Origin of the sequence: Frateuria sp. GZRR33 (assembly GCF_051900425.1) — a bacterium.
Classification (GTDB): Bacteria; Pseudomonadota; Gammaproteobacteria; order Xanthomonadales; family Rhodanobacteraceae; genus Frateuria_A.
Genome location: NZ_JBHZGK010000005.1, coordinates 55,110 through 280,245, shown reverse-complemented (window position 1 = coordinate 280,245; position 225,136 = coordinate 55,110). Strand labels below are relative to the sequence as shown.

Annotated in this window: 201 protein-coding genes, 1 tRNA gene, 3 pseudogenes and 1 riboswitch (2 of these 206 only partly in view); of the genes and pseudogenes, 110 read left to right on the top strand and 95 right to left on the bottom strand. The window is 68.5% G+C overall.

The features are described from left to right. The 11 genes from ACFWZU_RS08745 to ACFWZU_RS08695 all read right to left on the bottom strand — a co-directional run. A protein-coding gene (locus ACFWZU_RS08745) for a GDSL-type esterase/lipase family protein (protein ID WP_439701122.1) crosses the window boundary here: on the bottom strand, positions 1-538 show its 5' portion. It extends 104 nt beyond the left edge of the window; 538 of the gene's 642 nt are visible here — the first part of the coding sequence; the start codon lies at positions 536-538; the stop codon falls past the left edge of the window. Positions 539-631: 93 nt separating this feature from the next. Then, positions 632-1,309: an SGNH/GDSL hydrolase family protein gene (locus ACFWZU_RS08740; protein ID WP_439701121.1), complete on the bottom strand. Its 678-nt coding sequence runs from the start codon at positions 1,307-1,309 to the stop codon at positions 632-634. Between the two features lie 53 nt (positions 1,310-1,362). Beyond that, positions 1,363-2,049, bottom strand: coding sequence for an RES family NAD+ phosphorylase (locus tag ACFWZU_RS08735; protein WP_439701120.1), 687 nt, complete (start codon positions 2,047-2,049; stop codon positions 1,363-1,365). A 163-nt stretch (positions 2,050-2,212) separates the two neighbouring features. After that, positions 2,213-2,605: an MbcA/ParS/Xre antitoxin family protein gene (locus ACFWZU_RS08730; RefSeq protein WP_439701118.1), complete on the bottom strand. Its 393-nt coding sequence runs from the start codon at positions 2,603-2,605 to the stop codon at positions 2,213-2,215. A 157-nt stretch (positions 2,606-2,762) separates the two neighbouring features. Next, the gene (locus ACFWZU_RS08725) at positions 2,763-4,520 is read right to left on the bottom strand and encodes a DUF885 domain-containing protein (protein ID WP_439701117.1); all 1,758 of its coding nucleotides are present in this window, start codon (positions 4,518-4,520) and stop codon (positions 2,763-2,765) included. 135 nt (positions 4,521-4,655) lie between these two features. Next, positions 4,656-5,357 (bottom strand): helix-turn-helix transcriptional regulator, encoded by a 702-nt coding sequence (locus tag ACFWZU_RS08720; RefSeq protein ID WP_439701116.1) that lies wholly within the window; start codon positions 5,355-5,357, stop codon positions 4,656-4,658. A 57-nt stretch (positions 5,358-5,414) separates the two neighbouring features. Beyond that, complete coding sequence (locus ACFWZU_RS08715) at positions 5,415-6,041, bottom strand: glutathione S-transferase family protein (protein WP_439701115.1); 627 nt, start codon at positions 6,039-6,041, stop codon at positions 5,415-5,417. Then, the gene (locus ACFWZU_RS08710) at positions 6,038-6,427 is read right to left on the bottom strand and encodes a VOC family protein (RefSeq protein WP_439701114.1); all 390 of its coding nucleotides are present in this window, start codon (positions 6,425-6,427) and stop codon (positions 6,038-6,040) included. Before ACFWZU_RS08710 ends, ACFWZU_RS08715 begins: the two co-directional genes overlap by 4 nt. 12 nt (positions 6,428-6,439) lie before the next feature. After that, positions 6,440-6,844 (bottom strand): GFA family protein, encoded by a 405-nt coding sequence (locus ACFWZU_RS08705; protein ID WP_439701113.1) that lies wholly within the window; start codon positions 6,842-6,844, stop codon positions 6,440-6,442. Continuing rightward, positions 6,841-7,581 carry an NIPSNAP family protein gene (locus ACFWZU_RS08700; protein WP_439701112.1) on the bottom strand — a complete coding sequence of 247 codons (741 nt, stop codon included), beginning with the start codon at positions 7,579-7,581 and terminating at the stop codon, positions 6,841-6,843. Before ACFWZU_RS08700 ends, ACFWZU_RS08705 begins: the two co-directional genes overlap by 4 nt. Before the next feature lie 143 nt (positions 7,582-7,724). Next, positions 7,725-8,333 carry a DJ-1/PfpI family protein gene (locus ACFWZU_RS08695; RefSeq protein ID WP_439701111.1) on the bottom strand — a complete coding sequence of 203 codons (609 nt, stop codon included), beginning with the start codon at positions 8,331-8,333 and terminating at the stop codon, positions 7,725-7,727. A gap of 279 nt (positions 8,334-8,612) precedes the next feature. On the opposite strand from ACFWZU_RS08695, the gene ACFWZU_RS08690 reads away from it, so the two are divergent. From ACFWZU_RS08690 to ACFWZU_RS08680, 3 genes are all read left to right on the top strand, one after another. Further along, a complete protein-coding gene (locus ACFWZU_RS08690; RefSeq protein WP_439701109.1) occupies positions 8,613-9,644 on the top strand; it encodes a class 1 fructose-bisphosphatase in 1,032 nt (343 codons plus the stop codon). 96 nt (positions 9,645-9,740) lie between these two features. Further along, positions 9,741-10,637 (top strand): patatin-like phospholipase family protein, encoded by an 897-nt coding sequence (locus ACFWZU_RS08685; protein WP_439701108.1) that lies wholly within the window; start codon positions 9,741-9,743, stop codon positions 10,635-10,637. A 177-nt stretch (positions 10,638-10,814) separates the two neighbouring features. After that, complete coding sequence (locus ACFWZU_RS08680) at positions 10,815-12,836, top strand: prolyl oligopeptidase family serine peptidase (protein ID WP_439701107.1); 2,022 nt, start codon at positions 10,815-10,817, stop codon at positions 12,834-12,836. Positions 12,837-12,870: 34 nt separating this feature from the next. Here ACFWZU_RS08680 and ACFWZU_RS08675 read toward each other — a convergent pair whose 3' ends face one another. After that, positions 12,871-13,047, bottom strand: coding sequence for a hypothetical protein (locus ACFWZU_RS08675; protein ID WP_439701105.1), 177 nt, complete (start codon positions 13,045-13,047; stop codon positions 12,871-12,873). A gap of 270 nt (positions 13,048-13,317) precedes the next feature. Between ACFWZU_RS08675 and ACFWZU_RS08670 the strand changes: the two genes are divergently transcribed. The 3 genes from ACFWZU_RS08670 to ACFWZU_RS08660 all read left to right on the top strand — a co-directional run bounded on the left by ACFWZU_RS08670 (position 13,318) and on the right by ACFWZU_RS08660 (position 16,292). After that, on the top strand, positions 13,318-13,728 hold the full coding sequence (locus ACFWZU_RS08670) for a GntR family transcriptional regulator (RefSeq protein ID WP_439701104.1): 411 nt from the start codon (positions 13,318-13,320) through the stop codon (positions 13,726-13,728). Then, positions 13,728-14,474 carry a CPBP family glutamic-type intramembrane protease gene (locus ACFWZU_RS08665; RefSeq protein ID WP_439701103.1) on the top strand — a complete coding sequence of 249 codons (747 nt, stop codon included), beginning with the start codon at positions 13,728-13,730 and terminating at the stop codon, positions 14,472-14,474. Before ACFWZU_RS08670 ends, ACFWZU_RS08665 begins: the two co-directional genes overlap by 1 nt. 129 nt (positions 14,475-14,603) lie before the next feature. Beyond that, positions 14,604-16,292, top strand: a complete 1,689-nt coding sequence (locus ACFWZU_RS08660) for an ABC1 kinase family protein (protein ID WP_439701102.1) — start codon at positions 14,604-14,606, stop codon at positions 16,290-16,292. A gap of 312 nt (positions 16,293-16,604) precedes the next feature. Here the strand turns inward: ACFWZU_RS08660 and ACFWZU_RS08655 are convergent, their stop codons facing one another. Next, positions 16,605-17,690 (bottom strand): PA0069 family radical SAM protein, encoded by a 1,086-nt coding sequence (locus ACFWZU_RS08655; protein ID WP_439701101.1) that lies wholly within the window; start codon positions 17,688-17,690, stop codon positions 16,605-16,607. Positions 17,691-17,798: 108 nt separating this feature from the next. Between ACFWZU_RS08655 and acs the strand changes: the two genes are divergently transcribed. The 3 genes from acs (at position 17,799) to ACFWZU_RS08640 (ending at position 21,365) form a co-directional block, all read left to right on the top strand. Continuing rightward, entirely contained in the window at positions 17,799-19,739 is a 1,941-nt protein-coding gene (acs, locus tag ACFWZU_RS08650; RefSeq protein WP_439701100.1) for an acetate--CoA ligase, read from the top strand. 227 nt (positions 19,740-19,966) lie between these two features. Next, positions 19,967-20,578 (top strand): 4'-phosphopantetheinyl transferase family protein, encoded by a 612-nt coding sequence (locus ACFWZU_RS08645; RefSeq protein WP_439701099.1) that lies wholly within the window; start codon positions 19,967-19,969, stop codon positions 20,576-20,578. A gap of 43 nt (positions 20,579-20,621) precedes the next feature. Next, positions 20,622-21,365, top strand: coding sequence for a pyridoxine 5'-phosphate synthase (locus tag ACFWZU_RS08640; protein WP_439701098.1), 744 nt, complete (start codon positions 20,622-20,624; stop codon positions 21,363-21,365). A gap of 155 nt (positions 21,366-21,520) precedes the next feature. On the opposite strand, the gene ACFWZU_RS08635 is transcribed toward ACFWZU_RS08640, so the two are convergent. The 9 genes from ACFWZU_RS08635 to dnaA form a co-directional block, all read right to left on the bottom strand. Further along, positions 21,521-21,928, bottom strand: a complete 408-nt coding sequence (locus ACFWZU_RS08635) for an ExbD/TolR family protein (protein WP_439701097.1) — start codon at positions 21,926-21,928, stop codon at positions 21,521-21,523. Between the two features lie 4 nt (positions 21,929-21,932). Continuing rightward, positions 21,933-22,346, bottom strand: a complete 414-nt coding sequence (locus ACFWZU_RS08630; protein WP_231322580.1) for an ExbD/TolR family protein — start codon at positions 22,344-22,346, stop codon at positions 21,933-21,935. 11 nt (positions 22,347-22,357) lie between these two features. Continuing rightward, positions 22,358-23,125: a MotA/TolQ/ExbB proton channel family protein gene (locus ACFWZU_RS08625; RefSeq protein ID WP_439701178.1), complete on the bottom strand. Its 768-nt coding sequence runs from the start codon at positions 23,123-23,125 to the stop codon at positions 22,358-22,360. Positions 23,126-23,178: 53 nt separating this feature from the next. Continuing rightward, complete coding sequence (locus ACFWZU_RS08620) at positions 23,179-23,838, bottom strand: energy transducer TonB (RefSeq protein ID WP_439701096.1); 660 nt, start codon at positions 23,836-23,838, stop codon at positions 23,179-23,181. Between the two features lie 206 nt (positions 23,839-24,044). Beyond that, a complete protein-coding gene (locus ACFWZU_RS08615; RefSeq protein ID WP_439701095.1) occupies positions 24,045-25,346 on the bottom strand; it encodes a tetratricopeptide repeat protein in 1,302 nt (433 codons plus the stop codon). A gap of 287 nt (positions 25,347-25,633) precedes the next feature. Further along, positions 25,634-28,048 carry a DNA topoisomerase (ATP-hydrolyzing) subunit B gene (gyrB, locus tag ACFWZU_RS08610; protein WP_439701094.1) on the bottom strand — a complete coding sequence of 805 codons (2,415 nt, stop codon included), beginning with the start codon at positions 28,046-28,048 and terminating at the stop codon, positions 25,634-25,636. Between the two features lie 66 nt (positions 28,049-28,114). Beyond that, complete coding sequence (gene recF / locus ACFWZU_RS08605) at positions 28,115-29,194, bottom strand: DNA replication/repair protein RecF (RefSeq protein ID WP_439701093.1); 1,080 nt, start codon at positions 29,192-29,194, stop codon at positions 28,115-28,117. A gap of 86 nt (positions 29,195-29,280) precedes the next feature. Then, positions 29,281-30,381, bottom strand: a complete 1,101-nt coding sequence (dnaN, locus tag ACFWZU_RS08600) for a DNA polymerase III subunit beta (RefSeq protein WP_439701092.1) — start codon at positions 30,379-30,381, stop codon at positions 29,281-29,283. Between the two features lie 228 nt (positions 30,382-30,609). Beyond that, entirely contained in the window at positions 30,610-31,938 is a 1,329-nt protein-coding gene (gene dnaA, locus ACFWZU_RS08595) for a chromosomal replication initiator protein DnaA (protein ID WP_439701091.1), read from the bottom strand. A 180-nt stretch (positions 31,939-32,118) separates the two neighbouring features. Here dnaA and rpmH point away from each other — a divergent pair, with 180 nt between their 5' ends. From rpmH to ACFWZU_RS08570, 5 genes are all read left to right on the top strand, one after another. Then, complete coding sequence (rpmH, locus tag ACFWZU_RS08590) at positions 32,119-32,253, top strand: 50S ribosomal protein L34 (RefSeq protein ID WP_007809828.1); 135 nt, start codon at positions 32,119-32,121, stop codon at positions 32,251-32,253. A 14-nt stretch (positions 32,254-32,267) separates the two neighbouring features. Further along, complete coding sequence (gene rnpA, locus ACFWZU_RS08585) at positions 32,268-32,648, top strand: ribonuclease P protein component (protein WP_209620677.1); 381 nt, start codon at positions 32,268-32,270, stop codon at positions 32,646-32,648. A gap of 61 nt (positions 32,649-32,709) precedes the next feature. Next, the gene (yidC, locus tag ACFWZU_RS08580) at positions 32,710-34,401 is read left to right on the top strand and encodes a membrane protein insertase YidC (protein WP_439701090.1); all 1,692 of its coding nucleotides are present in this window, start codon (positions 32,710-32,712) and stop codon (positions 34,399-34,401) included. Positions 34,402-34,495: 94 nt separating this feature from the next. Beyond that, positions 34,496-35,836 (top strand): tRNA uridine-5-carboxymethylaminomethyl(34) synthesis GTPase MnmE, encoded by a 1,341-nt coding sequence (gene mnmE / locus ACFWZU_RS08575; protein WP_439701089.1) that lies wholly within the window; start codon positions 34,496-34,498, stop codon positions 35,834-35,836. 149 nt (positions 35,837-35,985) lie between these two features. Continuing rightward, on the top strand, positions 35,986-36,522 hold the full coding sequence (locus tag ACFWZU_RS08570; protein WP_439701088.1) for a YciE/YciF ferroxidase family protein: 537 nt from the start codon (positions 35,986-35,988) through the stop codon (positions 36,520-36,522). Positions 36,523-36,621: 99 nt separating this feature from the next. Here the strand turns inward: ACFWZU_RS08570 and rbsK are convergent, their stop codons facing one another. Beyond that, positions 36,622-37,515: a ribokinase gene (gene rbsK / locus ACFWZU_RS08565; RefSeq protein WP_439701087.1), complete on the bottom strand. Its 894-nt coding sequence runs from the start codon at positions 37,513-37,515 to the stop codon at positions 36,622-36,624. Positions 37,516-37,667: 152 nt separating this feature from the next. Here rbsK and ACFWZU_RS08560 point away from each other — a divergent pair, with 152 nt between their 5' ends. Continuing rightward, positions 37,668-38,279, top strand: a complete 612-nt coding sequence (locus ACFWZU_RS08560; protein WP_439701086.1) for a cation transporter — start codon at positions 37,668-37,670, stop codon at positions 38,277-38,279. A gap of 79 nt (positions 38,280-38,358) precedes the next feature. Here ACFWZU_RS08560 and ACFWZU_RS08555 read toward each other — a convergent pair whose 3' ends face one another. The 7 genes from ACFWZU_RS08555 to lptM form a co-directional block, all read right to left on the bottom strand. Next, entirely contained in the window at positions 38,359-38,973 is a 615-nt protein-coding gene (locus tag ACFWZU_RS08555) for a hypothetical protein (RefSeq protein ID WP_439701085.1), read from the bottom strand. Between the two features lie 36 nt (positions 38,974-39,009). Further along, positions 39,010-40,347, bottom strand: coding sequence for an ATP-dependent protease ATPase subunit HslU (hslU, locus tag ACFWZU_RS08550; RefSeq protein ID WP_439701084.1), 1,338 nt, complete (start codon positions 40,345-40,347; stop codon positions 39,010-39,012). 69 nt (positions 40,348-40,416) lie between these two features. Beyond that, a complete protein-coding gene (gene hslV, locus ACFWZU_RS08545; protein ID WP_439701083.1) occupies positions 40,417-40,968 on the bottom strand; it encodes an ATP-dependent protease subunit HslV in 552 nt (183 codons plus the stop codon). A gap of 170 nt (positions 40,969-41,138) precedes the next feature. Beyond that, positions 41,139-42,032, bottom strand: coding sequence for a tyrosine recombinase XerC (xerC, locus tag ACFWZU_RS08540; RefSeq protein WP_439701177.1), 894 nt, complete (start codon positions 42,030-42,032; stop codon positions 41,139-41,141). Then, positions 42,029-42,715 (bottom strand): DUF484 family protein, encoded by a 687-nt coding sequence (locus tag ACFWZU_RS08535; protein ID WP_439701082.1) that lies wholly within the window; start codon positions 42,713-42,715, stop codon positions 42,029-42,031. The genes xerC and ACFWZU_RS08535 overlap by 4 nt, the downstream gene beginning before the upstream one ends. A gap of 160 nt (positions 42,716-42,875) precedes the next feature. Next, positions 42,876-43,712: a diaminopimelate epimerase gene (dapF, locus tag ACFWZU_RS08530; protein ID WP_439701081.1), complete on the bottom strand. Its 837-nt coding sequence runs from the start codon at positions 43,710-43,712 to the stop codon at positions 42,876-42,878. Between the two features lie 5 nt (positions 43,713-43,717). Next, on the bottom strand, positions 43,718-43,882 hold the full coding sequence (lptM, locus tag ACFWZU_RS08525) for an LPS translocon maturation chaperone LptM (protein ID WP_439701080.1): 165 nt from the start codon (positions 43,880-43,882) through the stop codon (positions 43,718-43,720). Between the two features lie 62 nt (positions 43,883-43,944). Between lptM and ACFWZU_RS08520 the strand changes: the two genes are divergently transcribed. Next, complete coding sequence (locus ACFWZU_RS08520) at positions 43,945-44,628, top strand: hypothetical protein (RefSeq protein ID WP_439701079.1); 684 nt, start codon at positions 43,945-43,947, stop codon at positions 44,626-44,628. A 125-nt stretch (positions 44,629-44,753) separates the two neighbouring features. Here ACFWZU_RS08520 and ACFWZU_RS08515 read toward each other — a convergent pair whose 3' ends face one another. Then, positions 44,754-45,236 carry a GNAT family N-acetyltransferase gene (locus tag ACFWZU_RS08515; protein ID WP_439701078.1) on the bottom strand — a complete coding sequence of 161 codons (483 nt, stop codon included), beginning with the start codon at positions 45,234-45,236 and terminating at the stop codon, positions 44,754-44,756. A gap of 204 nt (positions 45,237-45,440) precedes the next feature. Between ACFWZU_RS08515 and ACFWZU_RS08510 the strand changes: the two genes are divergently transcribed. Continuing rightward, positions 45,441-46,925, top strand: a complete 1,485-nt coding sequence (locus ACFWZU_RS08510) for a RimK family protein (protein WP_439701077.1) — start codon at positions 45,441-45,443, stop codon at positions 46,923-46,925. A 31-nt stretch (positions 46,926-46,956) separates the two neighbouring features. Here ACFWZU_RS08510 and ACFWZU_RS08505 read toward each other — a convergent pair whose 3' ends face one another. Continuing rightward, complete coding sequence (locus ACFWZU_RS08505; RefSeq protein ID WP_439701076.1) at positions 46,957-49,047, bottom strand: putative bifunctional diguanylate cyclase/phosphodiesterase; 2,091 nt, start codon at positions 49,045-49,047, stop codon at positions 46,957-46,959. 110 nt (positions 49,048-49,157) lie between these two features. Next, entirely contained in the window at positions 49,158-49,373 is a 216-nt protein-coding gene (locus ACFWZU_RS08500) for a hypothetical protein (protein ID WP_439701075.1), read from the bottom strand. 115 nt (positions 49,374-49,488) lie between these two features. Here ACFWZU_RS08500 and aroE point away from each other — a divergent pair, with 115 nt between their 5' ends. Then, positions 49,489-50,328 carry a shikimate dehydrogenase gene (gene aroE / locus ACFWZU_RS08495; protein WP_439701074.1) on the top strand — a complete coding sequence of 280 codons (840 nt, stop codon included), beginning with the start codon at positions 49,489-49,491 and terminating at the stop codon, positions 50,326-50,328. A gap of 231 nt (positions 50,329-50,559) precedes the next feature. Continuing rightward, entirely contained in the window at positions 50,560-51,063 is a 504-nt protein-coding gene (locus ACFWZU_RS08490; RefSeq protein WP_439701073.1) for an energy transducer TonB, read from the top strand. On the opposite strand, the gene ACFWZU_RS08485 is transcribed toward ACFWZU_RS08490, so the two are convergent. Then, positions 51,048-51,578: a gamma carbonic anhydrase family protein gene (locus ACFWZU_RS08485; protein ID WP_439701072.1), complete on the bottom strand. Its 531-nt coding sequence runs from the start codon at positions 51,576-51,578 to the stop codon at positions 51,048-51,050. The genes ACFWZU_RS08490 and ACFWZU_RS08485 overlap by 16 nt on opposite strands. A gap of 96 nt (positions 51,579-51,674) precedes the next feature. Between ACFWZU_RS08485 and ACFWZU_RS08480 the strand changes: the two genes are divergently transcribed. The 6 genes from ACFWZU_RS08480 to ACFWZU_RS08455 all read left to right on the top strand — a co-directional run bounded on the left by ACFWZU_RS08480 (position 51,675) and on the right by ACFWZU_RS08455 (position 58,502). Then, on the top strand, positions 51,675-53,732 hold the full coding sequence (locus ACFWZU_RS08480; RefSeq protein WP_439701071.1) for a M3 family metallopeptidase: 2,058 nt from the start codon (positions 51,675-51,677) through the stop codon (positions 53,730-53,732). A 113-nt stretch (positions 53,733-53,845) separates the two neighbouring features. Then, positions 53,846-55,207 carry a cation:proton antiporter gene (locus tag ACFWZU_RS08475; RefSeq protein ID WP_439701070.1) on the top strand — a complete coding sequence of 454 codons (1,362 nt, stop codon included), beginning with the start codon at positions 53,846-53,848 and terminating at the stop codon, positions 55,205-55,207. A 31-nt stretch (positions 55,208-55,238) separates the two neighbouring features. Then, positions 55,239-56,009, top strand: a complete 771-nt coding sequence (gene xth / locus ACFWZU_RS08470) for an exodeoxyribonuclease III (protein WP_439701069.1) — start codon at positions 55,239-55,241, stop codon at positions 56,007-56,009. A 3-nt stretch (positions 56,010-56,012) separates the two neighbouring features. Next, entirely contained in the window at positions 56,013-56,699 is a 687-nt protein-coding gene (locus ACFWZU_RS08465) for a YecA family protein (RefSeq protein WP_439701068.1), read from the top strand. Positions 56,700-56,754: 55 nt separating this feature from the next. Beyond that, positions 56,755-57,513: a DUF4336 domain-containing protein gene (locus ACFWZU_RS08460; RefSeq protein WP_439701067.1), complete on the top strand. Its 759-nt coding sequence runs from the start codon at positions 56,755-56,757 to the stop codon at positions 57,511-57,513. Between the two features lie 155 nt (positions 57,514-57,668). Further along, positions 57,669-58,502 (top strand): pirin family protein, encoded by an 834-nt coding sequence (locus ACFWZU_RS08455; protein ID WP_439701066.1) that lies wholly within the window; start codon positions 57,669-57,671, stop codon positions 58,500-58,502. A 61-nt stretch (positions 58,503-58,563) separates the two neighbouring features. Here ACFWZU_RS08455 and ACFWZU_RS08450 read toward each other — a convergent pair whose 3' ends face one another. Next, positions 58,564-59,082, bottom strand: a complete 519-nt coding sequence (locus tag ACFWZU_RS08450) for a gluconokinase (protein ID WP_439701065.1) — start codon at positions 59,080-59,082, stop codon at positions 58,564-58,566. A 180-nt stretch (positions 59,083-59,262) separates the two neighbouring features. Between ACFWZU_RS08450 and ACFWZU_RS08445 the strand changes: the two genes are divergently transcribed. The 6 genes from ACFWZU_RS08445 (at position 59,263) to ACFWZU_RS08420 (ending at position 63,552) form a co-directional block, all read left to right on the top strand. Continuing rightward, positions 59,263-59,709, top strand: coding sequence for an SPFH domain-containing protein (locus tag ACFWZU_RS08445; RefSeq protein WP_439701064.1), 447 nt, complete (start codon positions 59,263-59,265; stop codon positions 59,707-59,709). 64 nt (positions 59,710-59,773) lie between these two features. Beyond that, a complete protein-coding gene (gene rsmG, locus ACFWZU_RS08440; protein WP_439701063.1) occupies positions 59,774-60,436 on the top strand; it encodes a 16S rRNA (guanine(527)-N(7))-methyltransferase RsmG in 663 nt (220 codons plus the stop codon). Positions 60,437-60,469: 33 nt separating this feature from the next. Continuing rightward, positions 60,470-61,315 (top strand): ParA family protein, encoded by an 846-nt coding sequence (locus tag ACFWZU_RS08435; RefSeq protein WP_439701062.1) that lies wholly within the window; start codon positions 60,470-60,472, stop codon positions 61,313-61,315. Between the two features lie 2 nt (positions 61,316-61,317). Next, positions 61,318-62,187, top strand: coding sequence for a ParB/RepB/Spo0J family partition protein (locus tag ACFWZU_RS08430; protein ID WP_439701061.1), 870 nt, complete (start codon positions 61,318-61,320; stop codon positions 62,185-62,187). 144 nt (positions 62,188-62,331) lie between these two features. Beyond that, a complete protein-coding gene (locus ACFWZU_RS08425; protein ID WP_439701060.1) occupies positions 62,332-63,048 on the top strand; it encodes a glycosyltransferase family 2 protein in 717 nt (238 codons plus the stop codon). A gap of 135 nt (positions 63,049-63,183) precedes the next feature. Next, positions 63,184-63,552, top strand: coding sequence for a DUF488 domain-containing protein (locus tag ACFWZU_RS08420; RefSeq protein ID WP_439701059.1), 369 nt, complete (start codon positions 63,184-63,186; stop codon positions 63,550-63,552). 9 nt (positions 63,553-63,561) lie between these two features. Here ACFWZU_RS08420 and ACFWZU_RS08415 read toward each other — a convergent pair whose 3' ends face one another. Next, a complete protein-coding gene (locus ACFWZU_RS08415) occupies positions 63,562-64,464 on the bottom strand; it encodes a patatin-like phospholipase family protein (RefSeq protein WP_439701057.1) in 903 nt (300 codons plus the stop codon). 221 nt (positions 64,465-64,685) lie between these two features. Between ACFWZU_RS08415 and ACFWZU_RS08410 the strand changes: the two genes are divergently transcribed. Then, positions 64,686-66,452 (top strand): SLC13 family permease, encoded by a 1,767-nt coding sequence (locus ACFWZU_RS08410; RefSeq protein ID WP_439701055.1) that lies wholly within the window; start codon positions 64,686-64,688, stop codon positions 66,450-66,452. Between the two features lie 280 nt (positions 66,453-66,732). On the opposite strand, the gene ACFWZU_RS08405 is transcribed toward ACFWZU_RS08410, so the two are convergent. Continuing rightward, complete coding sequence (locus ACFWZU_RS08405) at positions 66,733-67,731, bottom strand: helix-turn-helix transcriptional regulator (RefSeq protein ID WP_439701053.1); 999 nt, start codon at positions 67,729-67,731, stop codon at positions 66,733-66,735. 122 nt (positions 67,732-67,853) lie between these two features. Between ACFWZU_RS08405 and ACFWZU_RS08400 the strand changes: the two genes are divergently transcribed. Both ACFWZU_RS08400 and ACFWZU_RS08395 read left to right on the top strand, forming a co-directional pair. Continuing rightward, positions 67,854-68,771, top strand: a complete 918-nt coding sequence (locus ACFWZU_RS08400; RefSeq protein ID WP_439701051.1) for a hypothetical protein — start codon at positions 67,854-67,856, stop codon at positions 68,769-68,771. Positions 68,772-68,856: 85 nt separating this feature from the next. Further along, complete coding sequence (locus tag ACFWZU_RS08395; RefSeq protein WP_439701049.1) at positions 68,857-69,663, top strand: DUF481 domain-containing protein; 807 nt, start codon at positions 68,857-68,859, stop codon at positions 69,661-69,663. Positions 69,664-69,840: 177 nt separating this feature from the next. Here the strand turns inward: ACFWZU_RS08395 and hemC are convergent, their stop codons facing one another. From hemC to ACFWZU_RS08375, 4 genes are all read right to left on the bottom strand, one after another. Beyond that, a complete protein-coding gene (hemC, locus tag ACFWZU_RS08390) occupies positions 69,841-70,755 on the bottom strand; it encodes a hydroxymethylbilane synthase (protein ID WP_439701047.1) in 915 nt (304 codons plus the stop codon). Between the two features lie 81 nt (positions 70,756-70,836). Then, a complete protein-coding gene (locus ACFWZU_RS08385; RefSeq protein ID WP_439701045.1) occupies positions 70,837-71,541 on the bottom strand; it encodes a LytR/AlgR family response regulator transcription factor in 705 nt (234 codons plus the stop codon). Further along, positions 71,541-72,590 carry a sensor histidine kinase gene (locus tag ACFWZU_RS08380; protein WP_439701043.1) on the bottom strand — a complete coding sequence of 350 codons (1,050 nt, stop codon included), beginning with the start codon at positions 72,588-72,590 and terminating at the stop codon, positions 71,541-71,543. The genes ACFWZU_RS08385 and ACFWZU_RS08380 overlap by 1 nt, the downstream gene beginning before the upstream one ends. A 715-nt stretch (positions 72,591-73,305) precedes the next feature. Continuing rightward, positions 73,306-73,971, bottom strand: coding sequence for an alpha/beta hydrolase (locus ACFWZU_RS08375; RefSeq protein ID WP_439701041.1), 666 nt, complete (start codon positions 73,969-73,971; stop codon positions 73,306-73,308). Between the two features lie 148 nt (positions 73,972-74,119). On the opposite strand from ACFWZU_RS08375, the gene ACFWZU_RS08370 reads away from it, so the two are divergent. Continuing rightward, the gene (locus tag ACFWZU_RS08370; RefSeq protein ID WP_439701039.1) at positions 74,120-76,543 is read left to right on the top strand and encodes a prolyl oligopeptidase family serine peptidase; all 2,424 of its coding nucleotides are present in this window, start codon (positions 74,120-74,122) and stop codon (positions 76,541-76,543) included. Between the two features lie 91 nt (positions 76,544-76,634). On the opposite strand, the gene ACFWZU_RS08365 is transcribed toward ACFWZU_RS08370, so the two are convergent. Together ACFWZU_RS08365 and ACFWZU_RS08360 are read right to left on the bottom strand one after the other, a co-directional pair. Beyond that, a complete protein-coding gene (locus tag ACFWZU_RS08365; protein WP_439701037.1) occupies positions 76,635-76,997 on the bottom strand; it encodes a hypothetical protein in 363 nt (120 codons plus the stop codon). Between the two features lie 67 nt (positions 76,998-77,064). Further along, the gene (locus tag ACFWZU_RS08360) at positions 77,065-77,919 is read right to left on the bottom strand and encodes a helix-turn-helix transcriptional regulator (RefSeq protein ID WP_439701035.1); all 855 of its coding nucleotides are present in this window, start codon (positions 77,917-77,919) and stop codon (positions 77,065-77,067) included. Positions 77,920-78,180: 261 nt separating this feature from the next. On the opposite strand from ACFWZU_RS08360, the gene ACFWZU_RS08355 reads away from it, so the two are divergent. The 5 genes from ACFWZU_RS08355 (at position 78,181) to ACFWZU_RS08335 (ending at position 83,322) form a co-directional block, all read left to right on the top strand. Then, positions 78,181-78,429, top strand: coding sequence for a hypothetical protein (locus tag ACFWZU_RS08355; protein WP_439701033.1), 249 nt, complete (start codon positions 78,181-78,183; stop codon positions 78,427-78,429). A gap of 73 nt (positions 78,430-78,502) precedes the next feature. After that, positions 78,503-78,961, top strand: a complete 459-nt coding sequence (locus tag ACFWZU_RS08350) for a MarR family winged helix-turn-helix transcriptional regulator (protein WP_439701031.1) — start codon at positions 78,503-78,505, stop codon at positions 78,959-78,961. A gap of 23 nt (positions 78,962-78,984) precedes the next feature. Next, positions 78,985-80,448: an efflux transporter outer membrane subunit gene (locus tag ACFWZU_RS08345; protein WP_439701029.1), complete on the top strand. Its 1,464-nt coding sequence runs from the start codon at positions 78,985-78,987 to the stop codon at positions 80,446-80,448. 9 nt (positions 80,449-80,457) lie between these two features. Then, positions 80,458-81,666, top strand: a complete 1,209-nt coding sequence (locus ACFWZU_RS08340; RefSeq protein WP_439701027.1) for an HlyD family secretion protein — start codon at positions 80,458-80,460, stop codon at positions 81,664-81,666. A gap of 132 nt (positions 81,667-81,798) precedes the next feature. Beyond that, positions 81,799-83,322 carry a DHA2 family efflux MFS transporter permease subunit gene (locus ACFWZU_RS08335; protein WP_439701025.1) on the top strand — a complete coding sequence of 508 codons (1,524 nt, stop codon included), beginning with the start codon at positions 81,799-81,801 and terminating at the stop codon, positions 83,320-83,322. 49 nt (positions 83,323-83,371) lie between these two features. On the opposite strand, the gene ACFWZU_RS08330 is transcribed toward ACFWZU_RS08335, so the two are convergent. From ACFWZU_RS08330 to btuB, 3 genes are all read right to left on the bottom strand, one after another. Beyond that, on the bottom strand, positions 83,372-83,899 hold the full coding sequence (locus ACFWZU_RS08330; RefSeq protein WP_439701023.1) for an acyloxyacyl hydrolase: 528 nt from the start codon (positions 83,897-83,899) through the stop codon (positions 83,372-83,374). 172 nt (positions 83,900-84,071) lie between these two features. Continuing rightward, complete coding sequence (locus ACFWZU_RS08325; protein ID WP_439701021.1) at positions 84,072-87,251, bottom strand: efflux RND transporter permease subunit; 3,180 nt, start codon at positions 87,249-87,251, stop codon at positions 84,072-84,074. 268 nt (positions 87,252-87,519) lie between these two features. Then, the gene (gene btuB, locus ACFWZU_RS08320) at positions 87,520-89,370 is read right to left on the bottom strand and encodes a TonB-dependent vitamin B12 receptor (RefSeq protein ID WP_439701019.1); all 1,851 of its coding nucleotides are present in this window, start codon (positions 89,368-89,370) and stop codon (positions 87,520-87,522) included. Positions 89,371-89,506: 136 nt separating this feature from the next. Continuing rightward, positions 89,507-89,735, bottom strand: a riboswitch (cobalamin riboswitch). 276 nt (positions 89,736-90,011) lie between these two features. On the opposite strand from btuB, the gene ACFWZU_RS08315 reads away from it, so the two are divergent. The 3 genes from ACFWZU_RS08315 to ACFWZU_RS08305 all read left to right on the top strand — a co-directional run bounded on the left by ACFWZU_RS08315 (position 90,012) and on the right by ACFWZU_RS08305 (position 97,967). Further along, entirely contained in the window at positions 90,012-93,017 is a 3,006-nt protein-coding gene (locus tag ACFWZU_RS08315; protein WP_439701018.1) for a TonB-dependent receptor, read from the top strand. Positions 93,018-93,324: 307 nt separating this feature from the next. After that, positions 93,325-94,662, top strand: a complete 1,338-nt coding sequence (locus ACFWZU_RS08310; protein ID WP_439701016.1) for a hypothetical protein — start codon at positions 93,325-93,327, stop codon at positions 94,660-94,662. A 245-nt stretch (positions 94,663-94,907) separates the two neighbouring features. Further along, a complete protein-coding gene (locus ACFWZU_RS08305) occupies positions 94,908-97,967 on the top strand; it encodes a TonB-dependent receptor (protein ID WP_439701014.1) in 3,060 nt (1,019 codons plus the stop codon). A 565-nt stretch (positions 97,968-98,532) separates the two neighbouring features. Here the strand turns inward: ACFWZU_RS08305 and ACFWZU_RS08300 are convergent. Both ACFWZU_RS08300 and ACFWZU_RS08295 read right to left on the bottom strand, forming a co-directional pair. After that, entirely contained in the window at positions 98,533-100,134 is a 1,602-nt protein-coding gene (locus tag ACFWZU_RS08300; RefSeq protein ID WP_439701013.1) for a tetratricopeptide repeat-containing sulfotransferase family protein, read from the bottom strand. Between the two features lie 48 nt (positions 100,135-100,182). Continuing rightward, positions 100,183-100,935, bottom strand: a complete 753-nt coding sequence (locus ACFWZU_RS08295; protein ID WP_439701011.1) for a GntR family transcriptional regulator — start codon at positions 100,933-100,935, stop codon at positions 100,183-100,185. Positions 100,936-101,097: 162 nt separating this feature from the next. Here ACFWZU_RS08295 and zwf point away from each other — a divergent pair, with 162 nt between their 5' ends. The 4 genes from zwf (at position 101,098) to eda (ending at position 105,852) form a co-directional block, all read left to right on the top strand. Further along, on the top strand, positions 101,098-102,564 hold the full coding sequence (zwf, locus tag ACFWZU_RS08290; protein WP_439701009.1) for a glucose-6-phosphate dehydrogenase: 1,467 nt from the start codon (positions 101,098-101,100) through the stop codon (positions 102,562-102,564). A gap of 69 nt (positions 102,565-102,633) precedes the next feature. Beyond that, positions 102,634-103,347: a 6-phosphogluconolactonase gene (gene pgl / locus ACFWZU_RS08285; protein WP_439701007.1), complete on the top strand. Its 714-nt coding sequence runs from the start codon at positions 102,634-102,636 to the stop codon at positions 103,345-103,347. A 43-nt stretch (positions 103,348-103,390) separates the two neighbouring features. Next, complete coding sequence (gene edd, locus ACFWZU_RS08280) at positions 103,391-105,208, top strand: phosphogluconate dehydratase (protein WP_439701005.1); 1,818 nt, start codon at positions 103,391-103,393, stop codon at positions 105,206-105,208. Continuing rightward, positions 105,208-105,852 (top strand): bifunctional 4-hydroxy-2-oxoglutarate aldolase/2-dehydro-3-deoxy-phosphogluconate aldolase, encoded by a 645-nt coding sequence (eda, locus tag ACFWZU_RS08275; RefSeq protein WP_439701003.1) that lies wholly within the window; start codon positions 105,208-105,210, stop codon positions 105,850-105,852. The genes edd and eda overlap by 1 nt, the downstream gene beginning before the upstream one ends. Before the next feature lie 129 nt (positions 105,853-105,981). Here the strand turns inward: eda and ACFWZU_RS08270 are convergent, their stop codons facing one another. Continuing rightward, a complete protein-coding gene (locus ACFWZU_RS08270; RefSeq protein WP_439701001.1) occupies positions 105,982-106,290 on the bottom strand; it encodes a DUF1272 domain-containing protein in 309 nt (102 codons plus the stop codon). Between the two features lie 105 nt (positions 106,291-106,395). Here ACFWZU_RS08270 and ACFWZU_RS08265 point away from each other — a divergent pair, with 105 nt between their 5' ends. The 3 genes from ACFWZU_RS08265 (at position 106,396) to ACFWZU_RS08255 (ending at position 109,445) form a co-directional block, all read left to right on the top strand. After that, positions 106,396-107,253, top strand: coding sequence for an EamA/RhaT family transporter (locus ACFWZU_RS08265; protein WP_439700999.1), 858 nt, complete (start codon positions 106,396-106,398; stop codon positions 107,251-107,253). A gap of 76 nt (positions 107,254-107,329) precedes the next feature. After that, positions 107,330-108,925, top strand: coding sequence for a S10 family peptidase (locus ACFWZU_RS08260; RefSeq protein WP_439700997.1), 1,596 nt, complete (start codon positions 107,330-107,332; stop codon positions 108,923-108,925). A 148-nt stretch (positions 108,926-109,073) separates the two neighbouring features. Beyond that, a complete protein-coding gene (locus tag ACFWZU_RS08255) occupies positions 109,074-109,445 on the top strand; it encodes a nuclear transport factor 2 family protein (RefSeq protein WP_439700995.1) in 372 nt (123 codons plus the stop codon). A 76-nt stretch (positions 109,446-109,521) separates the two neighbouring features. On the opposite strand, the pseudogene ACFWZU_RS08250 reads toward ACFWZU_RS08255, so the two are convergent. Continuing rightward, positions 109,522-113,523 (bottom strand): annotated as a pseudogene (locus ACFWZU_RS08250) (Lhr family helicase); the annotation flags it as partial. 132 nt (positions 113,524-113,655) lie between these two features. Further along, positions 113,656-114,333: pseudogene (locus ACFWZU_RS08245) on the bottom strand (DEAD/DEAH box helicase); the annotation flags it as partial. 120 nt (positions 114,334-114,453) lie between these two features. On the opposite strand from ACFWZU_RS08245, the gene ACFWZU_RS08240 reads away from it, so the two are divergent. Beyond that, the gene (locus ACFWZU_RS08240; RefSeq protein ID WP_439700993.1) at positions 114,454-115,302 is read left to right on the top strand and encodes an alpha/beta hydrolase; all 849 of its coding nucleotides are present in this window, start codon (positions 114,454-114,456) and stop codon (positions 115,300-115,302) included. Positions 115,303-115,511: 209 nt separating this feature from the next. On the opposite strand, the gene ACFWZU_RS08235 is transcribed toward ACFWZU_RS08240, so the two are convergent. From ACFWZU_RS08235 to ACFWZU_RS08200, 8 genes are all read right to left on the bottom strand, one after another. Then, positions 115,512-116,162, bottom strand: a complete 651-nt coding sequence (locus tag ACFWZU_RS08235; RefSeq protein WP_439700992.1) for a DUF4142 domain-containing protein — start codon at positions 116,160-116,162, stop codon at positions 115,512-115,514. Between the two features lie 51 nt (positions 116,163-116,213). Next, positions 116,214-116,507, bottom strand: coding sequence for a KGG domain-containing protein (locus ACFWZU_RS08230; RefSeq protein ID WP_439700990.1), 294 nt, complete (start codon positions 116,505-116,507; stop codon positions 116,214-116,216). A 342-nt stretch (positions 116,508-116,849) separates the two neighbouring features. Next, the gene (locus ACFWZU_RS08225) at positions 116,850-117,569 is read right to left on the bottom strand and encodes a hypothetical protein (RefSeq protein WP_439700988.1); all 720 of its coding nucleotides are present in this window, start codon (positions 117,567-117,569) and stop codon (positions 116,850-116,852) included. A gap of 1 nt (position 117,570) precedes the next feature. After that, positions 117,571-118,911 (bottom strand): sigma-54-dependent transcriptional regulator, encoded by a 1,341-nt coding sequence (locus ACFWZU_RS08220; protein WP_439700986.1) that lies wholly within the window; start codon positions 118,909-118,911, stop codon positions 117,571-117,573. A gap of 276 nt (positions 118,912-119,187) precedes the next feature. Next, positions 119,188-120,276 carry a BON domain-containing protein gene (locus tag ACFWZU_RS08215; protein WP_439700984.1) on the bottom strand — a complete coding sequence of 363 codons (1,089 nt, stop codon included), beginning with the start codon at positions 120,274-120,276 and terminating at the stop codon, positions 119,188-119,190. Positions 120,277-120,340: 64 nt separating this feature from the next. Next, complete coding sequence (locus ACFWZU_RS08210) at positions 120,341-120,613, bottom strand: hypothetical protein (protein WP_439700982.1); 273 nt, start codon at positions 120,611-120,613, stop codon at positions 120,341-120,343. A 220-nt stretch (positions 120,614-120,833) separates the two neighbouring features. Beyond that, positions 120,834-122,777 carry a PAS domain S-box protein gene (locus ACFWZU_RS08205; protein WP_439700981.1) on the bottom strand — a complete coding sequence of 648 codons (1,944 nt, stop codon included), beginning with the start codon at positions 122,775-122,777 and terminating at the stop codon, positions 120,834-120,836. A gap of 141 nt (positions 122,778-122,918) precedes the next feature. After that, positions 122,919-123,344 carry a response regulator gene (locus ACFWZU_RS08200; RefSeq protein ID WP_439700980.1) on the bottom strand — a complete coding sequence of 142 codons (426 nt, stop codon included), beginning with the start codon at positions 123,342-123,344 and terminating at the stop codon, positions 122,919-122,921. Positions 123,345-123,702: 358 nt separating this feature from the next. Between ACFWZU_RS08200 and ACFWZU_RS08195 the strand changes: the two genes are divergently transcribed. The 15 genes from ACFWZU_RS08195 (at position 123,703) to ACFWZU_RS08125 (ending at position 140,446) form a co-directional block, all read left to right on the top strand. Next, positions 123,703-124,419, top strand: coding sequence for a gluconate 2-dehydrogenase subunit 3 family protein (locus ACFWZU_RS08195; protein ID WP_439700978.1), 717 nt, complete (start codon positions 123,703-123,705; stop codon positions 124,417-124,419). Beyond that, entirely contained in the window at positions 124,419-126,179 is a 1,761-nt protein-coding gene (locus ACFWZU_RS08190) for a GMC family oxidoreductase (RefSeq protein WP_439700976.1), read from the top strand. The genes ACFWZU_RS08195 and ACFWZU_RS08190 overlap by 1 nt, the downstream gene beginning before the upstream one ends. Positions 126,180-126,328: 149 nt before the next feature. Then, complete coding sequence (locus ACFWZU_RS08185; RefSeq protein ID WP_439700974.1) at positions 126,329-127,600, top strand: c-type cytochrome; 1,272 nt, start codon at positions 126,329-126,331, stop codon at positions 127,598-127,600. A 359-nt stretch (positions 127,601-127,959) separates the two neighbouring features. Further along, the gene (locus ACFWZU_RS08180; RefSeq protein WP_439700972.1) at positions 127,960-128,607 is read left to right on the top strand and encodes a cytochrome c3 family protein; all 648 of its coding nucleotides are present in this window, start codon (positions 127,960-127,962) and stop codon (positions 128,605-128,607) included. 31 nt (positions 128,608-128,638) lie between these two features. Then, positions 128,639-131,560 (top strand): TAT-variant-translocated molybdopterin oxidoreductase, encoded by a 2,922-nt coding sequence (locus ACFWZU_RS08175; RefSeq protein ID WP_439700970.1) that lies wholly within the window; start codon positions 128,639-128,641, stop codon positions 131,558-131,560. Positions 131,561-132,065: 505 nt separating this feature from the next. Further along, a complete protein-coding gene (gene nrfD, locus ACFWZU_RS08170) occupies positions 132,066-133,409 on the top strand; it encodes an NrfD/PsrC family molybdoenzyme membrane anchor subunit (protein ID WP_439700968.1) in 1,344 nt (447 codons plus the stop codon). After that, a complete protein-coding gene (locus tag ACFWZU_RS08165) occupies positions 133,406-133,942 on the top strand; it encodes a DUF3341 domain-containing protein (protein WP_439700966.1) in 537 nt (178 codons plus the stop codon). Before nrfD ends, ACFWZU_RS08165 begins: the two co-directional genes overlap by 4 nt. An 86-nt stretch (positions 133,943-134,028) precedes the next feature. Further along, entirely contained in the window at positions 134,029-134,670 is a 642-nt protein-coding gene (locus ACFWZU_RS08160; RefSeq protein ID WP_439700964.1) for a c-type cytochrome, read from the top strand. Further along, positions 134,667-135,746, top strand: a complete 1,080-nt coding sequence (locus tag ACFWZU_RS08155) for a hypothetical protein (protein WP_439700962.1) — start codon at positions 134,667-134,669, stop codon at positions 135,744-135,746. Before ACFWZU_RS08160 ends, ACFWZU_RS08155 begins: the two co-directional genes overlap by 4 nt. Next, the gene (locus ACFWZU_RS08150) at positions 135,743-136,105 is read left to right on the top strand and encodes a hypothetical protein (protein ID WP_439700961.1); all 363 of its coding nucleotides are present in this window, start codon (positions 135,743-135,745) and stop codon (positions 136,103-136,105) included. Before ACFWZU_RS08155 ends, ACFWZU_RS08150 begins: the two co-directional genes overlap by 4 nt. Then, the gene (locus ACFWZU_RS08145; RefSeq protein ID WP_439700959.1) at positions 136,102-136,965 is read left to right on the top strand and encodes an SCO family protein; all 864 of its coding nucleotides are present in this window, start codon (positions 136,102-136,104) and stop codon (positions 136,963-136,965) included. The genes ACFWZU_RS08150 and ACFWZU_RS08145 overlap by 4 nt, the downstream gene beginning before the upstream one ends. Continuing rightward, positions 136,962-137,894: a cytochrome c oxidase subunit II gene (gene coxB, locus ACFWZU_RS08140; RefSeq protein ID WP_439700957.1), complete on the top strand. Its 933-nt coding sequence runs from the start codon at positions 136,962-136,964 to the stop codon at positions 137,892-137,894. Before ACFWZU_RS08145 ends, coxB begins: the two co-directional genes overlap by 4 nt. Next, positions 137,881-139,479, top strand: a complete 1,599-nt coding sequence (gene ctaD, locus ACFWZU_RS08135) for a cytochrome c oxidase subunit I (RefSeq protein WP_439700956.1) — start codon at positions 137,881-137,883, stop codon at positions 139,477-139,479. Before coxB ends, ctaD begins: the two co-directional genes overlap by 14 nt. Beyond that, on the top strand, positions 139,476-140,123 hold the full coding sequence (locus tag ACFWZU_RS08130) for a cytochrome c oxidase subunit 3 family protein (RefSeq protein ID WP_439700954.1): 648 nt from the start codon (positions 139,476-139,478) through the stop codon (positions 140,121-140,123). Before ctaD ends, ACFWZU_RS08130 begins: the two co-directional genes overlap by 4 nt. Then, a complete protein-coding gene (locus ACFWZU_RS08125) occupies positions 140,120-140,446 on the top strand; it encodes a cytochrome C oxidase subunit IV family protein (RefSeq protein WP_439700952.1) in 327 nt (108 codons plus the stop codon). Before ACFWZU_RS08130 ends, ACFWZU_RS08125 begins: the two co-directional genes overlap by 4 nt. 39 nt (positions 140,447-140,485) lie before the next feature. Here the strand turns inward: ACFWZU_RS08125 and ACFWZU_RS08120 are convergent, their stop codons facing one another. From ACFWZU_RS08120 to ACFWZU_RS08070, 11 genes are all read right to left on the bottom strand, one after another. Beyond that, on the bottom strand, positions 140,486-141,739 hold the full coding sequence (locus ACFWZU_RS08120) for an ABC transporter permease (protein WP_439700951.1): 1,254 nt from the start codon (positions 141,737-141,739) through the stop codon (positions 140,486-140,488). Further along, complete coding sequence (locus ACFWZU_RS08115) at positions 141,720-142,400, bottom strand: ABC transporter ATP-binding protein (protein ID WP_439700949.1); 681 nt, start codon at positions 142,398-142,400, stop codon at positions 141,720-141,722. Before ACFWZU_RS08115 ends, ACFWZU_RS08120 begins: the two co-directional genes overlap by 20 nt. Beyond that, a complete protein-coding gene (locus tag ACFWZU_RS08110) occupies positions 142,393-143,691 on the bottom strand; it encodes an efflux RND transporter periplasmic adaptor subunit (protein WP_439700947.1) in 1,299 nt (432 codons plus the stop codon). Before ACFWZU_RS08110 ends, ACFWZU_RS08115 begins: the two co-directional genes overlap by 8 nt. Next, complete coding sequence (locus tag ACFWZU_RS08105) at positions 143,688-144,395, bottom strand: YIP1 family protein (RefSeq protein WP_439700946.1); 708 nt, start codon at positions 144,393-144,395, stop codon at positions 143,688-143,690. Before ACFWZU_RS08105 ends, ACFWZU_RS08110 begins: the two co-directional genes overlap by 4 nt. After that, the gene (locus tag ACFWZU_RS08100; protein ID WP_439701176.1) at positions 144,396-146,528 is read right to left on the bottom strand and encodes a peptidase domain-containing ABC transporter; all 2,133 of its coding nucleotides are present in this window, start codon (positions 146,526-146,528) and stop codon (positions 144,396-144,398) included. Positions 146,529-146,551: 23 nt separating this feature from the next. Continuing rightward, on the bottom strand, positions 146,552-147,208 hold the full coding sequence (locus ACFWZU_RS08095) for a hypothetical protein (protein WP_439700944.1): 657 nt from the start codon (positions 147,206-147,208) through the stop codon (positions 146,552-146,554). Positions 147,209-147,223: 15 nt separating this feature from the next. Beyond that, a complete protein-coding gene (locus ACFWZU_RS08090) occupies positions 147,224-147,754 on the bottom strand; it encodes a TlpA family protein disulfide reductase (protein WP_439700942.1) in 531 nt (176 codons plus the stop codon). Positions 147,755-147,818: 64 nt separating this feature from the next. Then, positions 147,819-148,001, bottom strand: coding sequence for a hypothetical protein (locus ACFWZU_RS08085; protein WP_439700940.1), 183 nt, complete (start codon positions 147,999-148,001; stop codon positions 147,819-147,821). Between the two features lie 17 nt (positions 148,002-148,018). Beyond that, positions 148,019-148,195, bottom strand: a complete 177-nt coding sequence (locus ACFWZU_RS08080) for a hypothetical protein (RefSeq protein ID WP_439700939.1) — start codon at positions 148,193-148,195, stop codon at positions 148,019-148,021. A 122-nt stretch (positions 148,196-148,317) separates the two neighbouring features. Next, positions 148,318-149,787, bottom strand: a complete 1,470-nt coding sequence (locus ACFWZU_RS08075; RefSeq protein WP_439700937.1) for a hypothetical protein — start codon at positions 149,785-149,787, stop codon at positions 148,318-148,320. After that, complete coding sequence (locus ACFWZU_RS08070) at positions 149,784-150,545, bottom strand: ABC transporter ATP-binding protein (RefSeq protein WP_439700935.1); 762 nt, start codon at positions 150,543-150,545, stop codon at positions 149,784-149,786. The genes ACFWZU_RS08075 and ACFWZU_RS08070 overlap by 4 nt, the downstream gene beginning before the upstream one ends. Positions 150,546-150,955: 410 nt before the next feature. Here ACFWZU_RS08070 and ACFWZU_RS08065 point away from each other — a divergent pair, with 410 nt between their 5' ends. The 3 genes from ACFWZU_RS08065 to pbpC all read left to right on the top strand — a co-directional run bounded on the left by ACFWZU_RS08065 (position 150,956) and on the right by pbpC (position 159,804). Beyond that, positions 150,956-151,918: a GGDEF domain-containing protein gene (locus tag ACFWZU_RS08065; RefSeq protein ID WP_439700933.1), complete on the top strand. Its 963-nt coding sequence runs from the start codon at positions 150,956-150,958 to the stop codon at positions 151,916-151,918. Between the two features lie 314 nt (positions 151,919-152,232). Next, positions 152,233-157,218, top strand: a complete 4,986-nt coding sequence (locus ACFWZU_RS08060) for an MG2 domain-containing protein (protein WP_439700931.1) — start codon at positions 152,233-152,235, stop codon at positions 157,216-157,218. 186 nt (positions 157,219-157,404) lie between these two features. Further along, positions 157,405-159,804, top strand: a complete 2,400-nt coding sequence (pbpC, locus tag ACFWZU_RS08055) for a penicillin-binding protein 1C (RefSeq protein ID WP_439700930.1) — start codon at positions 157,405-157,407, stop codon at positions 159,802-159,804. 602 nt (positions 159,805-160,406) lie between these two features. Here pbpC and rpoD read toward each other — a convergent pair. Together rpoD and dtd are read right to left on the bottom strand one after the other, a co-directional pair. Continuing rightward, complete coding sequence (rpoD, locus tag ACFWZU_RS08050; RefSeq protein WP_439700928.1) at positions 160,407-162,275, bottom strand: RNA polymerase sigma factor RpoD; 1,869 nt, start codon at positions 162,273-162,275, stop codon at positions 160,407-160,409. Positions 162,276-162,439: 164 nt separating this feature from the next. After that, a complete protein-coding gene (dtd, locus tag ACFWZU_RS08045) occupies positions 162,440-162,883 on the bottom strand; it encodes a D-aminoacyl-tRNA deacylase (protein ID WP_439700927.1) in 444 nt (147 codons plus the stop codon). A gap of 135 nt (positions 162,884-163,018) precedes the next feature. Here dtd and ACFWZU_RS08040 point away from each other — a divergent pair, with 135 nt between their 5' ends. Continuing rightward, positions 163,019-163,906, top strand: coding sequence for an LpxL/LpxP family acyltransferase (locus ACFWZU_RS08040; RefSeq protein ID WP_439700926.1), 888 nt, complete (start codon positions 163,019-163,021; stop codon positions 163,904-163,906). A 445-nt stretch (positions 163,907-164,351) separates the two neighbouring features. Here ACFWZU_RS08040 and ACFWZU_RS08035 read toward each other — a convergent pair whose 3' ends face one another. The 3 genes from ACFWZU_RS08035 to ACFWZU_RS08025 form a co-directional block, all read right to left on the bottom strand. Further along, a complete protein-coding gene (locus tag ACFWZU_RS08035) occupies positions 164,352-164,663 on the bottom strand; it encodes a tetratricopeptide repeat protein (protein ID WP_439700924.1) in 312 nt (103 codons plus the stop codon). Then, positions 164,660-166,525 (bottom strand): glycosyltransferase family 39 protein, encoded by a 1,866-nt coding sequence (locus tag ACFWZU_RS08030; protein WP_439700922.1) that lies wholly within the window; start codon positions 166,523-166,525, stop codon positions 164,660-164,662. Before ACFWZU_RS08030 ends, ACFWZU_RS08035 begins: the two co-directional genes overlap by 4 nt. Positions 166,526-166,599: 74 nt before the next feature. Further along, positions 166,600-167,643, bottom strand: coding sequence for a CDP-glycerol glycerophosphotransferase family protein (locus ACFWZU_RS08025; RefSeq protein ID WP_439700921.1), 1,044 nt, complete (start codon positions 167,641-167,643; stop codon positions 166,600-166,602). A 62-nt stretch (positions 167,644-167,705) separates the two neighbouring features. On the opposite strand from ACFWZU_RS08025, the gene ACFWZU_RS08020 reads away from it, so the two are divergent. Continuing rightward, positions 167,706-168,473: a glycosyltransferase family 2 protein gene (locus ACFWZU_RS08020; RefSeq protein WP_439700920.1), complete on the top strand. Its 768-nt coding sequence runs from the start codon at positions 167,706-167,708 to the stop codon at positions 168,471-168,473. Here the strand turns inward: ACFWZU_RS08020 and ACFWZU_RS08015 are convergent. From ACFWZU_RS08015 to def, 5 genes are all read right to left on the bottom strand, one after another. Beyond that, positions 168,436-169,743, bottom strand: coding sequence for an O-antigen ligase family protein (locus tag ACFWZU_RS08015; RefSeq protein ID WP_439700918.1), 1,308 nt, complete (start codon positions 169,741-169,743; stop codon positions 168,436-168,438). The two genes, ACFWZU_RS08020 and ACFWZU_RS08015, sit on opposite strands and share 38 nt — an antisense overlap. Next, positions 169,740-171,464 carry a glycosyltransferase family 39 protein gene (locus ACFWZU_RS08010; protein WP_439700917.1) on the bottom strand — a complete coding sequence of 575 codons (1,725 nt, stop codon included), beginning with the start codon at positions 171,462-171,464 and terminating at the stop codon, positions 169,740-169,742. Before ACFWZU_RS08010 ends, ACFWZU_RS08015 begins: the two co-directional genes overlap by 4 nt. 61 nt (positions 171,465-171,525) lie before the next feature. Next, positions 171,526-172,821, bottom strand: a complete 1,296-nt coding sequence (rsmB, locus tag ACFWZU_RS08005) for a 16S rRNA (cytosine(967)-C(5))-methyltransferase RsmB (protein ID WP_439700916.1) — start codon at positions 172,819-172,821, stop codon at positions 171,526-171,528. A 193-nt stretch (positions 172,822-173,014) separates the two neighbouring features. Then, positions 173,015-173,944, bottom strand: a complete 930-nt coding sequence (gene fmt, locus ACFWZU_RS08000) for a methionyl-tRNA formyltransferase (protein WP_439700915.1) — start codon at positions 173,942-173,944, stop codon at positions 173,015-173,017. Further along, positions 173,941-174,450 (bottom strand): peptide deformylase, encoded by a 510-nt coding sequence (gene def / locus ACFWZU_RS07995; RefSeq protein WP_439700913.1) that lies wholly within the window; start codon positions 174,448-174,450, stop codon positions 173,941-173,943. The genes fmt and def overlap by 4 nt, the downstream gene beginning before the upstream one ends. Positions 174,451-174,642: 192 nt before the next feature. Between def and ACFWZU_RS07990 the strand changes: the two genes are divergently transcribed. The 7 genes from ACFWZU_RS07990 (at position 174,643) to ACFWZU_RS07960 (ending at position 184,720) form a co-directional block, all read left to right on the top strand. Further along, a complete protein-coding gene (locus ACFWZU_RS07990; protein ID WP_439700911.1) occupies positions 174,643-175,770 on the top strand; it encodes a LysM peptidoglycan-binding domain-containing protein in 1,128 nt (375 codons plus the stop codon). 80 nt (positions 175,771-175,850) lie between these two features. Continuing rightward, a complete protein-coding gene (gene dprA / locus ACFWZU_RS07985; RefSeq protein ID WP_439700909.1) occupies positions 175,851-176,987 on the top strand; it encodes a DNA-processing protein DprA in 1,137 nt (378 codons plus the stop codon). 164 nt (positions 176,988-177,151) lie between these two features. After that, positions 177,152-179,653, top strand: a complete 2,502-nt coding sequence (locus tag ACFWZU_RS07980; protein WP_439700907.1) for a DNA topoisomerase I — start codon at positions 177,152-177,154, stop codon at positions 179,651-179,653. 2 nt (positions 179,654-179,655) lie between these two features. Beyond that, entirely contained in the window at positions 179,656-180,228 is a 573-nt protein-coding gene (locus tag ACFWZU_RS07975) for an L-threonylcarbamoyladenylate synthase (protein WP_439700906.1), read from the top strand. 134 nt (positions 180,229-180,362) lie between these two features. Next, a complete protein-coding gene (locus tag ACFWZU_RS07970; protein WP_439700904.1) occupies positions 180,363-181,745 on the top strand; it encodes an AMP-binding protein in 1,383 nt (460 codons plus the stop codon). Positions 181,746-181,873: 128 nt separating this feature from the next. After that, the gene (purD, locus tag ACFWZU_RS07965) at positions 181,874-183,160 is read left to right on the top strand and encodes a phosphoribosylamine--glycine ligase (RefSeq protein WP_439700902.1); all 1,287 of its coding nucleotides are present in this window, start codon (positions 181,874-181,876) and stop codon (positions 183,158-183,160) included. Between the two features lie 114 nt (positions 183,161-183,274). Continuing rightward, a complete protein-coding gene (locus ACFWZU_RS07960) occupies positions 183,275-184,720 on the top strand; it encodes a hypothetical protein (RefSeq protein WP_439700901.1) in 1,446 nt (481 codons plus the stop codon). Here the strand turns inward: ACFWZU_RS07960 and ACFWZU_RS07955 are convergent. Next, positions 184,717-185,130 carry a TonB-dependent receptor gene (locus tag ACFWZU_RS07955; protein ID WP_439700899.1) on the bottom strand — a complete coding sequence of 138 codons (414 nt, stop codon included), beginning with the start codon at positions 185,128-185,130 and terminating at the stop codon, positions 184,717-184,719. The two genes, ACFWZU_RS07960 and ACFWZU_RS07955, sit on opposite strands and share 4 nt — an antisense overlap. Positions 185,131-185,374: 244 nt before the next feature. On the opposite strand from ACFWZU_RS07955, the gene ACFWZU_RS07950 reads away from it, so the two are divergent. Next, complete coding sequence (locus tag ACFWZU_RS07950; RefSeq protein ID WP_439700897.1) at positions 185,375-187,249, top strand: MFS transporter; 1,875 nt, start codon at positions 185,375-185,377, stop codon at positions 187,247-187,249. A gap of 96 nt (positions 187,250-187,345) precedes the next feature. Here the strand turns inward: ACFWZU_RS07950 and ACFWZU_RS07945 are convergent, their stop codons facing one another. The 8 genes from ACFWZU_RS07945 to ACFWZU_RS07910 form a co-directional block, all read right to left on the bottom strand. Next, positions 187,346-188,215, bottom strand: coding sequence for a beta-lactamase induction protein (locus ACFWZU_RS07945; protein ID WP_439700896.1), 870 nt, complete (start codon positions 188,213-188,215; stop codon positions 187,346-187,348). 121 nt (positions 188,216-188,336) lie between these two features. After that, a complete protein-coding gene (gene nudC, locus ACFWZU_RS07940) occupies positions 188,337-189,296 on the bottom strand; it encodes an NAD(+) diphosphatase (protein ID WP_439700894.1) in 960 nt (319 codons plus the stop codon). A gap of 5 nt (positions 189,297-189,301) precedes the next feature. Next, positions 189,302-189,670 carry an iron-sulfur cluster insertion protein ErpA gene (erpA, locus tag ACFWZU_RS07935; protein ID WP_439700892.1) on the bottom strand — a complete coding sequence of 123 codons (369 nt, stop codon included), beginning with the start codon at positions 189,668-189,670 and terminating at the stop codon, positions 189,302-189,304. An 87-nt stretch (positions 189,671-189,757) separates the two neighbouring features. Further along, the gene (locus tag ACFWZU_RS07930; RefSeq protein ID WP_439700890.1) at positions 189,758-190,189 is read right to left on the bottom strand and encodes a bactofilin family protein; all 432 of its coding nucleotides are present in this window, start codon (positions 190,187-190,189) and stop codon (positions 189,758-189,760) included. Between the two features lie 2 nt (positions 190,190-190,191). Continuing rightward, positions 190,192-190,932, bottom strand: a complete 741-nt coding sequence (locus ACFWZU_RS07925) for a DUF6776 family protein (protein ID WP_439700888.1) — start codon at positions 190,930-190,932, stop codon at positions 190,192-190,194. Positions 190,933-191,039: 107 nt separating this feature from the next. Continuing rightward, positions 191,040-191,510: a bacterioferritin gene (gene bfr, locus ACFWZU_RS07920; protein ID WP_439700886.1), complete on the bottom strand. Its 471-nt coding sequence runs from the start codon at positions 191,508-191,510 to the stop codon at positions 191,040-191,042. A gap of 99 nt (positions 191,511-191,609) precedes the next feature. Continuing rightward, positions 191,610-191,816: a (2Fe-2S)-binding protein gene (locus ACFWZU_RS07915; protein WP_439701175.1), complete on the bottom strand. Its 207-nt coding sequence runs from the start codon at positions 191,814-191,816 to the stop codon at positions 191,610-191,612. A 46-nt stretch (positions 191,817-191,862) separates the two neighbouring features. Further along, on the bottom strand, positions 191,863-192,408 hold the full coding sequence (locus tag ACFWZU_RS07910) for an RNA pyrophosphohydrolase (protein ID WP_439700884.1): 546 nt from the start codon (positions 192,406-192,408) through the stop codon (positions 191,863-191,865). Between the two features lie 158 nt (positions 192,409-192,566). On the opposite strand from ACFWZU_RS07910, the gene ACFWZU_RS07905 reads away from it, so the two are divergent. The 3 genes from ACFWZU_RS07905 to ACFWZU_RS07895 all read left to right on the top strand — a co-directional run bounded on the left by ACFWZU_RS07905 (position 192,567) and on the right by ACFWZU_RS07895 (position 194,856). Further along, positions 192,567-192,643 (top strand) — tRNA-Met (locus tag ACFWZU_RS07905). A gap of 164 nt (positions 192,644-192,807) precedes the next feature. Next, on the top strand, positions 192,808-194,034 hold the full coding sequence (locus ACFWZU_RS07900) for a tyrosine-type recombinase/integrase (RefSeq protein WP_439700883.1): 1,227 nt from the start codon (positions 192,808-192,810) through the stop codon (positions 194,032-194,034). Positions 194,035-194,121: 87 nt separating this feature from the next. Then, positions 194,122-194,856 (top strand): hypothetical protein, encoded by a 735-nt coding sequence (locus ACFWZU_RS07895; protein ID WP_439700881.1) that lies wholly within the window; start codon positions 194,122-194,124, stop codon positions 194,854-194,856. Here ACFWZU_RS07895 and ACFWZU_RS07890 read toward each other — a convergent pair. The 4 genes from ACFWZU_RS07890 to ACFWZU_RS07875 all read right to left on the bottom strand — a co-directional run bounded on the left by ACFWZU_RS07890 (position 194,837) and on the right by ACFWZU_RS07875 (position 198,210). Continuing rightward, positions 194,837-195,967 carry a YagK/YfjJ domain-containing protein gene (locus tag ACFWZU_RS07890; protein ID WP_439700879.1) on the bottom strand — a complete coding sequence of 377 codons (1,131 nt, stop codon included), beginning with the start codon at positions 195,965-195,967 and terminating at the stop codon, positions 194,837-194,839. The genes ACFWZU_RS07895 and ACFWZU_RS07890 overlap by 20 nt on opposite strands. Before the next feature lie 260 nt (positions 195,968-196,227). Further along, positions 196,228-196,470, bottom strand: coding sequence for a helix-turn-helix transcriptional regulator (locus tag ACFWZU_RS07885; RefSeq protein WP_439700877.1), 243 nt, complete (start codon positions 196,468-196,470; stop codon positions 196,228-196,230). A 319-nt stretch (positions 196,471-196,789) separates the two neighbouring features. Next, entirely contained in the window at positions 196,790-197,050 is a 261-nt protein-coding gene (locus ACFWZU_RS07880) for a hypothetical protein (RefSeq protein WP_439700876.1), read from the bottom strand. A gap of 203 nt (positions 197,051-197,253) precedes the next feature. After that, entirely contained in the window at positions 197,254-198,210 is a 957-nt protein-coding gene (locus ACFWZU_RS07875) for a DUF932 domain-containing protein (protein WP_439700874.1), read from the bottom strand. A 433-nt stretch (positions 198,211-198,643) separates the two neighbouring features. On the opposite strand from ACFWZU_RS07875, the gene ACFWZU_RS07870 reads away from it, so the two are divergent. The 20 genes and pseudogenes from ACFWZU_RS07870 (at position 198,644) to glmU (ending at position 216,619) form a co-directional block, all read left to right on the top strand. Continuing rightward, complete coding sequence (locus ACFWZU_RS07870) at positions 198,644-199,411, top strand: CoA transferase subunit A (RefSeq protein ID WP_439700873.1); 768 nt, start codon at positions 198,644-198,646, stop codon at positions 199,409-199,411. Then, a pseudogene (locus ACFWZU_RS07865) lies at positions 199,366-200,001 on the top strand (3-oxoacid CoA-transferase subunit B). Before ACFWZU_RS07870 ends, ACFWZU_RS07865 begins: the two are co-directional and overlap by 46 nt. Positions 200,002-200,167: 166 nt before the next feature. Continuing rightward, positions 200,168-201,181 carry a DNA-methyltransferase gene (locus ACFWZU_RS07860; RefSeq protein ID WP_439700871.1) on the top strand — a complete coding sequence of 338 codons (1,014 nt, stop codon included), beginning with the start codon at positions 200,168-200,170 and terminating at the stop codon, positions 201,179-201,181. A 2-nt stretch (positions 201,182-201,183) separates the two neighbouring features. Then, the gene (locus tag ACFWZU_RS07855; RefSeq protein WP_439700870.1) at positions 201,184-202,773 is read left to right on the top strand and encodes an McrB family protein; all 1,590 of its coding nucleotides are present in this window, start codon (positions 201,184-201,186) and stop codon (positions 202,771-202,773) included. A gap of 15 nt (positions 202,774-202,788) precedes the next feature. Continuing rightward, positions 202,789-204,027, top strand: coding sequence for a 5-methylcytosine restriction system specificity protein McrC (locus ACFWZU_RS07850; protein ID WP_439700869.1), 1,239 nt, complete (start codon positions 202,789-202,791; stop codon positions 204,025-204,027). A gap of 438 nt (positions 204,028-204,465) precedes the next feature. Further along, complete coding sequence (locus ACFWZU_RS07845) at positions 204,466-204,747, top strand: hypothetical protein (protein WP_439700867.1); 282 nt, start codon at positions 204,466-204,468, stop codon at positions 204,745-204,747. Between the two features lie 113 nt (positions 204,748-204,860). Next, positions 204,861-205,223, top strand: coding sequence for a 6-carboxytetrahydropterin synthase QueD (queD, locus tag ACFWZU_RS07840; protein WP_439700866.1), 363 nt, complete (start codon positions 204,861-204,863; stop codon positions 205,221-205,223). A gap of 120 nt (positions 205,224-205,343) precedes the next feature. Continuing rightward, a complete protein-coding gene (locus ACFWZU_RS07835) occupies positions 205,344-205,730 on the top strand; it encodes a phasin family protein (protein WP_439700864.1) in 387 nt (128 codons plus the stop codon). Positions 205,731-205,978: 248 nt separating this feature from the next. Beyond that, positions 205,979-206,344 carry a hypothetical protein gene (locus tag ACFWZU_RS07830; RefSeq protein ID WP_439700862.1) on the top strand — a complete coding sequence of 122 codons (366 nt, stop codon included), beginning with the start codon at positions 205,979-205,981 and terminating at the stop codon, positions 206,342-206,344. A gap of 3 nt (positions 206,345-206,347) precedes the next feature. Continuing rightward, complete coding sequence (gene atpB / locus ACFWZU_RS07825) at positions 206,348-207,154, top strand: F0F1 ATP synthase subunit A (RefSeq protein ID WP_424682300.1); 807 nt, start codon at positions 206,348-206,350, stop codon at positions 207,152-207,154. A gap of 68 nt (positions 207,155-207,222) precedes the next feature. Then, complete coding sequence (gene atpE, locus ACFWZU_RS07820) at positions 207,223-207,501, top strand: F0F1 ATP synthase subunit C (RefSeq protein WP_439700861.1); 279 nt, start codon at positions 207,223-207,225, stop codon at positions 207,499-207,501. 93 nt (positions 207,502-207,594) lie between these two features. Beyond that, positions 207,595-208,065, top strand: coding sequence for a F0F1 ATP synthase subunit B (locus ACFWZU_RS07815; RefSeq protein ID WP_439700860.1), 471 nt, complete (start codon positions 207,595-207,597; stop codon positions 208,063-208,065). 2 nt (positions 208,066-208,067) lie between these two features. Further along, positions 208,068-208,601 carry a F0F1 ATP synthase subunit delta gene (locus ACFWZU_RS07810; protein ID WP_439700859.1) on the top strand — a complete coding sequence of 178 codons (534 nt, stop codon included), beginning with the start codon at positions 208,068-208,070 and terminating at the stop codon, positions 208,599-208,601. A gap of 123 nt (positions 208,602-208,724) precedes the next feature. Then, positions 208,725-210,275: a F0F1 ATP synthase subunit alpha gene (atpA, locus tag ACFWZU_RS07805; protein ID WP_231350305.1), complete on the top strand. Its 1,551-nt coding sequence runs from the start codon at positions 208,725-208,727 to the stop codon at positions 210,273-210,275. Positions 210,276-210,363: 88 nt separating this feature from the next. Then, entirely contained in the window at positions 210,364-211,281 is a 918-nt protein-coding gene (atpG, locus tag ACFWZU_RS07800; protein WP_439700857.1) for a F0F1 ATP synthase subunit gamma, read from the top strand. A 157-nt stretch (positions 211,282-211,438) separates the two neighbouring features. Then, positions 211,439-212,872, top strand: a complete 1,434-nt coding sequence (gene atpD, locus ACFWZU_RS07795) for a F0F1 ATP synthase subunit beta (RefSeq protein ID WP_439700855.1) — start codon at positions 211,439-211,441, stop codon at positions 212,870-212,872. A gap of 55 nt (positions 212,873-212,927) precedes the next feature. Then, positions 212,928-213,356 (top strand): F0F1 ATP synthase subunit epsilon, encoded by a 429-nt coding sequence (locus ACFWZU_RS07790; RefSeq protein ID WP_091335041.1) that lies wholly within the window; start codon positions 212,928-212,930, stop codon positions 213,354-213,356. 163 nt (positions 213,357-213,519) lie between these two features. Continuing rightward, complete coding sequence (locus ACFWZU_RS07785) at positions 213,520-214,035, top strand: hypothetical protein (RefSeq protein ID WP_439700853.1); 516 nt, start codon at positions 213,520-213,522, stop codon at positions 214,033-214,035. A gap of 64 nt (positions 214,036-214,099) precedes the next feature. Next, the gene (locus ACFWZU_RS07780; RefSeq protein ID WP_439700852.1) at positions 214,100-215,182 is read left to right on the top strand and encodes a hypothetical protein; all 1,083 of its coding nucleotides are present in this window, start codon (positions 214,100-214,102) and stop codon (positions 215,180-215,182) included. Between the two features lie 63 nt (positions 215,183-215,245). Further along, the gene (gene glmU / locus ACFWZU_RS07775; RefSeq protein ID WP_439700851.1) at positions 215,246-216,619 is read left to right on the top strand and encodes a bifunctional UDP-N-acetylglucosamine diphosphorylase/glucosamine-1-phosphate N-acetyltransferase GlmU; all 1,374 of its coding nucleotides are present in this window, start codon (positions 215,246-215,248) and stop codon (positions 216,617-216,619) included. A 95-nt stretch (positions 216,620-216,714) separates the two neighbouring features. Here the strand turns inward: glmU and ACFWZU_RS07770 are convergent, their stop codons facing one another. Continuing rightward, a complete protein-coding gene (locus tag ACFWZU_RS07770; RefSeq protein ID WP_439700850.1) occupies positions 216,715-217,707 on the bottom strand; it encodes a pteridine-dependent deoxygenase in 993 nt (330 codons plus the stop codon). Between the two features lie 90 nt (positions 217,708-217,797). On the opposite strand from ACFWZU_RS07770, the gene ACFWZU_RS07765 reads away from it, so the two are divergent. The 8 genes from ACFWZU_RS07765 to fabG all read left to right on the top strand — a co-directional run bounded on the left by ACFWZU_RS07765 (position 217,798) and on the right by fabG (position 224,164). After that, the gene (locus ACFWZU_RS07765) at positions 217,798-218,067 is read left to right on the top strand and encodes a phosphopantetheine-binding protein (protein ID WP_439700848.1); all 270 of its coding nucleotides are present in this window, start codon (positions 217,798-217,800) and stop codon (positions 218,065-218,067) included. An 85-nt stretch (positions 218,068-218,152) separates the two neighbouring features. After that, positions 218,153-218,857: a xanthomonadin biosynthesis protein gene (locus tag ACFWZU_RS07760; RefSeq protein ID WP_439700847.1), complete on the top strand. Its 705-nt coding sequence runs from the start codon at positions 218,153-218,155 to the stop codon at positions 218,855-218,857. Beyond that, positions 218,854-219,159, top strand: a complete 306-nt coding sequence (locus tag ACFWZU_RS07755; RefSeq protein WP_439700845.1) for a hydroxymyristoyl-ACP dehydratase — start codon at positions 218,854-218,856, stop codon at positions 219,157-219,159. The genes ACFWZU_RS07760 and ACFWZU_RS07755 overlap by 4 nt, the downstream gene beginning before the upstream one ends. Continuing rightward, positions 219,156-220,109 carry an LpxL/LpxP family acyltransferase gene (locus ACFWZU_RS07750; RefSeq protein ID WP_439700844.1) on the top strand — a complete coding sequence of 318 codons (954 nt, stop codon included), beginning with the start codon at positions 219,156-219,158 and terminating at the stop codon, positions 220,107-220,109. The genes ACFWZU_RS07755 and ACFWZU_RS07750 overlap by 4 nt, the downstream gene beginning before the upstream one ends. After that, entirely contained in the window at positions 220,033-220,671 is a 639-nt protein-coding gene (locus ACFWZU_RS07745) for a LolA-related protein (RefSeq protein WP_439700842.1), read from the top strand. Before ACFWZU_RS07750 ends, ACFWZU_RS07745 begins: the two co-directional genes overlap by 77 nt. Position 220,672: 1 nt before the next feature. Then, a complete protein-coding gene (locus tag ACFWZU_RS07740; protein ID WP_439700841.1) occupies positions 220,673-223,006 on the top strand; it encodes an MMPL family transporter in 2,334 nt (777 codons plus the stop codon). Beyond that, positions 222,990-223,430 carry an ApeP family dehydratase gene (locus ACFWZU_RS07735; protein ID WP_439700839.1) on the top strand — a complete coding sequence of 147 codons (441 nt, stop codon included), beginning with the start codon at positions 222,990-222,992 and terminating at the stop codon, positions 223,428-223,430. Before ACFWZU_RS07740 ends, ACFWZU_RS07735 begins: the two co-directional genes overlap by 17 nt. Further along, the gene (gene fabG, locus ACFWZU_RS07730) at positions 223,427-224,164 is read left to right on the top strand and encodes a 3-oxoacyl-ACP reductase FabG (RefSeq protein WP_439700838.1); all 738 of its coding nucleotides are present in this window, start codon (positions 223,427-223,429) and stop codon (positions 224,162-224,164) included. Before ACFWZU_RS07735 ends, fabG begins: the two co-directional genes overlap by 4 nt. A gap of 556 nt (positions 224,165-224,720) precedes the next feature. Here fabG and ACFWZU_RS07725 read toward each other — a convergent pair. After that, on the bottom strand, positions 224,721-225,136 hold the end of the coding sequence (locus ACFWZU_RS07725; protein ID WP_439700837.1) for a M56 family metallopeptidase. It continues 1,483 nt past the right edge of the window; the window shows 416 of its 1,899 coding nt (coding positions 1,484-1,899); its start codon lies off the right edge, out of view; it ends in the stop codon at positions 224,721-224,723.

Genomic DNA, 225,136 nt, shown 5'->3' with positions numbered 1-225,136 from the left:
CCGCCTGGCCGTCGGCGCCGAGCATCGGCGCGTGGACGTCCAGGAAATCCACCCCGCGCGCCGCGGCACACGCACGGATCAGCCCGTTGGCCTGGCGGATCCGGGGCAACTGCCGGCGCCGCGAAAGGTTGGGTTTGATCGACAGGTAGGCGAACGGCACCTGCCCCGCCCAGCGACGCACCTGCGTGACGAACGCGCCGAAGGCGTCGCGAACCTCGGTCGGCGACTTGCCGTCGGCCAGATCGTTGCCGCCGGCGTACATGACCACGGCCTGTGGTCGGTATGGCCCGACCAGTTGCTCGGCGAAATAGACGCTGTCGGCGATCTCCGAGCCGCCGAAGCCGCGGTTGATCGTGGGAACCTCGGGAAAGTCGGCCGCCAGCGTGTGCCACAGGCGGATCGAGGAACTGCCCACGAACAGCACCGCGTCGGCCGGCGGCGGTTCGAGCCTGTCGATCGCCGCGAAGATGGCGATCTCGCTCTGCCATTCGAGGAACTCGGCGGCCTCGCCGCCGGAAGGGGAAGGCTGGTCGAGCATGCCGTCTCCGTCGGACGCTGGTGGCCCGACCTTAGGCGACGGGCGATCAAGGCGGCGTGGTAACGCGGCACGCACGCCCGGCTACCCGGGGTTTCAGCGTGCCGTGTCCAGGGCACGGTGCAGCCAGTCGCGCACCAGGCCCGTCCACAGGCGATACCCCTGCCGGTTCATGTGCAGGCCATCGGCGCCGAACCACTTCGGTTGCGGCTGGCCATCCGGCCCCAGCATGGGCGTAAAGACGTCCAGATAGCTGACGCCCGCCTGGCTGCGCGCATACCGGCGTACCAGCGCATTGGCGCGGCGGATCTGCGGCAGCAGGCTCTTGCGCGCCATGCTCGGCTTGATCGCGATGAAGGCGATCGGCACATCCGCGTCCATCGAGCGGGCACGGCGCACGAAGGCGGCAAAGGCATCGCGCACCTGTTCGGGCGTGCATCCCTCGGCCAGGTCGTTGTCGCCGGCGTAGAGCACGATGGCGCGCGGATGGTAAGGCGCCACCAGGCGGTCGGCGTAATACGTGGCGTCCGGAATGCGCGAGCCGCCGAAGCCACGGTTGATCACCGCGCGGCCAGGGAAATCGCTCGCCAGCGAACTCCACATGCGAATCGACGAACTGCCCACGAACAGCACCGGGTGCGCCGGAGGCGGGTGCGCGCGGTCCGCCGCGGCAAACGCGGCGATGTCTTCCTGCCACTGCCCGGGCCGGTCGGCACAGGCCCATGCCATCGACGGCAGCAGCGCGAGCAACAGCCAGAGCCAGGGACGTTTCATCCGCCCACGCTATCACCGGAGAAGTCAGGGCGGGGTTTGCGCGGCGGTCGGGCCTAGGGGCGCTTCAGTTCGCTCACTTCCAGCACCTGCGCGATGCGCGTGCCGTCCCAGCGGTAGATGAAGTGCTGCGCCTGCAGGCAGGGCGCGACCACGTCGGGGAAGAACGCCGCCACGCACTCGCCGCCCGCGTGCCGCGCGCTGTCGTAGACGATGCCGTCGGAGCCGGCTGCGCGCAGCCTGCGCGCCAGCGCGACGCTGGCGGCGTAGTCGCGCGGGTCGTGGGCGGCCGGCCAGCCGCCGCGAAGATCGTGCAGTTTGCAGTCGACGCTGGTGCGGTAGCAGCGCATCTCCACTTCGCAGGCGGGCTCGGCGGTGGCGGCAAGGAAGCGCTCGCGGTGGTAGACGGTTTCCTCCACCGCCGTGGCCACGCTGTGCGCGGCGTAGAACACCCCCCACGTGCCATCGGAGAAGCGGCTGCCTTCCGGGTTGAGGTGGGTGAAGGCGGCCATCACCGGCGTACTGCCGGGCCCGCTGATGCGCCGGTCGCGCGGCACCAGCTTCAGCGCCCCGGCCTCCTCGCGCAGGCGCGGATTGGTCATCGCCTCGATCGCGAACAATGCATCCAGGTCGGCCGGGTCGGCGATGCGGTCGAACACGCCCACCGGCGGGAAACGGCTGGGCACGATGCGGTAGGCATGGCTCCAGCGGATGCGCTTGAGGGGCGGCAGGTCGGTGGACATCGTCGGCTCCGGATCGCAGCCGCCCGGACGTGTCAGGGCGGATGGAGAGGTATTCATGGGCTGCATCGCCGCGTGGACGACCCCTCCCAGCCCCCTGCCCGCAGGGGGAGCAGCCAAAGCATGGCAGCCCGGGGTCTCGCCGGGCGCGACCGGTGTCTCGGCCTCAGCCGCGCTGCGCGTCCAGGTACTGGCGCACCACGTAGAGGTCGCCCACGTTCCCCGAGAGCATGCGTTCGAGCGCCGAGTGCCCGCCGAACAGCGGCGCCTGGTTCGGCTTGCGCAACCAGGCATCGGCCTGGGCCGGATCGGGGAACAGGATCTGCAGCGACTTCCAGATGCCGAGCAGGTAGCTGATCCGCTCGATCACGTCGCGACCGGGGTTGCCGTCCTGGTCGCGCTTCCACTTGAAGAACGTCGATTCGGCCGGTTCGCCGAGCAGGCGCCGCTGTTCGGCGATGCGCAGTTTCCAGTGCTCGGCCAGGCGGAAGAAGGAACGCAGCGCGGGGCCGCCAAGGTCACCGGCTGGAGCCTGTTCGGGACGGGGATGGGCCAGCATGCGCGACTCTCCTTGTGGAGTTCGCGTTCAATTTACTCCAGTTACGCAGTTCTCGCAAATCGCCAGGATCTCTGCAGGAGCGCACCTGTGCGCGACCGCGTGGCATGGCGGTCGCGCACGGGTGCGCTCCTGCAGGGACTGCGCCGCGCAGGGGCGGTCACCTGCACTCGCAGCCGTCATCGGGCTCCGGCCCGCCTTCGGCGATGAAGCGGTCGATGCGCTTTTCCAGCACCGGCAACGGTACCGACCCCAGTTGCAGCACGGTGTCATGGAAGTGGCGCAGGTCGAACTTCGCGCCCAGCGCGTGCTCGGCCTTGCCGCGCAGCTGCCGGATTTTCAGGTAGCCCAGCTCGTAGGACAGCGCCTGCCCGGGCCAACTGATGTAGCGGTCCACCTCGTTGGCAATTTCGCGCGCCGAAAGCGCGGTGTTCCGGGTGAGGTAGTCGATGGCCTGCTGGCGTGTCCAGCCCAGGTGGTGGATGCCGGTGTCGACCACCAGCCGGCAGGCGCGCCACATCTGGTAGGTGAGGTAGCCGAAACGCTGGTAGGGCGTGTCGTAGATGCCCATCTCGTTGCCCAGGTACTCCGAGTACAGGCCCCAGCCCTCGCCGTAGGCGGAGATGTAGCCCTGCCGGCGGAACTCGGGCTGGCCTTGCTGCTCGGCGGCCAGCTCCAGCTGCAACGCGTGGCCGGGATAGGACTCGTGCAGGGTCAGCGCCGGCATGTTGAACAGCGGGCGCGAGGGCAGGTCGTAGGTATTGACCAGGTAGGCGTCCGCGCCGCCGCGGCCGGAGGTGTAATACGGCGCGATGTCCGCCGGCACCGGCACGATGGCGAAGCGCGCGCGCGGCAGGTGGCCGAAGAAGCGGCTCATCTGGCCGTCCACTTCCTTGGCCACCCAGGCGGTGCGCTGCAGCAGTTCCTCGGGTGTCCTGGCGTAGAACTGCGGGTCGGTGCGCAGGAAATGGAGGAAGGCGGGGAAGTCGCCCTTGAAGCCGCTCGCCTTCATGGTCTGGAGCATCTGCGCGTGGATCGTCGCCACCTGCTCCAGGCCGATCGCGTGGATTGCGTCGGGATCCAGGTCCAGCGTCGTGTACTCGCGGATCTGCTGGCGGTAAAACGCCTTGCCGTCCGGCAACGCTTCGGCCGCGAGCGTGGTGCGCGCCCGCGGCACGTAGGTCTGGCGGAAGAAGGTCAGCAGCGTGGCGTAGGCCGGGATCACCTCATCGCGGATGCGTCGCAGCGCCTCGCCCTGCAGCGCCTGCGCCTGGTCGGGCGGGATCGCGTCGGGCAGGTGCTTGAACGGCGCGTAGAAGCTGCTCGCGGTGGGATCCTTGAGCTCGGCCACGGCGGCGATCGACGCGTCGCGCCCGTCCAGCACCGCGCGCGGCACCGAGAAGCCGCGCTCGAGGCCCAGCCGCATGTTGGCGATCTGCTGGTCGAAGTAGGCGGGGATCTGCGCCAGGCGGTCGAGATAGCGACGGTAATCCCCGGCGGTGCGCAGGTGGTCGGCGTCCAGTTCGTAGCCGATGTCGCTCCAGAACGCCGAGTCGCTGTTGAACGGCATCTGCCAGGTCTTGAAGCGCTGGTCGGCCAGCAGGTTGGCGATCTGCGCGTGGTAGATGGCGTAGTTGACCTGGTTGGCGGGCGAGAGCTGGCTCGCATCGAGTGCATCGAGTTTCGCCAGCACCTGCTGCCACTGTTCCAGCCGCTGTTGCTGGCTGGCCGCGTCGACGTTGTCCAGCCGGCCATTGTTCTGCTGCGGCTCGCCCGAGGCGCTGATGTCGCCCTGCCCGGTGCGCCAAGCCCATTCGTGGGTGTAGATCGCCTTGAAGCGGTCGTCGGCGTCGTTGGCATGCACGGCCGGGGCGAGCAACAGGCCCGCGGCCAGCAGGCCGCCCAGCAGGTGGTTCATCGACAGGTTCCTTGCGAGGGGATGCGGCGATCATCGCAAAGAAGCGCGACATGTTGGGCCCCGGCAGGAGCGCACCGGTGCGCGACCGCCATCGTCCCGGTCGCGCACAGGGTGCGCTCCTGCAACGTATCGTCGCTACACGCCGGCGTAGTAGCCGCGCATGGCATCCAGGTAGGCGTCGAGGTTGCGCCCCTCGCCCATCGCGAAACGCTCGCCGGTTTCGTCGAACCGGTCGATCCGGTCCGGGCGGAAGTTGCGGAACGCGCAACGCAAACGGCACCAGGTGCCCAGCGTCCACTTGCCGCCCCAGAACGCCAGGCACAGCGGTTCGACGTCGCGCGTGCTCGCCTGGCCGGCTTCGTCGCGGTAGACAAGCCGCAGCACCCGTTGCCCCTCGATCGCCGCGTGCAGGCGGTCGATGCGCGCGGCGAAAGCCGTGCTGAATTCGTCGCGCCACACCGGCGCGTAGATGCGCGTGCGCGCGGCGCGCTCGCGCAGCTCCGGCGGCAACACCGCTTCGATCTTCATCAGCGCCGCCTGCGCGCCCTCGGCCAGGCGCTCGCCGGCGAAGGCGCGCACGAAGCGGGTGCCGACCACCAGCGATTCGAGCTCTTCGGCGGTGAACATCAGCGGCGGGATGTCCGCGCCCTTGCGCAGCACGTAGCCCACGCCCGCCTCGCCTTCGATCGGCACCCCCGAGAGCTGCAGGTCGGCGACATCGCGGTAGACCGTGCGCAGCGACACGCCCAGCGTTTCAGCCAGCGCGCGCGCCTGCAGCGCGGTACGGCGGCCGCGCAGGGCGTGGATGATGAGGAACAGGCGATCGGCGCGGCGCATGCGCGCATGATCGCCGAGGCCCGCACTGCGGGCCAGTGCGCCGACGCCCGGGGCCGTTCAAGACTGGCTGGCGAGGAACGCGGCATCCTTCGCCTCGGCCCGCTGCATCGCCGGACGCGCGCGCACGCGGTCGATGTATGCGCGCACCGGCGGTAGCTCGGGCACCAGCTTGAACATCGTGGTCCAGTGCAGTGCGGTCCCCCACAGCACGTCGGCGGCAGTGAAGCGCTCGCCGAGCAGCCATGGCCCGGGCGTGAGCTGGTCGACGATGGCGTCCAGCACTTCCTGCCAGGTGCCGTAGGGCGAGGTGGCATGCGGGGCCGGATCGCGCTGCATGGAGTGATCGACCAGCGCCGGCTCGAAGCAGGAACCGTAGAACACCATCCAGCGCAGGTACGGCCCGCGCAGCGGATCGCCGATGGCCGGCGCCAGTCCTTTCTCCGGGTAGAGGTCGGCCAGGTACATCATCACCGCCGGCTGCTCGGTCACCATCGCGCCGGCGTGGCGGATGGCCGGCACCTTGCCCAGCGGGTTGAGCGCCAGGTAGTCGGGGTCGCGCTGCGTGCCGGCCTTGAGGTCCAGCAGGTGCAGGTCGTAGTCGACGCCCAGTTCCTCGAACAGGGCGAGCGTGCCGCGCGAGCGCGACTGCGGCGCGTGGAAGAAGGTGACCTTCGGTGGGTTCATTGCGTGCTCTCCGGCGGCAGATGGCAGACCGCCTCCAGGTTGTGCCCGTCCGGGCCGGTCACGAACGCTCCGTAGTAGCCGTCGTGGTATTGCGGGCGCAGTCCGGGTGCACCGTTGTCGCGGGCACCGGCCGCGAGTGCGGCCCGATGGAAGGCGTCGACCTGCGCGCGGGTAGCGGCGGCGAAGGCGATATGCATCGGCGACGGCGCGTGGTCGGCGCGGGTCAGCCAGAGTTCCTGCTCGCCCTTGCGGCCCCGGCCGGCAGCCAGTCCCACCGCGTCCGGGAAGCTCTTGACCACCTCGATGCCGAGCGGCTGCAGCGCCTGTTCGTAGAAGCGGCGCGCGTGTTCCAGGTCGGTAACGGGCAGGCCCAGGTGATCGAACATCGCATGTGCTCCCTAGAGGTAAGCGGTCACGGCCGGCGGGTTCATCCAGTTGTCGTGGCGCCCGTCGAAGTAGCGTACCGGCGCTTCGGCCAGTTCCTGCAGGCTGGCATCGTCCAGGCAGGCCAGGTTGACGCTGACGAAGTCGCCGCCCAGCGCTTCCAGGTGACCGGTGCCGAACGGCTGCACGCCGCAGTGCCGGCAGAAGCGGTAGTGGACGCTGCGGGTGCCGAACTGGTAGTCGGCGAGCGCCGCTTCGCCCTCCAGCAGGCGGAAGGCGTCCGGCCGGACCATGGCGCCCCAGCGGCGTGTCTTGCTGCAGATGGAGCAGTTGCAGCGACCGGTGCCGGCCGCAAGGTCGATGTCGGCGGCGAAGCGCACCGCACCGCAGTGGCAACTGCCGTGGTAGGTCCGGGTCATGCGTGCTCCCGCGGTGGGCGGATGGAGGATGATGCGCCGCGCAGCAGCGAACGTGGCGTGGGCGCCAGGCGCAGGGTCTCGGGCGTGGCGTCGAGGCGTCGGGCCCAGGCGACGACGACCGGGTCCGCGGCGGCGGCCGCTTCATGCCAGGCCTGCGCGTGGGCGTCGGCGAACGCCGCAAACCAGACGAACACACTCTCGCCCTCGCGTACCGGCAGGCGCGGGAAGGTGTTGCGCGCCGGCTCGGTGATCAGTTGCGCAAGCACGGTCACGCCCAGGCGTTCCAGCACCGGACGCACCTGTGCGTCGAAGCCCCGGGCCAGCGCCGCCAGGTCGACGGACGGTGCCGGGCAGATCGTCGCGGTGAGCAGGCCGGCCGGCGCGCGTTCGCCCGCCACCGGACGGGACAGGCCCTCCAGCGCGAAGGCCTGCGTGGGCCGCATCAACAGCACGTCGTCCGAATCGAGCATGGTGGCGTTGGCCGCCTCGCGGTGCGCGCGCCAGACCGGGCCGTCGTAGAAGGCGCCCAGCGCCGCGGCGCGGGTGGGCATGTCCGGGAAGCTGCGCAGCCAGACGAAGCGGTCCGGATCGTCGAGGTCGCGGAACTGGCCCGGCAGCCCCATGCCCAGGGCCTCCTGCGGCTCGACGAACTCGCGCTCGAACAGTTCCACCAGGCGCTCGCGCTGGCCGGGACGCAGGGTGTACTGGCGCAGCTCGAACACGGCGTGCGCGCTCATGGCCGGCGTCCGGACAATGCGGCGACCAGCGCCAGCAGGGTCATGCGCCGCCGTGGCCGCTCGCCGGAGGCGGCGGTTGCGCCCGGCCAGGGGACGGTAGGCGGCGGCGACGCGATCGAGGATCGGATGCATGGTCGTCCTCCTCACGCGGCCGCCGCTTCGCCGACGCACCACGGCGGCAGCTGGGCGTGCTTGAACAGGCGGTACCAGTGTTCGCGGTCGCCCGGTCCGTACAGGTCCAGCGTCCGTATCACCTCGCGGGCGAACTCCACGCTGCCCAGGTGGCTGGCGGTGATCGTGCCGCCGTCGCTTACGGCGAGCACCGAGGCGTCGTACTGCGCGCTACCCGCGTAGCCGGGTGCCTGGGCGTCGATGTGGCCGGCCCAGTTGCCGGTGTGGCGGCAGCGGTCGAGCAGGCCCGCGCGGGCCAGCGCCAGCACGCCACTATCGATGCCGGCGACCACCGCCCCGGCGCCGTGCAGCTGGCGCAGCGCGGCCACCGCTGAGGCGCCTTCGTTGCGCTGCCACAGGTGCCCGCCGGGCACGATGGCGAGCGCCGCGCGCGCGAAGTCCAGCTCGGCCAGGCTCAGTTCCGGCTGCACCATCAGGCCACCCATCGAGCGCACTGGCGCGCGGGTGAAACCCACCGTGGCGACCTGCCAGTCGCCGGGTCGGCGCACCTCGCACAGCGCCAGGGCCGCCTGCCAATCCGCAAAACCGTCGAACACCAGGAAATAGACCGTGTCGCGCATCGCATTGCTCCTTTGCAAGGTGGGCAGGATGCGCCGGGGCTGCTGCCAACGTGATGTCAGCAGGCGGGCAAATGGGCGAAACGTGGCAAGCCCCCTCCCCTGCTTGCAGGGAGGGCTGGGAGGGTGCTCCCGGCCAGCGTAGGGCCCCCTCCCAGTCTTCCCCCTCCAAGCAGGGGAGGGACCAGGAGCTGTACGCGCTCGCAACGTCCGCTCCAGGTTCACAGGTTCGCTTTCCCGCAACCCTCTAGAATGCCCGTTCCTTCCTGCCACGGACCCGACATGAAGCCTGTCTCGCTGATCCAGTTCCTGATCGAGGAACGCCGCGCCGGCCACATCAACGCCGAGCTTTCGCTGTTGATCGAAGTGGTCACGCGCGCCTGCAAGCGCATCGCCGTGGCGACCAGCAAGGGCGCGCTGGGCGGCGTGCTGGGCAATGCCGGCAGCCCGGGGTCACTCAGCATGAACGTGCAGGGCGAGGCGCAGAAAAAGCTGGACGTGATCTCCAACGAGATCCTGCTCGAGGCCAACGCCTGGGGTGGCCACCTGGCCGCCTGCGCGTCGGAGGAGATGGAAGACCCGCAGCCGATCCCAGACATGTACCCGAAGGGCAACCACCTGCTGCTGTTCGATCCGCTGGACGGCTCCTCCAACATCGACGTGAACATCTCCGTCGGCACGATCTTCTCGGTGCTGCGCTGCCCCGAGGACGTGGTCGAACCGAAGGTCGAGGACTTCCTGCAGCCGGGCACCCAGCAGCTGGCTGCCGGCTACGTGGTGTACGGGCCGGCCACGCTGCTGGTGCTGACCTTCGGCCACGGCACGCACGAGTTCACGCTCGACCGCGAGGTGGGCAGCTTCATGCTCAGCCGCCGCGACATCCGCATCCCGGAACAGACCGCCGAATTCGCCATCAACATGTCCAACCAGCGCCACTGGGAGGCGCCGATGCAGCGTTACGTCGGCGAACTGCTGGCCGGCAAGGACGGCCCGCGCGGCAAGGACTTCAACATGCGCTGGGTCGCCTCGATGGTGGCCGACGTGCATCGCATCATTACCCGCGGCGGCGTGTTCTTCTATCCGCTGGACGCCAAGATCAGGGCCAAGGGCGGCAAGCTGCGCCTGATGTACGAGGCCAACCCGATGGCCTTCATCGTCGAACAGGCCGGCGGCGCGGCGACCACCGGTCGCGAGCGCATCCTCGAGATCCAGCCGAGCGGCCTGCACCAGCGGGTGCCGGTGTTCCTGGGCTCGAAGGGCGAAGTCGAGGTGGCCACCCGCTACCACCGCGAGGCCGACGTCGCCTACGCCTGAGGCGACCGGCAGGCGCCCGTGCGCCTGCCCGGTCCCGCCCCGGTTTCGCCATCGTCCTGCCGCACGCTTTCCGCCGATCCTCCTTTCGTCCCGACGATGGCCCGACACCTGCGCCTCCTGCTGCTGCTCACCGTCGCCCTGGCCGGCTGCACGCCCGTGCGCAAGCCGCCGCCGGTCGCGCCGCCGCCGCCGCGCAAGCTGGTGGTGGGCCTCGCGCTCGGCGGCGGCGCGGCCAAGGGTTTTGCGCACATCGGCGTGATCAAGATGCTCGAAGCGAGCGGCATCCACGTGGACGTCGTCGCCGGCACCAGCGCCGGCAGCGTGGTCGGCGCGCTGTATGCCAGCGGGATGGATGCCTTCGCCATGCAGCAGGCTGCCTTCTCGCTGGACGAAGCCGCGATCCGCGACGTGCGGCTGTTCAGCGGCGGCCTGGTGCAGGGGAAGAAGCTGCAGGACTACGTCAACGGCCTCGTCCGCCAGCGCCCGCTCGAACGCCTGAGGCTGCCCTTCGCGGCGGTCGCCACCGAACTGGAGACCGGCCAGCGCATGGTGTTCCGCCACGGCGACACCGGAGCGGCGGTGCGCGCCTCGTGCAGCGTGCCCGGCGTGTTCGAGCCGGTCGCCATCGGCGGCCGGCACTACGTCGACGGCGGCGTGGTCAGCCCGGTGCCGGTCGATGCCGCGCGCGAACTGGGCGCCGACTTCGTGATCGCGGTGGACATTTCCTCGCGCAGCGACGGCACGCTGCCGGCGGACATGGTCGGCATCGTCGGCCGCTCGGTGGTGATCATGGGCCAGCACCTGGGCGCGCAGGAACTGGCGCGCGCCGACGTGGTGATCCGGCCGAAGGTGAACGACATCGGCGCGGCCGACTTCGCGCAGAAGGAGCGGGCGATCATGGAAGGCGAAAAGGCCGCGCTGGCGGCGATGCCGCTGATCCGCGCGCGGCTGGCCGCGGCACGTCAGGCGCCGCCGGCCATGGCCTCCCATTGACCGAAGTCCCCTTGTAGGAGCGCCCTTGGGCGCGACCGCGATTTGTCACCTTGTCACGAAGCCGGCAATCGCGGTCGCGCCCAAGGGCGCTCCTACACGGCCCCGCTGTGACCGGCCGCACTGGAGCGGGTGCCGGTGCGCTGCTAGCGTGGCCCCTTTCCCTCGCGAGAGCGGCCCATGCCCCCTTCCCTGCGCCTCCTGCCCCTGCTCACCCTGGCCCTTGCCCCGCTGGCGTCCGCCGCGCCAGGCAAGGTCGACCCGCGCATCGACCAGCTGCTCGACCAGCTCGGGCAGGTGCGTGCGATCCACGCCGTCCAGCTCTCGCCCGATGGCCGGCGGCTGGCCTGGGTGGTCGAAAGCCACGGCAAGCCGGTGATCCAGCTCGCCCATGCCGACGGCAGCGACGCCCATCCGCTGGCGATGGGGGACTCGCCGTGCAAGCAGGAGGAGATCGCCTGGGCACCCGACTCGCGCCACCTGGCCTTCCTGTCCGACTGCGGCGGCAAGGCCGGCGACATGGACGTATATACGGCCGACGTCACACGACAGGACGCGCCGCGCCGGCTGGCCGATCTGGACGGCTACGCACATGACCTCGCCTGGTCGGCCGACGGCCGCACGCTGGGCTTCCTCTACGTCCAGGGCGCGACCCGCCGCGCCAGCGCGGTGGCGGCGGCCAAGCCCCAGGTCGGCGAAATCGGCGTCGAAGGGCTGGAGATCCAGCGCGTCGCCACCCTGCCCGCCAGCGGCGGTACGCCGGCACTGGTCACCCCGGCCGACAGCTACGTCTACGAGTTCAGCTGGTCACCGGACGCAAGGCAGCTCGCCTACGTCGCCGCACCGGCGCCGGGCGACAACAATTGGTGGATCGCCAGGCTGTACGCCCAGGACGCCCGCGCCGGCGCCACCCCACGCGTGCTGGTCGACCCGAAGACGGACACCGGTTCGCTGCACGGCCTGCAACTGGCGCTGCCGCGCTGGTCGCCGGATGGCAAGCGGCTGGCCTTCGTCGGCGGCCTGATGAGCGACCAGGGCGCGACCGGTGGCAATCTTTACGCGGTGCCGGCCACGGGCGGCGCCACCGTGGATCTGACCACCGGCATCCATGTCACGCCGTCGTGGTTCGCCTGGACCTCGCCGCGCACGCTGCTGGTCAGCCAGGTCAGCAACGGCCAGAGCCAGCTGGCCGATTACGCGATCGACGCCGGCCACGCCAGGCAGCAGCGCGTGCGCTTCACCCTGCCGGCCAGCATCGGCGACGGCAGCGCCTCGATGGCGATGTCGCTGTCGGCCGACCACCAGCGCATCGCCTTCGTGCAAAGCTCCTACACCGCCGCGCCGGAGGTTCACGCCGGATCGCTCGGCGATGCCGCGCCACCGGCGGTCACCGCGATCAACGCCGCGCTCGCGCCGAGCTGGGGCAAGGCCGAATCGGTCGAATGGGAACATGACGGCCGCCACGTGCAGGGCTGGCTGCTCTACCCGGCTCATTACGATCCGGCGAAGACCTATCCGATGATCGTCAGCGTGCACGGTGGCCCGGCCAGCGCCGTGGTCCCGCGCTGGCCCGGCGTGGGCTACGGCAGCGTGCCGTTCTCGAACCTCGGCTACTTCGTCTTTCAGCCCAACCCGCGCGGCAGCTTCGGCCAGGGCGAGGCCTACGTGCAGGCCAACCGCAAGGACTTCGGCTACGGCGACCTGTCCGACATCCTGGCCGGCATCGACGCGATCGAAAAGAAGCTGCCGGTCGATGACAAGCGACTGGGCCTGACCGGCTGGAGCTACGGCGGCTTCATGAGCATGTTCGTGCCCACGCAGACCGACCGCTTCCACGCGGTGGTCGCCGGCGCGGGCATTTCGAACTGGCAGAGCTATTACGGGCAGAACCTGATCGACCAGTGGATGATCCCGTTCTTCGGCGCGTCGGTGTACGACGACCCGGCCGTCTACGCCCGGAGTTCGGCGATCAATTTCATCAAGCGGGTGAAGACGCCGACGCTGGTGGTGGTGGGCGACCGGGATGCCGAATGCCCGGCGCCGCAGTCGTTCGAGTACTGGCATGCGCTGCGCGCCCAGGGCGTGCCAACCTCGCTGGTGGTGTACCCGGACGAGGGCCACCACTTCGTCGACCCGGCGCACCAGCGCGACGTACTGCAGCGCGCGCTGGCGTGGTTCGCGACCTACCTGCCGGCCAGCTGAGCCGGCCGCCGCCGGGCCGGCGATGCCGGTCCGGCTATTTCGGCGGATCGCGCCGCTGGGTGTGCTTGACCGCGCCCAGGATGCCCAGCCCGAACACCACGATCACGCCCGCGCCGATCCATTGCAGCGGCGCGTGCATCAGCCAGGCGACGTAGGCCAGGCCGGCGATCAGTACCAGGATGCCGAGCAGGTAGAGCGAGAACGACGACATCGGTGGCCTCCGTGGCAGGGGTTCCGGGGAAAGCAGAGCGGCTGGGCGATCACCGGCGCGTGAAGCCCACGGCTGCCCTTTCGGCTCTCGAACGCGGCCCGCGCATGGAGTGAAGCTTTCGGGGGAGCCGCCCCTCATCCCGCTCAGGCTGCTTGCAAGGCCCGCTCGTGCCGAGGGCGGGCCACAGGCGCAACACGATCGCGCGCCGGGGAGCGACTGCTCCATGGGTCATGCTCGACGCCTGCCCATCGTATTGATGTACTGATACACATGGTTGCCTCGCTGTTCATCATTCAGCCCGCGTCGGCCGAGCCGATCTATCGGCAGATCGTCGAGCAACTGCGTCGCCTGATTGCCAGCGGCCAGTTGGCGACGGGCGAACTGCTGCCATCCGTGCGCGGGATGGCCGGGTTCCACGCAGTCAACCCGATGACCGTCTCGCGTGCCTACAGCCTGGCCGAGAACGAGGGGCTGCTGGAGCGAGTGCGCGGCAAGGGCATGGCGGTGGCTGCGGGACAACGTACCGCGCACAGCCAGGCCCAGCGCCTGGCACTGCTTGAACCGCAGATGCTTGCGCTGGCGCGCCAGGCGCAGGAACTGGAACTGCCAACCGAGCCTGTGCTGCGCCGGCGTAGTCGCGACGCACGCACAGGCCTCGGCAAACTGTTGGGGAAACGCTGATGGACTTCGCAAGCCTGGCCAGCCCGATGCTGGCCGCCTGGCTGTTGCTGGGCGAACCGCTGCTGGGACGCTGGTCGCATCGCCGGCTGCTTGCCGCGCTCGCTGCCGGCCAGCCGGGCGCTCGCCTGCGCTTCTACCGGAGCTGGACGTGGATGGCCTGGGCGCTTGCCTTCGTCACAGCGCTGGTCGTACTGGCCCAGGGCTGGTCGCCGGGCGAGGTGGGGCTGCGCTGGCCACACACCGGGGACGCGGCCTGGAGCTTCGTCGCCGGCATGACCGGTGCACTGATCGCCGGTGCCGCGGTCGGCATCGTGTTGTCGCGCCGCAAGCGCAGCCCCGCACCGCGCGTGGCCGGTGGGGACAAGGTGCTGCGGATGCTGCCGCACAACCGCGCCGAACGCTGGGGGTTTGCCTTCCTGGCGGTAACCGCCGGACTGACCGAGGAATGGATCTGGCGCGGCTTCGCCGCCGCCGCCCTGCACGCGGCGTGGCCGCAGCTGGCGATGCTGCCGACCGTGGTTGTGCTCGCGCTGGCCTTCGGGTGGGCGCACTTCTACCAGGGGCTCGGCGGCATGCTGGCCACCGCCCTGCTGGGCGCCCTGCTCGCCTGGCTGTACCTGTCCAGCGGCAGCCTGCTGCTGCCGATGCTGCTGCACGTGCTGATCGACCTGCGCGCGCTGCTCGTGCCGGTGGGGACCGGCGCTTCCGATGCAACGCCGGCATCCCTTCCTGGCCAACCCGGTTGATGGGCAGGTGTCCCGCGCTCTGCCCCTGTGCCGAGCTTGCGCGAACGAGCCCCGGTAAACCTGTCCGGCCGTTGACGCGCCGTTGCCGCCCCCCACTCCACGCTCCATGGAGACCATGGAGCCGAAGGCGTGAACGAAACCACTGCCCGTCTGTCCCGCTACGCCCGCATCGGCGCGTTCCTGTTGCGCTATCGCAAGGCCGGCCTGTTCAGCGGGCTGGAACTGGACATCCAGGAGGCGGCGCTGGCCGACGAGGAGGAGGCGGTCCGGCCAGGCCAGCCCAAGCAGTTCGTCGACGACCTCGAAGCACTGGGCCCGACCTTCATCAAGGTGGGTCAGGCGCTCTCCACCCGGCCGGACATGGTGCCGGCGCCCTACATCGCCGAACTGGAACGGATGCAGGACGATGTCGTGCCGGTGCCGGTGGCCGAGATCCGCCAGACCATCGAGGCCGAACTGGGCGTGCGCATCGGCACGCTGTTCGCGCGCTTCGATGACGAGCCGCTGGCCGCCGGCTCGGTGGCGCAGGTGCACGCGGCCACGCTGCATGACGGGCGCGAGGTGGTGCTCAAGGTGCAGCGGCCGAACATCGCGCAGACGCTGCGCGAGGATCTGGCGATCCTGGAAAAACTGGCCGGCGCCGCCGACCGCATGACCGACGTCGGCCGGCGCTACGGCTTCGCCGGGCTGGTGAACGAGCTACGCCACAGCCTCGCCAACGAGATCAACTTCGAGCTGGAGGCGGAGAACCTGCGCCGCTTCGCCGAGAACCTGCGCGGCTACGACGCGCTCTATGTGCCGCTGCCACTGGCCGACTTCACCACCACCCGCGTTCTGACCATGCAGCGCGTGCGCGGCATCAAGGTCACCCATATCCCGTCCCTGCGGCGCATCGAGCACCCGCTGCACGAGCAGGCGCGCGAGCTGCTGCGTGCCTACCTGGACCAGGTGTTCATCCATGGCCTGGTCCATGCCGACCCGCATCCGGGCAACGTGCTGCTGATGGAAGACCACCGGCTGGCGCTGTTCGACCTGGGGATGGTGGTGCGGCTGGTGCCGCGCACGCGCCACCAGTTGCTCAAGCTGATGCTGGGCGCGATCTCCGGCAACGGCGACCAGGTGGCCGACATCAGCGAAGCCATGGGCATGGCGCTGGAGGATTTCCGCCGCAACCTTTACCGGCGTCAGGCCGAGCAGCTGGTCGCCAGCTACGTGGGCCTGCACAACTCCAGCCGCCAGTTTTCCGAAGGCCGGCTGGTGCTGGAGCTGGCCCGCGTGGGCGCCTCCTGCGGCCTGCGGCCACCGGCGGAGCTCTCGATCCTGGGCAAGACGCTGCTGAACCTGGAGGCGGTCACCAGCGCGCTCGATCCGACCATCGACACGCGCCGCGTGGTGGAGCAGCACCTGCAGCAGGTGCTCCGGCGGCAGGCGCTGGGCACGCTCTCCCCGGCCAACCTGGCAACCGAGTGGCTGGACCTGCAGGAGCTGGCCCGACACACCCCGCAACACGTCGCGGCGATCCTGCGCACGCTGGCGCAGAACCGCCTGCGCGTGCGCGTGGACGGGCTGGAAGAGTCGCACATGATGGAAAGCCTGCAGAAGATCGCCAACCGCATCAGTACGGGCGTGATCGTGGCGGCGCTGGTGATCGGCGGCGCACTGACCTCGCGCATGCACAGCGGGCCGATGCTGTTCGGTTTGCCGGTCCTGGCGGTGCTGTTCATCGCAGTCGCGTCGGTGCTGGGGTTGAGCCTGGTGATCAGCGCGCTGCGTCGCGACGGCAAGGTGGAGCGGGCGGCTAACCGGCCGCCGGATTGAGAGGTCGAGGCAAGGCTTCCCCCATCCGCCCTTCGGGCACCTTCCCCCGCAGGCGGGGGAAGGATCGGGGTGCGGGATTGCGCCACCTACCTGCATAGAGGCTGCAAGTGAGCCTTCCCCCGTTTCACGGGGAGGGCGCCGACAGGCGGATGGGGGAAGCCTCGCATGGAACAACACGCCCTTCGGGCTCCTTCCCCCGCGAGCGGGGAAGGAGCGTGGTGCGGGATTGCGCCAGCCACCTCCGTGGTGGCAAGTGAGCCTTCCCCCGTTTCACGGGGGAAGGTGCCGACAGGCGGATGGGGGAAGCCTCGCCTAGAACAACACACCCTGCGGCGACGCTTCCCGCGGTGGCACAAAACGGGAGGTGTCCAGCGCCAGCTCGCGCGCACGTCCGAAGCCGTGCTTGCGGCACGCCACCTCGAAACGCCGTCTGAGCAGCTGCGCGAACACGCCCTGCCCGCGCATGCGCGTGCGGAAGTCGCTGTCGTAGTCGCGACCGCCGTTCATCTGCTGGATCAGGCTCATCACATGCGCGGCGCGTTGCGGCGCGTGCAGCGCCAGCCACTCGCGGAACAGCGCCTTCAGCTCGTACGGCAGGCGCACCACGGTGTAGCCGGCGCAGCGTGCGCCGGCGGCGTGCGCGCGCTCGAGCACCGCTTCCATGTCGCGATCGTTGAGCGCGGGAATGATCGGCGCGACCAGCACGCCGACCGGCACGTCGGCGCCGGCCAGCGCCTCGATGGCCTGGATGCGCCGATGCGGTGCGCTGGCGCGCGGCTCGAGCCTGGCCGCCAGGTGGTTGTCCAGCGAGTTGACCGAGATGAACACCTGCACCAGACGTTCCCGCGCCATGCCGGCGAGCAGGTCCAGGTCGCGCTCGATCAATGCGTTCTTGGTGACGATGGTGCACGGATGGTGGCACTCGGCCAGCAACTCGAGCGCGGCACGGGTCAGGCGCCAGCGCTTCTCGACCGGCTGGTAGGGATCGGTGTTGCTGCCGATGTTGATCGGCGTGGGCACGTAACCACGCTTGCCGAGTTCCGCGCGCAACACCTCGGCCAGGTTGCCCTTGGCGCGCAGCCGGGTTTCGAAGTCGAGCCCGGGCGAGAGGTTGAGGTAACTGTGCGAGGGCCGGGCGTAGCAGTAGATGCAGCCATGCTCGCAACCTCGGTAGGGGTTGATCGCCTGCTCGAAGGCGATGTCCGGCGAGTCGTTGCGGCTGATCACGCTGCGCGCGCGTTCCTCGGTCACCTCGGTGCGCGGGCGTGGCGCGTCGGCATCCAGCAGCAGGCTCTGCCAGCCATCGTCCTCGGCGTGGTGGCGCAGGCTCTCGAAGCGCCCCTCCGGGTTGGAGGCAGCGCCGCGGCCCTTGATGGCATGCGGGGGGAGCTCGGACATCCTTCCAATCTAGCGCGGCGGCGTCTCAGCCGGCGCGACCGCACGCAGGCGTGCGCAGCCGACGCTACACTCGGACGTCCAAACCCGATCCACCGAGGAGACGCTCCCATGTCCACGCTCCATCCGGTCCAGGCGGTCTTCGCCGAAAAGGCCCGCATCGGCAAGGCCGACTACGAGCGGCTCTATGCCGAATCGGTGCGCGATCCGGAAAGCTTCTGGGCGAAGGTGGGGCAGCGGCTGGACTGGATGAAGGCGCCGACCCAGGTGAAGGATGTGTCGTTCGATCCGGCCGACCTGCACATCCGCTGGTACGGCGACGGCACGCTCAACGTGGCGGCCAACTGCCTGGACCGGCACCTGGCCGAGCGCGGCGACAAGACCGCGATCATCTTCGAAGGCGATGATCCGGCCGACTCGCGCCGGCTCAGCTACCGCGAGCTGCACGCGGAAGTGTGCAAGTTCGCCAACACCCTCAAGCACCTGGGCGTGGCCAAGGGTGATCGCGTGGCGATCTACCTGCCGATGATCCCGGAGGCGGCGGTGGCCATGCTCGCCTGCGCGCGCATTGGCGCGATCCACTCGGTGGTGTTCGGGGGCTTCTCGCCCGACTCGCTCGCCGGACGCATCGCCGATTCGCAGTGCAAGCTGGTGATCACCGCCGACGAGGGCGTGCGGGGCGGCAGGCGGATCGCGCTCAAGGCCAACGTGGACGAGGCGCTGGAGCGTCCCGGCACCAGCAGCGTGGAAACCGTGGTGGTGGTACGGCGCACCGGTGCCGGGGTGGCGATGCAGTCGCCGCGCGACCGCTACTGGCACGTGCTGATGGACGGCCAGAGCACCGATTGCCCGGCCGAGCCGATGGAGGCGGAGCACCCGCTGTTCATCCTCTACACCTCCGGTTCCACCGGCAAGCCCAAGGGGGTGCTGCATACCTCCGGCGGCTACCTGGTGTACGTCAGCTACACCCACGAGTGCGTGTTCGACCTGCGCGAGGACGACGTCTACTGGTGCACCGCCGACGTCGGTTGGGTTACCGGCCACAGCTACGTGGTCTACGGGCCGCTCGCCAACGGCGCGACCACGGTGATGTTCGATGGCGTGCCGAACTACCCCGATTGCAGCCGCTTCTGGGACGTCGTCGACAGGCACAAGGTGACGCTCTTCTACACCGCGCCCACCGCCATCCGCGCGCTGATGCGCGAGGGCGAGGCGCCGGTGAAGAAGGCCTCGCGCGCGAGCCTGCGCCTGCTCGGCACGGTCGGCGAGCCGATCAATCCGGAAGCCTGGGAATGGTACTGGCGCGTGGTCGGCGACGAGCGCTGCCCGGTGGTGGACACCTGGTGGCAGACCGAGACCGGCGGCATCCTGATCACGCCCCTGCCGGGCGCGATCGACGTCAAGCCGGGTTCGGCGACGCTGCCCTTCTTCGGCATCCGGCCGGCGATCGTGGACGCCATGGGTCAGGTCCTTGAAGGCGCGGCCGAGGGCAACCTGTTGATCACCGACTCCTGGCCAGGCCAGATGCGCACGGTATACGGCGACCATCAGCGCTTCATCGACACCTACTTCAGCGCCTACCCCGGCAACTACTTCACCGGCGATGGCGCGCGTCGCGACGAGGACGGCTACTACTGGATCACCGGACGCGTCGACGATGTCATCAACGTGTCCGGTCATCGCATCGGCACCGCGGAGGTCGAGAGCGCGCTGGTGGCGCATCCGAAGGTGGCCGAGGCAGCGGTGGTCGGCTGTCCGCACGACATCAAGGGCCAGGGCATCTACGCCTACGTCACCCTGATCGCCGGCGTGGACGGCAGCGAGGAGCTGCGCAAGGAGCTGGTGGCATGGGTGCGCAAGGAGATCGGCCCGATCGCCACGCCGGACTACCTGCAATGGGCGCCGTCGCTGCCCAAGACCCGCTCGGGCAAGATCATGCGGCGCATCCTGCGCAAGATCGGCGAGAACCAGCCCGGGCAACTGGGCGACATTTCCACGCTGGCCGATCCGAGCGTGGTGCAGAAGCTCGTGGACGAGCGGCTCATCAAGTGAACTGCACGAGCGCACCCGTGCGCGCCGCGCGGGTGATGCCACGGCGCAAACCCGCACCCGGAGTGCGCACGCCGGGAGGGCTGTTTACGGTTCCGCGCGCTCCCGGGACGGTCGACCTTCCGACCGTGGTGGTCATGGCCGAGCCGGCTGGCCGTGGGCAGCTTCGTCGTGCTGGCGTCTGATGCTACCGTCCGCGGATGCCGATTTTGTCAACCGACGTACCCGCCATGGCAACCCAGCTCGGTGACGGGACGCTGCACGTGTGGCGCCTGCGCTATGACCCCAGGTGCGGGCGTGCCCCCCTGCTTGCGCTGATCGCTGGGTATCTGGGCGTGCCGGCCGATGCTATCCAGCTGGTCGACGGACCGCATGGGCGACCGCAGCTCGCCCCTGCACAGGCCGGCGAGCTGGATGTCAACTGGTCGCACAGCGGCGACTGTGCTCTGGTGGCGCTGGGCCGGCGCGTGGCGCCCGGGATCGACGTCGAGCGCCGTCGCCCGCGCCCGCGCGCGCTGGAGCTGGCGCGTCGCTATTTCCATCCGCACGAAGCAGCGTGGCTGGCCGCCCAGCCGGAGGCGCGGCGCGAAGAGGCGTTCCTGGCGCTGTGGACCGCCAAGGAGGCCGTGCTGAAGGCGTTGGGCCGGGGACTGGCGTTCGGGCTTGACCGGTTGCAGATCGGCCTGGCGACGGGCGCGCCGCAACTGCTGCAACTAGCCGGGGACGATGCCGCGGCCTGGCAGCTGCATGCGCTCGACATCGGACCCGGACACCACGCGGCGATCGCGTGGCGGGGCGCGCCGCGGGACATCCGGTACGGGGTACTTGCCGACGCCGGATGATCGGCGCACTGTTGCCGGTCCCCAATCCCGCATGACGGCGTCCATGACCCTGCTCAGCGTCAACCTCAACAAGATCGCCGTGCTGCGCAATTCGCGCGGCGGCACCGAACCGGACATCCTGCGCGCCGCGCACACCTGCATCGAGGCCGGATGCGGCGGCATTACCGTGCATCCGCGGCCCGACCTGCGCCACGTGCGGCCCGACGACGTGCGCGCGCTGGCCGCGGTGCTGCGTGGCAAGGTCGAGTACAACATCGAAGGCAACCCGTTCGCACCGGCACGTGGCGCCTATCCCGGGCTGGTCGCGCTGGCCCGCGAGGTACGCCCGACGCAGGTGACGCTGGTCCCCGACAGCGATGGTCAGATCACGTCCGACCATGGGTTCGACCTCGCCGCGGACTGCGAGCGCCTGCGTCCGCTGGTATCCGAGCTGCGCGGGATCGGCTGCCGCGTGAGCCTGTTCGTGGATGCCGGCGCGGTCGGCTTCGACCAGGCCGTGGCAATCGGCGTGGAGCGTATCGAAATCTATACCGGCCCCTATGCCGAGGCATTCGCCGAAGGTGATGCGCGCGATGCGCTGGCCGCCTGCGCCAATACCGCGCGGCGCGCGCAACAGGCGGGGCTGGCGGTGAACGCCGGTCATGACCTCAACCAGGCCAACCTCGGCGGCTTCAAGGCGGCCATCCCGGGTCTGGCGGAGGTCTCGATCGGCCATGCACTGATCGGCGAGGCGCTGTACGACGGCCTGGCGCCGACCGTGCGGCGCTACCTGCAGATCCTTCGCTGAGCCCCCGGGGGCGCCCCCAGGAGCTCCGGTCCACCGCCGCATCCCGGCCAGCGTGCGGTGGTGGCTGGAGCTTTCCCCCTTGGCGTTTTTCAGCCCCAGAAAAGCAAAACCCCCGCTTTCGCGGGGGTTTGCCGGTAGCGTTGATCCGCCTGAGATCATTGCGCCTCGGTGAAGCCGATCTTCGTCAGACCGTAACTCTTCGCGTCGGCCAGTACCCGGGCGACCGACTCGTAAGCCACGCCGTCATCCGCGTTGATCTGGATTTCCGGCTGGTTGGTCTGTTGTGCGATGACCGCCATCTGCGCCTTCAGGCCCAGCTCGTCCACGGGCGTGTCGTTCCAGTACAGCGCGCCGGCGCGGTCGATCTTGAGCCGGATGGGCTCGAGCGGGTTTTCGGGCTGGACGATGTTCGGGTTCGGCTGCGGCAGGTCGATCTTCACCTTGTGGGTGAGCATCGGCGCCGTGATCATGAAGATGATCAAGAGCACCAGCATCACGTCGACCAGCGGCGTGACGTTGATGTCGGCCATCGGGCCGCTGGTGTTTCCGGAACTGAAAGCCATCGTCTTACTCCTTGCCGGTCGTCATGAAACCGACATGGACCATGCCTGCTGCCTTCGCGTCGGTAAGGATCTTGCGGACGTACTTGTACTCCGTGTCCTTGTCCGCGCGAAGCTGGATCTCCGGCTGCGGCGTCTTGGACGCCGCGACCGCAAACTGTGCCTTCAACTCCGCCTCGGTCACCTCGGCGTCATTGAGGTACATCGATCCATCCTGCTTCAGGGCCACATCCATGGGTTCGACGTAACCGGTATCGGGCGCCTTGGGGTTGGCGTTCGGCAACGGCACGATGATCCGGTGCGACATCAGCGGCGCAGTGATCATGAAGATGATCAGCAGCACCAGCATCACGTCGACCAGCGGCGTGACGTTGATCTCCGACATCGGTCCGCCGGAATTGCCTCCGGTACTCATTGCCATGGGTCAAGCCCTCACTTCTGGGTCGGCGCCACGCCTTCGACACGCGAACCGGTGGCGAAGAAGTCGTGCAGGTCGTGCGCAAACTCGTCGAACTGCGCGTAGGTCATGCGGTTCGAACGGTTGAAGAAGTTGTACGCAAGCACGGCCGGGATCGCGGTGAACAGACCGAACGCGGTCATGATCAGTGCCTCACCCACCGGACCGGCGACCGCCTCCATCGAGGCGTTGCCCGAGGCGGAGATCTTGATCAGCGCGTGGTAGATGCCCCACACGGTACCGAGCAGTCCGATGAACGGCGCGGACGAACCGACGGTGGCCAGCAGCGTCATGCCGCCTTCCAGGCGCAGGCTTTCGCGGGCGACGGCCTGGCGCAGTGCGCGGTCGATGAACTCCGAGCGGCTCAGCGACTCGGCCAGGCGACCACCGCCGGCAGCGGCCGCAGTGGCCTGCTGGTGGTGGGCCACCGCGGAAGCCGCGTCCAGCGCGATCTTCGAGAAGGGTTCGCCCTTGGGCTGGGCTTCCAGCTCACGGATCGCTTCCTGCGTCGAGGCGGTGTTCCAGAAGTTGGAGATCACCTTCTCGGCGCGCGAACGGACCATCGCGTTGCGGATCGCGTTGGCGATGATGAAGTACCAGGACGCGAAGGACATCACCACAAGCGTGATGAACACGATCCAGCCAAGCGGGTCGAAGTTGTGGATCAGGTCCCCGAAGCCCATGTGCTTCATGGCTTCGGCATTGGAGGTGCTGCCCTGGGCTGGTGCAGTTTGTAGGAACATCATGACGCTACCTTTAGAGATGTCAGGCGTGAACTGATGGACTGTAACCGGGATTACAGCTGGTTGAGATTCCAGGCGACGGGAACGCGAACGTAGCCTTCGGTCTTCTGACCGTTCTTGATGGCCGGATTGAACCGCCATTTCCTGGCCGCTTCAATCGCCGCGCGATCCAGCTCGCGATAGCCACTGGAGGTCTCGACCTTGATGTCCTTCGGCGTGCCGTCCGCGGCCACCAGGATCAACAGGGTCGTCGTGCCCTCGTGACGCTGGCGGATCGCCTGTGGCGGGTACCGGGGCTGGATGCGGCTGTTGTAGCTGATGTCCTGGCTGGCCGTGATGTCCGAAGGCGGCGCCGGGGGAGCCGGCGGCGCCGGCGGCGGTGCCGGGATCGGATTGGTCGTCGCTTCTTCCACGGCCGGCGGCGGGGCCGGCGGCGGCGGGGTCGGCGGCGGCGTCACCTGCTGGATGATTTTCGGCGGCGGCTGCTTCGGCGGTTCCGGCGGCGGCGGCGGCGGCGGCGGCGGCGGCGGCGGCGGCTCGATGAAGTTCACCTGGACGATGCGCTCTTTCTTCGCCTGTTCCTGCTTCGGCGGCGCCGGGGGCGCGATCAGCAGCAGGAATGCAAACGAGTGCAGCGCGATGGCAACAGCCAACGCCCAGGTGCGCCTCCAACTGAACGGCGCGCGGCCGGTTTCTTCGTTACTCGAGGCCATCTGTCACTTTCTGGAGCTAGTCAATCGGGAAAGGCGGGGTCGCAGCATCGAACGGCAAATCTCGACCCAAATGGGTGACATCTGCCACTGGACATTGCGCGGGAAAAGGGTTCTCAACGGTACAACAGGCCATGGCGTTTGTATAGCACCCGTGAGGCCGCCAAATGGACGTCCATCCGGCCTCGCGGGTGCGTACGCCAGGACCCTTACTTGCCGGCTCCTGCCTGCTTCAGCCAGGCCTTCGCCTTGGCCGCGGTATCCGGGTCCTGCGCCGCCTGCTTCATCGCGGCGATGGCGCCCGGCTTGTTCTTGAGGCCGCGCTCGGCTTCGGCCAGCATCATGTAGGCCGTGCCCTTGTGCTGCACGCCCTTGTCGATCGCCTGCTTGATCAGCGTCCGGGCATCGCTGTACTTCTGCTGGCCCAGCAGCAGCTGGCCGGCGCGCAGCGCGGCCTCGCCGTCCTTCGCCATCGGCATGGCCTTCTTGTAGGCGGCAATGGCCTTGCTTTCGTCGCCGGCGATATAAGCGGCATCGCCAAGCAGCTTCTGGTTGTCGTAGTTCGAAGACACCACGCCCTTGGCCATGCCGTCCTCGAGCACCGCCTCGGCCTTCTTGGCGTTCGGCTTGGGGTCGTCACTGTTCTGGCCGGTGATCAGGTAGAGCTTGGCCAGGTTCACGTACTGCTTCTCGTCTTTCAGGCTGCCGCTGGCGCGCGCCTTCTCCATCAGGTCGATGGCCTCGGGATATTTCTGTGCCTGCATCAGCACGGCCACGGCGTTGTTCATCGCGGTCGGGTCGTTCGGATTGGACGACAACTGCTGCTGGGCCAGTTGCGCGGCCTGGTCGGCCTGGCCCGATTCGGAGTAGGCGGCCATCAGGATCTGCGTCCACGACGCTTCCGGCTTGTCGGTCATCGACATCGCCTTCTTCATCGCGGTGATCGCCTCGGGATACTTCTCCAGGCGGTAATAGGCATTGCCCTCCAGCGCGTACGACTCGGCAGTCTCGCGCTTGCCCTCGGCACGCCACTTCTCGACGGTGTCGATGGCTTGCTGGTACTGCTCGTCGGCCAGGTAGAACTGGGCCAGTTCGTACTCGAGCTGGAAGAAGGTGTCGTTCGGCAGCACGCCGATGTCCAGCGCCTGCTTGAGCGAGGCAATGGCGCCCTTCAGGTCGCCGTCGTTGTACTTGAGGTTGGCGATGCCCTGCAGTGCGAGCGACTTGGCGTACTTGCTGTCCGCATCCTGGGCAAGCGGCTGCAGCACCTGCATCGCCTTGTCCTTGTCGCCCGCATTGACCGCCTCGAGGCCCTCGTTGAGCGCCTTCTGTTCCTTCTCGCTCTTCAGGTCGAGCTTGGGCTCCTCGCGGGTGGCATTCGGATAGAGCGCCTGCTTGGTGTCCTTGGAACCCTGGTCGCCGTGCCGGTCACGGGCGATCGCCGGGCTGGCGACCAGCGCGAGCGCGAGCGCGGTGCCGCTCAACAGCTTGAGGAAGGGAACATGCTTCATGGCAGTCCTCATGTAAGGTTTTTCGCACAAGCAGTGCGGGGGATCGTTGAGCGTACCGCGAGCAGGCAGGCGATAACAAGTCGCACTGCCGCATGGAAGCCTTATTCAAATCAATGGCTTGCGGTCACATTGCCATGTCAGACGAAAAAATTCCGGCAATTTCATGTCATGACGGGAAAAGGGTCGCCAGGGCAGGCGCCACTTTTGCTCTCCGTTGTGGCGTGTTAGCGCGCTAGTACGACCGGGCAAGAAAAAACGCTGCCGCGCGGAACGCGGCAGCGTTGCGATCAGATATCCAGGTTGGCGACTTTCAGCGCGTTCGCCTCGATGAAGTCGCGGCGCGGCTCGACCGCTTCGCCCATCAGCATCGAGAACATCTGGTCGGCGGCGATCGCATCCTCGATGCCGACCTGCAGCATGCGCCGGGTCTCCGGGTTGACCGTGGTTTCCCACAGCTGCTCCGGATTCATTTCACCCAGGCCCTTGAAGCGCTGGATGCTGCGGCCCTTCTTGGCCTCGTCCAGCAGCCAGGTGCGGGCTTCGGCGAACGAGGTGATGCCGCGCGAGGCATTGCCCCGGCGCACCACCGCCTCGGGCTGGCTCAGGCCGGCGAGCTGCTGGCTGACGGTCAGGATCGGGCGGAACTCGGCGCTGCCGAAGAACGGCTGCGGCAGCAGCCAGGTGTGCGACAGGCCGTGCTGCTCGCGCACGACTTCGATCGCGGCCGGCTGTTGTTCGTTGGCCGGGCGCAGGCCCAGGCGGTAACGCGGCTTGCCCAGGCCACTGGCCGCCAGGCGTCCGGACAGCGCGCCCAGCCAGCCCTGCATCGCCGCCTCCTCGGTCCACAGCGCCGGACCGATCGGCGGGTGCTCGAGCATGGCCGTGAGCACGTTCGCGTCGAAGCGATGACCCAGCCGCTCGATCTGGTCCAGCGCGGTCTGGTAATCGCGCAGCAGCTTTTCGAGCCGTTCTCCGGTAATCGCGGGCGCATGCGGGTCGGCCACCAGTTCAGCGCCGTCGACCGCGCTGGAGATCAGGTAGGCGTTGAGCGCCGCATCGTCTTTCAGGTAGAGCTCCTGCTTGCCCTGCTTGAGCTTGTACAGCGGCGGCAGGCCGATATAGACATGGCCGCGCTCGATCAGCTCGGGCATCTGGCGGTAGAAGAAGGTCAGCAGCAGCGTGCGGATGTGCGAGCCGTCCACGTCCGCATCGGTCATGATGATGATGTGGTGGTAGCGCAGCTTGTCCGGGTTGTACTCCTCCTTGCCGATGCCGGTGCCCAACGCGGTGATCAGGGTGCCGACCTCGGCCGAGGACAGCATCTTGTCGAAGCGCGCCTTCTCGACGTTGAGGATCTTGCCCTTCAGCGGCAGCACCGCCTGGGTCTTGCGGTTGCGGCCCTGCTTGGCCGAGCCGCCGGCCGAATCACCCTCGACCAGGAACAGTTCGCACAGCGCCGGGTCTTTCTCCTGGCAATCGGCGAGCTTGCCCGGCAGGCCGGCGATATCCAGCGCACCCTTGCGACGGGTCATCTCGCGCGCCTTGCGCGCGGCCTCGCGGGCGCGGGCGGCGTCGACCACCTTGGAGGCAATCGACTTGGCCTCGTTGGGGTGCTCCAGCAGGAACTCGCCCAACTTCTCGTTGACCGCCTGCTCGACTGCCGTCTTGACCTCGGAAGAAACCAGCTTGTCCTTGGTCTGCGACGAGAACTTCGGGTCCGGCACCTTCACCGACAGCACCGCGATCAGGCCCTCGCGCATGTCGTCGCCTGACAGCGCGACCTTCGCGTTCCTGGCCAGCCCTTCCTTCTCGATGTAGTTCTGCAGCGAACGGGTCAGCGCGGCTCGGAAACCGGTCAGATGGGTGCCGCCGTCACGCTGCGGGATGTTGTTGGTGAAGCAGAACATCGTTTCCTGGTAGGAATCGGTCCACTGCATCGCCAGTTCCACCGTGATGCCGTCCTGCTCGGCGGACAGGCTGATCACGTTCGGATGCAGCGCGGTCTTCAACTGCGCCAGGTGCTGCACGAAGGAACGGATGCCGCCCTCGTACGCGTAGGTGTCGTGGCGACCCTCACCGCGCTCGTCGACCAGATCGATGGTGACGCCGGAGTTGAGGAACGCAAGCTCGCGCAGGCGCTTGGCCAGGATGTCGTAATGGAACTCGATGTTGGAGAAGGTCTCCGTGCTCGGCAGGAAGCGCACGGTGGTGCCGCGGCGGGTGGAGTCACCCACTTCCTTGAGCGGATACAGCGGCTCGCCCAGCGAGTATTCCTGCTGGTATTCCTTGCCATCGCGGTGAATCGTCAGCCACAGGTGCGAGGACAGCGCATTGACCACCGAGACGCCCACGCCATGCAGGCCGCCGGACACCTTGTAGGAGTTCGCATCGAACTTGCCACCGGCGTGCAGCACGGTCATCACCACCTCGGCGGTGGAGCGTCCCTCTTCGGGATGGATGTCGACCGGGATGCCACGGCCGTTATCGCTGACGCTGACCGAACCGTCGTCAAGAATGGTGACCGTCACATGGTCGCAGTAGCCAGCCAAGGCTTCGTCGATCGCGTTGTCGACGACCTCGAACACCATGTGGTGCAGGCCGGTGCCGTCATCCGTGTCGCCTATGTACATGCCCGGGCGCTTGCGCACCGCTTCCAGGCCTTTGAGAACCTTGATGTTGCTCGAATCGTAGGATGCGTTCATGCCCTGCCCGTTGCCGCGCTGCCCCGACCTCCGGCGGACGCCGGGGCGAGGAAAGCCATCCAGTCATTATAGCAGAGGGCGGATTTGCCCCTGTTCCACGTGGAACATGCGGTGGGGGCGCGCCTGCAGGGGCAGCGGGCATTCGGTGCCTGTGACCAGGACCTGCGCACGCACGGCAGCGAGGCGTTCGACGACGGCGGCCTGGTGCGCCAGATCCAGCTCCGACGCCAGATCGTCCAGGCAAACCACCGGCCATTCGCCTCGACACCCGGCGTGCAGTTCGGCTTGCGCCAGCAGACAGGAAAGTGCCGCAAGCTTTTCCTGGCCCCGCGAGAGGTGCTCGCGAAGGGGCGCCTGTTCGAACGCCAGAGACCAATCCGCCCGGTGCGCGCCCGCCGTCGTATGACCCCGGGCAAGGTCCCTGCCCCGCTGATCGGCCAACACACCGGCCAGGTCCGACTCCTCCGTCCAGCCCCTGCGGTAGCGCAAGGCGATGGGCCCGAGCTCGGGCAACAGCGAGCCGGCACTCGCGGCGAGGATCGGCAGGAGCCGGTCGAGGTAATCCCTGCGGTAGGCATCGATGGCGGAGGCCGTCTCGCCAAGCTCCCGTTCCCACGGGGCGTACAGCTCCTCCGGCCCGGGTGCGCCCGTCCGCAGCAATGCGTTGCGCTGTTTCAACGCCCGCTGGTAGCGGCGCCAGCTACCAAGGAAGCCGTGTTCCACGTGGAACACGCCCCAGTCGAGAAAGCGACGGCGCTCCTCGGCCCCGCCGGCGATCAGCGCGTGGGAACCCGGCTCGAAACAGACCACGGCGCACGCCTGCACCAGCACGCCCAGCGGCACGTCTGCACCGTCAAGCCGCGCCTCCCAGCGCGCACCTTCCCGGCCCAGCCCCAGGCGCCGACGGCTGTCGCCCAGGCCGCTCGCTTCCGCGAAGACCGTCAACGCAGTGCACCCTCGCTGCAACAGTGCTTCGCGCGCACCGCTCCGGAACGAGCGCCCGTGCGACAGCAAATAAGCCGCCTCCAGCACACTGGTCTTGCCGGCACCGTTGGGGCCGACGAACACATGGATGCCCTCGTCAAGCTCCACCGAAACGTCGGTGAGGCAACGCAGGCCCTGGATACGCAGCCGCTCGAACTTCATCCGCCAGCCCCCAACGAACAACGCCGGAGCGTCTCGCGACAGCTCCGGCGTTGCAGGGCGACATCACGTCGTCCAACCGTCATGCGTCACAGCCGCAACGGCATGATCACGTGGCGCGACTGGTCATTGTCGTCCTCCTGCACAAGGCAGCTGGACTGCGCGTCGCGCAGGTTCAGGCGCGCCCGCTCGCCCTTCAGCGCAGCCAGCGCATCGAGCAGGTAGCCGACATTGAAACCCACGGCGAGATCCGACACGGCGGTATCGGCCTCGACCTCCTCCACCGCCTCTTCCTGTTCCGGGTTGTGCGCCACGATGCGCAGCTTGCCCGGCGAGAGTTCGAGCTTCACGCCACGGTACTTTTCGTTCGACAGGATCGCGGCACGCTGCAACGCACCGCGCAGCACCTCGCGGTCGAGCGTCGCCCGCTTGTCGGCGCCCAGCGGAATCACCGCCTCGTAGTCCGGGAAGCGACCATCGATCAGCTTGGAGGTGAACACCACATCGCCTCGACGCACGCGCAGGTGATTGCGGCCGAACTCCAGTTCCACCTGGCCGTCACCGGTCTCGAACAGCCCGATCAACTCGTTCACGCCCTTGCGCGGGATGATGATCTGCCGGCGAGCAGCCACCTTGCTCTCCAGCTTAGTTTCCTTCAGCGCCAGGCGATGGCCGTCGGTAGCGACGCAGCGCAGGGTGTGCTCCTGCAGATCCAGCAGCATGCCGTTCAAGTAGTAGCGCACGTCCTGGTTGGCCATGGCGAACGCAGTGCGCTCCATCAGGTCGCGCAGCACTTCCTCCGGCAGGCTCACGCGTTCGACCAGCTCGATCTCGTCGATCGTCGGGAACTCGCTGGCCGGCAGCGTGGCCAGCGTGAAACGGCTGCGGCCCGCGTTGAGGGCGACGCGATCACCATTGAGCTTGAGATCGATCCGAACGCCGTCAGGCAGCGCACGCACGATGTCGAACAGCTTGCGCGCCGGGATCGTGATTTCGCCATCGCCCTGCTGGTCCGCCTGGGTGGTGGCGACCATCTCCACTTCCAGGTCCGTGCCGGTCAGCGACACGCGGCCGTCGCCAACGCGCACCAGCAGGTTGGCCAGAACCGGCAGGGTCTGTCGCCGTTCGACCACGCCCACGACCTGCTGCAGCGGCTTGAGCAAGGCTTCTCGTTGGATGCTGAATTGCATGTGTGGGCTTCCCCTAACTGCTGTTCTGTTTTTTTAAAAGAAGTACGGTGGTAGTTGTTGGCGCGGTGGATATCTCTTTTTCGCCAACTTCCCGTTGCAGATCAGTATCTTGCGTCAACTACGGCCTGTGTCCAACAGTACCGGCCGGCTGTGGGTCGATTGTGGATAAAGTCAGGCGCCGAGTCATCCACCTATTATCCACAGCTTGGACCCCTGCTTTTCAAGCGGTTAGCCCGTCAGCACACGGATCAACTGTTCCCAGTCCTGCCGCATGCGCGCGTCGGTCTCGCACAGCTTGCGGATGGTGCGGCAGGCGTGCAGCACCGTCGTGTGGTCGCGCCCGCCGAAGGCCTCGCCGATTTCCGGAAGGCTGTGCTCGGTCAGTTCCTTCGACAGCGCCATGGCGATCTGCCGCGGCCGCGCCAGCGAACGCACGCGTCGCTTCGACAGCAGATCCTGCAGCCGCACGTTGAAATACTCGGCGGTGATCTTCTGGATGTTGGGCACCGTCACCGCCTGCGCGTGGGTGGCCAGCAGGTCGCGCAGGGTTTCTTCGGCGAAATCGGTGGTGATCGGCTTGCCGTAGAAATTGGCCCGCGCCGCCAGCGTGTTGAGCGCCCCTTCCAGGTCGCGCACGTTGGAGCGGATGCGCTTGGCCAGCAGCATCGCCACGTTCTCGCTCACCGCCACGCCCTTGTCCTGCGCCTTCGACAGCAGGATCGCCGCGCGCGTCTCGAAGTCCGGCGGCTCGATCGCCACCGACAGGCCCCAGCCCAGGCGCGACTTCAGTCGCGGTTCCAGCTTGTCCACTTCCTTCGGGTAGCGGTCGCAGGTCAGGATGATCTGCTGCTTGGACTCGAACAGCGCATTGAAGGTGTGGAAGAACTCCTCCTGCGTGGTGTCCTTGCCGGCGAAGAACTGGATGTCGTCGATCAGCAGCGCGTCGACCGAGCGGAAGCGCTGCTTGAACTGGTCCATGTTCTTGGTGCGCAGCGCCTCGATCATCGCGCCGACGAACTGCTCCGAGCGCAGGTACATCACCTTGCAGCTGGCGTTGCGCTCGCGCATCAGGTTGCCGGCCGCGTGCATCAGGTGGGTCTTGCCCAGGCCGGTGCCGCCGTAGAGCAGCAGCGGGTTGTAGGCGCGGCCGGGGTTCATCGCCACCTGCATGGCCGCGGCCTTGCCCAGCTGGTTGGATTTGCCTTCGACGAAGGTCTCGAAGGTGTAGTGCGGGTCGAGGTTGTGTGGGAAGGCCGGCGCGGGCGCCACCGGTTCCGCCGCCGCGGCCTTCGGGGCGGCAGGCCGGACAGGTCGCGGCGCGCTGGAGCCGACCTCCAGCCGGACCGGGCAATCGCGGCCGGCCAGCTGCCCCAGCACGACCTCGATCCGTGGCAGGTACCGCTCGCGCACCGTATCGAGCGTGTACGGGTTGGGCGCGAACAGGTGCACGCCGGCGTCGTCCTCGCGCGCCTGCAGCGGCATGAGCCAGGTGTGCAGCTCTTCGGCGCTCAGCTCGCTTTCCAGACGCTCAAGGCAGCGCCGCCACAAATCACTCATGGATAGTTCTTGACCAACGATGGGGCGCCGAAGCGCAGGGTGGACCGGCAAGTCTACAGCCAACCCCCAGCATATCCCCAGCGATGTCCACAGGCCGCATCAGGGCGGGTTTGACAGCTCGTGCACGCTGGCTCCATAATTTCCAACCTTTTTGTCGACTTATCTTCTGGAGCTCAAGCCATGAAGCGGACTTTCCAGCCGAGCAAGCTCAAGCGCGCCCGCACCCACGGCTTCCGTGCCCGCATGGCGACCGCCGACGGCCGCAAGGTGATCAACGCCCGTCGCGCCAAGGGTCGCAAGCGCCTGATCCCGTAAGCGGCGCAGCAGTCGTGCCTGCCGCCGGCCTGCCGCGCGACGCGCGGGTCCGCCGCGCCGGCGACTTCGCCGCCCTGCGTCAAGCCAGCGGCCGCCTCGGCGGCCGCTGTTTTTCTGTGCGCTGGCGTCCGAACGGACTGGACCACGCCCGCCTGGGGCTGGCCGTGTCCAAACGCGTCTCCAAGCGCGCGGTCGACCGCAACCGGATCAAGCGCCTGGTGCGCGAATCGTTCCGCCGTGCCCGCCACGGATTGCCGCCGATCGACCTGGTCGTGATGGCGCGCGAAGCCGCCGCGGTCACGTCCGGCACCGCCCTGCTGGCCGAGCTCGACGCGCTCTGGCGCCGGCTGCCGCCGTTGAAGCCCACCGAAGGCACCGGCACAATCGCGTGTTGACCTCCCTTTTCTCCTGTCCCTCCGCGGCTCCTGCTCGCGGTGCCACCGGAATTGCCCCGCGATGAACCAGACGCGTACGTTTCTCCTGTTTGCCCTGCTGGCCGTGGCCTATCTGCTGTGGGTGGCCTGGGAGAAGGACTACGCACCGGCGCCGGCGCACAACGCCCCGGTCGCGGCGGCCAGCGCGAACGCGCCGGCGGACAACACCGTGCCGGGCGCCAGCGGCGCCGCGACGCCGGCGATCGCCAGCGGCGGCCCGGCAAGCACGGCCGCCGGGCAACTGATCACCATCAGCAACGACGTGCTGCGCCTGACCGTGGACACCCGCGGCGGCAGCGTGGTGCGCGCCGACCTGCTGGCCTACCCGGCCGAGCCGGTCACCCGCAAGCATCCCCGGCAACCGCCGGTGCGCCTGCTGGCCGATACGCAGGACAAGTATTTCGTCGCCCAGAGCGGCCTGGTCAGCGCCACCGGTCCGGCGCCCGATCACCGCGCACTGTTCCAGTCGGCGCAGACGCACTACGAGCTGGCCAACGGCCTGCCCGAGGTCAAGGTCGACCTGACCTGGCAGCAGGACGGCATCAAGGTCACCAAGACCTACACGCTCAAGCGCGGCCAGTACGTGGTCGGACTCGACCAGCGCATCGACAACACCGGTACCTCGCCCTGGCAGGGCAGCGCCTACGAGCAGCTGCAGCGCGCGCCGCGCCAGGAGCACACCAGCTGGCTGCAGAACATGACCGACCCGTCGGCCGCCAGCTTCTTCGGCGCCGGCTGGTACAGCCCGGAAGATCACTTCCAGTCGCTCAAGTTCGACAAGTTCCAGAAGGACCCGCTGCAACAGTCCTTCGCCGGCGGCTGGGTCGCCATGCTGCAGCACTACTTCTTCGCCGCGTGGATTCCGCCCGCGCAGCAGAAGGCCAGCTACAGCACGGACGTGGTCAACCCCGACAGCGACCATCCGACCTACCTGATCCGCGCCGTCAGCCCTGCGCTGACCGTGGCCCCGGGCCAGAGCCAGACCACCGGCGCGCGCCTGTACATCGGTCCGAAGCTGGTCGGCACGCTCGACTCGGTGGCGCCGGGTCTGGCGCTGGCGACCAACTACGGCGTGTTCACCGTGATCGCCCAGCCGATGCACGCACTGCTGTCGTGGCTGGAGAAGGTCAGCGGCAACTGGGGCGTGGCGATCATCCTGCTGGTGCTGATCATCAAGGGTCTGACCTGGAAGCTCACCGCCGCGCAGTACCGCTCCAGCGCGAAGATGCGCAAGCTGCAGCCGCGCGTGACCGCGCTCAAGGAGCGCTACGGCGACGACAAGCAGAAGATGCAGATGGCGATGATGGAGCTGTACAAGAAGGAGAAGGTCAACCCGATGACCGGCTGCCTTCCGGTGCTGATCACCATCCCGATCTTCTACGGCCTGTACGAGGTGCTGCGCGAGAGCGTGGAACTGCGCCAGGCGCCGTTCGTCGGCTGGATCCACGACCTGTCCGCGCCCGACCCGTTCTTCGTCCTGCCGGCGGTGTACACGCTGGTGATGCTCGGCCAGCAGTACCTGATGCCGGCCACCGGGATGGATCCGACCCAGGCGAAGATGATGAAGTTCATGCCGCTGATCTTCGCGGTGCTGTTCGCCTTCTTCCCCGCCGGCCTGTGTCTCTACTACGTGGTCAACGGCATGGTCAGCCTCGGCCAGCAGTGGTACATCACGCACAAGGTGGAGAGCGGCGAGGCGAAGGCGAAGGCCTGAGTCCGATTGCGGCGCAGGGTGGGCTTTAAACCACCATCCAATCCCAGCCTCCCGCGGGTTGCAGTGGGCTGAAACCCACCCTACGGTTTCCTCCATGGCCGACACCGACACCATCGCCGCGATCGCCAGCGCGCCCGGCGCCGCCGGTATCGGCGTGGTGCGTGTCTCGGGGTCGCGCGTGCCGGCCATCGCGCAGGCACTGCTCGGTCGTGCGCCGCAGCCACGCCATGCGCACCTGGCCTCTTTCCTTGACGACGGCGGCGCGCTGATCGACCGCGGCCTGCTGCTGCACTTTCCCGCGCCGCACTCCTACACCGGCGAACACGTGCTCGAACTGCAAGGCCATGGCAGCGCCGTGCTGCTGGACCTGCTTTTGAAGCGCGTGTGCGCGCTCGGCGCGCGGCTGGCGCGGCCGGGCGAGTTCACCGAGCGGGCCTTCCTCAACGGCAAGCTGGACCTCGCCCAGGCCGAGGCGGTGGCCGACCTCATCACCGCGCGCTCGGAAGCCGGCGCACGCGCCGCGTTGCGTTCGCTCGACGGGGTGTTCTCGCAGCGCGTGCACGCACTGCTCGACGCGATGATCGCGTTGCGCGTGCACGTGGAGGCCGCGATCGATTTTCCGGAAGAGGAAATCGACTTCCTGGCAGACCCCGCCATTGCGCATCAGCTCGACGCGCTGCGCACGCAGCTGGCCGGCTTGCTGGCCGAAACGCGCCGCGGGGTGCGCCTCACTGACGGCCTCAAGGTCGCCATCGTGGGCCGGCCCAACGCGGGCAAGTCCAGCCTCCTGAACGCACTGGCGCAAAGCGAGCGCGCAATCGTGACGCCGATCGCCGGCACCACCCGCGACGTGCTGCGCGAAACGGTGAGCCTGGATGGCGCGGTGCTGGAGCTCGCCGACACCGCCGGCTTGCGGGAGACGCACGACGAGGTGGAGCGCGAAGGTGTGCGTCGTGCCCGCGCGGAGCTGGCCCGCGCCGATCTCGTGCTGCTGGTCACCGACGCGGCGCACGCCGAGGCCGACCCCGGCCTGCTCGACGAACTGCCGACGCACGTCGCGCGGCTGGTCATCGTCAACAAGATCGACCTCGACGCACAGCCGCCGCGCGCGGAAACGCGCGCTGGCCTGCCTCACCTCTGGCTGTCGGCACGCACCGGCGAAGGGCTCGAGCTGCTGCGCACGGAACTGAGGACCCGCGCCGGCCTCGGCACCGGAGAAGGAGCCTTCAGCGCCCGCCGCCGCCATGTCGCCGCGCTGGAACGCGTGCAGGTCCATCTCGAGCACGCCGCCGCCGCGCTGGCCGCCACCCGTGCAGGGGAACTGGCCGCCGAAGACCTGCGCCAGGCCCAGCACGCGCTGGGCGAGATCACCGGCAGCTACAGCAGCGACGACCTGCTCGGCGCGATCTTCGGCAGCTTCTGCATCGGCAAGTAGCGCGCTCGGCACATGAATCGCAGGCAGCCCGGGCGGTGGCCTCGTGCAGTCTTTTCCCTTCGTTGCACCGGCCCCTGACGGTCGCGTTCCTAGAGTGGTCGGGCGCCGCACGACCACCCGTCGCGTCCCTTCATCCCCCGGAGGAGCCCATGACCATCAAGACCATGCAGGACCTTTTCATCCACGAGCTCTCGGACATCTACAGCGCCGAGAATCAACTGGCCAAGGCCTTGCCGCGCCTGTCGCGCGCAGCCGAGAACCAGGACCTGTCCAGGGCGTTCGACCAGCATCTGGAAGAGACGCGCGGGCAGATCGAGCGCATCGACAAGATCGTCGAGGACCTGGACATCCGGCTCAAGCGCATCAAGTGCCAGGGCATGGAAGGACTGGTCGACGAGGCGCGCGAGATCATCGAAACGGTACCGCAGGGCGCGCTGCGCGATGCCGCGTTGATCGCCGGCGCCCAGAAGGCCGAACACTACGAGATCGCCTCCTACGGCACGCTGTGCGTGCTGGCCAGGCAGATGGGCCACGAGGACGCGGCCAGGCAGCTCGATCAGACCTTGCAGGAAGAAAAAGCGACCGACCAGAAGCTCACCCAGCTGGCCGAGCAAGGCGGCGTCAACCAGCAGGCATCGCAGCAGGGTGGACAGAAGCACGCCCCGTCGTCCGAAGCGCGTCACTGAAGCAGGCTGCCTGTAGGAGCGCACCCTGTGCGCGACCGCGCGCCCAGATGCGGCGCGCGGGTCGCGTACAGGGTGCGCTCCTACGAGGACGAGGTGTTGCTATCGGCCGAGGAAGGCTTCCAATTCCTGCTTGCGAGGCATGCCCGGCTGCGCGCCCAGCCGCGTGACTGCCAGCGCGGCGGCCGCACAGGCCTTGCGCACCGCCTGCGGCAGTCCTTCGTGCAGGAACACCGCCAAGGCCGCATTGAAGGTGTCGCCGGCGCCGGTGCTGTCGACCACCGCGACGTCGAAGCTGGGCTGGTGCGCCGGCTCGCCCGCCTGCTCGCGATACCAGGCGCCCTCGCCGCCGCGGGTCAGCACCACCGGCCCGGGCGCGCGGCGCATCAGCGCGCGGAAATCCTCGGCCGGGTCGGCCCCCAGCAACACCGCCAGTTCATGCTGGTTGGGCGTGACGTAGCGGGCGAGGGCGAGCCATTCGGCTGGCAGCGGCCGCGCCGGCGCCGGGTTGAGGATGACCGGCACGCCCAAGCGCTGGCCCAGGCGCAGGGTCGCCTCGATGGCGTCCAGCGGGATCTCCATCTGCACCAGCACCACATCCGCGCGGCCGACGGCCCCGTGCGCAGCCTCCACGTGCGCCGGCGTGACGCAGGCATTGGCGGCCGGCACCACCACGATCTGGTTCTCGCCGCCGGCCACGGTGATCGAGGCGGTGCCGCTGGCCTGGTCGTCCAGCCGGTGCACGTGCGCCAGATCCACGCCTTCCTCGCGCAGGCCGGCGTGCAGCTGGTCACCGAAGGCGTCGCGACCGAGCGCACCGACCAACGCCACTTCGGCGCCGAGCCGCGCCGCCGCCACCGCCTGGTTGGCGCCCTTGCCGCCGGGTACCGTGATGAAGCCGTCGCCCAGCAGTGTTTCGCCCGGTTGCGGAAAGCGCGGCGCCTGCGTGACCAGGTCCATGTTGATGCTGCCGACGACGACGATGCGGCGGGTCATGCCGACTCCCTGGGAAACGATGCCTGAAGCATAGCGGCGGTGGCGCCGCCAAAGGCGCCCCTGCGCGCCCCGTCGGGCCTGCCGACGAGCGCTGAGCCGGATCGATCGAGCGTTGACGGCCGGCGCGATGCCGGCATGCGAGCATGCGCTCCATGCCTCCTCCCGCCCTGCCCACCCACGGATCGCGTACCGCCCTGCACCGTGCCGTGCGCCTGGTCGCCCTGCTCAACCTCGCCTACTTCGGCGTGGAGTTCGCAGTGGCGCTGTCGATCGGCTCGGTGTCGCTGTTCGCCGACAGCATCGACTTCCTCGAGGACGCTTCGGTCAACCTGCTGATCTTCCTGGCGCTGGACTGGTCACCGGCGGCGCGGGCGCGCGTGGGCATGGCCCTGGCGGCGATTTTGCTGGTGCCGGCGCTGGCGCTGCTGTGGGCGCTGTGGCGCAAGCTGCAGTTGCCGGTGCCGCCGGCGCCGCTGCCGCTGTCGGTCACGGGCCTGGGCGCGCTAGTGGTGAACCTGGCCTGCGCCTGGGTGCTGGCGCGCTTTCGCCATCATGCCGGTAGCCTCACTCGTGCCGCCTTCCTCTCGGCGCGCAACGATGCGTTCGCCAACGTGGCGATCGTGTTGGTCGGCGGCGTGACCGCATGGACCGGCTCGGTCTGGCCGGACGTGGCAGTGGGAGTCGGCATCGCGGCGATGAACGCGGATGCGGCACGCGAGGTATGGGAAGCGGCCCGCGGCGAGCATCGCCAGGCACAGGCTTAGGCAAGCCAGGGTGGGCTTCAGCCGAGCAGCGGTGTTGCCGGAAAGGCTGGTGGGTTGAGGCCCACCCTACGCCAGCGCCTCAGTGCGCGTGGCCGATGCCCGAATCGCCCTGCTCCAGCGGCGGCGGCGTGCCGGCCACGGCCAGCAGCGACTGCGCGTAACCGTCTTCCATGCTGATCGTGGACACCTCGTCCCAGGCGAAGAACGACGCCTCGCGCAGCCATTCGGCGTCGGGGCTGATCTCCTGCAGGGTGAAGCCGTCCTCTTCCACGCCGACCAGCCGGCCGATGTAGCAGACCTCGGCCTCGTCCTCGCTGTCCACGTGCACGCCGATCACCGGCGCCACGCGGCCGGCGGCCTGCACCACCTCGCGGATCGAGTCGAGCGGGAAGCCGCGCGGCGTGCGCGGCAGCAGCTGCTTGAGCTGCAGCGCCTTCTCCATGAACACGTGGTGCTTGTCCGGCGCCTCCAGCTCGGAGACGTCGCGGTGGCGCATCACGTACATCCCGTCGTAGGTGATGCCGTCGCCGACCACCCACAACAGGAAGAACTCGCGGCCGACGCCGCCCACGTAGCCGCAGAAGCTGCCGTGCTCGAGCTCGGCGCGCCACAGCCGGATCAGCTGCTGGTTCTGCTGCGCCTCGCGCAGCTGTGCACGCTGGCCGGTGGTTTTGAGTTCAATGACCTTGCCCATGACAGGAATTTTACCAGACGGGTCGCTGCGGCTTGTTTAGAGGATGTAACGGCTCAAGTCCTGGTCCTTCACGAGCGATCCCAGACTCTTGTTTACCTGTTCGGCGTCAATCAGGTATTTTTCGCCGGACTTGTCCGCCGCCTCGAACGAAATTTTCTCCAGCAGGCGCTCCATCACCGTATGAAGGCGGCGGGCCCCGATGTTCTCGGTGCGCTCGTTCACCTGGCAGGCGACCTCGGCCAGGCGGTCCACACCTTCGTCGGTGAACTCGATCGCCACGCCCTCGGTCGCGAGCAGGGCCACGTATTGCTTGGTGAGTGCGTTGTGCGGCTCGCGAAGGATGCGTTTGAAGTCCTCGATCGACAGCGCGGACAACTCCACGCGGATCGGCAGGCGCCCCTGCAGTTCGGGGATCAGGTCCGAAGGCTTGGACAGCGAGAACGCGCCCGAGGCGATGAACAGCATGTGGTCGGTCTTGATCGGGCCGTACTTGGTCGACACGGTCGAGCCTTCCACCAGCGGCAGCAGGTCGCGCTGCACGCCCTCGCGCGAGACGCCGGCGCCGCCCCACTCCGAGCGCTGCGCCACCTTGTCGATCTCGTCGATGAAGACGATGCCGTTCTGCTCGGCGGCCTCGACCGCCTGCGCGCGGATCTCCTCATCGTTGATCAGCTTGCCGGCCTCCTCCTCGAGCAGCAGCGGTCGGGCCGCCCGGATCGGCAGCTTGCGCGACTGCGTGCGCGCGCCGCCGAGGTTCTGGAACATCTGGCGCAACTGCTGGCCCATCTCCTCCATGCCTGGCGGCGACATGATTTCGACGCCCACGTTCATGGCGAAGTCGAGCTCGATCTCGCGGTCGTCCAGCGCACCCTCGCGCAGCTGCTTGCGCAGCTTCTGGCGGGTGTCGCTGTCGGTGGAGGACACGGTCAGGTCATGCGACCAGTCGCTGGCGGTCTGCCGGCGCGGCAGTAGTGCGTCGAGGATGCGGTCCTCGGCGCGGTCCTCGGCCTGCGAGCGCACGCGCTTGGTCGCCTGCTCGCGGGTGAGCTTGTAGGCGACGTCGGCCAGGTCGCGCACGATCGATTCGACGTCCTTGCCCACGTAGCCGACCTCGGTGAACTTGGTCGCCTCCACCTTCACGAACGGCGCGTTGGCCAGCGTGGCCAGGCGGCGCGCGATCTCGGTCTTGCCTACGCCGGTGGGGCCGATCATCAGGATGTTCTTCGGCGTGACCTCGTTGCGCATCTCGGGGTCGAGCTGCATCCGTCGCCAGCGGTTGCGCAGGGCGATGGCGACGGCGCGCTTGGCGTCGTTCTGGCCGACGATGAAGCGGTCGAGCTCGTTGACGATTTCACGGGGGGTGAGTTCGGACATGGGAATAGGGAATCGCAAATAGGAATGTGGGGGAGCAAGGCGTGCCGGGGCGGGAGCTTTTACGATTCCCTATTCGCCATTGACAATTTCCAGCTCCTCGATGGTCGTGCTGTGATTGGTATAGATGCAGATGTCGCCGGCGATCTTCAGCGCCTTCTCGACGATCTGGCGCGCGTCCATGCCGGTGTTTTCCAGCAGCGACAGCGCGGCGGCCTGCGCATAGGGACCGCCCGAACCGATCGCGATCAGGCCGTGCTCGGGCTCGAGCACGTCGCCGTTGCCCGAGATCAGCAGCGAGGCGTCCCTGTCGGCCACCGCGAGCATCGCCTCGAGCTTGCCGAAGCGGCGGTCGGTGCGCCATTCCTTGGCCATCTCGACCGCCGCGCGGACGAGGTTGTTGCCGTGCTTGTCGAGCTTCTGCTCGAACAGCTCGAACAGGGTGAACGCGTCCGCGGTGGCGCCGGCGAAACCGGCCAGCACGTCGCCCTTGCCGAGGCGGCGGATCTTGCGCGCGTTCGACTTCATCACGGTGTTGCCCAGGGTGACCTGCCCGTCGCCGCCCAGCACGACGCGCCCGCCGCGGCGGACCGAAAGGATGGTGGTGGCGTGGAACGATTCCATGTGGGCTCCGCGAAAGGCTTGAGCGGGCATACATGGGGTCGGGCGGTTGGCCTTCAACACGGGCCGTGGCGTCTGAGGCATCCCAAAGCGAAGACGCCGGTGCCCAGTACGTCGCGGGCGCCGGCCCCTCACCCCGGCCCTCCCCCGTAGGCGAGAGCGCGCAGAAGGCCTCAACCCTTGCGGCGCGCGCGCGGGTGTGCGGCGTCGTAGACCTTGGCCAGGTGCTGGAAATCCAGGTGCGTGTAGATCTGCGTCGTGGCGATGTCGGCGTGGCCGAGCAGTTCCTGCACGGCGCGCAGGTCGCCGGAGGATTCCAGCATGTGGCTGGCGAAGGTGTGGCGCAGCAGGTGCGGATGCACGCGCTTGGCGAACCCCTGCGCCAGCGCCAGCTGCTTCAGGCGCGCCTGCACCGTGCGCGGGCTGATCGGCACGCCCGCACGGCCGCGGAACACCGGCGCGGTCGGCGCCATGCCCTCGGCCTTGCCCAGCGCGCGCAGCGCGGCCACCGCGTGACTGCCGACCGGCACGATGCGGGTCTTGGCGCCCTTGCCGAGCACGCGTACCTCGCCCTCGTCCAGACTCAGGTCGCCCCAGCGCAGGCCGCACAGTTCCGACAGGCGCAGCCCGGAGGAATAGAACAGCTCGAGCATGGCGCGGTCGCGCAAGGCCAGCGCGCCGTCCCCGGGGTTTTCCACCAGCGCACCGGCTTCGTCCACGTCCAGCACCTGCGGCAGCTTGCGGTGGACCTTCGGGCCGCGCACGCCGGCGGCCGGATCATGCGCCAGCAGGCCCTCGCGGCTGAGCTGGCGGAACAGACTGCGGCAGGAAGAGAGCAGGCGCTGCAGGCTTTTCGGCGACAGGCCCGCGCGGTGTTGTGTGGCCACGAACGCGCGCATGCGGTGCGCGTCCAGCGCGGCGAACCCGCCGATGCCCTGCGTTTCCATCCAGCCGAGCAACTTGTCCAGGTCGCGTCGGTAGGCGGCGACCGTGTGCGCCGAGGCCTGGCGCTCGCCGGCGAGCCGCCCCAGCCAGGCCTCGACCTGCGCGCGCGGCGTACTGCTCAGGCGAGTTCCTGCGAGCGGGTCAGCGCGGCGCCGACCGTGGCGGCGAGCATCTTGAGGAACAGCGTGCCCATGCCCGGCTGGAAATGGTTCGGATCGGCGCTGCCCAGCGCCAGCAGGCCCAGCTCGCCCAGCGGCATCACCGCGGCCGAGTGCACCTCCGGCGCGTGGTCGCCGAACAGGCGGTACAGGCGTTCGGCCGACAGCCGCCCGACCAGTGGCTCGTGGTTGCCCTGGAACCCTGCGAACTCCGTCAGCGCCGCGCGACCGCCCGGCTCGACCACCAGCCACTCGGCCTGCGGCAGACCGTAGGCCTGCCCGAACAGCAGCAGCCGCACCTGTTCGATGCGGAAGTCGCTGGCCAGCCGGCTGATCACGCTGCGTGCCGCCAGCGCGGGGGTGGCCGCGCGCAGCATGGTCACGTTGAGGTCGTGCACCCGCTGCATCAGGCGCTCGTTTTCCGCCGCGATCGCGATCAGCTCGGCGAGCCGGCGTTCCAGTTCGGCGTTCTTCTCGCGCAACTGCTGCAACTGGTACATCGCCAGCGACGCCACCGGTCCCTCGCTGCGCGGCAGCGTCAGCTGCGCGGCGAGGTCCGGGTAGTCGGCCAGGAAGTGCGGATGGCGCTTGAGGTACGCGGCCACCGCAGTGGCGCCGGGAATCTCGTCGAGCAGGGTGTCGGGCATGGAACGACCTAGGGAACGTCAGGCGGCGAATCGGCCAGGTCCGAGTGTGCGACGCGCGCGCCCGCGCATCAATCGCCCACGCAGGTTTGGCCAGCTCATCCGCGCGCCGGATGGGCTTCAGCCCACCGCACGGTGCAGGAAGGGCGGACTCAAGCCCGCCCTACGAAGCGTCTGCCAGCCACTCGCCTTCGAAGGCGAACGCGGCCGGACCGGTCATCCACAGCGTTTGCGCCGGGCCCGGCCAGTCGATCTGCAGGCGCCCGCCAGGCAGGTCGACCTGCGCGCTTTCGTCCACCTGGCCGCGCAGGCGCAGTACCGCCATGGCGGCGCAGGCGCCGGTGCCGCAGGCCCGGGTCCAGCCGCTGCCCCGCTCGTGCACGCGCAGGCGCAGATGCCCGCGGCTGAGGATCTGCACGAACCCGGCATTGGCGCCTTCAGGAAAACGCGCATGCGCGGTGAGCTGCGGACCGAGGCGCTCGAGGACCGGGTCGGCCAGGTCCGCCACCGCCATCACCGCGTGCGGATTGCCCATCGAGACCGCGCCGATCTGCACCGCCCCGTCGGCAAGCGCGAGCGGGTAGGCGTCGGCCTGGCTGTCGGCGGTAAACGGAATGCGCGCCGGCTCGAACACCGGCTCGCCCATGTCGACGGTCACGCGGTGCGCATCGAGCACGCGCACGCTCACCGGCCCGGAGGGGCTTTCGATGCGCACGGGAGTGTCCAGGGCCAGCGCGCCGGCGCGATGCAGCCAGGCCGCCACGCAGCGCACGCCGTTGCCGCACTGGCCCGAAGGGTTGCCGTCGGCGTTCCAGATGCCGTAGTAGAACGCGCAGGACGGATCGCGCGGCGCTTCCACGCTGAGCAGCTGGTCGCAGCCGATCCCGGTGTGGCGGTCGGCCAGCGCGCGGATCTGCGCGGCCGGCAGGGCAAGCGGTGCCCGGCGCGCGTCGACGACGACGAAGTCGTTGCCGATGCCGTGCATCTTGGAAAAGCGCATGACCGTCAGTCGGGCAGCAACGCGCTCGTGGCTGGCGCCGGCGCGGTCGCGGCCGGCGCCACCATGCCGCCCGACGATCCCGGCGGCAGCACCAGCGGGCCCTTGTTGCCGCAACCGGCGAGCAGGCCCGCGGCCAGCAGCAGGGCGGTGCAGAGGATGAATCGGCGCATCGGTTTCCTCGACGAAGGCGGCGGCTATGATGCCCGCATCATAACGTCGCGGGTCGTCTTCGATGGATTGGGCCACGCTGTTGCAGCTGCCGAGTACCCTGCTGTGGATCCTCGCCGCGCTGGCGCTGCTGTTCGCGCTGGTGCAACTGGCCGCGCTCGGCCGCCGCCTGCGGGCGCGACGTCCGTTCGCGGCGATCCTGCGCACGCTGTTCCTGCTGGTGGGCCTGGGCCTGGCGGTGCTGCTGGCCGGTGCCGGGTGGAGCCTGCGCGGCTACCGCCTGCTCGGCGAGGAAGCCCCGGTGGTGAGCGTCGACGCACGCATCCTCTCGCCGCAGCGCTGGGCGCTCACGCTGACCTGGCCCGACGGCCAGCGTCGCGACGTGGCCCTGGCCGGCGACGCCTGGCGCATCGAGGCACTGGTATTGAAGTGGAAGCTGCCCGCCGTGCTCGCCGGCCTGCCGCCGCTGTATCGGCTGGACCGGCTTTCGGGCCGCTACGACGATCCGGCGGACGAGATGAGCGCGATGCGCACGGTGGTCGACTTCCGCGAGGCCGGCGACGGCGACCTGGTCACGCTCGCCCGCGCCCATCCGGACTGGTTGCCGATGGTCGACACCGTCTACGGCAGCGGCGCCTACCTGCCGCTGGTCGACGGCGGCCACTACACGGTAAGCCTGATGCGCACCGGTGCGCTGGTGGCGCGGCCGGACGACGAAACCGCGGACCGGATCGCGCATCCGCTCTGAGCGCCACGCTTCGGCTCCGGCCTGCGGCCTGCCCTCGGCCCGAACGGTCTGAAACCATTCGCCCGGATCGTTCGTTCCGGGCACAGGCGCGATGCGCGAAGGCGGGGGGATCGCCGCGACGAGCCTCAGCAACCGGCGAGGCCCTTCTCGTACCGCCAGGCGTCGGCGCCATCCTCGTAATAGCCGGCGTAGCGGCCGATGCGCCGATAGCCGGCGCGCTCGTACAGCGCCATCGCGGCGGTGTTGTCCATCCGCACCTCCAGCCGCATGCCGCGGCAACCGCGCGCCCGTGCGGCATCTTCGGCGGCGGCCAGCAGCGTCCCGCCGAGCCCGCGGCCGCGCGCGGCCGGGGCAGTGGCGATCGAGTACAGCCGCGCCAGCGTGCTGCCGGCACGGAAGAACACCAGCGCGCTACCCAGCAGGCCTTCATCCGGCGTGTCGGCCACGAGCACGGCGGCGCGTGGGCTGGCGAGGTGGCGACGGTACTGCGCCCGGCTCATGCGATCGCCACTGAAGGCGCAACGTTCGAGCGCGACCAGGGCGTCGAGGTCCGCCGGCGCGGCACGGCGCACGGGAATCGTCGGGGCGTGGGCTGGCGCATGCGTCATCGGCGCAGTCTACGCAGACGCAGGTCGACGTGGAGCAGATCCCGGCGGCCGCCGAACCGACCCGCGCTGCGACGCGCAGCTCGCTGAACGATACGCCGGTGGCGCCATTGCGCACGCTCGCGCCTATGCCAAACTTCGCCCCTTGCGCCCTGCCGCCTCGTTCCGCCACGCGACGGCTTTCCCTTTTGCGTGTAGCGAGGTGCCATGACCCGCCTGGTGATCGTCGTCGAGAAAGCCTCCGACTGGAGCGCCTACTACCCCTCCGTGGACGTCATGAGCGCAATGGACTACCTGCGCGAACCGGTCGGCGGCGACGACGAACGCACCCACGTGATCAACCTGTGCCGCAGCTACAAGTACCTGGGCACGGGCTACTACGTCTCGTTGCTGGCCGAGGCGCGCGGGCACAAGGTGCTGCCCTCGGTGCGCACCATCAACGACCTGCGCCGCCGTTCGCTGTACGGCCTGGACATCGACGATCTCAACAGCAAGCTCACCCATTTCCTGCCGGCCGGCGGGCGCGACACCACCGACTTCGGCATCCTGGTGTACTTCGGCGAGACCGCCTACCCGGCGTTGCAGGACCTGGCCCGGCAGCTGTTCGAAATGTTCCCCTGCCCGCTGTTGCGCATCGAGTTCGAGCGCGAGCGCGTGTGGCAGGTCGCCTCGATCAAGCCGGTCGGCCTGCACACGCTGGACGATGCGCAGGAAGACGCCTTCGCCGCGGAGCTGGACCGCTTTTCGCGCAAGCTCTGGCGCAAGCCACGCACGCGCAAGCTCTACCGCTACGACATCGCGATGCTAGTCGATCCGAACGAGGCGATGCCGCCGTCCAACAAGAAGGCGCTCAAGACGTTCATCGCGGCCGGCAAGGAGCTGGGCATCGAGGTCGACCCGATCGGCAAGATCGACTACCCGCGCCTGGCCGAATACGACGGCCTGTTCATCCGCGAAACCACAGCCAGCGACAACCACACCTACCGCTTCGCGCACCGCGCGGAAAAGGAAGGCATGGTGGTGATCGACGATCCGACGTCGATCCTGCGCTGCACGAACAAGATCTTCCTCAACGACCTGATGGTCTCGCGCAAGCTCGCGGTGCCGCGCACCGAGATCCTCTATCGCGACAACGCCAAGGCGTGGAAGGAGACCGCCGCCAAGCTCGGCTTCCCGCTGGTGCTGAAGATCCCCGACGGCTCGTTCTCGCGCGGCGTGGTGAAGGTCGAGAACGCCGAGGCGCTGGAGAAGGCCGCCGGCGAGCTGTTCTCGCACAGCGCGCTGCTGCTGGCGCAGGAGTTCGTCTATACCGAATTCGACTGGCGCATCGGGGTGCTCAACCGCGAGCCGCTGTACGCCTGCAAGTACTACATGTCGCGCGGGCACTGGCAGATCTACAACCACGGCGCCAAGGGCACCGCCAAGTCCGGCGGCTTCGAGACCGTGCCGGTGCGCGACGCGCCGGCCGAAGTGGTCAAGCTGGCGCTCAAGGCCACCCAGGCGGTGGGCGATGGCCTGTATGGCGTGGATCTGAAGCAGGTCGGCAGCAAGCCGGTGGTTATCGAGGTCAACGACAACCCGTCGATCGATGCCGGCGTGGAGGATGCCTACCTGGGCGTGGACCTCTACCGGCGCATCATGCAGGAGTTCCTGCGCCGCATGGAGCACAAGCGCCTGGGCATCGTCCGGTAGTTGCCGCCGGCGGCCGCCTCCAGGGGCGCGACTACAGGGTAGTCGCCGCCGGCCTGCGTTCGCCCAGCAGCAGAGCCGGCACCTGCGCCGGCGGCAACGGCGGCACGAACAGGAAACCCTGCCCGGTCTCGCAACCGGCCTCGCGCAGCCACGCCGCCTGCGCCTCGGTCTCGATGCCCTCGGCCACGGTGCTCAGGCGCAGCTTGCGCGCCAGCGCAATGATCGCCTCGGTGATGTCGCGGTCGGCCGGGTTGCGCTCCGCCCCCTGCACGAAACTCTGGTCCATCTTGATCGTCTGCGTGGGCAACTGGCGCAGGTGGCTGAGGCTGGAGAAGCCGGTGCCGAAGTCGTCGATCGCCATGCGGAAGCCGAGCGCCTCCAGCTGGCGCAACTGGCGCAGCGTGTGCTCGGCGTTCTTCATCGCCGCCGACTCGGTGATCTCGAACTCGATCAGGCTCGGGTGCAGGCCGAACTCGCGCAGGGTGCCGAGCAGGCCGGCGACGAATTGCCCGTCCTGGATCTCCTGCAGCGAGACGTTGATCGCCACCGGCACCAGCGGCAGCCCGCGCGCGCGCCACAGGGCGAGCTGGCGCGCCACCTGGCGCAGCACCACGCGGCCGAGCTGGGCGATCAGCCCGCTGCTCTCGGCCAGCGGCACGAAATGCTGCGGCAGCAGCAATCCGCGCTCGGCATGCGGCCAGCGCACCAGCGCTTCCAGTCCGACCACGCGTCGCGTGTCCAGTGCCACCTTCGGCTGGTAATGGACCACCAGCTCCTCGCGCTGCAGCGCCTCGCGCAGCTCGGCCGAGAGCAGCAGCCGGTCGCGCGCCTGCTCGCTCATGCGCGGCTGGTAGAAGCAGTAGCCGGCCTTGCCGTGCTCCTTGGCGCTGTACATCGCCAGGTCCGCATGGCGAAGCAGGCTGGCGGCATCGCCGCCGTCGCGCGGGAACATCGCCACGCCGATGCTGGGCGTGGCGCTCACGCTGTGCCCGGCGACGGTCACCGGGCGGCTGACCAGGCTCAGGATCTTCTGGCAGATCGCGCTCAGGTTCTGCTCGCTGCGGAAGCGCTCGAGCACCACCACGAACTCGTCGCCGCCGAAGCGCGCCACCGTATCGCGGCTGCGCACGCTGGCGCGCAGCGCGTCGGCGACCGAACGCAGGAACTCGTCGCCTACCTCGTGGCCGAGCGTGTCGTTGATCGACTTGAAGCCGTCCAGGTCGACGAACATCACCGCCACCTCGAAGCGCTCCTCGCTGGCCAGCGGCAGCAGGCGGTCGAGCAGGTCGAGCACGTTGGCACGGTTGGGCAGCGCGGTCAGTTCGTCGTGGTAGGCCAGCCAGCTCAGCGCATCGCGCGCCTGGCCGAGTTCGCGCGAGATCGCCTCGGTGTGCCGCTGCAGCTGCCGGTGCGTCAGGCTCACCCCCAGCGTCAGCAACAGCAACAAGCCCGATACCAGGCTGACGGCCAGGCCCAGGCCCAGCCCATGCAGCCCGGCGCGGGCCTGCAGGCTCACTGCGCCCGGCGCGAACCGCATCGCCGCCATGCCCAGATAGTGCACGCCGGTGGAGGTACCGCCCAGCAACAGCGCGGCCAGCACGCGCAGCCACCAGCGGCGGCGCCGGTCGCTGCGCCAGATGATGCTGTGCAGGGCGATCGCGGCCACCGAGCCGACCAGTGCAAGCACGACGGAAGCGACCGTCCATGGCACGCGCCAGGCGATCGCCGGCTGCATGTCGAGCGCGCCCACGCCCAGGTAGTGCATCGCGGTCATGCCCAGGCCCAGCACGCAACCGGCAAGCACCGCGCCGGTGCGGGTCGGGTGCCGGGCGAGCAGCCACAGCGTGGTGCCGGTGGCCAGCACCACCGGCACGGCCGACAACGCGGTCTGCCGGCTGTCGTAGCCGAGCGGGATCGGCACCTGCAGCGCCAGCATGCCGATGAAGTGCATGGCCCACACGCCCGAGCCCATCGCCAGCGCGCCGAACGCCGTCCACAGCACGGCGGCCGGCCCGCGCGAACGGGCGATACGGCCCACCACGCTGAACGCGACATAGGCATCCAGCGCGGCCAGCGCGAGCGAAAGCAACACCAGCCACGGGTTGTAACTGACCGCCATCATGCCCGGGTTGCCGGCCCCCTGCCGGACGCCAGCGCGTCGCGAAATCGATCGCGCGTTGTAGCACAACGGACCGGTCCGCAGCGGGCGCGCCCCTGCTCCTGGCTGAATGTTCAGCCGACGGGCAGGGCCAGTCCCAGCCGTCGCAGTCGCAGGCCGCCGAGTACGCACAGCGGCGCGAGCAGCAACCAGAACAGCGGCGCCCAGCCCAGCGCCTCGGTATGCGCCGGCACCGGCGTCAGCGCGAGCACGAAGGCGCCGAGCAACGCCCACAGACCGGCGCCGGCGGCCAGCTGGAAGGTAAAAGCCTGGGAACGGGTGACGGGCATGGCGCGAGACTCCGGAAGGACGGTGCAAGCCATGCTCCGGGGCGCCCATCTCAGCAGCTGCGACGGACCGCGCGCGTGCCTAGAATGCGCCCACCAACCGCCCACTGGACCGCCCATGCCGCACGGCATCGACCCTCCCGCACGCTACGCGGTGTTCGGCCACCCGATCAGCCACTCGCTGTCGCCGGCGATCCACCGGCTGTTCGGCCAGCAATGCGGCATCGCGCTCGAGTACACCGCGATCGACGCGGCGCCCGAAGCTTTTGCCGATGCGGTACGCCGGTTCCTGGCCCGCGGCCATGGCGCCAACATCACCCTGCCGCACAAGGCCGCGGCCTTCGCGCTGGCCGACGAGCGCACCGCGGCCGCCAGCCGCGCCGGCAGCGCCAACGTGCTGACCCGCCTGGCGGACGGGCGCCTGGCCGCGCACAACACCGACGGCGCCGGGCTGGTGCGCGACCTCACCGGTCGCCAGCAGTGCGCGCTGCACGGCCGCCGCGTGCTGCTGCTCGGCGCCGGCGGCGCGGCGCGGGGCGTGGCATGGGAGCTGCTCGACGCGGGCGTGGAAGAGTTGACCATCGTCAACCGCACCGCCGATACGGCCGCCGCGCTCGCCGGCGCACTGGGCGTGACCAGGGCACGCGCGCGTTACTGGCAGGACCTGGCCGAACTGGGCAGCTTCGACCTGATCGTGCACGCCACCTCGGCCGGCGTGCTCGGCCAGCCACTGGCGCTGCCACCCGGCCTGGCCAATCCGCAGACGGTCGGTTACGACCTGTCCTATGGGCGCGGCGCGCAGAGCTTCCTCGAGTGGGCCAGGAGCGCCGGCGCCAGGGCCGCCTGCGACGGATTGGGCATGCTGGTGGAGCAGGCTGCCGACGCCTTCGCGTTGTGGCACGGCTGCCGGCCCGAAACCGACGCGGTGTACGCCGAACTGCGCGCAACGCTCGCCTGAGATCCCCGGGCCGCAAGCACGACAGGGCCTCGTGCAGGAGCGTCCCGGGGCGCGGGCGGGATACCACCTGCTGCTTCGCACGGGCAGATGCCGGTCGCGTTCATGCGCATGCCAGCATGCGCAGACAGCGGCCGGTGACGCGCCGACCGGCCGCGCGAGTCACGCCACTGCAACCAGCCCTCGCTACCGTGCGTCGGCCGCGTCCCTGCGCGGGCCACTGGCGACCCCTGCATGTCCGTTTCCCCTGCGCCCACCCGTCGCCACTGGCTGGCCGTCGGCGCCTTGCTCCTGGTCGTGGCCGCGCTGGGCCAGCTGCGGCGCTCACCCATCCGCCCCGTCGCCGACGAGGAGGCGGGCGGACGCGCCATCCTGCTGGCGCTGGCGCAGACCGCCGAACGCGAGCATCGCCTGCTGGCCCCGGCCGGCAGCAACGCCTACGAGTTCTACCTCAGCGTGCTCGGCCTGGAGCCCGACGACGCGGCCACCCGCGAGGCGTTGCAACGGCTGTTCCCCACGGCCACGAAGGTGGTCGAGCAGACGATCGACCGTGGCGAGCTGGACGAGGCCGAGCGCGAGCTGCGCCTGTTGCGTGACTTCGATGCGGACAACTACCTGCTGGCGCTGCTGGCCGGCAAACTCACCGCGCAGCGCCACCTGGAAGTGCGCCGGCACGAGGCACGCGCGGCGATCCTGCAGGCACGGCTGGCGCGCCGGGCCGTTCAGCCGGCCAGGTAGGCGTCCTTCAGGCGCATGTAGTGTTCGGCCGAGTAATGCAGCTGCTCGACCTGGCTGTCGGTCAGCACGCGCACGCACCGGGCCGGATTGCCCAGCCACAGCTCGCGCTCGCCGACCACCTTGCCCGGCGGGATCACCGCGCCGGCGCCGACGAAACCGTGCTTCTTGACCACCGCGCCGTCGAGCACGGTGGCGTGCATGCCGATCAGGCAGTAGTCCTCCAGCGTGCAGGCATGCACCACCGCGGCATGGCCGATCGTTACGCCCTCGCCGATCAGGCAGGGATAGCCCGGGCCGTAGGGTCCCTCATGGCTGACGTGCACGATGGTGCCGTCCTGGATGTTGGTGCGCGCGCCGACGCGGATGGAGTGCACGTCGCCGCGCAGCACCACGCCGGGCCAGACCGACACGTCGTCACCCAGCACCACGTCCCCGATCACGCTGGCGGCCGGGTCGACATAGACGCGCTGGCCGAGGGTGGGCGCGATGCCCTTGTAGATACGCAGATTGTTCATCCGCGGGATTGTAAGTGAGCACACACTGGCGGTGCCTGCGCGGCTTGAATTCGCCCAGCCCGGTCGCCACGCTGGAACGATCCCAAGGAGTTCTTCATGGACCAAGCCAACCCGCTGCTCGCCGACCAGCCGCTTCCCGCCTTCTCGAAAATCACGCCCGAACACGTCGGACCGGCGGTCGAGGCCATCCTGGCCGACTACCGCGCCGGCATCGACGCGCTGACCGCCGCGGACGCGCCGAAGGACTTCGCCACGGTGATGCTCACCCAGGAGCGGCTGGAGCAGCGCCTGGCGCATGCCTGGGCGCCGGTCGGCCATCTGCACGCGGTGGCCGACAGCGAGGCGCTGCGCGCGGTGTATGGACCGGCCGAGGAAAAACTTACCGAGCATGCCATCGAGCTGGGCCAGAACCGCGCGCTGTATGCCGCCGTGCAGGCGCTGGCTGACGCGCCGACCTTCGCCACCCTGCCACGGCCGGAACGCGCGCTGGTCGAGCACGCGCTGCGCGACTTCAGGCTCTCCGGCGTCGCGCTGGAGGAACCGGCGCGCTCGCGCTACCGCGAGATCGGCGTGGCGCTCTCGCGCCTGTCCACCGAGTTCGCCAACGCCGTGCTGGACGCGACCGAGGCCTGGCATGAGCACGTCACCGACGAACGCGACCTCGAAGGCCTCCCCGAGTCATCGCGCGCGGTGCTGCGTCGCTACGCCGCCGAGCAGGACCTGGAAGGCTTCCTGGTCACGCTCAAGCAGCCCAGCGTGCAGGCGGTGCTCACCTATGCCGACAATCGCGGCCTGCGCGAGCGCGTCTACTGGGCCTACCAGACCCGCGCCTCCGACCAGGGTCCGGACGCGGGCAAGTTCGACAACAGCGCGCGCATCGAAGAGATCATGAAGCTGCGCCACGAGGCGGCGCAGCTGCTCGGCTTCGCCAACGCCGCGGAGGAGTCGCTGGCCACCAAGATGGCCGGCTCGCCGACCGAGGTGCTGGAGTTCCTGCACGATCTGGCCGCGCGCGCCCGACCGGTGGCGCAGCAGGAGCTGGACGAGCTGCGCGCCTGGGCGCAGGCGGAGCTGGGCCTGGACAACCTCGAGCCCTGGGACGTCGCCTATGTCTCGGAGAAACTGCGCCAGCAGCGCTATGCGCTGGACGAGGAGCAACTGAAGCCCTACTTCCCGCTGCCGGCGGTGCTCGACGGCCTGTTCGCGCTCACCGGCAGGCTCTACGGCATCACGCTGAGCCCGCGCGAGGACGTCGACGTGTGGCATCCGGACGTGCGCTACTACGACGTGCGCGACGCCGACGGGCGCGTGTTCGCCGGCGCCTACGTCGATCTCTACGCGCGCAACGGCAAGCGCGGCGGCGCCTGGATGGACGTCTGCCGCGCGCGCTTCGACGATGCCGCCGCGCACCAGCTGCCGATCGCCTTCCTCACCTGCAACTTCGCCCCGCCCACCGAGGGCAGGCCGGCGCTGCTCAAGCACGACGACGTGCTCACCCTCTTCCACGAATTCGGCCACGGCCTCCACCACCTGCTGACCGAGATCGCGCTGCCTTCGATCGGCGGCATCGACGGCGTGGAGTGGGACGCGGTGGAACTGCCCAGCCAGTTCATGGAGAACTTCGGCTGGAACCGCGAGGCGCTGGACCTGTTCGCGCGCCACTGGCAGACCGGCGAGCCGTTGCCCGACGAGCTTTACCAGCGCATGCTCGCCGCGCGGCACTACCATGCCGGCCTGTTCCTGGTGCGCCAGCTCGAGTTCGCGCTGTTCGATTTCCTCATGCACCTGGAATACGACCCGGCCCGCGGCGCCCGCACGATGGAAGTGCTCGAGCAGGTGCGCCACCAGGTCGCGGTGCTGCACCCGCCGGCCTGGCAGCGTTTCCCGCATGCGTTCACGCACATCTTCTCCGGCGGCTACGCGGCCGGCTACTACAGCTACCTGTGGGCCGAGCTGCTCAGCGCCGATGCCTTCGGTGCCTTCGAGGAACTGACCGAGCACGGCGGCAGCGTGATCGACCAGGCCACCGGCGAGCGCTTCCGCCGGGAGATCCTCGCCGTCGGCGCGAGCCGTCCCGCACTGGAAAGCTTCATCGCCTTCCGCGGCCGCAAACCCGAGCCGGAGGCGCTGCTGCGCAGTCACGGGCTGGCCTGACAGGCAAATCCTGCGGGAGCAACGCGGTTCCTGCCGGCGGCGCCGGCGCTGTTCATCCGCTGTCGATGCCACCCCGGCGACGCTAGGGGTCGGTTCGGTCGATGGAAACCGACATGGGTTTTCTTGGATGGATGGCGGCCTGCGGCGCCCTGCTGATGGTCATGTCGCTGGCGGCCGGATGGATCCGGCCGTTGCCGCTGACGCAGTTCGCGTTGTACCTGGTGGTCGGCGTCGCGATCGGGCCGTGGGGCCTGTACCTGCTCGACGTCAACTTCCTGGCCGACGCGCGCTGGCTGGAGCGGCTGACCGAGGTGGCACTGATCATCTCGCTGTTCGTCGGCGGCCTGAAGCTGCGCATGCCCTGGCGCGCGCGGCCGTGGCGGGTGGCGTGGCGGCTGGCGTTCCCGGCGATGGCGTTGTCGATCGCCGGCACCGCACTGGCGGCGCACCTGCTCCTTTCTCTGGACTGGCCGCTGGCGCTGCTGCTGGCGGCCATGCTGGCGCCGACCGACCCGGTGCTGGCCAGCACCATCGCGGTGGACAACGCGGCCGACCACGACGGCCTGCGCGTGGCGCTGTCCGGCGAGGCGGGGATGAACGACGGCAGCGCGATGCCGTTCCTGCTGCTGGCGCTTGCCTGGCTGCATGGCGGGCTCTCATGGGGCGCCATCGGCGAGTGGGCGCTGGTCAAGCTCGTGTGGGGCGTGGGCGCCGGACTCGCGCTCGGCTTCGGGCTCGGCTGGCTGGTCGGCCGGCTGGGCACGCAGTTGATGCGGATCGGCCGCGACCCGGGACCGGGCGCGTTGCTCATCACCGGCCTGGTCGCGGTGACCTACGCGGTCGCCGAGGGCATCGGCGCCCTCGGCTACCTGGCGGCGTTCGCCGCGGGCGTGGGCATGCGCGTGGTCGAGGTCGGCGTGATGCGCGAGCACCCGCATCCGCGCCTGCCTCGCGAGCACGACATCACCCGCACGCCGCCGGCCGAATTCGTGGTGCGCCCGGTCCTGGACGGCGGCGTCGACCGCGACCAGCCGGTGGAGATCGTCGGTCACCTGGTGGCCGAGGCGCTGACCTTCGGCAACGTCATGGAGCACCTGCTCGGGCCGCTGCTGGTGTTGCTGCTGGGCATCGCGCTGGCGCGCCACTGGGAACCGCAGGCGCTGCTGCTGGCGGGTGTGCTCTTTCTGGTGGTGCGCCCGCTCGCCACCTGGATCACCACCATCGGCATGCAGCTGCACTGGCGCCGGCGGTTGTTGCTCGGCTGGCTCGGCATCCGCGGCATCGGTGGTCTGAACTACCTGGCCTTTGCATTGCTGCACGGGCTGGACGGCGAGCCGGCGCGGCTGGTCGCCGGCGTGGCGGTCACCACCATCACCCTGAGCGTGGTGGTGCACGGCTTCAGTGCGCAGCCGCTGCTGAGCTGGCGCCGCCGGCGCATGGCGCGCCAGCAGCGCAAGGCGGCCGCGCGCCGATAGCCGCGCACGGCGCATCGCCTACAATGCGCCGATGAAGATCGCCTCCTGGAACGTGAACTCGCTGAAGGTGCGCCTGCCGCAGCTGACCCAGTGGATGGCCGAGGCGCAACCGGACATCGTGGCGCTGCAGGAAACCAAGCTGGAGGACGCGAAGTTCCCGGTCGACGAGCTGGCCGCGGCCGGCTACCGCGCGGTGTTCTCCGGGCAGAAGACCTACAACGGCGTGGCGATCCTGGCGCGCGGGCATGCGCCTACCGACGTGGTCACCGACATTCCCGGGCTGGAGGATCCGCAGCGGCGCATCCTCGCCGCCACCGTCGGCGACCTGCGCGTGGTCGACCTGTACGTGGTCAACGGCAAGGCGGTGGGCGATCCGAAGTACGACTACAAGCTGGACTGGCTGGCCAGGGTGCGCGAATTTCTGGCGCGCGAGCACGAGCGCCATCCCAACCTGGTGGTGCTGGGCGACTTCAACATCGCGCCGGACGACCGCGACGTGCACGACCCGGTCGCCTGGCGCGACTCGGTGCTGTGTTCGGTGCCCGAGCGCGCGGCGCTCAGCGCGATCACCGGCCTGGGCCTGCACGACAGCTTCCGCCTGTTCGAACAGGACGCCGGCCACCACAGCTGGTGGGATTACCGGCAGGCCGCCTTCCGCCGCAACCTGGGCTTGCGCATCGATCTGATCCTGCTCGGCGAGGCGCTCAAGGGCACCGCGCGCGCGGCCGCGATCGACCGCGTGCCGCGCCAGTGGGAACGGCCGTCCGATCACACCCCGGTGACGCTCGATCTGGATATCTGAGGAATGATGAACAGCACTCCGCCTGACGAATGGCCCAGCTCCCTCACCGACGAGGAACTGGACGAGCTTGACCGCTATCTGCGCGGCCACGCGGACGAAGGCCGCCTGTTGCTCGACGGCGTCCACGGCATGCTTTCGGCGATCGCCGTCGGCCCGCTGGAGGTGCTGCCCGACGAGTGGCTGCCCGAGGTGCTGCACGATCCGTTCGCCGACGAGGCCGAAGGCAACCGCGTGCTGGAGCTGCTGGCCAAGTTGAACGACTCGATCCGCGTCGAACTGGACGTCGAGGCGTACGAGCCGATCCTGGGCGAAGTCGATACCGACACCGGCCCGGCGCTCTCGGCGGCCGGCTGGTGCGAAGGCTTCAGCCGTGGCATCGACCTGCGTGCCGCGTTGTGGGAGAAGCGCCTGGCCGAGGACCCGCAGTTGATGGAGATGCTCGGTCCGGTGATGGCGCTGGCGGTGGACGAGGGCATCCTCTCGGCCGAGGCCGAGTTCGAGAAACTCACCGACGAGGAATACGACGAGTGCCTGGCGCAGGTCGCGCCGGTGCTCGGCGCGGTCGACCACTACTGGCATGAGCACCCGGCTACCGAAGCGGAGCTGGCCGCGCTCGTCCGCACGCCCCCGCCACCGGGCGAGGAAGCGCCGCCGCCACCGCGCCAGCGCAGCGGGCACTGGGTGCACTGAGCACACCGTTCGCGCGGAGCCGCTCTTTGCAGGGCGCCACAAGGAAGGGTGAGGGATGGCCGCGCGCACGGCGCTGTACGAACCGATCAACACACTCAAGCCCATCGCGCCGGGGCTGTGGATCGTCGACGGCCCGATCGTGCGCATGGCCGCGCCGCTCGGCATGAGCGCGCCGTTCCCGACCCGCATGACGGTAGTGCGCCTGCCCGACGGCGGGCTGTGGTGCCACTCGCCGATCGCGCCGGACACGGCCTTGTTCGAGGCTGTCGACGCGCTCGGCCCGGTGCGTCACCTGGTCTCGCCGAACAAGATCCATTACACGTACATCGCCGCCTGGAAGCAGCGTTACCCGCAGGCCGTCGCCTGGGCGTCGCCGGGCGTGCGCGAGCGTGCCGCCAGCCAGTGCATCGAGGCGCCCTTCGACGCCGACCTGGAGGACGCCGCGCCGCCAGCCTGGGCCGGCACGCTCGACCAGCTGCGGTTCAAGGGCAGCCGGGCCATCGAGGAAGTGGTGTTCCTGCACCGGCCGAGCGCCACGCTGGTCCTGGCCGACCTGATCGAGAACTTCGAAGCCGACCGTCTCGACACGCCGATGCGCTGGCTCGCGCGCTTCGGCGGCGTGCTCGCGCCCGAAGGCAGCATGCCGCTGGACATGCGCCTGACCTACCTGGGCCACAAGGCCGAGGCGCGCGCCTGCCTCGAACGCATGCTCGCCTGGCAGCCGCAGCGGATCGTCCTGGCGCACGGCCAGTGCTTCATGGATCACGGCGAAGCCGAACTGCGCCGCGCCTTCGCCTGGCTGGGTCCCTTGTAGGAGCGCCCTTGGGCGCGACCGCCATGCACCGGTCGCACCCAAGGGCGCTCTCCTACAGAAAGCTTTCGGCGAACAATCCGTTCACGCCGCCGCGCTTGGCCCGGTCGGCGACCGGCCCCATGCTCATGGACATCCTTAAGCCGGAGGCGTTTTCCATGAGCCAACGCACCATCACCCGCCGCGTGCGCGGCATCGACACCAACGACGGCGCCGGGGTGAAGCTCAAGCGCATCATCGGCCAGCCCGACCTGGACATGCTCGACCCGTTCCTGCTGCTGGACGAGTTCCGCTCCGACCAGGCCGGCGACTACATCGCCGGCTTCCCCGAACACCCGCACCGCGGCTTCGAGACAGTCACCTACATGCTGGCCGGGCACATGCGCCACGGCGACAACCACGGCAACCAGGGCGACCTCGGCCCCGGCAGCGTGCAGTGGATGACCGCCGGGCGCGGCATCCTGCATTCGGAGATGCCGCAGCAGGAAAACGGCCTGATGTGGGGCTTCCAGCTGTGGGTGAACCTGCCGGCCGCGGACAAGATGACCGCGCCGCGCTACCAGGACATCGCGCCGGAGCGCATCCCGCAGATGGAACCCTCGCCGGGCGTGCAGGCGCGGGTGATCGCCGGACGGTTGGGCGCCGCGATTGGTCCGGTGCAGGGCGTTGCCACAGAGCCGCTGTACCTGGACATCACGCTGGCCGCCGGCGCGCGCTTCGAACTGGACCTGCCGGCGGAACACCACGCCTTCGCCTACGTGTTCGAAGGTGAGGCCGCCGAGGTCGGTGGCGAACCGCTTCCGCGCGGCGAGCTGGCGGTGCTGTCCGGGGGCGACCGCCTGACTCTGGGCGCCGGCGCGAGCGCCGCGCGGCTGCTGGTGGTGGCTGGCCGGCCGCTCAACGAGGCCGTCGCGCGCTACGGTCCGTTCGTGATGAACACGCCTGCGCAGATCCACGAGGCGATCGCCGACTTCCGCGCCGGGCGGTTCTGACGTCCACCGCCGCCGCAGGGTGGGCTTCGGCCCCCCGCAGGCGAGTCGATCGGCGGCGCGGCTAGCGCGGCAGTCCCTGTCGCGCGAGGCCGTCGAGCGCCCGTGCCACGGTCGCCTCGATGCTGCCGTTGGCGTCGACCTGCAGTGCCGGCTCGTCGCGTTCCGGCTCCTCCAGCGTCGCCAGCTGGCTACCCAGCAACCTCGGCGGCATGAAGTGCTCGCGCCCGCGCATGCGGCGGGCCAGTTCGTCGTGGTCGACCTGCAGGTAAACGAAAAACACCGCCGGACCGGCCTGCCGCAGGCGCTCGCGGTACGCCCGCCTGAGCGCCGAACAGGCGACCACGGCGCTGCGCCCGGCCGCCAGCTCCTGCTGCATCCACGCAGCGATCGCGTCCAGCCAGGGCGCGCGGTCGACGTCCTCCAGCGGCACGCCCGTGCTCATCTTGGCGATGTTGGCGGACGGGTGCAGGTCGTCGCCGTCCAGGAACGCGTAGCCCAGCGCCTCGGCGAGTCGTCGGGCGATGGTGCTCTTGCCCGAGCCGGACACCCCCATCACCACCAGCATCACCGGGTCGCTCATCGGCACCGGGCGGCGGGAAGCGGGCGAAGTGTGCGTGCAGTCACGTCGTGGCACTCAAGGCAGGGAGCGGGTGGCCGATGTGCTTGGCAACGGAGTTAAAAAGCCATTAATCCTGCCTGGCACGGGTCGCCCTAGCATCGGACCCCTGCCAAGTCGTCTGCAACCCACCGGCCATCCGCCATGATCGCGCTCCTGGTCTCCATCGCCCTTCTCTGCCTGGTTTCGGCCGTGCTGCGCCGCGTGCCGCCCGGGCACGTGCAGGTCGTCCACCGCCGCGGCCAGTCGCGCCTGCTCGAGCCGGGCCTGCACCTGCTGTGGCCGGGGCTGGACCGCGCCGGGCACCGGATCGACCTGACCGGCCAGATCCTGCAGTTCCAGGACGCGCTGGGCGACGCGCGCGGCGTCCGCGGCCGGGTCTACTGGCAGGTGCTGGAGCCCGAGCGGGTCGATCCGGTGATCGAGCAGGCGGCGCAACTGATCCGCAACAGCGCGCTGGAAGCCCTGCACCGCGAACCGGCGCCCGAACCGGACCAGCGCGCCCTCAGCAGCCGACTCAAGCGCGTGTTGAACGGCGTGCTGCGCGAGCGCGGCCTGATGGTCACCCGGGTGGAGCTGGAGCTGGCCTGAGGGCGCTGGCTTCGCCGCGCCCACCCGCGGATACTGGGCGGTCCTGCCAGCCCTCGGACCGTCCATGAGCTCCCGCCCCGTCCTGCATCACCAGCTCGAACAGGGCCTGGCCGCGATGGGCCTGGCGCTGCCACCCGGCGCGGTCGAGCGCCTGCTCGACTACCAGGCGCTGCTCGCGCGCTGGAACGGCACCTACAACCTCACCGCCGTGCGCGACCCCGCCGAAATGGTCACCCGCCACCTGCTCGACTCGCTGGCGATCCTGCCCTACGTGGAAGGCGCCAGCCTGGCCGACCTCGGCACCGGCCCGGGTCTGCCCGGCATCCCGCTGGCGATCGCGGCGCCCGGGCGCGAGGTGTTGCTGGTCGATTCCAACGGCAAGAAGGTGCGTTTCCTGCGCGAGGCGATCCGCGCGTTGAAGCTCGACGGCGTGCGCGCGGTGCAGTCGCGGGTGGAGGAGGTCGAGGGCCGGTTCGACTGCGTCACCGCCCGCGCCTTCGCCAGCCTGGCCGACATGCTCGCCTGGGGCGGCCACCTGCTCGCCCCGGCGGGCCGCTGGCTGGCCATGAAGGGCAAGCCGTCGGCCAGCGAGATCGCCGCCCTGCCGCCCGGCTTCGCCGTCCAGGCCGTCCATGCGCTGGACGTGCCCAGGCTGGGCGCCGAGCGCAGCCTGGTCGTCATCGGCCGCGCGGGCCCGGGTGAATCCGGCCCTGCCGCGCCCTGCTAATCTACCTGTCCTTTGTTGCACGACCGGATGACCATGGCCCGCATCATCGCTGTCGCCAACCAGAAAGGCGGCGTCGGCAAGACCACCACGGCGGTCAACCTCGCGGCGGCGCTCGCGGCCGCCAAGCGCAAGGTGCTGCTGGTCGACCTGGACCCGCAGGGCAACGCCACCATGGCCTCGGGCGTGGACAAGCGCGAGGCCAAGCCCAACGGCTGCGAGGTGCTGCTGGACGAAGCGCCGATCGAGCGCGCCATCGTCGCCACCGAGGCGCATTACGACCTGCTGCCCGGCAACGGCGACCTGACCGCCGCCGAGCTCAAGCTGATGGACGCGATCGCCCGCGAGAGCCGGCTCAAGGAACAGCTGGCGAAGATTTCGGACAGGTACCAGACGATCCTGATCGACTGCCCGCCCTCGCTGCACCTGCTCACGCTCAACGCGCTGGCGGCCGCCGACGGCGTGCTGGTCCCGGTGCAGTGCGAATACTTCGCGCTGGAAGGGCTCTCCAGCCTGCTCGACACGGTCAAGGCGGTGCGCCAGCGGCTGAATCCCAAGCTGGAGATCGAGGGCCTGCTGCGCACCATGTACGACGTGCGCAACAACCTGGGCAACGAAGTCTCGGCGCAGCTAACCCAGCACTTCGGCGACAAGGTGCTGCGCTCGATCATCCCGCGCAACGTGCGACTGGCCGAGGCGCCCAGCCATGGCCAGCCGATCCACTTGTACGACCGCAGTTCGCGCGGCGCGATCGCCTACATCGGCCTGGCCGGCGAGATCATCCGCCGCGAACGCGGCGCGCAGGCGGCCGTGGCCGCACTCAACGACATGCACGATACCGGCGCGACGCTCGACGCGGCCGCCGACATCCACCAGGAGTAACCATGGCCGCCGCGAAGAAACGGGGACTCGGCCGCGGGCTGGACGCGCTGCTCGGCGGCGACGGCGCCGGCGCCGCATCGTCGCTGGAGCAGGAAGGCGAGCTGCGCAGCCTGCCGATCCAGCAGATCCAGCCGGGCAAGTACCAGCCGCGCCGGCACTGGAACGAGGAGGCGCTGGACGAACTGGCCGCCTCGATCAAGGCGCAGGGCCTGATCCAGCCGGTGGTGGTGCGCGCCATCGGCAGCAACAGCTACGAGCTGATCGCCGGTGAACGGCGCTGGCGTGCCGCCCAGCGCGCGCAGATGAGCGACATCCCGGCGCTGGTCAAGACGGTCGACGAGGCCGCCGTGCCGGCGATGGCGCTGATCGAGAACATCCAGCGCCAGGACCTCACGCCGCTGGAAGAAGCCGACGCGCTCAAGCGCCTGATCGACGACTTCGACCTCACCCACCAGCAGGCCGCCGACGCGGTCGGCCGCTCGCGTGCGGCGGTGTCGAACCTGCTGCGCCTGATCGACCTGCCCGCGCCGATCAAGAAGCTGCTCGACGAGGGCAAGCTGGAGATGGGCCACGCCCGCTGCCTGCTCACCCTGGACGAAGGCATCGCCGTACCGCTGGCGCGCCAGGCCTCGACCCTGGGCTGGAGCGTGCGCGAACTGGAAGACGCCGCGCGCCGCGCGCAGGCCGCGCCCAAGGGCAAGGCCAAAGCTGGCGGCTCGCGCGATCCCAATGTCGACGCGCTCGAGCGCGAGCTGGGCGAACGCTTCGGCGCGCGCGTGGAGCTGGCCCAGGGCCGCGGCGGCCGCGGCAAGCTGGTCATCCACTACCACAGCAACGACGAGCTGGACGGCATCCTCGGCAAGCTGCGCTGATCGGCCTTTCCTGTAGGAGCGCCCTTGGGCGCGCCGCCATGCATCACGGTCGCGCCCAAGGGCGCTCCTACAGGGATCTCAACCTGCGCCGTCGGCGCGCATCGGCGATAATCGCCGCCCATATCGTTCCTCCGGACTGGCCCCATGCCCGATCTTTCCGTCGTCGTGCCCGTGTTCAACGAGCGCGACAACATCCCGCCGCTGCTCGCGGAAATCGCCGCCGCCCTGCGCGGCAAGGCCGACTTCGAGATCGTCTACGTGGACGACGATTCCACCGACGACAGCCGCGCGGTGCTGGCCGCGCAGAAGGCTGCGTATCCGGAGCTGCGCGTGCTGCACCACGTCACCCGCAGCGGCCAGAGCACCGCGGTGGCCAATGGCGTGCGCGCCGCACGCGGCAGCTGGATCGCCACCCTGGACGGCGACGGCCAGAACGATCCGGCGGACATCCCGCGCCTGCTCGAGGCGCGCCGGGATGCGCCGCCCGAAGTGAAGCTGTTCGCCGGCTGGCGCACCACGCGTCGCGACAGCTTCAACAAGCGCATCTCCTCGAAGATCGCCAACGCGGTGCGCTCGCGCATGCTCAAGGACGCCACGCCCGACACCGGCTGCGGCCTGAAGCTGTTCGAGCGCGAGACCTTCCTGCGCCTGCCCTACTTCGACCACATGCATCGCTACCTGCCGGCGCTGGTGCGCCGCGCCGGTTTCGAGAGCCGCAGCGTCCCGGTCGGTCATCGCCCGCGCACCGCGGGTACGTCCAAGTACGGCATGCTCGATCGCCTGTGGGTCGGCCTGGCCGATCTGCGCGGCGTCGCCTGGCTGATGCGCCGGGCCAAGATCACCCGGGTCGAGGAGCTCTAGGTCGCGGTCGCGGGATGGGCCTCGGCCCAGCGCCTCGGCCGCCACCGCAGCCGCAGGCTGACCCTCCCTCTGCGCCCGACGGGCCTTTCACCCGGCGGGCGTAAGCTTGGCCCGGGTTTCCTCAAGGGGGACGCCATGAGTCTGGCCGTCAAACGGGTCTACGAGCCGCCTTCGCCGAAGGACGGCTACCGCGTGCTGGTCGATCGCCTGTGGCCGCGTGGCCTGAAGAAGGAAAACGCCGCGCTCGACCTGTGGATGAAGGACGTCGGCCCCTCGCGCGAGCTGCGCCAGTGGTTCGGCCACGAGCCGACGCGCTGGGAGGGCTTCCGTCACCGCTATGCCGGCGAACTCGACGCCGCGCCGGAGAACTGGCAGGCGCTGGCCGAGAAGGCCCGCCGCGCGCGCGTGACCCTGCTGTTCGGCGCGCGCGACGAGGATCACAACAACGCCGTGGCGCTGAAGGCCTACCTGGAAAACTACCTGGCCGCGCACGGCCCGCATTGACCGTCGAGGCTAGCTCCGGCGCTGCGCATCGAATCGCTCCAGCGCCTCGCGCGTGCGCGTCCGCCCCAGTTCGATCAGCTCGCTGGCCCGGTAAAACTCATAGGTAGCCGCGGCATCGCGCGGGATCTCGATCAGCAGGTCGGGTTCGTACGCGGCCAGGCGCAGCCGCGAGAGGTTCGACTGCATCAGGTCCATCGACTGGTTCAGCAGCGCCAGCGCGCCGGGCTCGTGCACGCGCGCGGGCTTGTCCTCGCCGTGCGAGAACAGGCGGCGGAGCCAGCCCGGCTCGGGGCCGGGCTCGGCCTCGGCATCCCGCTCGGGGGCGACCAGCGCGCCGGACGGGCCGTCCAGACTGATCGCGAACACGATCTCGGCGCGCTCGCGGATCAGCGGCGTCACCGGCACCGGGTTGAGCAGGGCGCCGTCGACCAGCCGACGGCCCTCGATGGTGTGCGGGCGGAAAATCGTGGGAATGGCGATCGAGGCGCGGATGGCGTCGAACAGCTGGCCGCGGGTGAGCCAGACCTCGCGCTCGCGGTCGATGTCGGTGGCCACCGCGGTGTAGGCCAGCGGCAGGTCCTCGATGCGCGCGTCGCCGATCAGTTCGCGCAAGGTCTCGATGATCCTCTCGCCCTTGATCAGCCCGCCGCGGAAAGTCCAGTCGACCAGCCGCAGCACGTCGAAGCGCGCCAGCTTGCAGACCCAGTCGCGATAGACGTCGAGCTTGCCCATGGCATAGATGCCGCCGATCAGCGCGCCCATCGAACTGCCGGCGATGGCGCCGATCGTGTAGCCCTGCCGTTCGATTTCCTCGATCACGCCGATGTGCGCAAGGCCCTTGGCGCCCCCGGCGCCCAGCGCCAGGGCGACGGTCGGTTGGCGCGGCGCATCTGCGGGCGCGGGCTGGCTCATGCGGTAGCCTGTGAAGAGCGAGTCCTCACGATACGTTAGCGTGGGGCTGTGGTGAAGTCTGCGTCCGGGCGTCCAGCGGCCACGACCGTTATGATGTTCCGTCGGCGTCCGCGCCATTGACCAGGCAGCCCAAAAGGAACCATGCCAGCCGATACCCGCCCGAACGTCCCGCGCCGCACGCCCGACCCGGGCAGCCACCCACCCCGCTGGGGATCGCGCGCATGAGTTGGCAGGCCTGGGCCACGGTGGCGATCATCGTCGGCGCGATGGCGCTGTTCGCCAGCGAGAAGGTGCGGATCGACCTGGTCGCGCTGCTGGCGCTGGCAGCGCTGGTGGTGCTGCACATCGTCACGCCCGAGGAGGCGCTGTCCGGCTTCAGCAACGAGGCAACGGTGACGGTGGCGGCGATGTTCGCGCTGAGCCTGGGCATCGAGCGCTCCGGCGCGCTGGAACCGCTGACGCGCCTGCTGATGCGCATCCGCAAGCCGTGGCTGCTGACCCTGGCGATGATGCTGGCGATCGCGCCGCTGGGTGCGTTCGTGAAGAATATCGCGCTGGTCGCCACTTTCCTGCCGCTGGCGCTGCGCGTGTGCCAGCGCACCGGTACCTCCCCGGCGCGCGTGCTGATGCCGATGGCCTATGCCGCGCAGATGGGTGGCGTGTGCACGCTGATCGGCACTTCCTCCAACCTGCTCACCGACAGCCTGGCGCAGAAGCACGGCCTGCCGCCGTTCGGCGTGTTCGAGTTCACCAAGCTCGGCGCGCTGCTCGCGGTGGCCGGCATGGCCTACCTGATGCTGATCGGCCGCAGGTTGCTGCCCAAGCACATCGACGCGGCGCTGCCGGAAGGCGGCGAGGTCGGCAAGTACGTGACCGAGCTGATCGTGGGCGAGGATTCGCTGCTGCTGGGCACGCGTATCGCCGACGCGCAGCTGGGCGACAAGTACGGTGTCTACCCGCTGGAGCTGCTGCGCGGCGAGCGGCGCATGTGGTCGCCACGCGAGCAGCAACTGGCCGCGGGCGACGTGCTGCTGGTGCGTGGCGACTGGGAGAAGATCGAGGAGTTCCAGCGCCGCGCGCGGCTGCGCAACGCGCCGGAGCAGCACTACGAACGCGACGGCGACCGCCCGCGGGTGCTGGCCGAGCTGATGGTCGCGCCGGGGAGCCCGGCCGAGGGGCGGCGCCTGGCCGAACTGGGCCTGGACTGGCGTTACCGCGCCACCGTGCTGGCCGTGCACCGCCGCGGCCAGGTGCTGCGCGACAAGCTGAGCAATACCGACCTGGCGGTCGGCGACGTGCTGCTGGCGCTGGTCGACGAGGGCGGCATGCCCAAGCTGCGCACCGACGATGCGTTCATCGTGCTCAGCGAACGTGACGACGCGCGCGGCAGCATGCGCAAGGCGTGGATCGCCGCGGCCATCATGGTTTCGGTAGTGGTCGCCTCGGGCATGCACTGGCTGCCGATCCCGATCGCCGCTTTGTGCGGCGCCACCGCGATGGCGCTGACCGGCTGCTTCGGCCGCAAGGACATCTACGAGGGGATGGACTGGAAGATCATCATCCTGCTCGGCGCGATCCTGCCGCTGGGCCTGGCGATCGAGAAGACCGGCCTGTCCACCGTGGTGGTGCAGGGCGCGATGGGGCTGGTCGGCAGCCACGGCCCGCTGGCCGCGCTGCTGATGGTGTATCTGCTGACCGCGCTGCTCACCGAGCTGATGGGGCACAACCCGTCGGTGGTGCTGATGGTCAGCATCGCGGTCACCGTGGCGCACGCGGCGCACGCCGACCCGCGGCCGTTCGTGGTGGCGGTGGCCTTTGCCGCGGCGACGTCGTTCGCCACGCCGGTGGGCTATCCGACCAATACGATGGTGTATTACGCCGGCGGCTACCGCTTCACCGATTTCATGAAGGTGGGCATTCCACTGATTGCGTTGTTCTGCACGCTCTCGATGTGGTTGATCCCGCAGTTCTGGCCGTTTCATCCCTGACGGGCGGGGAATGGGGAATAGGGAATAGGGAATCGTTTAAAGGCGGTTCCGTGCCAACCGGGACGCGATCGCCACGGGCGTCCGACCTGCGCTTTCGTAGGAGCGCCCTTGGGCGCGACCGCCATGCCGCATCGGAGCCCCGCGGTCGCGTCCAAGGGCGCTCCTACATGGTGCTTGCCGTTTCGCCGGGAAGGCGGCTGCGCACAACCGAATGGCCTCTTGGTGTCACCCCGGCTCTTGAAGCGTAAGGCCACACGTTGCAGCGCGCAGGCTCTTGCTCCTAACGATTCCCGATTCCCGATTCCCGATTTCCGTAGGCCCCCAGCGCCATGTGCAGCAGGCTCTTCATCTCTTCGCGCAGCGGCAGCGGCGCCACCACTTCGGCATCCGGGCCGTACTTGAGCACGTCCATCAGCAGTTCGCGCGACTTGGAGTAGGGCACCTTCAGCTCGTAGCGGCCGTCCGGCAGCCACTCGCCCTTCTGCTGCGAGTGCCAGTGTTCGTCGGCGACCCAGCGGGCCGCGTGCGCGGAAAAGCGGATCGTGGCCCAGGCCTTGGGCTTGCCGGCGAAGATGCCATAGCTGGAGGCGAGCAGTTCGTTGAGATCGGTCTCGGGTACGTCGATCGCCGGCTCGTCCAGCGCGTGCGCGTCGCGGATGCGGTCCACGGCGAAGCTGCGCAGCGCCTCGCGGTCATGGTCCCACACGTCCAGGTACCAGTTGTCGCGGTAGTGGGTCAGCCGCTGCGGCGACACCGTGCGCTTGCTGTCCGAGTCGGTGGTGCGGGCGCGGTAGGAGAAGCGCAGGCGGCTGCGTTCGAGCACCGCGCCGGCGGTGACGCGGAACACCTGCTGGTCGAGCTTGCGTTCGCCCCAGGGGATCACGCGGATGCGCTCGATCGGCAGCGCCTTCTCCTTCTCCTGCCCGGTCAGCAGGCGCTCGATGCGCGCCTTGAACGGCGCCAGCGCGCCGGCCAGCACGCCCGGGCCGGAGCGCCCGATCAGTTCGTTGAGCGCCAGCAGCGCGGCCAGCTCGTCGGAGGTCAGCCACAGCCCCGGCAGCTCGAAGCGCTCGCCCTCGCCCACTTCGTAGCGGAACGCGGCCTGGTCAGTGCCGGCGCTCTCGATCGGCGCCCCCAGACCGTCGCGCAGGAAGGCGATGTCGCGGTAGAGCGTGGCCCGTGAGCACTCCAGCTCGTCCATCAGTCGCGCCAGCGGTACCGGGTAATGTGCCGATTTGAGAACCCGGTGCAGGGTCAGAATGCGTTCGTAGCGATCCATGGCATACCGCAGGGATGGGAGCTTTGTGTAGCATGGGTACGGCCCGCGGCGGCCGCAAGTCCGTCGCACGGCCCGGCACGAGAGTCGGGTCGCGGTTTTCCCCCAGCCGCCGAGCCTTCGATGTGATGCATCCATCCAGCGACATGCAGGCCTGTGTCTCCGCCCCGGCGCGCGAGCATCCGCTGCCGCCGGCCTATCCGGCGTCGCTGCTGCGCACGCTGGCGCTGTCCGGCTACGGACTGTGGATGTTGCTGGGCCTGGCGCTGGCGCTCGGCATCTACCGTGGCGGTCGCAGCGAGGCCTTGCTGCCATTGGCGCTGGGCGCGGCCTTCGTCAGCGCCGGCCTGGTGGTCGCCTGCCTGCACCTGCAGGGGCTGTCCGAGTGGCACGGCTGGTTCCCGGCGCGGCGCAGCCGGCCCACCCGCGAAGCGCTGCTGGCGCTGGCGGCCTACCTGCCGATGCTGGCGGTGGCCGGCCTGGTCCGCGGCGACAACGCGTTCTGGGCAACCCGCCTGGCGGGCGCGGCGCTGGCGCTGTGCAGCGCGGCCAGCCTGGTCTACACGGTGCACAACTACCGGCGACGGCTGTCGGCCGGCGTGGCGCGCTGTTCGGCGCAGCTGCCGGTGAGCCGGGTGGTGGCGTCCCTGTACACGGGCGGGTTGTGGCTGTGGCTGTGCCTGGCCGCGCAGGACGGCGCCGTGCATGCAGCCGGCACCCGCCCGTGGATCATGGTGTTGCTGGTGTTCGCCCTGCTGCTGGGCCTGATCGAGGGCTTGCGCTGGCAGGCGCTCAGCCCGCCGGAAGGGCGCTCGCCGCCGCCGCGCATGCGCGGGCGCACGGCGCGCTTCGTCGCGGCCCTGTTCACCTACGCGGTGCCGAGCCTGGCCTTGCTGGTGGTGGACCTGTCCGACGCGGGCGTGGCGCTGGTGGCGCTGGCGGCAACCAGTTGCCTGCTGGGCCGTACCATCGAACAACGTGCCTACGAGGCGGCGCTGGCGCGGCTGAGCCGCGCGGACCACGCGCCCGTCCGGGGCCTGTAAGCGGCGCGCGTGTTCACTGCTAGTTCAATCCGCCGCATTAAGGTGGCGGCCTCTCCGTTTTGACCCCCATTGACTGGATCGCCCGATGAACAAGACCCTGATCGTTGCCGCGTGCCTGTTCGCCTTCGCCGGCGTGGCCCAGGCGCAAGACACCGATACCGCCACCGACAACGGCGGCTGGACCGGCTCGGGTGAGTTCGGTTTTGCCTCGGCGCGCGGCAATTCGCGCACCGAGAACGTCAATGCCAAGCTCGGCCTGAACCAGGAAAACGAATACTGGAAGAACAACTTCTTCCTCAATGGCATGCGTTCGAAGGGCGAAGTCACCGTGCAGGACGCCCAGACCGGCCAGACGGTCGACCGCTTCAGCACCACCGCTAACCGCTACGACGCCGGCGCCTCGGTCGGCTACAAGCTCGACCCGCGCAGCTACATCGTCGGCGCGGGCCGTTACGAGCACGACGACTTCGGCGCCAACCTGTGGCAGGGCATCGTCTCGCTGGGCTACGGCTACATTGCGCTGAAGAACGAGCGCACGGAGCTCTCCTTCGAAATCGGCCCCGGTTACAAGCGCTACCGCCCGGCCAACACCACGGTGCTGGTCGATGGCCAGACGGTCGAGGTGCGCCAGCCCACCGAGAGCGAGGTGGTCGGCCGCGGCCTGATCAACTTCAAGTACCGCCTCACCGACAACACCGCCTTCGAGGACACGCTGCTGGTCGAAGCGGGCTCGAAGAACAAGTACTACCAGAACGACGCGGGTCTGTCGGTCAGCATGACCAAGAAGCTCGCGCTCAAGCTCGGCTTCCAGGTGCGCTACAACTCCGACACGCAGCCGGGCACGCAGAGCACCGACACGCTGACCACGACCAACCTGGTCTACAACTTCTGAGAAAACCGGGGCTCGAGATTCGCGGTGATCTGCTCCCTCTCCCCTCCGGGGAGAGGGTTGGGGTGAGGGGCCACTCTTGCGAAGGGCCAGCAACAGCACGTGGCTCCGAACTCGCACTCCCGCGAGCCCCGGCCCCTCATCCCGGCCTTCTCCCCGCAGCGGAGAAGGAGCAAAGCATCAGCCCAGTATCTCGCTCGCACCTTGCGCCAGTAAGGCGTCGGCCACGGCGCGGCCGAGCGCTTCGGCCTGTTCCATCGGACCGCTCGCCTCCGCCCGCACCAGGCGACCGCTGGCGGCATCGCCCACCAGCCCGCGCAGGTGCAGGCTGCGCTCGCCCAGCACGCACCAGGCCGCCACCGGCACGGTGCAGCTGCCGCCGAGCGCGTGGTTCATCGCACGCTCGGCGCTGACCGTCACGCGCGTGTCGGCATCGTCCAGCGCAGCGAGCAGTGCCAGCACGGCCGGCTGGTCCGCGCGCGCCTCGATCGCGATGGCCGCCTGTCCCGGCGCGGGCAGCCAGGCCGGCGCCGCCAGCCGCTGGCGGATGCGCGCGGCCAGGCCCAGTCGCTCCAGGCCCGCGCAGGCAAGCACGATCGCGTCGTAGTCGCCGGCGTCGAGCTTGGCCAGGCGCGTGTTGACGTTGCCGCGCAGGTCCAGCAGCGCGAGGTCCGGTCGCGCCGCGCGCAATTGCGCCTGGCGCCGCAGCGAAGACGTGCCGACGCGGGCCCCTTGCGGCAGCGCATCCAGCGTGGCGTGGTCGTTGCTGACGAAGGCATCGGCCGCGTCCGCGCGCGGCAGCATGGCCGGCAGCACGAAGCCCGGCTCCAGCTCGGCCGGCACGTCCTTGAGCGAGTGCACCGCGAGGTCTGCGCGGCCTTCCAGCATCGCCACCTCCAGCTCCTTCAGGAACAGGCCCTTGCCGCCGATGGTGGCGAGCGGGCGGTCGGCGATCTCGTCGCCGCGGGTGGTCATCGGCACCAGCTCGACGGCCAGGCCCGGATGCACCGCGCGCAGGCGCGCGGCGACGTGTTCGGCCTGCCACAGCGCGAGCGCGCTCTTGCGGGTGGCGATGCGCAGGATGGTAGGGGGCATGGGGACTCCGGCGATGACGCTTGAGTGGCTATTGTCGCCGCATTCGCCCCGATCGCGCGTGCGGCGTGGCGCCCCAGGGCCTTACCCCGTGCGCAGCAGCTTGCGTACCGCCGGCAGGTTGCGCCGGCTCACCTCGGGGCTGAACTCGGTGCCGGCCAGCCGGGCCAGCACGCGGCCGTCGGCCAGGGCCTTCAGGCCCAGCAGGCGCGGCGCCGGCACCAGGCAGTTGCGGTGCAGGCGCACCAGCTGGGTCGGGTAGGCCTCCTCGAGCTGGCGCAGCGATTCCTCGATCAGCAGCTCGCCACCGGCGTGGCGCACCACCACGTATTTCTCTTCGGCGAGCAGGCAGACCACCTCGGTCAGCGCGATGCGGACCTGCTCGCCGCGCAGCCGGCCGCGTAGGTAGCCGACCGGTTCGGGCGGCGCGGCGGCCAGGCGCTGGCGCGCGCGCTGCAGGGCCTCGCGCAGCCGCTCCAGCCGCACCGGCTTGAGCAGGTAGTCGACAGCGCCCAGCTCGAACGCGGTCAGCGCGTGATTCTCGTAGGCAGTGCAGAACACCACCTGCGGACGCGCCTGCCCGGCCAGCCGCGCGGCGAGCGCCGCGCCGTCCAGGCCAGGCATGTTGATGTCCAGCAGCAGCAGGTCCGGCTGCGTCTGTCCGATCGCCGCGAGCGCCGCTTCGCCGTCGGCCACGGCGCCGGCCACCACCACGTCGTCGCATTCGCCCAGCAGGGCGGCCAGGCGCGCGCGCGCCAGCGGTTCGTCGTCGACGATCAGCACGCGCATCAGTTCGGCTCCGCCGGCGGAGGGTCGAGCGGCAGCCGCAGGCGCACCAGGAAACGGTCCTCGTGCGGCCCGGCCTCGACTGCCGCGCGCGCGCCGTAGCGATAGGCCACCCGCTGGCGCACGTTGGTCAGCCCGTGGCCGTGGCCTGGCGTGGTCGGCGCAACGGGCAGCGGGTTGCTGACCTCGATCAGCAGGATGTCCCGGTCCAGCACGCCGCGCAGGAGGATCTGGCCGCCTTCGCGGCGCGGCTGGATGCCATGGCGCACGGCGTTCTCCACCAGCGGCTGCAGCAGCAGGCGTGGCAGCGGGTAGTCCATCGGCAGGCAGCCGAACTCACGGCGCACGCGCAGGCGTTCGCCCAGGCGCAACTGCTCGATGGCCAGGTAGCGTTCGACCAGGGCCAGCTCCTCCCCCAGCGTGCCATCGCGGCTGCCCGACTGGCCGAGCGCCGCGCGGAACAGCTCGCACAGGTCCTCGATGGTGCGCTCGGCGGCCGCCGGGTCGACCCGAACCAGTGCGGCCACGGTGTTCATGCTGTTGAACAGGAAGTGCGGGCGGATGCGCGCCTGCAGCGCATCGACCTGCGCGTGTGCCACCGCGGCCAGGCGTGCCTGCCACTGCGCCAGCACGTAGAAGTAGCGCAGCATCGCCGCACCCAGCAGCGCGGCGATCAGCAGGTTGTCGCGCACGAACGCGGACGGCGCGGTCCGGACCAGGTTCAGCTGCAGGGCGACGTCCATCCAGCGGGCCACCGCGCTGGCCAGTGCCACCACCAGCTCGATCAGCAGCCACACGCCGGCGTAGGGCATCCAGCCACCCAACCGCTGCAGCCAGGGCCGCGCGTAGCAGAGCGCCAGCGCGATCAGCATCGACAGCCAGGTCACGAACAGCATGCCGATGCTGTAGCCGCGCCAGCCGCGCGTGTTGTCCGGCGCCAGCCACATCAGCGTGACGGTGAGCGCGCCCACCGCAAACAGCGCGGCGACCGCCGGCAGGCGGCAGAAGTCCGGCAACGGGTTGGGTGCACGGGCTGGGCGGGGATCGCTCATGCGCATCAGTATGCCGCAGGGGTTCGCACGCTGGCCCCGGTCCTACCCACGCTTACGGGGGAAGGTGCCGAAGGGCGGATGGGGGAGGTCTTGCGAAAGGCCACCCGGGCATCGCGCCCAAGAGCGCCCCCATCCGCCTGTCGGCACCTTCCCCCGCGTTCGCGGGGGAAGGCTTGGCATGGAGACGCGGCAGAAGTCGGCAAACACTGGCTCAGATCCTTCACCCGGTTACGGGGGACGGTGCCCGAAGGGCGGATGGGGGAAGTCTTGCGAAAGGCTACCCGGGCATCGCGCCCAAGAGCGCCCCCATCCGCCCGTCGGCACCTTCCCCCGCGTTCGCGGGGGAAGGCTTGGCATGGAGACGCGGCAGAAGTCGGCAAACACTGGCTCAGATCCTTCACCCGTTTACGGGGGACGGTGCCCGAAGGGCGGATGGGGGAAGTCTTGCGAAAGGCTACCCGGGCATCGCGCCCAAGAGCGCCCCCATCCGCCTGTCGGCACCTTCCCCCGCGTTTGCGGGGGAAGGCTCGGCATGGAGACGCGGAAGAAGTCGGCAAACACTGGCTCAGGTCCTTCACCCGTTTACGGGGGAAGGTGCCCGAAGGGCGGATGGGGGAAGTCTTGCGAAAGGCCACCCGGGCATCGCGCCCAGAAGAGCCCCATCCGCCTGACGGCACCTTCCGCCGCGTTCGCGGGAGAAGGCTCGATATGGAGACTAGGCGAGGCGTGCGCCAAGCCAGCGACGCAGGTCTTCGATTTCCCCGGCGCAGACCGAATGTGGCATCGGGTAAGTGTGCCAGTCGACCGCATAACCCAGGCCTTCCAGCACCACGCGCGAATCGAGCCCGCGCTGCAGCACCACGATCGGGTCGGCGCTGCCGTGGCCCCAGAAGATGGGCACCCCCGTGTTGGCGTCGCTGCGCTCGGGCGCCAGCGTGGCGCTGATCGGAAGATAGGTGGACAGCGCCACGATGCCGGCCAGCGGTTGCGCGTGGCGCAGGCCGGCGGCGAGCGCGATCGCGCCGCCCTGCGAAAACCCGGCCAGCACGATCCGCTCGCTTGGCACGCCGCGCTCGTGCTCGCGTGCGATCAGCGCTTCCACGGCCTCGATCGCGCGGCGGATGCCCGCTTCGTCCTGCGGCGCGCGCGCGTCGAACCCGTAGACGTCGTACCAGGCGCGCATCGGCATGCCGCCATTGATGCTCACCGGCTGCACCGGCGCATGCGGGAACACGAAGCGCAGCGCCGGCCAGGACGCATCCACCAGTTCCGGCACGATCGGCGCGAAGTCGTTGCCGTCGGCGCCCAGCCCGTGTAGCCAGATCACGCTGTGGCGGGGAGCGGTGCCGGTCTCGCGTTCGACGGTCGGAAGCAGGTTCATGCGGGCTCCAGCGGCAAGGACGAAACGGTCAGTCTCGCCCATGCCTCCGGCCATCGCCAGCCCGCGCACTGTCGCCGGGACGTATGGCGCTTGCGGCCCGGGCAGGCTTGGCTATGCTCGGGTGCTTTGCCACTAGCGGAGCGCTTGCATGCGTCGACTTCTCCTGGCGGGCCTGGCCGCCTTCACCGCGCTGCCGGCGCTGGCGGCGCCGCCCGCCCAACCGCTGGACCTGGAAACCATCATGGCCAACCCCGACTGGATCGGGCAGCCGGTGGAGTCGCCGTACTGGAGCGCCGACGGACAGGCGATCTACTACCAGCTCAAGCGCGATGGCAGTCAGGTGCGCGACCTGTACCGTGTCGATCCGGCGACCGGCCGCAGCGAGAAGCTCGACCCCGCCGCGGTGGCCGGCGCCGACGCCCCTTCGGTGTACGACCGCACGCACCGCTACGCGGCGTTCGTGCGCCACGGCGACGTGTTCCTGCGTTCGCTGGCCGACGGGCGCACCGTGCAGGTGACCCAGACGGTCGAGGACGAATCGGCGCCGCAGTTCTCCGCCGACAGCCGCGCGCTGCAGTACCGCTCCGGTGACGACTGGTACAGCTACGACCTGGCCCGCGGCGTCAGCGCGCCGGTGGCGGTGCTGAAGTTCGCCGACGACCCGGACAACAAGAAGACCGACGCGCTGGAAGACGAACAGCTCGAGCTGTTCTCCACGCTGCGCCAGCTCAAGGCCGACAAGGACGCCGACAAGGCCAACGCCAGGGCGTTGGCCGCCGCCGACCCGGGCCGCGCGCCGCAGCCATTCTGGCTGGGTGACAAGGTGGTGGCGGTCGACACCGAGCTCTCGCCCGACGGCCGCTGGCTGCTGGTGGTCACGCGGCCCAAGGGCTACGAGCCGGGCCGCCTGCCCAAACTCACCCACTACGTCACCGACTCGGGCTACGCCGAAGGCGAGGACACCCGCGTCTACGTCGGCCACAACGAGCCGGCGGCGCAGTCGCTGCTGCTGCTGGACCTGCGCGAGCACCGGCACTACGCGCTGCCGACCGACAGCCTGCCCGGCATCACCGACGACCCGCTCGCGGCGATCCGCGCGCAGACCGTCGCGGCGTTGAAGAAGGCCGGCAAGGACGATGACGCCAAGGCGCTGAAGGCGCCGGACGTGCGCCCGGTGCGCATCGTCTCCAGCGCCGAGGACGGCGGTGGCGGCGGCATCGTGTGGAGCGCGGACGGCAGGAACCTCGCGATCCAGCTGCGCGCGATCGACAACAAGGACCGCTGGATTGCCAGCGTCGACTTCGCCCGCCACGCGCTCACCAACCAGCAGCGCCTGCACGACGACGCATGGATCAACTGGAACTTCAACGATTTCGGCTGGCTGAAGGACAACCGCACGCTGTGGTACCTGTCCGAGGAAACCGGCTGGTCGCAGCTCTACGTCAAGCCGCTGGACGGCAAGGCCAAGGCGCTGACCTCCGGCACGTTCGAAGTGAGCCACCCGCAGCTGTCCGCGGACGGCCAGTGGTTCTACCTGCGCACCAACCGGGTCGCGCCCTACAGCTACGACGTCTACCGGGTGCCGAGCGCCGGCGGCGAGCTGGTCCGCGTCACGCAGTACCAGGGCATGGACGGGTTCGCGCTGTCGCCGGATGGCAGCCGCCTGGCCGTGCTGCATTCGGCGCCCTACGTGTTCGACCAGCTGGCCGTGCAGCCGAGCGCCGGCGGCACGCCGCGCGAGCTGACCCACACCATGAAGAGCGCCTTCGCCGCGCACGACTGGATTGCGCCGAAGATCGTCCAGGTGCCTTCCAGCCACGGCGCCGGGACCATCTACGCCAAGTACTACGGCCCGGCCGACGAGAGTGCCGCAGCGAGGCCTGCGGTGATCTTCGTGCACGGCGCCGGCTACACGCAGAACGTCACGCTGTCCTCGCCCTACTACTTCCGCGAGCAGATGTTCCACAACATGCTCGTGCAGAAGGGCTACGTGGTGCTGGACATGGACTACCGCGCCTCCGAGGGCTACGGACGGGCCTGGCGCGACGCGATCTACCGCCAGATGGGCCACCCGGAGCTGGAGGACCTGCTCGACGGCAAGGCCTGGCTGGTGAAGCACCACCATGTGGACCCGAAGCGCGTGGGCATCTACGGCGGCAGCTATGGCGGCTTCATGACCGAGATGGCGCTCTTGCGCGCGCCGGGCGAGTTCGCCGCCGGCGCCGCGTTGCGCCCGGTCAGCGACTGGCGGCTGTACAACCACGAATACACCGCGAACATCCTCAACACGCCCGAACTCGACCCGCACGCCTACGCGATCAGCTCGCCGATCAACTTCGCCGACCAGCTGGCCGACCCGCTGCTGATCGAGCACGGCCTGATCGACGACAACGTGCTGGCAGCCGATTCGATCCGCCTGTACCAGCGCTTCATCGAACTGCACAAGAAGGACTTCTGGATGTCGCTGTACCCGATGGAGCGGCACGGCTTCGTGCATCCGGACTCGTGGTACGACGAATACCGGCGCATCGACGAGCTGTTCGACACCTACGTCAAACCCGCCGGGCATTGACGCCCTTGTAGGAGCCACTTGTGAGCGATGCTCTGTTCGATACCGACAAGAGCATCGCCCGCAAGTGGGCTCCTCCGGGCAGGACGATGGGTCAAGGCCAGGCGGCGATCAGCAACAAGACGAACCCCGCCACCGCGATCAGCGCATGCACCACCACCAGCCACTTCGGCAGCGCCAGCCGCTTCCAGTGGTAGCCCAGGTTCATCACGATGCCGCCGGCCGCTGCCAGCAGGAACAGCAGCAGTGCGAGCTGCGCCATCCCCGGCAGGCCGGTGGTGAAGTAGTCGTACACCAGCAGGGTAACGGCCGCGCCGGCGAGGAAGCCGTGGCCCATCGCCAGCCAGGTCGGCGGGTGCGGTTTGCCGGCGAAGCGGATGCCGGCCATCAGCAGGCCGCCCAGGGCGGTCAGGACCAGCAGCACCACGGCGGTGCGCATGCTCAGCATCGGTTCCATGATCGCGCTCCGTTGCGGGAAATCGCGCCGATCGTCGATCCGCCCGCGTGACGCGCGCGTCAGCCGCTCAGGCCGGCAGGGCGGCGCCGCCGACCAGCTCGACCATGCGCGTGAAGCAGGCGTCCGAGGCGGCGTCGGCCGGCACGAAACAGAACACCGTGGCACCGTCGGCCTGACCGTCCCGAATCGGCAGGCGCGTCGAATGCACGCAGAAGTGGCCCAGCCGCGCGTCGAACAGCGGCAGTTCCAGCGCCGACAGCGGCGCGGTTTCCTGCTGTTCCCACAGGCCGGCGAACTCCGCGCTGGTCTGCACCAGGGCTTCCACCAGCGCGTCGAAACGCGGGTCGTCCGGGTGCGCGGCGTGGCTCATGCGGAAGATCGCGACCAGGTTCGCCGCGCTGCGCATGAAGTGCGGCTGGTAGAGCACCCGCCGCGGCGGATGCATGAACGCGTTCCACACGTGATTGCGCGCGAACGGCCCGCGTACCGCCTCGAAGTCGAACAGGAAGTCGGCGTAGCGGTTGTAGGCGAGCAGGTCGAACAGCGGATCGAGCACGAACGCCGGCCCCTGGTAGCGCTCGAGCATGCCCAGGATCGGTGGCGGCACCCGGATCCGCGCCGGCGCAGCTTCCGGCCGCGCGAGGCCGGCCAGAGCGAACAGGTAGGCCTCGTCGCTGGGCGACAGCGCCAGCGCACGCGCGATGCGCGCCAGCGCGGCGGCCGAGACGTTGATCTGCCGGCCCTGCTCCAGCCACGTGTACCAGGTGAGCCCGACGTCGGCCAGCGCGGCCACTTCCTCGCGGCGCAGGCCGGGTGTCAGCCGGCGCTGTCCGCGCGGCAGACCGACCGCCTCGGGCGCCAGCGCGGCGCGGCGCGCGCGCAGGAAAGCCTTCAACTCGATGCGTTGCATGCGCGTGCTCATCGTGAGCCCCGGGAGAGGAACGGGTGGTAGTGGGGGTACCAGCAGTATCGACTGCCTGCCCATGGTAACCGCCGCCGGCTAACGTTGCGTGCCGGCGCACGAGCCCTCGTGCGCGGCCCGTCGCGGACTCCCCACCCGCCGACCGCACCGGACGGACGTCACGTTGCTGCCTGTCGCCGCGTCCTGCGCATGAGGGTCAGCCCTTCGGTTCAAGCGCTCGACCGGGGCCGTCCCGACAATGCCCCACCAGAGGAGACCGGCATGTCGCTCATCACTCCGCCACCCGCCGCGCCCGACACCGACGCGCTCGTCGATTTCGTGGTGCATGCCCAACTCATGCTCGACCCGACCACGCCCGAACCGGTGCGCTGCCAGGCCGAGCCCCGACTGCTCTCCCTGCTGCCGACGCTGCAGGCGCTGGGCGTGTTCGAGCTGTTCACCATCCGAGACCCGGCGCTGGCCACGCTGGTACGCGACGAGCTGGCGGCACGCCAGGCACGCGCAGCCTGACCCTTGCCCGGACAAAAGCCGCCGTCACGATATTTGCCTTGACAAATATACTTCGGGCAATAGAATGCGCGGCATGGTTATCAAATCGCTCGCCCATCCTGCCCCCGAAGAAAGCCTGGGTGTCCTGCTTGGCCTGGTGCGCTCGGAGATCGTGCGCGCCATGGAGGCGGAGCTGTCCGCGCTCGGCGTGGAGCTGCGCTTCACCCAGTTCCTGATCCTCAAGCGGCTGGCCCGGCTGGGCCCGATGACGGCCTCCGAACTGGCCCGCGCGGTCGAGCTCGATGGCGGTGCGATGACCCGGCAGCTCGACCAGCTCGAAGGCAAGGGTTATCTGCGCCGCTGCCCTCACGAACAGGACCGCCGCGCGCTGCGCATCGAACTGACCGACCAGGGCACCGCGCTGTGGCAGCAGCTGACCGACTGCAATGAGCGCGTGCTGGAAGCGGCGCAACGCTCGCTCAGCGAGGCCGAGCGCCAGCACCTGCACGACTACCTGACGCGCGTGCTGCACGCATTGCGCGACAAAGACTGACCCTTACCCGGAACCCCCACACCATGCGTCTGCAACTCCTTGCGGCGGCCACCGCACTGACCCTCGTTCTGGCCGGTTGCGCCAGCAGCGGCGGCCTGCATCCGGACGGCAAGCTGCTCGATCCGTCCGCGCTGAAGGCCCAGCGCAGCCTGGGCGACGCCACGCTGACGCCGGCCGCCTGGCCGGACCAGGCGTGGTGGAGCGGGCTGGGCGCCCCGCAGCTGGATGCGCTGATTACCGAAGCGCTGGCCGGCAATCCGGGCCTCGCCGCGGCCGACGCGCGGGCCCGCGCCGCGCAGGCGGCGGCCGGGGTCGCCGATGCCGCGCGCAAGCCGCAACTTGGCCTGGGCGCGAGCGTGGCCGGCGCCAAGCCGCCGTCGGGCCTGCTCGGCGAGGATGCGCATTTCTCGGTCGCCAAGTTCGGCTACCTGAGCTTCGATTGGGGCCTGGACCTGTGGGGCGGCCAACGCGCCGCGTGGGAGGCCGCGCTGGGCCAGGCCCGTGCGACGGAGGTCGAGGCGCGCGCGGCGCGTATCGAACTCTCGGGCAATGTCGCGCGCGCCTACGCACAGCTGGGCTACGCGTTTGACCAGCACGACCTGGCGCAGGCCGAACTCGAGCGCGCCTCCAAGGCGCGCGAGCTGACCGCCCAGCGTGTCCACGCCGGTCTGGACAGCCAGCTGCAGCTCAAGCAGGGCGACGCCGAAGTGGCCACCGCCGAGCAGCAGCTTGCGGTTGCCCAGCGCGCGATCGACGCCGCCCGTTCGGCGCTGTCGGTGCTGCTCGGCAAGGGCCCCGACCGCGGCCTGGACATCGCCCGCCCGCAGCCGCTGACGCCCGAAGCGCTGACCGTGCCGGCCGACCTGCCGGTCGAACTGGTCGGCCACCGCGCCGACCTGGTCGCCGCGCGCTGGCGCGTGGAGGCCGCCGGGCGCGACATCGCCGCCGCCCGGACCGAGTTCCTGCCCAACGTGAAGCTTGGCGCGATGGCCGGCCTGCTTGCCATGGGCGGCAACCCGCTGTTGCGCGCGTCCTCGCTGTTCTACCAGGTCGGCCCCTCGCTCAGCCTGCCGATCTTCGACGGCGGCCGGCTGCGCGCCAACCTGGCCGGGAAGGACGCCCAGTACGACCTGGCCGTGGCGCAGTACAACCAGACCCTGGTCGGCGCGCTCAACGAGGTCGCGGACGACTACGCCGCGCAGCAGTCGCTCAGCGACCAGGTCCAGGCGCAGCAGCGCGCGCTGGATGCCGCCAACGACGCCTGGCGCCTGGCCGAGCAGCGCTATCGCGCGGGCGTCGGCAGCTACCTGGAGGCGCTCAGCGTGCGCCAGCAGCTGCTTCTCGCCGAGCAGCGCATGGCGGCGCTCAAGGCGCAGCAGGTCGACCTTTCCGTGCAGCTGATCCAGGCCCTCGGCGGCGGTTACCGCCCCCAGGCGACTGCCGGCCAGCCCACCGCTCCGACTCCTTCCACCCCCGCTCATTCCTAAGGCTTTTCCATGTCCAGCCAGCCTGCTTCCCAACCCAACGGTGCCGCTCCCGCGCCGGCCGCGAAGAACAAGCGCGGTTTCCTGCTGCGCGCGCTCGGCGCGGTGGTGCTGCTCGCCCTGATCGGCTGGGGCCTGTGGTACTACTTCGACGGTCGCTGGTACGAAGGCACCGACGATGCCTACGTCAACGGCAACATCGTGCAGATCACGCCGCAGATCCCCGGCACCGTGGTGTCGATCGGTGCGGACGACGGCGACCGCGTCAAGGCCGGCCAGACGCTGATCAAGCTCGACCCGAGCAACGCGCAGGTCGCGCTCGCCGAGGCGAAGGCCAACCTCGCCAGTACCGTGCGCAAGGTCCGCGGCCTGTACAGCACCGTCAGCGGTGCGCAGGCGGACGTGGCCGCGCGCAGGGTGGCCGTGGCCAAGGCACAGGCCGACTACAACCGCCGCCGCGACCTCGCCAAGTCCGGCGCGATCTCGGCCGAGGAGCTGGCGCACGCCCGCGACGAACTGACCGCCGCGCAGAGCGCGCTGGCCGCCGCCACGCAGCAGTACCAGACCAGCAAGGTGCTGGTCGACGACACCGTCGTCGCCTCGCATCCGGACGTCCAGACGGCTGCGGCCAAGCTGCGCGCCGCCTACCTCGACGCCATGCGCACCACCATCGTGGCGCCCGTGGACGGCTACGTCGCCAAGCGCTCGGTGCAGCTGGGCCAGCGCGTCGCGCCGGGCACGCCGCTGATGGCCGTGGTGCCGCTCAACGGAGTGTGGATCGACGCCAACTTCAAGGAAACCCAGTTGACCGACATGCGCATCGGGCAGCCGGTGGAGATCCATGCCGACGTCTACGGCGGCGACGTGACCTACAAGGGCATGGTGCAGAGCCTGGGCGTGGGCACCGGCAGCGCGTTCTCGCTGCTGCCGGCGCAGAACGCCACCGGCAACTGGATCAAGATCGTGCAGCGCGTGCCGGTGCGGGTGGTGTTCGCGGACCCGGGCCAGCTGGAGAAGCATCCGCTGCGCATCGGCCTGTCCACCGACGTGACGGTGAACCTGCACAACCAGCAGGGCCCGATGCTGGCGCAGCAGCCGCCGTCCAAGCCGGCCTTCAGCACGGATGTGTACGAGCAGCAGCTGCACAAGGCTGATGACCTGATCGCCGGGATCATCCACGAGAACATGGCGGGCAACAGCAAGGCCGCCAGCGGCAAGTAAGCGACAGCGCCCTCCCCTGCGTGCAGGGGAGGGTTGGGGAGGGGGCACGCCTCGGAGGGTCCGGGCGACCCCCTCCCAGCCTCCTCCTGCCAGCAGGGGGAGGAGCCCTTCATCCGGGACACCACGCACCCCATGACCACCCAATACCGTCCCCCCAGCATGGCGCTCACCACGGTCGGCATCTCGCTGGCCACCTTCATGCAGGTGCTGGACACCACCATCGCCAACGTGTCGCTGCCGACCATCGCCGGCAATCTCGGCGTGAGCGTGAACCAGAGCACCTGGGTGATCACCTCGTTCGCCGTGAGCATGGCGATCTCGCTGCCGTTGACCGGCTTCCTCACCCGCCGCTTCGGCGAGATCAAGCTGTTCATCTGGTGCACGCTGCTGTTCGCGCTCACCTCGTTCCTGTGCGGCGTGTCCCAGAGCATGGAGATGCTGATCCTGTTCCGCGCGATCCAGGGCGCGGTGGCAGGTCCCATGTATCCGATCACCCAGAGCCTGCTGATCTCGATCTACCCACCCGCCAAGCGCGGCATGGCGCTCGCGTTGCTGGCGATGGTTACCGTGGTCGCGCCGATCGCCGGCCCGATCCTGGGCGGATGGATCACCGACAACTATTCGTGGCCGTGGATCTTCTTCATCAACGTGCCGATCGGCATCTTCGCCAGCGTGGTGGTGGGCAACCAGATGCGTGGGCGCGTGGACAGGACCGAACGGCCGAAGATCGACTATGTCGGCCTGGTCACGCTGATCATCGGCGTGGGCGCGCTGCAGGTCGTGCTGGACAAGGGCAACGACGAGGACTGGTTCAACTCCACCTTCATCATCGTCACCAGCATCGTCTCGGTGATCGCGCTGGCGATCTTCCTGATCTGGGAACTGACCGACAAGGACCCGATCGTCGATCTCAAGCTCTTCCGCCACCGCAACTTCACCTACGGCACGATCGCGCTGATCCTGGCCTACGCGGCGTTCTTCGCGATGAGCCTGCTGATGCCGCTGTGGCTGCAGCGCAACCTCGGCTACACCTCGACCTGGGCCGGCTTCGCCACCGCGCCGATCGGCGTGCTGCCGGTGCTGCTGACCTTCTTCGTGGGCAAGTTCGCGCCCAAGTTCGACCTGCGCGCAGTGGCGTCGATCGCGTTCATCGTGCTGGGCGTGACCTGCTTCATGCGCTCGGACTTCTATATCGGCATCGACTTCTATCACGTGGCACTGGTACAGCTGATCCAGGGCCTGGGCGTGGCGCTGTTCTTCATGCCGATCCTGACCATCCTGCTGTCGGACCTGCAGCAGAACGAGATCGCGTCGGGCTCGGGCCTGGCGACGTTCCTGCGTACGCTGGGCGGCAGTTTCTCCGCCTCGATCACCACGCTGTTCTGGGAGCGCCGCGCGGTGGCCCACCACGAGCAGCTGGTCGAGCACATCACCGCCTACGACCCCGGCACGCGCGAGGCGATGGCGTCGATGGGCGATCCGCAGAGCGCCGCGGCGATGATCAACCAGATGGCGACCCAGCAGGGTTACCAGATCTCCTTCAACGAGATCTTCCACGTGCTGGGCTGGGTCTTCATCAGCCTGGTGCTGGTGATCTGGCTGACCAAGCCCCCGTTCCTCGCCAAGGCCGGACCCGCGGCCAGCGGCGGCCACTGACGAACAAAAAGGCGCCCGCGGGCGCCTTCTTTTTGCGTGCGGCCAGTCCTCAGAGATCGAAGCCGACGCCGACCAGCGCCATGGTCTCGCCGCGGTTGGGCCCATTGAGCCCGCCATTGGATACGTGGCGCAGGTGGAAGCTCAGATGCCTGCCCTGCCAGCCCAGCGTGCTGACGAACTGGTAGTGGCTCGACAGCGCCTGGGTGGTGTGGTTGATGCCGGCCAGCTGGAAGCTGAAGAACAGCGGCCGGTACCAGGCGTCCGGCGCGCCATAGTGGAAGCGGGCGCCGGCCGCCAGCAACGACACCGACGAGCGGGTATCGAATTCGGCGTCGCGGTAGCGGCGCACATCGCGGCTGTCGATCCAGCCGGCGGAGACGTCCGGCGACCAGTCCAGCCGGCTGCTGCCGATCGCGTGCGGCGCGAACGTGGCTTCGACGAACGCCGCGTTGGCGCCATGGTTGTCCATGTAACTGCGCCCGCCCTGCACTTCCAGATGGGTGCCGGCCGCGGGCAGGGCGGCGGTGGCGAGCAGCAGCGCCAGCGCGCCGCGCACACGCGAAGATGCGTCGGACATGGGACCGTTCCTGCGGATGATTTGTGTACTAAATAGTTTAGTTTGTTCCGTCGTTGCCGGGTGAAGCGCGCCGTGCATGCTGGCGAACGCTGTGTCGCGCGCATGGCAAAAAGAACCCGGCCACAGCGGGCCGGGTTTTCGCAGTGACGCCAGCGCGGTGCGGACGAGCGCTTCAGGCCGTCTGTTGCTTGCCCAGCGCCTTGAGCCGCTTCTTCTCTTCGCGCCGCTGCCTGCGCGCCGCCTTGCGGATCTTGCGGTCATGGCCCCACAGGTAGATCGCGGGCGTGCTGAGCAGGGTCAGCAGCTGCGACACCAGCAGGCCGCCGACGATCGCGATGCCCAGCGGCTGGCGCATTTCCGAGCCGATGCCGAAACCGATCGCCAGCGGCAGCGCCGCGCCCATCGCCACCAGCGTGGTCATGGTGATCGGGCGGAAGCGCACCAGCGCGGCCTCGCGGATCGCGTCGGGCGGCGGCAGGCCGCGCTCGCGCTGGGCGACCAGCGCGAAGTCGACCATCAGGATCGCGTTCTTCTTGACGATGCCGATCAGCATCAGGATCGCGATGATCGCCATCAGCGAAAGCTGCGTCTGCGTCACCAGCATCGCCAGGAACGCGCCCATGCCTGCGGCCGGCAGCGTGGACAGGATGGTCAGCGGATGGCCCAGGCTCTCGTAGAGGATGCCGAGCACGATGTACATCGCCAGGATCGAGGCCAGCAGCAGGATCATGCCGTTGGACTTGGCCTGTTGCAGGCGCTGGTTGGCGCCGGTGAAGTCCACCCGGATGCCGTCCGGCAGGTGCACGGCGAACGCCGCCTGCTCGACCAGCTTGACGCCCCGTTGCTGGTCCACGCCCTTGGCCAGGTTGTAGGTGACCGTCGCGGCTTCCAGCTGGTTGTGGTGGCGGATGCGCATCGGCGCGATGTTCGGTTCGATCCGCGCCAGCGCGGAGAGCGGGATCATCTCGCCGCGGCTGTTGCGCACATGGATGTTGAGCAGCGACTGCGGGCTGATCGACTCGGCCTTGGCCGAGGTCAGCACCACGCGGTACTGGTTGATGTCCGAATAGATCACCGACACCGGGTTCTGCCCGAACGAGTTGTACAGCGCCGAGTCGATGTCGCCCATGCTCACGTGCAGGCGGCCAGCCGCTTCGCGGTCGACCTTCAGCATCTGCTGTTTGCCGGCCTGGTCGAAATCACTGCCGACATCGCGGAATTCCTTGTTGTCGCGCAGGCGGCGGACCATCTTCAGCGTCCATGGCTGCAGGTCGCCGCCGTTGTCGCTGACCAGCTGGAATTCGTACTGGCCGCCCTTGTCGCCGCTGCCGCCGCCGCCGAGGAACTGCGCGATGCTGATCTCGACCTCGACGCCGGCGAGCTTGTCCAGCCGCTTGGACAGCCGTTCGACCACTTCCTTGGCGCCGATCCGGCGGTCGCCCGGCGCGTCGCCACGCGGCTTGAGGTCCATGAACATCTGCGCCGAGTTGCCGACCGCGCCGCCGCCGCCGCCATCGCCACCGAGCATGGTGAGCATGTCCTCGACGGCCGGGTCCTCCTTGATGATCTTCGCCACCTGCAGCACGCGCTCGGTCAGCAGTTCCGGCGAAATGTTGGCGTCGGCGGTGACCTGTGCCTGCAGCTGGCCGGTGTCCTCGTCCGGCATGAAGGTGCCGCCGGCGGTCTTGCCCACCGCGATCCCAAGCACGACGGTCAGTACCAGCAGGATCAGCGGCTGCCAGCGCATCAGCCGGCGATGGTGCATGGCCCAGTCCAGCGCGCGCTCGTAGCGCCTGAGCAGCGCACGGTCGAAGTTCTCCACCGCGCGCTCGATGCGGCCAGGCGGGCGCGGGTTGGCCGGTTCGGCGGCAAGCAGGCGGCCGCACAGTGCGGGCGTGAGTGTCAGCGACACGATGGCCGAGATCACCACCGCCGCGGTCAGCGTGACCGAGAACTCGCGCAGCAGCATCACCAGCATGTTGTTGCCGAACAGCAGCGGCGCGAACACCGCAACCAGCGACAACGTGATCGAGACCACCGTGAAGCCGATCTCGCGCACGCCGGTCAGCGCCGCCTGCAGCGGCGGCATGCCGTGTTCCATGTGGCGCACGATGTTCTCGATCACCACGATGGCGTCGTCCACCACGAAGCCGATGCACAGCACCAGCGCGACCAGCGAAAGCGTGTTCAAGGTGTAGCCGAGCGCCCACATCGCCACGAACGCGCCGGCGAGCGACAGCGGCACGCTCAGCGTGGCGATCAGCGTCGGCCGCAGCCGGCGCAGGAACACCAGCATTACCAGCACGACCATCACGATCGAAATCAGCAGCGCCACCTCGACCTCGTGCAGCGCCGACTTGGTGGTCTGGGTCAGGTCGAACACCGCGTGCATCTGCAGGCTGGCCGGCAGCGAGGCGCGCAGTTGCGGCAGCTTGGCGCGGATCGCTTCAACCGTCGCCACCGCGTTGGCCTCCGGCCGCTTGCTGATCTGCAGGCCGACCGTGCGTGCGCTGCCGCTGGCGTCGGCGAACCAGGCCGCCTGGTACTTGTCCTGCTGGCCACCGTAGACCCGTGCGACGTCGGACAGGCGCACCGGCACGCCATGCTTCATGGCGATCAGCAGGTGGGCGAACTCCTCCGGGGTCTGCAGCCCGTCGCTGGCGGTGACGGTCATCTGCGTGCGGCCGTCGCTCAAGGTGCCCTGCGGCGAGGTGACGTTGGCCGCGCGCAACGCGTTGGCCACGTCGTTGGCGGTCAGGCCCTTGGCGGCCAGCGCGTCTGTGTCAAGCTCGATGCGCACCGCGTGTGGCGTGCCGCCGAACACCTGCACCTGCGCCACGCCCTGGATCTGCGACACGGCAGGCTTGAGCAGGGTGTCGGCAAGGTCGAACAGCTGGTCCTGCGGCATGCCCGAGGAGGTCAGCGTGATGAACAGGATCGGGATCTGCGAGGTGTCGAACTTGAAGTATTGCGGCGGGCCGGGCATGCCCGAGGGCAGGTCGGGCGCGGCCGCGTTGATCGCCGCCTGCACGTCGCGCGCGGCGCTGTCGGCGGTGCGATCGAAGGTGAAGCGCACCATCACCGAGGCCTGCCCCTCGGTGGCGTTGCCATACATCTCGTCGACGCCAGGGATGCGGCCCAGGTGACGCTCCAGCGGCGCAAGGATGGTGCTCGCCATGGTCTGGGCGCTCGCGCCCGGCTGGCTGGCGACCACGTAGACGCCCGGGAAATCGAGCGAGGGCAACGCCGCCACACCCAGCAGCAGGTAGGCCCACAGGCCGGCCAGGGTCAGGCCCAGGGCCAGCAGCGAGGTGCCGATCGGGCGGCGGATCAGGGGTGCGAAGATGTTCACGGGGCGTCCGTACCGCGGGGGAGGCGCGCGGCAGGGGCCGCGCCGGGATGGCTAGCGTAGCGCGCGACCGCTGCGTGGTTCGTGGGCCAGAGGATGGGCGCTTTCATGCCGCACGTTATGCCCGGTGGCCCGCGGTGAAGGATGTGCCTGAAGTCCGGCCCCTGCCGAAAGGCAGGGCCGGACCGGTCAGGGTGCCGCCGTAGCGTTCCTTCCCCCGCTTGCGCGGGAGGGTGCCCGAAGGGCGGATGGAGGAGGGCCTGCGGAAGGCTCAGCCGCCAGGCGTGTACCGCAGTGTCAGGTACCAGCTCCGCCCCGGCTGGTTGAAGTAGTAGACCGTCTCATACTGGCGGTCGAATACGTTCGACAGGCGTGCCTCGACCTGCCAGTCGTCTGCGAACGCGTAGCTCGCGCGCAGGTCGGTGGTCGCGTAGCCGCCCAACCGGTGCAGGTTGGCCAGGTCGTCGTAGCGGGCACCGGCGACGAGCACGGTGGCGCCGAGACCGAAGGCGCCGAAGCGGCGGTCGAGTTCCACCCGCGCGGTGCGCTCCGGGCGGCGCGGCAACAGGTGGCCGTCGTTGGCGCCGCCGTCGCGGTTCTGCGGGCGTTGCAGCGTCAGGTAGCCCTCCACCCGCCAGCCCGCCAGCCCGGTGCCGGCCTGGGCCTCCAGCCCGCGGATGCGCGCGCGGCTGATGTTGCGCGGGAAGTAGTTGGCGTCCAGCGAGATCAGCTGGTCGATGGCGGTCTGGTAGGCATTCAATGCCCAGTGCCAGCCGGCCTGCTGCTGCGCCAGGCCAAGCTCGGCGCTGCGCGAGGTTTCCGGCTGCAGGTCCGGGTTGCCGCTGCCGTAGGGGTAATAGAGGTCGTTGAAGGTCGGGGCGTGGAAGGCGCTGCCCCAGCTCGCCGACAGCCTGAGGCCGTGGTCGAAGGCATAGCCCCACGCCGCCGCACCGGTGGTATGCCCGCCGAACTGCTGGTTGTCGTCGTGACGCAGCGACAGCTGCAGTTCCTGGCGGCCGAAGCTGCCCTGGTACTGCGCGTAGCCGCCGGTGTCGCTGCGGCTGTCGTCGAGATAACCGGTGTCGCTGGAGAGGTGCTCGCGCTGCCAGTCGATGCCGAGGGTCAGCAACTGGTTGTCCGCCAGGGCCAGGTCGTTCTGCCAGGACGCCTGGTTGCGGCGCGAGTTGCCGTAGCGCACGAACACGCCGTCGTTGTCGGTGTGCTGCTCGTCCAGGCTCTGCCCGGCCGCCAGCGTGACCTTCCAGGCGGCCAGCGGCGCGAAGCCCAGCTGCGCGCCAGCGACCTGCTGGCGGTTGTGATGCTGGTTGCCGTAGGGCGCCCCGTCGAACTCCACGCGGCTGTCGCTGCGCAGCCAGGTCGCGGTCAGCTCGGTGCCGTTGTCCCAGCGGTAGCCCGCGTTGGCCAGCGCGTTGCGGTTGCGGTAGGCGTCGGTATCCGGCTCGTCGGTGAAGCAGCCGGCGAAAACGGTGCCCGCGCCGACCCGGCAGGCGTTGATGCCACGCGTGTACTGGCCGCCGATGCTCAGGTTGTACCAGGCGTGCGTGTCGCCGCCGGCCAGGCCGACCTGCCCATCGGCGTAGCCGCGGCTGCCGGTGCCCAGGCGCATCGATGGCGCCAGGCCGCCGTTGCGCGGCCCGTGCCGGGTGAAGATCTGGATCACGCCGCCGATCGCATCGGCGCCATAAAGGCTCGAGCGCGGACCGCGCACCACTTCGATCCGTTCGATCTGGTCCATAGGCAGCTGGTCGAACGCCGGGATACCCGCGCTCACCGTGCCCACCCGCACGCCGTCGATCAACAGCAGCGTGTGCGAGGAATTGGTGCCGCGCAGGAACAGCGAGCTTTGCTGGCCGAGTCCGCCGGCCTGGGCGAAGGTCACGCCGGGCAGGCCCTGGAGCAGGTCGATCAGCGAGACCGGCTGCAGCCGGTCGATGTCCTCGCGGGTGATCACGCTGACCGAGGACAGCGCGTCGTCGACGGTGATCGCGGTGCGCGTGGCAGTGACGATCACCGGCGACAGCGCGGCCGGGTCCGTGGCGTCGGCCGCCAGCGCGGCGAACGAGCTGCCGCACAAGGCGGCGGCAAGCAGGGTCTTCTTCATGGTGGGGGGTGTGTCCTTGGCCGCGCGCCCACGCACGGCCTCAAGCGTGGATGAGCTGATCGACCGGAGGCAGGGAACAGGAGCGACGGGCAGGCGCGGGGCCACGCACGAGGTCCGGCCCGCCCACCGCAGGTCCACCAGGCAAACGCTTCGGGCCGGTCTCCGGGCTCGCGGGCGCAGGCCAAAAGCCCTGCCGGGCGGCGCCTTCCCATGCTCATGGGCACAGTGGCGTGGGGCCGTCCGTTCGACTCGCTTACCGTTGCGGGGGCAGCGCCGGCCTTGTTGTGCATCGCACAACGCACCGGCTTCCCGTTTCATCCCGTGGCATGCCATGCATGCGGGACACCCGAAACGCAGACATCGTAACCGCGCCGCGACACCGGCGCCACGCCGGACATGTTCCTGGAACTGGGACGGTAATGCTAAAAAAAAGTTGACATATCGTTACGGCGGGAGCTACGTTTCCAGAGCAAGTCATCGTTTCGAGGTGATTGCGGGACAGGCGCAGCCTGCCGTTGCGGAGTGGCAGCAAAGCCAAGCCGCCAGGCGGCAAGAGCTTCGTCAGGGTCATCCAGCGTGTCATTGATTACACGTGAGCTTTTAAGTGGACTCGCTTTGAGTCGATCTGGGGAGATCAGTTAATGAATAAGCGTTACCTTCAGCACGGGGCTCACCCCCGCCGCAGCGCCCTCACGGTAGCCTTGGCTTTGGGCCTGGGCCTTACCGGCCTCGCCTATGGCCAGGCTACGACCGGCACCATCTTCGGCAGTGCGCCGGTTGCCGCCGGTGAGACGGTGGTGATCACCGGCCAGTCGGGCCTGACGCGCACCGTGACGGTGGATGAGTCCGGTCGCTACAGCGCGACTTCGCTTCCGGTCGGTGTCTATACGGTCACGCTGATGCGCGACGGTCAGACGGTGTCGACCCGCAACAACGTGACGGTCAAGGTCAGCACGGGTACGGACGTCTCGTTCGACGGCGCTCAGAACGCGCAGAACCTGGAAGGCCTAACGGTCACCGCCAACTCGCTGCCGTCGATCGACGTCACCGGCGTCGACTCCCGCACCGTGATCACGGCGCAGCAGCTTCGCCAGCTGCCGCTGGCACGCAGCGCCGAAGCGATCGCCCTGCTGGCGCCGACCGCGGTCCAGGGCTCGAGCTTCTTCACCGGCCCGACCGGCAACAGCCTGGTTTCCTTCGGCGGTTCCTCGGTCACCGAGAATGCCTACTACATCAACGGCATGAACGTCACCGATCCGCTCAACGGCCTCGGCGGCATTAACCTGCCGTACGGCTCGATTGATCAGGAAGAAGTCCTGACCGGCGGCTACGGCGCCGCTTACGGTCGTTCGGACGGCGGTGTGATCAACCAGATCGGCAAGCGCGGCACCAATGAGTGGCACTTCGGTGGCCAGCTCCTCTACACCCCGAGCAGCCTGCGTTCGGACCCGCGCAACATCTACATCCCGCGCAGCGGCTCGCTGTATCAGTACCGTAACGACAACAAGACTTCGGAAGTCGTCGAGAGCGCCTACGTTGGCGGTCCCCTGATCCAGGATCGCCTGTACATGTTCGCCTCGGCCGAGGGTCATCGCACCAGCGGCAAGAGCGTCGGCACGGCTTCGGGCGGCACCGAGACCGTCTACTCGTACACCGATCCCAGCTGGTACGCCAAGGTCGACTGGAACATCAACTCCAGCAACGTCCTCGAGCTGACCGGTGCGTCCACCAAGACCAGCTACAACGGCAACATCTACTCGTACGACAACGACACCCGCACGATGGGCGACTACCTGTATGCCGACACGCATACGAAGACCGCCGCGTCGATGTGGATCGCGAAGTACACCGGTTACCTGACCGACGACCTGACCGTCTCGGCTCAGTTCGGTAAGCAGAAGACCGAGCTGTACACGCAGCTCCCGGCCGACTTCAACGCCGATCTTATTGCGGTGCTGAGCCCGGACCAGCAGAATCCGGCGTACTCCGGCGGTGGCTCGGGTATCGGCAACACGCAGACGGTGCTGACCACCACGGACCCGGCGCACCAGACCAAGGGCACCAACTATCGCCTGGACGTCACCTACGTGCTGGGTGACCACACCCTCACGGCCGGTATCGACAACCAGCGCACCCAGGATCTGTCCGACGGCGACTACATTCCCACCAATGCGGGTTACGCGTGGGAATACAACAAGCTGAACGACCCCACCGCTGACATCAGCGAAGGCCAGGTCGATTCGCCGTCCAACTACCCTGGCGGTGCGGACGGCTACTACGTCGCCCAGTATCGCTTCCGCACGGCCGCCTCGGTCCGCGTGGAGCAGCGCGCCCAGTACATCGAGGACGCGTGGCAGGTGAGCGACAACTTGCTGGTGAAACTGGGCCTGCGTAACGACCAGTTCACCAACTTCAACAGCGACGGTCAGCCCTACATCCGCCAGACCACGCCGCAGTGGGCGCCGCGCGTCGGCTTTAGCTGGGACGTGAACGGCGATTCGACCTTCAAGGTCTATGGAAACGCCGGCCGCTACTATCTGGCGCTCCCGACCAGCGTGGCCCTTCGTGGTGCCTCGGGCTCGTACTACACCCGCGTGTTCTACACCTACACGGGTATCGACCCGGCCACCGGTTACCCGACTGGCCTGACGCCGATCAACACCATCAACGGTGTCGGCGCCGAGTTCTCGGAGAACAACGAGTACGGCCAGGCGCCCGATCCGCGCACGGTCACCGCCACCTCGCTGAAGGCGCAGTACCAGGATGAGTACATCCTCGGCTTCGACAAGCAGCTGAACAGCGCCTGGACCTACGGTGCCAAGGCGACCTACCGCAGCCTGAAGAACGAGATCGACGATACCTGCAACATCGAGCTCTTCACCGCAAAGGCCGAGTCGCTGGGTCTGGATACCGCCAACCTGCGTGGCTGCTACTTCTTCAACCCGGGTCGCGGCGCCACCTTCCAGGTGCCCGATGGCAATGGCGGCTACGGCGAGATGTCGTTCACGAAGGAAGAGCTGGGCTTCCCGCAGGCCAAGCGCAACTTCTACGCGCTGAACCTCTACCTCGACCATCCGTTTGATGGCACCTGGTGGGGCCGCGTGGACTACACCTATTCGAAGAGCTACGGCAACTCGGAAGGTCAGGTCCGCTCCGATATCGGCCAGTCCGATATCGCTGCCACGGTTGACTGGGACTACCCGTCGCTCATGGTGTACTCGGGCGGCCTGCTGCACAACGATCGTAAGCACCAGCTGAAGATCTACGGCGGCTACCAGTTCACCCCGGAGTGGAACGTTTCGGGCAACATCTCCATCGCCTCGGGCGCGCCGTACAGCTGCCTGGACTTCTACGGTCCGGACGGCACCGCCCCGGCCTACGCCGGTCCGTACTACCACTGGTGCGCCGGCCAGCCGTCGCCCGCGGGCACGGCCGGTCGTCTGCCGTGGCAGAAGGTTGCCTCGTTCAACGTCGAATACCGCCCTGCGTTTGCCGACCACAAGCTGGCGTTCAACGCGAACGTCTACAACGTGTTCAACAGCCAGGAAGTCACCTACCAGTACGAGTACAACACCTCCAGCTATGGCCGTCCGCGTGGCTTCACCACGCCGCGGTACATCCGCCTGGGCGTGAGCTACGACTTCTAAGCAAGTCGAACACGCTAGGAAATTCGGCCGGGGCGAAAGCCCCGGCTTTTTTTTGCGCCTGCCCCAAAGCAGGCGCCAGGCCTGAGCCTGGCCAGGCCCGCTTCATCGTGCAGCCCGCTTTTGGATTCGTGGCGAGAGGCCGCCAAGTGACGCGCGTCCCGGCCGGCCTGCCAAGGACCAAGGCCGACTCGTCCGACCTCAGCCGGCATGGCTGCCGAGCGTGCTCTTGGGCGTGATGAAATCGTAGACTGGCGCTCAAGGCCATCCCCAGCCTCAAAGCCGAAGTTCAAAGAACCGAGGAGAAGCCATGCGTATGTACCGCCGCATTGTTCTTGGCCAGCTGTTCTTGCTGCTCTTCGTGCCGACGGCCAGCGCCACCGACCGGTTCGGGCGGGGTCTCACCACGTTGTTCAAGGAGGCGCACGCGCAGAAATCGGACCTCGCCAGGTACGACTACCTGACGCGTGCGTTGCGCACCAGCCCGCCAGAGCAATACAGCTTCGTCTTGCAGTTGTACGCATTCACGGAGAACGAACTGGGGCTTTATAACGAAGCATTGCGCGATTATCCGCTGCGCAGTGCGCCCCTTGACGGCCTGAAACTACCCGGCCGGGCCGACTGGGAAGCCGTAGACGCGGCTGAGGCCATTGCACAGGCGGCGACCGGGCACCGCCTGGTGATGATCAACGAGGCGCATCACGACGCGCACACCAGGGAACTGACTTTGCTTCTGCTCCCTTTGCTGCGCGAAAAGGGATTTACCCATTTTGCGGCCGAAGCTTTAGGTAAGGATGAGGGTCTGGAGAAGCGCGGTTATCCCATCTCGACCAGCGGATCGGAATACATACACGAGCCGCTGTATGGCGAGATGGTGCGTGAGGCCATCCGGCTGGGCTACACCATCGTTCCCTATGATTCGACCAGCCGTGACATCCAGCGACGAGAAGAAGAGCAGGCCGGGAACATCTTCCGCGCTAGCTTCGGCAAGGACCCTTCGGCACGCGTTTTTGTGCACGCGGGTTACGCCCACATCGACAAGAAAGAGGGGCGCCTGGGTGACGTGCGGCCCATGGGTATGCTGCTTGGAAACATGCTTGGGGAAAAACCGCTATCCATCGATCAGACCCAGTTTAGGGAACAGTTTCCCAATACCGACCAGCAATACCTGCAGCTGATCGGGACCTTCGGCCCCCGGAAGCCGGTGGTTCTGTTGAACAAGAAGAAGCATGGAGAAGCATGGGCCGCCGCTCCTTCCCAGTACGACATCAGCGTGATTCTTCCCTCCGAAAGAAAATCTGCGCTCGGGAGCGGGTCGCTCACAACCCAAGTGATCATCCAGGACCCCAATCGACCCTTTCCGATGACAGCTCACGTGGTAAATACACAGCGGCCTGGTTGGATGGATCTCGGAGGGCGTCGGCGACCCTATCCGGTCAGGAGCCAGCTATGCAAAGTGGTCATCCCTTGCGTGGTCGAGGCCCGCTACGCGAACGAGACCGGGGATGCGGTTCCTGCCGACAGATATGCGTTTGTCCACCCGAACTCCATCACGGACCTGTACCTGTTCCCGGGCAACTACACGATCTCCGCCCGGGGGCCGGAGGGGCAAGTGCTTTCGTCCGGGAGGATCACCGTGAATCCGTGACAAGCGCCTAGCAGGCACATTTTCACCGAACAATCACACAGTTGGCGTGCAGTCTTCAGGTTCATCAAATGATAAAAAAAAGTTGACACGTCGTTGGGCGCGGCGCTAGGTTCGGGACGGCTGGAAGGCAAAGAGCGGTTGAGACTCAACGCTGTGCTTACTGCGTCTCAGGGGGAGGCGGAGTCCGGTCTTCTTGTGTTTGGTTATTTTTTTCTGCCCGCAACGGGTGATCTGGGGAGATCCAAATGAACAAGCGACATATTCCGCGCGGGCCCTTGCCCCGTCGCACGGCCCTCACCATGGCGATGGCCATGGGCCTGGGCTTCACCGGCCTCGCGCTCGGCCAGGCCACCACCGGCAGCATCTTCGGTACGGCGCCGGTCGGCGTGGGCGAGACCGTCATGGTCCAGGGCGCCAACGGCACCACCCGCGAAGTGGCGGTGGATGCGAGCGGCCGCTACTCGGTCACCGTGCCGGTGGGCCGTTACACGGTCACCCTCCGCAAGGATGGCCAGGTGCTTGCCACGCAGGAAAACGTAGGCGTTTCGCCGGGCGGTGGTACGCAGGTACCGTTCGCCGCCGCGACCGCGGAAAATGCGCAGAACCTCGGCACGGTGCAGGTGGTCGCCAGCGCCCTGCCCGCGATCGACGTCACCAGCGTCAACTCCAGCACCATCATCACTGCCGCTGACCTGCAGAAGCTGCCGGTGACCCGTAGCGCGGAAGCCATCGCGCTGCTCGCTCCCGGTACCGTCAAGGGCAGCAGCTACTTCGCCAACGCCGTGGCGTTCGGCGGCTCCAGCGTCTCGGAGAACGCCTACTACGTCAACGGCTACAACACCGGCGAGCCGTACCGCAACATCGGTGGCTTCCAGCTGCCCTACGGCGCAATCGACCAGCAGGAAACCCTGACCGGCGGCTACGACGCCAAGTACGGTCGTTCCGACGGCGGCGTGATCAACCAGATCGGCAAGCGCGGCACCAACGAATGGCATTTCGGTGGCCAGGTCGTGTGGGAGCCGAAGTACCTGCAGGCCAGCCCGCGCAACCGCTACTACGCCAGCGGTGCGCTGCCGCCGCCGACCGGTGCCCTCGAGTACCAGTGGGCGAACCCGGACCTGGTCGGTGCTTTGCACCAGTACCGCAATGACAACAAGCAGTGGGAGACGGTCTACTCGGCCTACATCGGCGGTCCGCTGATCAAGGACAAGCTGTTCATGTTCCTGGCCGGTGAAACCACCAAGACCGGCTACACCACGGTCGGCACCGACACCGCCCAGCGCGTCTCCTACAACCGCGACAAGAACACCAAGTTCTACGGCAAGCTGGACTGGAACATCACCGACAACAACGTTCTTGAGCTGACCGCGCTGAAGAACAACCAGACCACCGGCACCGGGTCGACCTATTACTTCGACTACGCGACGCTCTCCCCGGGTGCCTTCGCTGCGCCGAACGACGTCACGAAGGACAACGCCGACTTCTACATCGGCCACTTCACCAGCTACATCACCGACAACGCCACGCTGAGCATCGTCTACGGCAAGGCCGACTTCAAGAATCCGAACATCTACGGCAACCACAGCGAACTGCCGTACATCTCCAACCCGCAGTACCAGGATCCGACCAAGGTCCCGGCGGGTACGCCGCCGACCGGCATCAGCAACACGCAGACCAACAGCAGCTGGCTGTCCAGCAATGCCACCAATGGCACCCACGGCCTGCGCGTGGACTTCGACTACCGCCTGGGCGACCACGACCTGGCCGTCGGTATCGACAACATGCACTACGAGGCCAAGAACCAGGGCCAGTCGCAGGTCAACCCGTTCAATCCGGCCATCGATTACTTCTGGTCCTACCGCTCCAACGGCACGGTGCGCCAGTACCGGATCGGTTGGCAGACCAGCATGTCCATGGACCAGAAGGCGTGGTACCTGCAGGATACCTGGCAGGTCTCGTCCAACGTCCTGCTGAAGGTCGGTCTGCGCAACGACCGCTTCACCAACTACAACGATCGCGGCGACGCCTTCGTCGACATGAAGAACCAGTGGGAGCCGCGCATCGGCGTCAGCTGGGACGTCAACGGCGACTCCTCGTTCAAGATCTACGGCAACGTCGGTCGCTACTACCTCGCGCTGCCGGACAACGCGGCCGAGCGTGCGGCGAACGTCTCGACCTACACCTGGCAGACCTACAACTACGACAGCGTGGACGCCAACGGCATCCCGCAGGGCCTGACGCCCGTGGGCGGCCTGGTGTCTCCGGACGGCGAGTTCGGCCTGCCGAAGGATCCCCAGCAGGTCACCGCGCGCAACCTCAAGCCGGAGTACCTGGACGAGTTCATCGTGGGCTTCGACAAGCAGCTCAACGACAGCTGGAACTACGGTGCCAAGGCGATGTGGCGTGACCTCAAGGCCGCCATCGACGACGAGTGCAGCCCGTACCGCATCGCCGGCAAGATGGGTATCGCCCCGGGTGGCGAGTACAGCTACGACAACTACCTCGCCATCGTGAACAGCGGCTACTACAACTCGTTGCTGGGTCCGGCGTACTGCCGCCTGATCAACCCGGGTGAAACCAACACCATGCTGATCCGCGCCGACGAGGGCAGCGGCCTGCCCGACCAGCTGGTGTCGATGACCCAGCAGGATTGGGGCTACACCCAGGGCGTGAAGCGCAAGACCGGCTCGCTGAACCTGTACATGGAGCATCCGTTCGACGGCAAGTGGCAGGCCCGCGTGGATTACACCTACTCGCGCGGCTTCGGCAACACCGAAGGCCAGGTGCGTTCGGACTTCGGCCAGGGCGACGTGTCCAAGACCGAGGACTGGGATGCCTGGCAGCTGATGGACGGCCAGAACGGCGAGCTGTTCAACGTCCGCAAGCACCAGCTGCGCATCCGCGGCGCGTATTCGTTCTCGCCCGAGTGGCTGGTATCCGGCACGGCGCTGGTGCAGTCGGGCGTGGCCGAGTCCTGCCTGGGCTACTACGGCCCGACGGCCGACCAGGATCCGACCTTCTACGGCCCGGACTACCACTGGTGCGGTGGCAAGAAGTCGCCGCCGGGTGAAACGCACACCCCGTGGACCAAGCAGATCAACGTCGGCGTGCAGTACATGCCCGCCTTCGCCGATCACAAGCTCGCGTTCAAGCTGGACGTCTTCAACCTGCTCAACGAGCAGCGCGCGACGCAGACCTACCCGACCCGCGACGTGGATCCGGGCTTCATCGACAACCAGTTCCACACGCCGGTGACGTTCGAAGCGCCGCGCTACGTGCGACTGTCGGTGAGCTACGACTACTGATAGGTCGATCGGCTGATTCAAGCCTTGAAAACCACCGGTCGCAAGGCCGGTGGTTTTTTTCTGCCCTACCAACCAGAGGCTTGCGGTGACCGGTCACCGTGAAAGCCCATGCGCGGCGAGGAAGCCTTGGTGAGACCGCTGACGGCCCGATCACCCGATGAGCCCGCCCGCCAGGTTGCGGACGATGACACGCGTACAGGCCCCGCCGTTCCCGCGGCCAGCCGCTGTTGTCGCTAACAGCACCAAGCGGCGCCCGATGCTCACGATGGACGAGTCTGGAACAACACGAGGCAAAGGCTCCGGCCACCGACGGCCATGCCCGTGCTGGCCGCGTCGCGCCAACGCCGTTTGAATCTTGCGCCAGCCGCGCCATCCGCCCTGGACCGGCATATCCGCTAACCGCGTAGACGTGCCCTGGCCCTTTCGGGGGCGATAGCCGGACGCATACTCGACCGCCTGGCAGGTGCGCCACGCTGTATCACGTCGAGCTTGGGGGGGAGGGCGACGCCGCCGCAGGCAGGCCCTGCAACCGATGGGGGGCGTCGGACCGGTCCGACGGACGCGCTCAGCTTCCGAGGGCAAGCGCCTCGCGCAGGGGCTCGAGCTGGCGTTCGTAATGGCGCCAGGCCCCCAGCCCTCGCGTGTGGATGGACTCGCGAACCTGCGGGGTGCTTCGCGTGGCGACCGGCGAGGCGTTGCTTTCCGGACGCAGGCAGGCTTCCTCCACATCCAGCCCGCAATGGGCAAGCACGCGCGGAATGGTGGTCTCCGAATGGCGCACGAGTTCGGCGTAATCGACATCCAGCATGGCGTCGGGGAGGGCCTGGTGCCAGTGGCGAACCAGCCGGGCGTGCTGGCCGTAGTAGTGCGCCATGGCACCGAGTTCGTACGTGTGCGGCGAGATGATGCCGAACATGGCCTTGAAGTTGGAGAAGCAGGTGTCCATCGGGTCACGCACCATGTGCAGGATCGGCGCATGCGGCAACGCCTTGCGGATGAACGACACCAACTGGATGTTCCCGGGCAGCTTGTCGACGTAGTACGGCCGGCCCTGCGCCCGCCACTGCGTCTGCTTGAGGTAGCGCTGGCCGACCTGGTGAAAGTCGATCTGGTCGGCACGTTGGGCAACGCGGAGCAGGCCCTTGGACTGGTCCGGTATCACGTCGGCCACCCAATGCAGTTGCCGCCAGAAGTCGCCGATCTCACCGGCCGATGTCACCTTCGAATGGCTGGACAGGATGCGGTCCAGCAGGGTCGTACCTGACCGCGGCATGCCTACGATGAAAATCGGGACCGGTCCTTCGAAGGCGGGAGCCTTCACGGGGGCCGTGTCCCGTTCGGCGGAGGCGCGGATCAGCGCGTCAGTGACCGCTTCCTGCAGCGAGGGATCGTACGGGTTCAGGCCGGACATCAACGCATTGCATCGCGCCAGTGCCTGCCATGCCTCGTCGTACCGACCCAGATCGTCCAGGGTCTTGAAGACCGCGTACTCGAACTCGGCTCGCGCAAAGGCCTGGCCCGAGTCGGTGGGCTGCTCCGGCAGGCGCTGAAGTTGCTCCTGCAGGCGGGCCAGATGGTTGGCATCCGGCGTCTGCTTGCGCATATCGACCAGCGCGGGTGCCGCATCGCCGAAATCAGGCCAGCGGACCAGGCACTGCTCCAGCACCTTGCACGCCTCGTCCATGCGCCCGTTGAATTGCAGCAACATGCCATGGAGCCGGGCCGCTTCGGGTGTGTCCACGCCGGCACGCACCGCCCTTTCCGTGAGCTCGAGCGCCTCGCGGAACTCGCCGATCATGAATCGCATCTTCGCTTGCGCCAGCACGACGTGGGCGGGCGGGTCCGGCGCCTGCGTCAGCAAATCCAGGCAGGCACGGGCTGCCACGATTTCCCCCCGCCCGACCAGGCGCTGGATCATGCCGACGATGAGGAGCGCGTCCTTCGGCAGGCGATGGAGCGCACGAAGCAGCGGCAAGGTCGAGGCCTGCAGGTGCCCCTGCTGGAACAGCAGGTCGGCCAGCTGGAGGCTGCATGCCAAGTCGTTCGGGGCGTGCCGGAGGATGGTTTCCAGAGCCGCCTGCGCGGCAGGCAGCTGGCCGCCTTCGAGGTAGATCCGGGCGCGCTCGCGCAGCGTGTGGAGTGATACGGAATGGCTGGCGGTAGTCATTGCGCGATGGTAACCGCTTGACCCGATGCGTGTACCGCGCACGCGGGATCAGTCAGTGTGCAGCTCGGCCACGAAATCGTAGATGTCGCCGCGGTACCACGAGCTGGTGAATTCCACGACCCGCCCGTCGTCGAGGAAGCTGCGCCGCTCGATGCTCAGCCCGGCACTGCCGGTGGGCACGTGGAGCAGGCGGGCGTGCTGGGCGCTCAGCGACACCGCACGCAGGCGCTGCAGGGCGCGGCGCGGGCGGGCGTTGCGTTGTTCCAGCGCTTCGTAGAGCGAATCGCGCACGGCCATCGGATCGGGCAGGACGCTGGCGGGCACCACGCTGCGCTCGATCGCCAGCGGCTCGTCGCCGGCGTAGCGCACGCGGTGCAGGCGCACCACGGCCGCGCCAGGCGAAAGGTTCATTGCCATCGCCTCTTCCGGCGTCACTTCGCCGATGCCGCGCTCGAAGAATTCCGAGCGGGGGTTCAGGCCGCGCGCGCGAAGATCCTCGGTGAAGCTGGTCAGGCGCGACATCGGCTTGACGATGCGCTCGGCGACGAAGGTGCCGGCGCCATGGCGCTGGGTCAGCAGGCCCTCTTCGACCAGGCCGGCGATGGCCTTGCGCACGGTCACGCGCGAGAGGCCCAGTGCCTGCGACAGGTCGCGCTCGCTGGGCAGCGCCTGGCCCGGTTCGATGTCGCGGTGTTCGACCACGGTGCGGATCGCCCGGCGTAGCCGCAGGTACGCCAGCGGCTGGCGCGTATCCGCGCTTTCGCAGAGGCGGCGGTATTCGGCGGCGAGCGCGGTCTCCATAGCGGAACCATACCAATCTCGAACCATTTACGGCAAGCCGCCATGAAAACGTATGCATGACCTGCACGCCTGGCTGCGTAATCTGGTATTTCACTGGTACCATCCTCGGCGCCCAGGCGGGATGGCCCATTCCGTCTGCCCAACACGCAATCGAGGTGAACCGTGACGGCTTCTCCCCCGCCCGTCGACCCGTTCGACCTGGTGATTTTCGGTGGCACCGGCGATCTGGCCCTGCGCAAGCTGCTGCCGGCGCTGTTCCACCGTTTCGTCGACGGCCAGGTGCCCGCGGCCAGCCGGATCATCGGCGTGGCGCGCGAAGGACTTGATGATGCCGGCTACCGCGGCCTGGTACGCGACGTGCTCGCCGATGGCGGCGGCGCGAGCGAGCAGATCGAGGCGTTCCTGCCACAGCTTTATTACCTGCCGCTGGATGCACGCAAGGACGAGGGCTGGGACACGTTCGCCGCGCTGGTGAACGAACAGCCCGGGCACATCCGCGTGTTCTACCTCTCCACCTCGCCGGAGCTGTTCGTCGACATCTGCAACCGGCTCGGCGCCAACGGCCTCAACGGGCCGAACTCGCGCGTGGTGCTGGAGAAGCCGATCGGCCGCGACCTGGCCAGCGCCATGTGCATCATCGAGGCGGTCGGTCGCGTGTTCTCCGAGGCGCAGACCTTCCGCATCGACCACTACCTCGGCAAGGAGACGGTGCAGAACCTGCTCGCGCTGCGCTTCGGCAACGCGCTGTTCGAGCCGCTGTGGAACGCCGGCCACATCGACCACGTGCAGATCACCGTGGCCGAGACGCTCGGCCTGGGCCGCCGCGCCGGCTACTACGACCGCGCCGGCGCGCTGCGCGACATGGTGCAGAACCACATGCTGCAGCTGCTGTGCATGGTGGCGATGGAACCGCCGGCCTCGCTCTCGCCCGACGCCGTGCGCGACGAGAAGCTCAAGGTGCTGCATGCTCTGAAGCCCATCGACATGCGCAACAGCGCCCAGCTCACCGTGCGCGGCCAGTACAAGGCCGGCGCCATCGACGGCGAGCGCGTGCCGGGCTACCTGGAAGAACTGGACGACGGCCAGTCCAACACCGAGACCTTCGTCGCGCTGAAGGCGGAGATCGCCAACTGGCGCTGGGCCGGCGTGCCGTTCTACCTGCGCACGGGCAAGCGCCTGTCCTCGCGGCTTTCCGAAATCGTGGTGGCATTCAAGTCGGTGCCGCACTCGATCTTCGATGCCTCGGCCGGCCCGCTGGCGCAGAACCGGCTGGTGCTGCGGCTGCAGCCGGACGAGGGCGTCAAGCTGTGGCTGACCATCAAGCATCCGGGCCCGGGCGGCTTGCGCCTGCGCCACGTGCCGCTGGACATGAGCTTTGTGGAGGCCTTCGGCGTGCAACAGCCGGATGCCTACGAGCGCCTGCTGCTGGACGTGGTGCGCGGCAATCCCACGCTGTTCATGCGCCGCGACGAAGTCGAGGCGGCCTGGCGCTGGATCGATCCGATCCTGGCCGCGTGGGGTGCCGCCGGCGAGCCGCCGCGGCCCTACGCCGCCGGCAGCTGGGGGCCGAGTGCGGCGGTGGCGCTGATCGAGCGCGACGGCCGCACCTGGAACGAGGACAGCGAGTAGCGCGGTGCTTCACCCGATGCCCGCAACCGGCTGCCGACACTGTCGGACCCTTTCCACGCCAGTGCGCCCATGACGACCTCGATCAACGTCACCACCCACAGCTTCGCCGACGGCCACGCGCTCGCCCTGGCCCTGGCCGAGCGCGTCGCCGACCGTCTGCGCGCAGGCCTGCTGGAGCGCGACTTCGCTCTGCTGGCGGTCTCCGGTGGACGCACGCCGCTGCGCTTCTTCGACCTGCTGTCGCAGGCCACGCTGGACTGGTCCCGCGTGCAGGTCACCCTGGTCGACGAGCGCTGGGTGGACGAGGGCGATCCGCGCTCCAACGCACGCCTGGTGCGTGGGCACCTGCTGCAGAACCAGGCGGCCGTTGCCTCGTTCGTGCCGCTGTACACCGGCGCGGCCACGCCGGAGGAAGGCCAGGCCGAAGCCGGCCGGCGCATCCACGCGTTGCCGCTGCCGTTCGACGCGGTGGTGCTCGGCATGGGTCCGGATGGCCATACGGCCTCGTTCTTCCCCGGAGGCGACCAGCTCGCCGCCGCGCTGGATCCGGACCAGCCCAGCGGCGTGTTGCCGATGCGCGCGCCCGGCGCCGGCGAACCGCGCATCACCCTGACCCTGCCCACCCTGCTCCAGACCCGCCACCTCTTCCTGCACATCGAAGGCGAGGACAAGCGCGACGTGCTGGCGCAGGCGCGGCTTGGCCTGGGCGAGGCCGCGCACTATCCGATCCGCGTCGTGCTGGCGCGCTCGCCGGTGCCGGCCGATGTGTACTGGTGTCCCTGACCCTTGACTGCCGGACCGAATCGGTCGGCATGGAGTACCTGCCATGAGTTCGCTGCATCCTGTCGTCGCCGAAGTCACCGCGCGCCTCATCGAGCGCAGCCGCGACAGTCGCGCGGCCTATCTCGCGCGCATCGACGCGGCTGCCGGGGGTGACGGCCCGCACCGCGCGCAGTTGTCCTGCGGCAACCTCGCGCATGGCTTCGCCGGCTGCACCGGCGACGACAAGGCCGCGCTGCGCGAGGGCCGCGGGCCGAACCTCGGCATCGTCACCGCCTACAACGACATGCTCTCGGCGCACCGCCCGTACGAGCGCTACCCGGCGCTGATCCGCGAGCTGGCCCACCAGTTCGGCGCCACCGCGCAGGTGGCCGGCGGCGTGCCGGCGATGTGCGACGGCGTGACCCAGGGCCGTGCCGGCATGGAACTGTCGCTGTTCTCGCGCGACGTGATCGCGATGGCCACCGCCGTGGCACTGTCGCACGACATGTTCGACGGCGCGCTGTACCTGGGCATCTGCGACAAGATCGTGCCGGGCCTGCTGATCGGCGCGCTCAGCTTCGGCCACCTGCCGGGCGCGTTCGTGCCTTCCGGGCCGATGCCCAGCGGCATCCCCAACGAGCAGAAGTCGAAAGTGCGCCAGGCCTTCGCCGAGGGCAAGGCCACGCGTGCCGAGCTGCTGGAAGCCGAAGCGGCGTCGTACCACAGCCCCGGTACCTGCACCTTCTACGGCACGGCCAACTCCAACCAGATGCTGATGGAGATCATGGGCCTGCAACTGCCGGGCTCGAGCTTCGTGGCGCCCGACACGCCGCTGCGCGACGCGCTCACCCGCGCCGCAGTGCAGGCGGTCGCCGTGCACGCGGCGCCTGCCACGCACCTGCCGCTGGGCCATATCGTCGACGAGCGGGCGATCGTCAACGGCGTGGTAGGCCTGCACGCCACCGGCGGCTCGACCAACCACCTGATGCACCTGGTGGCGATGGCGCGCGCGGCCGGCGTCATGCTGAGCTGGGACGACTTCGACGCGCTCTCCTCCGTGGTGCCGTTGCTGGCGCGCGTGTACCCCAACGGCTACGCCGACGTGAACCAGTTCCACGAGGCCGGCGGCATGGCGTTCCTGATCGACCAGCTGCTCGACGCCGGCCTGCTCAACCCCGACGTGCAGACGCTGGCCGGCAAGGGCCTGGCTGCCTACACCCTCGTGCCGGAACTCAACGGGACCGGCCAGCTGGCGTGGAAGCCGGTCGGCAAGCAGAGCGGCAACCGCGGCGTGCTGCGCAGCGCGGACGAGCCGTTCCGCCCCGATGGCGGCCTGCGCCTGCTCGACGGCAACCTGGGCCGGGCGGTGATCAAGGTCTCGGCCGTACCGGAAGATCGCCTGCTGATCGAGGCCCCGGCCGTGGTGTTCGACGACCAGGACGCGGTACGCGCCGCCTTCGAGCGTGGCGAACTCAACCGCGATTTCGTGGCGGTGGTGCGCTTCCAGGGCCCGCAGGCGATCGGCATGCCGGAGCTGCACAAGCTCACGCCCACGCTCGCCGTGCTGCAGGACCGCGGCCACCGCATCGCGCTGGTCACCGACGGGCGCATGTCCGGCGCCTCCGGCCGCGTGCCGGCGGCCATCCATGTCACGCCGGAAGCCGCCGCAGGCGGGCCGCTGGCGCGCGTGCGCGAGGGCGACATGATCCGGCTGGACTGTGCGAATGGACGCCTGGGCGTCCTGGTCGATGCCGCCGAGTTTGCCACCCGTGCGCCTGACGCGGGCAGCCAGGCAACGCACCAGGCCGGCACCGGCCGCGAACTCTTCGCCCTGTTCCGCAACCACGCCATGAACGCCGACCTCGGCGCCGGAGTGCTCTGATGAACCACGCCGACAGGCAGCAGGAAATCGAACGGGCGATGCGCCTGGCGCCGGTGATCCCGGTGGTGGTGATCGAGGATGCGCGCGCCGCCGTACCGATGGCGCGCGCGCTGGTCGCCGGCGGCGTGCCGGCGATCGAGGTGACCTTGCGCACGGCGGCCGCGCTGGAGGCCGTCCGTGCGATCGCCGCGGAAGTCGAGGGCGCGATGGTCGGCGTGGGCACGGTGCTGGGCGAGGCCGACCTGCGCGCGGCATACGAGGCGGGTGCACGTTTCGCCGTCTCGCCCGGCGCGACCTCGCGATTGCTGGATGCCGCCGCGGACATCCCGCTGCCGCTGCTCCCCGGCGCGGCCACCGCCAGCGAGGCGATGGCGCTGCTGGAACGCGGCTACCGGCACCTGAAGTTCTTCCCCGCCGTGCCCGCTGGCGGCGCGAAGCTGCTGGCGGCATGGGCTGGGCCGCTGCCGCAGTTGCGCTTCTGTCCGACCGGCGGCATCAGCGCCGCCACCGCCGCCGAGTTCCTCGCCCTGCCCAACGTGCTGTGCGTGGGCGGATCCTGGCTCACGCCCGCCGACAAGCTCGCTGCCGGCGACTGGGCCGGTATCGAAGCGCTCGCCAGCGCCGCGGCAGGCCTCAGGACCTGAAGCGATCGAAGCCTGCGACCGCTTCGTAGGGTGGGCTTCAGCCCACCGCCGTTCGACCCGGCCGGATCGGTGGTGGGCTCAAGCCCACCCTACGCGGCCCGGTTCGAGCGACCACGCACCATCGGGCGCTCAACGTTCGTGCGGCGCCATGGCCGCCAGGCGGCCGACCAGTTCCCGGTGGGCCAGCGCGTCCACCGGCTTGTGCGTGACCTTGCCCGTGGCGGGATAGCGCCCGAGGAAGTTGCCGTTCTTCCAGTCGTGCGCCGGCCGCACCGGCCGCGGCACGAAACCGCCGCCGCAGTTCGGGCACACGCCCTGCAGTACGCCTTCGACGCAGCCATGGCAGAAGGTGCATTCGAACGAGCAGATGCGCGCCTCGGTCGACGCCGGCGGCAGCGCCTTGTTGCAGTGTTCGCAGGTCGGTCGAAGTTCGAGCATGGAAGCCTCCCGTTCTCAAGGCGCACATCATGCGCCAGGCGGGCGGCACTCTGCCCCGCCGGAACGTGCCTCCCTTATCCTTCGGTTTTTCCCGGATCCTCCGCCATGCCCTTCCTCCTGGCCGCCGCGCTGTGCAGCGTGCTGGTTTCGGTGCTGCTCAAGCTCGCCCGCCGGCTGGACATCGACGTCGGCCAGGCGATCGCCTGGAACTATGTGGTCGCCGCCACGGCCAGTGCGCTGGTGTTCGCGCCGGCAACGTCGGCGCTGCATGTCGCAACCGCGGCGTGGCCCGCGTTGGTCGGTCTGGGCCTGCTGCTGCCGACCATCTTCCTGGCGCTGGCCGGCTCGGTGCGCCACGCCGGCATCGTGCGCTCCGACGTGGCGCAGCGGCTGTCGCTGCTCATTTCGCTGCTCGCGGCGTTCGTGCTGTTCGGCGAACCGCTGAGCGCGGCCAAGGGCTGGGGGATGGCCGCCGGCCTGGCGGCACTGGCAGGCCTGATGTGGCGACCGGCCGGAGGCGATGCGACGTCCGGTGCGAGCGGGTGGATCTACCCGCTGCTGGTGTTCCTGGGCTTCGGCGTGATCGACGTGCTGTTCAAGCGCGTGGCGTCCGCCGGCGTGCCCCTCGGTGCCGCGCTGCTGGCGATGTTCGTGCTGGCGCTGCTGGTCTCGATCGTCCTGCAGGGCTGGCGGCTGGCGCACAGGACGGCACGGCTTGACGCCCGCAGCCTGGCCGCGGGCCTGCTGCTCGGCCTGCTCAACTTCGGCAACATCCTGTGCTACCTGCGGGCGCACCAGGCCTTGCCCGGGCGACCGGCGCTGGTGTTCGCCGGCATGAACCTGGGCGTGGTGGCCCTGGGTGCGCTGGCGGGCATGCTGCTATTCCGCGAGCGGCTGTCGCGCACCAACCTCGCGGGACTGGGCCTGGCCGTACTGGCGATCGCGCTGCTGGCGCGGGGCTAGGGTGACTTCTGGGGTATGAACGGGGTGCCGGGCGCGCCTATGCTGGCCGCTTCCGTGTGCTCCGTGAGGTCGTTCCATGCGCAAGCTTCCCCTTGTCGCGGCGCTGGCCGCGCTGCTGATCGCCCCCGGCGCCTTCGCCGCCGACAAGGACAAGCCGTCCGACGAGGGCAAACCCGACGCGGCGCTGACCAAGCCACGCAGCGCCGAGACCGCCGGCTCGGTCACCGTCGAGGGCAAGCGCATCGACTACAAGGCGGTCGCCGGTACGCTGGTGCTGCACGAGCACGGCGACCAGAGCGACGACCCGACCGTCAGCATGTTCTACGCCGCCTACTTCAGGCAGGGCGTGGATCCGACGCGGCGGCCGATCACCTTCATCTACAACGGCGGTCCCGGCTCGGCGACGGTATGGCTGCACATGGGCGCATTCGGCCCCAGGCGCGTGGTCACCAGCGACGACAGCCACACCCCGGCGGCGCCCTACGGCCTGGTCAACAACGACTACAGCCTGCTCGATGCTTCCGACCTGGTGTTCATCGACGCCCCTGGCGCCGGCTTCTCGCGCCTGGTCGCCGACGAGAAGGACAAGGCCAAGCGCGACGAGCAGATTGACAAGCGCAAGAAGGCCGTCTACGGCGTCGATGGCGACGGCCAGGCCTTCGCCCAGTTCATCACCCAGTTCCTCTCGAAGTACGGCCGCTGGAACTCGCCCAAGTACCTGTTCGGCGAGAGCTACGGCACCACCCGCTCGGCAGTGCTGGCGAACATTCTGGAGAATGACGACAGCGTCGACCTGAACGGCGTGGTCCTGCTTTCGCAGATCCTCTCCTTCGACACCAGCATCGACGGTCCGGAGTTCAACCCGGGCGTCGACCTGCCCTACGTGCTGGCGCTGCCGACCTTCGCCGCCACCGCGTACTACCACCACAAGCTGCCGCAGCCGCCGGCACAGCTGGAACCGTTCCTGCGCGAGGTCGAGCAGTACGCGCTGGGCGACTACGCCAGCGCGCTGATGCAGGGGGCGAACCTGGACCCGGCACGCAAGCGTGCCGTGGCCGAGAAGCTGCACCAGTACACCGGCCTGCCGGTCGATTACCTGGTCAAGGCGGACCTGCGCGTCACCGGCGGCATGTTCGAGCACGAGCTGCAGTTCGATGGCGGGCTCACCACCGGCCGCCTGGACAGCCGCTTTGCCGGCCCCGCGCTCGACCCCCTGGCGAAGGATTCCGAGTACGACCCACAGTCCTCGGCGATCAGCTCGGCCTACGTTTCGGCGTTCAACGACTATGTGCGCCGGCAGCTGAAGTTCGGCGATGGCCTGCAGTACCGGCTGTTCGCCGATATCGACCACTGGGACTTCGCGCACAAGGCGCCGGGCGTGCACGGCGAAGCGCTGCAGCAGTCGACCAACGTGATGCCGGACCTGGCGGTCGCGATGAAGACCAACCCCGATCTGAAGGTGTTCCTCAACGGCGGTTACTACGACCTGGCCACGCCCTATTTCGCGGCCGAGTACGAGATGAGCCACCTGCCGATCCCGGACTCGCTGCGCAAGAACATTTCCTACGCGTGGTATCCGTCCGGGCACATGGTCTACGCGCACGAGGACTCGTTGAAGCAACTGCATGACAACGTGGCGCGCTTCATCGAGCAGACCGACAACGTCAGGTAGCGGGCGTCCGCTCTTCCTGCAGGAGCCCGCTTGCGCGGCGATGCTCTTTTCGTCCGGGCCGGATGGAAGGCATCGCCCCCGAGTGGACTGATGCAAGGACGCCCGCGGGTCGCGCTATGCTCGGCGCATCCACGCCGACGAAGCTCCCATGCGCGCCCTGATCGACCGCTACATCGACGCCTACAACCGCCTGGACGTGGACGGCATGCTGGCCACGCTGCATCCGCAGGTGACCTTCGAGAACATCACCGCGGGCGTCACCACGGTGCGCACGCAAGGCATCGAGGAGTTTCGCCGGCTGGCGCAGAGCACCTTGCCGCTGTTCGCGCGACGCCGCCAGACGGTGACCAGCTACGCCGAGAGCCACGGCGTGGCGCAGGCGGGCATCGCCTTCGAGGGCGTGTTCGCGCTGGACCTGCCCAACGGCGCGCGCGCCGGGCAGGTGATCGCGCTCAACGGGCGCAGCGAATTCCGAGTGCATGACGGGCTGCTGATCCACGTCGCCGATATCAGCGACTGAGGCGGGTGGCCGGTGGGCTGAAGCCCACCTACGATCGGCCGCGCACCCGTAGGGTGGGCTTCAGCCCACCATGTCCTCACACCGCCAGGCCGATCCCCTGCGCCTCGCTGCCCGGACGGCGCAGCAACGCGTTGCGCCAGCGCTGCTGGGTGGCGCCGTCGGCTTCCAGCAGGAACTGCGGCTTGTTGGCCACCAGCGCGGCTACCGGCACGCCGTCCTCGTACAGCACGCGGGTGCCGGCCAGTGCGGGCAGCTTGTCGCCGGCGAGCACCGTGCCGACCAGGTTGAGCGGATCGCTGCCGCTGACGCACACCAGTTGCTGCGTGGCCTCGCGCTGGCGCACGCCCCGCAGGGCGCCGATCGCCTCGGGCAGCGCGAACTGCTCGCCGACCAGGCCTTCGACGAAGCGCCCGCCGCGGATCTCGCCGCGCGCTTCCAGCCGGTGGTAGACGCGCAGCAGTTCGCGCCAGGAAGGGAGCCACGGCGCTTCGCGTTCGAGCAGTTTCCAGAACACGACGCCATAGCGGCGAAGCAGAACACGCGCGACGTGTTCTGCTTCATCTGAATCAAAGCGGCGCGGAGCGGCACGTTCGCCTCCTCTCCCCTCCGGGGAGAGGATTGAGGTGAGGGTCCACTCTTGCGTCGAGTCCCCACCAGGGCTCCCCGCGAGCCCCGGCCCCTCATCCGACCCCTTCGGGGCCACCTTCTCCCCGGCGGGGAGAAGGACAGAGCGGCTCAGTGACCAGCGTCCCGCGTCCTCGATCTCGCTCAACGCGTGCCGCCGCGCGCGGCGGTGCGGGCGTGAATCGCGCTTGGCGGCGGGCAGCAGGAGCGCACGCAGGCCGGCGAAGCTGTCGGCCGTGACACGGCCGGCGGCGACCAGTTCGCCCAGCGCGTTCTCCAGCTCGGTACGCAGCAGGCGGGTGGCATCGAGCAATTCATCGAAGAACAGCGCGCCGTGGCTGGCCAAGGCATCGGCTACCGCCTGGGCGCGCGAGGAAAGCAAGGGTTCCTGCGGCTGCTCCGCCGCCGACATGGCCGTCCAGATGGCCATTTGCCGGCGCGGAAGCAGGACGATCGGCGTGGCCCGCACGGGGCCGGCGCTGCCGCCGCCGGCGCGCAGGCGGTTCCAGCCGAAGCGGCCCGCGCGGCACAGCTCGTCCAGCCAGCGGCTGGTGTAGTCGCCCACGCGCGCGGGCAGCAACTCGGTTTCCCAGGCACCGGCGGCCGCCTCGAAGCCCTCCAGCTGGTGCAGCGTGGCGATCAGGCCGTCGGGGCCTTCCAGTCGGGTGTCCGGCGTCAGGTGCTGCCAGTCGGCCAGGAAGCGGATCAGGTCGCGGCGGCTGACCGGTTCGATCTCGCGGCGCAGGCGACCGATGGTGTAGCGATGGATGCGCGCGAGCAGGTGGCGTTCGCACCACTCGGTGGCGGGCGCGTCGGGGGTAAAGCGGCCCTGCATGACGTAGCCTTCCGACTGCAGGCGCAGCAGGGCGGGCTCGACGTCGGCTGCGTCGATCGCCAGCGAAGCGGCCAGCACGGCGGGGGTGGTCGGGCCGAGCCCGCCAAGGCGGCGCCGGATCAGCTCGAGCAGGGCATCGTCGCGGGTCCACGTTTGGGCGGCGTAGTCCGGTGGTGCGCTGATCGGCGGGTGCAGCGTCGCATCCGCATGGATGGCCTGCCACAGCGGCAACACCTCCGCCGCGACCCACACACCTCCGTTCCTTCTCCCCCGTATTTGATGAGCGCCGGGGGAGAAGGTGGCCCCGAAGGGGTCGGATGAGGGGTCGGGGCTTGCGGGAGGGCCTGGAGTGAGTTCAACGCAAGATTGGCCCTTCACCTCAATCCTCTCCCCAGAGGGGAGAGGAAGCGAACGTGGCGCTTCGCGCCGCTGAAATTCGATTGAAGCGCCCTCGCCCCAACCCTCTCCCCGGAGGGGGGAGGGAGCCTTGTTCGAGGCAAGCGTGAGGTGCGTGGCGCGGTGGTGCCTGGCGAGCGCCTCCAGGCGTTCCTGCCAACCGACGTTGGCCGCCACTTCGCGGTCGGTGACGAACCCCAGCAAGGTCAGCGCCTCGTGCATCTCGTCGCCGCTGCGTACCTGTGGCCAGGCCTCCTCGCGCACCGCGGCGATCGCCTCCGGATCGAGCCGGCCCAGGTCGTCGGCGTCCTCGGCGTTCCAGCGCCGGTTCTGCACGGCCTGGGTGCGGCGCTCCTCCAGCGGCGCGTCGTCGAGGTAGGCGTAGGGCGCGGCGGAGAGCACCTCGGAGGCAAGCGGGCTGGGGCCGGTGAGGTCGCGCGCGACCACGGAGATCGTGCCGGTCTCGAAGCCGCGCAGGATGCGCAGCAGGCCGTCGACGTCCATCGCCTCGCGCAGGCAGTCGTGCAGGGTCTGGTTGACCAGCGGGTGGTCGGGGATCTGCCGCTCGCCGACGATGTTCTCCAGGCAGGCGACCTGGTCGGGGAACACGGTGGCCAGCAGGTCCTCGCTCTTCATGCGCTGCAGCTGCGGCGGGGTCTTCTTGCCGCCGGTATAGCGCGGCAGCGCCAGCGCGGTGACCGCGTTCCAGCGCCAGCGCGCGGGGAACAGCGGTGCGTCCAGCAGCGCCTGCACCAGCACATGCTCGGCGGAGTTGGAATGCAGGTAACGGGCGACTTCCTCCAGCGGAAAGCTGTGGCTGGTCGAGAGCGACAGCACGATCGCGTCCTCGGTCGCCGCCGCCTGCAACTCGAAGTTGAACTGGCGGCAGAAGCGCTTGCGCAGCGCCAGGCCCCAGGCGCGGTTGATGCGGCTGCCGAAGGGCGTGTGGATGACCAGCTGGGTGCCGCCCGATTCGTCGAAAAAGCGCTCGAACACGATCGTGTGCTGGGTCGGCAGCACGCCGAGCGCGACCTTGGCGCGGTGCAGGTAATCGGCCAGTTGCTGCGCCGCCGCCTCGCCCATCGACAGCGCCTCGCGCAGCCAGCCCACCGCCGCGGCCACGCCGCCGGCATCGAGCTGACCGCTGATCTCCTCGCGCAGGCGCGCCACGCCAACCGACAGCTCATCGCTGCGCCCGGGCGCCTCGCCCAGCCAGAACGGCAGGCTCGGCGGCGCGCCGTGGGCGTCCTCGACGCGCACGCGATCGCGCTCCACGCGCAGAATCCGGTAGCTCGTATTGCCCAGCTGGAACACGTCGCCGGCCAGGCTTTCGATCGCGAAATCCTCGTTGAGCGAGCCGATCACGGTGTTCTGCGGCTCCAGCACGACGCGGTAGTCGGCGGTGTCGGGGATGGTGCCGCCGGAGGTCACGGCGGTCAGCCGCGCGCTGCGGCGCGCGCGCAACTGCCGGTGCACGGCGTCGCGATGGATGTACGCCGCGCGGGCGCCACGGCGGGTACTGAAACCTTCGGCCAGCATGCGCACGATGGCGTCGAACTGCTCGCGCGGCAGCTCGCGGTAGGGATGCGCGCCACGCACCAGCGCGTAGAGCGCGTCCTCGTCCCACTCCCGGGATGCGACTTCGGCGACGATCTGCTGCGCGAGCACGTCCAGCGGCTGCACCGGCTGCACCAGCGCGTCGAGCTCGCCGCGGCGCACGCAATCGAGCAGCGCGGCGCACTCGAGCAGGTCGTCGCGGCTGGTCGGGAACAGGCGCGCCTTGGGCGTGCCGTTGACCGCGTGGCCGGAGCGGCCGGCGCGCTGCAGGAAGGCGGCGATCGAACGCGGCGAGGCGAGCTGGCAGACCAGGTCGACATCGCCGATGTCGATGCCCAGTTCCAGCGAGGCGGTCGCCACCAGCAGCTTCAGCTCGCCGCGCTTGAGCCGCTGCTCGGCGTCGAGCCGCAGTTCCTTGGCCAGGCTGCCGTGGTGTGCGGCGACCGCCTGCTTGCCCAGCCGCTCGGCCAGGTGGCGCGCGGCGCGTTCGGCCATGCGGCGGGTGTTGACGAAGACCAGCGTGGTGCGGTGATCGCGGGCGAGCTGGGCGAGGCGGTCGTAGACCGTTTCCCAGCTGTCGTTGGACATCACCGCCTCGAGGGGCACCGGCGGCACTTCGATGGCGAGGTCGCGCGGGCGGGTGTGGCCCACATCGACAATCGCGCAGTCAGCCTTTCCCTTCTCCCCTGCGGGGAGAAGGTGGCCCGAAGGGTCGGATGAGGGGCCGGGGCGCGCGGGAAGCTCACCCGGGGAAGTTCCAGGCAAGCGCGGCCCCTCACCCCAACCCTCTCCCCGGAGGGGAGAGGGAGCTGACCTCGCTCCGACCAGAAAGCGCGCGACCTCTTCAATCGGCTTCTGCGTGGCCGACAAACCGATCCGCTGCAACGGCCGCTGGCACAGCGACTCCAGCCGCTCCAGCGACAGCGCAAGGTGCGTGCCGCGCTTGGAATTGGCCAGCGCGTGGATCTCGTCCACGATCACCGCGCGCGTGCTTTTGAGCATCTCGCGCCCGGAGGCCGAGCCCAGCAGCACGTACAGCGACTCGGGCGTGGTCACCAGGATGTGCGGGCTGACCTTGCGCATCAGCGCGCGTTCGGCCTGCGGCGTGTCGCCGGTGCGCACGGCGGTGCGGATCGCCACGTCCGGCAGGCCCTCGGCCTCGAGCTCGGCGCGGATGCCTTCCAGCGGCGCTTCGAGGTTGATGTGAATGTCGTTGGACAGCGCCTTCAGCGGCGAGACGTAGACCACCCGCGTTTCGTCCGGCACGGCCCCGCCGTTGGCCAGGCCCTCGCGCACCAGCGCGTCGATGGCGGCGAGGAAGGCGGTCAGCGTCTTGCCCGAGCCGGTCGGCGCGGCGACCAGGGTATGGCGGCCGGCGTGGATGTTCGGCCACGCGCCCGCCTGCGCCGCAGTAGGCGCCGGGAAGCTGCGCTGGAACCAGCGCGCGACGGCGGGGTGGAAATGTTCGAGCGGCATGGCGGCGACGACGGCGGGGGCGTGTCCCGATGATATGGGGCGCCTGTCTCACACTTCGAGCCTGTTCAGGATGGCGCCGTCGGGCTAGCTTAAGGAACCGGTGGAGAGCGAGGCAGGCGCGTGGATGCACGGCAGGCAGACAGGGAGACGCTCGGCCGGTTGGCGCTGGCCGACGGCCGGCAGCTATGCGTGCACGACTGGCCGCGGGAGGGCGCCCGCGCCGGGCTGCTGATCGTGCACGGGCTGGGCGAACACGCCGGCCGCTACGGACTGTTGGCCGCCTGGTTCAATGCACGCGGCTACGCGGTGCGCAGCTACGACCAGCGCGGGCATGGGCGCACGCCCGGCCGGCGCGGGGCACTGTCCAGGCCGCTGGAGCTGATCGACGACCTGGCCGAGGTGTACGACGGCTTCGCCGCCACGCTGCCTGCGCCGCCGGTACTGCTGGGCCACAGCATGGGCGGCCTGGTCGCCTTGCGCGCGGTACTCGACAGGCGGGTGGCGCCGCCCGCGCTGGTGCTCTCCTCGCCGGCGCTGCGGGCCTGGACGCCGGCCTGGGAGCAGGCGCTGGCCACGCGGCTCGCACGCGCGCTGCCGAACCTGCCCCTGCGCAGCGGCCTGCCGTTCGAGGCGTTGTCGCACGAGGCGGCCGTGGTCGATGCCTACCGGCACGACCCGCTGCGATCGGGCTGGATCACGCCGCGGCTGGCGCGCTTCATCTTCGAGAGCGGCCGGCACTGCATCGCGCTGGCCGCCACGCTGCCGGTGCCGACGCTGCTGCTGGTGGCCGGCGCCGACCGCCTGGTCGATGCGCGCGGGAGCCATGCGTTCGCCGCGGCGGCCCAGGTCAGCGGCCACCTCACGACGCACGTGTACGAGGATCTCTTCCACGAACTCTTCAACGAGGCCGAACCCGGCCGCAGCCGGGTGCTGGCCCGGCTGGAGTCGTGGCTGGCGCAAACCCCGTAGGACGGGCTTGGAGCCCTCCCGAGGATCAGCCCGGTCGATCCCTGGGCCCGTTGCCCGGCTCGCAGGGCGCATGCCCGCACCCGCAGGGACCTTCGGCCGGCTCGTCGACTGTCTGGCGGCAGTGCTCGGAGCAGTAGGTGTCGCCCACGGGCACACTGCAGCGGCAGGCCGGGTGGGCGCAGCGCTGGTGGGCGGTGGCGTTCATGGCGTCAGTGCGTGCTGCTGCCGGAGGCGGGCATGCCCATCGAACCGTTGTCGTCCATCGGGGTGGCGCTGTGGTGGTCCATCGCGTCGTGGTGCATGCCGCTTCCGCCCGGGAGCTGCTCGGCCATCTGCAGGTGTGTCTTCAGCGCCGGCAGCGTGGTGCTGGCGAACTGCTTCAGATCCGGATCGCTGCCGCTGGCGCTTTCCATGCCGAACAGCTTGATCGCCTTGCGGTGGTCCTTGACCATCGCCTGCGCATAGGCCTTGTCGAACGCCGAGCCGCTGAGCGACTTCAGGTGGTCGGCCTCCTGCTTCTGCATCGGCATCGGCTCGGTGGGCAGGGAGACCTGCTTGCGCTGGGCGATGCTCATCAGCTGGTCGCCGGCTTTGGTGTGGTCATCGATGATGCGCTGGGCCAGCTGCTTGACCTGCGCGTTGCTGGACTTGTCCAGCGCGATGCGCCCGGCCTGGATCTCGGCCATGTTGGCCGCGGCCGCCTCGCGCATGAACATCGCGTCGTGGCTGCCGTCGCTCTGCATGCTGTGGGTCATGGCGTCGCTGCTGTCCTGGCCCGTGCTGCTCTGCGCGAACGCGCTGCAGGACAGGCCGGCCAGCAGCACGGTGCCGAGCACCAGGCTGATGGGTCGTATGGTCATGTGCTTTTCCTCGTGGATGGTCTGCGGCCCCTGGTTTTGGGTGGCGCGCGATCAGTCGCCTTCCTCGTTCTTCTGGCCCGACCGGGCGGACTTGGTGTCGCCGCGGCGGCCGTGGCTGGCTTCGCCGCCCTTGCGGCCGATCGCCGCCATGTGTTCGCGGTTGGCGCTCACCGCCTCGCCGCCCTTCTGGCCGGCCCGGCGCGCTTCCTCGGACGTGAACTGGTGGGCATGGCCGCTGGCGTGCGCTGCACGACCGCCTTCGCTGGCGATCTCGCGCTGGCGCTCCTCGTCCATGCTGGCGAAGCCGCGCTTGCTGGTGCTGCTGCCTGGATTCTTGCTGGACATGTGGGTGCTCTCTCATGCGTTCGGGGACGTCGAGCAGTGGGGGGCCCGACGGCGCGCCGCGTTGCGCGACGGCTGCCGTGTGGTGGCAACATCCATGCCAGTCTGGAAGTGCGGCGAACGCCGCCGTTTCGCGGCCAACGTCGTCGACAGGACGGGTGCTGTCGCGCCTGCTCGCAAGCGGTCGCGGCAAAACTACAAAGCCGCTTGGAAAAGTTGCCGACATGGGCAGCTACGTGCGGTGACGGCCGTGTGGAGCACGGCTAGACGTTTGGGCGGAAAGAGCCATCGCCGAAGCTTCGGCAGGCCGCCGGCGGGGCAGATTCCCGGCCGGGAAAGGAGGGGTCAGTTGAGTTCGGACCGCCGCAGCGGGCGCGGGTCGGCGAGCAGGCCGCGGGCCAGTTCCGCGCAGCGCAGGCAGCCGCTGCCGATCTGGTTGAGCACGGCGAGCACGCTGGCGTGTTCCTTGCGCTCGAGCATCAGCGCGGCCAGGTCGGTGCGCATCAGGATGACGTTGAGCGCGTTGTTGATCGCATCGACCACCGGCACCGGATCGGCACTCTGTTGTTCCTGCTCGGTCGACTCGCGCCGTTCGCGCTGCAGCAGCACGGCCAGCCAGGCGCCGACGTGCGCCAGTGCGGCGCGCTCCTCGGCATCGAGCATGCGCGGCCGGTACAACGCCAGGCCCAATGCGGCAGCCGGCCGGCGCGCGCGCCGGCAGGGCAACGCGATCGCCCGCAGGCGCGCATTGCCGTTGCGCTCGCGCGCGTCGCTGCGTTCGACGGTGAGCGCCGAGCGCAGCGACTGCGCCGCGACCTGCCCGGCCAATGCGCGCGCGTCGCGGCGCGAGCTGGGCGGCGGCGGGAGCTGCCAGCAGTAACGGCCCTGTCCGCTGGGCCGGTGCGGCGCGACCAGCAGGCAGACCTCGGCGTGCCATTGCAGGCTCACGTGCTGCAGCAGGCGGGTGATCGCCTCCTCCGCGGAGGAGGCATCGAGCGCTTGCAACGTGGTCGGCAGCGGCAGGGGGATGGGGGTAATGGCTGAGCTTGCCGGTCGTGCGTTCATTTCATTCGCGGTCTTCGTGCTGGTAACGCGACAGCTTGTTGTAGATCGTCTTGAGGCTGACCCCCAGCGCCTCGGCTGTCCGCGTCTTGTCGTTGTCGAAATGCGCAAGCGTGCGCAGGAGCATCTGCTTTTCCATTTCCTCGATGGTCATGCCGATGCGAAAAGGCATGCTGCCGTGGTCGTGCGCCTGGTGCAGAGGGTGTTGGGGTTGCTGGGCGATGCGCATGTCCAGCTCCTCCCCGGACATGACCCAGGCGCGCTGCACGGCGTGCCTCAGCTCGCGCGCGTTGCCCGGCCAGTCGTGGTCGAGCAACCGGCGCATCGCATCGGGCGCGAAGCGGCGCGAGGTGCCATAGCGTTCGTTGAGGCGGTCCAGAAAACGCTGCGCCAGCAGCGGAATGTCGCTGGCGTGCTCGCGCAGCGGCGGCATCGCCAGCGGGAAATCCATCAGTCGGTAATAGAGGTCCGCGCGCAGCACGCCGTCGCGCACCGCCTGCAGCGGATCACGATTGGTCGCGGCGATCACGCGCACGTCCACCGGCTTGCTCGCGCTGGCGCCGACGCGGGTGACGTCGCGCTCCTCCAGCACGCGCAGCAGGTGCGTCTGCAGCTGCAGCGGCATCTCCGTGCACTCGTCCAGGAACAGCGTGCCGCCCTGCGCCTGCTCGAAGAAGCCGGCGTGGTCCTTCACCGCGCCGGTGAAGCTGCCGCGCTCGTGGCCGAACAGCTGGCTGGTGAGCAGGTCCGGTGCAATCGCGCCGCAATTGACCGCGACAAAGCGACCGCTGCGTTCGCTGTACTGGTGCAGCGCGCGCGCGGCCAGCTCCTTGCCGGTGCCGCTCTCGCCGTGGATCAGCACCGTGACGTCCAGGGGCGCCACGCGGCGGATCTTCTCGAACAGCCGCTGCATCACCGCGCTGGCGCCGATCAGTTCCCCGCAACGTTCGGTCTCTTCACGCGAGGCGGCACGCAGCTTGGCTGCGGCAATCGCCTGGTCGAGCAGGCGGTTGAGTTGCGTGCCCTCGATCGGCTTGATCATGTAGTCGAGCACGGGCAGTTGCAGCGCACGCACGGCGGTCTCCACCGAAGGGTGTCCAGTGACTACGACCACCTGGCCCGTCTGTTGGGGGTCCAGGCGGCCGATCAGTTCCAGGCCGTTGCCGTCAGGCAGCGACAGGTCGAGCAACAGCAGGTCGAACCGTTGTTCGGCGGTGAGCTTGAGCGCATGGGCCAGACTCGTGGCGCCGGTAACAGTGCAGTCTTTCGGTTCGGCAAAGGCGGTTACCACGTCTAGGAATTGAAGGTCGTCGTCAACGAGCAGGATGGAAGCAGTCGTCGGCACAATTTCACCGGGGAGGGGTCAGTGACCCCAAGCTGTCTCGTGAAGGAAGCGGGTCGTCCGTGCACCCGTGTATCCACGGCGACAGCTAGAACCGTGCAGCGCTTGGCAGGTCGGCGTGGACGAAACCGACGATGCCGCATGCGAAGTGCAAGTAGCGTCGAAGAGATGTTCCCAGTTGTAAGGGATGGCCGACATGCGTGTGGCGAATGCCGTACGGCCGGCCTCCCGCCGCAGCGCGCCTGCCTGTGTGCCATGCAGGCAGGCGCGCGCGATGTCTCAATGTCGGCTGCGTCCACCGACATCACCGTTACCCTGGCCGGTCAAACCGCCCGACGGCCCGGTGCCCGAAGGCGTCGCGCTCGACGAGCCGGTCGCCGGCGTGCCGCCGGGTCCGCTCGGCGGTGAGGACGAGCCGCCCGCAAGCGTCGAAGACTGCGCGCCGGTGTCGGCGTCGCCGCGGCGCACCCGCAGCTGGTTGTGGATGTCCTTCACGCCACCGAGGTCGTCGATGAGGTCCTCCGCGGCATGCTTCATCCAGCGCGCGCCGACGCTGCCTTCGAGTGTGACCGTGCCCTGGCTCACCTTGACCTCGATGTCGCTGGCGTCCAGGTCCGCATCGGTCAGGCGTTCGCAGGCGAGCTCGCGCAGGCGTTCGTCGCTGCGCTCGTAACCGCGCGGCCGGGTGCCGCGGAACTGGCCGCGCTGGTCGCCCCCGTCGAACCAGTAGCGCTTGCCCTCCTGGCGGAAGCCGGCGCCGCCGTAGGTGTCGGTGTGGGCGTACTGGCTGCCGACGCCACGTCGGCGGGGCGAGGGACGCGGGTCGCCGGCGCCGTAGCGCGGCCCTTCGTAGTCGTGTTCCTGGGTCCAGCTGGCGCGCATGCGGTCACTGCGCGCGTCGTCCTGCCGGTTGCCCTGGCCGTAGGCGCGCTCGGTGTCGTAGCCGCTGTTGCTCTGGCCGTGGCGCGGCTCGCCGCGCCACGTGTCGTAGGACCGGCCATAGCCATGCGCGCGGTGGCGGTTGTCCGGGTTCTGGTAGCCCTCGACGAAGTGCCGTTCGGCGTCGGTGTCCAGGCCATAGCGCGCGTCGCCGCGGGGGCGCGAGGACAGCTCCTCGTCGTCGCTGTAGCCGCCGCCATAGCGGGCGGGCTGCTCGCTCCAGTCCGGCCGCTGGCCGCGCTCGACGTTGCGATGCGGATGCGCGGCCTGCCAGGGATGGTCCCTTTCGGCGCCGTGCGGGTCCGGTCCGTAGGTGCGGACCTGCCGGCCGGCCTCGTACGGATCACGCAGGTTGTTGTCGCGAATGCGCTCCCCGCGGGTGCGGTAGCGTGACCTTTCGTCATCGTAGCGGTCGTCGTCTTGGCTCATGGGGCCTCCTGGTGGGAAGTGGGCCGGGCGCGAAAAAATTGCAGCCGTCGTGTCAACTTTTGCGTCAGTTCAGCCAGCGGCACAGCGGCGTGCCGGGCTCGCCGATGCGCGGCACGGGAATGCCGGGCTCGTGCGGGTCGATGGCAGGCATGTCGGGCTCGCGCGGCCGGGGCGCGCGCACCGGGTCGCCGGGGTCGTAGGGCTGGGGTGGCGTGGGATCGGGCGGCAGCGACTCGGGGTCGCCGACCGGCTTGGACGGCACCATGCTGCCGAAGGGCGGCAGGCGCGGCACGCGGATCGGATTGACCAGCGGCGGGCAGGGCAGGAACACGTGCATGGGGATGCCTCGTGAAAGGAGGGACATCTCCACCCATTCAAGGCATGTGCCAATCCCGCGCACGGGCGCCGGCGAGCCCGGCCGTGCAGCTGGCGCTGGCAGGATTTACCGGTCCCGGCAGTTTTTACAGGCTGGCGCCTGCCTGCCTGGCCACCGGAAGAGCCTCTCTCCTGTAGGGGCGCAAGACCGCGATCGCGCGGGCGTGCTCCCGCGGCGACGCCTACGGCGAGCTTGCCTGCTTTAGCGGGCCGGGCAGCAACGCGCGCATGCGCTGGACCAGGGCGTCGAACTCGAAGGGCTTGGTCAGCAGATCGGTATGGGCGTCGAGCGTCCAGTCTTCGGGCATCGTCTCGGCGTAGCCGGTCATGAAGAGCACCTTCATTTCCGGCCGGTGGCGGCGCCCGATCTCGACCATCTGCATGCCGGTCAGCCCAGGCAGTCCGATGTCCGACACGACCAGGTCGATGCGCTCGGTCGACTCGATGATGGCCAGGCCGGCATGGCCGTCGCGCGCCTCGAGCACGCGATAGCGCAGGTCGCGCAGCTTGCCGGCGATGAGGTCGCGCACCACGTCCTCGTCTTCCACCAGCAGGATGGTTTCGCCGGCGGCCGGCTCCCAGCGCGTGCCGCTGCCCCGGCCCTCCAGCGCGCGCACGCTGCGGCGCTCGCCGCTGGGCAGGTAGATCGACACGGTGGTGCCCTGGCCGGGCTCGCTCTCCAGCTCGATGGCGCCGCGCGACTGGCTGACGAAACCGTGGATCATCGACAACCCCAGCCCGGTGCCGCGGCCCTTTGGCTTGGTGGTGAAGAACGGATCGAAGGCGCGCGCACGCACGTCGGGCGTCATGCCCACGCCGGTATCGCTCACCTGCAGCAGCAGCGTAGGCGCGTCGCGCAGGCTGTGCGGCCGGCGCAGCGGCCCTTCGCCCGGCGGCACCGAACCGGTGCGGATGGTCAGCCGCCCGCCGTCGGGCATCGCATCGCGCGCGTTGATGGCCAGGTTGAGGATCGCGCTTTCCAGCAGGTTCGGGTCGCACAGCACCGGCACCAGCGCGGGCGCCAGGTCGAGCTCCAGCCGGATCCGCTCGCCCAGCGTGGCCGGCAGCAGCTCGGCGATCTGCGCGACCAGGTCGTTGAGGTTCACGCTCTTGGGCGCCAGCGGCTGGCGCCGCGCGAAGGCGAGCAGGCGGTGGGTCAGCGTGGCGGCGCGCTTGGCCGAATCCAGGGCGTTGACGAGGAAGCGCTCCACGTCCTGGCGGCCGCTGGCCAGTCGCATCTCGACCACTTCCAGGGAGCCGATGATGCCCTGCAGGAGGTTGTTGAAGTCATGCGCCATGCCGCCGGTGAGCTGGCCCAGCGCCTCGATCTTCTGCGACTGGAACAACTGCGCGCGGGTGTCCTCCAGGTGCCGCTCGGCCTCCACGCGCGCGGTGATGTCGCGGGTGATCTTGGCGAAGCCCAGCAGCTGGCCGTCGTTGTCGCGGATGGCATCGATCGCGATCTCCGCCATGAAGCGCGAGCCGTCCTTGCGTACCTGCCAGTCGACCACGTCGTAGCGGCCGCTCTCGCTGGCCACGGTCATGGCCGTCCGCGCGACCAGCGGATTGACGAAGAACTGCGTCAGCGGCCGGCCGATGATCTCCGCCGCGGCGTAGCCCTTGATGCGCTCGGCGCCGGCATTCCAGTCGGTGACCACGCCATGGGGGTCGAGCATGCAGATGGCGTAGTCGGTCACGCCGTCGACGAACAGGCGGAAGCGCCGCTCCACCTCGCGCAGCCGCTGCTCGGTGAGGCGCCGCTCGGTGATGTCGCGGGTGACCATGGCGAAGCCGTGCAGGTGGCCGTGCTCGTCGCGCACCGCGTCGCACACCACGTGCGCCCAGAAGCGGCTGCCGTCGCGGCGCAGCCGCTCGGCTTCCTCCTGGAAGCGGCCATGCGCCGCAGCCATGTGCAGGATCAGTTCCGGGCGTCCGCCGGCGCGCTCCGCTTCGGTATGCAGCAGGGCGAAGGGACGCCCGATGATGTCGGCTGCGCGATGGCCGTGGATCTGCTCGGCGCCGGCATTCCAGCTGCGGATGCGGCCCTGCGGATCGACCATGAAGATGGCGTAGTCCTGAATGGACTGCACCAGCAACTGGTAGGAATTGGGACCGCTCGTATCCACGCCACCGTCCTTGCACAGCAAGCACCGCGCCACGGCCGTCCATGACGGTGTCATCGGCATTCGTTCCCCGGGCAAGAGGGTAGCAGTCGCAGCGCGACCGCGTTCCGGTTGGCCGGCCTCAACCGAAGCTACCTCAACTGGTCAACGGGATAAACCGGGATAGGGCGGCCGCCCGGCGTCCGCCACCGCGCAGGCGCGGGCGTTCTTGGCGCGCGCATCGGCGATCGCCGCCAGCAGCGCCTTGCGGTCGTACGGCTTGGGCAGGAAGGTGGCGGTCGGGCCCAGCCGTTCGCTGGACGCCTCCGGATCGCCGGAAATCACCACGACGGCCGCGTTCGATCCGCGCCGGCGCAGCTCCTCGGCCATGCTGATGCCGTCCTGGCCGCCGCCGATGTTGACGTCGGTCACGATCACGTCGATGCCGGGTTGCTCGTCCATCAGGCGGATGCCGGTACTGGCATCACGGGCGGAGAGCACCTGGTAGCCGGCGGCGTCGAGCAGCAGCGCCATGACCTCGCGCGTGTCCGAGTCGTCTTCCACCAGCAACACAAGGTTGTCCTTCGCCATGACACCTCCCACCACACGCACACGCGGCCCGAACCGTGAATCCTGACCATACAGAAGTGATGGAAGCGTGCAGGCCAAAGTGTTGCTGCGTCAAGCATTAAGCGAAATTACTTCGGTCGCGGTTCCACATGACCATCGCCTGCGCAACGGTCGCGGCAGACGAGGCTGCTGGCTTCCCGTTAACCGCTCGTCGGCCTCGGATCAACGGGCTCCTGGATAAAATCGCGAAGCCGCAAGCCATTGAAGGCGAACGTAAAATCTTGCGATGAACACGACCTGATCTTCACCCCGATGACGCCGGCTCTTCACCGTCGCCTGCCTAGGCTCTCTTTTTCCAGTGGAGGAAAGGAGCGGCAACGTGAACCATGATCCGGCACGCCGGGACTTCCTCAGGCTCGTCGGCGTGACGGTGCCGGCCGGCATGGTGTTGTGCGCCTGCGGCGGCAGCGGCGCCGACGCGCATGGCGGCACCGCCAATGCCTTCTTCGCGCCCGGGGAGATGGATTTCATCCAGGCCGCCACCGCGCGGCTGATTCCCACCGACGCGCTCGGCCCGGGGGGCGACAAGGCCGGCATTCCCACCTTCCTCGACCTGCAGCTCGCCGGCCCCTACGGCCGCGCCGAACGCTGGTACATGCAGGGCCCATGGCCCACCGGCATCGACGGCCAGGGCTACCAGTTGCGCTTCACGCCCGCCCAGCTCTATCGCCAGGCGATCGCCGGCATCGACAAGCACTGCCGCGGGAAGTACCAGCAGCCCTTCGCCAGGCTCACCGGCGACCAGCAGGACGAGGTGCTGCACGCGCTCGAAGGCGGCAAGGTCGACCTGGGCGACGTGCCTTCCGGGACCTTCTTCAACCTGCTCTGGCAGAACACCCAGGAGGGTTTCCTCGCCGACCCCGCCTACGGGGGCAACCGCGACTTCGCCGGCTGGAAGCTGATCGGCTTCCCCGGCCCCCGCTACAACTACGTGCGCGAGATCGGCGAATACGGCAAGCCCTACCAGCAGCCCTACGTCAGCCTGATCGGCCGCGCGCCTGGCACAGCGCTCGCGCATGCCGGGGAGGCTTCCTGATGGCGCGGCGGATGCCGCCCGTGGACGTGGTGCTGGTCGGCTTCGGCTGGACCGCCTCGATCATCGCGCAGGAGCTGACCGATGCCGGCGTGCAGGTGCTGGCGCTGGAGCGCGGCGCCTGGCGCGACACCGTCCCCGACTTCGCCACCGACCATATCCAGGACGAGCTGCGCTACGCGGTGCGCAAGCAGATCTTCGAATCGCCCGAGCGCGAGACGCTGACCTTCCGCAACAACGCCAGCCAGACCGCACTGCCGATGCGCCACCTGGGTTCCTTCATGCCGGCAGCGGGCGTGGGTGGCGCTGGCGTGCACTGGAACGGGCAGTGCTGGCGCTTCCTGCCGCAGGATTTCGTGATCCGCTCGCATACCGAGCAGCGCTACGGCAAGGGCTTCATTCCCGCCGACATGAACCTGCAGGACTGGGGCGTCACCTACGAGGAGCTGGAGCCGCACTACGACCGCTTCGAATACCTCTGCGGCATCTCCGGCCAGGCCGGCAACGTCAACGGCCAGATGGTCGCCGGCGGCAATCCGTTCGAAGGCCCGCGCAAGCGCGGCTATCCGCTGCCGCCGCTGGAGCGCAGCGCCTCCACCGTGCTGTTCGACAAGGCCGCGCGCGAGGTGGGCTTCAAGCCGTTCCCGTGCCCGGCGGCCAACGCCTCGCGGCCGTACCGCAATCCGTTGGGCGTGCAGATGGGCCAGTGCACCTACTGCGGCTACTGCGAGTGGTTCGGCTGCGGCAACTACTCCAAGGCCAGCCCCCAGACGACCATCCTTCCAGTGCTGCTGCGCAAGGACAACTTCCGCTTCCGCACGCACTGCAACGTCACCCGCGTCAACACCGATTCGACCGGCAAGCGCGCCACCGGCGTCACCTATGTCGACGTCGAGGGCAACCAGATCGAGCAGCCGGCGCAGATGGTGGTGCTGTGCGCCTTCGCCCAGCACAACGTGCACCTGCTGCTGCTTTCGAAGATCGGCCAGCCGTACGACCCGGTGTCCAACACCGGCGTGGTCGGGCGCAATTACGCCTACCAGATCACCTCCTCCGTCGACGTCTTCCAGAAGGAGCGGCTGAACCCGTTCATGGGCGCCGGCGCGCTCGGCCAGGCGATCGACGAGTTCAACGGCGACAACTTCGACCATGGTCCGCACGGCTTCGTCGGCGGGGGCTACATCGCGCTGTGGAACACCGGCGGGCGGCCGATCCTGCAGCACTACCTGCCGGAGCACGCACCCAAGTGGGGTGCCGGCTGGAAGAAGGCGATGCACGAGAACTACCTCACCGCCTGCTCGATCGCCACCCACGGCAGCGTGATGAGCTATCGCAACAGCTACCTGGACCTGGACCCGACCTGGCGCGACGTCTACGGCAACCCGCTGCTGAGGCTGACCTTCGACTTCCAGCCGAACGAGCTGAAGATGTCCGGCTTCCTCACCGACAAGGCCGCGCAGATCGGCCGCGCGATACCCGGCGCCAGCATCCACGAGAAGAAGCGCCAGGGCCCGTACTCGATCGTGCCCTACCAGACCACCCACAACACCGGCGGTGCGGTGATGGGCGACGATCCGAAGACCTCGGTGGTCAACCGCTACCTGCAGAGCTGGGACGTGCCCAACCTGTGGGTGATGGGCGCGAGCGTGTTCCCGCAGAACGCCGGCTACAACCCGACCGGCACGGTCGGCGCGCTGACCTACTGGTCGGCCGAGGCGATGAAGCGGTATCTGAAGAACCCCGGCCCGCTGGTGACGACATGAGCGCGCCGTTTGCCCGTTCCCCGCAAGGCTTTCCCCATCCGCCCTCCGGGCACCTTCCCCCGCGGGACGGGGGAAGGATTCGAGATGTGGCCCACCGAGCCTTCGCCCGTTCGACGGGGGAAGGTGCCGACAGGAGGATGGGGGTCACCTTGCGCAAAGGTCTGGCCCTCGCGTCCCTGCTCCTGCTCGCCATGCTCTGCACCGCCTGCAGCCACGATCGCAACCCGGCCGCGCCCTCGGCCGTCAAGCTGGGCGAGCGCATGAGCCCGGGCCCGTGGGGACAGATCTCGCGTGGCCGCTACCTGGTGCGCGCGGGCGACTGCGAGGCCTGCCACACCGCGCCCAACGGCGCGCCGTTTGCCGGCGACCGCGCCATCCCCACGCCGTTCGGCACGATCTATTCGAGCAACATCACGCCGGACCCGGAAACCGGCATCGGCAACTGGACCGATGAGGACTTCTACCGCGCCATGCACGAGGGCATCGACCGCGAGGGCGACCATCTCTACCCCGCCTTCCCCTACCCCTGGTACACGAAGCTCAGTCGCGACGACGTGCTGTCGATCAAGGCCTACCTCGACACGCTCACGCCCGTGCGCCAGGTACACCGCCACAACGAGCTGCCCTGGCCGCTCGACCAGCGCGGCCTGATGGCGATGTGGGACGGCATGTATTTCCAGGACGGTACCTACCAGCCGGATCCTAAGCGCTCGGCGCAGTGGAACCGCGGCGCCTACCTGGTCAAGGGCCTGGGCCACTGCAGCGCCTGCCACGGCGACAAGAACTTCGCCGGCGCCACCGACATGGACGAGCCGCCCACCGGCGGCTACGCCGAAAACGCCTACGCGCCAAGCCTGGCAGGCGGCGTCCGCGACGGCCTCGGCAGCTGGACCGAGCAGGACATCGTGCAGTACCTGGGCACCGGCCGTAACAGCCGCACCTCCGCGGCCGGGCCGATGGCCGAGGTCGTCGAGCAGTCGACCCAGTACCTGAGCAAGCCGGACCTGGAAGCCATCGCCGTCTACCTCAAGAGCCTGCCGGCGCCGAAGGACGCGTCGGTGGCCACGGTCGACAGGGACACCCTTGATCGCGGCGCTGCGCTCTACGTGGACAACTGCGAGGCCTGCCACCTGAAGCAGGGCCAGGGCGAGATCGGCGCGTTCCCGCCGCTGCGGCAGAGTTCCGCCGTGCAGGCGAACAGCGCCGACACGCTGATCGGCGTGATCCTCGACGGCGCGCGCATTCCCAAAACCACCGCCGAACCGACGGGACTGGCGATGCAGGGGTTTGCCGATCACCTGAGCGATGCGCAGATCGCCGACCTGACCACCTATATCCGCAACGCCTGGGGCAACCACGCGGAGGCGGTGGATGCCGACCACGTGGCAGACCTGCGCGAAACGCTGCGCAAGTCGCCCTGACGTTCTGCGCCGGGGAGAGGGCCGGGGTGAGGAGCCGGGGCTCGCGGCAAGGTCGATCGCTCTGCTCCCTCTCCCCTCCGGGGAGAGGGCTGGGGTGAGGGGCCGGGGCTCGCGGGGAAGGTCGATCGCTCTGCTCCCTCTCCCCTCCGGGGAGAGGGCTGGGGTGAGGGGCCGGGGCTTGCGGGGAGGTTTCCTTTGGGGTTCTCCGCAAGCGCGACCCCTCACCTCAATCCCTCCCCGGAGGGGAGAGGAAGCGAAGGTGGCCCTTCGCGCGCAACGCCAAATAAAACCGGGCTTCACGCCGCCCCTGCGATGGTTGGCGTCGAACGCTCGCCTGAAAGGACCCACACGAGAGGGCGATGACCCAGATCTTCCATCCGCGCTTCGGCCTGTTCGTCAAGCTCGCCCTGCTGGCCGTGCTGGTGCTCGCGAGCGCCGCGGTGCTGGCCTGGCGCGGCCTGACCAACGAACCGCACCGCATCGGCGAGGCCGTGGAACAACCCGTCCCCTTCAGTCACAAGCACCACGTCGGCGACGACGGCATCGACTGCCGCTACTGCCACGACACGGTCGAGACCTCCGCCTTCGCCGGCATCCCGCCGATCTCCACCTGCATGACCTGCCACTCGCAGCTCTACACCGACCAGGCCGTGCTGAAGCCCGTGGTCGAAAGCTGGCAGCGCGGCGTAGCGCTGCACTGGCAGCGTGTCCACCAGTTGCCCGACTTCGTCTACTTCAACCACTCGATCCACGTGGCCAAGGGCGTCGGCTGCGAAAGCTGCCACGGGCGCGTCGACCGCATGCCGCTGACCATGCGCACCAAGTCACTGTCGATGGAATGGTGCCTGGACTGCCATCGCGCGCCACAGAAATACCTGCGCCCGCGCGAGCAGGAATTCGCCATGGGCTGGCAGGCCGACGACCAGGAAAAACTCGGCCTGGCGCTGATCAAGCGCTACCACATCGACACCCGTCGGCTTACGGATTGCTCGGTATGCCACCGCTGAGCGCCAAGACCAGTACCGTGGGAGGGACGGCATGAGCAGTCCGCTGGACGCCCTGCGCACCCGCCTGGCCGACGCCCGCGGCCCGCACTACTGGCGCGCGCTGGAGGAGCTGGTCGAGCAACCGGCCTGGCGCGCCCGCCTGAGCGAAGCCTTCCCGCAGCTCTCCCAGTTCGAACCGCAACTGGGCCGCCGCGGCTTCCTCAAACTGCTCGGCGCCTCGCTCGCGCTGGCCGGGCTGGGCGCCTGCAACCGCCCGCCGCAGGAAGAGATCGTGCCGTGGGTGCGCCGTCCCGACCAGTTGCCGCCGGCACTGCCGCGCTTCTATGCCAGCACGCTGTCCTGCGCGGGCGACGTGGCGGGCGTGCTGGTGGAAACCCACCAGGGCCGGCCGACCAAGATCGAAGGCAATCCCGCGCACCCGACGAGCCTGGGGGCCACCACGCCCGCGATGCAGGCCGCGGTGCTGGAGCTGTGGGATCCCGACCGCTCGCAGGCGCCGGTGCACGAGGGCGTAGCGTCGAGCTGGGACGCGTTCGGCGACGAGGTACGCACGCTCGCGACGCGCTTCGCCCGCGACGGCCGCGGCCTGCACGTCCTCAGCGGCCGGCTCGACTCGCCCACGCTGGCGGCCCAGCGCGAGGCATGGCTCAAGCGCTTCCCCGGCTCGCACTGGCACGCGTACGAAGCGGTCGACGAGGACAACGCGCTGGCCGGTGCCCGGCTGGCGTTCGGCGAGCCGCTGCGCACGCGTTACCACTTCGACCGCGCGCAAACGATTCTCGCGCTCGAGGCTGACTTCCTCGGCGCCATGCCGGGTACGCTGCGTCACGGCCGGGACTTCATCGGTGGCCGCGAACCGCAGGCCGAGGCGTTCAGCCGCCTGTACGTGATGGAGGCCTCGCCCTCGCTTACCGGTGCCAAGGCCGACCACCGCTGGGCGCTGGGTTCGGCCCACATCGGCATGGCGGCGCTGGAGCTGGGCGAGCTGCTCGGCGTCCCCGGCGTGCATGCGACCCAGTCCAGCGGCCTGTCGACCCGCCGCCTGCGTGCACTGGCGCAGGACCTGGACGCGCAGCACGGCAGCTCGCTGGTGCTCGCCGGACGCACGCAGCCGCCATGGGTGCACGCACTCGCGCACCTGCTCAACGAGGCACTGGGCAACGTCGGCCACACGGTCGAGTACTACGCGCCGCCCGAGCCGTGGGAGTCTTCGACGCAGGGCCTGCGCGAACTCACCGCGGCGATGGCCGGCGGCCAGGTCGACACGCTGCTGATCCTCGACGGCAATCCCGTCTACGCCACGCCGTTCGACGCGCAGTTCGCCGCGCACCTGGCGAAAGTGCCCCACCGGATCCACCTCGGCCTGTACCGCGACGAGACCGCACGCGCCTGCCAGTGGCATCTGCCGCGCACGCACGCGCTGGAAGCCTGGTCGGACCTGCGCGCGGCCGACGGCACCGCCAGCGCGGTGCAGCCGGTGATCGCGCCGCTGTACGACAGCCGCAGCGCGCATGAACTGCTGGCGCTGTTCCTGGGTGACCTGCAAAGCCCGCGTGCGCGCGTGCAGGGCACCTGGCAGGCCGACGAGGCGGCCTGGCGCGCGATCCTGCAGAGCGGCGTGATCCCGCACAGCGCACCGCCGACGCAACAGCCGCGCGTGGACCGCGGTTTCCTCGCGCAGGTGACCGCGCCGGAAGACGCACCCGGTCTGGAGCTGCTCATCGCCCCCGATCCGACCGTGTGGGACGGCCGCTACGCCAACAACGGCTGGCTGCAGGAACTGCCCAAGCCACTGACCACGCTGACCTGGAGCAACGTGGCGCTGGTCAGCCCCGAGCTCGCGCTCGCCCACGACCTGAAGAATGGCGACGCACTGGAGCTGCGCATCGACGGCCGCCACACCCAGGCGCCGGTGTGGGTGATGCCGGGGCAGGCCGCGCGCAGCGTCACCGTCTGCCTCGGCTACGGTCGTCGCCATGCAGGGCGCGTGGGCGGACACCTGGGCTACGACGCCTACGCGCTGCGCAGCATGGACGCGCCCTGGCGCAGCGACGGCCTGCGCATCAACCGCACCGGCGCGCACCATGCGCTGGCCACCACCCAGCGCCACCACACCATGGAGGGCCGCGAGCCGGTACGCGCCAGCACCCTCGAGGCCTTCCGCGCCGATCCCACCTTCGCGCAGGAGCACGCGCAGCCGCCGCCGAGCCTCTACCCCGACCGCCTGCACGGCGAATACGCCTGGGGCATGAGTGTGGATCTCAACGCCTGCATCGGCTGCGGCGCCTGCACCATCGCCTGCCAGGCGGAGAACAACATCCCCGTGGTGGGCGCCGAGGAGGTCGAGCGCGGCCGCGAGATGCACTGGATCCGCATCGACCGCTACTACGAGGGCGACGCACGCGCCCCGCGCATCCACCACCAGCCGGTGCCGTGCATGCACTGCGAGCACGCGCCCTGCGAGGTGGTCTGCCCGGTGGGCGCCACCGTGCACGATGCCGAGGGGCTCAACGTGCAGGTCTACAACCGCTGCGTGGGCACGCGCTTCTGCTCCAACAACTGCCCGTACAAGGTGCGCCGCTTCAACTTCCTGCAGTACAGCGACCTGCATACCGAAACACTCAAGGCGCAGCGCAACCCGGACGTGTCCGTGCGCAACCGCGGCGTCATGGAGAAATGCACCTACTGCATCCAGCGCATCGAGACCGCGCACATCGCCGCCGACCGCGAAGGCCGGCGCATCGCCGACGGCGAGGTGCTGACCGCCTGCCAGGCGGTATGCCCGACCCAGGCGATCGTCTTCGGCGACCAGCAGGACCCGGCCAGCGCGGTCAGCCGCCAGAAGGCCTCGCCGCGCCACTACACCTTGCTGGAGGAACTCAACACCCGTCCGCGCACGACGTATCTCGCCGCCATCCGCAACCCGCACCCGGCGCTGGAGGACGACGCATGAGCGCGTTCCTTCATGCTCGCCATGATCAGGCGCCCTCTCCCTTCCGGGGAGAGGGTTGGGGTGAGGGGCCGGGGCTCGCCCGGAACGTCCATTTCCTGCGTGGCTTTCTTTCGGGCGCCTGGCTTCGGGTCGACCTCCCCGCAAGCCTTGGCCCCTCACCCCAGCCCTCTCCCCCATCCTTGATAAGCGACGGGGGAGAGGGATCCGTATCGGTGGATCGGGTGTCGAAGAGGCCGTCCCCGTGTTTCGCGCCTGCTTCCGCCTTCCGGATTGCCCACCTGGCGCACGCGTGCGCCAGACCCGCCCCCTCTCCCCTCCGGGGAGAGGGTTGGGGTGAGGGGTCGGGGCTCGCCCGGAACGTCTATTTCCTGCGTGGCTTTCTTTCGGGCGCCTGGCTTCGGGTCGACCTCCCCGCAAGCCTTGACCCCTCACCCCAGCCCTCTCCCCCATCCTTGATAAGCGACGGGGGAGAGGGGGCTGTGTCGGCAAGCCGGGAGGCATCGGCATGACCGCCCCGTTGCTCGCCCCGCGCGAAACCAATGCGTCGATCACCGACAAGGTGAGCGCCATCGTGCTCGAGCGGCCCACCGGTCGTCTGTGGATGGTCGCCTTCGCGCTCTCCTTCGTGCTCACCGCCTGGCTGGGCGCCGGCATCGTGTGGCTGCTGGCCAGGGGCGTGGGCATCTGGGGCCTGGACATCCCGGTGGCGTGGGCCTTCGCAATCGCGGACTACGTCTGGTGGATCGCCATCGGCATGGCGGGCACCTTCATCTCCGGCGGGCTGTATCTGGCGCGGCAGGGCTGGCGCAACGCGCTCAACCGCTACGCCGAGGCGATGACCGTGTTCGCCGTATCGGTCTCGGGCATCTTCCCCATCCTGCACCTGGGACGGCCGTGGTTCTTCTACTGGCTCGCTCCCTACCCGGACCGCATGGGCGTGTGGCCGCAGTGGAAAAGCTCGCTGTTCTGGGACTTCTCCGCGATCGTCGCCTACCTGATCGTCTCGGTACTGTACTTCTACGTCGGCCTGATCCCCGACCTCGCTTCCCTGCGCGACCGCGCCACCACCCGCGGCAAGCAGGTGTTCTACGGCCTGCTCGCGGCCGGCTGGCGCGGCGAGGCGCGCCATTGGCAGCGCTTCGAGACGCTCAACCTGCTGCTCGCCGCGATGGCCGTGCCGCTGGTGTTCTCGGTGCACTCGATGGTGGCGCTGGATTTTTCCGAAGGCCTGCTGCCGGGTTGGCACTCGACCATCTTCCCGCCGTTCTTCGTCGCCGGCGCGCTGTTTTCCGGTTTCGGCATGGTGCTGGTGCTGGGCATTCCCCTGCGGCGCTTCTTCGGGCTGGGCGACTTCATCACCGAGCGGCACATCGCCAACCTCGCCAAACTGATGCTCGCCGCCGGCCTGTTCGTCGACTACAGCTATGCGTCGGAACTGTTCAACGCCTTCTACAGCGGCGACCGCTACGAGGTCGCGCACGCCATGGCCGAGCTGACCGGCGCCTACGCCTGGGTGTACTGGACCATCATCGGCTGCAACGTGGTGGCGATCCAGGCGATCTGGTTCGAGCGCGTGCGGCAAAGCCACGCGGCGCTGTTCGTGATCGCGCTGCTGGTGCTGGTCGGCATGTGGTTCGAGCGCTTCGAGCTGATCGTCAGCAGCCTGTACCACGACTTCCTGCCCTCGAGCTGGGGCATGTTCTATCCGACGTTCTGGGACATCGGCTTCCTGGCCGGCTCGATCGGGCTGTTCTTCCTGTTGTTCCTGCTGTTCGTGCGGCTGCTGCCGCTGCTGCCGATGTTCGAGCTGCGCAAGCTGCGCGCAAGGCTCGAAAGGGAGGGCGCATGAGCGCGCTGCACGAGCAGGGCTGGCTGGCGCGCTTCGAGGATGCCGGCGCGCTGCTGATGGCGGTGCGCGAACTGCGCGGTCGCGGCTATACGCAACTGGAGGCCTACACGCCCTATCCAGTCGAGGGCCTGGCCCAGGCGCTGGGGCCCATGCGCAACCGCATCCCGCTGCTGGTGCTGCTGGGCGGCCTGGCCGGCGGCTTCGGCACGCTGTTCCTTCAGTGGTACGCCTCGGTGATCGATTACCCGATCAACGTCGGCGGCCGGCCGAACGCGAGCTGGCCGGCGTTCATCCCGGCGGCGCTGGAGATGACCATCCTGTTCGCCGCGCTGTTCGGCATCGTCGGCATGTTCTTCGCCAACGGCCTGCCGCGGCTGAACCATCCGCTGTTCGACGTGCCGTGTTTCGATGCCGCGAGCCGCGATGGCTTCTTCCTGTGGCTGCGCGCGGACGACCCCTGCTTCGATGTTGCGCTGGCCCACGACGACCTCGCGCGGCTGGCTCCGCTGGCGATCGATCGGGTGGGGCCATGAAGCGCCTGCTCGCTCCCTGTAGGAGCGCCCTTGGGCGCGACCGCGGCCTCCCGGTCGCGCCCAAGGGCGCTCCTACAGGGAAGGTCGTGCTCCTGCTCGCCACCCTGCTCCTCACCGGCTGCGAGCAGGCCATGCACGACATGTACTCCCAGCCCAAGTACAAGCCGCTCGAACCCAGCCCGCTGTTCGCCGACGGCAACAGCGCGCGCACGCCGCCGCCGGGCAGCGTGCCGATGGCGCAGGGCGCCGCGGCCGACACGGCCAGCGGCCGCCGCGGGCAGATGACGTTGCCGCCGGATCCCGGCCCGGCGCTGCCGCTGGATGCGCAGGGCCGCAGCCTCGCCCAGGCCGACGTCGGCGAGCGACGCTATGCCAATCCGCTGCCGGTGACCATGGCGCTGCTCCGGCGCGGACAGCAGCGCTTCGACATCTACTGCGCGCCTTGCCACGGCCTCGCCGGCAACGGCGACGGCATGATCGCCCGGCGCGGTTTTCCGGCGCCGCCGAGCTACCACACCGACCGCCTGCGCAACGCGCCTGACAGCCACTTCTACCAGGTGATCAGCGACGGCTACGGGGTGATGTACCCGTACTCCGATCGTGTCAGCCCGCACGACCGCTGGGCCATCGTGGCCTACATCCGCGCGCTGCAGCTCTCCCAGCACGCGCCACGCGACCGGCTGACGCCGCAGGACCTGGCACGGCTGCCGGCAGAGGTACGTCGATGAACCGGCGCTGGCCCCGGGTGTCGCGCGCCGAAGGCATCGCCGCCGTGATCGGCGTGCTTGCGCTGGCCGGCTGCCTGCTGCTCGGACTGCACGCCCCGCGCACGGTGCTCCTGTCCTACCTGTTTGCCTGGCTGTTCTGGCTGGCGCCGGCGCTGGGCAGCGTGGGCCTGTTGCTGGTCCACGCGCTGACCGGCGGCGACTGGGGCTTCGCCCTGCGTCCCGCGCTGCTGGCCGCCTGCCGACGCCTGCCGCTGATGGCCGTGTTGCTGCTGCCGGTGCTGATCGGCGTGGCGGTGCTGTTTCCCTGGGCGGACGCGCAGGCGGCCGACCCCAACCTCGCGCACCAGCGCTGGTGGCTCAACCTGCCGTTCTTCCTCGTGCGCGCGGTGATCGTGTTCGCGCTGTGGCTGTGGCTGGCGCACGGCCTCCGTCGCCGGCTGGCCACGCCCGCCGCCGGGCGCTTCGCCGCGGGCGGCCTGATCCTCTACACGCTCACCGTGTCGGTGGCCGCGATCGACTGGGTCGCCTCGCTGGTGCCGCGTTGGCACTCCACGACGCTCGGCATCCTGGTCGGCACGGCGCAATTGCTGGCGGCCGCGGGGCTGGCCGTGTGGGTCAGCGTCACGCGCCGCGATGATGCATCGGCGCTCTGGACGCCCAGGCGGCTGAACGACCTGGGCAGCATCCTGATGGTGCTGGTGCTCGCCTGGGGCTACCTCGCCTTCATGGACTACCTGACCGTATGGATCGCCGACCTGCCCTCCGAGACGGTGTGGTACCTGCCGCGGGTGAAGACACCGTGGCGCTGGCTCGGCGCGTTCCTGGTGCTCTTCCACCTGGCGCTGCCGTTCGCCGTGCTGCTGTCGCGCCAGGCCAAGCAGCACGTCGCCTGGCTGGCCGGCGTGGCGCTGTGGCTGTTCGTCGCGCAGATCGGTTATGTCGCCTGGCTGGTGCTGCCGGGCCTGCGCGGGCACGCCCTGGCCTGGAGCGACCCGCTGGCGTGGGTCGGCATCGGTGGGCTGTGGTGGCTGGGCTACGGCGCGCAGCGGCGCGCGGCGCTGGAGGTCGAACCATGAGTCGGCAACCCGATTCGCATGAGTCCTACGCGGTGGCTGCCGGCGTGTTGCACTGGGCCGCGGCCATCCTGGCGCTCAGCCTGCTGGCGATCGTGCTGCTGGTGTACGTATGGGCGCGGCCGGTACTGACCGGGGGCGGGCAACCGACGCGGCCGATCCCGCCGCAACCGCGGCTGCAGCCCGATCCGGCGACCGACATCGCCGCGGAGCGTGCGCTGCAGCGTTCGCGTCTGGACGCTTACCAATGGATCGACCCGGCGCATACGGTGGCGCGGATTCCGATCACGCGAGCGATGGCGCTGGTCGCCGCGGGGCAGGGCGCGCCAGCATCGGCCTCGTCCGCGGAGCGGCCGCGATGAGGGCCTTCCGCTGCAGGAGCGCACCCTGCGCGCGACCGCGCAGCCCGGTCGTGCATGGCGGCGGCGCACAGGGTGCGCTCCTGCAGGTGGCATGGCTGTTCTTCGTGTGGATGCCGGTGGCATGGGCCACGCACGCACCGCCACCGCCTGCCGACCTTACCCAGCGCGCCGGCTTCGACCAGCGCCTCGGCGCGCTCGTCCCGCGCGACGCGCGCTTCCTGGACGCCAATGGCCAGCCCACCGACCTGCGCACCCTGGCCGATGGCAAGCCATTGCTGCTCGCGCTGGGCTACTACCGCTGCCCCAACCTCTGCGACGTGGTGCTCAACGGCATGGCGCATACCCTGGAAGGACTCGACCTCCAGCCCGGACGCGGCTTCGAAGTGGCCTTCGTCAGCATCGACCCGGCCGAGACGCCGGCGGACGCGCGCCACACGCAGGGCATGCTCGCGCGCATGCACCCGAAGGCCCGCGTGCCGCGCTGGCATTTCCTCAGCGGCGATCCGGCCTCAATCGGCGCCTTGGCCAAGGCCGTGGGCTTCCGCTACTTCTACGACGAAAAGCTGCACCAGTACGCGCACGCCGCCGGCCTGGTGGCGATCACCCCGGACGGCAAGGTCGCACAGTACTTTTTCGGCGTGTCCTGGCCGCCGGCCTCGCTGCGGCTGGCGCTGGTGCATGCCTCGCAGGGCGAGCTCGGCAGCGTGATCGACCGCCTGGTACTGCTGTGCTGCGGCTATGACCCCACCACCGGCCGCTACAGCCTGGCGATCGGCCGCACCATGCAGGTGATGGGCGTGGCCTTCGTGCTGGCGCTGGTCGGCTGGCTGGCCTGGCTGAAGGTGAGGGCGCGCGCATGATGCTGCCGCAGGCTTCCTCCGTCGCGCCGAACGTCGACCATCTGTTCGACACGCTGCTGGCGCTGTGCACGCTGGTGGTCGTCGGCGTGTTCACGGTGATGATCGTGTTCTGCGTCAAGTACCGCCGCGGCACGGCTGCCGAACGCACGCCGGCGCACTCGCACCTGGGCGTGGAGCTGACCTGGACGCTGGTGCCGTTCGTCCTGTTCATGGGCATCTTCGGCTGGAGCGTGCACCTGTGGATCAAGCTGCGCACGCCGCCTGCGGACGCCCAGCCGATCTACGTGGTGGCCAAGCAATGGATGTGGAAGGTGCAGCACCCGGGCGGCCAGCGCGAGATCGACCAGCTGCATGTGCCGGTAGGCCTGCCGATCCGGCTGGTGATGACCTCGCAGGACGTGATCCACAGCTTCTACGTGCCGGCCTTCCGCGTGAAGCAGGACGTGCTGCCGGACCGCTACACGCAACTGTGGTTCACCGCGACCAAAGCGGGCACCTACGACCTGTTCTGCGCCGAGTTCTGCGGCACCGACCACTCGCGCATGCGTGGGCGGGTGGTGGTGATGCCGCCGGCCGACTACGCGCGCTGGCTGCACGCGCACCAGGGCACCGGCCTGGCAGCGCAGGGCGCGGCCCTGTTCCGCCAGCTCGGCTGCAGCGGCTGCCACGATCCGCGCTCGGGCGTGCACGCGCCCGACCTCTACGACCTCTACGGCCGCACCGTGCCGCTGGCCGACGGCTCGCAGGTGCTGGCCGACGAACGCTACCTGCACGATTCGATCCTGCTGCCGAAGAAGCAGATCGCCGCCGGTTACGCGCCGATCATGCCCAGCTTCGAGGGCCGCATCGGCGAGGAGGACGTGCTGGCCCTGGTGGCGTACCTGAAGACCCGCACCCACGCGGCGGAGGACACCGATGAGCACCGTTGAGCTTCCGCGGCCACGCAGTTACCTGGAGGAAGGCTTCGGCCTGCGCTCGTGGCTGGTGACCCACGACCACAAGCGCATCGGCGTGCTGTACGGCCTGGGCATCACCTTCTTCTTCTTCCTCGGCGGGCTGGCTGCCGCACTGATCCGCTGGGAGCTGGTCACGCCTGCCGGCGACCTGCTGAGCGCGGAGACCTACAACAAGGCCTTCACCTTCCACGGCGTGGTGATGGTGTGGTTCTTCCTGATCCCCTCGATCCCCGCCACGCTGGGCAATTTTCTGCTGCCGCTGATGATCGGCGCGCGCGACGTCGCCTTTCCGCGCCTCAACCTGTTCAGCTGGTACCTGTACATGGCGGGCGGCATCTTCACGCTGGCCTGTCTGCTGCTGGGCGGCGTGGACACCGGCTGGACCTTCTACACGCCGTTCTCGACGATGTTCTCCAACTCGCACGTGATGATGGCGGTGGTCGGCGTGTTCATCGTGGGCTTCTCGTCGATCTTCACCGGCCTCAACTTCATCGTCACCATCCACACCATGCGCGCGCCGGGCATGACCTGGATGCGCCTGCCGCTGTTCGTGTGGGCGATGTACGCGGTGGCGCTGGTGATGATCCTGGCCACGCCGGTGCTGGCGATGACGCTGGCGCTGATCGGCCTGGAGCGGCTGTTCGGCGTGGGCATCTTCGACCCGGCGCTGGGCGGCGATCCGGTGCTGTTCCAGCACTTCTTCTGGTTCTACTCGCACCCGGCCGTGTACATCATGATCCTGCCGGCGATGGGACTGGTCAGCGAGCTGATCACCAACGGCGCGCGCCGGCGCATCTTCGGCTACAAGTTCATGGTCTACGCGATCGTCGGCATCGCGGTGGTCGGCTTCCTTGTGTGGGGCCACCACATGTTCGTGGCGGGGCAGTCGATGTACGCGAGCATCGTGTTCTCGATCCTGTCGTTCATCATCGCGGTGCCTTCGGCGATCAAGGTCTTCAACTGGACCGCCACGCTGTACAAGGGCGACATCGTCTTTGATGCGCCGATGCTCTACGCGCTCGGCTTCGTCGGGCTGTTCATGCTCGGCGGCCTCACCGGCCTGTTCCTGGCCGCCACCGCGCTGGACGTGAACCTCACCGACACCTACTTCGTGGTGGCACACTTCCACTACATCATGGTCGGCGGCGCGGTGATGGCCTATCTGGGCGGCATCCACTACTGGTGGCCCAAGATCACCGGACGGATGTATTCCGAGGCCTGGGCGCGCTTCGCGGCGATCCTGATGTTCTTCGGCTTCAACCTGACCTTCTTCCCGCAGTACATCCTGGGCGTCGAGGGCATGCCGCGGCGCTATCACGAGTACCTGCCGCAGTTCCAGGTGTGGAACGTGCTGTCCTCCGCCGGCGCGACGATCCTGGGCGTGGCCTATCTGCTGCCGCTCTTCTACCTCGCCTGGTCGCTGCGCCACGGCGCACGCGCCGGCCCCAACCCGTGGGACGCGACCGGCCTGGAATGGCAGACCCCCTCGCCGCCGCCGCCGCACAACTTCGATGTCACGCCGACCGTCACCGAAGGCCCCTACGCCTACCGCCGATGAACGCCCGAACCCATTCCGTGCCCGAACAGTTCGACGACCCCTTGCAGCAGCGCGAGGCCGCGACGCTGGGCATGTGGGCGTTCCTGGCTACCGAGATCCTGTTCTTCGGCGTGCTGTTCGCCGGCTACACGTTGTGCCGCGTGCGCTTCCCCGAGGCCTTCGCCGAAGCCAGCCGGCACACCGACATGCTGCTGGGCACGATCGAAACGGCCGTGCTGCTGACCAGCAGCTGCGCGGTGGCGCTGTCGGTGCGCGAGGTGCAGCTCGGCGGCCGGCGGCTAGCCACCGCGTTGCTGGGCGTCACCGCGCTGCTCGGCGTCAGCTTCCTGGTGATGCACGGCTTCGAGTACTACGCCGAGTACCAGGAGGGGCTGATCCCATCGATCCATTACACCCAGCAGGGCGTGTACGCGCATGGCATGGCGATCTTCTATTGCCTGTACTACTTCATCACCGGCTTCCACAGCCTCCACGTGACCATCGGCGTCGTGCTGATGGCGGTGATGGGCTGGCGCACCTGGCAAGGCGCCTTCGACCAGGACTACCACACGCCGCTGGAGCTGACCGCGCTGTACTGGCACCTGGTCGACATCGTGTGGATCTTCGTCTACCCGGTGATCTACCTGGTCGGGAGGGCCGGATGAACGCCCGTCCGCAACGCAGCCACCGCAGCGGCCCGCGGCCGCCGTCGCTGGGCAGCAACCTGTGGACGCTCCTCGCCCTGCTGGTGCTGCTGGGCCTGAGCGCGGGCAGCGCGCTGCTCAAGCTCGGGCCGTTCAACACGGTGGCCAACCTGGGTATCGCGGTGATCAAGGCGCTGCTGGTGCTGACCATCTTCATGCGCCTGAAGACCGACAATGCGCTGCTGCGGATCGTGGCCGGCGCGGGCTTTGCCTGGCTGGCGGTGATGATCGCGCTGGGGCTGGCGGACGTGCTGACCCGCACGCCGCTGCTGCCGCCCTGGTGAATCGCGCACCGGGCGAGCTGCGGAATGCGGGTGTGGGACCTATTCGAAGCGCAGCGCCTCGATCGGATCCAGCGACGCGGCCCTCACGGCGGGCGCGATGCCGAACACCACGCCGGTAGCAGTCGAGGACCCGACCGAGATCAGCACCGCCCACAACGGCATGTGGACCGCCGAGAACGCCGGTACGGAGAGGGCGATGACGTGGGCGGCGGCGTAGCCAACCAGTACCCCGACGGCGCATCCCATCAGGCAGATAAGGACCGATTCGGTGAGAAACTGCAGCAGGATGTCGGTCCGCTCGGCGCCCAGGCTCTTGCAGATGCCGATCTCGCGCGTCCGCTCGGTGACCGACACGAGCATGATGTTCATGATGCCCACGCCGGCCACGAACAGCGAGATGCCGACGATCGCCGCCAGGATCAGGCTGACTTCGTCGAACAGGTGCGTGATCGATGACGCCAGTTGCGAGGCGGTCTGTACCTTGAAGTCGTCCCTTTCGCCGGGCGCCAGACGGTGCCGCGCGCGCATCAAACGAGTGATCAGGTCGGCGGTTGCCGCTACCTGGGACACGTCGTCGACGGTCATGCGTATCTGGATGTTCGGTTCGGTGGCGGCGCCGATGATGCTGTGCGCGGTACCGAAGGGAATGACCACGAGGTTGTCCTGGTCGAGTCCCGCCAGGTTGCCGCGCTTGTTGAGCACGCCCACGATGCGGAAGTCCTCGTCCCGGAGCCGGATGAACTGTCCAACGGGCATCGGCGGCAGCCCGAGGTCCTCTGCCACCGAGTCGCCGATGACGCAGACCCGGCGGTGGGACACCTCGTCCAGGTGGCTGATGAAGCGCCCGACCACCGGATAGTACTGCCCCGACTCGGCAAACCCGGGCGTGGTTCCGTACAACGTCGTGCTGCTCATGCCGCCGCGATAGCGCACTTGCTCGGAGAATTGGCCGAGCGAGAGCACCGGCGTTACGTGCGACAGATGGGGCACGTCGTGCTCGATGGCCTGCAGATCCGCCTCGGTGATCTTGCGGTAACTGCCCTGGATCCGCTGCTTGGTCGAGGGGTTGGCATACAGCACGATGGAGTTGGTTCCCAGGCCCTTGAACTGCGCCGACACGGAGTCGCCGAAGCCCTCGATCAGGCTGACCACCGCAATGACCGACGCCACGCCGATCATCACGCCGAAAGCGGTCAAGGCCGCACGCAGCGCGTGCGAACGCAGCGCCGTTACGGCCGCCCATGCGCCTTCGAGCGCTCGCCGTGGCGCCCGCTCAACGTGCATCGACGCCATCGAACACCACCTTTCCATCCGACAGGCCCACCCGGCGCCGGCAGCGCAGCGCGATCTCCCGTTCGTGCGTGACCATCAGGATGGTCTGCCCGGCCCGGTTCAGGGCGTCGAAAATCCCCAGGACTTCTTCCGTGGTACGCGAGTCGAGGTTCCCGGTCGGCTCGTCGGCCAGGATGATCGACGGCTGGCCCACCAGCGCGCGGGCGATGGCCACGCGTTGGCGCTGGCCACCCGAAAGCTGGTTGGGCAGGTGCTCCATGCGGTCGGCCAGGCCGACCTGGGCCAGCGCCTCGGCGGCCATCCGCCGGCGCTGGCGAGGGGCGATGCCGCGGTAGACCAGCGGCTGCATGACGTTGTGCAGTGCGTCCATGCGCGGCAGCAGATTGAACCCCTGGAACACGAACCCGATCCGCCGGTTGCGCAGTTGCGCCAGTTCCCGTTCGCTGCGTCCGCCGACGTCCACACCGTCGAGCAGGTAGCGCCCGGCGGTGGGCACGTCCAGGCAGCCGAGGATGTTCATCAGCGTCGACTTGCCCGAGCCGGACGCGCCAGTGAAAGCCACGTAATCGCCAAGCTCCACGTGCAGGTCGACCTGGTCCAGTGCCACCACCGTGGCGTCGCCCATGAGGAACCGCTTGCTGATGCCTTTAAGTTCAATCATCGGCGGCGTTGTCCTGCTCGCCACCGGTCGTGCCAGCCCGGGCGGCGCCGGCGTCGGCAAAGACGGGGTCGCCGTCCCGAAGGTGGTGCAAGGTCAGGTAGGGGCCCGTAATGACCTGCTCGGCAGGCTTCAGGCCGGACACCAGCTCGATGCTGGTATCGTCGGAAATGCCGGTCGTCACGTAGCGCTTCCTGGCCATGCCCTGGTCGTCGACCATGACATAGGGGCGTTCGCCCTGGGCGTCCGCTTCGCTTTTGCCGGCCTGGTCCCGTTCGTACAGGACCGCCCCCACCGGAACGACCAGCGCGCCCTTGCGCTGGTCAGTAAATATTTCCGCGCGGCAGGACATGCCCGGGCGCACCGGCAGGTCCTTGCCGATGGACAGCGCGATGCGGGTGGTGAACATGTGCCCCTGATGCCCGGCGTCGGTATCGGCCGACGAGCGGATGAATCGCACCTTGCCCTCGAGAACGCGGCCGGGTACGGCGAGCGCGTGCACTTCGGCATTCTGTCCGACGTGCACGTGGCTGATGTCCGCCTCGTCCACGTCCACTTCCGCCAGTACCTCCGAGGGGTCCGCAATCTGCATCAGCGAGGAGCCCGGGATGTTCGTGCCGGCCACGACCGTCTCGCCCACGCGTGCGGAAAGCCGGGTGACCAGGCCGTCGATCGGCGCGCGGATGACCGTCTTGTCCTGGTTCTCGCGTGCCTGGTTGAGTTCGGCCTCGGCCTGGGCCAGCGCGCTTTCCTGCGATCGCAGGGTCAGGCGGGCCACCTGCAGGTCGCTGCGCAGCCGGTCGAACGCGTCCGCGCTGACCATGTGCTGCGCGAAGAGGTCCTTGTTGCGGGCGAGGTTGCGCTCCAGGGTGGCGACGGTCACCCGTTGCGCCGCGATCGCGCTCTTCTGCTGCGAAACGGCGGCCTCCCGCTGGGTCACGGCGGCCTCGTAGACGCTGGGGTCCAGCCGCACGACCACCTGGCCGCGGGTCACGTGGTCGCCTTCCTCGACGGTGGTCTGCACCACCTGCCCGATCACCTGCGGGCGCAACTCCACGCTTTCCCTGAAGGCCAGGTTGCCCGAGGCGAGGATGGAACTTCGCAGGTCGGCCGCGTGCACCGGCATGACCACTACGCGTTCGCCTTCGTGGTGCTGGGCCAGCCGCGAAAGCACGACCAGCGCGATGATCGCGAAGGCGAGCGCACCGAAGACCAGCCGGCGGCTCGTGCCCGCCGGGTGCCGCTCGGCGCCGTCGGTTGCCGTCACCGGGGCAGGCGAGAGGCGCGCGTTCATTTCCACCCCAGGTACAGAAGGTGGGCGCTCGTGAGCAGCAGCCACGGCGACAGGACGGTGACCATCGCGCGGCGTCGTGAGACGCCGGTATAGACCGCATAGCCGATCACCAGCAGCGCCAGTTCCCACAGGCAGAGCACGTCGTAGTTGGCAAGGAACCCGGCGATGCCGCCGACCGGAGCGGAGGACAGGAATCCTGCCGCGCTGGTGATGGAAAGCTGCTCGGCCGCCAGTCGCTGGTGAGGGCCGATGGCCATGCGCAGCCCGCTGCCGACGTATCCGGCAAGTTCCGGCAGCCGCGACCAGGCGGCCAGTGCGAGCCACTGCAGCGGCGTGGGCGTCTCACGCACCTGCCACTGCGACACCACGCGCAGGTAGGCCGCGATCACCGCCACCGTGAGGGACAGCCCCAGCACCTTGCCGGCGAGGGCCTCGACGATCAGGACACGAGGGGTGATGGCCTGGCTCATCCGCTCCAGTGCATGGGGATCGAGCTTGCCCTGCAGCGCCTCCAGGGCCTTGTGGGAGAGCCAGTCCATGTCCACCGTTTCGAAATAGGCCGACCAGTAGACCAGCGACGCGACGATCACCAGAACCATGGGAACCCACCAGGACCGGGGGGTACGCTTGATCGATTCGAAGCCGGGCGCGGGGCTGGACAATACGTCCACGCCGGCCTGGGTTACGGCAAGAAGCCTGTTCATTCAGACACACTCCAACATCGTGTCCGCCACGGGGGCGGAGTCTTCGCAGCGCAACGTCATGCGCGCCTGTGGGTCATCGACGAGCCGGTACCGGCGGTGACACGCCAATCCGGTGTGCTCTTCGTGCTCGATCACGATCACTACGTGGTCGCGCGCGTATCGGCTGACCAGCGCCGAGGCCAATGCGCGGTGCGTGGTGTCCATCGCGCTGAGCGCCTCGTCCATGACGAGCACGGCCGGGGCACGCACCAGGCTCCGGACCAGCGCCACCATCTGCTGCTCGCCCGAGGAAAGCGCGCGCCCCCCCTCGCCGACCATGGCGTCCAGGCCCAGGCCCAGTGACGCGAGCAGGCGCAAGCCGCCCGATCGCTCGAGCATCTCCAGTCGCGCCGTGGCCGGTTCGGCGTCGAGCCCGCAGAGGATGTTGTCCAGCACCGTGCCCGAGAACAGATGCGACTGCTTGGGGACGACCACCACCTGGCTTCGCAACCAGGCCGGTGCGAGCCGCTCGACCGGGACGCCGTCGATCGTGTATGCCCCCGCATCGTGGGCCCAGGTCTGCTGCAGCACGCGCGCCAGCGTGCTTTTGCCCGAACCGTTGCCGCCCTGGAGCCGGATCAGCTCGCCACGCCGGGCGACGAAGTGCGGAACGGACAGCAGGGGGCGTCCGTCCGCATACCGGACCACGGCATCGCGCAACTCGAGCATCGAGAAACCCGCCGGTTGCAACCCGGTTGCCAGGTCCTCCCGTTTCGCGCCCAGCGCCTCGACGATGCGGCAGGCGGAGATCCACGCCTGCTGGCACACGATCACCGACTGGGCCAGCCGCATGACCGATGGCAGCGCGTAGCCGAGGATGGCGTACATCGCGATCAGCGTGCCGGCGCCGCCGTGTCCGGCGATCGCCTCGTTGCCCAGGTAATACAGCGCGAAACCAAGAAGTCCGGCACTGGCCAGTTCGACGAAGAGCGCCAGGTCGCCAGACTTCCTGCGGATGCCGTAGGCCTCGGCGAGGTACTGGTCCATGCTTGCCTGTACGTGCTTCGCGCGAAGGGCCTCCAGCGAATAGGTCTTGATCTCGCTGATGCCGCGGATGCTGTCGAGGAAGCTCGACTCGGTGCGCGCGAAAGCCGCGGCGGCGCGCCGCTGCATGCGGCTGATGCCCGCGAATGAGCGCATGTAGACGGCGAAAAGCAGGCACACCTCGCCGATCGCCGCCAAGCCCACCAGCCGCGACATCATCACCATGGCGGCCAGGCACGACACCGTCATCAACACATCGATGATCATGCCCCCGATGTTGGCGATGAGCGTGTTGTTGACCGCGACCAGGTCGTTCAGGCGCGATGCCACGTCGCCGTCGCGCCGCGAGCGGAAGTACCACGGATGCGCGAAGAGGATACGCCCCAGGAAAGAGCGGGAGACGTTGCGTCCCGAATCCAGGAAAAGCCTGGCCCCGAAAAGCTGGCGCAGCCAGCCCACCGCACCCCTGACCAGCCCCAGCGCCACGAACACGAGCGCCACGACCAGCGCCTGCCTGACGTCATGAAGCGGAATCGCCTTGTCCACCATCACCTGGAGCAGGAGGGCCGAAGCGATCCCCAGGCCCGCATAGACGGTGCCGAGGAACACCGACTGCGTGATCCAGATGTTGTTGGCGAACAGGTGCTCGACCAGCCATCGCCACGGGCTGGGTGGTTCGGGGGCGACGGCCGTCGGAGCCGAGACGAGAATCGCCACGCCCGTCTTCCACAGTGCGGCGAACGCATCCAGGGTCATCCGGTAGTGCCCGGTCGCCGGGTCGACCACGTGCACCCGGCCCCGGCGGATGCCCTCGACGACGACGAAATGGAGCAATCCCTCGCGCGTCACCACATGGGCGATCAGCGGGAAATCGCAGGCCGGCAGGTCCGCGATGCCACCGCGCACCGCTTCGGCCTGCATGCCCAGCGATCTGGCCGCCCGCACCAGCCCATAGGCGGAGGTGCCGGAAGCATCGGTGCCCGCTTGCTCTCGCAGGTACTCCATGGAACAGTCCTGGCCGTGCATGCGCAGCACGGTCAGGAGCGCCGCCGGTCCGCAATCGGACATGTCGTGTTGCAGGGCGATCCGCCGCCGGCGGAGCCAAGGCACGTGTGCGAGCAGACGGCCTGGTTTCACGGCTGGACCTGCGAGGACAGGCCGAGCAGGTGGGGGATCAGCCCCACCGCGCAATGCGTCAGGAATACCAGCAGCCAGGCCCCGCCCACGATCCAGACGAGCGAGCGGGGGCCGAGCGAGGTGCGCGCGTGGAGCGTCCGGGCCACGATCGCGCACCAAAGCAACTCGAAGATGCTCAACTGTCGCAGCGCGCCGCCCCAGAGCGGCGAGGAGGCCAGGCCGGGCAACAGCGCGGCCAGGGAGCCAGGCGGATGGCTCAAGTAATCGATGCTGTGGTGGCCTGCTACGAACGCGAGCATCACCAGAAGCTGCAGCGCCCCTATAAGGGAGCCGAACAATGCGGCCGCAAAGGCGTCCCTGAAGCGGATGCTCTCGCTGGCGGCAACCGAAAACAGTTGCAGCACCAGCGCAAGTAACAGCGTGCGCACCAGCAGCGCCACCGGCTGCACCGCCGACGCGGCCAGCAGGCCGGTGGCGTCGAACGCGTGCAGGGCATAGTCCCGGGTGTCCATGGCAGGGCCACCACCGAGCACCAGCGTGTTGAACAACAGTATGTACAGGACCAACAGCAGGCAGGAGGCGAGGAAGACTTTCCAAAGCCCGCTCCTGGCGACCGTGCCCTGCCCTGCAAAACCGGACTGCGACATCTCCATGACTACGCTCGCTCCTTACCGGGCCGCCAGGTGGCTCGACGAATGCGTCGCCGCGACCCTGCTTGCCTGGAACTCACCGATGAAAACGCGGACCAGGCGGCGGTCCGCGCCGTACACGAACAGCGCCGGCGTGGCCAGTCCGCCGAATGACCCGGCGACCTCCCGCGGGTCCAGATAGCCCAGGGTCACCCCGGGCAATCGCCCCATCGCCTGCAGGTCGCGGCTCGGCTTGGCGAGGTCTTCGCGCTCGTAGGTGAGCATGACCAGACGATCGAGGTGGAACTCCGGCCAGTGTGCGAGCAACGCCTGGATCTGCTGCCGGCAGTGCGGGCAACTCTCCCTGAAGATCATCACCGCCAGCGGTGCCTGCTGCCCGTCCAGCCTTGCCACCGCGCCTTCAGGCGTCCGGTAGGCAATGGCCGGCACCGCGCTGCCCAAGGGCGGCAGCTCGCCAGTCGGCGCTGCGATTGCCAGCCACGCCAGCGACGAGGCCAGGACGGCAAAAAGCGTGAGGACGAGGACAACGCCCCACCATCGACGTGACATGGATGCTTTCCCCCTTCCAGTGCCTGCCGCCGAAGCGGCGGCAGGCATCCGAGCGCGTTACCGCTTAACCACCGGCGCAGGCCGCGATCGCGGCCTGGGTACCACCGGCTTCGGCCGCTTCGGCCAGCAACAGCCAGCCCTCCGGACCCGAAAGCGCCAGCACGGCAGCAATGCCGACGGCGATACCGCACGCGCTGCTCAAGCCGCCACGAATGTTCAGCTGGGACTGCTCATCAAGCTTCTGCATGTCTGTTTCCTTGAAAGTTAGAAGCCAAGGGCATCGGCACAGGCCGCGACCGTCGCAACGCCGACGGCCGGGTCGACCGCGAGAATCCCACCCTCGGTGAGCATGATGCCGGCGATGCCCGCACCACAGCCCACGCCCGTCCAGAAACTGCCGCCCTGGGCGACCAGCATCTCTTCCTGACTCAGCTTTTCCATTTGCTACTCCTTATCGTTGACGCTCCCCGTTGGAGAGCTCGGCCAAGGCGGATCCTCCCGACCCACCATGCCCCCGCAGGCCATGCCTGCCCCTTTGCGGCGCCTCCTGCGCCGAATTCCCGCTACCGGCCATGCGCGCCGACGTGATGGAACCCCAGCGACGCGGCGACCGCCGTCAACGTTGCACCCAGCGCAAGGAGGGCACTCCCCGCCACGGTGGCATGCAGGATTGCCGAGGCAGCCGCCCAGCCGCCGTAACAGACCATGGCGCAGCCAGACAGCAGCCCGTTGCGACGATTGCGGTGGCCGCCGCCCGAAGCGATGGCGGGAGCCCTGCTGGTCGCAAGCAACAGCGACGTGCCCAGCGCGCCGGACCCGAAGACGAGCACCGTCAGCAGCTCTGCCGGCCGGTAAAATGCCAACCCGACGGCGACGACCAGCAGCACCGGCATGGCGAACACCTGTGCGGACAGATAGCGCACCATCCACCAGGTGCCGCGCGGCAGCGGTGCGCAGGCGAGCAGCCAGGGCATCTGCTCGCCACTGGTCATGAGCCAGCCGACTTCCGCGCCGAATGCGCCCAGGGCGCAAACCAGGGCCGCGTCCGACAGTGGCCCGACCGCAAGCGACTGCCGGTGCCCCACGACAACCACCACGACCGCCATCACCACGGCGCTCACTCCGGCCTGCCACAGCCGCTCGGGATGGCGCCAGGCGAGCCGGCAACCCGTCCCCAGCAACCGGGCCAGCCGGCCGGTCGCGAGCGGAGTCCGACGTCTGTGGACGACGGGGCGCCGGTTGGCGGAGGGGCCTTGGCGCATGCCGGAAAGATAAACCGCCGCCAGCAGGCGCGGCAGCAGGCCGGCGGCGAGCACGCTCGCAAGCAGGCTCGTCCACAAGGGGAGGGCGTTCCCGGCCAACGCCATACCGAGCCACGTTGCGCCGCTCTCCAGACGAGCGGCAGCCAGCGCCATCGGCGCTTTCAGCGCCGGCAACCTGGAGGCCGACGCAAGCAGCAGTATCAAGGTCATGCCGCCCCTGGCCACCGCCTGCGCGCCGATCTTGCCAAGCCAACGCCTGCTGCATGCGGCAACCGCCACGGCAAGCAGCGCGGCGGTCACGGCGAGCGACAGCGCCATGGGGTAGAACGCGAGCATGCCGTAGCGGCCGAGCAGGATCGAGACGTTCGCCACGGGCGAAAGCAGCAACAGCGGAAAGGCCACGCTGGCAGTGGCCAGCACGATCGCGCGCGCACGCAGAACGTCCGCGATGCGCACCGGCGAGCCGACGAGCAGCGTGGCGTCGTGCCGTCCGTAGAGCATGCGCTGGGCGAGGCCGATGCCTCGGATCCAAGTCGCTCCGAACAGGAGGGCCAGCAACAGGCCTTCCAGCCGCCCCGGTGCCGCGCGCATGCTGCCGCTCAGGTATTGCAGGAAAACGTAGGCGACCACGTGCAGCATGAGGTAGCCGCCCAGGAGCGCGCCGGCTCCGAGGAAGGCCGCGATGGGACCGAAGTCCAGCTGCGTTTCCCGCGCCGCCAGGCGGAACTCGTGCGCGACCCACCAGCGCCAGTCCGTCACGGTGCGGTTCATCGGCCGCCCACCAGCGACACGTAGGCTTCTTCGAGGGTCTTCGCCCCTTCCCTGGCCAGCCCCATCACCTGGGCGGTTTCGCCCACGGCCACCAGGCGGCCGCCCATGAGGAGGCCGACGTGCGTTGCCAACTGCTGGGCCGTGTCCATCATGTGGGTGGACATCAGCACGGACGCGCCGGCCTGCACAACGCGCAGAAGCACCTGCCGGATCTGTCGCGCCGCGATGGGGTCGAGCCCGGTGAATGGCTCATCCATGACGAGCAGCGAAGGTTCGTGGACCAGGGCACCGGCCAGGGCCACCTTCTGCCGGGTACCACGCGACAGCGTACCGAGTCGCGCGTCGCGGTTTTTGGCCAGGCCCAGTTCGACCAGCAGCGCCTCGGCGCGCATCAAGGCGTCAGCGGCTTCCATTCCCCACAAGGCGCCGACGAACTCGACGTATTCGATCACGCTCAACACGTCGTACAGCGCCGGTTCGTCCGGCACGTACGCCATGGACTGCCTGGCCCGGATCGGCTGGCGTTGCACGTCGTACCCGCAGATGCGCACCGCGCCGGCGTCGGGAGCATCCAACCCGGCGACGATGTTCAGCGTGGTCGTCTTGCCCGCTCCATTGGGGCCCAGCAAGGCGAAGACACTCCGCGCGGGCATCCGGAAATCCAGGCTATCCAGGATGGTGCACCCGCCGAGGTTCCGGCCAAGCCCTTCCACGACGAGCACATCCGAACCCACAGCGATATCAGCTTTGCCAACCATCGAACTGCCGACTCCATGTCTTTCCAGCGGTCGAACCCACGACCGGACGCCGGGGCGCCGCTCTTGACGGATCTGGTGGTGGCGTTGCGTTGCATGTAACGGGCGCGTCGTGCGGACAACCATGCGGCGTCCTGCGCTCGTGAACAAAGCCCCCTCCGTTCCCTTTTTCAAGCTAGGGTTAGGCTTGCGCGAGTGTCAACTGGAAAAATTCCAAAGAGTTGACGGCTGGCATCCGGGGCGCCGTGCCGAGCGTCCATGGCGGGCACGCTCACTCGGCCTGGCCGAGGACGAAGCGGCGGCCGGAGCGGCGGCGAGGAACCCGTGCATGTGCGCTGTGGGTTCATCAGCATGCTGGCACGATCCTCGCTAGCCGTGCGGAAACCCTCACGTCGATAGCGCCCGTCCCGCTCATGAGTTCGCCATTGGAAATCACTTTCGCCACGCCGTCGCCGGCTTTCGCCGGCTTCCGGGAAGCCGCTCAGGCCTGCCTGGACATGCTGCGCCAACGCACCGGCCTCGGCGCCTGGTATTTCACCCGCGTCGACGGTGAGGACTGGCTGGTGCTGGTGGCCGCCGACGAGCGTTTCGGCGTGCGCAACGGGGACGCCCTGCGCTGGGCCGATTCGATCTGCTCGCGTATGGTCCGCGGCGGCCCGTGCGTGGTGGCCGACGTCAGCACCCACGCGCCGTATGCCGCCGCGCCCATCGTCCAGCGCGGCATCGGCGCGTACCTGGGCGTGCCGGTGCGGCTCGACCACGGCGCGGTAGGTACGCTGTGCGGGATCGACCCGCAGCCGGTGGCGGTCGACCTGGAGCGCTGGCTGCCGATCGTGCAGCTGTGCGCGCAGATGCTCGCCACGCTGTGGCGCCACGACGTCGACCTCAAGGAAACCCGGCGCCGCGCCGAACGCGCCGAGCTGGAGGCAATGACCGACCCGATGACCGGCATCTTCAACCGCCGCGGCTGGCGCGAACTGCTCTCGCTGGAGGAGCAGCGTTGCCGCGACGAGCACACCACCGCCGGCGTGGTGGTGGTCGACCTGGACCGCCTCAAGCAGACCAATGACACCCAGGGCCACGCCGCCGGCGACGAGCTCATCCAGCGCGCGGCGAAAGAGATCACGCGCGCCGTGCGGGCGGTGGACGTGGTCGCGCGCCTGGGCGGCGACGAATTCGTCGTGCTGGTACTGGACGTCGGGCCGATCGAACTGGCCCGTCAGGCCGCCCGCATCGAACAGGCCCTGCGCGCCGCCGGCGTCGCCGCCACCCTGGGCTACAGCTGGCGCGGCCCCGACCGGGACCTGGGCGAGGCCTACCGTGAGGCGGATCTGCTGATGCTGGACGCCAAGCGCGGACGGTCGCGCGCTTCGTAGGTAGCGCGCAGGCTCTCCTGCAGGTCCTGTCGAAGCGTCAGCCGTCCGTCGCGGCTCACCCACGGCGGCGACGACTTGGCGCATCGACGCGAGCACACCACCGCGGCTGATCAGTTCATGGTCAAGCCGCGTGATCGTGTGCGCCTATGAGAAGCGCGCACTGGCGTGGGGACTGGCACCGCAACACGCATGGGTCGATTGAAGTGTACCGGCCGCGGACGACGCAAGGCGCCCCGCCGCCGTCGCCCGGCCGCCCCCGGCGCGCCACAAAACCCGGCGATAATGCGCCCGCACCTCAAGGAAAGGGGATCGTCATGTGGCACGTGTCGGTGGCGCGCTGGTCGCGCCAGGTCGGGTTGTGTCTGGGTTTGCTGGGGCTGGTGCTGCTGGCCGGCTGCAACCGTTCCTCGCAGGACAAGCCCGCGCTGCAGGGCGCGCCCGCCGATAGCGCCACCGCGCACGCGCCCGCGGGCAAGGCGGCGTTCGCACTCGCCTCGGCCGGCGCCGACCTGCGCGACACACGTACCGCGCTGGTGCTGCGCTTCAACGTGCCGTTGGCGGCGGCGCAGCCGTTCGACCGCGAGCTGGCGGTCACCGGCGGCAACGGCGAGCCGGTCAGCGGCAGCTGGAGCCTGGACGACGACGGCAAGACGCTGCGCTTCCCCTTCGTGCAGCCCAACACCCACTACGCCGTGCGGCTGCACGCCGGCCTGCTCGCCGCCGACGGCCGCACGCTGGGGCGCGAGCTCAAGCGCGACGTCTACTCCGGCAGCGTGCCGCCGGCGGTCGGGTTCGCCTCGCACGGCAGCGTGCTGCCAGCGCGCGGCAGCCGCGGTCTGCCGCTGGTATCGGTCAACGTGCACGACGCGGACGTGGAGTTCTTCCGCGTGCACGACGATGCGCTGTCGGATCTCTACTGCGCCTATCCATCGAACAAGCACCGCGACAGCTACGAGCTCGACCACGAGATCAACCGCTGGGACGTGTGCGAGCACGGCGACCGCGTCAAGCGGCCGATCACCGACATGGCCGATTCGGTCTACGCCAACCACTACACGCTGGGCGGCGACGACAACGAACGCACCGTGACCTACCTGCCGGTGCAGCGCGTGCGCGAACTGCAGCGGCCGGGCGTATACATGGCGGTGGTCAAGCAGGGCGGCACCTTCAAGGGCAGCTACGACAGCGCGATCTTCTTCGTCAGCGACCTTGGATTGCACCTGCGCATGTACCGCGACAACGCGCTGCTGCACGTGGCCTCGCTGCGCGACGGCTCGCCCTTGGAAGGCGTGGCGGTGGAGATCGACGGGCCGGACGGTTCTGCCAAGCTCAGGGCGACTACCGACGGCGACGGCAACGCGCTGATCGCCTACAAGCTCGATCCGTCCGACGTACTGATCGCGCGCCACGGTGATGACGTCTCGGTGTTGCCGTTCAACCGTCCCGCGCTGGACATTTCCAACTTCGACGTGACCGGCCGCAGGCAGGCACCGTTCGAGGTCTACGCCTGGTCCGGCCGCGACCTCTACCGGCCGGGCGAGACGCTGCGCGTGTCGGCGCTGCTGCGCGACGATGACGGCAAGCCGATGAAGGCGCAGCCGCTGTTCGTTCGCCTGAAGCAGCCCGACGGCCGCACGCTGGCCGACCAGCAACTGGCGCCCTCGGACCTCAACTATTACGCGCTGTCCCAGGCGATTCCCGCGGACGCGCCCACCGGGTTGTGGCAACTGGAATTCCGCCTCGACCCGGCAGCCAGGGAAGCGGTCGACGCCTTCCCGTTCCACGTCGAGGAGTTCCTGCCCGAGCGCCTGAAGCTCAGCCTGGACAGCCCGCAGGCGCGGCTGGTACCGGACGAGCCGCTCAAGCTCGAGGTCGCGTCCAGCTATCTCTACGGCGCTCCCGCCGATGGGAACCGCGTCACCGCCAAGCTGCTGCTGGCGCCGGAAGTGCATCCGCTGGAAAACCTCAAGGACACCTTCTTCGGCGACCCCACGCTGGATCTGCCTCGAAGCGCCGACGACGTGCTCGACGCCAGGCTTGACGCGCAGGGCAAGCTCGCCCAGCCGATCGCGCTGCCGGATGACGTCAAGCCGGTCGCGCCACTCGCCGTCACGCTTTCCGGCAGCGTCTACGAGACCGGCGGCCGCGCCGTCACCCGCCTGCTCAAGCGCGTGTACTGGCCGGCCCCGCAACTGGTCGGCGTGCGCCCGCTGTTCGATCCCAAGCAGGGCGCCGAGAGCGAAGGCCAGGCGGGTTTCGAGATCCTGCGCGCCGACGTCGACGGCAAGCTGGTCGCTGGCCATCACCTGAAGGTGCGGCTGCAGCGCGAGCTGCGCGACTTCTACTGGCTGTACGAGCACGGCGACGGCTGGAAATCCGACGCGCACCAGCAGCTGCAGCTGATCGAGGAGAAGGACGTCGACCTGGCCCCGGGCCAGCGCGTGCACGTCGACTTCCCGGTCGAGTGGGGCGGCTACCGGCTGGAGGTCTACGATCCGGAAACGAAGCTCACCACGGTATTCCCGTTCTTCGCCGGCTGGAGCTGGGAGGACGAGAACCTCGGCAAGGAGGCGCGTCCGGACAAGGTCAAGCTGCAGCTGGACAAGGCGCGCTACCGTGCCGGCGACACCATGAAAGTGACGGTGACGCCGCCGCACGACGGCCCCGGCCTGCTGCTGGTCGAGTCCGATCACCTGCTCTACGCGCGCGACATCGACGCCAAGGCTGGCAGCACCTTCGAGATCCCGGTCACCAAGGATTGGGAGCGCCACGACGTCTACGTCTCCGCACTGGTGTTCCGCGGTGGCGAGGCGCAGGAGCACACCACGCCGGCCCGCGCACTCGGCGTCGAGCATGTCGCGATGGAGCGCAACGACCGGCGCATCCCGCTCACGCTGAGCGCGCCGTCGCTGATGCGCCCGGGCAACCCGCTCGAGGTGACCGTGCAGGCCAAGGGTCTGGCCAACACGCGCGCCTACGTCACCCTGGCGGCGGTCGACCAGGGCGTCATCAACATTACCAACTACCCGGTGCCCGACGCCTGGGCCTGGATGTTCGCCAAGCGTGCCTTGAGCGTGGACGCCTACGATCTCTACAGCCGCATCATCGAGGCGATGGATGGCGCGGAGGCGAAGCTGCGTTACGGCGGCGACATGAGCGGCCCGGCGCTGCCGCACGCGGCACGCCTCAACCCCAAGGTGCAGATCGTCGACCTGTTCGCCGCGCCGGTCGCGTTCGACGCGCAGGGCAAGGCCACGTTGCGCGTGCAGGTGCCCGACTTCAACGGCAGCCTGCGCCTGGCCGCAATGGCCTGGAGCGCCGACCGTTTCGGCAACGCCGAGGGCGCCGTCATCGTGCGCGCACCGCTGGTGGTCGAGCCGAGCACGCCGCGGGTGATGGCCGCCGGCGACAAGGCGCGCGTCAGCCTGGACCTGAAGAACCTTTCTGGGCATGACGGCACGGCGAAGGTCGTGGTCAAGGTTAGCGGCCCGATCACCATCGCCAACGCCAGCCGCGAGGTGGCGCTCAAGGACGGCGCCGGCACCACGCTCAGCATGCCGGTCACGGCGAGCGCAGGCGCGGCCGTGGCCAAGCTCGACATCCACGCCACGCTCGGCGACTTCACGGTCGACCGCCACTTCGAGTTCGCCGTGCGTCCGGCCTGGCCCGAACTACAGACGACCGTGCCGCTGGCGATCGAGCCGGGCAAGCCCGCGCACCTGGATGCCGGCGCAGCCGGCGGATTGCTCGCGCCGACCGTGCGCGCGCAACTCACCCTGAGCACGCTGCCGCCGCTGCCTTACGGCTCCGCGCTGCGCGACCTGCTGCGCTATCCCTACGGCTGCATCGAACAGACCACCAGCAAGGGCTACGCCGCGCTGGTGCTCGACCCGGCCACCGCCACGGCACTGGGACTATCCACCAGCGAGGCGGCTCGTCGCGCCGCCGTCGACAGCGCCCTGGCACGCATTGCCTCGTTCCAGGCGGGCAACGGCCACTTCAGCTTCTGGGGTGGCACCAGCCCGATCGAAACCTTCATGACGCCGTACGTGGTCGACTTCATGCTCGACGCGCGCGAGGAAGGCTTCGCCGTGCCGCAGGAGGTGTTGCAGAAATCGCTGCAGCGCCTCAGCGACGACCTGCTCGGCGGCGGTCACGCCTATTACAGCTACGAGCACCACGACCACCTGCGCATCGCCGATGAGGCCTATTCCGGCTACGTGCTGGCCCGCGTCAACCGCGCGCCGCTGGGCACGCTGCGCGCGATCTTCGACCACGACCGCGACAAGCTGGTCGGCCCGCTGCCGCTGGTGCACCTGGGGTTGGCGCTCAAGCTGATGGGCGACACCGGGCGCGCGCAGAAGGCGGTCGACGAAGCCTTCGCCTGGGACAAGGAGCGTCCCTGGTACGTCGGCGACTACGGCTCGGACCTGCGCGACCTGGCGCTGATGGTCGCGCTCACCCACCGCTACGGCCTGGCCAGGCCCGCCTACGACGCCAAGCTGATCGACTGGGCGCGCAACGCCACCGCGCGCGACCACGCCAACAAGCAGGAGGTGCCGTACTACCACTGGTCGTGGTCCTACCTCTCCACCCAGGAGCAGGTGGCGATCGCCCGCGTGGCTCGCGCCTTCGACGCCGGCGGCGGCGCGCCGCTCGCGGTCACCCTCGCCATCGGCGGCAAGAGCGAGGCCGCGCCTGCCGACAAGCGCCTGTGGACGCGCGAACTCACGCTGGCCCAATTGAAGGAAGGCATCAGCGTGCAGCCGGCCGGCACGGCCACCGTGTTCGCCACGCTGGACGTCGCCGGCATCCCGCAGCAGCCGCCCGCCGCGGAGGACCGCCAGGTCGACGTGCGCCGCAGCTACTTCACCACCGACGGCCAGCCGTGGACCGGCGACACGCTGAAGGAAGGCGACACGCTCATCGCCGAACTTACCCTGGAAGCGCGCACCGACATGCCCGACGCCCTGGTCACCGACCTGCTGCCCGGCGGCCTGGAAGTGGAGAACCTCAACCTGGGCGGCGCGCAGCAGTGGGAAGGCATCGTCATCGATGGCATCGACATGCAGCAGCACACCGGCGCCGCCGACCTGGTGCACGAGGAGTACCGCGACGACCGCTACGCCGCCGCCCTCCACCTGCGCCGCGGCGACGCCGCCCACGTGTTCTACCTGGTCCGCGCGGTCACGCCCGGCGCGTACACGGTCCCGCCGCCGCTGGTGGAGGACATGTATCGGCCGGCTCTGCGGGGCATCGGCAAGTCGGTGCCGGCGAAGATGACGGTGGTCGAGCCCTGATCCCTGGAACCATCACGTCGGACGGCTTTGCTTTCGGCGGAAGCGAGGCCCACACAGGGCGAAGTCGGAGCGGAGCGAATGCTTCGACTTCGCCCGCTTGCGCGGAGCACTCGCGGCATGAACGGTCTCACCAGGAATCGTTCGCCGCGAGCGTAGGCCGCAGGCCGAAGTCGAAGGGCAGTCTGCATGAGTGACAGCGTTTCAGCGCCGCGTCGGCCCAAGATGCAACGTTGGCTGCGCGCTACGGCAGTCACATTGGTCGCGCTCCTGCTCGTGGCCGTCATCCTCGATCGCCTGTTCCCGCTCCCCTTGCCGGCCCCCGACACCGGCAGCACCGTGGTGCTCGCCCGCGACGGCACGCCGCTGCGCGCCTTCGCCGACAGCGACGGCGTGTGGCGCTATCCCACGACCACGGCCAAGGTCTCGCCGCTCTATCGCCAGGCGCTGCTCGCCTACGAGGACCGCTGGTACTACCGCCACCCCGGCGTGAACCCGTACGCCTTGCTGCGCGGCGCGCTGCAGGGCGCGCTCCACGGTCACGTCGTCTCCGGCGGCTCCACCCTGACCATGCAGGTGGCGCGCATCATCGAGCCGATCCCGCACAGTTTTGGCGGCAAGCTGCGCCAGATCTTCCGCGCGCTGCAGCTCGAAGCGCATCTCGACAAGACCCAGATCCTCGACCTCTACCTCGACCACGCACCCTTCGGCGGCACCATCGAAGGCGTCGAGGCCGCCTCGTGGGCGTACCTCGGCAAGAGCGCGAGCCGCCTGTCGCGCGCCGAGGCGGCCCTGCTCGCGGTGCTGCCGCAGGCGCCCAGCCGGCTGCGGCCCGACCGCCACCCGGAGGCGGCCCGCGCTGCGCGGGACAAGGTGCTGCGCCGGTTGCGCGACGAAGGCGTCTGGACGTCCGAACAGGTCAGTGACGCGGCGATCGAGCCGGTGGTCGCGCGCTCGCTGCGCGCGCCGCTCGCCGCCGCGCTGCTGGCCGAACGCCTGCACCGGCAGCAGCCGCGCGCGCGGCGCATCGTCACCACCATCGACGCCAACCTGCAGCGCGCCGCGGAGGATCACGTCGCCGGCTACCTTGCCCGGCTGCCCCCACGAAGTTCGGTCGCGGTGCTCGCGGTGGACAACGCCACGCTCGAGGCGCGCATCTACATCGGCACCGGCGAGTTCGCTGATCCCGAACGCGCCGGCCACGTCGACATGGTGCGCGCGCCGCGCTCGCCCGGCTCCACGCTCAAGCCGTTCCTCTACGGGCTGGCGCTGGACGACGGGCTGGTCACTTCCGAGAGCCTGCTGGTCGACGCGCCGCAGGACTTCGGCGGCTACCACCCGGGCAACTTCGACGAGGCCTTCAGCGGCCCGGTGAGCGTGAGCCAGGCGCTGCAGCGCTCGCTCAACGTGCCGGCGGTGGACGTGCTCGACCGCGTCGGACCCAACCGCTTCGTCGCGCGCCTGGCAAGCGGCGGCGTCGACCTGCAGCTGCCCGAGGGCGCGCGACCGAACCTGTCGATCATCCTCGGCGGCACGGCGGCGAAGCTCGAAGACCTCGTCGGGGGCTACAGCGCGCTCGCCAACGGCGGCATCGCCGGCGCCCCGCGCTACACGCCGGACCAACCCGTCCGCCCGCGGCGCCTGCTCTCGCCGGGCGCCGCCTGGATCATCCGCGACATCCTCGCCAGCAACCCCGCCGACGTCGAAGGCGCACCGCTCGAAGGCACCATCGACCGCCACGCCGCGGTCGCCTGGAAGACCGGCACCAGCTACGGCTACCGCGACGCCTGGGCGATCGGGGTGACCGACCGCTGGACGATCGGGGTGTGGATCGGCCGACCGGACGGCACTCCCTCGCCCGGCCAGTACGGCGCCGTCACCGCGCTCCCGCTGCTGTTCCAGCTCAGCGACATGCTGCCCGCCCGCGGTGGCGTGCACGCGCCGCGCCCGGCCAGCGTGCGCGCCATCGACATCTGCTGGCCTCTCGGCCAACCCGCCGCGACCACCGACACCAGCCTCTGCCGTCAGCGCCGCAGCGCGTGGAGTCTCGACGGCGCGCTGCCACCTACCTTCGCCGAACGCGATCCCGGTGCCTGGATGAGCGGCCGCGTCGAGCTGCGCGTGGACGCGAAGGGCCGCCGCCTGAGCGCCGGCTGCCACGCCCCGCACGAACGCAGCCTAACCCTCGCCCGCTGGCCCGCCCTCGCCACACCCTGGCTCGACGCCGCCGACCGAACGGCCTCCGCCCTGCCCGCGCTGGCACCCGGCTGCCCACCGGACTCCCTCGCCGCCGCCGTGCCCATCCGCATCAGCGGCCTGCGCGAAGGCAGTCTCCTGCGCCAGGCACCCAACAGTGCCGCGCCATTGCGCCTCTCGGTACGTGCCCTCGGCGCCCAGGGCACCGTGCAATGGCTGCTCGACGGCCGCCTGCAGGGCAGCACGCTGGGCGAAAGCAACATCACCCTGAACTTGGCCGGCCCGGGCCACCACGCGCTCACGGCCTTGTCACCGTTGGGTTCGTGGGCAAGTGTGCGCTTCGTGGTGGTTGATCCGAGCGCAGCCGGCACGAGCCGGCAAACATTCCGCTGACGCGCCGGCAGACCCCGTCGCGGTCGTCGCAGCGATCTTTTTGCCGACGTCACGGACTTGATTGGTGGGCCCACCAGGATTCGAACCTGGAACCAAGGGATTCGCGTGTTCCGGAAGTTTCCCCCCGGCGCGGACTATCTCTTCGCCCTCCGTCCAGCCGATGGCGTGGAATAGGTGGGGCGCGGGACGCTCTAGCCTGTTATCAAGGGCACTTCAGCCCCCAGGTAGTCTCTGCACCTTCCGGCGGTGTACCGCCGGCTTGGCTCAGGGTTGCCACCGGCCACATTTTCGCGCCGCTGAGGTTTCCCTGAATTCATCCCGTTCCCGTCCGCGCCTTACGGCGCGGCGGCACCTTTCGATGAGTCCCCTGCTCTAACCGTTGAGCTATAGGCCCTTGAGTGGCGATGGTACTTGGGGTGGGGTCGTGTGGGTAGGTGCCACGCCGCTGCCGACGCCTTGCAGGAACCCACTTGTGGACGACGCCCTTGGGCGGTCGTGCGAGAGAGCATCGCCTGCACGCCGGCTCCTACTTGAAGCCAGTGGCACTGGAACGACGACGCCCGCGCGAGGCGGGCGTCGTGTTGGTGCGTGAGGCTTGGTGCCTACTCGAGATCGAGGAACGAGCGCAGCTGCTCCGAGCGGCTCGGGTGGCGCAGCTTGCGCAGGGCCTTGGCTTCGATCTGGCGGATGCGCTCGCGGGTGACGTCGAACTGCTTGCCGACTTCCTCGAGGGTGTGGTCGGTGTTCATGTCGATGCCGAAGCGCATGCGCAGCACCTTGGCCTCGCGCGGGGTGAGGCCGGCGAGCACGTCGCGCACGGTTTCCATCAGGCCCGTCTCGGTCGCCGACTCGATCGGCGAGGAGGCGTTGGTGTCCTCGATGAAGTCGCCCAGATGCGAGTCCTCGTCGTCACCGATCGGGGTCTCCATCGAGATGGGCTCCTTGGCGATCTTGAGCACCTTGCGGATCTTGTCCTCGGGCATCTCCATCTCTTTGGCCAGCTCCTCCGGCGTCGGCTCGCGGCCGAACTGCTGGAGCATCTGGCGGGAGATGCGGTTCAACTTGTTGATCGTCTCGATCATGTGCACCGGGATGCGGATGGTGCGGGCCTGGTCGGCGATCGAGCGGGTGATCGCCTGGCGGATCCACCAGGTGGCGTAGGTCGAGAACTTGTAGCCGCGGCGGTATTCGAACTTGTCCACCGCCTTCATCAGGCCGATGTTGCCCTCCTGGATCAGGTCCAGGAACTGCAGGCCGCGGTTGGTGTACTTCTTGGCGATGGAGATCACCAGGCGCAGGTTCGCCTCGACCATCTCCTTCTTCGCGCGACGGGCCTTGGCCTCGCCGATCGACATGGCGCGGTTGATTTCCTTGATGTCGGTCAGCGGCAGGAACAGCTTCTTCTCGATCGCGGCGAGCTTGTCCTGCTCGGCGTCGATCGCCTCGCGGTGGTTCTTGATGTTGGGCGACCACTTCTGGCGCTTGCGCGACAGCTCGGCGGCCCACTCGACGTTGCCTTCGTTGCTCGGGAAGGTCTTGAGGAACTCGGCCTTGGGCATCTTCACCTGCTTGACGAAGATGTCCATCAGCACGCGCTCGTGGTGGCGAATGTCGCCCACCACCTCGCGCAGCTTGCGCACGAAGCTGTCGATCAGCGCGGACGGCAGCTTGAGCTTGAGGAATTCCTCGGCCATCTGGTCGCGCAGCTTGACGATCTTCTTGTCGGTGATGCCGGTCGCCTTGGGGGCGGCCTTCTGGAACTTGGCGTAGTAGTCGCGCAGCAGTTCCATGCGGCGCTTGACTTCTTCCGGGTCCGGACCGGTCGGGCCGGCCTCTTCCTCTTCGGAGCTGTCATCTCCGTCCTCGTCCTCGTCCTCGTCGGACTCGACGATTTCGCCGTTGGCGGCCGCTTCCTCGGCCTCGGCGCGCGCTTCGTCGGCCAGCTGCTCGAGGTCGGCGAAGCCGGCCAGGATCTCGGACAGGCGGCGCTTGCCGTCCAGGTGCTGGTCGTATTCCTCCAGCAGGAGCTCGATGGTCAGCGGGAAGCTCGCCAGCGCGGTCTGCACCTGGGAGAGACCTTCCTCGATGCGCTTGGCGATGGCGATCTCGCCCTCGCGGGTGAGCAGCTCGACCGTGCCCATCTCGCGCATGTACATGCGCACCGGGTCGGTGGTGCGGCCCACCTCGGCGTCGACGGCCGAGAGCAGGGCGACAGCCTCCTCGGCGGCGGCCTCGTCGTCGTTGCCCGAACCGGGGGCGTTGTCGGCCAGCGGGTCGGCGTCCGGCGCGGCGTCGTGCACTTCGATGCCGACGCCCTTGAGCACCGCCATGATGTCTTCGATCTGCTCCGGATCGACGATGTCATCGGGCAGGTGGTCGTTGATCTCCGCGTAAGTCAGGTAGCCCTGTTCCAGGCCCTTGGAAATGAGCGCCTTGATTTCGGACTGTTGCTCGGGAGCTTTGTTGTTCATACCTACCGCCGCAGATGCAGGAACCGATCAGTATAGCGATATGGCGCTTTTTTGACCAGTTTCCAAGGGAAAAATTTCGCGTGGCCTACACGCAAAAACCGCGCCAGAGCGGCGTTTGCATGGGACTTCGCGTGTCTTGGGCCATCGAGTGGGTGGGGTTCCGGTCAGGGCACTTCGAGCCAGAAGGTGACCGGGCCGTCGTTGATCAGCCTGACCTCCATGTGGGCGCCGAAGCGCCCGATTTCCACCCCTCCCGCGTGTGTCGCACGGGCCAGCTCCACCAGCCGCTCGAACCAGCGCCGGCCATGCCCGGGCGGGGCGGCGCTCGTGAAGCTGGGGCGCATGCCCGAGCGCGTGTCCGCGGCGAGCGTGAATTGGCTGACCAGCAGCAGGCCGCCGCCGGTGTCGGCCAGCGAGCGGTTCATCCGCCCGGCCTCGTCGGCAAACACGCGGTAGCCCAGCAGCCGTTCGAGCATGCGCTTCGCCTGCGCCTCGCCGTCGTCCGGTTGCACCGCCACCAGCGCCAGCAGGCCCGGGCCGATCGCACCCACGGTGGCGCCGTCGACGGCGACGCTGGCGGAAAGCACGCGCTGGATGAGGCTGATCATTGGGGGGGGAGGCAGGCGTCGGCAGGGCGTCCCTGCAAGAATAGGCGAAAACGAAGGGAGCGTTCGTCCTGCGCTTAACGGCAGCGCCGGCGTTCCCTTTACCTTGCGCCCGAGGGCGCGCCCAGCGGCAACTCCATGCGCCCCGACATCTACCTGCTCTACCTCCTGCTGCGCCTGTTCGGACTGCTTCCGCTGCGCCTGATCCACGCCGCGGGGGCGGGACTGGGCCGGTTGTCGTTGTGGCTGCACGGGCGCACCGCGCACGACACCACGGTCAACCTGTCGATCGCCCGTCCGGGCCTGGACCGGCCAGCGCACGCCGCGCTGCTGCGTCGGGTGATGGCCGAGGGCGGCAAGTCAATCACCGAGATCGTCAAGGTCTGGGGGGCGGGACCGGAGCGGATGCTCGGGCGGGTGCGCGAGGTGCGCGGCGCGGAGCTGCTGGATGCCGCATTGGCCAGGGGCAAGGGCGTGATCATCGCCGCGCCCCACCTGGGCTGCTGGGAACTGCTCAATTACTGGCTGTGCAGCCGCATGCCGATGGCGATCCTGTACCGGCCGCCACGGCTGGCCGCGATCGAGCCCTTGCTGCGTCGGGTGCGCGGCGCGCTGGCGCCCGAGCAGGTGCGCGCCGAGGGTGCGGGCGTGCGCACGCTGTACAAGCGCCTGGCCGCGGGCGGTGCGATCGGCATCCTCCCCGACCAGAAGCCGCGGGCCGGCGAGGGCGAGCCGGCGCCGTTCTACGGACGCGACGCGCTTACCATGGTGCTGCTGCCGCGGCTGGCGGCGCGTACCGGGGCGACGGTGTTGTTCGCCTTCGCCGAGCGGCTGCCGCGCGGGGAGGGCTTCCGCATCCACCTGCTGCCGGCGCCCGAAGGGCTGGACGATGCCGACCCGCAACGTGCCTGCGCGGCGCTGAACCGCGGCGTGGAGGCCTGCGTCGAGCAGGCCTTCGTGCAGTACCAGTGGCATTACCGGCGCTGGTCCGGGCATGGGCTGCCCAATCCGTACAAGCGCGGCTGAACCCGGTCCTTCCCCCGTTCACGGGGAAAGGTGCCCGGAGCGCGGATGGGGGCTTGCGAAAGACTCGCCCCTCTGCATCCCGCCCAAAGGCGCCCCCATCTGCCTGTAGGCACCTTCCGCCGCGTTCCCGGGGGAAGGCTCGGACGTGGAATGGCAGCGCGTGGGCGTTGGCCCATGACATGAGGCGGGGCAGGAGCGGTCATTTCTCGGCCTGCTCGCCGCCGGGCTGGTCCGGGCATGGGCTCGCAGTCCGCTCCAGCGCTGGGCGTGTCCTTCCCCGTTCACGGGAGAAGGTGCCGGGAGGGCGAACGGGGTAGGACTTGCGAAAGACTTGCCCCTCGCCACCCCGCCCGACGGCGGCCCATCCGTCTGTCGGCACCTTCCCCCGCGTTTGCGGGGGAAGGCTCGGGCGTGCGGCGCCGCGGCAGGGTGGGCGCTGGGCGCTTTACGCGAGGCGGCGCAGGAAGACGGTCATTTCCTTTTCGGCCTGCTTGTCGCCGCGCTGGCCGGCCGCGGCGATGCCCTGGCGCCAGGCCTCGGCGGCGGCGGCGCGGTCGTCCATCGCCAGGCAGGCCTTGCCGAGCAGCTTCCAGGCGGCCGAATACGCCGGGTCGAAAGCCACCGCCCGGCGCAGTTCCTCCGCGGCCTCGGCCGTCTTGCCTTCGCCGAACAGGGCGTTGCCCAGCGAGAAGCGCAACAGCGCGCCGTCGCGCGGACCGCCGCACTGCGCACGCAGGCCGGCGATCAGGGCGGTCATGGCAACTGCCGCGAGCGGGCGTCCGAATTGGGGAAGATGCGCGGCGGCTGCGCCGGTTCCGGCGGACGATGGCCTGCACGAAGATCGGCGAGGGAGGTGGCCGGCCAGATCACGACCCAGGAGGAGCGGAACGGCTGCGCAAGCAGTGGATAGCGCAGCGCGGCGGCGTCGAGCTTGTCCGGATGGGTCACGATCAGGCCGTTGGGGTGCGCGCGGGCGAAGGCAGCCACCGCGCCGTCGCCGTGCAGCTCGACGATCGGGTGGTCCAGGCGCCCGGCGAAGTGGAACTGGCCTTCGTACACTCCGGTGAACCCGATCGCGCGGTTCTGCGCGTCGGCCGCGCCCAGCAGCCGTGTCGCCGGCGTCAGGTCGTAGCGCGGCCACAGGGTCAGCGTGAACAGCGTATTGATCGCCAGCGTGCCCAGCAGACCGGCGAACGCCAGCCGGCGCATCTCGCCGCGGCCGCGCAACAGCAGCAGCGCGCCCAGCAGCAGGAACACCACGGCGAAGAAGCGGCTGTACGCCGCGGTGGTGTCGAACCACTCGCCGTGCAGCCGCCCGCTTGCGACCAGCCACGGCAAGACGAACAGGAACACCCCGAAGACAATGCCGCCCACCGCCAGCGGCCAGGTGCCAAGCCAGCGGTTGGTTGCCAGCTCGGGCCGCCGCTCGCGCAGCGATGCGATGGCGCCCGCCAGCAGCAGTACGGCACCGGCGAATTCCGGCAGCGGGTAGTAGAGCTGCTTGCCACTGATCAGCGAGAAGGTGACGAACACCGGCACCACCCAACACAGCGCGAAGCGCATGCCGCCGCCAAGCGGGCGGCTCAGAAGAACGGCAGCCAGCGGCAGGGAAAACAGGCAGAACAGGATCTTGTTCAGCCAGATTGCCTGGGCAAAGAACGCGGTCCCGGCCAACACCAGCAGCGAAGCCAGCGAAATCCACAGCGCCCATCTGGACCAGCGCCCCCACGGCCCCTGGGAGAGGCTCGCCGCCACGGCGACGTAGGCACGGGGCCAACCACTGAAGGGAAACAGCAGGACCGGCAGCGCGATCAGGTACCACCACACCGGGCGCGCATGGTCGAACGCGTTCACCACGCGGCCGGCGGTCTGGGTAAAGAACAGCCGTTGCCGGTACGCCTCGCCGCCACTGAAGCCGGCCGGCAGCGCCCATGCCAGCAGCATGGCGAAGCCAAGCAGGAAAGCGAGCAGGCCGCGCCCATACCAGCGCGCGCGATGCTGGTTGGCCCAGTCGTTCCAGAGCGGCCCGAGCAGCCACGGGAAGACCACGTGCAGCGCCATCACCGGCCCCTTGGTCAGCAGCCCAAGGCCTAGACAGAAGCCGAACAGCCACCAGCGCGGCTCGTTGCGTGCCGGCGTAGGAGTCAGGCACAGCAGCGCGGCCAGCGCCCACACCGCCAGCAGCACGTCGTACATGATCTGCAGGCCGAACAGGAAGGCGAAACTCAGCGCCAGCAGCATCCACGGCGCCGCACGGGTCACCCACGGATGAGTCGGGAACAACCGTCGTGCGAGTGCTGATAGCAGCACCAGCTGGCTCCCGCCGAAGATCACTTCCAGCACGCGCGGCCACACATCGCTGACGCCGAACGCGAACCAGCCGGCGTGGATCATCCAGAACAACAGCGGCGCCTTTTCGCTGTACGGCGCCCCGTTGTTGTAGGGCACCAGCCAGTGGCCGTGGTTCCACATCTCCCAGGCGACCGCGAGGGTGCGGGTCGAGTACAGGGGCATCGGACCGTGCGAGAAGATCGCCAGCAACGCGGCCAGCGTCCACAACGGCAGCCAGGGCCAGAGGGCGCGCAGGTGTTCGGTTCGGCTGTAGGCGTTGGGCGGCACGGGTGGCAGTCGCTGGCGGGGAAGGACCGGAGTTTAGCCTGTTCGCCGTGGCCGCCCGTGGTGAGTGAATCGCCTCAGCCGGGCAGCAGCGCGCGCACGTCGCGTGAAGCCTGCCAGCGCCGCCACAGATTCAAGGGCTTGCGCGCCAGCGGCCCGTAGCCGCCGGCGAGCAGGCGGTCGGTGGCGGCCAGCACGCGCTCGCTGGAATGGCCATCGCGATAGGGGTGGACGGCGGCGGCATGCGCGGCCAGCGCATGCATCAGCGCCGTTGGGTGGGACAGCGCGGTGCCGATCGCGGCATCCACCTGCGAGGGCTCGGCGACGTCGAGCATGTACGGCTTGGGGCGCCGGTTGCGCAGCGTGACGACGGGCTTCAGTTGCACCGTGAATTCGTCGATGACCGACGAGGTATCGCAGACCAGCACGTCGGCGGCGCGCAGCATGTCCAGCAGCCGGTCCGATTCGTAAAAGCGCGCGAAAGGGCCTTCCAGGCCGCGGTAGCGGGCGATCAGTTCGGGATCGCATTTCGGATGCAGGGTCAGCAGCCAGTGGCGGTCGCCGCGCGCGGTCAGCGCACGGAGCGTGTCGAACATGGCGCGCGCCGAACTCAGCGACTCGGTGAACGTGGCCGCGTACATCGCCACCGGTTTGCCGTCATCCGGACGCAGCGAGGACGCAGCCGACGACGGCGCGAACAGCGGATCGAGCTTGGGCCAGCCGGTTTCGGCCACGGCGAAGTAGCGCTGTTCGCGCGCCAGTGCCTCGAACGGCGCGGTGGTCGAGGGACCCTGCGTGCAGTACAGGTCGAAGAAGCCGCGCAGGCGAAAGTGGCCGCGGCCGGGCTCGCGCTTTTCCGCGTTGAAGCCATGGAACACTTGCACCTTGGCGCCTGGAAAAGACGGCGGCACCCAGTTGGCAGCGCAGTACACCGCCTGCGGAGCGAGCGCACGGACCTCACGCGTCGAGCGCAGCCGCGTCTCGTCTGGGTGGAGGTAACCGGCCACGGCCTCGGGCACCACCCAGCCCACCCGCTGCCCCGCGCGCTGCGCCGCCGCGGCCAGCGGTCGCAGGATCGGCAGCGCGTAAAGCTCGGTGGCGAACAGCAGGCACGAATCCATGGCGGGCATCAGGCGGGCACAAGCTGGCATTATGCCGCTACCGTCCCTGCGCCGGTTTCCGGATGAGCCGCACCCCGATCTCCGCCTGCATCATCACCTTCAACGAGGCCGATCGCATCGACGACTGCCTGGCGTCGCTGGCCTTCTGCGACGAGATCGTGGTGGTCGACTCCGGTTCCACCGACGACACGCGTGCACGCGCCCAGGCGCATGGCGCGCGGGTGCTGGAGCGGCCGTTCGACGGTTTCCGCAGCCAGAAGGCGTTTGCGGTGGAGCAGGCGAAGCACGACTGGGTGCTGTGCCTGGACGCGGACGAGCGGGTCGACGCCGCCTTGCGCGCCAGCATCGAGGCCGCGCGCGATCGCGGCTTTCCCGACGCGGCCGGCTACCGCTTCGCGCGCTTGTCCGAATACTTCGGCGCCTTCCTGCGCCACGGCAACGCTTATCCGGATCGTGTGCTGCGCCTGTTCGACCGCCGCCGCGGCGGCTGGCGCGGCGAGCGGGAAATCCACGAGGCGGTCAGCCTCGACGGGCCGCGCGGGACGCTGGCCGGCAATCTCGAACATCACCCCTACCGCTCGCTCTCCGAACAGCTGGCCAAGCAGGAGCGCTATGCGCAGATGATGGCCGAGTACCAGCATGCGCGCGGCAAGCGCGCCAGGGTGAGGCACATCCTGCTCAATCCATGGTGGCGTTTCGTGCGCGGCTACCTGTTGCGCGGCGGCTTCCTGGATGGCTGGCGCGGGCTGCTCTACGCGCTGGTGCGCGTGGAGTACGTCAGGCGCAAGGCGATCAAGCTGTGGTTGCTGGATCGGGGCTATCGCCCCTGACGCGGGTCAGGTAACCGACCCGTAGCGCCAGCCCGAGCGCCAGGAAGAAGAAGAACGACTGCGACATCACGCGGTAGAACACGCTCTCGCCCAGCGCACAGAGCAGGTAAAGCACGACGATGGCCAGTCCGGCCGTGGCGGTGGCCGCGACCGTGTCGTCCTCGTCGCGCGCCCAGCGCGCGAAGTAGCGCAGCGCCAGCGCGAACACCAGCAGCACCGCCACCAGCAGCGGCAGGCCGCCGGTCGCCAGCGCACGCAGGTATTCGTTGTGCGGCTGGTTGTAGCGGGCGATGGCGGCGTCGCTGCGGCCGGCGGCGATCTCGGCCTGCACGTAATCGCCGTACCGGTCCACCCCGATGCCGGCCAGCGGATGCTCGCCGAAGGCGCGCAAGGCGGTGCGCCACATTTCCAGGCGCTCGCCGACCGAGCCGTCCGGGTCGCCCTGGTCGAAACCGGTGACTTCCTGCTGGATGGTGGTGAAGCGCCCCACCATCGCGCCGTGCAGCGTGGCGGTGGCGATCGCGCCGCCCAGGCACACCGCGGCACCGAGCGCCAGGCTCCAGCGCCAGCGCCGGGTGCGCCGGGCCTGCACGAAGAGCACCAGCAGGAACGCCGGCACGAAGGCCAGCAAGGGGCCACGGCTCTGCGTCAGCAGGGCGCCGTACATGCCGAACGCCATGCCGGCGCCGTGCAGCCACCAGCGCCAGCTGCCCGGCCGCGTGCGCAGCCACTGCACCAGCGCCAGCAACGCCAGGCCGAGCAGCAGCGTGGCGCACTCGATCGCGCTCGACCCGCCACCGTTGAGCCCGTAGGCGCGGCCCACGCCCAGCCAGTAATGCTGCACCAGGCAGACCGCGCCCAGGGTGATGGCGGTGAGGCTGAAGCCCGACCATACCAGCGCCATGCACAACTGCCGCGCAAACACCGCCGCCACCACCACGTACAGCATCACGTGCGCGGTGTGGTCGAGCGGCCGCCAGCCAAGGCCGTGCCAGAGCACGTTGGCGATCTCCAGCGCAATCAGCAGCAACGACGGAAGCACGACCGGCGCGGCGGCACCGTAGGCCTGGCGCGTCGGCGCGCGCCAGAGCAGACCCAGCCCGCAGAAGAACAGCAACGCCACCGGCAACGCCTTGATGTTCGGCTCGACCGAGAAGGACAGCGGCATCAGCGCCACCAGCGCCGACAGCGTCCAGGCCGGCCAGGCCTGCCATGTGGCGCGCACGCGTTCCTGGTGGACCGCCGCCATGTCCTGGCTGTGCGCGCTCATTCGGGCACCCCGGCATCGGCCGCCTCGGCGGAGGGATCCGGCACGCACCCGGGGATGACCGCGTCGGCCTTGAACAGCCACCACTCGCGACGGTTGGCGTGGCCCAGGTCGATGGCGTGGTCGCGACGCACGCACGCGCCCATCGCCGGTTCCTGCACGAACAGCCAGCGGTGCACCGGATCGGCGGCCTGCCAGGCGACCGCACTGGCGTACTGCTGCGTCCACGGCTTGGTGAAACCGAAATCCTTCGCGGGACGGTCGAGCATGAGCAGGTTCTGTTCCTTCCACGCGACCAGGCCCACCTCGTCACCCGGCGCCATCTGCGCGCGCACCTTGGCCATCAGGCCCGCGGCGGAACTCGAATCGTTGAGTTGCGGTGCGATGCCGATGCTCCAGCCCAGCCACAGCGCGGCCATGCCGCCGCACACCGCCCATGCCGCGCCGCGCAGGCGCATGGCCGCCGCCAGCGCCAACTGAACGGCGCCGATCGCTGCAAGCCAGCCGAACAGGGCTTCGGCGCCGCCATCGAAGCCGCGGCGCGCCGCCCACTGCGCGGCGGCCGGCGGATGCGCGAGGAGCGTGTACGCGCCCGCCGCCAGCAGCAGCGTGCCGAGCAGCGCAGTGAAAGCCAGCCCCGCCGCCCGCAGCCAGCGCGTCTGCAGCAGCTCGCCGATGAACGGCGCGCTGGCCAGCGCGACCATCGGCAATGCCGGCAGGATGTAGACGTCGCGCTTGCCGGCCGGAATCGAGAAGAACACCAGCACCAGCGCCACCCAGGCCAGCGGCAGCATCAGCCGCGCGTCCCTTGCCTTCAGCGCGCGCCACCAGCGCGGCAGCGTGCCCGGGTAGGTCAGCGACAACGGCAGCCAGCTGAACAGCACGATCGGCAGGTAGTACAGCGGCGAGTGGATGTGACCCCACGAGTTGGCGTAGCGGTCGGCCGTCTGGTGGAACAGGATGTCGCGAACGTAGGCGGCGTAGGCCGGGTTCTCGGTATGCGCGCGTGCCGCCAGCAGCATCGGCACCAGCCACAGCGCGATCGCTGCCAGCACGGCGAGCAGGCCCAGCCACCAGCGCATTGCCTGGCCGCGGCCCATTCGCACCACACCGTCCCAGCCGCGACGCACCGCGAAGGCGTAAGGGACCAGCAGCAGCAGCGGCAGGAAGCCCACGCCCTTGGTGATCACGCCCAGCCCGGCGCAGAAGCAGCCCAGCCAGTACGCGCGCCAGTGGGGACCCAGCAGCATGTGCCGCAGCAGGCCCCAGTTGCCGGCGGTGATCAGGAACATCACCAGCGGATCGATCTGCGCGCGCTTGACCTGGTAGACGAACTGGAACGCCAGCAACAGGCCCGCTGCCGCGTAGAGGCCCACCTGCCGGTTCCACAGCCGGCGACCCAGGTCATAGACCAGCGCCAGCGCGCCGAGCGCGGCCAGCAGCGAGGGCAGCAGGAAGGCGATGCGCCAGTTGCGCACGATCTCGAAGCTGGCCGCCTCGGTCCACATCAGCACCGGCGGCTTGTCGGCATAAAGCTCGCTGCCGCGGTGCGGGAACAGCCAGTCGCCGCCCTCCACCATCTGCTTGGCCGCGAGCGTGAAACGCGGCTCGTCCGACGGCCATGGATCGCGCATGCCGATGCCGGCGCCGATCACCACCAGGGCGATCAGCATCAGCAGCCAGAAGCGGCGGCGGTCGTGCGGGCTGGCGTGGGGAGGGGCCATGGGCGATCCGTGCGGGACAGCAGACGTTGTAACCGGGCTGGGCTTACCGGGTGCTGAGCCGCTACTGCTTTGCGAGGACGGCATAGTACATGCCGTCCAGGTCGCCATCGCCTGGCAGGATCTGCCAGCCGACCGCCGCCGCCTGCCCTGCCGGCAGGGTGAAGGACAGCGGGCGTGCGTCGGGGGTATCGGCGAGCAGTGACTGCACCGCCGCTTCATTTTCCGCACGCAGCAGCGAACACGTTGCATAGACCAGCTTGCCGCCCGGCCTCAGCAGTGGCCACAGTGCGGCGAGGATGCGCTGCTGCAGCGCGGCCAGCGTGGGGATGTCGCCTTCCCGGCGGTGCAGCCGCACGTCCGGCCGGCGCCGCAAGACGCCGGTCGCCGAGCAGGGCGCGTCGATCAGGATGCGGTCGTAGGGCTGACCGTCCCACCAGGCGGACGGCACCGCGGCGTCGCCGGCGCGGAGGTCCGCATGCAGGCCCAGGCGGGTGAGATTCTGGCCGATCCGGCGCAGGCGGGCGGGGTCCGAATCCAGCGCCGTCAGCGCCAGATCGGTGCGCTCGAGCAGGTGGCAGGCCTTGCCGCCGGGCGCGGCGCAGGCATCGAGCACGCGCTGGCCCGGTCGGGCGTCGAGCAGGTCGGCGGCGGCCTGGGCGGCGCCGTCCTGCACCGCGAACAGGCCCTCGGCAAAGCCGGGCAGGCGGGTGACGTCGCCGCTGTGCGGCAGCACGATCGCATCGGCCAGCCACGGATGGAGCGTGGCCGTCTGGCCGTCCGCGTGCAGGCGTTCGAGCAGCGCCTCGCGCGTGGTGCGGCGACGGTTGGCGCGCAACATCAGCGGCGGCTCGAGGTTGTCGGCAGCGAGCACCGCGTCGGCCTGGTCCGGCCAGTCACGGGCGATCGCCGCGGCGAGCCAGACCGGATGCGCGTGGCGGGTCGGCGGCGTGGCGTCGAGTGCGGCCAGCAGGCCGACGCGCTCGCGCTGCCAGCGCCGCAGCACCGCATTGACCAGCCCGGCCAGGCGCGGGCGCTTTAGCGCGCGGGTGGCCTCCACGGTCGCGGCGACCGCGGCGTAGTCCTGCAAGTGGAGGACCTCCAGTTGCACGAGACCGAGCACCAACAAGGCGTGGATCCGGGGCTCCTTGCGGCGGAGCGGCTGCTCGAGCAGGCGGTCGAGTGCCGGGTCGAAGCGAAGCCACCAGCGCGCGCCTTCGCTCAACAGGGCCATCAGCAGGGCGCGGTCCCGCGGGTCGGCCAGCCTGGGGGCATGGCGCTCCATCGCCTCGCGCAGCGAGGTGCCGCGCAGGGCGATCTCGGCGAGTGCGGTGGCGGCCAGGGCGCGGGTGTCGGTCATGGCCGACACCCGCGCCCTCTCCACTCCGGCGAGAGGGTTGGGGTGAGGGGGCGAGGCGTGCGCGAAATTTCGGTGCGACGGTCGCGCTCGATCCGAAGAGCGAAGGCGCGGTCCGGCTCCGATCGGGCTCCCCGCAAGCCGTGGCCCCTCGCCCCAACCCTCTCGCCGGAGGGGAGAGGGAGCCGCATCGGATTCACTTGGCGGCTCCGCGCAGCTCCGGGCGGGCATTGAGGTAGTCGGCGGCGCTGATGCGCTTGCCGCCCGGGCGCTGCAGTGCGGTCACCCGCAGAACGCCTTCGCCGCAGGCCAGTTCGAAGCCGTCGCGGTTGGCCGCCAGCAGGGTGCCCGGCTCCGCGCCGTGCGGGCGATCGACGGCCCGCGCGCTCCATATCCGGACGTTTTCCCCGGCGATCTGACCCTCGGCCACGGGCCACGGGTCAAACGCGCGCACGGTCCGCTCCAGCTCGATCGCCGGCCGCGCGAAGTCCAGCTTCGCCTCGGCCTTGTCCAGCTTGTGCGCGTAGGTCACGCCTTCGTCCGGCTGGGGCGTGGCGACCAGGGCCTCGCCGGCCAGCGTGCGGCGCAGGCCTTCGGCGAGCACTTCGGCGCCCAGCATCGACAGGCGGTCGTGCAGCGTGCCGCCGGTGTCGTCCGGACCGATCGGCGTGCGCCTTTCCAGCAGTACCGGGCCGGTATCCAGGCCCGCTTCCATGCGCATCAGGTCGACGCCGCTCTCGGCGTCGCCGGCGAGAATGGCGCGCTGGATCGGCGCGGCCCCGCGCCAGCGCGGCAACAGGCTGGCGTGCACGTTCCAGCAGCCCAGGCGCGGGATCGCCAGCACCTTGCGCGGCAGGATCAGGCCGTAGGCGACCACCACCATCAGGTCCGGCACGTAGCCGGCCAGCGTGGCCTGCGCCTCGGCCGATTTCAGCGTCTCGGGCTGTTCGACAGGCAGGCCGGCGTCCAGCGCCGCCTGCTTCACCGGGCTGGGCGCAAGCTTGCGGCCGCGGCCGGCGGGGCGGTCAGGCTGGGTGTAGACGGCCACCACCTGCGCGCCGCTGGCGCGGCAGGCTTCCAGGCAGGGGACGGAAAACTCCGGCGTACCAGCGAAGACGATCCTCAAGCGCTCGCCGCCTGCTTGCGCTGCTTTTCCATGCGCTTGAGCAGCATGTTGCGCTTGAGCGGCGAGAGGTAATCGACGAACACCTTGCCTGCCAGGTGGTCCAGCTCGTGCTGGATGCACACCGCCAGCGGGCCCTCGGCCTCCACCGTGAAGGCCTTGCCCTCGACGTCCTGCGCCTTGACGGTGACCTTCAGCGCGCGGGTGACGTCGGCATAGATGCCGGGGAAGGACAGGCAGCCCTCCTGGTAGACCTGGGTGCCTTCCCTACCCACGATCTCGGCGTTGATCAGCGCCAGCGGCTGGTTGCGCTCCTCGCTCATGTCGGCCACCAGCACGCGCTGGTGCACGTTGACCTGGGTCGCGGCCAGGCCGACGCCGTTGGCGTCGTACATGGTCTCGAACATGTCGGCGACGAATCGCTTCAGCTCGTCGTCGAACGCGGTTACCGGCGCGGCCTGCGTACGCAGGCGGGGATCGGGAAATTCAAGGATGGTCAGCACGGACATGGTCGATACCTCGGAGCGCCTGGAAGATGCGGGCGAATCGTCGTAACGAAAGCCCCGGCGCAAACTAGAATGGGCCTCATTGTACGGCGGCAAGCTCCCGTGCGGCAGGCGATTTTGCCAACTGCTGCCGGTTGCGGGCCTTCACCATTCGGTTACACTCGCCCGAGCCTCGGGGTAGGGGAATCTGAGCACATGATCAAGAAGTCCATCGGGCTGCTGGCCGGCATGCTGGTCACCGTGGCCGTGTACGCCGCCGGGGCGCAGTTGCGCGCCGATCACCCCGACACCTACACCGTGCGCCGCGGCGACACGCTGTGGGACATCTCGGCCAAGTTCCTGTCCAAGCCCTGGCTCTGGCCGGAGATCTGGCAGGCCAACCCCCAGGTGCGCAATCCGCACCTGATCTACCCGGGCGACGTGCTCAACCTGTCCTTCATCAACGGACCGCGGCTGAGGCTCGAGCCGAGCGTGCACCGCGAAGGCGAGGCCATCCCGGCGATCCCGCTGGACCAGCTGCGCCTGTTCCTCAAGGACATGCGCGTGATGGACTCCAACGAAGTCAGCTCCGCGCCCTACGTGGTCGGCTTCGAGGAAGCGCGGTTGCGCGGCGCGGTCGGCCAGAACCTGTACGTGCGCGGCCTGAAGGGCGAGCCGGGCCAGCGCTGGGTGATCGTGCGCCCCAGCCACGTTTTCCGTGGCTTCGAGCAGGACGATCCCAACGACGCCGAAAACGAAGTGGTCGGTCACCCGCTCGACAGCAATGTCGCGATGGTCAGCTCGCCGTGGGAGGAGGACTTCCGTGACGACGGCCACTACGGTCGCGGCGAGGACCTGGGCGTGGAGGTCAGCGTAATCGGCACCGCCGAGACGCTGCGCGGGGGCGATCCGTCCACCCTGCTGTTGCTCGACGCCACCCAGGAAATCCGCAGCGGCGATCGCATCCTTCCCCTGGATGGCCCGACCTACGACCCCTACTACTACCCGCACGCCCCGCGCTCGGTCCCGGCCAACGCCCGCGTGATCGCCTTCGCCGATGCGATGGACGCGGCCGGCCCGCGCCAGGTGGTGGCGCTGTCGATCGGCGCGAAGGATGGCGTGGACAACGGCCAGACGTTCGCCATCTTCCAGCCCGGCACGACCATCCACGACGACGTCGCCAGCAGCAGCTGGAGCCGCGGCAGCGGCGAGCACGTGACCTTGCCGGACGAGTTCGTCGGGCATGTGATGGTGTTCCGCACGTTCGACCGCGTGAGCTACGGCCTGGTGATGGATGGCCTGCGTCCGGTGCACCGCGGCGACCGCCTGGTTATGCCCGAGTAAGTACCGCTTCGGTGTTACCCGACACGACGGCGCGGCCTTGGCCGCGCCGTTTTGCGTCAAGGCCCACCTACACTGGCCGGATGAGTGACACGGATGCACTTCGCGCCTGGTTGATCCTGCTGCGCACCCCCGGCCTGGGCCTGGCCTCGCTGCGCGAGCAACTGGCGGCGGCGGCCGGCGACGTCGTGGCCGTGCTGGCCGGGTTGCGGCGCTCGCCGGCCCGCCTGGGCAGTGCCGCCTCCGCTTGGCTTGCATGCCCCGACGAGGCGCGCCTGGCCGCGGAAATGGCCTGGCTCGCCAGGCCCGGCCATCGCCTGCTGTGTTGCACCGATGCGGACTTTCCGCCGTTGCTTGCGCACATCCCGCAGCCCCCGGCGGCGCTGTTCGTGGCGGGCGATGCGGCCCTGCTGCTGCATCCGCAGGTGGCCATCGTCGGCGCGCGCGGCGCGACCGCGGGCGGCCTCGCGCATGCGCGCCGCTTCGCCACGGCGCTGGCACGGGCCGGATTCGTGGTCACCAGCGGCATGGCCGACGGTGTGGATGGCGCCGCCCACGCTGCCGCACTGGCCGCCCACGCGCCGACCGTTGCGGTGGTGGGCACCGGCCCCGACCGGGTTTATCCGCGCAAGCACCAGGCCCTGGCGCAGGCCATCGCCAGCCATGGCGCCCTGGTCAGCGAGTTCCCGCCGGGCACTGCGCCGCGCGCGGACCATTTCCCTCGCCGCAACCGCCTGATCGCGGGACTGGCGCTGGGTACGCTGGTGATCGAGGCGGGGCTGAAGTCCGGTTCGCTGATCACCGCGCGGCTGGCCGGCGAACAGGGCCGCGAAGTCTTCGCCCTGCCCGGCTCCGTGGACAACCCGCTGGCGCGCGGCTGCCACCGCCTGATCCGCGAGGGCGTGCGGCTGGTCGAGGAGCCGGCCGAGCTCATCGAGGCACTGGCGCCAGCGGCGCGCGCGCTGGGCGTGGAGCTGGCGGCGCGGCTGGCGGACACCCCGGTGCCTGCAACAGCGCCGCCGGAAACCCTCGCCATGCCCCCGGTGCGTCCGGAACACCACCGGCTGCGCGAGGCCCTGGGCCATGATCCGGCGACGCTGGATGAGCTGGCGACCCGTACCGGCCTGCCACCGGCCACGCTGTCCTCCATGTTGCTGATGCTGGAGCTGGACGGGCAGGTGGAAAGCCTGCCCGGCAACCGCTACCAGTGCGTGGCCTGAGACCGGAAGGCGCTGCCCGCGCGGATCCGCGTGCGGGCCAAAACCGCACCGCATCGCGGTTTCACGCGATCCGGCTTGACAGTCCCGGCGAGCGCATGGCTCAACTAATAAAGAGTGTGCCCGCCAGACCGGCGGCACGGACGTCCCCGGAACCCCCCGACCCCATGGCCAAAAACCTCCTCATCGTCGAGTCGCCCGCCAAGGCCAAGACGATCAACAAATACCTCGGCAACGACTTCCAGGTCCTCGCCTCCTACGGCCATGTGCGCGACCTCAAGCCGAAGGAGGGTGCGGTCGACCCGGACAACGGCTTCGCGATGAAGTACGAGGTGATCGAGCGCAACGAGAAGCACGTCGACGCCATCGCCAAGGCAGCCAGGGCAGCCGACGACATCTATCTGGCGACCGACTTGGACCGCGAGGGCGAGGCGATTTCCTGGCACATCAGCGAGATCCTCAAGGAGCGCGGCCTGACCGAGGGCAAGCGCATGCACCGGGTGGTGTTCTCCGAGATCACGCCCAAGGCGATCAAGGCGGCGGTCGCCTCGCCGCGCGACCTTTCCCACGACATGGTCGACGCGCAGCAGGCGCGCCGCGCGCTGGATTACCTGGTCGGCTTCAACCTCTCGCCGGTGCTGTGGCGCAAGGTGCAGCGCGGCCTCTCCGCCGGCCGCGTGCAGAGCCCGGCGCTGCGCATGATCGTCGAGCGCGAGGAGGAGATCGAAGCCTTCGTCGCCCGCGAATACTGGACCGTCGAGGCGAAGCTCAAACACGGCGACGGCGACTTCGGCGCGCGCCTGACCCGGCTCAACGGCAAGAAGTTCGAGCAGTTCGACCTCACCAACGAGGCCGACGCGATGGCCGCGCGCGGCGCGCTGAAGGACGCCGCGCATGGTCGCCTGACCGTCAGCGAAGTCACGTCCAAGGAACGCAAGCGCCGGCCGGCGCCGCCGTTCACCACCTCGACCCTGCAGCAGGAGGCGGCGCGCAAGCTCGGCTTCTCCACCAGCCGCACGATGAAAGTCGCCCAGGGCCTGTACGAAGGCGTCGGCCTCGGCAGCGAAGGCAACGTCGGCCTGATCACCTACATGCGTACCGACTCCACTGCGTTGTCCAGCGAGGCGACCGACGAGCTGCGCGCGCTGATCGCCCGCGACTTCGGCCGCGGCGCGCTGCCCGACGGCGTGCAGGTGTATCGCACCAAGTCCAAGAACGCGCAGGAGGCGCACGAGGCGATCCGTCCGACCTCGGCCATGCGCACGCCGCGCCAGGTGGCCGCCTTCCTCAACGACGAGCAGCGCAAGCTGTACGAGCTGATCTGGAAGCGCACCGTCGCCTGCCAGATGATCCACGCCACGCTCAATACCGTGTCGGTCGACTTCGACCTGCCCAACGCCGCCGGCGGTCCCGCCGCGTTCCGTGCCACCGGCACGACCGTGGTCGACCCGGGCTTCCTGGCCGTGTACGAGGAAGGCCGCGACCAGAAAAGCGCCGAGGACGACGACGAAGGCCGCCGCCTGCCGCGCATGGAGAAGGGCGAGCAGGTCGCCCTGGCCGACATCCTCGCCGACCAGCACTTCACCGAGCCGCCGCCGCGCTATTCCGAAGCCAGCCTGGTCAAGGCGCTGGAGGAATACGGCATCGGCCGTCCGTCCACCTACGCCAGCATCATCCAGGTGCTGCAGAACCGCGAATACGTGTTCCTGGAGAGCCGCCGCTTCAAGCCGACCGACGTCGGCCGCGCGGTGGGCAAGTTCCTCACCCAGCACTTCAACCAGTACGTCGATTACGACTTCACCGCCAGGCTCGAGGACGAGCTGGACGCGGTCAGCCGTGGCGAGGAAGCCTGGGTGCCGTTGATGGAGCGCTTCTGGCAACCGTTCAAGACCCAGGTCGAGGAGAAGACCGAGTCGGTCGACCGCAGCGAGGCGACCGGCGCGCGCGAGCTGGGCATCGATCCGAAGAGTGGCAAGCCGGTGTCCGTGCGGCTGGGCCGTTATGGGCCGTATGCGCAGATCGGCGACAAGGACACCGACGAGAAGCTGCAGTTCGCGTCGCTGCGTCCCGGCCAGAGCATGCACACCATCACCCTCGAGGAGGCGATGGAACTGTTCAAGCTGCCGCGCCAGCTCGGCCAGTCCGAATCCGGCGAGGACGTGAGCGTCGGCATCGGCCGCTTCGGCCCCTTCGTCAAGCAGGGCAGCACCTACGCCTCGCTCAAGGCGGAGGACGACCCGTATACGATCGAGCTGCCGCGCGCGCTGCAAATCGTGCGCGAGAAACTGGAGATGCTCGCCAATCGCGTGATCACCGACTTCGGCAACGGGGTGCAGGTGCTCAACGGCCGCTACGGGGCCTACATCACCGACGGGGAAAAGAATGCACGCATCCCCAAGGACACCGAGCCGAAGGACCTGACCGAGGCGCAGTGTCTGGAGCTGCTGGCCGCGGCGCCGGCCAAGAAGGGCCGCTTCGCGCGCAAGGGCGCCACCAAGCAGGCGGCGGCGAAGAAGGCACCCGCTGCGAAGAAGGCGGCACCGAAGAAAGCGGCGGCCAAGAAGGCAACGGCGAAGAAGACCGCGGCCAAGAAAACGGCGGCCAAGAAGACGGCTGCCAAGAAGGCCGCGAGCAAGAAGGCCGCCGCGAAGAAGACCGCCGGCGCCTGATCGTGACCGACCGCTTCACCCTGGCCGAATGCGAGGCCGCCGCTGCACTGATGCGCCGCGGCGGCGTGCTGGCCTATCCGACCGAAGCGGTCTACGGCCTGGGTTGCGATCCGCGCGACCAGGCCGCCTTCAGGCGCCTGTTCGCGCTCAAGCAGCGCCCGCCCACCCAGGGCGTGCTGCTGATCGCGGCCGACTTCGCCCAGGTCGAGCGCTACATCGATCTGGCCCGCGTGCCCGCCGAGGTGCTGGTGCAGGTCAAGGCGAGCTGGCCGGGGCCGAACACCTGGATCTTTCCGCGCACGGCGGAAGTGCCGGATTGGGTCGCTGGCGCACATGCGGGCATCGCGCTGCGGGTCACGGCCCATGAACCGGCCGCCGCGCTGTGCCGCGCCTGGGGTGGCGCACTGGTGTCGACCAGCGCCAATCCGCACGGTTCGCCACCGGCGCGCAGTGCGCAGCAGGTGCTCGATTATTTCGGCGACAGGCTGGACGGCGTGCTCGATGCCCCGCTTGGCGGCCAGGGACGCCCGACGGTGATCCGTGATGCCCTCACCGGCGCTATCATCCGCGCCTGAGCGTCCAGGGGGCGCCGCGGGCCCGTTGGACGGCCAGCGGCGGGACAGCAGCACACGCGCGCTTCACGCCGGCTTGCAACGGCCGGTCGCCATGCTGTGTGCGTCTGGCGCATGGCGAACTGGGAGATAGCGGCTTGGCCATCGTTTACGACACCTTCCAGCGCGAGGCGCCGCAGCGCCTGGCGCTGCTGCACGCGGACACGCCGGAGCGCGTGCTGGCCTGGCGCGGCGGCGCGCCGGTCAGTGCCGCCCAGTTCCTCGCCCATGTGCGCCAGGTGGCGGCTACGCTGCCCACTGCCGGCGCGGCGGTGAACCTGTGCGAGGACCGCTACGCCTTCCTGGTCGCCTTCTGTGCCATCGTGCTGCGCGGCCAGACCAACCTGCTGCCCTCCTCGCGCGCGCCGCAGGCGGTCGACGAGGTGATGGCCGCGCATCCGGGTTGCTATGCCCTGGGCGAGCAGGCGCTCGATCCGGCTCCCACCGGTTACCACCGCATGCCGGCGTTGTCTGCCGCCGCCCTGGACGAGGCCGTCGAGAGCTGGCCGCAGATCCCGGCAGACCAGGTCGTGGCGATCGGCTACACCTCCGGCTCGACTGGCGTGCCCAGCGCCAACGTGAAGACCTGGCGCAGCTTCCACGCCAGCAATGCGGGCAACCTCTCGATGCTGCGCGCGGCCGTCGGCACGCGCTTCGCCGCGGTCGCCACGGTGCCGTCCCAGCACATGTACGGCATGGAAATGAGCGTGCTGTTGCCGCTCCTGGGCGGGGTCGGTGTGCATGCGGGCCGGCCGTTCTTTCCGGCCGACGTCGCCTCGGCGCTGGCCGAGGTGCCGGAGCCGCGCGTGCTGGTGACCACTCCGGTGCACCTGCGCGCGCTGGTCGAATCGGGCATCACGCTGCCGCCGCTGGCGGCCATGGTGTCGGCCACCGCGCCGATGCCGGTCGAACTGGCGCAGGCGGCCGAAGCGCGCTTCGGCGCGCCACTGCTGGAAGTGTTCGGCTCGACCGAAACCTGCGTGTTCGCCAGCCGCCGCACCACGCGCGAGGAAGCCTGGACGCTGTATCCAGACGTGCACCTGCATCCGCAACCGGACGGCACCCAGGTGGACGCGCCGCAACTGGACGCGCCCCGGCTGCTGGCTGACATCGTCAGCCTGTCCACCGACGGCCGTGCCTTCCGCCTGCGTGGTCGCCAGGCCGACATGCTGGAGATCGCCGGCAAGCGGGCCTCGCTGGGCGACCTCACCCGCCGCCTGCTGGCCATCCCCGGTGTCGAGGACGGCGTGGTCTTCCAGCTCGATGGCGGCGACACGCTCGGCGTGCATCGCATCGCCGCACTGGCCGTGGCCCCGGGGCTGGACGAACACGCGATCCTGGAGACGCTGCGCCGGGCAATCGATCCGGTATTCCTGCCGCGCCCGCTGCTGAAGGTTTCCGCGCTGCCGCGCAACGAAACCGGCAAGCTGCCGCGCGCCGCCTTGCTCGAACTGCTCGCCCGCCACCACACGCACCCGTAGGGCTTCAGCCCGGCATCCTGCACCGGAGCGACGGGGCTGAAGCCCACCCCGCGTTCCAAAGCACCGCGCCCGCACCGCTACAATGCGCGCCTGCGCCGCGGGGCGCGCGACCTGGCTTCGGAGAGCGCATGAAGGTTCTGGTGATCGGCAGCGGTGGGCGCGAGCACGCGCTGGCGTGGAAGCTGAAGCAGTCGCCGCGGGTCAGCGAAGTGATCGTCGCGCCTGGCAACGCGGGCACCGCGCGCGAGCGTGGCCTGCGCAACGCCGACGTGGCGATGAACGACCTCGACGGGCTGCTCCGGCTGGCCAAGGCCGAAAAAGTCGAGCTCACCGTGGTCGGTCCCGAGGTGCCACTGGTCGCCGGCGTGGTCGATCGCTTCCGCGCGGCAGGGCTGCGCATCTTCGGGCCGCGCGCGATCGCCGCGCAGCTGGAAGGCTCCAAGGCCTTCGCCAAGGATTTCCTGCTCCGCCACAACATCCCGACCGCGCGCTACGCGGTGTTCAACGAACTCAACGCCGCGCTCGCCTACGTGCGCGAGAACGGCGCGCCGATCGTGATCAAGGCCGACGGCCTGGCCGCCGGCAAGGGTGTGGTGGTGGCGCTGACCCTGGCCGATGCCGAGCAGGCGCTGCACGACATGCTGGGAGGCCACATGTTCGGCAACGCGTCGGCACGCGTGGTGATTGAGGAGTTCCTCGAGGGCGAGGAAGCCAGCTACATCGTGATGAGCGACGGCAGCCACGCACTGCCGATGGCGTCCAGCCAGGACCACAAGCGCCGCGACGAGGGCGATCTCGGTCCCAACACCGGCGGCATGGGGGCGTATTCGCCGGCGCCCGTGGTCACGCCCGCGGTCGAGCAGCGCATCCTCAAGGAAGTGATCGAGCCGACCCTGCGCGGCATGGCGGCCGAGGGCGCACCGTTCATCGGTTTCCTCTACGCCGGCCTGATGATCGACAAGAGCGGTGCGCCGAAGGTGATCGAATTCAACGTGCGCTTCGGCGATCCGGAAACGCAGCCGATCATGCTGCGCCTGAAGTCCGACCTGGTCGAGCTGATCGAGGCCGCGCTGGACGGCGAGCTGCACCACACCCGCGCGCAGTGGGACAGCCGCCCGTCCATCGGCGTGGTGGTGGCGGCCGAGGGCTACCCCGGTCGCGTGCGCAACGGTGATCCGATCGGCGGCCTCGACGGCGTGTTCGATGCCACCGTGAAGGTGTTCCATGCCGGCACGAAGCTGGACGAGCAGGGCCGGCCGGCCACCGCTGGCGGGCGCGTGCTGACCGTTTGCGCGCTCGGCCACGACCTGGCCGCCGCGCGTGAACACGCCTACGAGGCGGTTTCCAAGATCCATTTCAACGGCGCGTTCTGCCGTCGCGATATCGCGCACCGGGCGCTGCGGCGCGCGGACTGACGGGTTGGTCGAGACACGCCCGCCGTGCGTGGCGTACGTGCGGCGGCGCGCTTGTCGCCCACCCCCTACGGATCGGCAGGAAGCGACGAGGCAGGCGTGATGACGACAAAGGGAATGCTCGACCACCCGCGCTCGACCCTCCGGATCGGCATCGCACTGCTGGGCGCCTCCGTGCTCCTCATGTGGCTGCCGGCTTTGCGCACGCCCTTCTGGGGGGATGACTACCTTTACATCTACGCGGCCCATGCGGCGAATGCCTCGCCGGCTCCCTGGTGGTCCGATTTCGCGCCGACGGCGCTTCCCAGGTTCTGGCGGCCGCTCTCCCAGGAAGGCTACTGGCGCCTGATCGACGGGGTGTTCCACGACAGCCCGCTTGCCACCCACATGGTCAGCCTGGCTCTTCATCTGCTGGCCAGCGCGGGTGTCTTCCTGCTGGCCCTTGCCATCGCCCGTGCCTGCAGGTGGGCGATGGCCCGGTCGACGGCGGCGCTCGCGGGCGTGATCTATGCCGGGCTGGGCATGCACCTGCTTCCGGTGCACTGGGCCGCGGCCGCCAACAATTCGCTCCTGACGTTGTTCACCACCCTTTGCCTGGCCGCCTGGGTGGGGGCGTCCGGCGCGGTGGGACTGCGCCGCTTCCTGTTGCTGGCGAGCATGCCCCTGACGCTGGCCTTGGCGCTGTTGAGCAAGGAGTCTGCCGCGTTGACGGTGGTCCTGATGGCGGTCCTGCGGCTGTTCACCGGGCAGCTGCGGGTGCGCACCGGCGAGGTGGTGGCGGTACTCGCCTGCACGGCGGTCACAGCGATCTGGCTGCTGCTGCGTGCGCACTTCACGACGCAGGTCGATGCAGCCTACGAACTGACCTTCGGTCGCAACGTGGTTCGCAACGCGGTTGCGTTCGCCGGCTGGATGGCGGGCGTTCCGCGAGAGGCCGTGCGTATGGCCGCCACTGGCGACCGCTGGCGAGCCCTCGCGTGGATCGCGCTGGCAGCCCTGCCGATGCTGGTGGCGGCCACGGTCGCATGTCGGCAGGGTGGTTCGCTGCTGCGCATGCGCCAGTGGCTTTCCATCGTGCTCTTTGCCGGTATCGCATACGGCCCCTATTTCCTGCTCGCGTGGAACAGCTATCCGTATTACGCGGCGATCGCCGCGATCTTGCCTGCCATCGTGCTGGCGCACTGTTCGGTTGCCGGACCCCGCGTGTGGGTCATCCTTTCCTTGCTGGCGCTCTCCTCGTGGTCGGCAGTCGAGGTGACGCGGCAGCTGGATCATCCCGCCCTGATCGGGCGGGCCCGCTGGGGCGAGCGGCTCTTGCGGGACCTGGAGCGACGCAAAGTCGAGCCGCCCCTGTGGGTGGCCGTCCGCGATGCGCATCGCTTTTACGCAGTCGGCCAATATGGCCTGGCCTGGCGCCTGCACCTTCCGGTGGACGGCATTCACCTGGCCGGGCAATGCCCCGCCGCCGCCAGCCAGTGCCTGAGGATCGACGACGACGGGGCCTGGCGCCTTGAGGGCCCAGTCAGCCCCCCGGCACCTGTGTCGGATAGCAAGAGGCGCTAGATCGCCGCCTTGTCCGTCGGTGATTGTCCGACTGCCAGGGCAGTGCCCGGACGCACCACCATGTAGAGCATCAGCAGCATGCCCAGCAGCACGCCGATCGAGCCGATGCCCAGCAGCGGCCCCAGCGTCTGTTCACTGGCCTTGCCGCCGTAGAGCAGGAACAGGCCGGCCAGCAGCACGATGGCCGCCACCTGGTGCAGCACGAACTGGGTCAGGGCCAGGGCGCGGCGTGGCGCTTCCAGCCACAGCCGGTGAATGATGCCGTACACCAGCGAGAGCACGAAGCCGACCAGCAGCACGTGCGCGTGTGTCACCAGCTGCCCATGGTTGTGCGAGGCCGCCATGTAGATGCCCAGCCCCATGCCGATGGCGGCATAGCACAACGCCCAGACCAGAAACCTCCGGCTCATGTCCATCACGTTTTCCCCTCTCCAAACGCAGGCGCCAGATAGGCGGGCGCCGTGAGCGCCGCGGAAGGCTTCGCTGGCATGTGATCCGGCGAATCCGCCCCCCGGCGGCACCTTCCCCGGCCGAAGGTATGCCCATTGGCGCCACCTCGCAACGCGACCCCGGGTGGCTGGCGGAAACCGGCTTTCAAGCTAGGCTAGCGCCAGCCTCCAGCCTCCAGCCTCCAGCCTCCAGCCCCGGACCCGCATGAGCCAATTCGACCTGCTCGGCCAGCGCCGCTTCGCGCCGTTCTTCTGGACCCAGGCGCTGGGCGCGTTCAACGACAACGCCTTCCGCAACGCGCTGGTGATGCTGGTGGCGTTCCAGATGGGGCTGGACGACAGGAGCGTGTCGCTTTACACCAACCTCGCGCCGGCGCTGTTCATCCTGCCCTTCTTCCTGTTCTCCGCCACCGCCGGGCAACTGGCGGAGAAGTACGAGAAGACGCGCATCATCCGCGCGGTGAAGCTGTTCGAGATCGGCGCGATGGCGCTGGCGGCCATCGGTTTCCACACGCACGACACCGCGCTGTTGCTGGTGGTGCTGTTCCTGATGGGTCTGCACTCGACCACCTTCGGGCCTATCAAGTACGCGATCCTGCCGCAGGCGCTCAGGCCCGGCGAGCTGGTCGGCGGCAACGGGCTGGTGGAGATGGGCACGCAACTGGCGATGCTGGTGGGCATGATCGCCGGCAACTCGCTGATGCTGGTCGCCGGCATCGGGCCGTGGCTGGCCTCGGCCGCCACGATCGCCGTGGCGGTGGCCGGTTATCTGGCCAGCCGGGGCATCCCGGCGGCGCCGGCCACCGCGCCGGAACTGAAGTTCAACTGGAATCCGCTCAGCGAGACCGCGCGTGTACTCGGCATCGTGCGGCGCGACCGTGCGGTGTTCAACGCTGTGCTCGGCATCTCCTGGTTCTGGTTCTTCGGCACGGTGCTGATCGCGCAGTTGCCCAACTACACGCGCGAGACGCTCGGCGGCGACGGCTCGGTCAATACGCTGGTGCTTACGTTGTTCTCGATCGGCACGGGCGTCGGTGCGCTGCTGTGCGAACGGATGTCGGGCAGGCGCGTGGAGATCGGCCTGGTGCCGCTGGGCGCGTTCGGCCTGACCGTGTTCGGCGTGGACCTGTACTTCGCACGGCACGGCGCGGCGCTGGCGCAGGGGCTCGACTGGCTGGCGTTCCTGCGCGGCGCGGGCAGCTGGCGCGTGGCGCTGGACCTGACCTTGATCGGCGTGTTCGCCGGCTTCTACGTGGTGCCGCTGTTTGCTTTCGTGCAGGCGCGCGCGCCGCGCGAGCAGCTCTCGCGCGTCATCGCGGGCAACAACATCGTCAACGCGCTGCTGATCGTGCTGGCGGCGGGTTTCGGGCTGGGCCTCGGTGCCCTGGGTTTCGATGCGGTGGAGACCTTCCTTGGCGCGGCGCTGCTCAATGTGGCGGTGGCGGCGTACATCTTCACGCTGGTGCCCGAGTTCCCGATGCGCTTCATCACCTGGGTGCTGGTCAACACGCTCTACCGCGTGCGCGTGGAAGGCATGCGCCACGTGCCGGAGGAAGGGCCGGCGCTGCTGGTGTGCAACCACGTCAGCTTCATGGACCCGCTGCTGCTGATGGCTAACCTGCGCCGCCCCGCGCGCTTCGTCATGTACTACCGGATCTTCAACATCCCACTGCTGCGCTTCATCTTCCGCACGGCCAAGGCCATCCCGATCGCCGGCCAGAAGGAGGATCCGGCCGTGCTGGCGGCGGCCTACGAGGCGATCGACCAGGCGCTCGCCGCCGGCGAAGTGGTGTGCATCTTCCCCGAGGGCGGGCTCACCCGCGACGGCGAAATCGGACCGTTCCGCCCGGGCGTGTTGCGCATCCTCGAGCGGCGGCAGGTGCCGGTAGTGCCGATGGCGCTGCGCGGATTGTGGGGCAGCGTGTGGAGCCGCCGCGACACGCGGCTGGGACGGGCGCGCCTGCCGCGGCGGTTCCGCGCGCGGGTGGAACTGGTGGTGGATGCGCCGGTGCTGCCCGAACGGCTGCGGCTGGATGTACTGGAAGCGCGCGTGCGCGAGCTGCGCGGCACGCTGGCCTGAGGTTCCTGTTTCGCAGGCGCCTACGTGTGGTGGATGCTCCTGCGTGGGACGGCACAAAGCATCGCCCGCATGGGGGCTGCCGCTAGCGTCACGGCGTCAGGTGAGCCAGCCACCCAGGACGATCAGCGCGACCACGCTCAGCCACGCCAGCAGGGCCCGCAGGAAGGCGCCACGCATGCGCGCCAGTTCCAGCAGCGGATCGGTGCGTTCCTCGGCATAGCCGTCGCCGGCCTCGATCTCCACCTCGATGTCGGCGCAGGCGGCGGCCGCCAGGAAATCCGGACCGTGGGTGTACCAGCTGGTCGGTGCCGCGTGCAGTCGCCAGCGATGCCAGGCGGACATCACCGCATCCCAGTGGCCGACCAGTGCCAGGGTGAACACCAGCAGCTGCGCAGGCAGCCAGTCCAGCGCGTTGGCGACGTAGCGAGCGTGGCTGCGGCTGGCGGCATCGAGTGCCAGTGTGTCGTCACGACCCAGCGTTTGCGCCAGCCGGTAGAGCAAGGCGCCGGCCGGCCCCAGCACGAAGAACCAGAACAGCACCCCGAAGCGCCGCCGCAACGCGGCGAGCGCCACCGCCTCGCCCAGCGCGTGCGCGTTCCACACGACCTGCGCGCCCGGCTCGGCCAGGCGCTGCGCGGCAACCTGCCGGGCGACCGGATCAGGCGCGTGCAGGATCGCTTCCAGATCGGCCTCGAATGCGTGCGGGCCCAGCCCGTAGAGCAACACCACGACCGCGAACGCCAACTGCAGGAAGCCGCCGAGCGGCAGGCGGCCGAACAGCTCGGCCAGCAGCAGGCAGAGCACGGCCGGCACCACCAGCGTCAGCAGCACGCGCCCCCGCCCGGCGGTGTCGTCCAGATGCCGGACCCAGCCGCGGAACACGCCATCGCCGCGCCACTGTGCAAGCTGGGGCAGCAGGTGCAGGAGGCCGAGGGCGAGGAGGGCGGCAAGCAGGCTGAGGGCCATCAGAAGGTTTCCTTGGTACGCCCGACCATTCTAGGGCAAGCGTTGCGCTCGCCCTTCAGGAGCGCACCTGTGCGCGACCGCCAGGCATGGCGCGGCCGTCGGGTCGCGCACGGGTGCGTTCCTACAGGGGGTCGGCAGTAAGCTCGTCGAGCTCGAGCCCGGCGCGTTCGCGCAACCAGTGCGCCAATAGCTGGTAGGAGACCGACAACCGCGACGGCGTGGCGAAGCTGCCGTCGGCCAGTCCGTCGACAATCTGCGCGGGCGTGAACCAGCGCGCCTCTTCCAGCTCGCCGTCGCGCAGGTCGATCGCCGTGTCGATCGCCTGGGCGACGAAGCCAACCATCAACGACGCGGGTAGCGGCCAGGGTTGCGAGGAGTGGTAGTGCACGTCGCCGACGCGCACGCCCGCTTCCTCGGCCACTTCGCGGCGCACGGCGTCTTCCAGCGATTCGCCCGGCTCGACGAAGCCGGCCAGCGCCGACCAGCGGGCCCTGGGCCAGCTCGCCTGGCGCCCGAGCAGACAGGCGCCCTGGTGTTCGACGATGGTGATGATCGCCGCATCGGTGCGCGGAAAGTGGAGCCGGCCACACGCCGCGTTGGTGCAGCGCATGCGATGGCCCGCGGCTACCCGCTCCAGTGGCGCGCCGCAACCGCTGCAGAAGCGCGTCTCGCGCTGCCAGTGCGCCAGGCCTTTGGCATAGGCGAACAGTCCCGCCTCGGCGGCGGGCAGGCGAAGGCCGGCCTCGCGCAGGCCGATACGGCGGGCGGCCAGACGGTCCTCGAGGGCGTCGGCCAGGCGTGGCTCATCCAGTGCGAGCAAGAAATGCGGGCAGCCTTCGGCGATGCCCAGCAGGCTGGCGGGTACGTCGGCGAACAGCTCGCGCCGCTCCGCTTCACCCAGCCAGCGCAGGCGCTCTGCCTCGCGCACGAGGTAACTTTCGCCGGAGGGATCCAGCACCAGATAACGTGCCTGCCCGCAGCCGCATTGTTCGGCGATCCAGGCGTCCTGGTCGCGGCGCTCGGCCATGCGGTCGAGCACCAGGCTCAGGCCGGCGAAGATGTTGGTGACGGGCGCGGCCATGCGGCTCAGGTGGAGAACGAGGAGCCGCAGCCGCAGGTGGTCTTGGCGTTCGGATTGCGGATCACGAACTGGGCGCCGGACAGGCTTTCGGCGTAGTCGATCTCGGCGCCGGTGAGGTATTGCAGCGAGAGCGGGTCGACCAGCAGGGTGACGCCTTCGCGATCGAGCGCGAAGTCGTCCTCGGCCTGGGCTTCGTCGAAGGTGAAGCCGTACTGGAAGCCCGAGCAGCCGCCACCGGAGATGTACACGCGCAGCTTCAGCGCGGGATTGCCCTCCTCGACGATCAGCTCGTGCACCTTGCGCGCGGCGGCCTCGGTGAACACCAGCGGTGCGTTGGCCTGGCGGTAGTCGGGAATCGGGACGAGGGTTTCCATGGGGCGAATGTGCGGTTGCAGGGGCACGATCTCAAGGATAACGCCTGCCGGGCCGCGGGCGCTCGCGACGCTGCTTCCCCCCGGGTGTCAGGCCGGCACGGCCTCGTCCAGTTCCGCGTCCGGCTGTGCCGGCGAGGGCAGCTCGCGCGCGACCGGCTCGACGCGATGGCTCATGCGACCGTTCACCTGCGCGCCGCCGGCCATTTCCAGCGTGCGGTAGTGCACGTCGCCAGTGATGCGCGCCAGCGGCGCGAGTTCCAGCCGCTCGCCGGCGTGGATGTCGCCCTGCACGGAGCCGTTGACGATCACGTGCGGCACGTGGATGTCGCCTTGCACCTGGCCATACTCGCTCACGGTGAACACCGCATCCTCGCCGTCGGCCAGCACGGTGCCCTCGATGCGGCCATCCAGGTGCAATGCGCCGCTGAAGCGCAGGTCGCCGCGGATCACCGTACCGCGGGCGATCAGGCTGGTGTCGTTGCTGCCGTCGGGACGGTCGGTGCGGCGTCGGTTGAACATGGTCAGTTTCCCCTTTCGATCGTGGTGAGGTTGCCCGACAGCGCGTCGTTCCACGCCACGGCGCGGTCGACGGCGTCGCCATCCTCGGGTTTGACGTGGATGCGCAGCCGCGTGGGCTTGAAGTCGGCCGGCAACATGAACGTGGCATGCAGCTGCTGGAAATAGCGGAAGCGGAACGGCAGACCGTCCTGCTGCGCTGCGTCGCCGAGCTGGGACCAGCCCAGGGCCACCACCTTGTCGCCGCGCACCCCTTCGACGCTGAGTGTCACGGTGCCGCTGACGTCGCTGCCGCGCTTGGCGTTCTGGGTCAGGCTGAGCGCGAGGTTCCAGGCGTGCGAGCCGTTGACCGGGCGCAGCTGCACTTCCTGCACCTTGAGGCCTTCACGCTGTGCGTTGCCGCCGACCAGGCGCGAATAGAAACCGAGGTCCGCGCGCAGGCCGTTGATTTCCTCGTCGCGCTCGGTGAGCGTGCCGCGCAGCGATTTGGTCGCGATGTCGGTGACCTGCTGCGCGCGCTTGAGATTGGCAATCTGCTGCTTGAGCTGTTCGTTCTCGGCGGAAAGCTTTCTGGCCTCGCGATGGTCGACCGCGGCGGGCGTCGTGCGCCATGCCAGCGTGCCGACCACACCGCCCGTCAGCAGCACGCTGACGAGCCAGGCCACGCCCAGCCACAGCCGGCGGCGGCGCAGGCTCGCCTCATCGTGCGGGCGCACGACGAAGCGGGGGGGCGGGCGTGAAGCCATGTGAAAGTCCGGCACTGCTGGGGCGACCGGTATAGCGGCAGCGTGACGAAAGCGTCAAGGAACGGCCGCACGCTTTGCGCAACCGATGCTGCCCGGAACGGACGGACTCAGCCGCCCATCTTGCTCTGCAGGTAGCGCTCGGCGCCGATGTCCTTGACCAGGTTGAGCTGGGTCTCGAGCCAGTCGATGTGCTCTTCCTCGTCGTGCAGGATGTTCTTGAACAGGTCGCGGCTGACGTAGTCGGCGATGCCTTCGCTGTGCGCGATCGCGGCACGAAGATCGATCGCGGCGGCCAGCTCCAGGTCCAGGTCGCCCTGGATGCACTCCAGCACGTTCTCGCCGATGCGCAGCTTGCCCAGGTGCTGCAGGTTGGGCAGCCCGTCGAGGAACAGGATCCGCTCGATCAGGTGATCGGCGTGCTTCATCTCCTCGATCGATTCCTTGTACTCGTGCCCGGCCAGCTCGCCGTAGCCCCAGTCCTTGAACATGCGGTAATGCAGGAAGTACTGGTTGATCGCGGTCAGTTCGTTGTACAGCACCTTGTTGAGGTACTCGATGACCTTGGCGTCGCCTTTCATGGGGAAGTCTCCGGTGCAGGGTCGACCGGTGACTATACGGGCTTGGACGCCCGCGGGTAGAAACGCGAATGGTTGCGTTTCGGGTCCGCCCGCGGCGGATCAGGCGGTGACCAGCGGCAGCGGGAACGTCACCTGCGCCAGCGCGGCGTCCAGCGTGGCGCGCGCTTCGGGTTCGCAGCAGCCGCAGCAGTCCGAGCAGCCGGTACGCGCCTGCAGTTCGGCGAAGGTGCGCACGCCATCGGCGACGGCGCGGCGAATGTCGCCGTCGGTCACGGCGTTGCAGAGGCAGATGTACATGGCGCGCATTCCAGCGCGAATGCGAATGATTGTCAACTAGATTCCTCGGCCGCGTTCAGGCGACCGCACGGCTGCCCGGTCGAGGACCCTCGGCGGCGCGTGGCAGGGCGCCCAGCTGGACGCTCAGCAGCTCCTCCACCAGCGGCGCGAAATGGCGCAGCGCCCGTTCGTAGACCTGGCGCTTGAAGTTGACTACGTGCACCGCCGGGTACCAGAAGTCGACCCAGCGCCAGATGTCGAATTCCGGCTTGTCGCAGGCGTCGAGCTTGAGCGCGTCCTCGCCGCCGACCAGGCGCAACAGGAACCACACCTGTTTCTGGCCGATGCAGGTGGGCCTCTGGTGGTGGCGCACGTAGCGGTTGGGCAGCCGATAGCGCAGCCAGCCGCGGGTGCTGGCGACCACTTCGACATGTTCGGGGAGCAGGCCGGTCTCTTCGGCCAATTCGCGGTACATGGCCTCCAGCGGGGTCTCGTCGCTGCGCATGCCGCCCTGCGGGAACTGCCAGCCGTCGTGGCTGACGCGGCGTGCCCAGAACAGGCGGCCGTCCGCATTCAGCAGCACGATGCCTACGTTCGGGCGATAGCCATCCGCATCGATCATGACGCCTCCTCGCGCCCGCGTGCCGCGCTTGCAGCGGCCAGGAGCTTCGAGGCCAACCATAGCGCGCGTGAGGTCGGAAAGCGAAGAGGCTTGAACCGGCCGGGTGCCCCAATTACACTGCCGGGCTCCGTTGGCGCCCCGCGCCGACGACGCCCCATGGCTATGTAGCTCAGCCGGTTAGAGCACAGCACTCATAATGCTGGGGTCGGTGGTTCGAGTCCACCCATAGCCACCACGAACTAGTCTAGTGACGTCCGTCGGCATCCAAGAAACCCAGTTATATCAAGGGTTGAAGGCCTCTAGGGCGTCCAGCGGCATCCGCTCTCTTCCATTGTGATCGGGCGGAAGGCGACGGTAGATTCGGCGGTAGCTTACCCCACTGCCGTAGGTGCTACCGTCATGCCCCTTACCGACATCTCTATACGCAGCGCGAAGCCCACTACCAAGCCTCGGAAGATGGCAGACGGTGGCGGGCTCTACCTTCTGTTGAACCCGAATGGCTCGCGCTGGTGGCGCCTGGACTACCGGTTCACGGGCAAGCGCAAGACCCTAAGCATGGGAACCTACCCGGATACCGGGTTGAAGGATGCTCGGGAGCGGCGTGATGCTGCGCGTAAGCTGCTTGCGAATGGCGTCGATCCAGGCGAGCACCGTAAGGCTGAGAGAGCGGCCGGAGTGGACCGTGCGGCGAACAGCTTCGAGGTGGTGGCACGCGAATGGCTGGCGCTTAGGCAGCGCGAATGGACGACTACTCAGTACGAAAAGGAACGAGGGCGCCTGGAGAACCATGCGTTTCCGTGGATTGGAGCTCTGCCCGTTGCAAGCGTCGGGGTCACTGAGATTCGGCCGCTCCTAGCCCGCCTGATCAAGCGGAACCACGTCGAGCAGGCTCACCGACTGCGTCATCAACTGAGCCGTATCTTCAGGTACGCAGTGGCCACAGAGCGGGCGGTCCGAGACCCCGCTGCCGATCTTCGGGATACGTTGCCTGCCCGCCAGCCACAAAACTACCCAACGATCGTTGACCCTAGGCAAGTCGGCGAGCTCATGCGAGCCATTGACGCCTTCACCGGCACCTTTGTCGTATCCTGCGCCCTTAGACTGGCCCCGTTGTGGTTTTGCCGGCCTGGCGAGATTCGTCAGGCGGAATGGGCTGACTTCGACTTGGACGGGGAACATCCGGCATACGCCATACCTCCGCGGATTCGGAAGCTCCGTAAGGCTGAGAAAGAGAATCCCAAAACGGCACCCCATATCGTCCCCCTCTCGTCCCAGGCGATAGCGATCCTTCGTGAGCTGCGCCAGGTGACAGGCCGCGGGCGATATTTGTTCCCCGGAGCCCGCAGCGTCGGTCGCAATATGTCGGATGGTGCGCTGAATGCTGCCTTGGCGCGCATCGGCTACAAGGGCGTCATCACCGGACACGGTTTTCGCCACATGGCTCGGACTCTGCTGGGCGAGCGCGGCTGGAATCCCGAAGCTCTAGAGCGTCAGCTCTCGCATAAGGAGCCCGGCGTTTCAGGCGTCTACAATAAGGCGCAACATCTGCCCGAGCGCCGGAAAATCATGCAGGAGTGGGCTGATTACTTAGACACGTTGAAGGCTTCCACAGAACCTGCTGGGTGAGCGGGTCCGCTGAGCTAAGCACGCTAGCGTTCCCAGCCTGCCCGTCGGCGCGCCGCTATCTATCCGATCGAGCGAAAACCGGTGTTCTTGACTGGACTCTATTACAGCGACGGTCCCACTCCTTCCTTGGCCGATTGCCTCAAGGCGACACAGTGGCGGATCCAGCGCCAGTACAGGACGCGCGCTGAGCACCGTAGTGGTGTGTCCTTTGAGGAATTCTGGAACGGCATATGCGACTGGCTAGGCAGTAAGGACCAGAAGAGGAACGCATCGAAGCTGGAGGCCCTCATTGAAATCCCGCCGCTTGACGAGCCTGAGGCGTTCGGTTCGCTCTCGTTAGCAGTCGCATATTGGATCGAGGCCGCGGTAGCGCACGATCACTTACGGGACGATGCTCGAAGCTGGGCGGCGCTACTGCGTTGCCACTACTACTTTGGCATGGCCTCAGGCCCTGCGACAGCAACGGAGCGGTCCTCGAAAGGCGGTGAAACACAGGCGGGAGCTTTCAAACCCTTGCGCAGCAAGGTTCTTGAATGGCTATCAGAGTTTCAAGAGAGCAGCTTTCCATCAGTTGCCGAGGTTATCAAGGATTTAAAGCCAAAGGTTGACTCCTTTAGGCCCGACCTTGCGGAGACAGCCGCTTTCCTGTCTCCTGTTAGCCATAGAAAGAAAGGGCACGGCAGAAGTACGAACTTCGCGAAGCTGATCCGTGACTGGACCCGAACGGACGAAGATGTTCGGGCCGCTGTGGAACGAGTGGTCGAAGGCGGCATTCGGAGAGGGCGAAAAAAAACCGTGGCGCCTAAGCGCCACGAACTGTGAGGGTCTGAGCATCTCCATTGTAGCTGCCTGTGGGGCCTGTCAGGGTGATCTTTGCTGGGCTCTCAGCAGCTAAAGTGCGTGGTCTGCCTCTACGTGCTCCCGTGCGGCGAATTAAAGCTCCTTTCCCGAATGTTCGCCCCACATCGGGTGCGTTCAACTTCACGTAATAGTCCACCTTTGCCAGGTACAGGGCTGCCTTTTCTAGCCCTGCGCGGAGTTCGGTGTCTGAGTATCTGATCGTCCCTATGCCAAGTAACCCAAGCTTCGAGTAGGTGTCCTTCCTGGCGTTACAGTTCCAATACGTGCCGCTACCTTCAGTAGCCACATTCACCCAATGCTCGCCTACCAGTTGGCCGAGCGTGACATCCTTCCGGACCTCGTGCCCGTTGAACAAAAGCATCAGGTGGTAGTGATATGACTTCAGTGTGCCGTATTCGAGCTTCCACACGTACCCAACCAACGTGGGAAATTTACGCCGAAGATACTTGAGGAGCTGCTTAAAATGCTTCTTGACAGTTGATGGGTTAAGCTCCTTGTCTTCCAGCTCCTCACGATATTCCTTGCTGTAGCCCAAGTCGAGTCTGACAACAACCAGCTTTGCAAACATCTCATGCAGTTCCCGAATGTACTTCAGAAGGCTTGCGGCATTCTTGCGTGCTGCTCGCTCTTGATCGTCGATTGATTTTTGGAATCCGCTTTCCCGTGCTGCGTAGCGGAGATCGCGGATCCAAGAATTAAAGGCGTCGACGGTGTCTGCGGCGAGATCTTGTTTACAGATTGAAGTATCGATGACCTTGTTCGAGAACAGGGTGAAGTACGGGGATAGCTTATTCTGGCTGAACAGCGCTGCTATGGAGCGCAAGTCAAAGGTAAGGCAAGTTAAAAGTCGCCTCCCCATGGGCGTCACTTTGACTATGTAGCGCTTCCTCCATCTGCATAGTTCCGTGGAAAAGAACTGTTCGTCTGACTTAGCGACTTCACGCATCAGCGAGTCAATTTCAATGATCTCTCTCGGGTAGTCGTATTCGTGGTGGATGATAAGCATCCCATCTTGCCAGGATGCCGTGCTAGCACGCCATTGGCGCTCGATTAATCTGTCCTTGTCCTTCATTGCTCCGCTTTTCCTCGGCAGTGCGTGCGGCTAGGCACGCACTGCCATTGGTTAGCACTGCCTCGTCTAGGTTAGGTGATGAACGCACATAAGCCAGGACAGCAGAGAGGAGGAATATGGGGAAACATAAAGAAACAGAAAACAGAAGATATAGGATCCCAAATCCAGCTCTTCAAGAAAAAGCCGTTTCATCTGGCTTGCGCGTCTCCTTGGGTTCATGAATTGTTTTAAGGAGCGCCTCCCAGTGCGGAAAGTTGGTGTTATGCGTCGCCTTTCTGTTGACGAGCTCGAGCATTGGCGCGAGAGCGAATCCAATCGGAAACTTCGGATTCAATCCACCCAATAGAAGTGGCTCCGAGCTTCACGGGCAGGGGAAACATCGGGTCAAAACGCGACGATCGAGGATTGATAAGGTTGTAAATGGTCGACCTTCCGAAACCGATGCGGCCTTGGACCTCTTTGATCCTCAGAATGCGCGGGCCGGTAGTCTCGACTACCTGCATGTTCTTCTTACTCCTTTGCTTGCGAGGTCCCCGGACTGTAGGGCGCTGCGCGGCGCGGAAAAATTACTTGATCCACTTGAAGTACCTTTCTTTCCCCTGGCGGGGCCTGACCGGGCGTGGAAGTTAGTTCCTCCGGTTGCTACAGGAACTAACTTCGCGGTGACCTTGCCCGTGGCGGAGCCGATGGCCGCAAGGCGCCGGACGTGTCCAGGGGGCAGAAGTTATGCGAGCGTCGGGTGCGACCGATGCGTGCCGCCGCTGTAGATGCAAAAAAAGAACCCGGCCAGAGGCCGGGTGTCATGCGACTCACTTCAGTGCTTCACCAACTGGCGCGGTAGTAGATATCCCACCCTTGGTCCGTCATGTTGATGGCATGCCCAAGGATCTCCAGGGTGTAGCGGACTTCCTGTGCGTCCAGGTAACCGACCCCGAAAGGGTTGGTCGGCTCTGGGGCCGGCCATGGGGTCTCGGTAGCGCGCTCGCAAAGCGCCTGCAGCGCTCCTAGAGACTCCTTGTCCACGAAGGCGGGGCGGCAATCGTCGCTGCCGCCTTGGACGTGGTGCACGAACCACTGGTGCAAGCTTCGCAACTTCCGCCAGTACCCAACGCGGACAACTACGTCACTGACTTCCAGAAGGTCCTCGCTTCGCCCTGGCTTTTCTTTGGGTGGCACATAGCCGATGGCCCCCGCAAGGGCGCTGCGTGTGGCAGCTTTGTGCGGATCGTGAAGGGGGACGTGCCGTCGAGCTTCTAGATACATATCCAATCCCATCGCAGTCTCCCTCACGCCAGCAGGCTGAGCGCCTCGTTCCAGGCACGCTGTTTTATCTGCGCACCATGGCCAAACCAGGCTGCGTCGCGTCGATGATCCGCACTACGTGCTCTGCGGTGGTGGTCGATGAACTCGGTAACGCTGTTCAGTACACCCCAGGCGGTGCCGCGACTGGATGCCATCAGTGCGCCTCTACCGTCCCCCTCGTAAAGAGAACGGACTGCCGAGACGGCCTGCTCATTGACCACGGCAGCTTTACCCTCGGGCGCTGGGTAGGTGAGCACCCGGCGCAATAGGCCTTCTACGGTGTCGGGATCAACTGGCCGCTCTACCAGGGCCCGCATACGGGCGGCGAACGCATCCCATGAAGACGTGGCGATACCCAGCTGACGCTTGACTGCAAGAGCATCGAAGTGACTACGATGTGGAACCTTGATCGCCCCTTGGTTGTCCCCGAGGGCGATGGACAGGGTGTTGTTGCAAACCACCCTCACGGAGGTGAACTGGGCTGTCGTAGCTAGCGTGCCATCGCATGCTTTAGCCAACAGCAGGTAGCCATCCACGCGGTCCTCCTTCTTGAGCAACGCGCTCTGGCCGGTTTTCGCCAGCGCCCAAAATTTACGCCCCCCGCGCAGGACCCCTGCCGTCTCCAGTTCGAAGCCGCTTTGAGTAGTGAGGTCGCGATAAAACTCAAGGATCTCACCCGGTTGCACCACGTGAAACCGCTTGGATACGACCGCCAGTGGTGCCTTGGTATCAGATCGGTAAAGCACACGCTGGCCCGGGAACGTGTGGTCGCTGCCGCATTGCCGGCTGCCGGAGACGTATTGGACTTCTGATGTTTCGATCCGCCAGTCCATCCCAGCCTGCCTTTTCCAGCTATCAATGGATTGCTGCGGAGCAAGTCTGTTGCCCAAGCCGTGCCAAGGGACATCGCCGGCGTAGGCCATCGTTTCAACAAGGTGCATTCCGTTACCTCGCGGTTAGCGTTTTCAAGCAGTAGCCGTGGCTCGGAGGGGTCCGAGCCACGGCTACTGAGCTAGCGGTTCGTTTAGTCAGGGTGCTCGGAAGCTGTCGCAGCTTGTGCCGTTGACAATGCCGACAAGCAAAGCGGTGGCCACGGCTAGCACGCAGCAGACCGTTTCAAGTTTCCCGTTCATTTTTCTTCTCATGTAAGACGCTACGGTGCGGAGCGTTGGCGCAGACCCGCTGGCTGTGGGTCCAACGCGGTGATATGTGTCTGAAATTTTTTTGGCTTGAGCTTCTGTGGGCAGCCAACACCGCAGCGGCGCGCTCTCCAATCACGCTCAGCCCCGCTGTGGATCACCAGCTGGACGGCCTTCGCCCAGCGATCAGCCTGGGAGGTATCCTCTCCAGTTGATCTCTGAACAAGGCAGAGCGATGGACCAGGCTTACCCCGACGCCAGGGCCGCGCTGCACGGCCTGCTGATCGACGACATGACGATCGCCGCGGACGGTTTCGGCCTGTGCGGCACCCCCGAGAACCTCATCGGTGCGCAGCTGGAAGCGGGCACGAAGGGGCTGACCATCGTCGGCAACAACGCCGGCGTGGACGACTTCGGGATGGGTCCGCTGCTCAAGACCCGCCGAGTCAAGCGCGTGTACGCCTCCTACGTGGGCGAGAACAAGGAATTCGAGCGCCAGGTGCTAGCCGGCGAGCTCGAGCTGCACCTCACTCCGCAGGGCACACTGGCCGAAAAGCTGCGCGCCGGCGGTGCCGGCATCCCCGGTTTCTACACGCGCACAGCGTTCGGCACCAAGATGGCCGAGGGCAAGGAAACCAAGGTGTTCGACGGCAAGGAATACGTGCTGAAGGAGGCCATCCACGCGGACGCTTCCATCGCCAAGGCGTGGAAGGGTGACCGGCTGGGCAACCTGGTACTCCGCGAGACCGCGCGAAACTTCAATCCGATGATCGCCACCTGCGGCAAGGTCTGCGTGGCCGAGGTGGAGCATCTGATCGAGGTGGGCGAGCTCGATCCGAACAACGTGCACGTGCCGGGCATCTATGTCGACCGCATCGCGAGAAGTACGAAAAGCGGATCGAATTCCGCACCATCGCCGGCGCCAACACCGGCAAGGAAAACCCGACCCGCACGGGCATGGCCCGGCGCGCCGCGAAGGAATTGCGCGACGGCTTCCACGTGAATCTGGGCATCGGCATCCCGACGCTGGTGGCCAACTACATCCCCGAGGGCATGGACGTGATCCTGCAGTCGGAGAACGGCCTGCTCGGCATCGGCCCGTTCCCCACCGAGGACCGGATCGACCCGGACCTGATCAACGCCGGCAAGCAGACCATCACCACCCTGCCCGGCTCGAGCTTCTTCTCCAGCGCCGACTCGTTCGCGATGATCCGCGGCGGGCACATCGACCTGTCGATCCTGGGCGGCCTGGAAGTTTCGGCCACCGGCGACCTGGCGAACTGGATGGTGCCGCGCAAGATGGTCAAGGACCCGGGCGGCGCGATGGACCTGGTCAGCGGCGTCAAGCGCGTGGTGGTGCTGATGTAGCAGACCGCGAAGGACGGCTCGCCCAAGATCAAGATCCAGTGCGATCTGCCGCTGACGGGCAAGGAGGTGGTCGACCTGATCATCACCGATCTGGCGGTGTTCGAGGTCGAGAAGAGCAGGGGCCTGACGCTGGTCGAGCTGAACGAGGGAGTGTCGCTGGAAGAGGTGGAGGCCAAGACCGGCTGCAAGTTCGCGACGAGGTTGGCCTCAAGGCAGCCAAGCTGACCGCCTAGCTCAACCTTGTGGGGTTGGCAAATGCCGTAGGATGACTCCGGTATGCCCTGGGGTGAAGCCAGAGCCAGGTGAGCACTCAGGCAAGTCTCCGTTTGTGCGAATCTGTCGCATTAAAGTCATGCGCGGGTTCCCCGCTACTCTTAGTAAGGTTTGACGAATGGCACCAAATTTACTCTCAGCCAAGAACGCTTCTGTTGACCCGAAAGATGCCCCTGGTACAGGAGTAGGTCATTCGAGCTTCGCAACAACTACCCGCCATATGGCCGGTTTGCTCCACGGTGACTCTGCCTCATCACTACGCCTGCTGCCGTCCGACACCTTCAACGTGGCCGTTACCTCCCCCCCGTACTACTGGGTGCGTGATTACGGCTATGACGGGCAGTTGGGGCACGAGGAGTCGGTTGAGGCGTACATTGAGAAGCTCATGGAAGTCTTCGACGAGGTGAAGCGTACCCTTCACCCGGAGGGAATTTTCTTTCTCAACATCGGTGACACCTATTATTCCGGCAATGGTCAGCCGCACGGAAGCGATCCAAAGTGTTCGTCGCGGAATTTCTTTCGCACCAAGGTCCGGCCTGTCGACGTAAGTGGATGGGATATTCCAAAAAAGAGCATGATCGGTATCCCATGGAAGGTCGCGTTTGAAATGCAGAATCGCGGCTGGACACTGAGGAGTGCCATCATTTGGAATCGTTGCAACGCGTTTGTCGAGCCTACAGCTCGGGATCGCCCTCACCGGCAATACGAACATGTCTTCATGTTCACTAAAAGCCGTTTTTACAGCTTTGATCGTTCAATGCTCAGGGAGGAGGATGTTTGGAACATTCCTATTGAGCGTAGTAGGCGTGCGAAGCACAACGCCGCTTTCCCTTCCGAGCTTGTGCGTCGTTGTATTGAGATTGGCAGCCCTGTGGGCGGACACGTCCTGGATCCGTTTGTGGGAAGCGGGACCTCGATCTTTACGGCTCTCGCTTACGACCGAAACGTTGTAGGCGTGGACATGAGCGATAACTACATCGATTACATCCGCTCGCAGCTCGAGGCCGATGGTCATGAAAGCATTTCCTGGCAACGCTTGATGCAGCGACTAGCGCGGCCATCTGCAGCCTGGGACGACTGGGCCGGAAACAAGACCAACTACCGAAAGCCTGGCAAGACTCGATCGGAGTAGTCATGAAGTACTTCAAGATAGAAACGATCAAGAATGCAATCCAGCGCCTTGAACACTACAGCGCGAACTGGTTGCTCCCAGCGTTCGTTTTTGCCGCGAATGACGTCGGTACGGACGCGGTCGTCGACATGTCGAAGAACCTCGGTACGGATACATTTCTTGATCGATATTTCCATGGCAAGCGCCTCAACCTGCCTGATCTCCCGAATGGGAACAACTTGCTTAGGCCCCGTCTAAAAGGTGTCTCCTGGGATAGAGGGGATTTCGCCGGCGACTTTATGGTTCGGCAAGACACCAAAATGTGGGGCAACCTGTTCTCTTCTCGTGGCTACCGAGAAATGCGGCTCTCTGGATATATTGATGGAGAGAAAGCGAACGTCATTCTGACTGATTCCTTTCAGCCAAAGTTCGAGGAGGTGATTGGTGACGACTTCCGCTTTGAAGACTTCCTTGTCTGGCTGTTCGCATTTGAGGGAGTCCCAGACAATGTAAACAGCTGGGATGCGTTGATGTCCCACCTGTTGGAAAGTCTGGAACTTACGCAATTTAAGGAGCCATACCAGCGCCGTTTTAGGCTGTCAGCTCCCGCGCTACCGTGGCCCGAGATGCTCGATACCCGCCCTTCTAACGAAGACTACTTGGAGGCTCTAGCGCCGAAGCTCTGGAATTCCCTACAACATCCCCCGGAGCCTCATGAGGAGGATCTGGAGGACGAGGAGACGCACGAGCCGACGCTAGGAGCAGACGATCCCGTCCTTGGGGCTATCAACGCAGCAATCCAGGCCCACGAAAGTTATACGTTCCTGTTGGCAGGGCCGCCAGGCACGGGGAAGACCACTTACGCGCGCGAGCTAGCGATGGCTCTGACCGAAAGCGATCCTGCGCGGTCTCTTTTCCTTCAGTTCCACCCCTCAATTGGCTACGACGACTTCATCGAGGGCTTCCGCCCCATAGCGGAGAGTGGAGAGTCAGGCGTTCGCTACGACCTAGATACTCGGCTGTTCATGAAATTCGCTGAGCGCGCAGCGGCAAGTGCCGAGAAATTCGTAGTTGTTATTGACGAACTGAACCGCGGAGATGTGGCTAGGATATTTGGCGAAGTGCTGACTTACCTCGAGACGGACTATCGCGAGCGAGAATTCACCTTGCCGTACTCAGGAAAGCGCGCTCAGCTTCCCAGGAACTTAATCATCATCGCTACTGCAAACCCGTACGACAGGTCGGTAACGGATCTGGACGATGCTTTGCTAAGGCGTTTCTGGGTAATCGAGATCGAGCCGGATGGTGTCTTTTTGCGCGGACATTTGCAGCGCGAGGGCGTTGACCAGGGGGTTATTAACAGAACCCTTCAGATGTTCACGATTTTAAACCGCGTTCTCCCCCATGGGTTTGGGCACACAAACTTCCTACGTGTCCGGTCCGTTGAAGATCTTGCGGGTGTCTGGACCTCGCGAGTTCGCATGACGTTGCGCAGAGCGTTCACCCACGATCGTGCAACGTTCGATAAGGTGGTTGGTCAAATCGAGGAGCTACTGAAGACGCGGGAGGAGCCGGATCCAGCTGAAGGCCAGCCGGTTAGCATCGAGGCGTAGATTGGGGCTCCTCAAATGGACGGTCTGAAGGTTGTTGATCTCCGCGAGCGGGAGGCAAGAATATTTGCCAGAGAGGACTTGATTTCTCCAGGGGGGCAATCCCTGATTCTTCCGGAAACTCGTGCTCTATCCGCGATGGACTTACTAGACGTCGCTGGTGGCATTGAAGTCAAGGTTAAGGGGCTCATCGGTTACCTCCCCGTCACCACGTCTCTGGCTTTTAATGTTCAGCCCAAGTTTCCCCTTCCGAACCTTTGGAAGATGCTTGAAGGGGGCGGGGAGTCATACGGCCGGGTACTGGCAGTTCTTCGTTCCTACGAGAGCGCGAGTACAAATGCGCCACACTTGCTCCTTGCACGGGCCTTCTGTCACTACCTAAAGACACTTCTTAGACTTGGCTTGTCGCGCGGGTATTTTCAGGACAGTCACGATGGCTACTTCAAGCCAAAGGTCAATATCGGCCGTACCGTGGCTAGATTTCTTTCGCGTGGTGATGACGTAAACGTATCGTCGGATGTCTTCAATTATTCGGTAGATATCAAGGCCAATCGAGCCATGAAGGCGGCGTGCATTCATGTGCTGCGCCTTCTTCCCCACAGCGATGATTGGAAGCAGGAGCGGGTTCTGCTCGCTGATGCTCTAAATGCTTTTCATCCCGTGGCTGCCCAGCCTTTACGGGCCGACGATCAAGATCTCGCTCGCAGTTTGCCCATCTGGGTGCGCGACGGCTATATCGGTGCGCTTGCTGTCTATTCGATGCTTCTCGGCTACACGAAGATTGGCTTTGGGTATGGCAGCCGAGCCAACGAGCTGCCATCCTTCCTGTTTTCGCTCGACGGCATCTTCGAAAACTACGTTCGGAATGCATTCCGGTTAGCGCTCGCCTCTGCGGGGATCGCTGTGCTCGACGGCAACAAGAATCACAATCACAAGCTATTCGAGGATAACAAAGACTTTTCGATCAAGCCCGACCTAATGTTTCGCCGCGAAGGCAATTTTCTTGGCATTGGCGAAGTCAAGTACAAGCCGAAAGTTTCAGAGGAAGATAGGTACCAGGTGATTAGCCATGTCGTGGCGACCAAAGCTCCCGTTGGTATCTGGATTTCGCCAGGTGATGCTGAGAACGCGGGCGTTCAACGCGTTGGGAAAATTGCCACGGGTGCATGCTTTTATCATTATCGGCTGGATGTTTCAGGGGATATCGAAGACGCGGCTGCTAGGATGGTGGCGACTGTTCGCGAGCTCTTCCCATAGCCTCGTGGGTGCGTATCTGCGTGAGCCCGGCGTCGTGGGGCTGGTGCCATGAGCAGAGCTCTTCGGAGATCGAGTGGCTCGTGGCCGTAGGGGATCGCGAGTCTGTGCTCACGATAAGGTAGACTTCCCTGGGCCTACGAGGGTCAACTGACGGTAAGTTTGTCGGTAGGTGCCAAGGCTCAAGTTGCAAGAACTGCATGGAACAAGGGTTTGGCAGACCTTGTTCGAGTGCACCCATACCACCAGTTCCAGCGGTTGCCCCGCCTCCATGCGATGGAGGCTTGGCGCGGGCGAGCCCTCCAGCAGCCATTTCCCCCTCAGGTATTTTCCGGCCCTGCCGACATCGCCGTGTCCGCCCCGCCATGGGCGCCATGTGGATGCCTGTGTCTCGCCCTGAGTGCGGACTCACATGGCACCACACATTGTGAGGAACCACCGATGAAATTTCCCAACGCACTTCTCGTCGCGCTCTGTGGCGTCGCCGTTTCGTTCGGCGCGCGGGCCGAGTACATCGGTGAGCCCGATTGCTCCGAGCCGACCAAGCCCTACGAATTCACCAGCCAGTGGGAAGTGGGCAGTTTCAAGCGCGACGTCGAAACGTACAAGCAGTGCATCGAGGACTTCGTCGACGAACAGAACGACGCGGTCCGCCGTCATCGCGCCGCAGCGGGAGAGGCCATCGACCAGTGGAACAGGTTTGTGGCGCGCGAGCTCAGATAAGGTTCCCTGGCCATGGCTGGCCGGGGCAAGTGCCTGCCACCTGTGCCACATCCCCCACGGAAGGGCGCCCCCATGGGCAGGCCTGGGGGCTCGCAAGCCTTACAATATCGGCCATGCATATCCATAAAGTTTTCCAGATCGAGGCAGCCCACCATCTGCCCAACGTGCCGGCCGGGCACAAGTGCGCGCGGCTGCACGGACATTCTTTTCGCATCGAGATCCACGTCGAGGGCGAGCCGGACCCGGCACTGGGCTGGGTGATGGACTTCGCCGACGTGAAGGCCGCCTTCGCTCCGCTGTTCGAACAGCTGGACCACCACTATCTCAACGAGATCGAAGGGCTGCAGAACCCGACCAGCGAGATGCTGGCGCGCTGGATCTTCCAGCGCATCGAGCCACGGTTGCCGGGACTCGACCAGGTCGTGGTGCACGAGACCTGCACATCGGGCGCGAGCTGCAGCCGCCGCAGTTTTTGATGCAGCGCGGGAGGTCTTTTTCAGGATTGTCGGAATGACCTTCGTGCGCTGCATGTTGCAGCGCACAAAAACCTCTGCTAGGCTTGTTCCACTCCCAAGAACTCCCGCGAGGGACAAGCCATGACCAAGCCGTTCGATTTCCAGGTTTTCTCCTACGCCCGGCAGTTCGCCGACAGCGCTTTCAAGGCGCAGGTGCTGGTGCTCAAGGGGCTGGAGCAGGCCGCCGGCCTCCAGTTGGGCGCGCTGGAGCAGCATTCCCGCTCCGCTGCCGATTTCCTTTCCATTGCCGGTGAGGCGCGTGACCCCGAGGCCCTGCGCGGCCTGTGGGACAAGGGCGTAGCGCTGGGTCGCGCGCAGGCCGAGCAGGCGGTCGCGCTGACCCAGAACCTCGTGGCCGTCGGCCGCCAGACTGCCGAGTCGCTCGGCGCGCTGATGCAGCCGCTCGCGGCGGCGAACGATGCGGCCGCCCCCAATGCTGCCGGCGGCCGCAAGTCGGCTGCACGGTAAGGGCTTCTGCCCGCGTCCCCATCCTCCCCGCCGGGACGCATTCCCAGGGCCGGACATCTGTCCGGCCTTTTTTATGGCCTCTGCAGGAATTTGCGTCCTCGGCAAAGTGAACGCCAGCGCCCGCACGACAAGATGTCGCAGGCTCGCGGCTTGTCCCTGCAAAAGGCCGGCTGATATACTTTTGCGGATTGGATCGTGGCCCGTAGCTGCAAGGGTGACGCCTGGTGCGAAGCCGCGCGGGAACACACGTGCTCAACAGTCTTGCCTCCGGTCGTCGCCTGGCCCTGCGCATCGTGATGTGGCAGGTCGCCGTGGCAGCGCTGGTCGGCCTCGTCTTCCTGATGCAGGGGCGCCGCGAAGCCTTGGCGGCCCTTGCAGGCGCCCTGGTGGTGGCGCTGGGCAACGCGCTGCTTGGCGCGCGGGCCTTCGCCGGGATGCACGGGGCGGGCATGGCGCTGGGCCGGCTGCTGTTTGGCATGGTCCTCAAGTGGATCGCGGTCATCGGAGGGATGGGCGTGATCCTGATCAAACTGAAACTGCCGCCGCTGGCCGCCATTACGGGGCTGGCGGCTGCTTACGCGGTTCATCTGCTGGCGTTTCGATTCAAGGGTTGACACATGGCAAGCGAGCCGCAGGGCGGTCTTACCGAATACATCTCCCACCACCTCAAGCACCTGACTCCACATACGAGTCCGGAAGGCTTCTGGGCGGTGCACATCGATTCGGTCACGGTGTCGCTGGTACTGGGCGTGCTGTTCTGCCTGTGGTTCTGGATGAAGGCGCGCAAGGCGACGGCCGGCGTGCCGGGCAAGGGCCAGGCCTTCGTCGAGATCGTGCTGGAGTTCGTCGATGGGCAGGTCAAGGACGTGTTCCACGGTGACCGGCGCGTGCTGGGCCCGCTGGCGCTGACCGTGTTCGTCTGGGTGTTCCTGATGAACGCGATGGATCTTCTGCCGGTCGACCTGCTGCCCTGGATCACCGAGAAATTCGGCATCGGCCATTTCCGCGCCGTGCCCACGGCCGACATCAACATGACCTTCGCGATGTCGCTGACGGTGTTGATCCTGATCATCTTCTACAGCTTCAAGGCCAAGGGCTTCAGCGGCTACATGCATGAGATGTTCACCGCGCCGTTCGGCAAGCACCCGCTGCTGTGGATTCCCAATTTCGCGCTGAATCTGGTCGAGCTGCTCTCCAAGCCGGTGAGCCTGGCGATGCGACTGTTCGGCAACATGTACGCCGGCGAGCTCGTGTTCATGCTGATTGCCGGGCTGTTCACCGCCGGCAGCTGGGCGCTTTATGGCATGGGCATCATCGGCTACACCGTGTGGGGGATCTTCCACATCCTGATCATTTCGATCCAGGCCTTCATCTTCATGGTGCTGACCGTCGTGTACATCTCGATGGCTCACGATCACCACTGATCGGCCGTCCGTCTTTTAGAACAACGTCCAACCGAAACACATAAGCTTTTCTTTCTGAGGAGATCGTCGTGGAAGCTATCGTTCAAATCGCGCAAATCCAGGGTTTCACCGCCATCGCGCTGGGCCTGATCATCGGCCTGGGCGCCCTCGGCGCCTGTATCGGTATCGGCGTCATGGGTTCGAAGTTCCTGGAAGCGGCTGCCCGCCAGCCGGAGCTGGTGCCGCTGCTGCAAGGCCGCATGTTCCTGCTCGCCGGCCTGATCGACGCGGCGTTCCTGATCGGCGTGGCGCTGGCGATGTACTTCGCGGTGGCCAACCCGCTGCTGTCGGCCCTGACGTCGAAGTAAGCCCGACGCGGCGCTTGCGCGCCGCTCCCCTACGGGCGCCCGCGATCGCGGCGCCCGTACCCGTATCACCCCGCATTTACAGGTAACGCAGCGATGGATTTCAACGCGACCTTGATCGGCGAAATGATCGCCTTCGCGATCCTGATCTGGTTCACCGTCCAGTTCATCTGGCCGCACATCAACAAGGCCATCGAAGAGCGCCAGCTCAAGATCGCCGAAGGCCTCGACGCCGCCGAGCGCGCCCGCGCCGAACTGCGCGATGCCGACAGCAAGGTGGCCGCCGAGATCAAGGTGGCGCGCCAGCAGGCCGCCGAAATCATCGATCGCGCCCAGCAGCAGGCCAACCAGATCCTGGACAAGGCCCGCGCCGACGCGATCACGGAGATCAACCGGCTGAAGGCCAGTGCGCAGGACGACATCGCCTCGATGGCCCAGCGTGCCCGCGAGGAGCTGCGCGAGAAGGTGGGCGCGCTTGCCGTGCAGGGCGCCGCCAAGATCGTGCAGCGCGAGATCGATCCGTCCGCGCACAAGGCGCTGCTCGACCAGCTCGCCACCGAGATCTGACCATGGCCCAGGCAATCACCCTCGCTCGTCCGTACGCGCGCGCCGCCTTCGAGCTGGCGCACGAGGCCGGCGCGCTCGGCGAATGGTCGCAGGCGTTCGCCTTCGCCGCGGCGGTGGCGAAGGACGCGCGCGTTTCCGCGCTGGTCGGCGACCCTCGCGTGCAGCCGGCGCAGCTGGTGGCGTTGCACCTGCCGCAGGGCATGGGTGCGGACACTGCATTCGCCCAGTTCCTGCAGACGCTGGCCGAACAACGCCGCCTGGCGCTGCTGCCGGAAGTGGCGGATCTGTACGAGGAGCACAAGCGCGAGGCGGGTTCGCAGCTGAAGGTCAAGGTCACCAGCGCGATGGCGCTGGATGCCGCCCAGGCCGAGCAGCTGAAGGCCTCGCTCAAGCGTCGCTTCAAGCGCGAGATCGAGCTGGAAGCCAAGGTCGATCCGGCGCTGCTCGGCGGCGTGGTGATCGACACCGGCAGCGAGGTGATCGACGGCTCCGCGCGCGGTCGCCTGCAGCGCCTGGCCTCGGCGCTGGCAAGTTGATTCAAGCGCGGCTTCCGGGCCGCGAGGCAGCGCCGGTCACCCGGCGCTGAGTAAACATCGAAGAGCACGCCGGCCATGGGGTCGGACGCTTGAAAAAGCATTCCCAAATTCAGGAAAGCGATCATGTCCAGCACCACTCTGAACCCGTCCGAGATCAGCGAACTGATCAAGAGCCGCATCGAGCAGTTCAAGCTCGGTGCCGAGGCCCGCAACGAAGGCACCATCATCAGCGTGTCCGACGGCATCGTGCGCATCCACGGCCTGGCCGACGTGATGCAGGGCGAAATGATCGAGCTGCCGGGCAACGCCTTCGCGCTCGCGCTGAACCTCGAGCGCGACTCGGTCGGCGCCGTGGTGCTGGGTGAATTCCAGCACCTGAAGGAAGGCGACACCGCCAAGACCACCGGTCGCATCCTCGAAGTGCCGGTCGGCCCGGAAATGCTCGGCCGCGTCGTCGACGCGCTGGGCAACCCGATCGACGGCAAGGGCCCGATCAACGCGAAGAAAACCTCCCCGATCGAGAAGGTCGCGCCGGGCGTGGTGTGGCGCAAGTCGGTCGACCAGCCGGTGCAGACCGGCTACAAGGCGATCGACTCGATGATCCCGATCGGCCGCGGCCAGCGCGAGCTGATCATTGGCGACCGCCAGACCGGCAAGACGGCCGTGGCGATCGACGCGATCATCAATCAGAAAGATTCGGGCATCTACAGCATCTACGTCGCGATCGGCCAGAAGCGCTCGTCGATCGCCAACGTGGTGCGCAAGCTGGAAGAAAACGGCGCGCTGGCCAACACCATCGTGGTCGTCGCTTCGGCCTCCGAGTCGGCCGCGCTGCAGTACATCGCGCCGTATTCGGGCTGTGCGATGGGCGAGTATTTCCGCGACCGCGGCGAAGACGCGCTGATCGTCTACGACGACCTGTCCAAGCAGGCCGTGGCCTACCGCCAGATCTCGCTGCTGCTCAAGCGTCCGCCGGGCCGCGAAGCCTACCCGGGCGACGTGTTCTATCTCCATTCGCGTCTGCTCGAGCGCGCCGCGCGCGTCAACGAGGCCTACGTCGAGAAGGAAACCAACGGCGAGGTCAAGGGCAAGACCGGTTCGCTCACCGCGCTGCCGATCATCGAGACCCAGGCCGGCGACGTCTCGGCGTTCGTGCCGACCAACGTGATCTCGATCACCGACGGCCAGATCTTCCTGGAAACCGACCTGTTCAACGCCGGCATCCGCCCGGCCGTGAACGCCGGTATCTCGGTGTCGCGTGTGGGCGGCGCGGCGCAGACCAAGATCGTCAAGAAGCTCTCCGGCGGCGTGAAGCTGTCGCTGGCCCAGTTCCGCGAGCTGGCTGCGTTCGCGCAGTTCGCCTCGGACCTGGATCCGGCCACCCGCGCCCAGCTCGACCGCGGCCAGCGCGTGACCGAGCTGATGAAGCAGAAGCAGTACGCGCCGCTGTCGATCGCCGAGCTCGCGCTGTCGGTGTACGCCGCCGAGAAGGGCTACCTGGACGACCTGCCGGTCGCCAAGGTGCTCGACTTCGAGCGTGGCCTGCACGCGTTCTTCCATCAGAACCACGAGGAACTGATGAAGAAGATCGTCGCCACAGGCGACTGGAACGGCGAGATCGAGGGCGTCTTCAAGAGCGGCCTGGACGAGTACAAGAAGACCGGTTCCTGGTGAACCCCGCCGGTGGGCCTTGAGGCCCGCCGTGCACGTTGACGGCGGACCTTGAGTCCGCCCCACGCAGGTCGAACCCAAGAGCAGACAGATGGCAAGCGGACGCGAAATCAAAACCAAGATCAAGAGCACGCAGAACATGCGCAAGGTGACGCGCGCGCTCGAGATGGTCTCGGCCTCGAAGATCCGCAAGGCGCAGGATCTGATGAAGGCCTCGCGTCCGTACGCGCGGATGATGCGTCGGGTGATCGCCCACGTGGCGCAGGCCAACACGGACTTCAAGCATCCGTTCCTGATCGAGCGCGAGAACGTCGCGCGCGTGGCCTTCATCGTGATCTCCACCGACCGCGGCCTGTGCGGCGGCCTGAACTCGAACCTGTTCCGGCGCGTGCTGCCGGCGGTGCGCGAGTGGCAGGACAAGGGCGTGCAGGTCGACGTGGTCGCCATCGGCCAGAAGGCCAATCAGTTCTTCCGCCGCATCAAGGGCGTCAACCTGGTCGGGAGCGTCAGCCACCTGGGCGAGCGGCCGAAGCTGGAGCAGCTGGTCGGCGTGATCAAGGTCGTGCTGGACGCGTATGCGGCCAATGGCCTGGATCGCGTGTTCCTGGCCTACAACGACTTCGTCAACACCATGACGCAGAAGCCCATGGTCGATGCGCTGCTGCCGCTGCCGCTGGTCGCCGCCGAATTGGCAGCCCAGCAGGGCTCCGGCGACAACGCCTACGCCGGCATCACGCTCGAGCAGACCCACGACTGGGACTACATCTACGAACCCGACGCCGCCGCGGTGCTCGAGCACGTGCTCGGCCGCTACGTCGAGTCGGTGGTGTACCAGGGCGTGCTGGAGAATCTCGCCAGCGAGCATGCCGCGCGCATGGTTGCCATGAAGAGCGCCTCGGACAATGCCAACAAGGTCATCGCCGAGCTGACCCTGAGCTACAACAAGGCGCGCCAGGCGGCGATCACCCAGGAAATCTCGGAGATTGTTGGTGGTGCCGCGGCAGTATGAGTGCAGGCATCGATGCCTGCGAGAGCAGGTCAAAAAGCGGCCATCCATGGCCGCACTGTTGAACTAAGAGCGATCGCCTTGCGGTTGCAGTAGATCAAGAGCGACGCTTCGGTGGCGCTTTTTAAAGAAACCTAAGAAATCCATCCGGAGCACATCCATGAGCCAGGGCAAAGTTGTTCAGATCATCGGCGCGGTCATCGACGTCGAGTTCGCGCGCGATCAGGTGCCGCAGGTGTACGACGCACTGAAGATCGACGGCATGGACATCACGCTGGAAGTCCAGCAGGTACTGGGCGACGGCGTGGTCCGTACCATCGCGCTGGGCTCCACCGAAGGCCTGCGTCGCGGCCTGGTCGCGCACAACACCGGCGAGGGCATCAAGGTGCCGGTCGGCGCCGCCACGCTCGGCCGCATCATGGACGTGCTCGGCAACCCTATCGACGAGGTCGGCCCGATCAACGCCGAAGACCACTGGGTCATCCACCGCGAAGCGCCGAGCTACGACGAGCAGGCCGCCGCCAACGAGTTGCTGGAAACCGGCATCAAGGTGATCGACCTGGTCTGCCCGTTCGCCAAGGGCGGCAAGGTCGGCCTGTTCGGCGGCGCCGGCGTGGGCAAGACCGTCAACATGCTCGAGCTGATCAACAACATCGCGACCCAGCACTCCGGTCTGTCGGTGTTCGCCGGCGTGGGTGAGCGCACCCGCGAGGGCAACGACTTCTATCACGAGATGCAGGATGCGGGCGTGGTCAAGCTCGACAACCTGCCCGAGTCGAAGGTGGCGATGGTCTACGGCCAGATGAACGAGCCGCCGGGTAACCGCCTGCGCGTCGCGCTGACCGGTCTGACCATGGCCGAGTACTTCCGCGACCAGAAGGACGCCTCGGGCAAGGGCAAGGACGTGCTGCTGTTCGTCGACAACATCTACCGCTACACCCTGGCCGGTACCGAGGTGTCCGCGCTGCTCGGCCGCATGCCGTCGGCGGTGGGCTACCAGCCGACCCTGGCCGAGGAAATGGGCGTGCTGCAGGAACGCATCACCTCCACCAAGACCGGCTCGATCACCTCGATCCAGGCCGTGTACGTGCCCGCGGACGACCTCACCGACCCGTCGCCCGCGACCACCTTCGCGCACTTGGATGCGACCGTGGTGCTGTCGCGTAACATCGCCGCGCTCGGCATCTACCCGGCGGTGGATCCGCTGGACTCGACCAGCCGCCAGCTCGATCCGAACGTGATCGGCGTCGAGCACTACGACGTTGCCCGCCGCGTGCAGGGCACGCTGCAGCGCTACAAGGAGCTCAAGGACATCATTGCGATCCTGGGCATGGACGAGCTCTCCGAGGAAGACAAGCAGGTGGTGTCGCGCGCGCGCAAGTGCGAGCGCTTCTTCAGCCAGCCGTTCCACGTGGCCGAGGTGTTCACCGGCGCGCCGGGCAAGTACGTGTCGCTGGCCGAGACCATCCGCGGCTTCAAGATGATCGTGGACGGCGACGTCGACCACCTGCCGGAGCAGGCGTTCTACATGGTCGGCGGCATCGACGAGGCGATCAAGAAGGGCGAGGAGATGTCCGCCAAGAAGGCGGCCTGATCCCCAAGGGCGGGCCCGACGGCCCGCCTTCCCCTGAGCAGAACGAGACACCACCATGGCAACCACCATCCGCGTCGAAGTCGTCAGCGCCGAAGCCGCGATCTACTCGGGCGAGGCCACGATGGTCGTCGCCACCGGCGACCAGGGCGAGCTGGGCATCACGCCGCGCCACGCCCCGCTGATCACCCGCCTGAAGCCGGGCAAGGTCGTCGTGACCGAGGCCGGCGGCGAGAAGGTCGACATCTCGATCACCGGCGGCGGCATCCTGGAAGTGCAGCCGCATGCCGTCACCGTGCTGGCCGACACGGCAGTGCGCTCCGAGGAAATCGACGAGGCCGCCGCGCTGGCCGCCAAGAAGGAAGCCGAGGACGCCCTGGCCAATCGCTCCGACGCCATCGACGTGGCCGAGGCACAGGCCAAGCTGGTCGCCGCGCTGACCCAGCTGCAGGCGCTCGAGCGCCTGCGCAGGAATCTCAAGCACTGACCGGCTGCGAAGCCCGACGCCAAAACGCCGGCCTCGTGCCGGCGTTTTCGTTTTCGCGGCCGCTCCCGCTCCCTCCGGGGGCAGCTGCCGGCTCGCATCAGGCAGATTGGCGCACAGGGCGCTCCCGGCTAGGCTGTCTCCTGGCCTCCAGGAAGGGCTCACCATGACTCGAGCAGCCACGCTGTGCATCGCCATCGCTCTGCTCGCTGGTTGCGCCCACACTGTGCGCAAGCCTGTCCCGTCCGGTGTTGGCTCGGCGAGCTATCGTGCTGCTGCGGACAGCGGCCTGGCGCACTACAACCTGGCGATGGGCCAGATCGCCATGGGTGCCACGCTCGAAGCGCACCAGCCGCCCGTTTACCCCGAAACCATGCTCGCCACCTGCCCGGCACGCATCGAGCTGCCGGCGCGCGTGATCGTCGGCACCGGGGGCAACGTCGATGACGTGCGCATGCATCCCTCGGTCGGGGAGCAGGCCTTCGCCAGCGCCGTGCGCGAAGCCGTGCGCAACTGGCGCTACACGCCGTTGACCATCACTCGCTGGGCGGCCGACGCGGACGGCACCAGTCATCCGGTCGCCACCGAAGCGAAGCCTTTCAGCCTTGACTACGTCTTCACCTTCCGTTGCGAGCATGGCCGCACCACGGTTTCTTCGGGGCCGGACTCGACAGCGCGTTGATCTGAACGCCGCGCCCACACGTCCGCGCCTAGACTCGCGCCGGACTGGGCTGTCAGGACCGCGCATGAAACACGTCGCCCGCCGCACGCTGGTCATCGTGCTGGTCATCGTCGCGCTGCTGGTGGTGGCACGGCTGGCCCTGCCCTACGTGGTCAAGGACTACCTCAACCGCAAGATGGACCGCATGGGCGACTACCACGGCCACGTCGCCGACGTGGACATCCATCTCTGGCGTGGCGCCTACAGCCTGGGCGACCTGCGCATCGACAAGGTGGACGGCAAGGTGCCGGTGCCGTTCTTCTCCGCGGCCACCACCGACATCGCGATCAGCTGGCGCGCGCTCACCCACGGCACCGTTCGCGCCCGCGTCGAGTTCGACCACGCCAGCCTCAACTTCGTCGACGGCGGCAACAAGGCACCCAGCCAGGCCGGCACGGGCGTCGACTGGCGCCAGCAACTGGAAGGGCTGGTGCCGATCCGGCTGGACGAGGTCACCGTGCACAACAGCCAGGTCACGTTCCAGAATTTCGTGTCGCACCCGAAAGTCGACATGAAGATGACCGACGTCGAAGCCACCGCGGTCAACCTGAGCAACGCCGACCGCAGGGGGGGCAGTCGCGTGGCCGATTTCCATGCCACTGCCAACGTACTGGGCAACGCGCCGTTGATGGCCGACGCCAGCTTCGACCCGCTCGATCCGAAGTTGCTGGATTTCACCTTCGACCTGCGTATCAGGCAGATCGAGCTCAAGCGGCTCAACGACCTGGCGCGGGCCTACGCCAAGCTCGATTTCGCCGGCGGCAGCGGCACCTTCGTGATGCAACTGAAGGCGCGCAACGGCGAGCTCAGCGGTTATGCCAAGCCGCTGCTGCACGACGTCAAGGTGTTCAGCTGGAAGCAGGACGTCGAGCAGGACAACGAGAACCCGCTGCGGGTCGCCTGGGAGGCGGTCGCCAGCGGCATCACCTGGCTGTTCAAGAACCACGACAAGGATCAGTTCGCCACCAAGGTCCCGATCAGTGGGCGCATCGACAACAAGGATGTCGGCGCCTGGAAGGCGGTGATCAACGTGCTGCACAACGCATTCGTGCAGGCCTACACGCCCAAGCTTGAAGACCTGGAACCGGCGCCGGAAAAGAAGGACTGACCAGCCCGCTTCACGGACACGCTGCTATCCTCGGCGGCCATCGAAAGCTTCCCCGGTACCCGCATGCCCGCTTCGCCCCTGCACGTCGTGATCCTCGCCGCCGGCGAGGGCAAGCGCATGAAATCCCGCAAGCCGAAGGTGCTCATGCCGCTGGCCGGACGGCCGCTGCTGGCGCATGTGCTGGACACCGCCCGTGCGCTTTCGCCGACCACCATCCATGTCGTGTATGGCCATGCCGGCGAGCAGGTCCATGCCGCCTTTGCCGTCGCGCCGGACATCGAATGGGTCGAACAGGCCCAGCGCCTGGGCACCGGCCATGCCGTGGCGCAGGCGCTGGCGCATATTCCGGACGGCGCGCGCGTGCTGGTCCTCTACGGCGACGTGCCGCTGCTGCGCGCCGGGACGGTGGCGCCGCTGGTGGCCGCCGGACGCCTCGCGCTGCTGGCCACCGTGCTGGACAACCCCCATGGCTACGGCCGCGTCCAGCGCGATGCCGAGGGTCGCGTCGCCGGTGTGGTCGAAGAAAAGGATGCCGACGCCGCGCAGCGTGCCATTCGCCTGGTCAACACCGGCATCCTCGCCGGCGAGGCCGCGGCATTGCGGCGCTGGATCGCGCGGCTGGAGCGCAACAACGCACAGGGCGAGTACTACCTCACCGACGTGTTCGCCATGGCTGCCGCCGAAGGCCAGCCCGCCGAGTGCATCGAGTGCGCCGATCCGGTCGAGGCGGCCGGAGCCAACAATCCCCTGCAGCTGACCGAACTGGAAGACCACCACCGCCGCCGCGCGACGCGCGAGCTGCTGCTGGCGGGCGTGCGCATGGCCGATCCGATGCGGTTGGACGTGCGCGGCGAGGTCCAGGCCGGCATGGACGTGGAACTGGATATCGACGTGATCCTGGAAGGCCGTGTGGCGCTCGGCGACGACGTGCGCGTGGGCCCGTTCGTGCGCCTGAAGGACGCGCAGCTGGCCACCGGCACCGTCGTGCTGGCGCACTGCGACCTGGAGGGCGTCATCACCCACGGCCCGTGCACCATCGGCCCGTTTGCGCGCCTGCGCCCGGGCACCGAGCTCGCCCACGGCGTGCATATCGGCAACTTCGTGGAGACCAAGCAGGCCCACCTGGGCGAGGGCAGCAAGGCCAACCACCTCACCTACCTGGGCGACGCGCGCATCGGCGCAGGCGTCAACGTGGGCGCCGGCACCATCACCTGCAACTACGATGGCGCCAACAAGCACCTGACGCGCATCGGGGACGGCGCGTTCATCGGCTCCAACAGCGCGCTGGTGGCACCCGTGACGATTGGCGCCAACGCCACCATCGGCGCCGGCTCGGTGATCACCAAGGACGCGCCCGACGGCGAACTCACGCTAGGGCGCGGACGACAGCAAACCATCCCCGGCTACAAGCGTCCCACCAAGAAGCCGAAACCGTAGGAGCGCACCTGCGCGCGACCGCCATGCCCGACCGGCGGCCAGTCGCGCACAGCTGCACCTCGACAACTGCGAAACCCACCTTCCACGGATGTACGTCAGGCGTAGCGCCAGCCGTCGATCTCGACCAACAGTTCGCTGCGGCAGATGTCGCCGTGCAGCAACAGTACCGGTACGCCGGGCAGTCGCCGGGTGATGAATTCGCGCACCTGCGCGGCATCGGCCGGGTGGCGTACGTACGCCTTCAACGGCGAGTGCGTGTCGAAACCCGGCGCCAGCCGACCCCGGGCCAGCAGCGCCTCGAGGTTGTTGAAGGTCTCTTCCAGCTGCGCCTGCAGATCGTCCCGGTGCGCCGAGGCATGGCCGACCACGGCCGCCGTGCCGGAAATCGCCAGCGCGTCCTGCGCCGGCAGCAGCATCGCGCGGGCGAAGCTCGGCGGCGTGCGGCCGTACTGGCGCGGGTAGCACCATGCGCTGACCTGGCGCGGATTCTCGATCCGCTCGCCCGGCTGGTCGCAGGCCAGCAGGTACACCTGCAGGCGGCCGCCGGGCCCGTGGTGGCCGATCGCGGTGGCCGCCGGGTAGCCCTCGGCGAAGAATGTGCCCATGCCGGTGGCCCGCCCCTCGCAGAACAGCTTGTAGCGTTCGGCGTCACCCTCGCCCAGGTTGATGGCCTCCAGATAATTCCAGATCCGCAGCACGTGGCGCTCGGCGCGGCCTTCGACCAGCCGGCGTAGCGCGTGGTAGGCATGGGTCGCCGCGGGACCGGGGCCGCCGTGGGCGGCTTCGTCCAGTTCCACCGCGGCGAACAGCCAGCCACCGCCGGCGGACCAGCGCACGTCGCCGTCGCGGCCGTGGCTCACCTCGGCGTCGACCTGCCACAGCTCCAGCGACGCGGGCGCATCGAAGCTTTCCAGCGCTACGCGGAACCAGCGCGGGTCCTCGCTCGCCGGTGCGCCACTGCCGAACCCGAACACCGCGAGCGTGCCCTGTTCGGCCAGCACTGCGGCGACGTCCCCACTGCGATAGGCGACCCGCGGCGCGCGGCGCGGCAGCGGTTCGGCCAGTGCGTTTTCACAACCCTGCATCATGCATTGCAAACCAGGAGCAACCGGGACGCTATGTTACACTCCGCGCCTGTTGCCGCCGGGGGGAGGCACGCATGGGGTACGGAAAAAAGCATGGCAGAACAGACTGCGGCCCAGCACGAGCTGGCCACCTTGATCGTCCAGAGCCTCAACCTGGAATCGGTTGCGCCCGAGCAGATGGACCCGGACGCTCCGCTGTTCGGCGGGGACCTGGGGCTGGATTCGATCGATGCGCTGGAAATCGCGCTGGCGGTCTCCAAGCGCTACGGCTTCCAGCTGCGTTCGGACAACCCGGAAAACAGGCGCATCTTCACCAGCCTGGCCACGCTCTCGGCGCACATCGAGCAGAACCGCGCCGCCTGAGCCGGCGCGCAGGCGTCCTCGTGACGCCCTCGCCCACCCGTCGCGCGGATCATCGACCTCTCCACCACTGATGCACGCGCACGCCATGTCCGAAGCCCGGCGCCCCGGTGGGCGCCCGTTGCCGCTGTTGCTCGCCTACCCGGGGCTCGCTCTCGCCGGTGCCTTGCTGCACAGGCAGTTCCTGTCGCTGGCGGCGCTCTCGTTGCTGCTGGGCCTGCTGTGCTGGCCGGCCCTGCGCGAACGCCGCCCCGGCGCCTGGCTGCTCTGGCTGGGCCTGTCCGGCCTGATGACCTGGCTCGCCGCGCGTGGGCTGGCCTCGCTGCTGCTGGACGCCGTGCCGGTACTGCTGAACCTGCTGCTCGCCTGGGTGTTCGGAAGCACCCTGCGCGCCGGTCGTCAGCCGCTGGTGGCGCAGTTCATCGAGGCGATCGAAGGGCCGCCGCGGTTGCTTCTGCCGGGCATCGCGTCGTATGCGCGCCGGCTCACCGCCTTCTGGAGCGTGTTTCTGACCGCCCAGGCACTGCTGCTGGGGACGTTGCTGTTCTGCCAGGTACCCGGCGGGCTGCTCGAACGGGTGGGCGTGCCCCCGCCCTGGCCGGTACCGCAGCCGTGGGTGCAGGGTTACGTGCACCTGGGCGCCTACCTGCTGATGGCGGTCGCGTTCGCCCTGGAGTACCTGTTCCGTCGCTGGCACCTGCGGCACTTGCCGCACCTGGGCCTGCATGATTTGTTGCACCGGCTGGCGTTACGCTGGCCCCAGCTGATCCGCGGCAGGAACCGCGCGCCATGAGCACCGACAGCTACCACGCCACCTTCTCCTTCACGGCCGGCCATCCGAGCCTGCCGGGCCATTTTCCGGGGCGGCCGCTGGTCGCCGGCGTGCTGCTGCTCGAAAAGGTGGCCGAAGCCCTGCGCGCCTGGCGCGGCCAGCGGCTGGCCTGCGTGCGCGAGGCCAAATTCATCGCGCCGCTCCAGCCGGACGAGCCTGCCGAACTGCGATTGACGCCGGCCGGCGCGCAGGTACGCTTCGAACTGCGCCGCGACGGTACCCTGCTGGCCCGCGGCCTGGTCGAGGGAGCGACGGACGCATGACCCAACACTGGCAAAGCCGGCCCGAAGGCGGCGGACGCTTCGCGCTGTGGCTGATCCGCAACATCGCGCTGTACGGCGGGCGGCGCTTCGGCCGGCTGTTCCTGTACCCGATCACGCTGTACTTTTTCCTGCGCCGGGGTCCCGAGCGCGCCGCCTCGCGCGCGTATCTCTCGCGCGTGTTCGGCCGGCGTGCGTCGGCCTGGCAGGTGATGCGGCACATCCACTGCTTCGCCGCCACGATCATGGACCGGATTTTCCTGCTCGCCCACGGCGAGAAGAAGTTCGAGATCGAAACCGTGGGGCTGGAGATGCTCGACGAGCGCCTGGCGCAGGGGCGCGGCGTGCTGCTGTTCGGCTCGCACCAGGGCAGCTTCGAGGCGCTGCGCGCGATCGGCGCGCGCCGTCCGCGGATGCCGCTGCGCGTGCTGCTGGACAAGCAGAAGACGCCGGCGATGACCGAGCTGCTCGAAGCGCTGGCGCCGGAAGTGGGCGCCTGCGTGATCGATGCCTCGCAGGACGGCACCTCGATCACCCTGGCGATCGCCGAGGCCTGCCAGCAGGGCGCGCTGGTCGCGCTGCTGGCCGATCGCGGGCGCAGCCATGAGGCCCTGCGGCACGCGCCGTTCCTCGGCCAGCCCGCGCCGTTTCCGGTCGGCCCCTGGCTTCTGGCCCATTCGCTGAAGGTGCCGGTGGTGCTGTGCTTCGGGCTGTACCTGGGCGGACGTCGTTACCGCCTGGTGTTCGAGCCGCTGACCGACCAGGTGGACATCCCGCGCCACGCCCGCGGCCCGGCGCTGGATGCGCTCATCGCCCGTTATGCCCAGCGGCTGGAGCATTACGTCCACGTGGCCCCCTACAACTGGTTCAACTTCTATGACTTCTGGCAGCAAGATCAGCGCGGCGCTGTGCATCCTGACCCTGGCCTGCTCGGCGAACGCCTCGGCACCTGACGCCACCGACGCGCTGATCGGCCAGCTCGGCCGCCCCGCCCCCGCGCGCACTGCCTTCGCCGAAGCGCGTTTCATGCAGGTGCTGGACCGCCCGCTGGTGGTCTCCGGCGAGCTGGCCTGGCTGGGCGGCGATACGCTCGAGCGCCACGTCACCAAGCCACACGAGGAAACCGCGCGCATCGCCGACGGCAAGGTCACGCAGCAGCGCGAAGGCAAGGGCGAGCGCAGCTTCTCGCTGGAGCGCGCGCCGCAACTGAAGGTGCTGGTGGACAGCTTCGTGGCGCTGCTCGGCGGCGATCCGCGCCGTCTGCGCCAGGCCTTCGCGATTGCCCGCCGCGGCGATGCCACGGGCGCCTGGACGCTGACGCTCACGCCGCGCGACCTGGAGGTCGCGCGCACCGTAGCCACCATCCGCATCGAGGGCGAGGGCAAGGAGGCGCGCTGCATGTGGATGCAGGAAGCCGATGGCGACGTCGCGGTCGACCTGCTCGGCAGCCTGGCCACGAAGATGCCGGCCGAGCCCACCCGCGAGGCGCTTGCCGCGCTCTGCAAGGGCGCCTGACATGCCCCTGCGCGCGCGCGTCGCGCTGCTGGCCGGATGGTTGCTGGTCCTTGCCCTGCTCGGCCTGTGGGTGGTCAGACACCTGCAGGTCAGCTCCGACCTGCGCAGCTTCATGCCTGCGCCAACCACGCCCGACCAGCGCCTGCTGATGGAGCAGGTCGGCGAGGGTCCAGGCTCGCGCCTGTTGCTGCTGGCGATCACCGGCAAGGATGACGCCACGCTGGCGAAGCTGAGCCAGGCGCTCGCCACCAGGCTCAAGGGCGATCCGCGCTACGCACAGGTGCTCAACGGCAGCTTCGATCTCACAGCACTCGACCCGAAGCTGCTGCCCTACCGCTACCTGCTCTCGCCCACGCTGGACACGCACGCGCTGGACGCAGCGTTCCTGGGCGATGAACTGCAACAGCGGCTGGACGAACTCGGCTCGCCCGCGGCCAGCCTGTTCAAGGGCCTGCTGCCGCGCGATCCCACGCTGGAAGTGCTCAAGCTCGCACAGCGCTGGGCCCCGGCGCGCTCGCCGCAGATCCGCGACGGCGTGTGGTTCTCGCCACAGGGCGAGGCGCTGCTGCTGGTGCAGACCCGCGCGCCCGGCTTCGACCCGGAGGCCCAGCAGGCAGCCATCGCCGGCATCGAGCAAACGCTGCATGGGTTGCCGGACGGCCGCGATGCGAAGCTGGTCGTCTCCGGCCCCGGCTACTTCAGCGTGGTCGCCAGCACGCAGACCCGCGAGCAGGCCGACTGGATCGGCCGCATCTCGACGATCGGGTTCATCGCCCTGCTGCTGCTCGCCTACCGCAGCATGGGCTCGCTGCTGCTGGCCGCGCTGCCGGTGGCCAGCGGCGCGCTGGCCGGCATCGCCGCGTTGACCGTCATCTACCCGCAGGTGCACGGCATCACGCTGGCGTTCGGTTTCACCCTGCTCGGCGTGGCGCAGGAGTACCCGATCCGCGTGTTGAGCCACCGCCGGGCCGGCGAGGACGCGGTGGCCAGCGTGCGCGACCTGTGGCCGTTGCTGCTCACTGCGATCGCCTCGGCGTGCATCGCCTACCTCGCTTTCTACGCGTCGGGTGTCAACGGCCTGAAGCAGCTGGCCGTGTTCACCATCGTCGGCCTGCTCGCCGCCGGCTTCAGCACGCGCTACCTGCTGCCGTACCTGCTGCCGGCGCGGGTGCGCGACGTCGCCGCACTGCCTTGGCTCAAGCGCCTGCGCACGGCGGTCGACGCGCTGCCGCGGCCCCGCTGGATTCCCTGGGCGGTGGCCGTGCTGGTCATCGCGCTGCTCGCGCTGGGGCGCGGGCCGTTCTGGCAGAACGACCTGGCTGCGCTCACCCCGCTGCCGACCGACCTGCTGCTGCGCGATGCGCGCCTGCGCGCGGCACTGGGTGCACCGGACGTGCGCTATCTGCTGCTGCTGGAAGCGTCCACGCCCGAGGCCGTGCTCGCGCTGTCGGAGAAACTCCAGCCGAAGGTGGACGCACTGGTCGCGGGGAAGGCGGTGGACGCCATCGAGCTGCCCTCGCGCTACCTGCCCAGCGCGGCGACCCAGCTCGCGCGCCAGCAGAAGCTGCCCGACCGCGCGACGCTGGAACAGGCGCTCGCGCAGGCCACCGACGGCCTGCCGTTCCGGCGCGACCTGTTCGCACCGTTCGTGGCCGACGTGGAAACCGCGCGCAGCCTGCCGCCGCTCACGCCGCAGGCGTTCGCGGCCAGCCCGCTGGGCCAGCGCCTGGCCGCGATGCTGGTCGAGCGCGACGGCCGCTGGCTGGGCCTGGGCACGGTCAGCGGCGTGCAAGACGCCGCCGCGCTGGCGACATTGGCGCAAGGCAGCGGCGGCGCCGTGCGCGTGCTCGACCTCAAGGGCGCCGCCGAATCGCTGGTGGTCGCCTACCGCACACGCATCCTGCAGGCCTTGCTCGTCGCCACGATCCTGCTGGTGCTGACCATCAGCCTGGCCCTGCGCAGCTTCCGCCGCGCCTGGCACGTGCTGGCGCCGATGACCCTGGCCACGTTCCTGGTGCTGGCGGTCGAGCGCGTCGCCGGCGTGCAGGTCTCGCTGTTCCACCTGGTCGCGCTGATCCTGGCCGGCGGACTGGGGCTGCACTATGCGCTGTTCTTCGAGCGCGACACCGGCGACGCGGCCGAGCAGCGGCGCACGCTGCACGCCACGCTGGTGTGCGTGCTGTCCGCCCTGCTCGTCTTCGGCATGCTGGCCTGGGCCACGATCCCGGTGCTGCGCGCGATCGGGCTCACCGTGAGCCTGGGCGTGGCCTTCCATTTCTGCCTTTCCATCCTGATGGCGCCGCACGCGCAGGCCGGACATGCTGCCGAAGAGTGACTGGGCCCACCTGATCCCGCATGCCGGCGGCATGTGCCTGCTCGATACGGTGCTCGACTGGGACGCGGCCACCATCCACGCCACCAGCCAGGGCCATGCGCGCGCCGACCACCCGTTGCGCGGCCCGGCCGGCCTGCACGCGGTACACCTGGCCGAATACGGCGCGCAGGCGATGGCCGTGCACGGCGCCTTGCGCGCGCGGGCGCAGGGCGTCGAAACGGTGCGCCCGGGCATGCTGGTGAGTCTGCGCGAGGTGCGGCTGGCCGTCGAGTACGTCTCCGCGGATGGACGCCTGGACGTCCAGGCGCAGTGCCTCTACGCCGATGATGCCGGCGCGCAGTACACCTTCCGCGTCGAGCAGGGTGGCCAGCTGCTGGCCAGCGGCCGCGCCGCGGTGATCCATCCCGAAGGACCGATGCCATGAACGCGACCCCCTCTGCCCGCCGTGCCCTGGTCACCGGCGGAAGCGGTGACCTCGGTGGCGCGATCTGCCGCGCGCTGGCGACGGCCGGCTACGAGGTGATCGTGCACGCCAACTCTTCGCCCGCTCGCGCCGAAGCGGTGGCGGCGGCGATCCGGAAGCAAGGCGGCCAGGCCCGCGCGATCGCCTTCGATGTGACCGACGGCGGCGCCACGCACGCCGCGCTGGAAGGACTGCTGGCCGACGGCCCGGTCCACGCCGTGGTCAGCAACGCCGGCGTGCACGACGATGCGCCGATGGCTGGCATGCGAGCCGAGCAGTGGCAGCGGGTCATCGACATTTCGCTCAACGGCTTCTTCCATGTCGTGCAGCCGCTGCTGCTGCCGATGGCGCGTGCGCGCTTCGGCCGCGTGGTGGCCGTGGGCTCGGTGGCGGGTCAGACCGGCAACCGCGGCCAGGCCAACTACGCCGCGGCCAAGGCGGGCCTGCACGGCGCGGTGAAGTCGCTCGCGCGCGAGATGGCCTCGCGCGGCATCACCGCCAACGTGGTGGCGCCCGGCGTGATCAAGGGGCGGATGATCGGCGAGGCGTTCCCGCCCGAGCGCCTCCGCGAGATGGTGCCGGCGCAGCGTGCCGGCAAGCCGGAGGAGGTCGCCGCGCTGGTGGCCTTCCTCTGCTCGGATGCCGCCGGCTACATCAACGGCCAGGTGATCGGCGTCAACGGCGGCATGGCCTGACGCGATCGGGCAACGGCTGTCCCAAGCCTCCTCGCTAACGCCGGGCTCGGCCCCACTGCGGCGCCAACTACCGAGCCTTCCCCCGCGAACGCGGGGGAAGGTGCCGACAGGCGGATGGGGGCCCTTTTGGGCGATATCCGCAGGGAGCGTCTTTCGCAAGACCTCCCCCCATCCGCCCTTCGGGCACCTTCCCCCGTAAACGGGGGAAGGACTAGCAGCTCTCCAGCCCGCGCAACGCGACGGGACTTGGTCAACCGCGGCGCCAACTACCGAGCCTTCCCCCGCGAACGCGGGGGAAGGTGCCGACAGGCGGATGGGGGCGCTTTTGGGCGATATCCGCAGGGAGCGTCTTTCGCAAGACCTCCCCCCCATCCGCCCTTCGGGCACCTCCCCCGTAAACGGAGGAAGGATTCGGTGACCACTCTTTTCCAGCCGGCGCAAGCGATGGGCTTGGTCCACCGCGGCGCCAACTACCGAGCCTTCCTCCGCGAACGCGGGGGAAAGGATGCGGTAAACGCTCGTATCCGTCCCTGCAACCGAGACGGAGCTCGCCATCTCAGCCGCGGACCGGTTGTGCCTTGCCCGTGCGGATGGCTTCCTGCAATAGCTGCTCCATCTGCTGCTCGGCCTTGTGAGTAACGTCCTGCTGGCGTTGTGCGAGCTTCTGCTGCTGCGCATCGAACGCCGCCTGCTGCGATTCCAGTTCGCGCTGCTTTGCGGCGATGTCGTGCCGCATGGCGGCGTGCCGCTGCTCGAGCCGGGCCTGCCGCTGCTCGAGCGAACGCTGGCGTGCCTCATGCGCACGGGCGGCGGCTTCCTCCGAGCCTGCGCCGACTTCCACCGCCTCGGCGGCAAGTTCGGCTGCCTGGCCGGCAAGTTCCGCCTGTTGGCGGGCAAAGTCTGCGTCGCGCTCGGCCAGCCCGGCCTGCTGGCCGGCCAGGCGTCCTTGCTCCCCGGCCAGCCTGCCCTGTT

What these genes read in the sequence shown, in the direction of transcription:
- ACFWZU_RS08175 (WP_439700970.1), top strand. Translation starts at nt 128,639, where the DNA reads ATGAGCAGTCCGCTGGACGCCCTGCGCACCCGCCTGGCCGACGCCCGC.
- ACFWZU_RS08300 (WP_439701013.1), bottom strand. Translation starts at nt 100,134, where the DNA reads ATGACTACCGCCAGCCATTCCGTATCACTCCACACGCTGCGCGAGCGC.
- lptM (WP_439701080.1), bottom strand. Translation starts at nt 43,882, where the DNA reads ATGCGCCGATTCATCCTCTGCACCGCCCTGCTGCTGGCCGCGGGCCTG.
- ACFWZU_RS08560 (WP_439701086.1), top strand. Translation starts at nt 37,668, where the DNA reads ATGCCTCCTCCCGCCCTGCCCACCCACGGATCGCGTACCGCCCTGCAC.
- ACFWZU_RS07930 (WP_439700890.1), bottom strand. Translation starts at nt 190,189, where the DNA reads ATGTTCAACCGACGCCGCACCGACCGTCCCGACGGCAGCAACGACACC.
- ACFWZU_RS08395 (WP_439701049.1), top strand. Translation starts at nt 68,857, where the DNA reads ATGAACAAGACCCTGATCGTTGCCGCGTGCCTGTTCGCCTTCGCCGGC.
- ACFWZU_RS08720 (WP_439701116.1), bottom strand. Translation starts at nt 5,357, where the DNA reads ATGCGCCGCGCCGATCGCCTGTTCCTCATCATCCACGCCCTGCGCGGC.
- ACFWZU_RS08355 (WP_439701033.1), top strand. Translation starts at nt 78,181, where the DNA reads ATGTCGCTCATCACTCCGCCACCCGCCGCGCCCGACACCGACGCGCTC.
- ACFWZU_RS08385 (WP_439701045.1), bottom strand. Translation starts at nt 71,541, where the DNA reads ATGCGCGTGCTGATCGTCGACGACGAACCGCTGGCGCGCGCGCGCCTG.
- ACFWZU_RS08065 (WP_439700933.1), top strand. Translation starts at nt 150,956, where the DNA reads ATGAGTTCGCCATTGGAAATCACTTTCGCCACGCCGTCGCCGGCTTTC.
- ACFWZU_RS07735 (WP_439700839.1), top strand. Translation starts at nt 222,990, where the DNA reads ATGCTGCCGAAGAGTGACTGGGCCCACCTGATCCCGCATGCCGGCGGC.
- ACFWZU_RS07910 (WP_439700884.1), bottom strand. Translation starts at nt 192,408, where the DNA reads ATGATCGATGCGGATGGCTATCGCCCGAACGTAGGCATCGTGCTGCTG.
- ACFWZU_RS08710 (WP_439701114.1), bottom strand. Translation starts at nt 6,427, where the DNA reads ATGTTCGATCACCTGGGCCTGCCCGTTACCGACCTGGAACACGCGCGC.
- ACFWZU_RS07845 (WP_439700867.1), top strand. Translation starts at nt 204,466, where the DNA reads ATGAAATTTCCCAACGCACTTCTCGTCGCGCTCTGTGGCGTCGCCGTT.
- ACFWZU_RS08620 (WP_439701096.1), bottom strand. Translation starts at nt 23,838, where the DNA reads ATGGCCTCGAGTAACGAAGAAACCGGCCGCGCGCCGTTCAGTTGGAGG.
- ACFWZU_RS08365 (WP_439701037.1), bottom strand. Translation starts at nt 76,997, where the DNA reads ATGGAACCGATGCTGAGCATGCGCACCGCCGTGGTGCTGCTGGTCCTG.
- hemC (WP_439701047.1), bottom strand. Translation starts at nt 70,755, where the DNA reads ATGCCCCCTACCATCCTGCGCATCGCCACCCGCAAGAGCGCGCTCGCG.
- ACFWZU_RS08635 (WP_439701097.1), bottom strand. Translation starts at nt 21,928, where the DNA reads ATGGCTTTCAGTTCCGGAAACACCAGCGGCCCGATGGCCGACATCAAC.
- ACFWZU_RS08115 (WP_439700949.1), bottom strand. Translation starts at nt 142,400, where the DNA reads ATGATTGAACTTAAAGGCATCAGCAAGCGGTTCCTCATGGGCGACGCC.
- ACFWZU_RS08235 (WP_439700992.1), bottom strand. Translation starts at nt 116,162, where the DNA reads ATGACCATACGACCCATCAGCCTGGTGCTCGGCACCGTGCTGCTGGCC.
- ACFWZU_RS08180 (WP_439700972.1), top strand. Translation starts at nt 127,960, where the DNA reads ATGACCCAGATCTTCCATCCGCGCTTCGGCCTGTTCGTCAAGCTCGCC.
- erpA (WP_439700892.1), bottom strand. Translation starts at nt 189,670, where the DNA reads ATGGAAACCCTCGTCCCGATTCCCGACTACCGCCAGGCCAACGCACCG.
- ACFWZU_RS08200 (WP_439700980.1), bottom strand. Translation starts at nt 123,344, where the DNA reads ATGGCGAAGGACAACCTTGTGTTGCTGGTGGAAGACGACTCGGACACG.
- pgl (WP_439701007.1), top strand. Translation starts at nt 102,634, where the DNA reads ATGACGACCTCGATCAACGTCACCACCCACAGCTTCGCCGACGGCCAC.
- ACFWZU_RS07745 (WP_439700842.1), top strand. Translation starts at nt 220,033, where the DNA reads ATGACTTCTGGCAGCAAGATCAGCGCGGCGCTGTGCATCCTGACCCTG.
- ACFWZU_RS07750 (WP_439700844.1), top strand. Translation starts at nt 219,156, where the DNA reads ATGACCCAACACTGGCAAAGCCGGCCCGAAGGCGGCGGACGCTTCGCG.
- ACFWZU_RS08490 (WP_439701073.1), top strand. Translation starts at nt 50,560, where the DNA reads ATGTCCGTTTCCCCTGCGCCCACCCGTCGCCACTGGCTGGCCGTCGGC.
- hslV (WP_439701083.1), bottom strand. Translation starts at nt 40,968, where the DNA reads ATGGAATCGTTCCACGCCACCACCATCCTTTCGGTCCGCCGCGGCGGG.
- ctaD (WP_439700956.1), top strand. Translation starts at nt 137,881, where the DNA reads ATGAGCACCGTTGAGCTTCCGCGGCCACGCAGTTACCTGGAGGAAGGC.
- ACFWZU_RS08740 (WP_439701121.1), bottom strand. Translation starts at nt 1,309, where the DNA reads ATGAAACGTCCCTGGCTCTGGCTGTTGCTCGCGCTGCTGCCGTCGATG.
- ACFWZU_RS07885 (WP_439700877.1), bottom strand. Translation starts at nt 196,470, where the DNA reads ATGCAGGTAGTCGAGACTACCGGCCCGCGCATTCTGAGGATCAAAGAG.
- ACFWZU_RS08215 (WP_439700984.1), bottom strand. Translation starts at nt 120,276, where the DNA reads ATGAGCCAAGACGACGACCGCTACGATGACGAAAGGTCACGCTACCGC.
- yidC (WP_439701090.1), top strand. Translation starts at nt 32,710, where the DNA reads ATGAACCAGACGCGTACGTTTCTCCTGTTTGCCCTGCTGGCCGTGGCC.
- nudC (WP_439700894.1), bottom strand. Translation starts at nt 189,296, where the DNA reads ATGGCCGCGCCCGTCACCAACATCTTCGCCGGCCTGAGCCTGGTGCTC.
- ACFWZU_RS08645 (WP_439701099.1), top strand. Translation starts at nt 19,967, where the DNA reads ATGGCAACCCAGCTCGGTGACGGGACGCTGCACGTGTGGCGCCTGCGC.
- ACFWZU_RS07770 (WP_439700850.1), bottom strand. Translation starts at nt 217,707, where the DNA reads ATGATGCAGGGTTGTGAAAACGCACTGGCCGAACCGCTGCCGCGCCGC.
- ACFWZU_RS08380 (WP_439701043.1), bottom strand. Translation starts at nt 72,590, where the DNA reads ATGAGCGATCCCCGCCCAGCCCGTGCACCCAACCCGTTGCCGGACTTC.
- ACFWZU_RS08535 (WP_439701082.1), bottom strand. Translation starts at nt 42,715, where the DNA reads ATGCCCGACACCCTGCTCGACGAGATTCCCGGCGCCACTGCGGTGGCC.
- acs (WP_439701100.1), top strand. Translation starts at nt 17,799, where the DNA reads ATGTCCACGCTCCATCCGGTCCAGGCGGTCTTCGCCGAAAAGGCCCGC.
- ACFWZU_RS08020 (WP_439700920.1), top strand. Translation starts at nt 167,706, where the DNA reads ATGAGCCGCACCCCGATCTCCGCCTGCATCATCACCTTCAACGAGGCC.
- coxB (WP_439700957.1), top strand. Translation starts at nt 136,962, where the DNA reads ATGATGCTGCCGCAGGCTTCCTCCGTCGCGCCGAACGTCGACCATCTG.
- nrfD (WP_439700968.1), top strand. Translation starts at nt 132,066, where the DNA reads ATGACCGCCCCGTTGCTCGCCCCGCGCGAAACCAATGCGTCGATCACC.
- atpG (WP_439700857.1), top strand. Translation starts at nt 210,364, where the DNA reads ATGGCAAGCGGACGCGAAATCAAAACCAAGATCAAGAGCACGCAGAAC.
- mnmE (WP_439701089.1), top strand. Translation starts at nt 34,496, where the DNA reads ATGGCCGACACCGACACCATCGCCGCGATCGCCAGCGCGCCCGGCGCC.
- ACFWZU_RS07980 (WP_439700907.1), top strand. Translation starts at nt 177,152, where the DNA reads ATGGCCAAAAACCTCCTCATCGTCGAGTCGCCCGCCAAGGCCAAGACG.
- rsmG (WP_439701063.1), top strand. Translation starts at nt 59,774, where the DNA reads ATGAGCTCCCGCCCCGTCCTGCATCACCAGCTCGAACAGGGCCTGGCC.
- ACFWZU_RS07740 (WP_439700841.1), top strand. Translation starts at nt 220,673, where the DNA reads ATGCCCCTGCGCGCGCGCGTCGCGCTGCTGGCCGGATGGTTGCTGGTC.
- ACFWZU_RS08475 (WP_439701070.1), top strand. Translation starts at nt 53,846, where the DNA reads ATGGGTTTTCTTGGATGGATGGCGGCCTGCGGCGCCCTGCTGATGGTC.
- ACFWZU_RS08120 (WP_439700951.1), bottom strand. Translation starts at nt 141,739, where the DNA reads ATGGCGTCGATGCACGTTGAGCGGGCGCCACGGCGAGCGCTCGAAGGC.
- ACFWZU_RS08675 (WP_439701105.1), bottom strand. Translation starts at nt 13,047, where the DNA reads ATGTCGTCGTTCTCGCTCTACCTGCTCGGCATCCTGGTACTGATCGCC.
- ACFWZU_RS08455 (WP_439701066.1), top strand. Translation starts at nt 57,669, where the DNA reads ATGAGCCAACGCACCATCACCCGCCGCGTGCGCGGCATCGACACCAAC.
- ACFWZU_RS08155 (WP_439700962.1), top strand. Translation starts at nt 134,667, where the DNA reads ATGAACCGGCGCTGGCCCCGGGTGTCGCGCGCCGAAGGCATCGCCGCC.
- ACFWZU_RS08735 (WP_439701120.1), bottom strand. Translation starts at nt 2,049, where the DNA reads ATGTCCACCGACCTGCCGCCCCTCAAGCGCATCCGCTGGAGCCATGCC.
- ACFWZU_RS07855 (WP_439700870.1), top strand. Translation starts at nt 201,184, where the DNA reads ATGAAGTACTTCAAGATAGAAACGATCAAGAATGCAATCCAGCGCCTT.
- ACFWZU_RS08430 (WP_439701061.1), top strand. Translation starts at nt 61,318, where the DNA reads ATGGCCGCCGCGAAGAAACGGGGACTCGGCCGCGGGCTGGACGCGCTG.
- ACFWZU_RS08500 (WP_439701075.1), bottom strand. Translation starts at nt 49,373, where the DNA reads ATGCCCGTCACCCGTTCCCAGGCTTTTACCTTCCAGCTGGCCGCCGGC.
- ACFWZU_RS08035 (WP_439700924.1), bottom strand. Translation starts at nt 164,663, where the DNA reads ATGACCGCCCTGATCGCCGGCCTGCGTGCGCAGTGCGGCGGTCCGCGC.
- edd (WP_439701005.1), top strand. Translation starts at nt 103,391, where the DNA reads ATGAGTTCGCTGCATCCTGTCGTCGCCGAAGTCACCGCGCGCCTCATC.
- atpB (WP_424682300.1), top strand. Translation starts at nt 206,348, where the DNA reads ATGGCAAGCGAGCCGCAGGGCGGTCTTACCGAATACATCTCCCACCAC.
- ACFWZU_RS07875 (WP_439700874.1), bottom strand. Translation starts at nt 198,210, where the DNA reads ATGCACCTTGTTGAAACGATGGCCTACGCCGGCGATGTCCCTTGGCAC.
- ACFWZU_RS08015 (WP_439700918.1), bottom strand. Translation starts at nt 169,743, where the DNA reads ATGAGCGCGCACAGCCAGGACATGGCGGCGGTCCACCAGGAACGCGTG.
- ACFWZU_RS08350 (WP_439701031.1), top strand. Translation starts at nt 78,503, where the DNA reads ATGGTTATCAAATCGCTCGCCCATCCTGCCCCCGAAGAAAGCCTGGGT.
- ACFWZU_RS08165 (WP_439700966.1), top strand. Translation starts at nt 133,406, where the DNA reads ATGAGCGCGCTGCACGAGCAGGGCTGGCTGGCGCGCTTCGAGGATGCC.
- ACFWZU_RS08655 (WP_439701101.1), bottom strand. Translation starts at nt 17,690, where the DNA reads ATGTCCGAGCTCCCCCCGCATGCCATCAAGGGCCGCGGCGCTGCCTCC.
- rpmH (WP_007809828.1), top strand. Translation starts at nt 32,119, where the DNA reads ATGAAGCGGACTTTCCAGCCGAGCAAGCTCAAGCGCGCCCGCACCCAC.
- ACFWZU_RS08630 (WP_231322580.1), bottom strand. Translation starts at nt 22,346, where the DNA reads ATGGCAATGAGTACCGGAGGCAATTCCGGCGGACCGATGTCGGAGATC.
- ACFWZU_RS07785 (WP_439700853.1), top strand. Translation starts at nt 213,520, where the DNA reads ATGACTCGAGCAGCCACGCTGTGCATCGCCATCGCTCTGCTCGCTGGT.
- ACFWZU_RS08105 (WP_439700946.1), bottom strand. Translation starts at nt 144,395, where the DNA reads ATGAACAGGCTTCTTGCCGTAACCCAGGCCGGCGTGGACGTATTGTCC.
- ACFWZU_RS07945 (WP_439700896.1), bottom strand. Translation starts at nt 188,215, where the DNA reads ATGGCCCTCAGCCTGCTTGCCGCCCTCCTCGCCCTCGGCCTCCTGCAC.
- ACFWZU_RS08435 (WP_439701062.1), top strand. Translation starts at nt 60,470, where the DNA reads ATGGCCCGCATCATCGCTGTCGCCAACCAGAAAGGCGGCGTCGGCAAG.
- ACFWZU_RS08555 (WP_439701085.1), bottom strand. Translation starts at nt 38,973, where the DNA reads ATGGGCAAGGTCATTGAACTCAAAACCACCGGCCAGCGTGCACAGCTG.
- ACFWZU_RS08670 (WP_439701104.1), top strand. Translation starts at nt 13,318, where the DNA reads ATGGTTGCCTCGCTGTTCATCATTCAGCCCGCGTCGGCCGAGCCGATC.
- ACFWZU_RS07950 (WP_439700897.1), top strand. Translation starts at nt 185,375, where the DNA reads ATGAGCCAATTCGACCTGCTCGGCCAGCGCCGCTTCGCGCCGTTCTTC.
- ACFWZU_RS08515 (WP_439701078.1), bottom strand. Translation starts at nt 45,236, where the DNA reads ATGACGCATGCGCCAGCCCACGCCCCGACGATTCCCGTGCGCCGTGCC.
- ACFWZU_RS08225 (WP_439700988.1), bottom strand. Translation starts at nt 117,569, where the DNA reads ATGAACGCACGACCGGCAAGCTCAGCCATTACCCCCATCCCCCTGCCG.
- eda (WP_439701003.1), top strand. Translation starts at nt 105,208, where the DNA reads ATGAACCACGCCGACAGGCAGCAGGAAATCGAACGGGCGATGCGCCTG.
- def (WP_439700913.1), bottom strand. Translation starts at nt 174,450, where the DNA reads ATGTCCGTGCTGACCATCCTTGAATTTCCCGATCCCCGCCTGCGTACG.
- ACFWZU_RS08425 (WP_439701060.1), top strand. Translation starts at nt 62,332, where the DNA reads ATGCCCGATCTTTCCGTCGTCGTGCCCGTGTTCAACGAGCGCGACAAC.
- ACFWZU_RS08370 (WP_439701039.1), top strand. Translation starts at nt 74,120, where the DNA reads ATGCGTCGACTTCTCCTGGCGGGCCTGGCCGCCTTCACCGCGCTGCCG.
- ACFWZU_RS08335 (WP_439701025.1), top strand. Translation starts at nt 81,799, where the DNA reads ATGACCACCCAATACCGTCCCCCCAGCATGGCGCTCACCACGGTCGGC.
- ACFWZU_RS08010 (WP_439700917.1), bottom strand. Translation starts at nt 171,464, where the DNA reads ATGGCCCCTCCCCACGCCAGCCCGCACGACCGCCGCCGCTTCTGGCTG.
- ACFWZU_RS07960 (WP_439700901.1), top strand. Translation starts at nt 183,275, where the DNA reads ATGCTCGACCACCCGCGCTCGACCCTCCGGATCGGCATCGCACTGCTG.
- ACFWZU_RS08190 (WP_439700976.1), top strand. Translation starts at nt 124,419, where the DNA reads ATGGCGCGGCGGATGCCGCCCGTGGACGTGGTGCTGGTCGGCTTCGGC.
- ACFWZU_RS08360 (WP_439701035.1), bottom strand. Translation starts at nt 77,919, where the DNA reads ATGAGCACGCGCATGCAACGCATCGAGTTGAAGGCTTTCCTGCGCGCG.
- rpoD (WP_439700928.1), bottom strand. Translation starts at nt 162,275, where the DNA reads ATGAACAACAAAGCTCCCGAGCAACAGTCCGAAATCAAGGCGCTCATT.
- btuB (WP_439701019.1), bottom strand. Translation starts at nt 89,370, where the DNA reads ATGAAGAAGACCCTGCTTGCCGCCGCCTTGTGCGGCAGCTCGTTCGCC.
- ACFWZU_RS08025 (WP_439700921.1), bottom strand. Translation starts at nt 167,643, where the DNA reads ATGGATTCGTGCCTGCTGTTCGCCACCGAGCTTTACGCGCTGCCGATC.
- aroE (WP_439701074.1), top strand. Translation starts at nt 49,489, where the DNA reads ATGCCGCACGGCATCGACCCTCCCGCACGCTACGCGGTGTTCGGCCAC.
- ACFWZU_RS08685 (WP_439701108.1), top strand. Translation starts at nt 9,741, where the DNA reads ATGGCCCGACACCTGCGCCTCCTGCTGCTGCTCACCGTCGCCCTGGCC.
- ACFWZU_RS08680 (WP_439701107.1), top strand. Translation starts at nt 10,815, where the DNA reads ATGCCCCCTTCCCTGCGCCTCCTGCCCCTGCTCACCCTGGCCCTTGCC.
- ACFWZU_RS08405 (WP_439701053.1), bottom strand. Translation starts at nt 67,731, where the DNA reads ATGGATCGCTACGAACGCATTCTGACCCTGCACCGGGTTCTCAAATCG.
- ACFWZU_RS07760 (WP_439700847.1), top strand. Translation starts at nt 218,153, where the DNA reads ATGTCCGAAGCCCGGCGCCCCGGTGGGCGCCCGTTGCCGCTGTTGCTC.
- ACFWZU_RS08060 (WP_439700931.1), top strand. Translation starts at nt 152,233, where the DNA reads ATGTGGCACGTGTCGGTGGCGCGCTGGTCGCGCCAGGTCGGGTTGTGT.
- ACFWZU_RS07955 (WP_439700899.1), bottom strand. Translation starts at nt 185,130, where the DNA reads ATGAGCCGGAGGTTTCTGGTCTGGGCGTTGTGCTATGCCGCCATCGGC.
- ACFWZU_RS07790 (WP_091335041.1), top strand. Translation starts at nt 212,928, where the DNA reads ATGGCAACCACCATCCGCGTCGAAGTCGTCAGCGCCGAAGCCGCGATC.
- dnaA (WP_439701091.1), bottom strand. Translation starts at nt 31,938, where the DNA reads ATGAGTGATTTGTGGCGGCGCTGCCTTGAGCGTCTGGAAAGCGAGCTG.
- ACFWZU_RS08080 (WP_439700939.1), bottom strand. Translation starts at nt 148,195, where the DNA reads ATGGAAAAGCTGAGTCAGGAAGAGATGCTGGTCGCCCAGGGCGGCAGT.
- dnaN (WP_439701092.1), bottom strand. Translation starts at nt 30,381, where the DNA reads ATGCAATTCAGCATCCAACGAGAAGCCTTGCTCAAGCCGCTGCAGCAG.
- ACFWZU_RS07815 (WP_439700860.1), top strand. Translation starts at nt 207,595, where the DNA reads ATGGATTTCAACGCGACCTTGATCGGCGAAATGATCGCCTTCGCGATC.
- ACFWZU_RS07900 (WP_439700883.1), top strand. Translation starts at nt 192,808, where the DNA reads ATGCCCCTTACCGACATCTCTATACGCAGCGCGAAGCCCACTACCAAG.
- atpD (WP_439700855.1), top strand. Translation starts at nt 211,439, where the DNA reads ATGAGCCAGGGCAAAGTTGTTCAGATCATCGGCGCGGTCATCGACGTC.
- ACFWZU_RS08255 (WP_439700995.1), top strand. Translation starts at nt 109,074, where the DNA reads ATGCGCGCCCTGATCGACCGCTACATCGACGCCTACAACCGCCTGGAC.
- ACFWZU_RS08730 (WP_439701118.1), bottom strand. Translation starts at nt 2,605, where the DNA reads ATGCTGGCCCATCCCCGTCCCGAACAGGCTCCAGCCGGTGACCTTGGC.
- ACFWZU_RS08415 (WP_439701057.1), bottom strand. Translation starts at nt 64,464, where the DNA reads ATGAGCCAGCCCGCGCCCGCAGATGCGCCGCGCCAACCGACCGTCGCC.
- ACFWZU_RS08570 (WP_439701088.1), top strand. Translation starts at nt 35,986, where the DNA reads ATGACCATCAAGACCATGCAGGACCTTTTCATCCACGAGCTCTCGGAC.
- ACFWZU_RS08510 (WP_439701077.1), top strand. Translation starts at nt 45,441, where the DNA reads ATGACCCGCCTGGTGATCGTCGTCGAGAAAGCCTCCGACTGGAGCGCC.
- ACFWZU_RS08265 (WP_439700999.1), top strand. Translation starts at nt 106,396, where the DNA reads ATGCCCTTCCTCCTGGCCGCCGCGCTGTGCAGCGTGCTGGTTTCGGTG.
- ACFWZU_RS08410 (WP_439701055.1), top strand. Translation starts at nt 64,686, where the DNA reads ATGAGTTGGCAGGCCTGGGCCACGGTGGCGATCATCGTCGGCGCGATG.
- gyrB (WP_439701094.1), bottom strand. Translation starts at nt 28,048, where the DNA reads ATGAACGCATCCTACGATTCGAGCAACATCAAGGTTCTCAAAGGCCTG.
- ACFWZU_RS08460 (WP_439701067.1), top strand. Translation starts at nt 56,755, where the DNA reads ATGGCCGCGCGCACGGCGCTGTACGAACCGATCAACACACTCAAGCCC.
- ACFWZU_RS08130 (WP_439700954.1), top strand. Translation starts at nt 139,476, where the DNA reads ATGAACGCCCGAACCCATTCCGTGCCCGAACAGTTCGACGACCCCTTG.
- ACFWZU_RS07915 (WP_439701175.1), bottom strand. Translation starts at nt 191,816, where the DNA reads ATGCGCGCCATGTACATCTGCCTCTGCAACGCCGTGACCGACGGCGAC.
- pbpC (WP_439700930.1), top strand. Translation starts at nt 157,405, where the DNA reads ATGAGTGACAGCGTTTCAGCGCCGCGTCGGCCCAAGATGCAACGTTGG.
- ACFWZU_RS08725 (WP_439701117.1), bottom strand. Translation starts at nt 4,520, where the DNA reads ATGAACCACCTGCTGGGCGGCCTGCTGGCCGCGGGCCTGTTGCTCGCC.
- ACFWZU_RS08640 (WP_439701098.1), top strand. Translation starts at nt 20,622, where the DNA reads ATGACCCTGCTCAGCGTCAACCTCAACAAGATCGCCGTGCTGCGCAAT.
- dtd (WP_439700927.1), bottom strand. Translation starts at nt 162,883, where the DNA reads ATGATCAGCCTCATCCAGCGCGTGCTTTCCGCCAGCGTCGCCGTCGAC.
- rbsK (WP_439701087.1), bottom strand. Translation starts at nt 37,515, where the DNA reads ATGACCCGCCGCATCGTCGTCGTCGGCAGCATCAACATGGACCTGGTC.
- ACFWZU_RS08315 (WP_439701018.1), top strand. Translation starts at nt 90,012, where the DNA reads ATGAATAAGCGTTACCTTCAGCACGGGGCTCACCCCCGCCGCAGCGCC.
- ACFWZU_RS07850 (WP_439700869.1), top strand. Translation starts at nt 202,789, where the DNA reads ATGGACGGTCTGAAGGTTGTTGATCTCCGCGAGCGGGAGGCAAGAATA.
- ACFWZU_RS08480 (WP_439701071.1), top strand. Translation starts at nt 51,675, where the DNA reads ATGGACCAAGCCAACCCGCTGCTCGCCGACCAGCCGCTTCCCGCCTTC.
- ACFWZU_RS08330 (WP_439701023.1), bottom strand. Translation starts at nt 83,899, where the DNA reads ATGTCCGACGCATCTTCGCGTGTGCGCGGCGCGCTGGCGCTGCTGCTC.
- ACFWZU_RS07835 (WP_439700864.1), top strand. Translation starts at nt 205,344, where the DNA reads ATGACCAAGCCGTTCGATTTCCAGGTTTTCTCCTACGCCCGGCAGTTC.
- ACFWZU_RS08445 (WP_439701064.1), top strand. Translation starts at nt 59,263, where the DNA reads ATGATCGCGCTCCTGGTCTCCATCGCCCTTCTCTGCCTGGTTTCGGCC.
- ACFWZU_RS08700 (WP_439701112.1), bottom strand. Translation starts at nt 7,581, where the DNA reads ATGAGCGCGCACGCCGTGTTCGAGCTGCGCCAGTACACCCTGCGTCCC.
- ACFWZU_RS07755 (WP_439700845.1), top strand. Translation starts at nt 218,854, where the DNA reads ATGAGCACCGACAGCTACCACGCCACCTTCTCCTTCACGGCCGGCCAT.
- ACFWZU_RS08295 (WP_439701011.1), bottom strand. Translation starts at nt 100,935, where the DNA reads ATGGAGACCGCGCTCGCCGCCGAATACCGCCGCCTCTGCGAAAGCGCG.
- ACFWZU_RS07890 (WP_439700879.1), bottom strand. Translation starts at nt 195,967, where the DNA reads ATGAAGGACAAGGACAGATTAATCGAGCGCCAATGGCGTGCTAGCACG.
- ACFWZU_RS07870 (WP_439700873.1), top strand. Translation starts at nt 198,644, where the DNA reads ATGGACCAGGCTTACCCCGACGCCAGGGCCGCGCTGCACGGCCTGCTG.
- hslU (WP_439701084.1), bottom strand. Translation starts at nt 40,347, where the DNA reads ATGTCCGAACTCACCCCCCGTGAAATCGTCAACGAGCTCGACCGCTTC.
- dprA (WP_439700909.1), top strand. Translation starts at nt 175,851, where the DNA reads ATGAGTGACACGGATGCACTTCGCGCCTGGTTGATCCTGCTGCGCACC.
- ACFWZU_RS08110 (WP_439700947.1), bottom strand. Translation starts at nt 143,691, where the DNA reads ATGAACGCGCGCCTCTCGCCTGCCCCGGTGACGGCAACCGACGGCGCC.
- ACFWZU_RS08145 (WP_439700959.1), top strand. Translation starts at nt 136,102, where the DNA reads ATGAGGGCCTTCCGCTGCAGGAGCGCACCCTGCGCGCGACCGCGCAGC.
- ACFWZU_RS08040 (WP_439700926.1), top strand. Translation starts at nt 163,019, where the DNA reads ATGCGCCCCGACATCTACCTGCTCTACCTCCTGCTGCGCCTGTTCGGA.
- ACFWZU_RS07765 (WP_439700848.1), top strand. Translation starts at nt 217,798, where the DNA reads ATGGCAGAACAGACTGCGGCCCAGCACGAGCTGGCCACCTTGATCGTC.
- ACFWZU_RS08615 (WP_439701095.1), bottom strand. Translation starts at nt 25,346, where the DNA reads ATGAAGCATGTTCCCTTCCTCAAGCTGTTGAGCGGCACCGCGCTCGCG.
- ACFWZU_RS08625 (WP_439701178.1), bottom strand. Translation starts at nt 23,125, where the DNA reads ATGTTCCTACAAACTGCACCAGCCCAGGGCAGCACCTCCAATGCCGAA.
- ACFWZU_RS08090 (WP_439700942.1), bottom strand. Translation starts at nt 147,754, where the DNA reads ATGTCACGTCGATGGTGGGGCGTTGTCCTCGTCCTCACGCTTTTTGCC.
- bfr (WP_439700886.1), bottom strand. Translation starts at nt 191,510, where the DNA reads ATGAAAGGCGACGCCAAGGTCATCGAGTACCTCAACAAGGTGCTGTAC.
- rsmB (WP_439700916.1), bottom strand. Translation starts at nt 172,821, where the DNA reads ATGACCGACACCCGCGCCCTGGCCGCCACCGCACTCGCCGAGATCGCC.
- ACFWZU_RS08450 (WP_439701065.1), bottom strand. Translation starts at nt 59,082, where the DNA reads ATGAGCGACCCGGTGATGCTGGTGGTGATGGGGGTGTCCGGCTCGGGC.
- purD (WP_439700902.1), top strand. Translation starts at nt 181,874, where the DNA reads ATGAAGGTTCTGGTGATCGGCAGCGGTGGGCGCGAGCACGCGCTGGCG.
- ACFWZU_RS08665 (WP_439701103.1), top strand. Translation starts at nt 13,728, where the DNA reads ATGGACTTCGCAAGCCTGGCCAGCCCGATGCTGGCCGCCTGGCTGTTG.
- ACFWZU_RS08070 (WP_439700935.1), bottom strand. Translation starts at nt 150,545, where the DNA reads ATGGTTGGCAAAGCTGATATCGCTGTGGGTTCGGATGTGCTCGTCGTG.
- recF (WP_439701093.1), bottom strand. Translation starts at nt 29,194, where the DNA reads ATGAAGTTCGAGCGGCTGCGTATCCAGGGCCTGCGTTGCCTCACCGAC.
- ACFWZU_RS08375 (WP_439701041.1), bottom strand. Translation starts at nt 73,971, where the DNA reads ATGAACCTGCTTCCGACCGTCGAACGCGAGACCGGCACCGCTCCCCGC.
- ACFWZU_RS08125 (WP_439700952.1), top strand. Translation starts at nt 140,120, where the DNA reads ATGAACGCCCGTCCGCAACGCAGCCACCGCAGCGGCCCGCGGCCGCCG.
- ACFWZU_RS08095 (WP_439700944.1), bottom strand. Translation starts at nt 147,208, where the DNA reads ATGGAGATGTCGCAGTCCGGTTTTGCAGGGCAGGGCACGGTCGCCAGG.
- ACFWZU_RS08690 (WP_439701109.1), top strand. Translation starts at nt 8,613, where the DNA reads ATGAAGCCTGTCTCGCTGATCCAGTTCCTGATCGAGGAACGCCGCGCC.
- atpA (WP_231350305.1), top strand. Translation starts at nt 208,725, where the DNA reads ATGTCCAGCACCACTCTGAACCCGTCCGAGATCAGCGAACTGATCAAG.
- ACFWZU_RS08210 (WP_439700982.1), bottom strand. Translation starts at nt 120,613, where the DNA reads ATGCACGTGTTCCTGCCCTGCCCGCCGCTGGTCAATCCGATCCGCGTG.
- dapF (WP_439701081.1), bottom strand. Translation starts at nt 43,712, where the DNA reads ATGCGCTTTTCCAAGATGCACGGCATCGGCAACGACTTCGTCGTCGTC.
- ACFWZU_RS07810 (WP_439700859.1), top strand. Translation starts at nt 208,068, where the DNA reads ATGGCCCAGGCAATCACCCTCGCTCGTCCGTACGCGCGCGCCGCCTTC.
- ACFWZU_RS08420 (WP_439701059.1), top strand. Translation starts at nt 63,184, where the DNA reads ATGAGTCTGGCCGTCAAACGGGTCTACGAGCCGCCTTCGCCGAAGGAC.
- ACFWZU_RS08505 (WP_439701076.1), bottom strand. Translation starts at nt 49,047, where the DNA reads ATGATGGCGGTCAGTTACAACCCGTGGCTGGTGTTGCTTTCGCTCGCG.
- ACFWZU_RS08075 (WP_439700937.1), bottom strand. Translation starts at nt 149,787, where the DNA reads ATGAACCGCACCGTGACGGACTGGCGCTGGTGGGTCGCGCACGAGTTC.
- ACFWZU_RS08260 (WP_439700997.1), top strand. Translation starts at nt 107,330, where the DNA reads ATGCGCAAGCTTCCCCTTGTCGCGGCGCTGGCCGCGCTGCTGATCGCC.
- ACFWZU_RS08485 (WP_439701072.1), bottom strand. Translation starts at nt 51,578, where the DNA reads ATGAACAATCTGCGTATCTACAAGGGCATCGCGCCCACCCTCGGCCAG.
- ACFWZU_RS07860 (WP_439700871.1), top strand. Translation starts at nt 200,168, where the DNA reads ATGGCACCAAATTTACTCTCAGCCAAGAACGCTTCTGTTGACCCGAAA.
- ACFWZU_RS08345 (WP_439701029.1), top strand. Translation starts at nt 78,985, where the DNA reads ATGCGTCTGCAACTCCTTGCGGCGGCCACCGCACTGACCCTCGTTCTG.
- ACFWZU_RS08705 (WP_439701113.1), bottom strand. Translation starts at nt 6,844, where the DNA reads ATGACCCGGACCTACCACGGCAGTTGCCACTGCGGTGCGGTGCGCTTC.
- fabG (WP_439700838.1), top strand. Translation starts at nt 223,427, where the DNA reads ATGAACGCGACCCCCTCTGCCCGCCGTGCCCTGGTCACCGGCGGAAGC.
- xth (WP_439701069.1), top strand. Translation starts at nt 55,239, where the DNA reads ATGAAGATCGCCTCCTGGAACGTGAACTCGCTGAAGGTGCGCCTGCCG.
- glmU (WP_439700851.1), top strand. Translation starts at nt 215,246, where the DNA reads ATGCCCGCTTCGCCCCTGCACGTCGTGATCCTCGCCGCCGGCGAGGGC.
- ACFWZU_RS08085 (WP_439700940.1), bottom strand. Translation starts at nt 148,001, where the DNA reads ATGCAGAAGCTTGATGAGCAGTCCCAGCTGAACATTCGTGGCGGCTTG.
- ACFWZU_RS08715 (WP_439701115.1), bottom strand. Translation starts at nt 6,041, where the DNA reads ATGAACCCACCGAAGGTCACCTTCTTCCACGCGCCGCAGTCGCGCTCG.
- ACFWZU_RS08520 (WP_439701079.1), top strand. Translation starts at nt 43,945, where the DNA reads ATGGATTGGGCCACGCTGTTGCAGCTGCCGAGTACCCTGCTGTGGATC.
- ACFWZU_RS08310 (WP_439701016.1), top strand. Translation starts at nt 93,325, where the DNA reads ATGCGTATGTACCGCCGCATTGTTCTTGGCCAGCTGTTCTTGCTGCTC.
- ACFWZU_RS08230 (WP_439700990.1), bottom strand. Translation starts at nt 116,507, where the DNA reads ATGTCCAGCAAGAATCCAGGCAGCAGCACCAGCAAGCGCGGCTTCGCC.
- ACFWZU_RS07990 (WP_439700911.1), top strand. Translation starts at nt 174,643, where the DNA reads ATGATCAAGAAGTCCATCGGGCTGCTGGCCGGCATGCTGGTCACCGTG.
- ACFWZU_RS07925 (WP_439700888.1), bottom strand. Translation starts at nt 190,932, where the DNA reads ATGGCTTCACGCCCGCCCCCCCGCTTCGTCGTGCGCCCGCACGATGAG.
- ACFWZU_RS08465 (WP_439701068.1), top strand. Translation starts at nt 56,013, where the DNA reads ATGATGAACAGCACTCCGCCTGACGAATGGCCCAGCTCCCTCACCGAC.
- ACFWZU_RS08270 (WP_439701001.1), bottom strand. Translation starts at nt 106,290, where the DNA reads ATGCTCGAACTTCGACCGACCTGCGAACACTGCAACAAGGCGCTGCCG.
- queD (WP_439700866.1), top strand. Translation starts at nt 204,861, where the DNA reads ATGCATATCCATAAAGTTTTCCAGATCGAGGCAGCCCACCATCTGCCC.
- ACFWZU_RS08695 (WP_439701111.1), bottom strand. Translation starts at nt 8,333, where the DNA reads ATGCGCGACACGGTCTATTTCCTGGTGTTCGACGGTTTTGCGGATTGG.
- ACFWZU_RS08150 (WP_439700961.1), top strand. Translation starts at nt 135,743, where the DNA reads ATGAGTCGGCAACCCGATTCGCATGAGTCCTACGCGGTGGCTGCCGGC.
- ACFWZU_RS08340 (WP_439701027.1), top strand. Translation starts at nt 80,458, where the DNA reads ATGTCCAGCCAGCCTGCTTCCCAACCCAACGGTGCCGCTCCCGCGCCG.
- ACFWZU_RS08305 (WP_439701014.1), top strand. Translation starts at nt 94,908, where the DNA reads ATGAACAAGCGACATATTCCGCGCGGGCCCTTGCCCCGTCGCACGGCC.
- ACFWZU_RS07780 (WP_439700852.1), top strand. Translation starts at nt 214,100, where the DNA reads ATGAAACACGTCGCCCGCCGCACGCTGGTCATCGTGCTGGTCATCGTC.